The following is a 230,686-nucleotide window of genomic DNA, read 5'->3' on the forward strand; positions in this document are numbered from 1 at the left end:
TTAGAATCTGGCAAAATGATTCTCAACTTGCAAGAAGTAGACTTAAATCATCTGTGTGTATCAGCATTAAATAATTTTGAAGCGATCGCATCCCAAAAGCAAATTCAACTCATCAGTCAATTATCCCCATCTCATTTGAATGTCAACTTAGATGCTTTGATATTTCGCAGAGTCATAGATAACCTCTTATCCAATGCCATTAAATTTTCACCCAAAAATAGTTCCGTCATCTTGAGAACTGATGATTTAGGTACAGATGGGGTAATAGTGGAAATTGCTGATTCAGGATCAGGAGTTAACGAAAATCTCAAACAGGTAATTTTTGAGAAATACGAAATCGGCACAATTATGCCAGAAGTTTCACAACTAGGTTTAGGATTAGCATTTTGCAAAATGGCAGTAGAAGCACACGGCGGCAAAATCACCGTCGAAAATAACCAGCCTAAAGGGGCAGTGTTTAAAGTATTTCTCTCAACGTGACAATAACCATCTCGGTATGAGTTTTTGTATCAAAATATGAAGGAATGTTGCATTTCTGTCAAAACCTGAAGGGAAAGCGCGAAATCAGCCAAAAGACCGTGGTAGGATGCTTTCGGTAAACGGTAAATGTGAAGATTGGGAGAAGACCTTTGACACTACGGGTTGCTGTTGTTGGGTCAGGCCCAGCTGGTTCCTCTGCTGCTGAAACATTAGCAAAGGCTGGGATTGAAACCTATCTGTTTGAACGCAAGTTAGATAACGCCAAACCCTGCGGGGGTGCTATCCCTCTGTGTATGGTAGGTGAATTTGATTTACCACCAGAGATTATTGATCGTCAGGTGCGGAAGATGAAAATGATTTCACCTTCCAATCGTGAGGTTGATATCAATTTAATAAAACAAGATGAATATATAGGAATGTGCCGCCGCGAAGTGCTAGATGGCTTCTTGCGGAATCGGGCGGCGAAACTTGGGGCAAATTTAATTAATGCCACTGTTCATAAAGTAGATATACCATCAAATAATACAGATCCATATACTATTCATTATGTTGATCATAGTGAAGGTGGGGTACAAGGAATTACCAAAACCCTGAAGGTGGATTTAATTATCGGAGCAGATGGGGCCAACTCCCGGATTGCCAAAGAAATGGATGCAGGGGATTATAACTATGCGATCGCTTTTCAAGAGCGCATTCGTCTACCCCAAGATAAAATGGCATACTACAACGACCTTGCCGAAATGTATGTCGGTAATGACGTTTCTACTGACTTCTACGCTTGGGTTTTCCCCAAATATGATCACGTAGCTGTCGGTACTGGCACAATGCACATTAACAAAGCCAGCATCAAACAACTGCAAGCTGGTATTCGCGCCCGTGCCAGCGAAAAATTAGCAGGCGGTACAATTATCAAAGTAGAAGCTCACCCCATTCCTGAGCATCCCCGTCCCCGCCGTGTAGTTGGTCGTATTGCCTTAGTTGGAGATGCAGCTGGTTACGTTACCAAATCTTCCGGTGAAGGAATTTATTTTGCTGCCAAATCTGGAAGAATGTGTGCAGAAACCATCGTAGAAGTTTCCCAAAATGGTAGCCGCATTCCCACAGAAAAGGAAATCAAGCTTTATCTGCAACGTTGGGATAAAAAATACGGTCTGACTTACAAAGTTTTAGACATTCTACAATCAGTATTTTATCGTTCTGATGCTACCCGCGAAGCATTTGTAGAAATGTGTGCTGACCTGGATGTACAGAAACTTACTTTTGATAGTTATCTGTATAAAACAGTTGTGCCAGCTAATCCTATTACCCAACTCAAAATTACTGCCAAGACAATTGGTAGCTTAATTCGTGGTAACGCCTTAGCACCCTAATCTTAATTGACAATCCCCGCCGCTTTGGGGATTGGGCATGGGGCATTGGTATGTTCTTTCCCATGCCCAAAAACTCCATCCCCTTGTGGCTGGAGTTTTTCATTTGATATGTCCCTAGTTCCTACTTATACCCACACAATAAACCAAACTTAATTAACCCACGCTCATAACCGCGACTCATCAACCCTAGTGATAACGCTCCTTGAATAGTAGTCCAACCGGCGCGCAGTAAACCGAATATAGCTTGGGGAGTAATAGCGGAATCTATAACTATATTCCAAAATGGGGCTACAGCCTTTGACCAGTCAGCAGTGCGGATATTATTTAATGGTAATTGACGAGCGATCGCTTCATACTCCGGCAAAGAAATTACATAAGGCAAACAATACACCCGATAAATATCCTCTAAATGTTTTTGTTCATCTGCTGACAGAGGGAATTGATCAGTAGGGCGATGACACCATGTCACCATAATAAATCTACCACCAGGTTTTAAAACCCGATAGCACTCTTGCATAAACTTAGTTTTATCTGGCATATGTTCACCACTTTCCAGCGACCAAACTAAGTCAAAAGTACCATCATCAAAAGGCATGGCTTGAGCGTTGGCTACAAGAAACTGACTTCTATCACTCAAATCTGCTTCTTTAGCTCGCTCTGTGGCTCTAGCGGCTTGTACTGGACTCAAAGTAATTCCTGTAGCCTGAGCCTGAAACTTTTGTGCTAAATAGAGAGAACTGCCACCAATACCACAGCCTACATCTAAAATGTTTTCTACCTTCTCTACTTCTGCCCAACTCAACAGTTCTTCAATTAAATCTATTTGGGCTTGACGACGCTCTTTTTTTTCAGTCCCATCCACACCGTAATAGCCGTGGTGCATATGTTCACCCCAAATCTGTTCCCACAGACCAGAGGACGCATCGTAAAATTCCTGTATTCGCTGGTAAAGTGTTGCACTCATGAGGAAAGTAACGTTAAGACAGAACAAAGTTTAAAAAAACATATTCGTAGGCTACCATGTGTGTTTTTAATTAAATAAGAAACTTTTAATTTCCTGGGGGGTACAGTAAATAAACCCTCCTGGGAAAACATTATTGGCGATTTGTGTACCCCAAATTATTGGGAATTTTGAATTTTTTATGACTGTTTCTCGGACAATTTGCTTGGGATTCCTGACGGTCATCGTGGTAGGAACTATTTTACTCATGATGCCCTTTTCTACCAGTGATGGTACTTGGAATAATCCTGTAGTTGCATTATTCACATCAACATCCGCAGTTTGTGTTACTGGTTTAGCAGTAGTTGATACTGGTACTTATTTTTCTTTTTGGGGTCAGTTGTTTATTTTGATGTTGGCTCAAATTGGCGGTTTGGGATATATGACAACTACCACTTTTTTAATTTTGCTGATTGGGCGTAGGTTTGACTTACGCCATAAAGTCGCAATTCAACAAGCTTTAGATCGTCCAGGTATGAGTGGTAGCACTCACATTATCCGCTCAATTATTGCCACGACTCTGATTTTTGAAATTACAGGTATCTTTTTATTAATGCCAAATTTTGTTGCTGATTATGGATGGAATCAAGGGCTTTGGTTAGCAATTTTCCATAGTATTAGTGCTTGGAATAATGCAGGTTTTAGTTTGTTTCCAGATAGTTTGATTAGATATCAGTCATCTTGGTTAGTAGTCTTAACAATTACCTTTCTAATTATCTTTGGAGGAATTGGTTATCAAGTAATTTTAGAAATGTACATTTGGTTGCGTCATATAGTCTTGAAAAAAAAAGCAGCTTTACTATTTTCCCTAGATTTTAAAGTTGCCACCACCACAACATTAATCCTTTTAATCTTAGGAACAATTGCTTATTGGAGTATAGAAGTTAAAAATCCTCAAACCTTTGGCACAGCTAGTTTTAATGAGCAATTTTTACTGGCGTGGTTTCAATCAGTCACTAACAGAACTGCTGGCTTTAATACTATTGATATTGGCAAAATGACAACGGCTGGTTTATTTATTACCATTGCTTTTATGTTTATTGGTGCAAGTCCTGGCGGTACGGGAGGAGGTATAAAAACCACAACATTGAGAGTACTTACCAGTTGTACTAAATCAATTCTTCAAGGTAAAGAAGAAGTTTTGTTATATGACCGGAAAATAGCAATATCTTTAATTCTCAAAGCGGTTGGTGTTTTAGTTGGTTCTGTAGCTACTGTCATGTTAGCTACTATGTTGATAGCTCTCACAGACCCCAAATTAGAATTTATTCAAATTTTCTTTGAAACAGTTTCAGCTTTTGCCACAGTGGGTCTTTCCACAGGTATTACAGGTAGTGTTTCCACCGCCGCTAAAATCATTTTAATTATCACCATGTATGTAGGCAGAGTTGGTGTTTTACTGCTGATGGCGGCTATTCTCGGTGATCCTCGTCCCACTAGAGTCCATTATCCAGAGGAAAACTTGCTGGTAGGTTAGTTGGTGGAGATGGGGTGTAGGGGTGTAGGGGTGTAGGGGTGTAGGGGGCAGGAGAAGTAAAACTCTTTAATTTTGAATTTTGAATTTTGAATTTTGAATTTTTTTGCCCAATGCCCCATGCCCATTAGTTATCAAGTGACTGATAAAATGTAAATGATTACAGTCAAAATACAAACTTGATAATTAGTTGAGCCTACCAACCTTTTGCTGTAAATACAGGGATTAATAATAAGGATTACAAATGTGAATCTGGCATCGTTAGGATTTTTCCGCAGTTTACGTCAAGATAACCACCAATTTGCTGTGATTGGTTTAGGTCGTTTTGGTCGTTCTGTTTGTTCAACACTACATAAATTCGGCTATCAAGTGTTAGCCACTGATGTTGATGAAAAAAGAGTATCCGCAGCATTAACTGAACAGATAACTGGTCATGCTTTACAGTTAGATTCTACTGAACCGGCTGCACTCAAAGAAGCAGGAATTTATGAATTTGATACGGTGATTATTGCTATTGGTAACTACGTTCAGGAAAGCATTATCACTACTTTAAATGTCAAAGAAGGTGGTGTACCTCATGTAGTTGCTAAAGCTTCTAGTGAGGTTCACTATAAATTACTTAAGCGGGTTGGTGCAGATCACGTTGTTTTTCCTGAATATGAAGCGGGTTGTGCTTTAGCACGTAGCCTTACTAAACCCTCTATCTTAGATAGATTTGACCTTGACCCAGATAACAGTATTGTAGAAGTAATTGTCCCTGATGAATTTCACGGCAAAACTGTTGCAGAACTGCAATTGCGTAACCGCTATGGTTTGAATTTGTTAGCTGTAAGTCATGATGGTAAATTTCAAATTAATCCTGACCCTTACAAGCGTTTAGAACGGGGTTCAGCAATGGTAGTGATTGGTTGTAATAAAGATATTAATCGGTTGCCCATTTGATTGAAAGGGGCATGGGGTATTGGGCATTGGGCATTGGGCATTGGGCATTGGGCATTGGGCATTGGGCATTGGGCATTGGTATGTTCTTTCGCATCTTCCATGCCCAATAAATTCCCTTGCCCAAAAACTCTATTCCCTTGTGGGTTGAGTTTTTCATTTAGAGGATACAGGGGTATCACTGGAATTGTTCTCTACTGAATTTTTGGTAGGGTTTGGTGTCGGCTGAGAATTAGATGCTTGTTGCTGTTGAAGTTTTTGTTGGGCAATTTTTTGATCAACTTGCTGCATTAATTGTTCAGCTTTTTGTGCTTGTTCTAAATTACCTTGTTCACGGTATTGGTTATGAGCGCGTTTTAAGGCACTATTAGCTTTTTCCCAATCACCTTGGTTGTATAAAGTTACACCTAAATTATAGTAAGCTGAGGCATTTTTGGGGTCTTGGCGAACAGCTTGGGTATACACGGCAATAGCTTCAGCAGTTTGACCTTCCAGTGCCATTAAACTTCCCAGATTAGTGTAAGCTGAGGCATTTTTAGGATCTAGTTTGAGGACTTGCTGATAAGCAACGATCGCTTCCTCCATTTTGCCAGATTCTTGCAGGGCGATCGCTAAGTTATGATAGGCATTAGCATTATTACTATCAAAGTTAATCGCTTGTTGGTAAGCTGCGATCGCTTCTTGTAGTTGTCCTTGCTCGTAAAGTAATAAACCTAAATTATACTGAGTCGCTGCCCTTGTCGGCTCTACTACCAACGCTTGACGATAAGCTGTAATTGCCGCTTCTGTTTGTCCTTGGCGTTGCAATGCTAACCCTAAGTTATAATGAGCTTCTCCCAAGTTAGGATTAATTCTAATCGCCTCTCCATATTCCTGCACTGCTACATCTAGACGATTTTGCATCAGGAAAATATTACCTAAATAATTTCTCGCCATAGCGAGATTTGGATCTTGCTCTAATGCTTGACGAAAAGCATACTCTGCACCTTGCCAGTCACTGCGGTTGTAGCGTGTCACTCCCTGTTGGTAAAAAATAGCCGCGTCTAAATTTTGGGAGATGGGAGTTTGTGCTAGTACTTTACTATCTGGGAAATCAACAACTGTCGGTGCAGCCAACATCAACACAGCAGAGGCAGCACATAGAAGCCCTAGTGATGGCTTTTGCCAACGAGAAATGCGGTGACGGGTGATGGTAGACAATCCGCAATACCACTGTCTAGTAAGATGTTGTTTATACATAATGGCATCTCTGCATGAAGGTTTAGATCCTTATAAGTCAGAGTACCCACTGCTACATAAAAAATTAAAAATGGCAGAAGAAAAATTTATCAGTTACTTAACAACTGTTGAGTCCCTTCTGGCAAAATCAACATGGCATCCCCAAAAGAATAGAAGCGATATTGAGCAGCGATCGCTTCCTCGTATATATTTAATAATCTCTCTCTACCAATCAGCGCACTAACTAACATCAGCAAACTAGAGCGAGGGAGGTGAAAATTAGTGATTAACCCTTCCACTACTCGCCATTGATAGCCAGGATAAATAAATAAGTTGGTTTTACCACAAAAAGGCTGTAAATCCCCAGAAGCCGCCGCCGCCCCTTCTAAAGCCCGGACTGCTGTTGTTCCCACGGCAATAATTCGACCTCCTGCGGCTTGAGTGGCGCGGATTTGTTCTACTGTATCTGGGGGAACTTCAATCCATTCTTCGTGCATTTGGTGACTAGTGACATCTTCGACTTCCACAGGACGAAAAGTTCCCACACCAACGTGCAGCGTAATAAAAGCTTGATTGATACCGCGATCGCCTAACTTAGCAATTAATTCTGGAGTAAAGTGTAACCCAGCTGTAGGTGCAGCGATCGCTCCCGGTTGTTGGGCGTAAACAGTTTGATACTGTTCATCTGCGGCTTGGGACGTAGTAATGTAAGGCGGAAGCGGGATTTCACCAAATTTATCTAAAATTTGGATTAAGGATTGGTTATCTGGTAGATCAAATTTTAATAAGCGTCCGCCTGTAGCCTCATCTGATTCTAAAACCGTAGCAGCTAGTGGAGAACTAGAAACTGGGGAAAAACCAAATCTTCCTGGCTCAAAAAAGATTTGAGTGCCTATTTTAAAGCGTTTTCCCGGTTTAACCAGGGCTAACCAATAATTATGCTGGCGTTCTTCTAATAGTAAAATTTCGACTTCTGCACCAGTTGATTTCCGTCCATAAAGTCGTGCGGGAATCACTTTGGTGTTATTCATGACTAATAAATCTCCAGGGCGCAGGAGATCCGGTAAATCACGAAAAATGTGGTGTAATGGTGCTGTGGTCTTTCCTGTAGTCTGAGAATTGATCACCAACAGACGAGAACTATCTCTAGGAACAACCGGATTTTGTGCAATTAGTTCTGGAGGCAGTTCATAATCATACCCAGCTAATGAACAATCTAAATTTGCAGCTTGATTTGTATCGTGTGTTCCTTGATCAGACATTTGATTGTGATTAACTTGTAATAATAGCTGTTCCGTTGCCAGAGTGCTGTTAGGGTTAGTGGACAGTTTTCTCTGCGGGAAGGAGTGCTGAGTGTAGATGCACAGTAAAGAGTAGTCTTTTTTCCTATGCCCTATGCCCTATCCCCTATGACCCTGAGACTAAAAAAATCCGTGACACCCCTACAAGAATATCAAAATTGGGTAAAATTCCCCATACGAAAACGGGGGCTTTTACCCTACCGAGAATAGGGAGAAATTTACGAATATTAAAGATGTAGGATTGGCTTTGATCCAAAAGCACCATCATGGAATACTTGTATTATCTGGCAAATGCCAGTCTCACCTTGAGAGTAGTTCAACACTTGCACGCTAGACCTGAAATTCCTGTTTCATTCGTCACCGTGATTCATCAAATTGATGGTTGGGTGGTTAGGATCAAACTAAAAGAGCAGATTTCGCCGCAAGAGGATGGAGATATTCGCGCTTTTCTCAGTGAATTGGGAATTAGCTATGAGCCACCGATGCGGGTACAAATGGCACTTTGGAGTTTAGAAGCTGGGCAATATCCGGTTGATGTCATGCGTCGCTATCAAGTAGCGATCGTTTCTCATGGTAGTCCAGAAAGAGAAGAAATTGAGGCTTTTCGACAACAGTTTGTTCGCGGTTTGGGTTACTGTCCAGAAACTCTGGCGTAAACCATATGTGCTTAAATATACAAAACAGAATAGGGAAAATTTGGTAACTGGTATGATTAGTCTACAGTTACCAATCAATCCTCAAGCACCATATCGAAAGCCCCCGGAATATATTCTTGTAACTGTAATTGGTAGCCTGCAACCGATGAGATAGCCAAGACTTCAGAAATAGCCTTGGTATGAAGGTATTGTGGTGAAATTGGCTGACAACGAACAATCGCCACATCAAATCGACAAAAGTAATTTGCTTTGTCAGGATATTTAGCTAAAAATATACCAGCAGTCCGCGCAATTTTCGCCTGCTTTTTGAGAGTAATCGCATTTTTACCCCAAGTATCCCAATTACCGATACTGCGGGTTTTAACTTCTACAAAAGCCAGTGTAGAGTCTAAGTTGTTTTGGCTGGGATGAGGATATTCCGCGATGATATCAATTTCTCCCCAACGACAACAAAAGCGACGTTGTAGAATTAACCAACCTGTAGATTGTAACCATTGGGTTACAAGGTCTTCTCCTAAGTCCCCAATATCGGCATAATGTGATGGAGGAGGATTAACCATTGGCTAAAAATAGTTATGAACTCTAAGTTAAGCGATAGATTACACCCCATTGGAGGCGATCGCAAATTAGCTTCTAGACTGGATATATCCCCTACTCCCTTTGAGTTAGGGCATAAAAAATATCATCAAATTTTGCTCAATATACTTAGTTTATGCCTGTGGATAGTAGTCGGCATTACGGGAATTGCCGGTTTTTCCCCCACAGCTTTAGCACTTGATTACAACAAAGAAATTCTCATAGAGGCTGATTTTTCAGAGCGCGATTTAACAGACTCTAGTTTTACTAAAGCAAATCTACGTCAAAGTAATTTTAGTAACTCCAAGTTGCGGGGAGTGAGTTTCTTTGCTGCCAATTTAGAGTCGGCTAACTTTCAAGGAGCAGACTTAACAAATGCTACCCTAGACTCAGCTCGTGTCATCAAAACCAATTTGACGAATGCCGTTTTAGAAGGCGCGTTTGCTGCTAATGCCAAGTTTGATGGTGCAATCATTGACGGCGCAGATTTTACCGATGTGCTGTTACGTCCAGATGAAGTAAAAAAATTATGTAAGGTAGCTAAAGGAACTAATCCAACTACTGGACGTGATACGAAGGATACTTTGTATTGTCCTTAAGTTATAGCAGGTGACAGGTCACAGGTCAGTACAAGTTCTAAAGCTTGGGGATTTTGATCCTCTAGCTCCATTGGTGAGGCAGTTCACTCTTCTCTACGAGACGCTAGCGCGTTCACAAAGTGTCCCGCAGGGAGGGGGGTTTTCCCCATGTTGGCGTAAGCCTACCCGTAAGGGTGCGACTGCCGAACCCGTAAGCAACCAATCTTGTAAGGTTATGATGGGACTATGAACCAAGAATCCCCTGCCTGCAAGGGTCTATCCATTAGTTACATCTTTCTTAGTAATCTTGAAACCATGATTCTGTAAGCATCTTAAAACTTGAATTTTTAAGCATACTTGGCAAATTCGTACTTAGTATTCTCGCCAAAACAGCGTTTTTATTGAGAATGAACAACAAACAAATCAGGGTGATAAAAAACGTGAGCGAATACTCTCACAAATATTGAGAAAGATCCAGGTAATGGGTAGCTTGAGGCATGGGGAGTCTCAAAATCTGTATCTGTTGCTGATATATAACCATGAGTGCAAATACTACTATTCCTGAAAATCCTTTACTCAAAGGTTCTGGGCTGCCTCCTTTTGGAGAAATTACACCAGAACAAGTCATACCAGCCTTTAATCAGCTGTTGGCAGAACTCGACACCCAACTTACAAGCTTAGAAGCTAATATCCAACCTGACTGGAGTAGTTTAGTAGAACCTCTAGAAAAACTCACAGAACGTCTCTATTGGAGTTGGGGTATTGTCAGTCATTTAATGGGAGTTAAAAATAGCCCAGAATTACGCCAAGCCTATGAAAATGTACAACCACAGGTAATCCAGTTCATTAATAAACTCGGACAAAGCCAACCCATTTACAATGCTTTTAAAGAACTCCGTGCCAGTGATAGTTGGCAAAATTTAGCATCAGCTCAACAAAGAATTGTGACAGCTGCTATTCGTGATGCTGAACTGTCCGGTGTCGGCTTACAAGGAGAAGCACGGGAACGTTTTAATGCTATTCAAATGGAGTTAGCAGAACTTTCTACTAAGTTCTCCAATCATGTTTTAGATGCTACCAAAGCTTTTAGCTTAACCCTGACAACTCCAGCAGAAGTTGATGGTTTACCCCAAAGTTGGCTGAGTTTAGCTGCTCAAGCAGCTCGTGCAGCTGGAGCAGAAAAAGCCACACCAGAAAATGGCCCTTGGCGTGTGACATTAGACTTCCCCAGCTACAACCCCTTCATGCAGCACAGTACCCGTCGTGATTTGCGTGAAAAGCTCTACAAGGCATATATCACCCGTGCTTCATCTGGAGAGTTAGATAATCAACCCCTGATTGAGCGCATTTTGGAGTTGCGCCAAGAATTAGCTAATTTACTCGGATTTCAAAACTTTGCTGAATTAAGCTTAATTAGTAAAATGGCCTCCAATGTGGAAGCAGTAGAAGCACTGTTAGAAGAATTGCGATCGGTTAGTTATGATGCTGCAACCCAAGATTTAGAAGCACTCAAAGCCTTTGCTGCTGCTAAGGGAACAGCAGCAGCCCAAGATTTGCAACACTGGGATCTCAGTTTTTGGGCTGAACGCCAACGAGAAGAAAAATTTGCTTTCACCGCCGAAGAACTACGTCCTTACTTCCCCTTACCCCAAGTTTTAGAAGGTTTATTTGGTCTAGTTAATCGGCTTTTTGGTGTTACTGTCACCCCAGCTGATGGTCAAGCTCCAGTTTGGCATGAAGATGTGCGTTATTTCCAAATAGCTGATGAAACCGGCACTCCCATTGCCTACTTCTATTTAGATCCTTACAGTCGTCCCGCCGAAAAGCGTGGTGGTGCTTGGATGGATGTTTGCATCAATCGTAGCAAAATCACAGATAATGGTGTGACTAGTATTCGTTTACCTGTGGCGTATTTGATTTGTAACCAAACTCCGCCAGTGGATGGTAAACCTAGTTTGATGACTTTCTATGAAGTAGAAACTCTCTTTCATGAGTTTGGTCATGGTTTACACCATATGCTGACTCAGGTTGACTACAGTGGTGCAGCAGGAATCAATAATGTTGAGTGGGATGCTGTAGAATTACCTAGCCAGTTTATGGAAAATTGGTGCTATGAGCGTACTACTTTGTTTAGTATGGCTAAACATTACGAAACTGGGGAATTGCTACCAGAGCATTATTATCAAAAACTCCTAGCGGCTCGTAATTACATGAGTGGTAGCCTGATTTTGCGACAAATTCACTTTAGCAGCGTTGATTTAGAATTGCACTCTCGTTATCGCCCAGGTAGCAATGAAACGGCTGCTGATGTGCGTCACCGTATGGCTAAGACTACTACCGTCTTACCTCCACTACCAGAAGATGCCTTCTTGTGTGCCTTTGGGCATATTTTTGAAGGTGGTTATGCGGCAGGTTACTACAGTTACAAGTGGGCGGAAGTATTAAGTGCTGATGCGTTTGCTGCTTTTGAGGAAGCAGGACTAGAAGATGAAGAAGCTCTGAAAGCTACAGGTAGACGATATAGAGATACTGTGCTAGCTCTCGGTGGTAGTCAACACCCAATGGAGGTTTTTCAAGCGTTCCGGGGTCGTCAACCGAGTACTACTTCTTTGCTCAAACATAACGGTTTATTACCAACTTGATCTGAACATTACAATACTTTAGTTAGTGGGTGAGTTAGGAAGAATTTGGCAGTAATGGTATAAGGGTTATCTCACAGACTCTTACACTTTTACCCCAAATTCTTCGCGTAGTAGTCAATGTTGAGATGCGATTACATTAACTTCTAAAAATTTGTACAATTCACTCAAATTTGGATATTGACATTTATTGGATAATACTAAAAATACATCTCAAAACATTAGATATAATAATAGTCATTCCTGATTATCTTAAATATAAGTAAAATCTATAAATGTAGGGATTTGTTTAATATCTTATTGTGTTGTAACCCACCAAGTAGAAGTAGTACGAAATAGCAAGATAGGAGACTCTCACTAGCACGGCTAGGCACTAGCAAAATATAGAAGTAACAGCTTTTTGTTTCTCTATACCCCTACATCTCTGTGTTTTTTGAGAGATAAACACGATTCTTTTCTCCTTTCTATTCATTTTTACCTCTCACCTGTCCCCTGTTTTTTTAGAATTAATCATCATCTTAGCTACTCTTCGCAACTCCAGCTTTGCAATACTTAACGTTTCTCTAATTAAAATTATTTAATATTGATTAAAAAAAATAACTAATATCATCAATTCTGAAACTTATCAGGCAATATTGAGAGTAAGCTTAATTATTGAAACCTAGTTGAAAAGTTAAGGAAATAAGCCACAAACAAACTTAAAAAATCATTAGGATTTCAGAAAATTACACCTTTGGGTGTTAATTGACTAATGATAAAAATTTGCTTTGTGCTAGCTTAATAACTAGGTTGTTGAGCAAAGTGGTGACAATCTCATTGGCATTAACTACTAAAGATTAAACACCAAGCAACCTTAACAACAAAGAAGTAACAATGATAGAAAAGATTTTGCTAGCGGTTTCTGGATTAGGACACGCCGAAGAAATGCTTAAGACTTTGAAGGAAGTGCCATCAATCCAAAATGCAAAAGTGACAGTTCTCCACGTTGTTCCTGCTCAAAGCACTTCGGCTGCAATGACAGACAAATGGGAAGAAGGCGGCAAAATTCTAGCGAATGCCATTCAATCTTTGAATTTAGATCCTTCTCAAGTGTCTTCGATTTTACGCCAAGGTGATCCTAAAGATGTTGTCTGCCAGGTAGCAGATGAAATAGATGCTGACTTAATTATTATGGGTTCACGCGGACTAAAGCGTCTGCAATCAATTTTATCGAACTCTGTAAGTCAGTATGTGTTTCAATTGTCTTCTCGCCCCATGTTGTTGGTTAAGGATGACATTTATGTCAAGAGAATTAAACGCATCATGGTGGCGATGGATAACTCTGATGCTGCTAAACATTGCTTAAATTTAGCTTTGTTCTTACTGCAAGGGATTCAGGGTAGTCAATTAATTTTAGCTAACATCACAACTGATTTACGTGGTAAAACCTCAGAAGTAGCTGAAATTAGCCCAGATAAAAACCCAGTCTTAGCCGCAGCTGTAGCAGAAGCACAAAAATATGGTGTATCAACTCGTTGTTATACCAGTAGCGGTAAACCAGGAGAAGAGATTTGTCGTTTGACTGAACAATTGACCGTAGACTTATTATTACTTGGTTCTCCTGATCGCCGTCCATCCGTAGCGAAGAATTTTGTCGATATTGACCGACTCATCGGTGCTTCTTTGTCAGACTATGTCAGAGTTAATGCTACTTGTCCAGTTTTATTAGCACGGACAACGGCTTAAGCCTGTTTGGTAGTCTAGCCGTTAATCAGTAAAAACCCCTATTACCGAATGGTAGAGGGGTTTTTACCTTTAACAAACAATGATCAACTATCTTTTTTACCTTCGCGGCTAGCAGTTTGGATGTAAAGAACTATTAAAAATACAGAGGGAACTAATACGAACAGAATGCTCGCTACGAACCCCAGGTCATTAACTTGCATGGCAAGGAAGCCTCTCTTTAAATTTCCAGTCAACAATTTTAGGATAGCATCATCAATGCCAGTGTTAGCTCTTTTTTTTACTCAGGCAATGGCAAAAGCTGATACCAGGAAAAATCAACAAGATTAAGGTTTAGTGACTACGCTAACTGCACCATTAACTAAGGTTTGACAAGCTAGACGATAATTCGCGGGCTTTTTCTTGAGCATTCGATTTTCCACATCTGTAGGAGTAGAAAGATTTTCTATTCCTTCTACTATTTCGACTATACAAGTACCACACTGGCCATAGCCGCCGCAATTTGTGAGTTTGCCAATAAGTTTATAGATGTCAACTCCATTTTCCATTGCTTTTAGTCGCAAGTTAGCACCATCTGCGGCGATGACTTCTTTATTTTCTTTGACAAATTTGATGTTACCCATAACTAAATAATTCCTCTTTAACTGCACGCTGGCCGGGTTACACACCTATATTAATAATTTTTTCTTAATTATTACAAATAATTAAGAATTATCAAGATAGTATTGTGATAAAAAAATGGGACAGGTAATTTACCTATCCCATCAATTGATTATGTTTGAAGTTATCTAAATCCCACTGCTGCTTGCCATACAAAAGCAAGTAACAAAAAGAAAACGGGAATAACTGGGAGAACATCTACCAAAGGATCAAAGATTTGGTAGGCTTCAGGCAATTTTGCTAATAATAGTGCGGCTTCCATGTTTGTTTAAATCCACCTAATCCAACACAGCTTTCATAATTGAGATGTATCTTAACATGGTTTGGGCATTGGTAATTGGGCATAGGGCATGGAAAAAATTTTTTCCTTTCACCCTAGTTCTGCATTTTCGGATGAATTGAGCCAATGGCCAAATTCTGCCATGAAGCGATCGCTTAATATTGCTTCACGAATTTTTTGAGTAAAGCGAATCAGTTCGGTGATGTTATGAATGCTCAATAAGGTATAAGCTAAAATTTCTTGCGATCGCACTAAATGAGAAATGTAAGCCCGACTAAAATTTTGACAAGCATAACAAGGACAAGTTTCGTCTAATGGTGCGAAATCTTCACGAAACTTGGCATTTTTTAAATTCCAACGTTCACCGTTGACTATCGCTGTACCATGTCTAGCCCAACGGGTAGGAATGACACAATCAAATAAGTCTATCCCGGAAGCGATCGCAATTACCATTTCTCGATACGTCCCCACACCCATCAAATAGCGGGGTTTTTCCGGTGGTAACAAGGGTGCAGTCGCTTGGACAATTTGCGCCATCAGTTCTGGCGGTTCTCCCACACTCACGCCGCCAATAGCATAACCTGGTAAATCTAATTCAGTTAAAGCATGAGCAGCTTTAGCGCGTAAATCTAGATATACCCCCCCTTGCACAATCCCAAATAATGCTTGATCACTACGCTCATGGGCTACCATACAACGTTGTAGCCAACGGTAAGTGCGTTCAGTCGCAGCTTCCACCTCTTGACGTGTTGCTGGGTAGGGTGGACATTCATCAAAGGCCATAATCACATCTGCCCCTAGGATATTTTGAATCTCTATAGAGCGTTCTGGTGTTAACTTAATAATTTGTCCATCATGGGGAGAGCGAAAAGTTACCCCTTCTTCAGTAATTTTCCGCATTTCACTTAAGCTAAAGACCTGAAACCCACCAGAATCAGTTAGCATTGGCCCATCCCAACCCATGAACTTATGCAAACCACCACCACCCGCCACAATTGCTTCCCCTGGTTGGAGATGGAGATGATAGGTATTAGATAAAACCATCTGCGCCCCAGTTTCTTTTAATTGGGCTGGGGTAACAGTTTTGACATTAGCCAGCGTTCCTACAGGCATAAATCGGGGAGTTTCTACAACACCATGAGGTGTTAAAAATACCCCGGCTCTGGCTTTTGTTTGGCTACAACGAGCCAAAGATTGATAAGAAAAGATAGCACTCAAGGTAAAATCAGGCGATCGCTAATGGGAAAATTGGTTTGAGGGTTTTATTTCCTAGATATTTAGAAATCTGTTACTAAATATACCAGCAAATAAATCTTGATGTTTGCTTGTCGCTTTTTGTCTAATATCGATGCTTCGTTAACATAACACGTTGTTGCTGTCTTTCACTACCCTGAAGGAAAAAGTTGGTAAGAAAACAGTTTTCTTTTTGTTACCTAAAATTTCTGGAATTGATGGTATTGTCAGTGAATTTAACTAACAAATAAGTATGCCGACGTAATTAATTAGCTGAGGATTTTTATCCTCAAGTCAGTTAATCAATAGTCTGCGATTACTTTTAAATCAACTCCAAAAAATTTTTTCATCAACATGAAGGCTGTCAATTACTTATTTATTTCTGGGTTACTATCTATGCCCTTAGTTATGGGTACAGCTGTTGAGGCTAAAGCTGATTTGATTGTCTGTAATTCCTCATCTGATAAAGCTTATGTAGCCAAAGCTTGGTATTCAGAGGATAGTTGGGTAGCTAGTGGGTGGACTCACGTAAATTCGGGTGAGTGTGAAACAATTCTTACTGGTGATATGAGACGAGTTTCTGCTTATATCTATGCAGCTGATAACGAATGGCAGCCGTGGGAATTGCGAGATAGAAGAACAGCTACATTTTGTCTGAAACAATCATCTTTTAAAATTTTTGATGCGGATGGCAGTTGTTCTTCTAGTATGATTCCTAAAACTTTTTACAGAATAGTTTCAGACAAGTATGATTACAGACTTAGACTGAGATAATAGCTATATTATTGAGCCTCCGTGTGAGTTAAATTTTGCGTAGGGGGATGAGACAACTAAGAGGTATGTCAAGGCACTAGTTTCTGTTCTTCACTCTGTTGGAGATGAAGATGAGAAACTAGCTCAATTTTAGTTGTGTCACTCCACTACGTTATTGAAATGCTGGGGCTAAAATTTGGGTAAGCTTGTCTTTAGAAGGTATCAGAACAGTCATCATCAATTTCTGCATCCCATCTAGCAGCTAGCACTTCGTCCATCATAGCTTCGATCGCACTCACATTCCATTGTCTCTGTTGACGTTCTTGGAATGGGGTGGATAAGGGAATGAGTCGCAAACACATACCTTCTTGCATTAAATCAAAATAGGTTTGTTGTTGCGGAGACTGTTTGAGTTCCAAATAATCAAAACTCTCAACATTTAGGTAAAGCGCACTATTAGCGACTAAGGTAGACCTTTGCGGGTTAGCAAACACTTCCATCACATCCCCTTCACCCTCGCTCAGTAGCCTGTCTTCTTGGGTGTAGATGTAGTGGACTCGACCTAAATCAGCCAATAATCGCTTCATGTCGAGTTTATTCACAATAATGCCCGTGTTAACAATGCACGGAGCCGGTATCTTGGTGTGGGGTAGATGATGACTCATAAAAAAATTGCAAATGAGCGTAAGTGAGTCCAACACAGCTAGACAATTGCTTAGACAGGTTGTTGAGCCTCCATATAAAAAAATATCAACTTTTGAGAGCGATCGTCTAATTACCTAGAGTAAATTATGAACTTTTAGTTGCAAAACCAAATTATACTGTACGTTAATTTACTGTGTGGTAATTTTAGCTTGCTGAACTGCAATAGTATTGGGCTATAGTGAATTTAGGCAAACTACTCGATTACAGAGTCCAGCATAGCAAAATTTGTTCGCTGATCCCTTGATTAACAACAATCTTATTTAAAGATTTAAAATAAGACTTATGCAACGATAATTCTGTGATTGTAGCCACATCAGGGTAAGATTGGTTAATAATGTTGAAGGACTTGATTCCACTGGTATCCAATGTGAGAGCGATCGCTATCAGATCCTTCAGAAAGAACCAACACAATTGCTAGCACGTCACGAGGCTGATCAAATCTCTGCGTTACTTGCCATAAAATTTCTTAATTATCATGCCAAGCTGCACAAAACTCTTGATAACTCATATTTTCTGCACAGTGCCAAATTAATTTATAAGCATCACAGTACAAGTGTAAATTTTCTGGTGGTGAAGTATCAGTAAAATATTCCTTTAAATCAGCAATCACTTTTGGGAATTGTTCACAAATAATAGTTTCCTTAATGTTATCTGCTGCTCGTTTCTGTAAAGATTTACTTTTAGTTGATTTGAGTAGAGTTAATAAAGTTGTCAATGCTATGTCATTACCTGGAGCGAGTTGTGCTAATTTATAAGCTCTGCGTCTTTGAGTATTTTCATCATCACAGGAGATAATCCCTCTGATTAATGCTGTAATTTTGGCAGCAGGTGGGGAAGATATCGGTTGATATTTTGGTAGAGGCTGAGTGTGATTTTTATTTATAATTTCGCCGCGACGCAAAACAATTAAATTTTCTACAGCTTGTTGTCGTTGTGATTTATCTGTAGCTGAGGCGGCTATTGTTTCTAATGTGGAAATTGCTATAGTATTATTAGCATCCAATTTGCCCAAAGCATAAGCAGCTTTGCGGCGTGTTGCTTCATTTTTAGTGGATGTGATTATTTGTAATAAAGCAGCGATCGCAATAGCATTACCAGGATCTACTCTACCCAAACTATAGGCAGCTTGCCAACGGATAGATTCATGACGGACTGCTTTAACTAAGTTTTCCAGAGTAGCGATCGCAATTTTATTTCCAGGGTCAAAAGTTTTACCCAAACTATAGGCAGCATTCCAACTATCAAACTCATTGTCGCATGATTGAATAAATTTTTCTAGAGATGCGATCGCTTTGACTCGATCAGTTTTCAGTAATGCTACCCTAGCACCTTCCACAATAGGCGGCGGGTATCTCCACCACTTTTGTTTTTGGGAATGAAAATAGCCAAAACGCCACTTAATTAATTGCTGAATTATCTCATCAGCATTGTGAAAATCGCTAAATTCTGCTATCCCTTGTGCTGCCAAAAAGTAGGCTTGATAACTATAAAATCCACCACAATTATCATCAAAATTAGTTAAAGCTGCGATAAATGCTGTTTTCTCTGCTTCTGGTATGTCATTTCTCCCCAGCCATAGTAGAATTACTTCCCGCCACTGGGATGCAAAAATACAATTATTGATACTATTGTCTAACTGCCAACCTATAAAAAAACGCCAATCTTTGATATGTTGAGCCGCAAAATATTCCTGAAAACTTGGGTGATAAAAAGCATAAACTTTTTCAGTAATGGCTTCTGATATACCTACTTGATTAAGCCAGCCTAATTGCAATGCTAATTGAAATAAACCATCATCAGGATTACCCAATACTTGCAATATAAAGCTATGTTTGATTCTAAATTTAGTTTTTTCTTGACTAATAGCTAATAATGCCAATTTACCCAAAGCTTGATTTAACTCTTGTCTCTGGGAGAAAGTTGTCGGAAAACGGTCTTGTTTCCATTCATAAATCGCCTCAACAAATTGTTCATATAACATGAATTTTGTATTAGGCAATCTTCCTTGTCCTAATCCCCAAATGCGGCACAATAAAGCTAACCGTAAGGGATTTTTGACTGCATCTTTAATGCGTCGCCGTTCGGGCTGTTCTAACTCAAATCGTAGTTTTTCCCCTATACTTGAATCAGGACTAAACCAACGCTGAATAAATTGTTTGACTCGGTCTGGTGTCTGACTATCACCGTAAGTAAAATGCAAATTGCAATAGGTATCAAAATTCTCTAAAACATTTTTACCTGCATCCCAAACGTTACGGCGACAAGTTAAAATTACTGTGGCATCTGCTACCCAACCTTTGAGATAGTTACTGATTTTTGTTAAAGCCAGAGTAGATGCGATCGCCATTTCATCAACTGCATCTAGTAATAACCACACCCTTCCTTGATTAAACTGTTGACAAAATTCCTCCTCTACCTCTGGAGAAACACGTAACTTACGAGTAGCCGCAGGTAGCCAATCTTGAACTAAATACTGTTCTAAATTCTTACCTTGCAAATCTGCTAAAGAAACCCAGATAGGTAAATCAGTAGTATTATCTAATATCCAAGTAGCAATTTTCTGAAGTAACGTAGTTTTACCTGCGCCTGGTTCGCCGATGATGGCAATTCGTTTACTTTGTTTTGCTTGTATTATCTGTTGTAAAAATTCATCATGGTCAAAAGTTTGAGTTACTTCGGTATCTTCTGGCTCATATAAACGAGAGCCATTCTGAGGAGTAACATCGCCACGATAACGCGATCGCTGTTTTTGTTCTACCAATCCCAAAGAAACGTAAACTTGATTTAATGCAAAACTTAATCCATCAGCGATTGTTAAAGGATTAGTTGTCAGGCGTTGAATATTGTTGAGTTCTAAATCAGCACGACAAATTTGTTGCCAATCTATAAGTAAAGTAGCAGTCTGTTCTACAGTTGCTTGTGGTTTTGCCACTACTGGATGTGACTTTTCAGAACGGCGACGTTCCCATTCTTGATCAAATTGTTGCAAATTAGCTGCTATGTCTTGGCGTTTGTACCACAAATTAAGAGTAAAGTGCCAAGTTTCTGAACCACTGCGAGAGGGACGATTATCCTCTAAAATTTCCAAAAAATCAGCAAACCGCTTGAGAGATTCCTTAATTTGTTCTGCATTTAAGGAAATATCGCCAGAAATCAAAGTTGTTAGTGCTTGGAGAAATCTAACTTTTGTTCTGACAACCAGCCGATATTCATTTAGCCAACGAGTTTGAATCTGCGGACGTAAAGCATCTAAAGCCGACTCATTACAGTCCATTGCATCATTAGCATAAGCCAACAGCAACCCTAATAAGTGCCGCGATCGCTTTTTTGCTTCTGTACCGTAACTCGCTCTTGCCATCGCTGTTGTCGCCAAAATCAACAAAGTTCGGGGATTCCCCCAAGTTTTGCAACTTCCTCTAGCTTGAATATATTGAATTTACAAGCGTTTGCGGCGATAGTTCCCCTAATTCGCTTCGGGGAAGTTCCTCCGCATATCCTGATTTTATAGACAAAGCAACTCCAGCATACAAATAAAAACCTCAACCTATAAATCACCAACCGCAAAAATATTACTAATACCAATTATGTTAAAACTAACTTACACAGAAAACAGCTTTCACTTAGAACATCTCAACGAATCTTTGCCAGATTGGGTAAGTAAAAGAGTGATTTTAGCCTTGTATTCTGCTACAAAACTTCATATTGAACCCACTACAGCTACATTTCTAATCGCCAACGAATCATCTCTTATTGCCGACTTAAAACAACTATCTCAAGAAAATATCTTAGAAATCTGCCCTTGTGATGCCTCCTGTGCTGAAATTATTCTTAAAGGCACTTGGCTAACATCAGACTTAGAAAGCGCGACAGGAATTTTTGTGACAAACTTAAGTCAATTAGCAGAAATACTTCTCCAACGCCTCTTTAAAACCCAGCAACAATTAACTGCACCCCTATTTAATTAAAAACTCTCTGCGCCCCTCTGCGCCGACTTAGCGTCACTCTGCGTTCAAAAAACTTACATAAAGCTTGCTGTTCGCGGGACTATGGTACAACTTCCGAACCCAGTCTGTAAAACTGTCCTAGTCAGTTGTGCCGCCTTTCCCCGAACAGCACCCCCTTCAGAATTATGACTATTAACCGTTCCGACCAAGTTGCACAAGAAGATTTGGTCATGTTTATTAATGCTTGCCTTGCTTGCACAGGACAACGTGAATTTTATGATGATGCTTACGGTCAAAGAGTATCAATTAATTTTTTACATGACTATATTCTCGGTAATTACCGCTTACTATACACCCGTTCTTTAGCAGCAGGTATCAATCATTTCAATCAAGCTCAAATCATCCTAAAACTATTAGCAACAGGGAAAAACACACATCCCGAACATCGAGAAGAGGAAGGCGCGCTGATTGCCCATACACTCAACACCCTACCACCCCAGAGAGCCTGGGGAGTTTTGCAACAACTACGCCAAAGAAAAATTAACAATCGTCGTAGTAGAGCGATCGCAAGAGATTATTTAAGTATGCGGCGTGATATTAGTTTTGATGCGGTGAAATATCGTGCTAAAGTACGAGCGATCGCCACCCATGCCCACCTGAAATTACAAGGTGAATTAGGTAATTTCTTATTCCGTAACTGGCAACAAAAAGTTTATAACACCGAGTTATTTGAAAACTTTCGCCAAGCACACTACAGTGCCGAAGCCGTTTATAAATTACCGTTTACAGTCGCCGAAGGTTTAGCCACTAAACATAAAATTCCCCGTGATGTTTTTTTATCCCGTATTCAAGAGCAAATGACTTTGGGTGAAAAGTTGCGTTTCCAAGGTGTAGCAGAACGGAGTGAGAAAGTAGATATAGATGTAGATTTGGGTCGTCTTCCCTTAACCAAGCTGGCGTTATATATTCTTTCCTTACCTTGGGAAACACGAAAACAGCAACAAGCAATTTTAACCCAAGCTTTAGAGCGATCGGCACAATTCACGTTAAAAAAAGCACCTTTAAAATTAGGAAAAGTTGCAGCAGTCTTAGATTGCAGTTATTCCAGTTCCGGCTCTAGTGAAAAACGTCGCCGTCCCTTGGGTGTAGCCTTAGCTGCACACTACCTACTCAAAGCAGCCTCACAAGAATATCGCGCTTTTTGGACAGTACCCACACCAGAACCATTACTAGTCCGTCCCTATGGACAAACTGATTTAGCTACACCCTTACTAAACGCCTTAGCATCCGGTGCAGACTTAGTAGTGATTATCTCTGACGGTTGTGAAAATGACCCACCCAACGGTGCGGCACAAGTGCTGCGAATTTATCGCACCAAATTAGATATCCAAAAACTAACTTCCATAATTCACTGCAACCCCGTATTTAATGCTGAAGACTTTTCATTACAAAATCTTAGCCCCAACATCCCCACTGTCGGACTCAGAGATGCAGAAGATTTACCCACAATGCTAGGGTTTGCCCGATTTGCTGATGGTTCTGCACCTTTATCAGAACTAGAAGATTATTTAGCCGCCAGAGTGCAACAGATGTTGAACAATTCCATCAGAGGTTAAAAATGGCACAAAAGAAAAGATTATTAGCAGATATATCTCTGAAAGGATTAGACATTGCCCCTTCACAAGTAAGAGGTGCAGTCCGCATTGTGCCACTCATCCGGCAGAACATCCGTGATGATTTACGCTTAACCCGTCGTTCCTATCAAGAAGATATAACAGTTGTTAATTTAGAAGGAAAATTTACAGAACCAGGCATCAAATATTTTTCCTATGTTCCCCACGGCTTGGTGATGTCGTGGACTGATGATGGTAGTCCCGTCGCCAGCTTTGGTGGACAGATACTCAAACCCGACGGACAAAGTCAAGAATATGGTTGTGCAAGCGTCCGCTTAATGCACCGCATGGCCAAAAGAGAATCGTCTAATCAACTGAGATTTTTACCTTTACACCTAGCAATGGAAGGTTTTTTATCACTATTTTTCTCTGGTACGACAATTGCTTGGCGTGAGTATTCTAAATATGCCCTCTCTCATGGTTTGGGTTCGCGCTACGAAACTGCCGTGAATGGACGTTACATAGCTGGTTTGGAAGATGCTTTACGTGTGTTTGAAATTCACGAAAAACAAGTGGGGGTGTTAGTTTTTGTAGCTGAATCATTAGCATCCGCTTTTGTAGTCCCCACTCCAGAAGACTATCGTGCCTTGCATACCAGCCTTTTAGAAGACTTTTATGGTGAGTTGATTTACCAGTACAGCTTACTGTATGACACAACTTGGCGGATGGAAACCACCGTAGATGATGCCAACATTAATAGTCTGGCAGATTTGAGGGGAGCGATCGCCAAAATACGACAAGACTGGGCATCGTTCCAAGGCTTTATGGCAGAGGGATTATTACAACGCCAACTAAATTCTCAGATAGTTTATACTGCCGGTTCTTTTCTACTGCAAAGGTTCATCACTGACTTACAACCCAAACACGAAAACTATATTGGTGAAGCAATCATCAGGGAATCAGGAGAATTAGAATATCTCAAAACTTATCGCCTATCAGAAGCACAAATTCGCCGAGCTTACCTACTGAGCAAATTAGCCGAACACAACTGGAATATGGAAGCAACCGCCAAAGCACTCTCACAAACTACCCAGGACTTTATTGCTCGAATAGAAGCAGCTGGTTTCGGATACCTACTCAATCAAGCAGTGCGTGAAGCTGCACTCAAAAAAACTAAAAAATCCCGGAGATAACCAGCTTAGGTCGGTAGATTATGAGGAAATAGAAGAAAGACTGAAGGCTAAAATCCTTATCTCGTAAGGATATTGAGGAGGAAGAAAAAAGAGACAAAAAAAGTTAGAGGAAAGAGTTGACAATCCCAAGAGGGTTAGCTATATTGAATAAGTGCCTGAAAGGAGAGCGCGACGAAGCGCAGTCCGAGGCAACCGAACCTTGAAAAAATTATAGTTTGAAAGCCAGAAAAAAACAACTAGCCTGCGTCAAGAAAAATACACACCAGGCTGAGGTGTAAAAAGAGCAGCCAAAGAAAGAGCTAAAAGCAAACTTAACAAAACGGAGAGTTTGATCCTGGCTCAGGATGAACGCTGGCGGTATGCTTAACACATGCAAGTCGAACGGAATCTTAGGATTTAGTGGCGGACGGGTGAGTAACGCGTGAGAATCTAGCTTTAGGTCGGGGACAACCACTGGAAACGGTGGCTAATACCGGATGTGCCGGAAGGTGAAAGGCTTGCTGCCTAGAGATGAGCTCGCGTCTGATTAGCTAGTTGGTGTGGTAAGAGCGCACCAAGGCGACGATCAGTAGCTGGTCTGAGAGGATGATCAGCCACACTGGGACTGAGACACGGCCCAGACTCCTACGGGAGGCAGCAGTGGGGAATTTTCCGCAATGGGCGAAAGCCTGACGGAGCAATACCGCGTGAGGGAGGAAGGCTCTTGGGTTGTAAACCTCTTTTCTCAAGGAATAAGTTCTGAAGGTACTTGAGGAATAAGCATCGGCTAACTCCGTGCCAGCAGCCGCGGTAATACGGAGGATGCAAGCGTTATCCGGAATGATTGGGCGTAAAGGGTCCGCAGGTGGCACTGAAAGTCTGCTGTTAAAGAGTGAGGCTCAACCTCATAAGAGCAGTGGAAACTACAGAGCTAGAGTGCGTTCGGGGTAGCAGGAATTCCTGGTGTAGCGGTGAAATGCGTAGAGATCAGGAAGAACACCGGTGGCGAAAGCGTGCTACTAGGCCGTAACTGACACTGAGGGACGAAAGCTAGGGGAGCGAATGGGATTAGATACCCCAGTAGTCCTAGCCGTAAACGATGGATACTAGGCGTGGCTTGTATCGACCCGAGCCGTGCCGGAGCTAACGCGTTAAGTATCCCGCCTGGGGAGTACGCACGCAAGTGTGAAACTCAAAGGAATTGACGGGGGCCCGCACAAGCGGTGGAGTATGTGGTTTAATTCGATGCAACGCGAAGAACCTTACCAAGACTTGACATGTTGCGAATTTCCCTGAAAGGGGAAAGTGCCTTAGGGAGCGCAAACACAGGTGGTGCATGGCTGTCGTCAGCTCGTGTCGTGAGATGTTGGGTTAAGTCCCGCAACGAGCGCAACCCTCGTTTTTAGTTGCCAGCATTAAGTTGGGCACTCTAGAGAGACTGCCGGTGACAAACCGGAGGAAGGTGGGGATGACGTCAAGTCAGCATGCCCCTTACGTCTTGGGCTACACACGTACTACAATGCTACGAACAAAGGGCAGCGACACAGCGATGTGAAGCAAATCCATGAAATCGTAGCTCAGTTCAGATCGAAGGCTGCAACTCGCCTTCGTGAAGGAGGAATCGCTAGTAATTGCAGGTCAGCATACTGCAGTGAATTCGTTCCCGGGCCTTGTACACACCGCCCGTCACACCATGGAAGCTGGTCACGCCCGAAGTCATTACCTCAACTTTTCGGAGAGGGGGATGCCTAAGGTAGGACTGGTGACTGGGGTGAAGTCGTAACAAGGTAGCCGTACCGGAAGGTGTGGCTGGATCACCTCCTTTTTAGGGAGACCTACCCAAATCAGAAATCGAAAGCCAAAAGCCAAAAGCCAAAAGCCAGAAGCGAAGAGCAAATAGAGACTGAGATGGTCTACTCTAGGTCGGTCGCAGAGGTTGTAAGGCTTTCAAACTAATAATGAGGTTCGTATGGGCTATTAGCTCAGGTGGTTAGAGCGCACCCCTGATAAGGGTGAGGTCCCTGGTTCGAGTCCAGGATGGCCCACCTGAAGAATTTTAGATTGCCGATTTTAGATTTTAGATTGTATTGTTCAATCGAAAATCGCAAATCCAAAATCGAAAATTCGGTTGGGGGGTTTAGCTCAGTTGGTAGAGCGCCTGCTTTGCAAGCAGGATGTCAGCGGTTCGAGTCCGCTAACCTCCACATGAAAAGAAAGAGGAAAAGTCAGCAACTAACGGAAGTTAGACTGCTGGGTAAATCCAGCCAGAACCTTGAAAACTGCATAGAAACGCGATTATAGCAGGCAGACACAAGAATCTTCAAGAAAAATTCGAGTGTTTGCGGATAGAAACCAATGTAAAGTGGTCAAGCTAATAAGAGCGAACGGTGGATACCTAGGCACACAGAGGCGAAGAAGGACGTGGTTACCGACGAAAAGCTCCGGGGAGTTGGAAGCAAACATAGAGCCGGAGATATCCGAATGGGGAAACCCTAAATACTACCTGTTGAATATATAGACAGGAAAGAGCCAACCCAGCGAACTGAAACATCTTAGTAGCTGGAGGAAAAGAAATCAAAAGAGATTCCCTAAGTAGTGGTGAGCGAAAGGGGAAGAGCCTAAACCAAAGGATATATCTTTTGGGGTAGAGGGACAACGATATCGAATCTAGAGGTTAGACGAAGCAGCTAAATACTGCACCAGAGGAGGTGAAAGTCCTGTAGTCGAAAACTTAAGGATAGTAGTTGAATCCCGAGTAGCATGGGGCACGAGGAATCCCATGTGAATCAGCGAGGACCATCTCGTAAGGCTAAATACTACTGTGTGACCGATAGAGAACAAGTACCGCGAGGGAAAGGTGAAAAGAACCCCGGAAGGGGAGTGAAATAGAACATGAAACCGTGAGCTTACAAGCAGTGGGAGTCCGATTAAACGGATGACCGCGTGCCTGTTGAAGAATGAGCCGGCGAGTTATAGGTACTGGTAGGTTAAAGCGGTGTAGCTGGAGCCAAAGGGAAACCGAGTCTGAAGAGGGCGATAATCAGTATTTATAGACCCGAACCCTGGTGATCTAACCATGTCCAGGATGAAGCTTGGGTAAAACCAAGTGGAGGTCCGAACCGACCGATGTTGAAAAATCGGCGGATGAGGTGTGGTTAGGGGTGAAATGCCAATCGAACCAGGAGCTAGCTGGTTCTCCCCGAAATGTGTTGAGGCGCAGCGGTAATGAATATATCTAGGGGGTAAAGCACTGTTTCGGTGCGGGCTGGGAGACCGGTACCAAATCGAGACAAACTCAGAATACCTAGAGAACACATTGCCAGTGAGACAGTGGGGGATAAGCTTCATTGTCAAGAGGGAAACAGCCCAGACCACCAGCTAAGGTCCCCAAATCATCACTAAGTGAGAAAGGAGGTGAGACTGCAAAGACAACTAGGAGGTTTGCCTAGAAGCAGCCACCCTTGAAAGAGTGCGTAATAGCTCACTAGTCAAGCGGTCTTGCGCCGAAAATGAACGGGGCTAAGTGATGTACCGAAGCTGTGGGATTAACTAAACATTAATCGGTAGGGGAGCGTTCCGTAGTAGGAAGAAGCAGTAGCGGCGAGCAGCTGTGGACGAAACGGAAGTGAGAATGTCGGCTTGAGTAGCGCAAACATTGGTGAGAATCCAATGCCCCGAAACCCTAAGGGTTCCAGAGCCAGGTTCGTCCACTCTGGGTTAGTCGGGACCTAAGGCGAGGTCGAAAGGCGTAGTCGATGGACACAGGGTCAACAATCCCTGACTAATGTACTGGAGCATTGCTAGGGACGCATGAAAGATAGCCACACCCTGATTGGTTTGGGAGGAGTTTACGAACTCCGAGTGGGGAAGGATAGTGCCAAGAAAAGCTAGGAATGTGATGAAAGTAGATTACCCGTACCCGAAACCGACACAGGTAGGGAGGTTGAGAATACCAAGGGGCGCGAGATAACTCTCTCTAAGGAACTCGGCAAAATGGCCCCGTAACTTCGGAAGAAGGGGTGCCAGCGAGAGCTGGTCGCAGTGAAGAGATCCAGGCGACTGTTTACCAAAAACACAGGTCTCCGCGAACTCGAAAGAGGAAGTATGGGGGCTGACGCCTGCCCAGTGCCGGAAGGTTAAGGAAGTTGGTCAGTGGTAACATGAAGCTGACGACCGAAGCCCCGGTGAACGGCGGCCGTAACTATAACGGTCCTAAGGTAGCGAAATTCCTTGTCGGGTAAGTTCCGACCCGCACGAAAGGCGTAACGATCTGGATGGTGTCTCAGAGAGAGACTCGGCGAAATAGGAATGTCTGTGAAGATACGGACTGCCTGCACCTGGACAGAAAGACCCTATGAAGCTTTACTGTAGCCTGGAATTGTGTCCGGGCTTCGCTTGCGCAGGATAGGTGGGAGACGAAGAGATATTCCTTGTGGGGGATATGGAGTCAACGGTGAGATACCACTCTGGCGAAGCTAGGATTCTAACTTGCTACCGTTATCCGGTAGAAGGACAGTTTCAGGTGGGCAGTTTGACTGGGGCGGTCGCCTCCTAAAAGGTAACGGAGGCGCGCAAAGGTTCTCTCAGCACGCTTGGAAACCGTGCGGCGAGTGTAAAGGCATAAAGAGAGCTTGACTGCAAGACCGACAAGTCGAGCAGGTACGAAAGTAGGCCTTAGTGATCCGACGGCGCAGAATGGAATGGCCGTCGCTCAACGGATAAAAGTTACTCTAGGGATAACAGGCTGATCTCCCCCAAGAGTCCACATCGACGGGGAGGTTTGGCACCTCGATGTCGGCTCATCGCAACCTGGGGCGGAAGTACGTCCCAAGGGTTGGGCTGTTCGCCCATTAAAGCGGTACGTGAGCTGGGTTCAGAACGTCGTGAGACAGTTCGGTCCATATCCGGTGCAGGCGTAAGAACATTGAGAGGATTCCTCCTTAGTACGAGAGGACCGGGAGGAACGAACCGCTGGTGTACCAGTTATTGTACCAACAGTAGACGCTGGGTAGCCAAGTTCGGAGCGGATAACCGCTGAAAGCATCTAAGTGGGAAGCCCACCTCAAGATGAGTGTTCTCACTACGCAAAGTAGGTAAGGTCACGGGCAGAACACCCGTTCATAGGCTCTAAGTGGAAGTGCAGTAATGTATGTAGCTGAGGAGTCCTAACAGACCGAGGGCTTGACCTCATAATCATTGGCAATTCGCGTTTCTTGCAGTCTTCAGGGTTGTGTAAGCGACTGGGAACTGGCTACTGGGGACTAGCTAAGACAGTTTCTTCCCAGTCCCCAATCCCCAGTCCCCAATCCCCAGTTTTTCCTGGTGCTTATGGCGCGGTGGAACCACACTGATCCCTTCCCGAACTCAGAGGTGAAACGCTGCTGCGGCTACGATAGTTGGAGGGTTGCCTCCTGCCACAATCGCTCAGTGCCAGGTTTTTATTTTGGATAAAAAAATCATCCTTTACTGACTGTGAAGGGTGATTTTTTTATTGTTTAGGATTTTTTATAGTTTTGACATTTATTTTTGGCATTTTCAGGCTATTCTTACTGAGGCTACATCTTGAGCTTCTAACATAGAGGCTACTTGTAAAATTAATACTTCATTATAGGGTGCTGCTATCAATTGCACAGCAAGTGGTAAAGAATCCTGATGCTGAATTGGTACTGATAATACAGGTAAGCCAATAAAGGATAATGGTTGTGTAAATAGTCCTAAGTGGGGACGCACAAGTATTTCCTTTCCATCTAGAATCATTGTTTGTTGACCGATTAGCGGTGCTGTAATTGGTGTTGCTGGAGCTATGATTACATCAACTTGTTGAAAAATTTCTCGCAGACGATCGCTATACCATCTCCGAAAGCGTTGTGCTTGTAAGTACCAGCTACTCGGTATTAATGCACCTGCTAGGAAACGATCGCGTGTTGCAGGGTCAAAGTCTTGAGGACGCGATCGCAGTTTATCTAAGTGTAAATTTGCACCTTCACAGGCGGTAATTACAAATGCGGCTGCTCTGGCGCGGTGTGTTTCTGGTAATGTAATGTATTGCTTGACATTGAGGGCATCTGCTACTTTCCGTACTGTTGCTAATGCTTCTGGGCTTGCACCTTGAGTAAAATAATCATCGGCTATAGCAATTCTCAAGGTTGATATATCTTGATTTAGCTGGGGCAAAGTTAGCTCTGTTGATCGCTTGGTACAAATAGGATCACGGACATCTTCTCCTTGTAGTACATCAAATATGATGGCTATATCTCTTACCGAACGAGCGAAGGGGCCAATATGATCAAGACTACTAGAGAATAAAGCTACCCCTGCACGAGATAAGCGTCCGTAAGTTGGCTTGAAACCAAAGACACCACATAATGCAGCTGGAACACGAATTGAACCGTTAGTATCAGAACCTAATGTAAAAGGAACTAATCCAGCAGCAACCGCCGCCGCCGAACCGCCAGATGAGCCACCAGCTACACGCTGTAAATCGTGGGGGTTGCGGGTAACACCGTAATGATGATTTTCTGTGACAAATCCGTAGGCGTACTCATCCATATTTAATGCACCTACCAAAACAGCACCCGCTTGTTTAAGTTTGGCTACTGCTGTAGCGTCTTGGGTAGCTGGAGGATTTTCGGCATTGATTTTTGCACCTGCTAAAGTTGTTAAACCAGCGATATCAAATAGGTTTTTGACGGCAAAGGGTACACCAGCCAATACACCAGGATTATTACCTTTAGCTATTTCATTATCGATGTGTGCTGCATCTGCCAAAGCTGTCTCAGCAGTTAGAGTTGTGAAACAATTGAGGAAGCGATCGCGTGCTGATATCTTAGCTAATGCAGCTTTGGTAACTTCCACTGCGCTAACTTTACCTTCATGTATGGCAGTGGCAATTGATACAGCATCATTCATGGTTCAAATACTGGTGCGGCTTCAATTTCTTCTGGTAGGGGGAAGGAATTAACTAGTTGAGCGATCGCTTTTATTCTCTCAAAATTTGCTATTACTTCATCTCGATATTCATCTTTTATCCGCAAATCTAACAGCAACGCCATTTGCTCAACATAATTACTGACATTAATATCTTGATTCTCCATTTCTATGCAATGCTCAATTTACAACTTTTGGAAGTTCCTTTAAAGTCGATTTTCTGGATTTCTGCAATTGATTCAGGTGGGTATTCCCCACCCTCAATTACTAACTTTGTGTTACAGTCTCTTTCGCCAAGAATTTTTCTAATTCAGTTAAGGCATCAGCATCAACTTTAGTTTGCATGGGGCAGAATTTGGGGCCACACATAGAACAGAACTCAGCAGTTTTGTAAATATCTGCTGGTAAAGTTTCATCGTGGTATTCCTTAGCTCTTTCTGGGTCGAGTGCTAATTCAAACTGACGATTCCAGTCAAAATTATAACGGGCTTGGGAGAGTTGATCGTCCCTATCTCTTGCCCCTGGGCGATGTCTAGCAATGTCAGCAGCGTGAGCGGCTATTTTATAAGCAATTAATCCATTGCGGACATCTTCAGCGTTAGGTAAACCCAAATGTTCTTTTGGTGTAACGTAGCACAGCATAGCCGTACCGTACCAACCAGCCATAGCCGCACCAATGGCAGACGTGATGTGGTCATAACCTGGTGCAATGTCTGTCACCAATGGGCCAAGCACATAGAAGGGAGCTTCAGAACACTCTTCCATCTGTTTTTTGACGTTGAACTCAATTTGATCCATTGGGACGTGTCCTGGCCCTTCTACCATCACCTGGACATCATGTTCCCAGGCTTTGCGGGTAAGTTGACCGAGGGTTTTGAGTTCAGCTAACTGGGCATCATCAGAGGCATCATGGGTACACCCAGGGCGGAGAGAATCACCTAAACTAAAGGAGACATCATATTTTTTGAAAATTTCAATAATGTCGCGGAAATGGGTGTAGAGAGGGTTTTGCTTGTGATGATGCAACATCCACCGCGCCAAAATACCGCCACCACGGGAAACAATACCAGTAATGCGGCTTCTCACCAAGGGTAAATGTTCGATCAAAATTCCGGCGTGGATGGTTTGATAGTCCACCCCTTGTTGGGCGTGTTTTTCGATGATGTGGAGAAAATCTTCTGGAGTTAAATTTTCAATTCTGCCGTGGACGCTTTCTAAAGCTTGGTAAACTGGCACTGTCCCAATAGGAACGGGTGAAGCGTTGATAATAGCGGTACGAATTTCATCTAAGTTACCGCCACCTGTGGACAAGTCCATGACAGTATCAGCACCATACTTCACCGCTAGATTTAATTTATCTACTTCTTCTTGAAGATTGGAAGAATTAGGTGAAGCACCGATGTTAGCATTTACCTTACATTTAGAAGCGATGCCAATGCACATTGGCTCTAAGTTGGTGTGATTAATATTGGCAGGGATAATCATTCGCCCCCGCGCCACTTCATCCCGAATCAGATCAGCTGGTAGATTTTCTCGTTGGGCGACGTAGTGCATTTCTTCGGTGATGACACCCTGACGTGCGTAGTGCATTTGAGTTACATTGCTTTGCCCACGTCGTTTAGCAACCCATTCTTTCCGCATATGAAATTCCTCGATAAACAGCTTCCCTTCGCTGGTATTACCCAGACTCAGGTGTTAAGGGTCTAATCTCAGCCTGTTGGTGCAAGCACCCCTAGCATGGATGTAGTGTATCACCTTGTTTATGGGTCAGTGCAAGGAGGTTAACAATTACTAAAATTAGTCTTTAATAATCAGGGTCAATCCCTAACTGGCGTAATTTTTCTGCCAAGCGATCGCCCCGTTGCTGTTCTTGTTCTAGCTGTTGTGTGAGTAATTGCGATCGCTCTTCACTACTCAATAACAGATTCCCCTGTTCATCCCACCAGCGTAACCAAGGGGCTGTCATATTTTGATATTGTCCTTGCCAAATTCCTAATTCCACACCCATTGGGGGAATAGGATAGTGACCTTGTTCATTAGCTGGCAATAGTTCATAGTGACCATCTACTAAATGATAAACTTCCACAGAGGCTTTGTTGACTTCATAAATGGCATAGAACGGCACTCGAATCGCTTGCTCATACACCCAAAATTTGCCAGTCAGAGGTGTTTTGTCTCGCTCCTCTAAGCCACTACCAGAAACAAATTCTATAACAATTAATGGTGCGACGTATTCTTGCCATAAAACATAAGAACGCCGAAACTTACCATTTAATATTGGTGGTACATTGGACACATAAAACCAGTCTGGTGCTTCTGCGCCTCTCTCTGGTGGTTCAGTTAAACGCCAATAAATACCGCAATCTTGTCCAATACAGTATTGATTATCAGGATGTAGTTGCTGCAATACACTGGTAATGGAGTCAGTCAGCAGGATACTTTGAGGATGTTCTTGAAAATTCTTACCTCCGGTACGCTCCGCGAACACAAATGTTCCGTCTGACTCTGGTAACTCAGTATGGTCGGGAAGGTGGGTAATGCCTAGTTCAGAAGGTTTAGTAAGGGTCATAGAACCTTGGCGCAGTTAGAGGCTTAGTTATATTTTAGTCTGAGAATTAAGTAATTGAAGAGACGAGAAAGCAGAAGAGAAAACCTTTGACTAATGACTAATAACGATCGCTATATTATTTTTCATAAACCCTATGGTGTTTTGAGTCAGTTTACTCAGGAAATACCCCAGCAAACTACCCTTAAACAGTATATTGATGTGCCGGATGTCTATCCTGTGGGGCGTTTAGATTGGGATAGTGAAGGCTTACTGTTATTAACAAACAATGGTAAATTGCAACATCGTTTATCGCATCCGCGCTTTGGACATGAGCGAACTTATTGGGTACAGGTAGAGCGGATTCCTGATGTAGATGCTATAACCAAATTACAAACAGGGGTAGAAATTCAAGATTACCGCACACGACCAGCAAAGGTCAGGTTATTGCGGGAAGATCCGCGAGTTGGCGATCGCCAACCACCAATTAGATTTCGTAAAAATGTCCCTACAGCTTGGTTAGAAATGACCTTAACAGAAGGTAAAAATCGGCAAGTACGGCGCATGACTGCGGCGGTAGGGTTTCCGACTTTGCGTTTAGTCAGGGTGAGCATCGCTCATTTACGCTTAGATGGTTTACCTTTGGGTGACTGGCGTGATTTAACTCCATCAGAAGTTAAATTACTGCATGATTTACCAGTCAAACAGGGCAAAAAGCCAGCTAGGTTTAGATAGAAAATATCTCCAGGTGCAGAAAGCATAAAAATATTTTTATTTGCTGATTTTTACCAAAAAAACTCGAAAAGAGTATAATTCTGTTTTTTTATTTCCCTAACTAGCCTTGGAGAATAACTGTAACTCTTATGAGCCTGAATCAGACATCGCTCTGGCATCAAACTCATCAACTCCATATTTTGTCTGCAAATCCCAGTAGCTTGGAACTTTTATCAGAACCAGCTACTAATTTAGAACTGGGAATAGCCGAACAGCTACGCCATACCCAAGCAGAATTACAACGGTATCGGATGCTGTATGACAATCTCCCATATGTGTACTTGAGTTTGGATATAACAGGGTTAATTTTATCTATTAACCAGTTTGGAGCTAGTTGTCTTGGTTACACACCAGAACAATTAATCCAAAAACCGATTTTAAAATTGTTTGCCGAGTCAGAAAAACAAAGGCTGGCTGATCAATTAAAATTTTTATTGACAAATACCTCAGAATATGTACTAAATTGTGGCAATTTTTGTTTAGAAAGTCCCTTAAGCTTAATCAAATGGGTCAAGGTAACACTGCGGTTGATACCTGATTATGAGGTTGATCAGCCAGTAATTATTATGGTTTGTGAAGATATTACTGCTATGGTGCATGGGGAAAAAGTGACCAACACCCCATACCCAATCGAAAATAGAGTGCGGCAACTATCCCTGTCTACCCAGATTGCTAGCGATGAACAACATAATCAAGTATTAATATCAGATCACAAGGAAGAAGGAGAAAGCCTGACTCGGCTGCAAGAAGAATTTATTAGTACAATTTCCCACGAATTACGCACACCCCTAACGAATATGAAAATGGCAATTCAGATGTTGGGAATTGTACTGGATAAAGAACAGCAAGTTTTAGGAGAGGCAGAAAATTCTAAAGCAGCTTGCTATTTTAAAATTTTAAATAATGAGTGCGATCGTGAAATAAATCTGATTAATAATTTTTTAGATTTAAAACGTCTAGAGAACAACTCCCAACCTTGGGTACTGGAAACAATTCAAATTGAGCAGTGGCTCTATCAAGTGGTAGAGAAGTTTCAACAGCGTCATCGTCAGGTTTGTCAGCAAAACTTAACCATCAAGATACCCGACTCTCTCCCCCCTCTACTCTGCAACTCATCTAGTTTAGAACGTATAGTTATAGAATTACTCACTAATGCCTATAAATTCAGTCCGCCAGATGCAGCCATTATCATTTCTGCAAAGCTAAAAGCCAATAACATCCTATTGCAAGTGATTAATTACGGTGTAGACATCCCTAAGACGGAATTAAGCCGCATTTTTGAGAAATTTTATCGCATTCCCACTAACGATCCTGCCAAGCAAGGCGGCACAGGGTTAGGATTAGCATTAGTACAACAACTGATTAAGGAGTTGGGCGGAACAATTACAGTGGATAGTGGGTCAAATCGTACCTGTTTTAGTATTCAACTTGCACTCAAAAGATAAAAATTGGGCATTATTCAGTTATCAGTCACTTGATAACTGATGACTAATTTAACTCCCTTATCTACCTTGTCTCTCCGTTCGCGTAGCGTCCCGCAGGGAAGTTCTGTTGCCTGCGGCAAGCCCTTCGGGTTCAACAGTTCCCTACGGCGGGAAACCCGCCTACAGGACTGTTTCACCGCAAAGCTTCTACGGAGGAAACCTCCGCACCCTACGGGATCTTGCTACAGACTTCTCTCCTTGTCTCCCACTGCCCACTGAAACAATTTCACAAAAATTCCCTTGCCTATGTCGGAAATATTTAGCTAATATGCGTCACAATTAATACTGCCACCAAAATTCACGGGTGAAACCACAATTTTTTTGTAGGTCTACTGTAGGCAGGGGCGGCCAATTGTGGCACTTTGGATATGAGTGGCTAAAAGCACCTTGGAACGGGAATAAAGGAACTTCCACTATGCTGATTTGTCCTCAGTGTCAATTTGAAAACCCTAACGCTAACAAATTCTGTCAAAAATGTGGTGCTTCCTTGTCCCACAAGGTATGTTCTCAATGTAGTACCAATGTTCCTGTTGATGCTCTACAGTGTCATAACTGTGGTGCAGAATGCGGCACAGTTTGGTGGACGATTATCAGGAAGGAAGGAATTGGGGACAGGAAAGAAGTAGAGGAGCAGGCTACCGCAGTGAGCGTGAGCCAAATGGAAAACAAGGAAGCAGAGCCAGAGGAGAATACAGGGGAAGAAATGCCTGATGAGCCATCCCCAATGCCCCATGCCCAATGCCCTATTCCCCCTCAACCAGTTTTATCACCACAATTGTCGGTAGGCTCATATTTAGATCAAGAGCAACGCTATCAGTTTTTGGAATCGCCATCAGTCCAAAATTCTGAACTGTATGCTAGGGTTTTAGACTGCCAACCCTATCAGGTTTCACTAATTGAAACTATATTAGCCAATCAGCGACAGGGCTTGATGCCCCCGGTAGCAGAAGCTAATAGGATTCCCAAAATTGCAGAGCCTTACATTGCCTTACAATCTCGCCATCACTCAGAAATACCCAAGATTCATGATGCTTGGCAGGATGGAGAGGTGCAGGTGGTACTGATTGAAGACCGTTCTGATTGGCCGTGTCTACTGGATTTATGGAAACAGGAAACAACCAGTTCGTTCCAAATTCTACACTGGTGTCATCAAATGGCACATCTGTGGGTTTTACTAGAACCGCTAGATGTTCACTATAGTTTGTTGGATTTGTCGAATCTGCGATTGGATGAAGACCAGTCACTAGGGATACAAAAATTACATCAGAAACCAGTAGAAAATCAGAGGTTGGTTGGATTAGAAGAGGAAGAAGAAGTTTTGGAGCTTTCAGAAGAGCCTGTAACTTTGAAAGCGTTGGGAAAAGTTTGGCAGGAATTATTTAGAAGTTCACAACGCACTCAATTTGGTTCATTAATCCAAGTTTTGGATGATTTAGAGCAGGGGACTATTGAGACGATCGCACAATTGCGATCGCGGTTACAAGAAGTAGCTACAGAATTAGAATTGAGAACATCCCCCAATTTTCCATCAATGCCAGTAGAACCAACGACTTCACCAACGCTCTTACAACTAGATGATTTTGAAGATGATTCTATTAGTAGAGCCGATGACCTCCCGACAGTTGTGTTATCAGTACAGTTAAGCAGCTTAGAAGATGCAGGCTGTACTGATGTCGGTCGTCAACGTCAGCATAATGAAGACTGCTTTGGCATTGCTACTAAAATTGAGAAGGTAGACTCACCCAAAAACCGCTCTGTGCAAGCCCAAGGTTTATATGTTCTCTGCGATGGCATGGGCGGACACGCTGGTGGTGAGGTAGCTAGTAATTTGGCAGTCCAGACGCTACGGCAATATTTTCAACAACACTGGAATACTAATCAACTACCCCCAGAAGAAATCATTCGGGAGGCAGTTTATTTAGCCAATGAGGCAATTTATGAGCAGAATCAGCAAGATGCCCGTTCTGGGGTAGGACGGATGGGTACTACTTTGGTGATGCTGCTGATTCAAGGCACTAAAGCCGCCGTTGCCCATGTGGGAGACAGTCGCCTTTACCGCCTGACACGCAAACAAGGCTTGGAACAATTGACGGTAGACCATGAAGTTGGTCAACGGGAAATTAACAGAGGTGTGGAGGCTAGTATAGCTTATTCCCGTCCTGATGCTTATCAGCTCACCCAAGCTTTAGGTCCTCGTGACGAAACGGCGATTAATCCCGATGTCGAGTTTTTCGATATTAATGAAGATAGTCTGTTTATTTTGGTTTCTGACGGTCTATCAGATAATGACTTACTAGAAACTCATTGGCAGACTCACCTCCAGCCCTTGTTAAGTCTTGCCAATAACTTAGAACAAGGTGTCAGAGCATTAATTGACTTGGCCAACGAATACAACGGCCATGACAATATTACTGCTATACTGATCCGGGCAAAAGTACGTCCAAATGGGGGGAATGGTGAATAGGGGAGACAAGGGAGACAAGGGAGACAAGGAAGACAAGGGAGACAAGGGAGACAAGGAAGAAATTTTACCTCAATTCCCAAGCCAGTCCCCAATCCCCAAGCCCCAATCCCCAATCCCCAATCCCCAATCCCCAATCCCCAGTCCCCAATCCCCAGTCCCCAGTCCCCAGTCCCTAAATCTTATCCAGGTTGTATTGTGGTTACTCTCACCTTGTTAGAACCGCAACAAAAAACACCCCTAAAACAGTGGTGCTTTGAAAATTCTGCCGTGATTCGGATTGGCCGAGCGGCAGATAATCATGTTGTTTTAACTGATAGCTTAGTCTCCCGGCATCATCTTGAAATTCGCCAAGTTAGTTCTGCTAAGAATGGTGGCTCATGGCAAGTCATTAGTAAGGGTACAAATGGTACTTTTCTAGATGGCGTGTTGATTATTCAGAGTTCTTTGCCGAATAACTGCCTGCTACAACTAGCCCAGGGAGGGCCAATCTTACAGATCCAATTGCAGGAAGAGGCAACAGCGAATAATAATTTGCGATCGCCTACGGTGGGGCGTAGCCCATCGCCTACTACTGGTGAGATGCCCTCAAACCAGCCTCCAGCAGTATTTTCTAGTAGTCAATCAACTAGTTCCTCTCCCAGTTGCAACCATGAAGGTAATTCCCCTGGAAATGTATTTTGCGTTCATTGTGGTCAACCTCTGGTTGTACAGCAGACGATTCGCCGCTATCAAGTGTTACGAACCCTAGGACAAGGAGGAATGGGTACTACTTATCTAGCTTGGGATGGAGAGGGCTTGATTGGTGGATCTAAGCAATTATTTGTGTTGAAGCAAATGAACGCTGATATGGCGAAAATTGCTAAAGCTCAGGAGTTGTTTGATCGGGAGGCTAACACCCTCAAATCCCTAAATCATCCGGGAATACCTAAGTATTATGACTTTTTTGTCGAAGGCGGTAAGAAATACTTAGCGATGGAATTAGTTCACGGACAGGATTTGGAAAAACGCATTTATACTACTGGCCCGGTTATCCCCCAGCAAGCGATCGCCTGGATGATCCAAACCTGTGATATCCTTGACTACCTCCACAGTCAAGAACCGCCATTAATTCACCGTGATATTAAACCTGCAAACCTAATGGTGCGGAATGCCAATAATCAAGTAGTTGTGTTGGATTTTGGCGCAGTCAAGGAAATTGGCACAACCCCAGGTACTCGCATAGGTGCAGAAGGTTATTGCGCCCCGGAACAAGAACGGGGACAACCTTTGACACAATCTGATTTATATGCGATCGGCCCGACATTGATTTTTCTGCTCACAGGCGAAAATCCTTTTAAGTTTTATCGCCAAAAAGGCCGGGGTTTCCGCTTCGATGTCAGCAAAATTCCGACTGTCACACCCCAACTAAGAGATATTATTGAGCGTGTCACAGAACCTTTAGCACGCGATCGCTATCAAACAGCCAAGGAACTAGCCCAAGCATTAGCTAATTGTCAGTGAACGATAGGGCATGGGGCATAGGGCATTGGAGGAAATATTTCTCCGTTGTCTCCCTTGTCTCCCTTGTCTCCCTTGTCCCCCAATTCCCAGTCCCTATTCCTCATCCCACGCTTCAACGGCGAGCAAATCGCCTATTGGGTCTTGCATACTGAAACCAAAGTCTAGGAGTTCCTGTTTCCAATACTGCCAATCGTTACCATAAAGCAGCGCAATTTTCCAAATGCTATCGGTTGGCTTGATAATATTGGATTCAAGGAGTGATTGCACATTACGCTGCAATTTCACCATTGGGTGAATTACTTGCTGAGTCATAACCTCGATTCAATTCAAAAATTTTATTGGGTAAATGCTTAATCAAAACTGCTTTCCGTTTTGCAACTGTCAACAATGCGTAGAGTTTGTTTTTTGGCAAAGCTAGTCTTAACTTTCTTACTATACCATAACAAACTCTACTCATTTGTGATGAGATTCGGTTTTGTACGGTAATTACTCTACAATTACTCTACAAAACTCCAGTCTCACCCAACAGACATGGTGTAATGCTCAACGAAAAAATTAGTCCCCTTGAAGGTTGCAATAACAGCACAAAAGGGTGACAACTTGTGAAATTTTATTTTTTGTATTGAGCAAAATGTGTGCGATTGTTAAAAAGCCCATAAGTTAATGGCTAATTGAAGATGTTGAAACAATACTGACAGAATCATTAGCTCTGTAGGTTCAACCGTTATCTACAATAACGCAAACATCTAGATTTAAAGCAAAGCATTGCAAATCTTAATATAGATTTAATTTTTCTGTAGAGATTAAGCAGACATATTGGGCTTTGTTCATTAACAGTTATCAAGTCACTGATAACTGCTGATTGATTTAAATCTCGTCTGCGGTTGTGCTTTTTCTGCTTGCTTGTCTTAAATCCCTGCTTTAAGGATCAGAAATTTTTAGTTCAGATGTTAGTTTCTGGGTGGTAATGGGTAATCTGTAATCTAGAAGATTGCTGTAACTCAGTATTTACCCTTATCCAGATTCCAACATGGCTAAGTCAGGCGAAGACTATTTAAATGTCCGTAAAAAGCAGATTGAACGCAGAAAAAGACTTTTAACGATAGTTTCAATTTTTTCTTTCTTTGGTTCATTAGGATTTGGAGCTGTTTCAACTGTTCAACGGGCTATTCAGACTCCTCCGCCAGTGACTACAACTACATCTGGTGATTCTTCTTTGCAAGAAAAAGCCAAGGGTTACGAATTAGTTTTACAGCGTGAACCAAATAATCAAACCGCGTTAGAGAAGCTTTCTTTGGTACGCGTACAGTTAAAAGATTTTAAGGGTGCAAGAGAACCGTTGGAAAAACTGGTGAAGCTGCACCCTGATAGAAAGGATTATAAAATTATTTTAGAGGATATAAAAAAACGCGAATAAAATAATTAAATTTTAGAGAGATTTTAAATATTCAAAAGGGAGATTATTGTATGCCAAGCCTTTCTGTCTGTATGATGGTGCAGAATTCCGAGAAAACATTAAAAATAGCGATTGAATCTCTTCAGAGTATTTATGATGAACTAATTATTGTTGATGGAGGAAGTCAGGATTCGACCTGTGAAATTGCACTAAAATATGGAGCTAAAGTAATAAGCTCTCCTTGGTGTGGTAATCATTCTCAACAACGTAATATATATTTGAAATACATCAAAACAGATTGGGTTTTTGTACTTGATTCTGATGAATTTATTGATGTTAAATTAGCAGATTTTCTACGTTTAATAAAAGTATATAACGAACCGTTAGATACTGATAATTTTTGGATTCCCCGAAGATGGATTAGTCCTCATCAAATAGATCAGTATATTGTAAGCTGTCCTCATTATCCTGATTACCAGCGTAGACTATTTAAATATAATGAAAATATTTATTACCAAGGAAAAATACATGAAACTATTTTTAATTTAGATAATAATGGAAAAAATTTATCTACTGCTTTAAATATATATCATTTGGATCTATTTATTAATAGTGAAGATGTTCGCCAGGAGAAAGTTCGCAAATATTCACAGTCCAACCCAATAGATGGTGCATCTAACTACTACTTACCTAAACAGGAAGAGATAAAGTTACAAAAAATAGACTATCAAGAAATAACATCTATAGTCAGAAATTTGGTTTCTAACCTACCTAATGTTAATCTCGAAATATCAGAGTTAAATTATTTGATTCCAGCAGAGATTAAAAATGATGAATTCTATTACACAATTTTAGAAATTGTTCAACAAGAAGATGTAAAAACGGTTCTAGAAATTGGCTCATCTTCAGGTGCAGGAAGTACCGAAGCTTTAGTAAAAGGTCTTCGCCTTAATCCAAACCAAGCCAAGTTATTCTGTTTAGAAGTATCAGAAGCTAGATTTCATGAATTAGCCAAAACATATGCAGATGATTTATTTGTAAATTGTTATAATATGTCATCTGTTCCTGCTAGTAATTTCCCTAGCAAAGAAGATATTATGGATTTTTACAATACAAAAAAAACGAGTCTAAATTTCTATCCTATTGACCTGATTATTGGCTGGTTAGAGCAGGATATAGAATATATAAAAAAATCTGGAGTATATGAAGAAGGTATTCAAAAGATCAAACAAGAAAATCAAACAGATTTCTTTGATTTAGTTTTAATAGATGGTTCTGAATTTACTGGTATTGCTGAGTTAAATGCAACTTATGGTGCTAAATATATTTGCTTAGATGATATTAATACATTTAAGAATTATTCTAATTTTTATAAATTACTACATGATGAACAATATAATTTAATTGCATCAAATACCAATTTGCGTAATGGTTATGCCATATTTAAACGCATATCATTTAAACCAATTACAGCTAATAATAAAACTGCAAATTTACCGATTAATTTTTTCACTATTGTTCTGAATGGACAACCGTTTATCCGTTATCACATCGACATTTTTAAACAGCTACCTTTTAAATGGCATTGGCATATTATTGAAGGTGTAGCAGATTTAAAACATGACACTAGTTGGAGTGTGCAATTAGGTGGGCATATTACTGATGAAGTTCATAGAAATGGACGTAGTTGTGACGGAACTACAGAATATATAGATGAATTAGTACAACTCTATGCAGAAAATATCACCGTTTATCGTCAACCAGAGGGTGTTTTTTGGGATGGAAAACGGGAAATGGTGAATGCGCCACTCGCAAATATTCAAGAAGAATGTTTATTATGGCAGATAGATGTAGATGAACTATGGACATTAGAACAGATTTGTTGTGCTAGAGAAATGTTCATTAGTAATCCTGATAAAACTGCTGCTTTTTATTGGTGTTGGTATTTTGTCGGTGAACAATTAATTGTTAGCACTCGCAATTGTTATACACAAAATCCTCAGCAAGAGTGGTTAAGAACTTGGCGATTTAAACCGGGATATATTTGGGCTGCACATGAGCCACCTGTGTTAGTAGAACCTTTAGCTAATGGAGAATATAAAAATTTAGCTGCTGAGAATCCTTTTTTACATCAAGAAACGGAAGCACACGGTTTAGTATTTCAACATTTTGCTTATGTCACACAAGAACAATTAAGCTTTAAAGAAAAATACTATGGTTATAAAAATGCTGTTGCACAATGGCGCAATTTGCAAGAACATAAGAAATTTCCAATTTTATTAAAAGAATATTTTCCCTGGGTGTACGATGAAACACAGGTAGATACTGCTCATAGCTGTGGCATAGCTCCAATTGCCCAAAGAGATGAAAACAATAATAATTGGAGATTTCTAGAACCTGAAGAAGTACAGCAGGAAATTACTCAAATTAAAAAGTTTTCACCCCTGATTCTCATTGATGGGATATTTTTCCAACTATATCAAACTGGGATTGCTCGTGTGTGGAAATCTCTCTTAGAAGAATGGTCAAGTACTGAATTTGCTAAACATATTATCGTAATTGATCGCAACAATACAGCACCTAAGATTGCTGGTATTAAGTATTTAAATTTACCCCCTTATAACTACAAAGATATCACTAATGAGCGAGAATTATTACAGCAAGTGTGTGATGCGGAAGGGGCAGACTTATTTATTTCATCTTATTACACAACACCTACTAAAACACCTTCTGTATTCATGGCTTATGATATGATTCCAGAAGTTATGGGATGGAATTTAAGTAGTCCCATGTGGCAGGACAAACAACAAGCTATAAAACACGCATCAGCCTATATAGCTATTTCTAAAAATACAGCATTTGACTTAGTAAAATGCTTTAATCATATATCTTTAGACTCAATTACTGTAGCTTACTGTGGGGTTAGTAAAACTTTTACTCCATCTAAATTTGAAGATATAAGTATTTTTAAGACCAAGTATGGAATTACTAAGCCTTACTTCTTATTGGCTGGTGTTGGTGTTGGATATAAAAATAGTATTCTATTCTTCCAAGCTTTTTCAGAACTTGTTAGTAGTTGCGGTTTTGATATTATTGTGACAGGTAGTGGAGCTTTATTAGAGTCTCAGTTTAGAAATTGTACATTTGGTAGTGTTGTTCATACCTTGCAACTAAGTGACGAAGAATTAGCAACGGCTTACTCTGGTGCTGTGGCTTTAGTTTATCCTTCTAAATATGAAGGTTTTGGAATGCCTATTATTGAAGCAATGGCTTGTGGTTGTCCTGTCATTACTTGTCCTAACGCTTCAATTCCAGAGGTAGCAGGAGACGCAGCAATATATGTCAGTGATAATGATATAGATGGATTAGCAAATGCACTATGTGAAGTACAAAAACCTGCTATTCGTGAGTCATTAATTACTGCTGGTTTAGCGCAAGCCAAAAAGTTTTCTTGGTCGAAAATGGCAGAGATTGTTAGTTCTGCTTTAATTGATGCGACTCTTTTGTCATTAAATTTAAAAGAGATTAATTTAGTTATTTTCCCAGATTGGTCAAAATCAGAAGATTTAATTTGTTTAGAATTAGCGGAAATAATCAAGGTACTAGCAATTCATCCTGATAGTAGCAAGACTGCTTTATTAATTGATACTACTGATATTTCAAGTGAAGATGCAGAGTTATTGTTATCTAGCATAACCATGAATCTTCTCATGGAAGAAGATTTAGATATTACTGATGGGTTAGAAATTTCTTTAGTTGTGAATTTGTCTGATATTCAGTGGCAAGCTTTACTACCTCGCATTCACGGCAGAATTATTCTAGAACATGAAAATAAACAGGCAATTCTACAAGTAAAAGCAGAAAATCTCATATCTTATGAACTTACAAGTTTTAGTCAAGTTCCAGAGAAAGAGTTTTTTTTTACTTAAGTCAGAAACTATACAATGAAGGTCAATGGCAAAAAGCGATCGCCTCATATCAAAAGTTGCTAGAATTGCATGAAGATAGTGCAGATATTTACTGGAATCTCAGCCAGTGTTATAGAAATTTAAACTTGTTAGATGAGTATTTCCAGACTCTACAGCAAGCCATTAAGCTTTACCCTGGGGATGGCAGGTTTCATTTTACATTAATCATTGATTTGCGGCGGAATGGGCGTATTCAAGAAGCTATTGTGAGCGCGGAGCAAGCTTGCCGAGATTTACCTGATGATTATACATTTAAGATTCTTAAATACCTAACAGTTCCTAGTATTTATAACAATCAAGAAGAAATACAATTTTATCGCCAGCGTTTTATTCAAGGACTGCAAAATTTAATTGAAGAAACATCTCTCAAGACTCTTGAAGAAAAACAAAGTGCTTTAGCTGGTATTGGTAGACTAACTAATTTTTATTTATCATATCAAGCACAAAATGATGTAGATTTACAACGCCAATACGGCAAATTAGTATATGACATAATGATGGCTAATTTCCCTCAATGGGTTGTTCCTTTATCTATGCCTAAATTACAACATAACCCAAAAATTCGGGTTGGTTATGTTTCCCATTATCTACATTCTTATAGTGGTACACTATGGTTAACTGGCTGGTTAAAATACTGCGACCATGACAACTTTGAAATTTATTGTTATTACACAGGTAATGAACCAGACGCAGTTACGGAAAAATTTAGAGAATATAGTGATTCCTTTCACCACATTCCATATAATTTACCTGCTGTTTGTCAGCAAATAATTGCAGATGAATTACATATTTTGGTGTATCCAGAAATTGGTATGAATCCCCAAAGTATGCTCATGGGTGCTTTGCGACTTGCACCAGTGCAATGTGTTGCTTGGGGACATCCGGTAACAACTGGTTTATCTAATATTGATTACTTTTTATCTAGCGAGTTAATGGAAGCAGAAAATGCTCAAGAACATTATTCAGAAAAATTAATTCGCTTACCAAATATTGGCGTTTCTTATCCTAAACCTTATATTCCCCCAGTTGTTAAAACTCGTGCTGATTTTGGTTTATCAGATGATGATATTCTTTATTTATGCTGTCAAGCACCGTTTAAATATTTACCACAATACGATTTTATTTTTGCGGAAATAGCGTGTCGTGTACCGCAAGCTAAATTTATATTTTTGCGTGGTACTTTATTGCAAGAACGACTACAAAGAGCTTTTGCTACTTTGGGGCTAAAATTTGAGGATTACTGTGTATTTTTAAGTATTCCTGAAAGATTAGACTATTTGATGATTAACTTACTTTCAGATGTTTATCTAGATACATTTACTTGGTCTGGTGGTAATACTAGCTTAGAAGCGATCGCTTGTAATCTTCCCATAGTAACTTGTCCTGGTGAATTTATGCGGGGTCGTCACTCTGATAGTTTTTTGAAAATGTTGGGAGTGACAGATACTATTGCTCAACATGAAGGGGAATATATTGATATTGCTGTTAAATTAGGGCAAAATCCTGCTTGGCGACGGGAGATTTCAGAACGCATTAGTCAGCGTCATGATAAATTATTTGATGATCAAGTTTGTGTTGCTGGTTTGGAAAAATTTTATAAACAAGTTGTTGAATTAAGTTCGTAGTAAGCACTTCAGTGCTTAGGGCATATTGAGGACTAAAGTCCTCACTACGAACACAGGTTTGTAGTCAGCACTTTAGTGCTTGGGGAATATTGAGGACTAAAGTCCTCACTACGAACACAGGTTTGTAGTCAGCACTTTAGTGCTTGGGGAATATTGAGGACTAAAGTCCTCACTACGAACACAGGTTTGTAGTCCGCACTTCAGTGCTTGGGGGATATTGAGGACTAAAGTCCTCACTACGAGCAAAGGTTTGTAGTCAGCACTTCAGTGCTTCAAAATATATGTATGGATATCGCAAACTCAATCCAAAACAACAAGCTGAACTAGTTGAACACCGCTTGAGTCTCGGTTATCCTGCTCACGCGCCACCACATCCAGTAAAAGATAGACAACTGTATCTGTTGAGTGCGGCTTGTTATGAGCATAAGTGTCATATGCACTCTGAATCTCGTCGTCAGCAATTACTGAATATGATATTTGATAGGTTTGGTGATAGTGGAGATGACAAAGAAAGTGCTGAAGCACTTACTACGAACATAACGATTTGTGCTTGGGTGGTTTTACCAAATCATTATCATTTACTAGTTCAGGTTGTAAATTTTGATGTATTAAGTGAATTATTTCGCCAGATACATGGAATTACTTCACATCAATGGAATGTTGAGGATAATGTAATCAAGCGAAAAATTTGGTATTCTTGGAGCGATCGCGCTATTCGCTCTGAAAGACATTACTATACAACCCTTAACTATATACATTACAACCCAGTCAAACATGGTTTAGTAACATCTCCTTATAACTGGGTGGAAAGTAGTGTTCACTGGTATTTACAAATTTATGGCAGACAATGGTTGCGTGATTGCTGGCTTAAATATCCAGTGCGAGATTATGGTAAAAATTGGGATTTGTAATGTTTGTAGTAAGGGCTTTAGCCCTTAAATGAGGACTAAAGTCCTCACTACGAACCTCCTTATGTGCGATCGCAGTTTCATTGTTTCCATGTCTGTACTGATAAACTAAGATTAAGGCTAGAAGTTCTATATCTCAATACTATACCCATATCTTAAAATATCGCCGTGACTGCTATTACTATTAACTTGAACAATGTAGTTAGACTCAGCGAAGACCAATTTTATCAGCTTTGTCGGGATAATCCCGATGTAAAATTTGAGCGCAATGTCAAGGGAGAATTAATCGTCATGCCACCTACAGGGGGAGAAACTGGAAGATATAACGCTAAACTTACAACACGATTTGTTTTGTGGAATGAGCAAACAAAACTAGGTGAAGTTTTTGACTCCTCTACTTGTTTTAAACTCCCCAATGGTGCAGAACGCTCTCCCGATGTTTCTTGGATAGAAATTAGCCGATGGAATGCACTTGCATTAGAACAACGGGAAAAATTTCCTCCCATTGCTCCCGATTTTGTTTTAGAGTTAATGTCTCCATCTGATACCTTGAATCAAACCCAAGCCAAAATGGAAGAATATATGAATGCGGGAGTAAAGTTAGGTTGGCTGATAGACAGAAAAACCCGCCGTGTAGAAATTTATCGTCAAGGACAACCAAAAGAAGTATTAGAATCTCCCAGCAGTTTATCTGGAGAAGACGTATTAATCGGTTTTACTTTAGACTTGCAAATTATCTGGAGTTAGCCCACTAGTTGGTAGTAAGGGCTTTAGCCCTTAGATGAGGACTAAAGTCCTCACTACGAACTCATATATATTTGCCACATTTGGGTGTAAGCTTTTTCCATCTCACGGGTAAATTGCTTACCATTCCATAGAGGTGATGTTTTTCTGGACTGTCTTAACTTCCAAGCGATTTGTTGTCTTAAAGTTTCATCTTTACCTAAACGTACACCCCATTCTACATATTCTTCATCAGTCCAAGCTATTCCTTCTGTAATGCCAGCATTCATCATCATTGTGTAACTGTTGCGTGCTGCGAATTGCTCACCTACTTTTGTCACCATAGGAATACACATCCACAGAGTTTCTAAAGTGGTTGTAGCTCCATTATAGGGATAGGTATCTAATACTACGTCCGCAATATCTAAATTAGCACGATGAATTGATTCTGACATAACAATGGGAAGGAAGCGCAGTTTCGATGTATCTACACCTTCTTCATCTGCTAACCCATCAAAGAACATTTTGATAGAGTCTTCATCAGATATACCTTTAATTAGAAAGTAGCTATTGGGAACTTCCTTAATAATTTTCAATTGTAGTTTAGTAATCTCTGGATGTCGTTTAAAGCCTCTTTGTCCACAGAGATACACAACTGCATCATGAGGAATATCTAATTCCTCACGAGTTACTGTAGGTACACTCACCTCAAAACCATCTACAGCTACGTAGGTTTGAGGTAAACGCCAAATTTTTTCGCTGTAATATTCCTGTGCTGATTCTGGTAAGACGTAGGGATCTGCAATAAAATAATCTATTGATGGACTTCCTGAAGCATCCCAACCCAACCAAGTTACTTGAACTGGTGCAGGTTTCATCCCTATAACTTCACAACTGATATCAAGGGTAATGCTATCTAAATCAATCAAAATATCAATCTCATCTTGATAAATTTCTTCAGCAAGCTCAATAGTATTTGTTGATTTATATGCTTTATCTACTTTACTGAGATACCATTCATGTAAAGGATCAAGGTCTGGATTCGTATTAATAAAATAAGCATTAATTTCAAATTTATTTCTGTCATGATGCTCAAATAGCCACCGCGCTAGCCAGCCTACAGAGTGACTTTTGAGGCAATATGATAGATAGCCAATTTTAATTTTATGATCAGTTTGTTTTTGTTTTCTTCTTTCTAAATGACCATAAAAATATTTGTCTACTAGCTCTTTTGCGTAATTAGCTATATTTGAGTGACAAACTTGTAGTAAATGATTCTGTATATTTCTATTTTTTATGGGATTATCTTCAATATATGGGGCAAAAAAATTAGAATTAAATAATCGTGATACTCTCACATTATCAAGTTGTTTAGGGTGAGCTTTTATAAGAGACTCTATTAATAATTCCTGAGTTTTATGTACGGAGTAAGATTCTTCCCAATGACCTCCTGCACTCATTAACCCGCGTAGTAACTGACGATTGGCAAAGACTTTATCTGCAAATTCTTCAACTAAAGAATAGTATAATTTTGCTGTTTCTATGCCCTTTTTAAATTGGTTTGAATTTTGATAAAAACTAGATAACTGACCTATAATTTCTGTATTATTAGGACTTAACTTTAAATAGATTTCGCACATCTGTGCTGCTATTCCTGGCAGCCGTTTGGAGTAGGCAATTTCTATTGCAGATGGCATTAAAATAATTAGTAAATCTTTAGGATTTTTTTGAAAATAAGGTAAACAAGTTTCTAGAAAATTTAGAGTCGAGGGATGTACAGGAGCATAATCTAAGGTAGCTTGTACAAGCTGTATCAATAAGTCTAAACTTACTTCTAAAGAGGGGTTGCCTTGGAGAATATCAATTACGCCCAACTCCTGTAAATCATTACCAGTATAGATTTCTAACTTGATAGATAGTAAAACAAGATGTAAGAGGTTATGAATATCTTTAGGCGAAATTTCCTTAATATTACGGCGAATTTTTTCAGCAATAGAATATTCTTGTCCTTCTTCCTGGCGTTCAGCTTCCGTTTTTAAAATCGTGACTAATTCTGTATTCCATTCATCAACTTGTTCTGGTTCTCCATCCATCATAGCCATAAACCAAGTTGTTTGAGCTTCTACCTCTTGTCCCTGCAAGAGCAAAATTAATCCCAAATACCAATAGTATGATCTAACATCAGGTTCTATGGAAATTGCTTCTTCATACAGACTTACAGCTTGGATATAATTACCTGTGAGGAAATATTTTTCTGCACGCTGATGGTAGTGATCGGAGGTAGATAAAGAAATCATAGAATTTACCAAAAATTGGTGAGACTTAACATTAATAAATAGAGCATTAATCAGATTGATAGCAGAAGTTGGGTAATGTCCTAAAAACACTACCCAACGCAGAAAATTATCTGAAGTTGCGGGAAATAATTATCACTGAACGCTTTTATCTAGCTAAAGAGACGAAATTTGTTGCACACGTTGTACCAAATGTGGTGACATCATCTACCACTTGGCTAGGGCCTGCTGTCTCACAGGCTATTGCTAATGTCAGGGCTTCTGAGGTAGCACTGCTTCCTTGGGTTGTACCTACTAATCCGTAGTAAGATTTAAGTGCTGCTTTATAAGCTGTTCCTTTAAATTGAGCCGCACTTGCACCACCACCAGCAATAGTATACTGATAGTTTTCAGATTGAGTTTTGATACCTACTTGTAATTCATCTAAGTTAGTAGCAAACTTTTGATATTCCAAGTAATAAGCTTGTTGAGAACGGTTGACTGTACCTACGTAGTTTCTCGCTTCTGACTGTTTAGCTTTGTTTACCTGACCAAGTAGCGAAGGTAACGCAATAGCTGCCAGTACACCGATAATAATTACTACTACTAGCAGTTCAATTAAGGTAAAACCTTCTTCTTCTCTGTTCTTACGATTGCTGAGGTGGCTGAGGAATTTAGCTTGCAATTCTGGCTTGAGCATGGGTCTCTCCTGAAGTTTGGGGGTAATTTAGATTGCGATCGCTCTGTTCTAGAAAGAACTTACCCAGTTGCGATCGGCGATCTATCACCTCAGTAAAAAAAACTTTTCAATCAAGCCATATTTACGTGTATCTACTAATAAAATACTCTTGGCTATAAATAAATTGGGTATATCTCCTGTTTTCTACTTAGTTTTTTAATCAAACTCAGGTGGCCAGAGTTCTGATACTGCTAGTTCCCACCCAGCTAACAACTCTGGTAGGGTAATTGTGTCACCGTTTTGTAACACCTCTGGAGTTTGGTTGATTCGATAAATTGTGACTGTAAATTTGTCAGGGTCAATCAACATCCCAACTGTAGATCCAAGTTGCAGAAATAGTTGAATTTTCTCTTCCAGTGGTTTAATTCTGTCTGATTTTGACTTCACCTCAACCATCAAGTCTGGAACTAACTCCACAAAATCGCGTTTAGTCTTTTTTAGCCGTTCAGCTTTGACAAAGGAAACATCTGGCGCACGTAGGTTTCTCTTTTCCGCGTCACCCTCTTCCAAGCTTGGCAAAATGAACCCAGCACTAGAACCTGTAACTCGTCCTAGCTTGCGCGACATCACCCACATATTCAAGAAGGTAATTAAACGAGAGCCGATTTCTTCTGACTCATAATCTGATGGCCCCATAACTATGATTTTTCCCTCTACCAGTTCCATCTGCCATTCTGGATGCTCGGCTTGTAATTGCTCTAAATCTGTAATAGTGAAAGACATAACACAATTTAAAATACTTTTACATCCATCATAAATACCGACCCTGACAAAAGCTATAACTTAATCCCTGCTATCAGTTTCTTAGAAGCAGACGCACTGGCGGCACACCAACACCTATGAATGAAAGAAACACTTTATTTCTTCCCCTATACCCCTATACCCCTACACCCTTACACCCCTGTTTCTTGAAAGGGAACACTAGAAAATAAATTATCCGAAATTAACGGTTTGGTAGAGTGCGTCAGTAGTCTTAGCAGATCATTGCTGCTTCCATATTATCAAGCTGATATTATCGTAGTCACCAGAGCGATCGCTTGCCTGACTCATATGTTATGCTATATTAAACGTAGTCGTTATGAGTTCGGATAATTATTATGACTAACCCGACTGTAGAAAACTTAGTAATTATCGGTTCTGGGCCAGCAGGTTACACTGCGGCGATTTATGCTGGACGAGCTAACTTAAAACCTGTGGTATTTGAAGGTTTCCAAGCTGGGGGATTACCTGGCGGACAACTTATGACGACAACGGAAGTAGAGAATTTTCCAGGGTTTCCTCAAGGGATAACCGGGCCGGAATTAATGGATAGGATGAAGGCACAGGCGGAGCGTTGGGGGGCTGAGTTATATACTGAGGATGTGATTTCCGTTGATTTGAGTCAGCGTCCTTTTACTATCCGCTCCCAAGAAAGGGAAGTCAAGGCGCACACGATAATTATTGCCACTGGTGCGACTGCTAAACGTTTGGGTTTACCCAGCGAACATCAATTTTGGAGTCGGGGAATTTCCGCTTGTGCAATTTGTGATGGTGCAACGCCAATTTTCCACGGTGCAGAATTAGCTGTAGTTGGTGCTGGTGACTCGGCGGCGGAGGAGTCGATTTATTTAACTAAATACGGCTCGAAAGTGAATTTGTTAGTGCGTTCTGATAAAATGCGGGCTTCTAAAGCCATGCAGGATCGAGTATTGAGCAATCCCAAAATCCAAGTGCATTGGAACACCGAAGCTGTAGATATATTCGGTAACGGACACATGGAAGGGATAATTGTCCGCAATAACAAAACTGGGGCAGAAACCAAACTCACCGCTAAGGGTTTATTCTACGCCATTGGACACACGCCAAATACTTCTCTATTCCAGGGACAATTGCAATTAGATGAGGTTGGTTACATCCTGACTAAACACGGTTCACCAGAAACTAGTGTAGAGGGTGTATTTGCTGCTGGTGACGTGCAAGACCATGAATATCGCCAAGCCATTACGGCTGCTGGTAGTGGCTGTGCGGCGGCGTTGTTGGCGGAACGTTGGTTATCTGCTAATAGTTTGATTCAGGAGTTCCATCAACAACCGACAATTAATAATGAGTTAGAACCCCAGCCAACTGCTAAGAAGACGGAAGCGGAACAAGCGGCAGAATTTGATTTGAATGCAACTCGCCATGAGGGTAGTTATGCTTTAAGGAAATTATTCCATGAAAGCGATCGCCTGTTAGTTGTCAAATACGTCGCTCCTGGTTGTGGCCCTTGTCATACTCTCAAACCCATACTGAATAAAGTCGTAGATGAATTTGAGGGTAAAGTTCACTTTGTCGAAATTGATATCGACAAAGACCGCGACATAGCGGAAAACGCTGGTGTTACCGGAACACCAACAATTCAATTCTTTAAGAATAAAGAACTACTCAAGGAAGTCAAAGGCGTAAAGCAAAAAAGCGAATATCGCCAAATAATTGCCAGTAATCTGTGACATACTCCTACACTGATGCAAGCATACAGTGTAGGCTTCTCATCCAATCCGGCTATTGCTTAGGAGACGATGAGCTTTGTTTTAAATCCACGGAATGCCCTACCGCAGATTATGAATTTCTTACCTTGTACCCTACAAATTTTGCTGTCCTGGATGAGATGCTGGCTTATTCGCGCTATAGGACAAACCCGGAGGTAATTTGTATTAATCAAGATGTGCCTACTTACTTCTATGCTGTGCAACGGAGTCGCTTACCAATGGTCGCAATGCCACTGGACAGAGGCTTATCAGACACCAGTACGGGTGAAGTTAACCAAATTTATTCTACCAAATTATCAAATATTTTATTCGTTTCCTCCATGTTCCCCTCCCTCTCTGCGAGACGCTACGCGAACGCCTATCGGCATTGGTCGGGGAACTGTCGTCAACACAAGAGCCATTCATCTCATCACTCGTCCTTTCGGACTGAGTGAGAGGCTTCTGTCAATTAAAGCTAAACAATTAGCCATCAACAGTTATTAGTAACTTGATAACTGTTGATGGCTAACTGTTAACTGATGACTGTTGACTGGTAATTTCATCATACTTGGCGCGTACCACTTGAATATCCTGCCACATCAACCATTTAGGACTACCTTTTTCTTTGGAAGGGTTACGCAGTAAGTAAGACGGATGAAAAATTGGCATACATAAACGCCCTTCCCACTCTAACCACTGACCACGAATTTTAGTAATTCCCCGTTTATCTCCTGTGATTCCTTTAACTGCTGTTGCACCGGTTAACAAAATGATTTTAGGGTCAACAAGGCGGATTTGTTCTAATAAATACGGTAAACAAGCCGCCATTTCGTCAGGAGTAGGAACGCGGTTATTAGGTGGACGGCATTTATTTATGTTACCGATATATACATCATGTTCCGTACTTAAATCCACAGATGCGAGTATCTTTTCTAGCAACTGTCCTGACCTACCAACAAAGGGTAAACCTGTTTCATCTTCATTTTGACCTGGTGCTTCTCCGATAATCATAATTGGTGCTTTCAGGTTTCCCCGCCCGACTACAGCATGGGTACGGGTATTACCCAATTCACAGCGATGGCACTGGTTGCAATGCTGTGCCAACTCAGTCATATTGGGGTAAGTTCCAGATGGAATAGGGATTTTTGGATCTTTGGGTATCAGCTCTTTTTGGTTAAAATTTGGTTCTTCGTTAAAGAGGCTGAGTTGGATTTCGCTGCTCATGAAAATCTAAGATAATGGAGTCAGCATCAGCAAATTTGTCTAAATTAAATATAGCTATAGCTGTTGATAAATATGTCTCAGACAAATACTGTGACTGAATATGACAATTGACTAGACTTTCATTGTATCAGTGAAATTAAGGTATGATGCTGCTCAAATTAACTTATCCCAAGTTGATGGTTGGGTAGGGTGCGTCAGTATGAATAATTTCTGGGTATATAGGAATCTAAATTGATTGTTGAACAGATACGTAGGGGAGGCAAATTGCAGTGTGGATTTTCCTCCTGCAATATTGCCGTTGTGTTAGCAGCGAGAGTACAACACCTAGCACCAAGGCCTGTGGTACGTTACGGCTTACGCCTAACACACCCTACACATACTTAGATTTTTTCAGAAATCAAATACTAGTCCTATAGTTAGGTTCTATCGCACTGACGCACCCTACAGTTTGGATATTTTTTTATTAAAAAAATAAGGTTCAAAACCGAGTGGAATTGTGGACGAGAGCTTCCCTTACTCCCTTGTCTCCCCTTACTCCCTTGTCTCCCCTTACTCCCTTGTCTCCCCCTGCTCCCCTGCTCCCCTGCTCCCCTGCTCCCCTGCTCCCCTGCTCCCCTGCTTTTCATTGTTCTCCCATCCCTGGCTCATATTGCATAGCTTTAGCGTAATCACCCAAGGCATAGCAAGCAATTTTGAGACTACTAAGGGCTTGTTCTTCAATGCGACGGTCTTTAAGATTTCTAGCTAATAACAAGCGGGCTTCGTAGTATTTAATTGCTTTTTTATGGTCGCCTAAAGCTTCACAAGTAACTCCTAAACTACCAAGGGTTTGTTCTTCACTACGCTGATCTTTGAGGTGTCTAGCTAACTGCAACCGCTTTTCATAATACTTAATTGCTTTAGTATAATCACTTATAGCGTAACAAGCATTACCCAAATTTTTTAGCACTTGAGTAGCACTACGGGGATTATTCAGGGAAAGAGATACTTTGACACATTTTTCATAGTAGGCGATCGCTTGGGGGTAATTGTCCAAAGCATACCAAGCATTACCTAAATTTTTCAAAACTTGTTCTATGCCCCAGTTATCTTGTAATTCTTGCACAATTTCTAAGCTTTGCTCTTGATATTCAATTGCCTTGGTCAAATTACCCGCAGCTTTATACACCAAGCCTAAATTATTTAAAGCTGCAACTTGACTACGCTTATCTTGTAACTGCTGGGTTAATTTGAGACATTCTTCTAAAAATTCAATGGCTTTGTTGTGATTGTTGAGATGCCGATAAGAATTACCCAGATGTGAAAGCACTTGCATTCGCACTGATATATCTGGTGTATTTTCTAATGCCAAACAATTTTGGGAGTAAGTAATAGCACTTTTATAATCTCCCGAACTGTAAGTTACTAATGCCAACAAAGACAGTATTTGCTCTTGCTGTCGTACATCACCAGCGATTTGAAACAGCTCTAAAGATTGTTGAAAAGATTTAATGGCTGCTATCAAATTTCCTGCTTTTTGCTGTTGAATCCCTTGCCGCAGCAGGTGTGATGCAGCTGATAATTGGTTGTCATTTTCTTGAGTCAGCAGCAATTCTTCCGGTAAACCTTGGTCAAATTCATGGGTGATTGTGTTGCGTTTGACTTGTTTAAGATATTTCGCAACTTCCACAGGAACTGTATTCTTGCTGGTATTATGCTGTTCTCTTTGTGACATTAACCAATTCCTGCTAACTGTGGTGATACTTATAGTGTTCCCAAAAATCAGTTATTTATGTCAATAAACTTCTTCTCCTTGTGAGTGCTGCTGGTTGTTTTCGCCGTTCCTTGAGCATAGGGCATAGGGCATTGTAATTTCTTTGCCATGTCCCATACCCAAAAACTTCATCCGCTTGTTTATCTAAAACCTAAAATCCAAAATCCAAAATTGCTTGACTCAATCTGAGATAGGATAACGATGGCGACAAAATTGCAAATAAATGTAAAGAATATATATATACAAAACCCAATTTAGTCAATCAGTTTATTCTACGTAGGTAGCTTAATGTCCATGACCACGATCGCCCCTGAGCAGGTTAACAGTATCGTTTGGAATCAGCATCACGATCCTTTTGAAATCCTGGGTTCTCATCTAGTAGACCAAAATGGTAAAAGCATTTGGGCTGTCCGAGCATACCTCCCCAATGCCAGTGCTGCATGGGTAGTGTTGCCGGAACAACGTCAAGAATATCCAATGCAATCGGTACATCATCCCCATTTTTTTGAATGTACTATTGAAATTTCTGAATTATCCAACTACCAATTAAAAATCAAAGAAGGAGAACACGAGCGGGTGACTTATGACCCCTACGCGTTCCGTTCTCCCCGCTTAACAGACTTTGACTTACATTTGTTTGCTGAAGGTAATCATCATCGCATTTACGAAAAACTAGGAGCGCACCCCACAGAAATCGATGGGGTCAAAGGGGTGTATTTTGCCATTTGGGCCCCCAATGCTCGCAATGTCTCTGTGTTGGGTGACTTCAACCAATGGGACGGACGTAAACACCAGATGCGTAAAGGTATAACTGGGGTTTGGGAATTATTTATCCCTGAACTACCCATTGGAGCGCATTACAAATACGAAGTCAAAAACTGGGAAGGACACATTTACGAAAAGTCTGACCCCTATGGTTTTCAACAAGAACCCCGTCCTAAAACCGCCTCTATTGTCACAGATTTAAATTCTTACCAATGGCAGGATAACAACTGGTTAGAAAAACGCCGTCATACAGACCCCTTAATACAGCCAATTTCGGTTTACGAAGTACACTTGGGTTCTTGGTTACAAGCTTCCAGTGCAGAACCAGCGAGATTACCGAATGGTGAAACTGAACCTGTAGTCATAGCGGCGGAACTCAATCCAGGGGCGCGTTTTTTGACCTATCGAGAATTAGCGGCCAGATTAATTCCCTACGTTAAAGATTTAGGCTACACCCACATAGAACTCTTACCCATTGCCGAGCATCCCTTTGATGGTTCTTGGGGTTATCAAGTCACCGGTTACTATGCTCCTACGTCTCGTTTTGGTAGCCCAGAAGACTTCATGTATTTTGTTGATCAATGTCATCAAAATGACATCGGTGTCATAGTAGATTGGGTTCCTGGCCATTTCCCCAAAGATGGGCATGGTTTAGCATTCTTTGATGGTACTCACCTCTACGAACACGCTGACCCCCGTAAGGGTGAACATAAAGAGTGGGGAACGCTGGTATTCAACTACAGCCGCAATGAAGTCCGCAATTTCTTAGTCGCCAATGCCCTATTTTGGTTTGATAGATACCACATTGACGGCATTCGGGTGGATGCGGTGGCTTCCATGCTCTACCTTGACTATTGCCGTAAAGAAGGGGAATGGCTACCCAACCAATACGGCGGCCGAGAAAATTTAGAAGCAGCAGATTTTTTACGTCAGGTAAACCATCTAATTTTTAGTTATTTCCCTGGTGTAGTTTCCATTGCGGAAGAATCGACTTCTTGGCCGATGGTTTCTTGGCCTACCTATACAGGTGGTTTGGGCTTTAATCTGAAGTGGAATATGGGCTGGATGCACGATATGCTGGACTACTTCAGCATGGATCCTTGGTTTCGCCAATTCCATCAAAACAATATCACCTTTAGTATGTGGTATAACCACAGCGAGAACTTTATGCTGGCTTTATCTCACGATGAAGTTGTGCATGGTAAGAGCAATATCATTGGCAAAATGCCCGGTGATAGATGGCAGAAGTTAGCTAATGTGCGTTGTTTGTTTGCCTATATGTTTACTCACCCAGGGAAGAAAACCATGTTTATGAGCATGGAGTTTGGCCAGTGGAGTGAGTGGAATGTTTGGGCAGACTTGGAGTGGCATTTGTTACAGCATGAACCACACCAACAATTAAAAACCTTTTTCAAAGAATTAAATCATCTTTATCGCTCTGAACCTGCTTTGTACACTCAGGATTTTGCTAGAGACGGGTTTGAGTGGATTGATTGTAGCGATAATCGCCATAGTGTGGTGTCTTTCATCCGCCGTGATAAGGATACTGATGATTTTGTGGTAGTCGTTTGTAACTTTACACCACAACCCCATTCTCACTACCGCATTGGTGTGCCAGAAAAAGGATTTTACACCGAGTTGTTTAATAGTGATGCTCGTCCCTATGGCGGTAGCAATATGGGTAACTTAGGCGGAAAATGGACTGATGATTGGTCTATGCACAGTCGTCCTTATTCTCTGGATTTATGCTTACCACCTTTAGGTGTGTTGATGCTGAAGTTGGATAGGGACAAAACTGCTGAGGCTTTGGGTTCGTAGTTTGGAGGGTGGGAATTTACCCACCCTTTCTGACCAAAATATCAACGGCGAGCAAGCCCCTGGCTTCAGACATGGGGGTTAGCCGTTGGCGATTTTAATCGCCGTCCAAATTCTTCTATTAATTCACTAACGCTAATACCTCTATTGCTGGACTCCATTTTCATGTTTTCCCAAGCGGAAGGGGTAACTACTATCTGATGCCTTTCTTTAACTTCATCATGCAAAACTGGCACATTTTTTAATCTTTTTTTAGTTGCCATATTTAGATATTGTGTATATGCTAAATATAGTCTATCAAAGGAAAGGGGGTGATACAAGAGTGTTGATACTAGAATATAAAGCGGTTGTTAAGAAAGCCCAATCAACAGCAATAGATGAAGCTATTCGCACAAGTCAGTTTGTCCGCAACAAAGTTCTTAGATATTGGATGGATAATCGTGGCATTGGCAAAAAACAACTGTATCAGTACAACACTCAACTAAGAACAGAATTTAAATTTGTTAATGATTTAAACAGTCACGCTTGTCAGGCATCAGTAGAAAATGTAGAACGCGCTATCAATCGGTTCTTTGATAACTGCAAGAAAAACAAGCCTGGAAAGAAGGGTTATCCCAGATTCAAAAAGCATAGTCGTTCAGTTGAATACAAGGTATCTGGTTGGAAGTTGCACCCAACAAAACGTCGCATAACTTTTACCGATAAAAAAGGTATTGGCGAGCTTAAATTATTAGGTAAGTGGGATATTCATCAATACCCTGTTGAACTAATTAAACGAGTTCGGATTGTGCGTCGAGCCGACGGATGTTATGTTCAGTTTTGCCTCAAGATTGATAATCAACAAGAAGCTCCACTAACTACATCAGAAATTGGTATTGATGTAGGTTTGGAGTATTTCTACTCTGATAGCAACGGTAATCATCAAGAGAACCCGCGCTTTTTACGCAAAGCAGAACAGGAAATTAAGCGGGTTCAACGTAACATTTACAAGAAGAAAAAGGGGTCATCTGGCAGAAGAAAAGCGCGTGGTATTTATGCTCGTAAACATTTAAAAGTAACTCGACAAAGGAATGAACACGCTAAAAAATTAGCACGTAACTTATGCCTAGCTAACGCTAAGGTAGTCGTGGAAGATTTAAATGTTTCGGGCTTGGTAAGAAACCACAAGCTTGCTAAGAGTATTTCTGATGCGTCTTGGTACAACTTCCGCCAGTGGCTTGAATACTTTGGTGAGAAATTTGGACGGGAAATAATTGCTGTCCCGCCACATTTCACTAGCCAAGAGTGCAGCAATTGTCGTGCAAGAGTACAGAAATCTCTCAGCACTCGAACTCATTCTTGTCCGCATTGCGGTCACATTGAACAAAGGGATGTGAATGCAGCCAAAGTAATTTTAAGGAGCCAGTGCCGTGGGCGGGTTTCCCGACTTGTTCGCGTAGCGTCTCGTAGAGAGGCAACTGGCGTTCGTGCAAAGGCAAGGCAGTGCGGTCTTGGGGTCTCCCCAAGGGGAGCAACTGCCGCTACCGGAGGGCATCCGGGAAGTAACGCCAGTCGAGATGTTCCCTCTACTTCTATTGGTCGCAAGACCTGTAAAAGCAAGGAACGTCAGTGACGCTGGAATCCCCCGCCTTCAGGCGTGGGGAGTGTCAAAATTTGTTGAATCTAAAATAAGTTAAATTTATATTTTTCCTAGTACAACTATTCTTAACCATTATCTTGATTAAGCTCTGTTTTTTATTGCTAAATTTAAGATGACTATAATCAGTCAAAAATCAACCAAAAAAGCTTGGGCTAGTGCGATCGCCCAACCTGCAACAGAATTTCCTCTTACCCCATTATCCGTTATTTCTGGCAAAATCCCCGATGGTTTGCGTGGCACACTCTACCGTAATGGCCCGGCAAGGCTAGAGCGTGGCGGTAAGCTTATGGGGCATTGGTTTGATGGCGATGGGGCAGTTCTCGCCGTCCATTTTACTGATGCCGGAGCAACCGCAGTTTATCGTTATGTGCAAACCAAAGGCTACAAACAAGAAGCCGCAGCAGATAAACTGCTCTACGGCAATTATGGCATGACTGCGCCTGGAGCTTTTTGGAATCAATTGCTCAGACCAGTAAAAAATACTGCCAATACCTCAGTAATAGCACTTGCAGATAAACTCTTAGCATTGTGGGAAGGTGGTAAACCCTACGCCTTAGATTTACAAACTTTAGAAACTTGGGGCGAAGATGATTTAGGAGGGTTAAATAAAGGATTAGCTTATTCTGCACACTGTAAGCGCGACGGAAAAACAGGGGAAATTTTTAACTTTGGGATTACTCCAGGAGTAAATGCCAAACTAAATATTTATAAAAGCGATGCCACGGGCAAAATCATCCAAAAAGCTGCATATTCTCTTGATGGCATATCAATAGTGCATGATTTCGTTTTAGCGGGAGAATATCTTGTATTTTGTATTCCCCCAGTGCGACTGAATTTTTTGCCTGTACTCTTAGGAACAAACTATAGTGATGCTCTAGAGTGGCAACCTCAACTGGGAACTCAAATTTTAATTTTTGATCGCCAGACATTATCTTTAGTAAGTCGTAGTGAAGCTGAACCTTGGTTTCAGTGGCATTTTGTCAACGGTTATTTAGATGCTAGTGGTGCAGTGATTGTAGATATTGCTCACTACAAAGACTTTCAAACAAACCAATACCTGAAAGAAGTGCCTACAGGTGCAACTCACACTCCGGCGCAAAGTACGCTAACACGAGTACATATTCAACCCCAAACTGGCAAAGTTAGCAACATTGAGCGCATCATAGACCGACATTGTGAGTTCCCAAATGTGCCACAGCAAAATGTGGGGCAAGCCTCTCGGCATACATATTTTGCCTCATTCCAAACAGGCACAGATATTAGCCAAGAACTAGTAAATGCGATCGCTCGCTTCGATTATCAAACCCAAAACCTTACGGAAACAAACTTTCCAGAAAATCTCTATCCTTCAGAACCATTACCTGTGCAAGATGCCCAAAACCCTGATCAAACTTGGGTTTTAACAGTCATCTACGATGGTAATTCCCATTGTAGTGAAGTTTGGGTATTTGATAGCGATCGCCTAAATGATGAACCTGTTTGCAAACTTGCATTACCAAGCGTCATTCCTCATGGTTTCCACGGCACTTGGAATCCTGCGTAAAATCTAGCTCTTGTGGAGTTTCCTTATTCTACAAAAAACTATTCCAGCGTGTTCTCCGCAAGATATTAAAGGATAATTTTAGTCAGGAAGAAATTCAAATTTGCGGTTTTTCTAGGAATTAATCTGTATTCTCAGTAGATACACACAAATTAAGAACTCGCTTCAATGGTGTTAGTCCAAATTTGATTATTAATCTCAAGGGACGAATTATATAGTAAAGACTAGAGAGGAAATTGGGTAGAGGTAAAGCGACATAATCTTTATCTTTGGGAGTAATAGCAAATCTCAACACAAAAAGACACAGCAAAATTTTATGTCTCCAGCTTTCCATGACTCGGAAATGAAAACCTAAACGCCAAGACCAAAAAGACCTTTCAAATACATCTAATGGTTCGTCAATTTGCATCCATAATCTGGCTTTTACTTCTGCTGCCAGGGTTTTGATAATAGGATTTTGCTGGATTTTTTGTTCAACTGTTTCTGGTAAAGTAATTTTTTGAATATCTGCTGCTAACAACAAGCCCAATAGTAACATTCTTTCACAACTTTGCTGTTTAGCTTCCTCTAAAAGTTTTGCCCATTGTATTTCAGGATGAGATTTAATTAACTCAGCAATATCGCAAATCCAAGCTAATCTCTGCCATAAATCCTTACAACCGTGGACACAAAGATATAACAGGGAATCTTCTAAGGAAAGTTGTAGAATATTATGTCCAGCAAGTGATATAGGTTGCAACCGTTCCCATAGCGTATCAAAACTTGGTTTAAAAGCGAAATAAGTCGGGGTCAATTCCCAATGTAAATCTATCAAAACTCTGCCATCTTCACTGAGCAAACTGTATTCACAAAATACGTCTTGGAGGTCTTGTCTTGCTTCAGTTAAATATGCTTTAGTTTGGTATTTTTGAGATTGTAAAATTTCTATTGTTTTGGAAACGTCTTGTTTTTTGACTAAAATATCAAGGTCGCTAAATTTCCTGAGTCCCAGATTTCCATAGGCTGAAGCTGCTAGGACAGAACCTTTAAATGGGATGGCGGGAATATTATGATCTGTGAGTAATTGCAGAATATTAACTAGTTTGTGAGTCAGAAATAGGTTATTAAGAGTAATTTTTTGACAATCGGTGTGTAAATATTCTAAAACGCTGTGGGGAACTTCTTCTAGACAAGTTTGCTTAAGACTGGAATACAACAGTGTTTGTACTCTATGCCAAATCGCCAGCTTGATTAAATAATTCCAATCTATTTCTGATTTAACTAACTGTTGAATTTTTGCTGCTGTTTCTGAGTCGATTTTCGTGTTAGCACAATAAACCAACAATGCGGTTTCTTTGTTGGTGGTTAGTGGCTGCGTTTGAGCAGATATTGATGGTAATGCAATCATTTTGTATAGAACTTACTAGCCGGGTTATTTTGATGAAACACACTGGCTTGATTTTCTGATCTAATTTCATCCGTGTAAATAACCTGTTGGTAAATTCTTCAGACAAAACGCTGTAAGATACCAGTAAATAAGGCTGGTAATTCTAGATGGGGTAGGACTCCTGCATCAGCGATCGCATAAAATTCTGTAATAGCAGTTAAGTTTAAACTCATTAACCGCCTTCCTAGGTTGATGCTGGTAAATTGTGCCTGTTCTCCCCAAAAGAAGACTGTGGGAGTTTTGAGTTGTTGAATATACAAACTCAAGTCAAAGTACAAGTCACCGCGTAAAAATGCCAACGCCGCAAATTTAGCATCGGGTTGTTGTGCAGAAGTGAGATAAGCTGCTACCATCTCTTGAGTCACCCGTTCTGGATGAGCAAACAGAAAAGTTTCCAGAAAATTTCTTACTGCTAGTTCATTTTCTGCCCCTAGGGCATAAATTATATTATCTAGTAAGGGTGTATTAATTATCGGTAATGGTAGCCTACGTCCTGCACCCTGGCCAAAGTCATCAAACCCAGAAGGACAGACTAAACAGAGGTTTTTGAATAACTCAGGTTGTTGAACAGCCAAGCGGATAGTTAAAGCCGCAGTCAGGGAAGATGCGACTACTGTGACAGGCTCTTGACAAGTTGCGGTGATGAATTGAGCAATAGTTGTCAGGTAGTCTGATATTTGATAATCTCGGACGGGATGGGCTGAGTCTCCCCAACCAATTAAATCTGGTGCGAGGATGCGATGAGTAAAAGCAAAAGCTGGATAGACTTTTGACCATTCGTAAGCAGATGCACCACCACCAAAATTATGTAAAAAAAGTAATGGTGGTAAGTCTTCCATGCCAGTAGTTAACCAAGGTGTAGTAGTTTGAGTGTAGTAAACTATCTTCCCTAGAGATGTATTGATAACTTTATGCCCAAAACCAGGGGGTTGAAACTGAAGCATAGGTTTAGTGATGGGTGCTGTTATTTTGCTTTGTCGCCGGTCATCTGGGTGAGTTGATTGAGGCGATCGCCACTGATATGGTATGCTGCCCCAAACCCAATGACAAACCGCCCCTCTGTGGGAGTTAAGCGAAAAATCCGAAAATCAGCCAAACCCCGCAAAATTTCGATAATCTCACCAAAACGCTCTTGAAATTGAGCCACTACTCCATTCCAGATTTCCGATTCTCGCTCAATTAGGCTAGCAGTACAATCAAAACTTAACCGACGACGAGCAAAAATCTGATTAGTCTTACTCTCATCCTCAATAAATAAAACACAAACATGAGGATTCCCAGAAATATTTTGAGTGTGAGTTGCTAACCCACTTACGTATATATATATATTCTTCGCATCATCCATGACAAAGGGAGTATAACTAGCGTTAGGAATCCCTTGGTCATTGACTGTACTAATAATCACACTTTCAAAATCTTGAGTAAAACCCTCATACTCTGCTTGAGCTTTTTCTAGTTGACTCATAAGTAAATTTTCTACCTTGTCTACCTTGTCTACCTTGTCTACCTTGTCTTTCCCAGTCCCCAGTCCCCAGTCCCCAGTCCCCACCCTATTCACCCAACGCCTGATATCGACCTAGGGCAATTAGGGGAAAATACTGCTGATAATAGTGATACTTCAAATAAAAGTGACAAGGAAAGCCAGTACCTGTAAAGTCTGCTTCAAACCAACTGCCATCTGATTTTTGCGTGGACACTAAATAGTTAATTCCCTTCTCAATAGACTCACGGGGAAATTTACCAGTAGCTTCTTTTGCGGCTAACAAGCCAATTATTGCCCAGGCTGTTTGGGATGCGGTGCTGCGTCCTTGACCTTTGAGGCTAGGATCATTGTAACTGCGGCAAGTTTCACCCCAACCACCATCAGGATTTTGACAGCTAACTAACCAAGCTGCACCTCGTTCGATTTGGCTGTGATACTTTTCGGGTGCAATTACCGCTAAGGCTGAAAGAACTCCACTTGTACCGTAGATGTAGTTTACTCCCCAACGTCCAAACCAACAACCCTCCGGTTCTTGTTCGTTGAGAAGATAATTTAATGCCCTTTCTAAGTTATGGGGTGCAATAGATAAGTTACACACACCGAGCATTTCTAAAACTCTGGCGGTGACATCGGCGGTGTTAGGATCAATCATGGCTTTCAAATCACCGTAGGGTATACTGTTAAGCCAATCTTGGTCATTGTCGATATCAAAAGCAGCCCAACCACCGGGTTTACACTGCATAGAAGCAACCCATTTGAGGGCGCGATCGCACGCTGTCTGTTTTAATTGTTCATTAGGTAGTTTCGCCCCATACAATGCCATCACTACCACCGCCGTATCATCCACATCTGGATAAAAACGATTGTCAAATTCAAACGCCCAAGCCCCCGGTTTACCTTGGCGATTTTTTACCATCCAATCACCGTAATCGAGGATTTGCTTTTGTAATAACCATTCTCCCGCCTTGACTATCGCCGGATGCTCTGGTGACATACCAGAATCAACAAATGCCCTTATTACCCAGGCTGTATCCCAAACCGGCGACACACAAGGCTGGACTCGGTAACTGTCCTCTGTTTCAATGGCAAAGTTATCAATGGCTTGCAAACCCCGTTCTACAATCGGATCACTGGGGTCATAATCTAGACACCGCAAAGCCAGCATAGAATTGAGCATGGCGGGAATAATTCCCCCCCAGTCGCCTGTAGCTTCTTGCCGTTCTAAAATCCATTTTTCTGCGGCTTTGATACCTTCTTCTCTAAAAGGAATAAAATTGAGGCTTTCTGCTAACTTAAATCCTGCATCCAGGGTGAGGAATAAATCTGTCCAGTCGTTATTGCGGGGTAACTCCCACCTGACATTCTCCACACCTTCAGCGTATAACTCATCAAGATTGATGCTGGGGTTAGTGACAAAAACAGGTTTACGATCAAAGACAATCAACAATGGGACAGTGCTAGAACGCGCCCAACTGGACATTTCATAGATATTGACAGGAAACTCTTGCGGTAACAGCATTACCCAAGCCGGGAGAGAAGGCAAACCACGCCAGTCATAACAACCTAATAAAGCCAGGTGAAATTTAGTAAAGATGCGCGTTTTGCTAATGCCGCCCCGTTGGATAATAAACTCTCGCGCCTGTATCATATCTGGGTCAGTTGCAGGCACACCAAGCAACCGCAAAGCCATGTAAGCCTCAACAGAAGTGCTGAGTTCGCCGCCATCATCATAAAATAATTCCCAACCTCCGTGCTGCCGTTGTTGGGAACGCAGATATGCTTTTACTTTGTGCAGAGGTCTGGTTGTATCTGTTCCCCAAATTTTGTGGAGCAATACCACCTCAGCCGTAATAGTGACATTAGATTCTAACTCAGCCCACCAGTAACCAGCCGGATTTTGCAGTGATAGCAAATATTTTTGACTAGCTGCGATCGCTTCTGCAAGTTGATTGACTTCTAACCTGTCTTGTGTCTGCATCAAATACTACTCAATACTTTAGCTATGAATACGGCAGTACAGTAAAAAAAATTTTACCGTAATTAGCAAATATTGTATTGTGTTTGAGGCACTTGAGGAAGGAAGGGGTGTAGGGGGAGCAGGGGTGTAGGGGTGTAGGGGTGTAAGGGTGTAAGGGTGTAAGGGTGTAGGGGAGACAAGGGAGACAGGGGAAGCAGGGGGAGAAAACTTTTGAATTTTGTAGGCGCAAGCCTTCCCGTAGGGTATTTTGAATTTTGAATTGGAGCGCAGCGACGTGGGTGCATTTATCTTGGGAATAACTTTATTATCTTTATTGATTTGGTTAGGATTATTGACTTTGCGGGGGCAATTTTGGCGGTTAGATCAGCAACTAGAAACTGCTGAAACTACGTTAGAATCCTTACCTACAGTGTGTATAGTAATTCCGGCGCGTAATGAAGCGGAATTGTTACCAATCACACTGCGATCGCTTTTACTCCAAGACTACCCCGGTGAGTTTCATATATTCTTAGTAGATGATCATAGTACAGATGGTACAGCCGCCTTTGCTGAAGGGGTTGCCCATGCTGTAAATAAAGCCGACCAATTAAATATTATCTCTAGCCCATCTCTACCCCCTGAATGGTCTGGTAAACTTTGGGCAGTAGAACAAGGGATTCAAGAGGCTAAACCATTAACACCTGACTATTTTTTTCTCACAGATGCAGATATTGAGCATGATGTCAATAATCTGCGGCGACTAGTTGCGAAAGCCGAGCAGGAAGATTTAGACTTAGCATCGGTAATGGTAAGACTGAGATGTCAAAGTTTTTGGGAAAAACTGTTAATTCCTGCATTTGTCTTTTTCTTTCAAAAACTCTATCCCTTTCGCTGGGTGAATAATCCTCAAAAACAAACGGCGGCTGCTGCTGGTGGTTGTATCCTCATTCGTAGAGAGGCTTTAGAGAGAATTGGCGGTTTTCAAGTCATCCGCCAAGCTTTGATTGATGACTGCGCCTTAGCTCAAGCTGTTAAATTGGGTAGTAGTCAACACTCAAGAAAAATTTGGCTGGGCTTGAGTTCCTTAACTCGTAGTTTACGCCCTTATCCATCTTTGAAAACAATTTGGGATATGGTAGCCCGGACGGCTTACACTCAATTAAATTATTCTCCTTGGTTACTGCTGGGAACTGTAGTGGCGATGACGCTAATTTATTTAGTTCCACCTATAGGGTTAATTTTAGGTGTAGGGCTGGGCAATCAATTAATTGCCATCACGAGTTTAGTCACATGGCTAGTGATGACGTTGGCTTATTTCCCCACAATTCGTTTTTATAGATGTTCGCCTGTATTTGCTTTTAGTTTACCTGCGATCGCTTTTCTCTACACCCTCATGACCATAGATTCAGCGTTACGCCATTGGCAAGGACGTGGCGGCGCGTGGAAAGGTAGGGTTTATAATTCGTAATTCGTAATTCGTAATTCGTAATGGGCTGCGCCCCGCTACGCTAACGTAATTCGTAATAAAGCAGCAAATGAGTTGGCTAAAGCTGTTATCCCCAAGTGGAGGAGAAGCCGTAACTTGGGGGCTTGGTGCAAAGGTGATAAGATTTCTAACTAACTTATTTTAAGATTGTTTTTCTAGCTCAGATTTCATCCGTTCTAGAGTCATGTGCATTTGATCAAACATTTGCTGTGGGGTGATGCCAAATTGATTTAGCTGAGTTTTGAGTTGCTCTACGGTCATTTGTGCCATAAAGTCTTCAGATAACTCGAATCGCTTCATAAACACACGATAGCGATCCATCATTTCTTCCATTTGCTCAATAAACAGCTTTTTACCTTCGCGGTCAAATTTACCGTAGCTGTTCCCTAGTTTAATCAGTGCTTGATAATCTTCAAACAACTGCTTTGCTTCTTGCTGAACTATCTCAGAGTCAAAGAATCCCATGTGCCTCTATTGAGCTGAGTAATGACACTCAGTACCTTATAGTTTTGCTTTTATCTATTTTTATTTTAGTTTAAGGGACTCAATTCTAGAAATAGCTTCGGTTTTAGTACGGCTTTTTACCGCAATTTCAACACTTGACTTAAATTCGCTTCCGCTTTGGAAAAGAATTTCTGTAGCCAAGTTGCAATTCCCAAGGCTTTAGCTACTGATTTGGGATCACTGTGATCTTGAAGTGACATTTTCAAATGAGTAGCATATTTTACAGCTAAAGGGTGATGGGGGTTAAGTTTTAATGCTTGGCGGATATAAACTTTGGCCATACCGTTAAAATTTTGCCGCAGATGCACTACGCCCAATAAAGCATAGTGATCACTATTATTTGGGTCTAATTTAATGGCATCGCGTAGTTCTCGCACTGCTAATGACCAGTGGCCTTGTTTAGAATATTCAATAGCTCGCTGATAGTGACGTTGAGCATAATTAATATCCTTTGCTGCAAGACTTTGTGTTTTTTCTACGTTTGCTGGAACTAGGGTGGATGTAGCTGGAGAAACTACAGGATGAGGTGCAGGCTGTTCCAGGATAAATGAGTTGTCTGTTTGCAGGTACAAGTAGGCTAAATTCAATTCATTTAATTTTTGGATAATCCAATAAGATTGAGTCAAGGATTCGTATTGGCTTGTAGTGTAAGAAGCGATCGCTTGTTCATAGTATAACTCGGCTTCTTCCCGTGACATCCTCACCAGTTGCTTGATTAAAGGATTTTGCTCAGATACGGCATTTTTCCCCCAGGTAATCCCTTGTAACCTCAAAGTGGCTATAATCTCAGCACGTTTTTGGAGATTTTTTAATTCACCGTAAGCTGGGTTAATTAGACGAGTAAATATTGCTGTAGCTAGTTTTTGCTCGCCATTATTGTTGCTGTTGGCATAGTTATCAGGATGTAACAGCTTTGCTAAGACATGATAACGCTGGAGAATACGCCGATCATCTGCCGTCACAGTAATACCTAATACGGCGTAGGGATCTGATAGTTGTTGTAGCCATTCTGTAGGGAGAGTAGTCTGTGACATCGTTTTACATTGGCAGATGTGAATTTTAAGATAGCATTGGGAATTGAATACTGGAATGTAGAAAATAATGATTAATACAATAGATTTATAATTGCTTGATATTTGTTTAGTAATCTGAATTTTGTCATGCTGTATTTATCTAGGTGCTTTGTTACTATGACCGTCTGATAGTCACAATTGTGGTAGTCGTGGATGAATTAAGGATATGTTAACTAAGCGTAAAAGTAGGAGTGTTGCCGCTATTCTAGCCTTTGCTGGAACAGTTAGCATCTCTGGATTACATAAGTTTTATTTAGGACAGCCTGTTTGGGGTTTGTTATATCTTTTACTGTCGTGGACACCTATTCCCAAAGTCGCTAGTGCCATTGAGGGGGTTTGGTACTTAGCTCAAGATGAGGAGGCTTTTGATCGTAACTTTAATTTTGGTAAATCAGCAGTCAAAACTACACAACAATATGTAGGTAATCAAGTAGGAGCGATCGCTGATGCTTTACGTGAGTTAGATACCCTACGTCAAGATGGATTAATCTCCGAGTATGAATTTGAGCAAAAACGCCGCCATCTGCTTGATCAAATTTCTTAATTTGGGGGCAGGGGGCAGGGGGCAGGGCGCGGGGCGCGGGGCGCGGGGGGCAGGGCGCGGGGGCAGGGAAGCAGGGAGCAGGGGAGCAGGGGGAGTAAAACTCTTCAATTTTGAATTTTGAATTTTGAATTTTGAATTGATATGCCCACCAAATATCATGATTAATCACTACTATGCAATGGCTACCTTGGAATTATAAGTTACAAAGGCTGAGGGCTAAATTACTCAATGATCCCTATTACCGATTACAGTCTGGGGAAGAAATTCAAATAGCAGCACAATTAGGTATTCGCATTGATGCTAATCAAGCAACTGTTGATGATTGGTTGCGCTTACCGGGTTTATCGATTCATCAAGCGCGATCGCTTGTGGAACTTTCCCGTTCTGGTGTAAAATTTTACTGCATTGAAGATATTGCGGCGGCTTTGGGAATGCCCGCACCACGTTTAGAACCATTAAAGGTTCTGTTGAATTTTAGTTACTACGATCATGAGTCTCTACTTAATCCTACTGATATGGTTAACCCCAACACCGCATCAGTAGAACAGCTAGCCCAAATTCCATTTATGGATATGTCTTTAGCGCAAGCAATAGTAGAAAATCGTCTATCATCTGGATATTACCGTAATTTAGCCGATTTCCAGCTTCGATTACAGCTATCTGGCGAAGCGATCGCACAATTGATGTATTTTTTGCGGTTTTAGGAAATATTGGGGCATGGGGCATGGGGCATGGGGCATGGGGCATGGGGCATGGGGCATGGGGCATGGGGCATGGGGCATGGGTAGACAAGGTAGACAAGGTAGAATTTATTTCCCCTACACCCCTACACCCCTACACCCTCTAAATCAACCCAATTCGCTCAGGTGGCCAAAAACGAAACACGGCTCTACCAATGATGTTTTCTTGAGGTAAGAAGCCCCAATAACGGGAATCATTACTGTTGTTGCGGTTGTCTCCCATGACGAAAAATTGGTTTTCTGGGACTTTGACGGGTGGGAATGGTTGGTTGGGGGGTTCAGCAATATATTCTTCTGTTAATGGTTGTCCATTGCGGTAGACTTTACCATTGGCAACGCTGACTGTTTCTCCTGGGATAGCAATTACTCGCTTGATGAAGGCTTGATCTTTGGGATATCCGCGTTTTTGTAATTCTGGGGGTGGCTGAAAAACAACAATATCCCCAGTAGTGGCTGGATGAAACCGATAAGAGACTTTTTCCACCACTAGGCGATCGCCTTCGTATAAAGTAGGAAGCATTGACTCGGAAGGTATATAACGAGGTTCGGCAATGAAAGTCCGAATCAACAGAGCTAAAACTAATGCGATCGCAATTAGGGTAAAATTTTCCTGCCAATTACGCCATGATTTTGATGATGCAGGAGTGTCTTTCGGATTATGTTCCTGAGGATTCATAGAATTTTTCAGCTAAATAAATAGATCACTGTTAAGTAAGTCGGCGAGAAAAAAACAAACTACATTAAGTAATGTAAAATTTAATTAAATTAGCTTGTAGTAAGGGCTTTAGCCCTTAAGAGAGGACTAAAGTCCCTACTACAAACCTTGAATTATTCACGCCGTTCTACTTAACTATTAAAAGCACCAATTTATAATAAGGCGATCTTATATCAATTGGTAATTCGTAATTAAGAAAGTCAGATATCATCTAGGTTTTCGGCTTTACTTCAGAATTTTCTCAGATTTTTCTTCTACCCTCAACGGTAGTCAAGAATTACCACCTGTAGCTGATGCCAACAGGACAAAAAACTGGTCAAATAGAAGTATCGTTGCCTACAGGGAGTGATGACAGACCGCGTTTTAATTCTGGGAGGACGGGGACGCATTGGTAGAAGTGTTGCCCAAGATATTGCTAACTACACTCAAGCTGAAATTACTATCACTGGCCGTTCCTCACAAATAAGTCAGGGGGTTGATTTCCCGTTGCTGGTGTTGGACTTGGCAGAGGTTGACAAGTTACGGGAAGCGATCGCAAAATCTAATCTAGTAATCCACTGTGCAGGGCCGTTTCATTATCGTGATGCTCATGTTCTCAAGCTCTGCATTGAACACGGGGTTAACTATTTAGATGTTAGTGACCACCGTTCTTTTACCCAAAAGGCTTTAAATTATCATCAACAAGCTATCAATGCTGGGGTAACAGCTATTGTCAATACTGGTATTTTCCCAGGTATTTCTAATAGTATGGTACGCCAAGGTATTGAACAATTTGAGCAGCCAGAAAAGGTACATTTAAGTTATTTAGTTGCTGGTTCTGGCGGTGCTGGCATTACAGTCATGCGGACTACTTTTTTAGGATTGCAACATCCTTTTCAAGCTTGGATAGATGGACAATGGCAATTAGTTAAACCATATACTGAGAGAGAAGTTGTCAATTTTCCCTCTCCTTACAACCGCAGTGGAGTTTACTGGTTTGATATGCCAGAAACCTTCACAATTCCCCTGACTTTTCCTAATATCAACACTGTAATTACTAAGTTTGGTTCAATCCCAGATTTTTATAATCATCTGACTTGGATTGCTGCTCATGTTTTTCCTAAATTTTGGATGCAGCGTCAAAGTACAATTGAATTTTTATCTCATGTTAGTCATGTGATGACAGATGTCACCAATATTTTTAGTGGTATTGGTGTAGCAGTACGCTCAGAAGTGAGAGGAAAAATAAATGGTGAAGATGCTGTTTATTCCTCAAATTTAGTACATAAAAATACAGCAATTGCGGCTGGCTGTGGTACAGGTAGTATTGCCCAATTATTATTAGCAGGTAAACTGAAAAAACCAGGAGTTTGGCCAGTAGAAGCCGCACTACCAACGGAGTTGTTTCAGCAAGTTATGACAAGCCGCAATATCAAGATTGAGCATCAACTATCCCAGCCCAATATCTAACAGGAATTAAGGAATTTTGGGCATGGGGCATGGGGCATTGGGCATTGGGCATTGGGCATGGGGCATGGGGCATGGGGCATGGCGCAGGGTGTGGGAGGTGTGGGAGGTGTGGGAGGTGTGGGAGGTGTGGGAGGTGTAGGAGGTGTGGGAGGTGTAGGATGGTGGAGAACAAATCTTTCCCCCCACACTCCCCTCTCTCCCCACACTCCCCTCTCTCCCCACACTCCCCTCTCTCCCCACACTCCCCTCTCTCCCCACACTCCCCTCTCTCCCCACACTCCCCCCTCCCTTGTCTCCCTTGTCTCCCTTGTCTCCCTTGTCCCCTTGTCTCCCCTGCCCCCTGCTCCCTGCCCCCTGCCCCCTGCCTCCAACTCCCTGCCCCCTGCTCCCCTTACAAATATTCAGCCAGACTTCTTACCATTGCTCACAATTTGAGCTAGCATATATCCTGTTAAATCGAGTAATTGATCTAGCAGAAAACCGATGACACCGATGTAAATTATCGCCTGAATTATATAATTGATGTTGATAGATTTATAGCTATCCCATGCCAGAGAGCCAAGTCCTTTTTGATCTATTAACATTTCTATTGCAATCACCGTAAACCATGCTACCCAAATTCCAACTTTGAGCGCATGAAAAATGTGGAATATAGCTACACGAAAATTGTTATCTTGTCTGCGAAAGTGTCGCATACCTATGGCTGTATTGAGCAAAATTGTCCACAGAGTAGCAATAAAAATTACTATCACTACGGCTGATTCTTTTTCTTGCCAAATAACTAGCATTATCGGTAGCAAAGCGATAGGGGGAATGCTATGAGGTATCTGAATTATCCGTCTAAATATTTGATAAACTGTGCCATTGACCCCCATTAAATAACCGAAAAAACTGCCTACAACAGCAGCAGGAATGTAACCTACAAACAATCTTTGTAAGCTATACAAAACATCTAAAAATATACTTCTATCCATGCCTCAGTTCTAATCTGGAACGGTAAAAAATACTGCGGCAATTACAACAATTAAACTTGAACCAAATAGAAATTACACTCTGGTTGATTCAATTTTACCAGAAACTTCAATTTTGCAATCTTTTATATTAAAACTAAATCAATATTTCCATACATAAGGCAATAGGGTGCAATAAAATCAATTCGCAATTCTCACAGCTACGCCTCTGTTGCAGACTTATGTTAATTTAAGTAGAACGGTGTAAATAATTAAAGGTTTGTAGTGAGGACTAAATTCAATTTTTTTTACATTACTTTACATAGTTGGGTTTTTTCAAGTCGTTTTACTTAAGCTGAAAACTTTTAGCGATCGCACTCCCTAAACACTATATAGCGATTCCTATTTAAATGAGGTACGAAATTAATGTTTTTAAACGCGGAGGAGCGCGGAGTAAAACGCAGAGGGGCGCGGAGATTGCCCAATTTTATTAGTGGTGTACTAAGTATCTCAGCATATCGCTCTCACAACTCGGTATAGTTAGGTTCTCTCGCACTGACGCACCCTTTCTAAAAAACCGGGTTTCTGAATGCAAGATTCAGGTTTCTAAGCTGAAGGATTGGCAAGAAACCCGGTTTTTAACCAGATGAGGATATTTTTGCCTTAAATCTTGGAACAGTTCGTCGGTTCGTTCCCTCTCCCGAAGGGAGTTGATTTTACCATAGATAATTGGTGTTGGGTTTCCTTGCGTCAACCCAACCTACGCCTGACCAATTATTCCTTGATGGTACAAGCCCCCGGATTTATCCGTGGGCATTAATTGCGAATTGCGTTAGCGTAGCGGGACGAAGTCCATTGCGAATTGCGAATTGTGAATTGTGTTGACGCACCTTAGAGTTTGAATATATCGCGCCTATACCACTTGCTAAAATTTTTATTATGGTGTAAAGTTATAGTTACTCATCCAAAAATTGAAAAAAAATTTGATCGCGCTGTGCGCGAAGAGAAAAGAGAAAGAAGTGTAGAGGACAAAAGGGCAAGAGTGCAAAGAGCAATGAGTCCTTACGCGGAAACAAAAACTACGCGAAAACCGATATTGTCGTTACGGTTGCCGACGGTGTTCCTGAGACGGTGCGCACTGCGACAGAAGCCTGGGAGGCTGCCCCAAGAACCACCGCGCAGCAGTCTTTTTGATTTTGTACCACCAGACCAATGACTACCATCATTGGGAGCTTGATCATAATTATTGTGCCACTCATCCTGACACCATTCCCATATACTACCACACATATCAAATAAACCAAAGGGATTGGCAGGAAATTTACCCACATCCGTTGTTTGGCTGTTACTATAATTTGCTAAATCGTTAGTAATTGTCTCACCAAAGTAATATGGAGTAGTCGTCCCGGCACGACAGGCATATTCCCATTCCGCTTCACTTGGTAAACGATAAATTCTCCCAGTTTTTTGAGATAATCTCGCGCAAAATTCTACCGCATCATGCCAAGAAACTTTTTCTACAGGACGGTTAGCACCTTTAAAATAAGATGGTTCGGGATTTAGATCAATATTCACCTTAGAAAAACCAGCAACAGCTTGCCATTGAGCTTGAGTCACAGGAAATTTACCGATGAAAAAGGATTTGACAGTGACGTTATGCTGTGGACTTTCAAAGTTAGTTCGTCCTGCTTCATCTTTTGGTGAACCCATGAGAAATTTACCCCCAGGAATTGCCACCATATCTAAAGCTACGCCATTAGCTAAGTTTTCTCTAAAATACTCAGCACGTCCCCGAATACGCTTGATTTCATGTTTCTTTCCTAAACCTAAAAACCCTGGATTTGTAACTGTAATGGTAGCGGTTTCAAATTCAAAGGTTTGAGTTTGAATACTGGGGTTAGATATAGCCTTAGATGCTTCTTGTTGTTGACGTAATCTTTCCGCTTCCTGCTGCTGTTGCTGAGATTTTGATTGTAGTGGTGCAAATACTCTTGCTTCTATCGCTGCAATATCTTCATTCCGTATTCCCAAATATTGCTGATAGTCTTGTAAGTCCTTTTGCGATCGCTGACTCAAGGGATATTCTTGCTTGACTACATCAATTAACGCCTGTTCATATTCTTGTAACTTGCGTTGATACTCCCGATACGGTTGCAAAACTTGTTCTTGAATTTCTCTGGCTTCCTGTTCAGTTAACCCCAACTCAACGCGCCTTGATTCTAATATTCTCAAAGCAATGACAGAAAGATTACCTTCACCCTGCTGGGCGCGACTGGTGACTTCTTGCAGATATAATTCCTTGTTAATCTCAGATAAAACTGTCGGTGGTAATGGTGCTGTGACTGAGATTAAAGCTTGTAGTGCTTCTGTGGCATTAAGGTAGCGCATACTGAAGTGATGACGTACCATTTTAGTTAACACTTCAGCTAAATGATTACTCACCTGTACTTGATTTTGCCAGATAATCTCCCCTGTTTGGCTGTCTTCTTCTAATTCTTGGGGCAAAACACCAGTCAAAGCCTGAATAGCCATTACCCCTAACGCATAAATATCGCTACCAAAACAAGGCTTACCGCGATATTGTTCATAAGACATATAACCAGGTGTGCCAATCACTACGCTAGAATTAACTTCACCTTGGCTATTAATCAATAATGTCCCTAATTCTTTGACTGCGCCGAAGTCAATTAAGATAATCTTGCCATCTTGGCGACGCATTAAGTTTTGGGGTTTGATGTCGCGGTGAATAACTCCCTGGCTATGTACAAACGATAAGATTTCTAGGGCATCTTGTAAAAGTTTAGTTACATAACTTTCACTTAGTCGCTTACCTGGGACGATTTCTCGACTTAAATCTTGTCCTTCGATAAACTCTTGTACTATATATAGATTGTCGTCTTGGTTAAAGTGTGCCAGTAGTTGGGGAATTTGGGGATGTTTCCCTAGTCTTTCGAGGATAGCGGCTTCTTTTTCAAAAAATTCGATAACGCGGCTTTGGGTTTGGTTGGGACGCAGTTGTTTCACTACACATAAGGGTTTACTAGGTTGGTAATTATCCCTAGCCAGATATGTGACAGCAAAACCACCGCCACCTAGTAAATTGATGATTTCGTAGCGTCCTGCTAGCGTGTTCAAGATGAGTATAAACCCTGATAAGCTGATTAATTTCAGTGTAATTGTTGAGGGTTAAATTTGGCAAGACTGGGGATGGGGCATGGGGCATGGGGCATGGGGCATTGGGCATTGGGGTAAAATCTCCCTTGTCTCCCTTGTCTCCCTTGTCTCCCTTGTCTCCCTTGTCTCCCTTGTCTCCCTTGTCTCCCTTGTCTCCCCTGCTCCCTTATCTCCCCTGCCCCCTTCTCCCTCATCTCTATGCTGCGTCAGAAAAATACATCACCTTCCCACCATAAGCTAGACGCAAATTTTCTGGTGTGAGTACCTGTTGTCTTGCACCTGTGGCGATTAGTTCGCGGTTGAGTAAGACTAAATCATCAAAGTGGCTGATAGATTCGCCTAAATCATGGTTAACTACCAAGACAATTTTATTAGCTGTCGCTAATTCATGAAAGACATCGAAAATTACAGCTTGGGTTTTTTGATCTATACCTACAAATGGTTCATCAAAACAAAAAATTTCGGCTTGTTGCGCTAAGGCACGGGCTAAAAATACTCGTTGCTGTTGTCCCCCTGATAATTGTCCTATGGGGCGATCGCATAATTCTATCATTCCTACTCTTTCTAAGGCATTCTTTGCTACCTGACGACTCACACCAGAGAAACTACGTAACCATCCTGTTTTCTTGACTCTTCCCATCATGACTACATCCCAAACGGTGGCGGGATAAGTCCAGTCAATTTGACTACGCTGGGGAACATAGGCGACTTGCTCTAATTGCTGCATCAATGGTTTACCTTGATACAACACTCTGCCACTACTCAAAGGAACTAAACCCAGCATCCCTTTCATTAAGGTACTTTTACCCGCACCGTTAGGGCCAAAAATGCCCGTTAGTCGTCCCGCTTTGACAATACAATTAATATCCCGCAAGGCTTCTTGTGTACGATAGTGTACCCCTAGATGGGCAATGTTAATGTTGCTGCTGGCTGTCATGGTATTAAACCCAACTAGATGGGAATTTGCTTCTAGGGAAGAATTAGCGGTTTTCATGGTGTCATTTCCGAGACTACAACTAAAAAATGAAAAGATTATGAAAATACTGTACCGTAAAAAATGAGAAAAATATGAAAACCAAGATAACAAGTTTATGGCAGCAATTACTCATTCAAAAGCGAGATATTGGGGTAAGGCGGTATTAGGGGTAGTTGTAGGACTTTTGATACATGGATGTACACAAGCTAACTCTAACCGTACTCCCTTTGTTACCGATGGCAAGCCGAAAGTAGTAGCAACGAGTACAGTCATTGCCAATTTAGCAGGGGAAGTTGGGGGGGAAGAAATTCAACTCCAGGGAATTTTGCAACCTGGTGCAGATCCTCATGTATACGAACCAGTGCCGGCAGACAGCCGATTTTTAGAAGAAGCTGATTTGATTTTGTATAACGGCTATAACTTAGAACCGGGAATCATTAAGTTAATGAATGCGGCTGGTGGGAAGGCGCGCAGGTTAGCTGTCGGGGAAGTGGTGAAGTCATTAGAGTTAGATAAAGGCAAAGGTGAAATTGTCCCAGATCCTCACGTTTGGGGGAGTGCAGAAAATGCGATCGCAATGGTTAACGCCATTCGAGATGCTTTAATAGAGTTATCACCGGAAGATAAAGATAAATTTACCCAAAATGCGGCGCAACTGACACAAGAGTTACAACAGTTGCATAGTTGGATTAATCAACAAATCCAAACCATACCCGCCAAAAATCGCCAACTGGTAACAACTCACGACGCTTTTCAATATTATGGCCGAACTTACGGAATTGCGATCGCAGGCACATTAATTGGCATTAGCACCGAAGAACAACCAAGCGCGCAAACAGTACAGCAATTAGTAGAATCTATTAAAAAAATCGGTGTGCCGGCAATTTTTGCGGAAACTACAATTAACCCAGCTTTAATTACAACCGTTGCTCAAGAAGCTGGCGTGAAACTTGCACCCAATGAACTTTATTCTGACTCTATTGGTGCAGCAGGAAGTAATGCCGACTCGTATATCAAAATGATGGTAGCAAATACCCGCACCATTGTAGAGGCTTTAGGAGGTAAATATACACCTTTTGAAATCAAGAAATAAACCCATAGTTATATCTAAGTTTCTCATAGTTAGAGACTGAGATATAACTTCAGAGATGTAATTAAGAATTAGTGAATAAACTCTTTCCCAAGAAAGAACTAATTAGTCATGTAATTTCCTACATTGTGTTAGTAAATACATAAAATTTAACTGTGGAAATCATCATGACTAAAGAATTAGAAAATCAAAATAATCAATCCGAAGAAATTAGACAACCAGTCAGTGAAGATTGGCACTCCAGGGAAGAAGCAAATGTGAAAGAAAGGAACTTAACAGCCAACCCAGGAGATAGAATTGCTGAAGAACCTCAGTCTATTGAAGAGAAAGCCAAACAAGTTGCTGTAGATGTACCTGATATCACAGGTGATCAAATTACAGTACCAACTTATTTTGTAGTTGAATATCCCGATGGTGAAAAAAAAGCACTGCATCATGTCAAAGATGCGGAAGAAATTTCTGATGTAATTCGTCAAGCGAGGGTAGACGAAAAAGGCGATCGCGTTTGGTGGTAACTTTGATCAAAAGTATATGTGATATGTAGGGGAGGCAAATTACAGTGTGGATTTTTCTCCTGCAATATTGCCGTTGTGTTAGGCGTAATACCAATTATCTATGAAGTTGCGCCAAATAAATGATGTAGAGACGTTGCATGCAACGTCTCTACATATTCCCCCTTGCCTACTAGGGAAGGGGTTAGGTTTTACGTTAACTTTTCCAAATAACATGAAAAGTCAGATATAAAGAGTACTTATGCAAGTGTCACAATTGATGATTGGTGCGTGACGCTATCAGTCTCATGACTACGTTGAAAAACTTTGGCAGCGTCACACACCCTACCTAACTTTAGTACTCAGGAACTGAAGGATCTACTTCTCGACTCCAAGCAGTGATCCCACCTTTGACATTTGTACCCACAATACCCGCTTCTTTAAGGATAGCTAGAGCTTTAGCCGATCGCCCACCCATTTTACAATGAGCAATTAAACGATGACCGTTGAGTAATTCTTTGACTTTATCCACACCGTTACCGTTTTCAATTTCTGGTAAAGGTACTAATACTGAACCAGGAATTTTAGCAATGTCGTACTCGTGGGGGTTACGCACATCTAGCAGCACAAAATCCTTTGCACCACTATCAAGTAATTCCTTCAACTGAGTTACAGTCATTTCTTGCATATCTTGTTGCTGTTGCGCCTCGGCTGCTTTGGCTTGGGGAATACCACAGAATTGTTCGTAGTCTATTAGCTTTTCAATCACTGGACGAATGGGGTTAGGACGCAGTTTTAACTCCCGGAATTTCATATCAAGGGCATTGTATAACAACAGTCTGCCACTTAAAGTATTACCATTGCCCAGAATAATTTTAACGGTTTCTGTGGCTTGAATCACACCAATCATCCCTGGCAGAATCCCTAATACTCCACCTTCTGCACAGGAAGGAACCATTCCTGGTGGTGGTGGTTCTGGGTATAAATCGCGGTAGTTTGGCCCGTCTTCGTAGTTAAATACAGTTGCTTGTCCTTCAAAGCGGAAAATTGAACCGTAGACGTTGGGTTTGTTTAATAATACGCAAGCGTCGTTAACTAGATATCTTGTGGGGAAGTTATCTGTACCATCGACAACAATATCATAAGGTCTGATGATATCTAGGGCATTTTCCGAACTGAGACGGGTTTCGTAGAGATCAACTTGACAATAGGGGTTAATCTCGTGAATACGATTTTTTGCTGATTCAATCTTGGGTTTACCTACCCAGGATGTACCGTGAATAACTTGGCGTTGCAGGTTGGAAGTATCCACAACATCGAAATCAACGATACCAATGCGGCCGATACCTGCGGCTGCTAAATATAACAGTAGTGGTGAACCTAGTCCACCTGTACCGATACATAATACACTGGCAGCTTTCAGCCGTTTTTGCCCTTCTACTCCCACCTCCGGCAAAATGAGGTGACGGGAATAGCGTTCGTAGTCGTCTTTAGTTAGCTGGATATCTTCCAGATTGGGATTGAGCATAATAGTTTGAATGAGGAAGCGCGGATTATTGATTGTATCGAAAAATGATATCTGTCTTTACGTTTAATTATTTAAATTATGTTATCAGGAAATATAGGGACTAGAGATTTAAATCAATGAAAGGGAACAGGCAACAGGTATAAAATACTTTTAAAACAAGTGACTTACGATGCCACTAACTAAACCGCGCGACATTCAAGTAATGCCCATTGCCACAGATACCACAATTGTGCGATCGCGCAGTTGGGCAAGGTTAAGATTTGAAATTGAATATGCTCTAGCTAAGGGTACAACTGCTAATTCTTATTTAATTCAAGGTGATCAAGTCGCACTAATTGACCCACCAGGGGAAACTTTCACCGAAATTTACCTGGAGGCTTTACAGCAACGATTTGATGTCACGACCATTGATTATGTCATTCTCGGTCATGTTAACCCCAACCGCGCTGCTACCTTAAAAGCTTTGTTGGAAGTAGCACCCCAAATTACTTTCGTCTGTTCTAACCCAGGGGCGATTAACTTGCGGGGAGCGTTAGAAAATCAAGATTTGCCCATTCTCGTCATGCGGGGGGATGAAACCCTAGATTTAGGCAAAGGTCATCATTTACAATTTATCCCCACACCCAACCCCCGCTATGCAGATGCCCTCTGCACCTATGACCCCCAAACAGAAATTCTCTATTCAGATAAACTATTTGCAGCCCATATTTGCGGTGATCAGGTATTTGATGAAGGTTGGCAGTCCATTAATGAAGACCGCCGCTATTATTTTGATTGTGTGATTGCCCCCCACGCCAAACAAGTAGACACCGCCCTCGATAAACTCGCTGATGTACCCGCACGGATGTACGCCACCGGACACGGGCCGATAGTTCGCTACGCCTTAATTGAACTGACTCACGCTTATCGAGAGTGGATTCAACAACAAGCCTCAGCAGACTTGACAGTTGCATTAATTTATGCTTCTGCCTATGGAAATACAGCTACCTTAGCGCAGGCGATCGCACGGGGAATCACTAAAGCCGGTGTCGCGGTAGAATCAATTAACTGCGAATTTACCGAGCCTGAAGAAATTCGGGCGGCTGTAGAAAAGTCGGCTGGCTTTGTCATGGGTTCACCAACTTTGGGAGGTCATGCACCTACACCAGTACAAACAGCATTAGGCATTGTATTATCTACTGCCACTAACAATAAACTAGCTGGTGTATTTGGTTCATTTGGTTGGAGTGGGGAAGCCGTCGATTTAATTGAAAACCGACTCAAAGACGCTGGTTATCGCTTCGGCTTCGACACCATCCGCGTCAAATTCAAACCTGACGAAGCAACTTTACAATTGTGTGAAGAAGCCGGAACAGACTTTGCCCAAGCCCTCAAGAAAGCTAAAAAAGTCCGCGCCACCAGTCAACCCGCCACCAACGTCGAACAAGCAGTGGGGCGCATTGTTGGTTCACTGTGTGTTCTCACCGCCAAACAAGGAGATATATCCAGTGCGATGTTAGCCTCCTGGGTATCTCAAGCCAGCTTTAATCCTCCCGGTTTAACTATTGCTGTGGCTAAAGATAGGGCAGTAGAATCACTAACACACTCAGGTAATAAATTTGTCCTCAACGTCCTCAAAGAAGGCAATCATTTGGGATTGATGAAGCACTTTCTCAAACCCTTCAGCCCTGCACAAGACAGATTTGCTGGTGTCGATACTGAAGAAGCAACTAACGGCAGTCCCCTATTAAAAGATGCCCTAGCATACTTAGAATGTTCAGTGCAGAACCGTATGGAATCAGGGGATCATTGGTTAGTGTATGCCACTGTGGAGAATGGCAAAGTGTTAAATCAAGACGGCGTGACAGCCGTGCATCACCGCAAATCTGGCAATCATTATTAACGTGAGTTCGATGACCTCTCCCCAACCCCTCTCTCTTGAAAAGTTCTGTACGGAGGAAACCTCCGCACCCTGCGGGTTCGCGTAGCGTTCTCGGAGAGTAGCAAGCTACAGACTTTTCGCTCCGACGCGGAGAGGGGCTTAAATATCTTGAAAGCTCAACGGGTTTTTAAGCCTCTCTCCTTGCAGGGGAGAGGTTTGGAGAGGGGTTTTTAAAATTGCTCGAACTCACGTATTATTAACACACATCTTGCACCTCGGTTAAAAACCGGGTTTCTTGCAAATCTCTCAGCTTAAAACCTTAATCTTTCGTTCAGAAACCCGGTTTTTTAGGGCTTGTTGAGACTGCTTAAAAAGTGAAGGTAGTACGAATAGTACCGATAAAAATATCATTGTTTGGAGAAAAATGATCCGGGTCGGTGACAATAAAAAAGCCGGGAGTGATAGAGATATTATTGTTAACTAAATAACGGTAAAATACTTCGTAGTGAGTTGAATTGCCAGTATCTACCTCTGCAACTGCAACGCCGTTATTTAGTTTGAGTGGTTGCCCGTAGATGAAGCCTAATAAGTCTCCTTTTCTACCGAAGGGGTCATATATACCTAAAGAAGCGGTGTAGGTGCTGCTGAGAGTGACGGCATCAGATTTCAGGGAGTCTGTAACAACAATGCCACCCCAAGCACCGAGGACTAATTGATCATTGAGTTGCCATCGTAGGCTGGCATTTAAGCCATGAATCTGTGATGGTTCGTTGATGCTGCCCGATGTATCAGCATTATTACTACCTGTACCTGTATCTAATCTACCATCACTTGAGTAAGCATTGACGTAGGCTAAACCAGTAATTAACGATGCGCTGGGCTTGTATAATAACTGTACTCCCAATGCGCTATTGTCTGCACCCACTAAACCCTGAGTGCTATCGTTGCTATTTCTTGTACCGTAGGCGAATTGTAGCCGCATTTGGTCAGACATTAACCAGTCAAAACCTAAACCTGCATCGAGGCGACCAATTTTAAAGATGGAAGTTGAACCACCAAAGGCAGAAATTGCGCCTTGTCCTGCGTCGGCGTAGGGTGAATTGACACTGAGGACACTACTTAAACTAAAGCCTACAGGTTTGAAAGTAAGAACGGCGCGATCGCCTAATGCCGCAACGCGATATTCTAGAGAATCTAGCCTCACTTGATTGTCATAATTGGCTTGCCAAGCTAAAAACGCCATATTGGTGTTAAAGGCTGTGGAGTTACCAAAGCTATCATTAGCAGCATTCCCACTGACTAAGGCTAATCTAAATCTATCTTTACCTGTAAAGGAAGATACTAATTGTATTTGTGTCAGATAAGTAAAAATTGGGTTAGCTTCTCCATCTCCGGGACGATTTCCACCAAAACCCCCTGCTAACCCTAAGATGGTTTGTCCTCCTAATATAACAGTGGTGGAAAATTGTTGAGCTTCAATGTTAGCGGTACGTGCTTCTAAAGTATCTATTCTGCCTCTAAGGGTGCGTAATTCTCCAGCAAATTCTTCTGTTAATTTTTGGACTATTTCTAAATCCGGTTCTCTAACTTTATCTGTAACTCCAGCCGTGATTAATTCATCTATTTTAGTTAATACAGCATTTAATCCGGCAGCAAATTCGTAGCGAGTCATGGCACGGTTGCCTTTAAATGTGCTGTCGGGATAACCTGCTATCACTCCATATCTTTCTACTAAAGATTGTAAGGCGACAAAAGCCCAATCACTCGGTTGTACATCTGATAATTGTGATACTGATGTTACCCTAGCTGAGTTTTCAGGTAATTGTTTATCTAAATCTATATCTTGATCAATTATTTGAGATTCTTCTGCCAAAGCTAGTGTATTTACACCCAAAAATACTGCTCCTGATAGCAGCAATAAAGCCATTTTATTAACCATCTTCCTCACACCTGATAAATAAATTCAATATTAAAAATTTGGCATTGGTGTAAAATATCCTCTGCCCTTTTCTCCCTGGCTTTTTAACTAGCGGCCGCGTCTGACACCAGTTGTTAAAGTTCCCCGATAGCCAACATCATATTGTGGTCTTTCACCGTTAACTCCAATGACTTCTAGTTCGGTGATGCGACCATTAGCATCGATGACTGAACCTCTAGCATTATTGCCGCTTAATCCCACATTATTAGAGACTCCTGTATTACCATCAATTGTGATAGTTTTGTTGTCAAAATCTACTGTAATATTTGTAGGAGCATTGGGATTATTATCAGGGTAAAAAATAGCGGTGTTTTCTGATGTTTTATAGTATGTCCCGGTGACAACTTCAGGGTTAGTAATTCTTACTGACAGGTTAGGACGAGGATTTAAATCTCCTTCTGTACCATTGAGAGCATCAGAGAGAAATGTCCTGCTAAAGCCTTTAAATCTGCGAGATTGATTTTTAAGTGCGGCTAAAGTTTCGATTCTAATTGCTTTGAGTGTTTCTTGAACTGGGGCTGATTCTTGAGCTAATAATGTTTCTTGTCCTGGCCCTAAACCAGCCGCCAAGGAAATATTTTTATAAAAGGCTGGTAAGTCAAATTCTTGGGGATTTCCGAGTATACCATTTCTAATGGCTACTGTTTGACCACCTTTTAAGGCGACTGTTTTTTTATCTTGAGCATCAGAAATATTAATGCCTCCATCAGTCAGGGCAAACACTTGAGTTGTGTTGGTTTCGTGATTATGAGCTACCATTACGGCAGTAGCTTTTGGGGCTGGTTTACAGAGACGATTATTTTCAGTTAATTCAATGTTGGGAGTATTTTGATTCTCCGCGATCGCACAATCTCCTGAGAGGATTCTAATCTGACTTTGTGGTGTTTCTACCACTGCCACCACACTGCCCGGTGGACTTAAAATTAAAGCTCTGCCATTCTCTACGTTTGGTATAATTTCACCTAAAGCAATCAGATTGGGCAATTTAAAGCGACGCAACCCAGGCTCAAACAGAAAGGTAGTTTTTTGATCTACCCGAATCAGGGATTTATCATTAAAAAATAATTGTGCTTCTGAATTGATTCCGGTTTGTACTGCATCTCTAGGCACTATGACATCATTTTTTTGTGCAGCTCGTTGAGTGCGGTTATGCAGGAGTAAATTAACTTTGGGGATCAGTTTATAGACTTCAGCACGAGTAAGCGGTTTATCTGTTTGGGCAAAGCTGGGAGTCAACCACGCCCAAGTTAACAATGTACTGAGAATTAATTTTTGATGTAATGACCAATTGTGCCACTTCATCTTGCTTTACCTAAAAATTGATATTAAATATAAAGCTCAGGACTTACGCAACTAACATATTATTTTAAGTTTGTAGTGAGGACTTTAGTCCTCAAAATAAGGGCTAAAGCCCTTACTACAAACAGAAAACTTGATTTTTTGTGACACTTGCGTAAGTTCTACGGAGATTGATGTTCTTTTAGACTACAGAGATTTTTACTAAGTTTCTCGATTCTTTATATTACTTAAGGATTTAGGGTATTTTTGAGTGTTGACTAACCAAATAAAAACCCCTGGGTTAACCAGGGGTTATGGTTTCGCTGAGATAAGTAATGATTACTACAGTTTGTTTTGAGATCATTCCTGATGAGGGAGAAAAATTTTTTGTCTGTTATACCGAATTGGGATAGGTAGTATTATTTCGAGATTCTGGAATAGGCTAAGAATCTAGGCTTTTAATCCAAAATCCAAAATTGGTATTACAACCCTGTAAGTAAACGATGTACAGCTTGTTTGATGTCTGTCTCCTTAATTAAAGATTCTCCTACCAAGACTGCATTAGCACCGGCTTGAGCAACTAAAGATAAGTCCCCGTGTGCATACAACCCAGATTCCACAACTACCGTTACACCTAAACTTTGCAGTTGCGATCGCCTGGCTGCTAGGAGGTTTTGAGTAGTGGTAAGATCAATGCTAAAGTCTGCAAGGTTTTGGTTGTTAATGTTAATCAAGCGAAGGTCTTGCAGAGTGAGTACCCGATCTAGTTCTCCTAGGGTATGTACTTCTACTAAAGCATTCATCCCCAAATAGTGAATGATCCGTAAAAAGTCTTGTAATTCTCTATCAGTGAGAATAGAGGCGATGAGGATGACTGCATCTGCACCGGCGGCTCTTGCTAAATAAATTTGGCAAGGATCAATAATAAATTCTTTGCAGAGTAAGGGTAATGAGATGCGTTTGCGAAGAATACGCAAAATATCGAAGCTACCGTGAAAAAAACACCTATCAGTAATTACTGAAATACAAGCTGCTCCCCCATGCTCATAAGCCTGCGCGATCGCAATGGGATCAAAGTCTGTACGGATGATACCATGACTGGGTGATGCTTTTTGTATTTCTGCGATCAAGCTGGGTTTATGGGGGTTTTGTTGTAAAGCAATTAGAAAGTCTCGCACCGTTGGCGCAGCTGTTAACTGACGTTGTAGGGAAGCCAAAGACATCTGTTGATGTAGTTGGGCTACTTCTTGTTTTTTCTGCCAGACAATCTCTCTCAAGATAGGTTGCAGACGTGTCATATTCATCGCACTAACTGGATACATAATCGTAATTCGTAATCCGTAATTCGTAATTCGTAATTCGTAATTGGGTATTGGGCATTGGGCATTGGGCATGGGGCATTGGGCATTGGGGTAAATATTTCTTGCTTGTCTCCCCGAAGTTCTGTTCGCCCTTGGCGTTGGCGAAGCCATCGGAGGAAACCTCCGCTCAGACTTCTCTCCTTGTCTCCCTTGTCTCCCTTGTCTCCCCTGTCTCCCTTCCCCTGTCTACCCCTGCCCCCTGCCCCTAATAGGGTGCTAGGGTTTTAGTTTGTCAAGCCCATGTTTTTATTTTGTATCCAGCCCGATTGCATCTGAAAAACTTCTTGAGTATCTGATTGTTTAACCTTCTTTGTATTCCCTAAGCAATTATTTTTGAGTAATCGAATATAAGTGCGGTACGGGATGTATTCCATTGGGTTGTAGCCGGAGAATCGCAGCAGTAAAACACAAGCCCAGGAATACTTCCCGGCGATGATTGCTTTGATAATTTGTTCTATTTGCTCGTTGTTGATTTTCTTGACATTCTGTGAATTGTAATTTGCATTTTGTTGATACATAGCGTTCCCTGATGATGAAACTTGTAGCCTTTTGTGAAAGACTTGCAAATAAAAATTGGTCAGATCAATTGATTTCAACTATGACATTACAAAGAATTACAGTGTATTGCCAAATTGTTGAAAATAGTGTTTTGGTAATTGTTTTGTCTGCTTGTAGTTACGGTATGAAATGAGCAAAGAAGATGGACTCAGGTGTCCGTGGTAGATGCGTGATACGTTAATATTGCGGCAAACTTATACTGAATACTAGTTGACCGATGCCTATTTGAGATTTTATTGACACTACAGCAAAGGTAAATTAGCACATCTCTACAAATAGTTATTGAAAATAGGGGTGAATTTAACTAGTCAGCATTTTTATTTGCTTAATAATTATCTAGTTAATCCAACCCCTAAAGATGAACTGTTTTGCAGAAGCAGCTTCTTTGCTAAGATTACTCAATCTTGAGCAGTATATATATGATTATTCTTTTGATAGATGTATCTCTTTTTTCTTTTTTTAAATTTGTGATTTGTAATTATATTCTTATGCCTAATACACAGGCTGCTTATAAAAACAATTAATTTTACCATTGTATGAACAAAAGAATTAAAAATTTTTCTAACTGTTTTGATAGATTGGCAGTTATGACTCCTCCAATCTATATCTAATGTCAAATTATGTTTAATCTAGTTTTACTGATAAAGTAAATCCCATTACTCATGACTTAATTACTTATTAAATTGTATACCATAATACAAGCAAACTTAACCTTTTCTACTTCTTATGGTAGATGGCTGATCAACACTGAGACAGATGATCAGAAAAAGCTACTCCTCATGACAGATGACTGGGCATCTTATGATGTAGTTTAATCCGTCTTAAATAAACTAAAATCAAAAATCAATATATGATATAGATACTTCGTAATTACAGTTCTACAATGCGAGTTATAAAAAAATATTAAAATACAAATTCTATTGATAAATACATAGTTTATTCATACTGATCAATGTAGTTACTTTTTAACCGGAAATGAATAAGGAGCAATTTGTAATCAGCAAACGTAATTACTTATTAACATCTGTTGCATATAAGTAAAAAACAAGTTTGTTATTTATAATCTAAATTATAATTACTAATGAAACTTTTGAATCTACTTTGTTTGATATCATGTATTAACTAAATAATAAATTACTTAAAAATTTTTGACTTAAAAATTCCCGGCCACCACTCCTGGTAATGGAAAAATGACCCACGAATCATCAATAAAAATTCTGGTAATTGAAGATGAAGCTGATACCCGTGATCTGTTTTTAACGATTCTGGAGACTGAAGGTTTTGAAACAATAGGTGCTGAAAATGGTTTTGTGGGGATTCAGCAGGCACAAAAATATTTACCTGATTTAATCATCTGTGATATTATCATGCCTGATATGGATGGATACGCCGTTTTAAATGCGCTACGGCAAGATCCTCTCACAGCAATTATCCCTTTTATTTTTCTCACGGGTAGCCATGATAAGACGGCTGTTCGGAAAGGGATGGAATTGGGAGCAGATGATTATATTACTAAACCCTCTACCATAGAGGAGATACTCAAAGCGATCGCAATTAGATTAGAGAAGCAGGCTTTTTTGAGGTACTGGTATGCGGCGAAATCTCAGCAACTTTCTGACTCGTTAGGTGTTGAGCCTGAGTTTGTTTTCCCTACCACACCTCAACTTAAGGAAGTTTTTGATTATATAGAGCTTCATTATCATGAGGGAATTACTTTATCAGATGTAGCTGATGCCGTGGGTTATTCACCTGCTTACTTAACAAATAGAGTTGCTAAGGAAACTGGAGATACCGTCAACGGTTGGATTCTTCAGCGTCGCATGGCCGCAGCTCGTCCTTTACTCAAAAACACCAACAAGACAATTGAGCAGATTTCTACAGCATTAGGTTATCAAAACGCCTGCCATTTTTCCCGCCAATTTCGCCAGCATCATGGCTTACCTCCCAAAGCTTGGAGGAAACAACAACAATCTTCTGAGTATGGGAAAAAAAACTATAGGGAGAGATGTCTATCTTTAAGGGCTTAGTTGAGAAGTCATATCAAGTATTAAAAAGGATTATAAAGCACAGAAAAATATAATCCATTTTCCTGCCAGGTTCTTTCTTCGGAATCAACAGATACCAAGGGAATACCCCAATCAAGACGCGCACTAAAGCGATCGCCTTGTGACCAGCGTAAACCCAAACCCACTGATGCTAAGGTGTTAGGATCGGGATTGGTGCGGGAATTATTCCACACCACCCCAAATTCAGCAAAGGGGATAACTTGTAACAAACCATCAGCTTGAGATAAGCGCAGAATTGGTATTTGTACTTCTGCACCAGCTACAGCACCATTATCAGCCAGCAAAAAATCTTGGCGATAACCCCGCACACTATCTAGTCCACCTACACCAAACTGCTCTAAAGGTAACAGACTGCGAGAGGCTATTTGAGTATTAGCACGGACAATGAGTAAAGTTTCTGGTGCTAGTAGCCTTGCCCATTGTGCTTGTCCCTGCCAAGAGAAAAACCTGCTATCAGGAGCATTATTATTGACAGTAGCATTCAATACACCTAGACCGAGATTAAATTGCGATCGCAAGGCAATGACTTGGCGACTATTGCGAGTTGTCCATTCTTGGAAAAAGCGTAATGCAGATATGCGTGTCCGTCCCTCGTCATCAGCACCCAAGGCGGGAAAAGGTAATCTTAAACCCTCTACATAACTCGCTTCGCTTTCCCGGCGGGAAGCTGTTAATCCCAAAGCAAATTGTTGGCTAGGAGTTTCAATTAAAGGTTGGCGAAATGTCACCTCGTAGTAACGAGAAGAGGATTGAATATCGAGAATATTAAAAGGTTCTTCAATGACATTGCTAGCAGCCGTCCCAAAACTCAAGCTCAGTGTGCCATTGCGGGGATTTACAGGTAATGTGTAGCTAGTATCAAAAGTATTGCTACCATCGGTATTAGTATAAGCTAAACTCAAACCATCCCCTAAACCTAGTAAATTAGCTTCATTAACTTGGATACGACGACGAAAACTACCCACACTAGGTGAACGGCCATTATCTAAAGCTATTTGGGTGTGAAAGGTTCTAGCTTCCTTGATTTTAACTTGTAGCAAACTTGTCCCAGGACGTACCCCGGCAGATAAATCGGCTGACAAGTTATCAATTAAAGGATTAAGTTGCAACAGTTGTAATGCTGCTAATAACTTCTCTCGATTTAATGGGGGTGAAGTGGCGATCGCTAAACGACTACGGACATAATTAGGATTGAGTCGCTGTGTCCCAGTAATTTGAATGTCTTCTAAACTCCCTTCCACCACCTGAATTTTAATCACACCAGACTGAATTGTCTGGGGAGGGATGTAAGCACCGGAAGTTATGTAACCCTTGTTGACGTATAGTTCGGTAATTTTTGAGCGTGCTTGAAACAATTCTGCTAAAGTAATGGGTCTGTTAGTAAAATTCTCCGTTACCTTCGCTAATTCTTCTTGACTAAATACAGTGCTACCTAAAACTTCAAACCTTTCTACAGTAATAGTTTGAGGAATATTCTCTGGTGGTTGCTCTTGTTGGGTATCCGGGGTATCAGGCTGGAGTAATTCGGCTGGTGGTGGTAGGGGTTGGGGCGGCTGGGGTGATGGTAAAGTAGGAGGTGTTGGTGGTTGGACATCCTGTGGTGGAGGAAATTTTTGTGACAAAATTAGTTGATCTCCCACCGGAAGCCGAGAGAATTGTTTCGTAATGGCAATTTCTGTAAGATTCGACGAGCCATATTTAAACTCATCTACTAGTTGTGTATCTTCCACAGCTGTTGCCACCACAGGCAAATCTATGCTACCGAGTAAGACAAATATACTCAGACTCAGCCCAGATACGATAAACTTTGGGGGACGTTGATTAATCATGCCACTAGAGTGTGTTACCACAAATGAGATGCTTCTAATATCAAGGTTTCAGATCAGCATCTTACTTGACTTTTGTTGTTAATTAACAGTCCCCAAACTTAAGCCACCAAGATTCTTAATTTAATCAACTTCACTTTAGCTAGATACCTTGCAGTATCTAAACCGCAGATTTTTCTCTCCCAAACCTTAATTGTAGAGACGCGATAAATCGCATCTTTATCAAAATATATTTGTTGAGAACAGATGATGATGGGTAATTGGTACTTCACCAATTACCCATTAACGATTAATAAGCTTGACGTACTCCCCACAGCTATGAAAACAACGCTATCGCTCGTTTTCATGAAAAGCTGGGGGATTCTTCCCTGATACTCATGGTCGAAAAATGTTTCCACAAGCAGGGTTTCCACGTTTCCACTGCCCTTGGCAGAGCCGATTTTACGGGCTACACAGATTTCTCTGTGGGGAACGCCATCGTCCCGACTACTGGGAATTAACCCAGATACTTTTATGTTTAATACCCCGATCCTCTCTACTAACCAAGTTACCGATGTCCGAATAACCGAGCTTTCGCAGTACGTAGGTGAGCTACTTTTCTTTTATGTAGCTATGCCAATCATACCATGTTGGACGGCGATTAAAATCGCCTAGACGCTTATCCCCATAGATGAATCTAGGGGCTTGCGCGCCATTGATTTTCGGTCAACAAGATGATTAGGCTACAACCATTTCCGGCTGAGTTTGAGACAGATTCCCGAAAAAGTCATAATGGTCTAGTGCTTCCAAAATTCCCCAAGCATAGTGTCCTTGAGCAAAATAAATCTGGGCATAACCGCGTAATTTCTGGATTTCTTTGCTGTAATTACCAACAACCACAGCTAAGGTATTACCCGCTAACATACTTTCATCATTGCCTGATGCCCCTGCGACTAAGAAGCGTTTCACAGGTAAACCCCATTTTAAGGCAATATAACGTAGGGCATCTCCTTTCGAGGCTCTAATGGGCAACAAGTCCAGATACATATTATGGCTGAAAACTCCCTTAACAGGAAGTTGTTGGCGGCGCAAATGGCGGATAATTTCCCGGTAGCTGGGCGATATGCTGGGATTGACAAAGTAGCTGATTTTAAACTTGCCTTGAGCCTCTGCTGGTTGCAATTCCACTCCAGGGATATTCTTCATTGCTTCCCGGATGGCCTCTGGTTGCCAATTATAACTAATATGTTTTTGCCAACTCGTATCTGTGACAATCTGTGGCCCATAATAGATTTCGCTGCCAGTGGAAGTGATGAGTAAATCTGGCATAGGAAACTGCCATTCTTCCAACATCTTCAAGGCACTTTCGAGACTGCGACCAGTGGCAATACACACACCAGTTGTCTGTCCTTCTTGACGTATGCGCGCAATCAAGGTTTCTAAGGCTTGTTGATCACCAAGGAGTGTGTTATCGATTTCAGTAACTAGAAAGCGATCGGCTGTTGGTAAACGGTTAGTATCAGGTATATTCCAACCTGGATGTTCAGAAGCTGGAGACGCTACCAGAGGACTGAGTAAAGATTGTACCTTTTGTCGGGGGAAGCGGCGGACTCTTTCTAGATATTGCTCAACGTGACTCTCCCAAGAGAAATGCTGACGGACATTAGTTAAGCCATTCTTAGACCAACGCTGCCATTGTTGAGCATCGGTTAAAGTTGTTCGCAGTGCATTTTGGATGTCTGGAATATTCAGAGGATCAATCAGTAAGCCATTTTCACAAGCTCCAATGATATCCCGTGGGCCACCGTCAGATGTGGCAACAATGGGTACACCACAAGCTGTAGCTTCAATCAAAGTTAATCCAAAGGGTTCGGTGAGAGCAGGATTGATAAAAACGCCCCGGGTTTTTGCTGTGAGCCGATATAAATCGGGTACATCATCGGAGGTATGATGTTTGGGATAGGCAACATGACCATAAAGATCATAGCGATCGATTAATTGCAAGATTTCCGTCAAAACTTGGCGGGGGCCTGATTCCATTGTGGTGATATCATCTCGATTTCCCAGCACAATTACCAAATTGGCTAACTCACGCAGTTGGGGATCTTCGCCAAAAGCTTTGACTAAAGTACTGACATTTTTCCGAATCGCCGGACGAGAAATGGCCGTAATCATCGGTTTGTAGGGGTCTTGCAGAAATCGTTGTAATTTCTCGTAAATCGGTGGATTTGGCCAATCTTCAGCTGCTGGGTAGAAACGTTCTAAAGCTACACCGGGAGGAATTACTACCATTCTCTCTGGTTGGTAGCGGTCATAAATGCTGTATTGTTCTTCAACTTCTTGATGAGTACTAGCGATGACTAATGCTGCACCACCAAGGGTAATTTCTTCTGCCTCGATGCGGGTGCTGATGTGAAAGTTTTCCTCGATACTTTCTTGCTTAGTTCCGTGTTCTAGTAAGCGTTGCAGTTTCACTCGTCCCAAAGAGTGACCTGTATGCACAAGGGGTATACCTAACCACCCTGCAACCCGACTACCTACATAGCCTGCATCAGCGTAGTGTGTATGAATGATGTTAGGGATTTTACCGACTTTGCGAATGTGTCTGAGTAGTTCATCGGCAAAGGTATCTAAGTAAGGCCAGAGAACTTCTTTGCGGAGGTAACGCCGGGGGCCACAGGCTAGACGAACGATTTGGGCTTTATCACAGAGAACTTCTACTGGTTGGGCATAGTCAGAACTAACTTTTGGATCTTGGACTAAACGAGTTACTAAGTCAACTCTTTCTACGTCGGGGTGTTTAGCTAATGTACACGCTAGTTCGACTACATATTTTGTTTGTCCACCGTTGTCAGCATCTCGTCCTAACTCTAGATTATTTCCTCTAATTAAGCCGTGAACACTGACTAGTATGATATACAACCCTGAGCTATTTGACATTTTGTCTTCCTCTCTAGTTGAGTTTATGTAGTGCTATGTTTAGGCTTTTTTAACTGCATAAGTGGTGAAAATTAATGATGTAGCATCCAGGAAAACCGAATTAATTTCTAATTTGTCCAATCTCTGAAACATATTCCAATGAGGCATTCACCAATAATTTGTCATCTGCAAATAAATATCATTCTGAGATATTTATTATTTAAGGGGATAAATTCTTCTTAATCTCCAAATTCTTAAAATATGCTTTCGTATATCGTATCAGTAAGCGACGTTGCGATCGCATCTCTGATCAAAAATACTCAGCCAAAATCTCGCTGTTGCACATGAATCAAGATAATTAGACGGTAAAATTTAATACTCAAATGTAATTTTCCTGGTAACTTGAGATTTGATTGGAGAAAATGTATATTTACATACAGTAATTTGATTTATTGTTACTCTGCAATTAATTTGTAACTAAAAATAATAGGATTCAGTTAGTAGTAAGGACTTTAGTCCTTGTTTGTTCAGGGAGCGTCTGTCTATGACACGCTATGCGTTGGCGTAGCCTCTCGGAGAAAACTTTAGTTCTCACTACCAACCTTTAATTATTTACCCTGTTCTACTTCTGGCTTACGCCAAACCTAACCCCCTAGCCCCCTTCCCTGGTAGGGAAGGGGGAATATGTAGAGACGTTTCATGAAACGTCTCTACATTGGTAGAGGAGAGGTACTCTACGAGAAGAGCTTCGCTCTATGGAGAGGGGTTTTCTAGATACCGTGAAAAGTCAGGTTCTACTTAACTAGGAACTTCCTCCACAAACTTGGTGAGGAATCTAAAGGCTTTGAGGATATAAATAGTGCAGTCTCTGGGGGAAGTGTTGTAAAAATGTCGCCATGCACTAGCCTTATCTTCATCATAGCGATCGCCGCGTTCTGGGTGTGTTTCTAACCAAGCTAAACGCACCGCATGACCAATTAACACATCTAAGACAATGTATTCTTCAATTTGCAGGCTGGGATTTTTAGAGGCGATCGCTCCTAGTTCCATCAGTGCTTCAATGTTAACATGGCGATACTCTGGGGCTTCGATTTTATTTAACAGATGCTCGACTAATAAAGCAAAATTTTTCTCGCCGGCTGTCATCTCCGAAATCATCACATCGCTTTCTAAACGATTGCGCCGCTCTAGTTTATCGCCAATCACTACACCCTTACAATGGTGCATTAATAACCACACCTGCTGAAAGAAATTTTTTGGAACACGGTTGAGTGCGCCTTCAGCTTGGCGGAAGCGTCGCCAACCACCTACAGGAATTTCTTCTGCTGCTGTTTCTTCTTCAATTACAGGTAACACTACCCAATTAATATCACTTTCTTTTTGCTTAACGTGCAGTGATTCCTGCTGACGCAATAAGTTACTCATCCCTGTATAAGCACTTAAAACTTGATGTAAACGGTTCTTGACTTCAAAGGGTGAGAGTTCCATTAACTGTTCATAGGCTTCATCTTGAGTTACCCGCAACTCTCGCGCTAGTTCGCTAGTAATTAAGAGGATGAGATAGCCGACTCTCAGGGTAAGTAGTCCTTGAAATAATTCTGGCTCGGTTTTGATCAGAATACTAAGATAGATGAGGATTTCTTGAGTTAAAACGCGATCGCGGATATCCTCACGACAGAAGTTATTGATTTTCTCCACAATCTCATTATGAGGCATCGGCACAGTAATCAATGACGCTTCACTATAAGCCCTACCCACAGCAATTTGCTTACCCCGCACCAAAATAATCGTCACCGCATCCGATAAACCAATATCAACCATCTGACGCAAGCCAGCCGCCCGCCTCACTACTGCCCAGTGACCTGCATCTCCAGCTTTGGTGTAGACTTCATCTAGCAAGTAAGCTACACTCACGGGATAATCTGGCCCCCCAAACCCGGTATCAAACTCCAGTCCTTGCAACCGTGTCAATGTCTGCAATAATTCAATTTGCTCATAAAGATTTTCTGATGAACGCAGAGATGACAATAACAAGTTTAAGTTAGTCTCACATTCCATCTGAAATTCTTGTGTATGCCCCAATCGCCAACTTTTCCCAGGATGATAAGCTAAATAATAGCAATGTGGAGCAGCATTTTGCATTGCCGATTGGGTAAATTCTCCCTCTTGCAGAAAATCAATTCTTTGGATTCCTGCTGTCAGCATTAGTTGATTTAATCGGCCTAATTTAACTTTTACACCATTACATACACCCTCTTTCAATTCCTGCATCAGTGCTAATAAAGCCTCAGAACCAGTTTCTAAAATGGTGTGGGTTAACATTAAAGTTAAAGTGGGACGACCTAAATCACTCCAATATTGTTGAATATACGCCAACTCACTCCTAATTTGATCTACCAAAAAATGGTAATCTAGAGTTAAATAAAACTGCTGGGAATCTAGAAACGATGGTAAAAATACGACTGTTTCCCCTTGAATACGGAAGATTCTCGATGTTGTTAAACTCCGCAGTCGTCGTACAGGCCGCCCAGTTAAACCGAGTTTATCATTGCGTCCAATTTGTGTGTAAATCTGGGAAAGTTCTCCCGCTTTTCTAACTTCAATTGGGGCTACTTGTTTGGGTGTTTGGGTTTCAATGCCATGTACTTCTAGTTTTGCTTGTAATTCTTCATCTTCTGCTAGTAGAGCGATTTGCACTAAAGCTTCCCGATTTTTACCAACACACAAATGTCTACCTAAAGGGTCAATATCTCCCAGGGCTAATAATCCTTCACTGAGCATTTGACCGAGAAAATATAAACTTTGCGCCCATACCAAGGGAATATTTTCATTCGGTAAACGAGGCTGACTTTGGGGAACTAATTTTTCAGCTTCCACATTTTCCGCCGGGACATAGTAAACTTCGGGTAATAAATGCAAACCATCCCGCTCAACTAATAAATTGGCTAAACTTTCTTGATAAAATTTAGTTTGCTTTTTATCCCCACGAAATAACCCATCTAAGGCTAAATAAGTGAAAAATAACGGCCATTCACATTCAATATGCTCAAACTGTTTCAATTCCCAAGGCTCATAGTGCAGTCTTTGGGTATCTTCTAAAACGGTTTGGTGTCCATCCCGCAAAAAGCGTTTGCAGCCGTATTTACCTTGGAGTTTATTCACAATATCCTTAAGTGTGCGTTCGCGTAACTGCACATCTTCCACCGCAAAGGCGGGATAACTAATAATACTTAAGAGTGCGGCATCAATTTCTTTAGATGCAGACTCCCTTGGTAATAATGATTCTAAAGTAATGCGAGCGCGAGCAATTTCATCGGGCAATACATGAATAACAGAAGCTTGACTTCCCCGCACTCCAAATAAATCTAGTCCGTTGATAGCTTCTAAGGCTGCTTTGGCCATGCCTACAGAACTGGCGTTTAACTCTGCACTGCCATGATTGATTTTATTCCCCCGTTCCCAAATGCCATAATCGGGGGTACGATAGGCGCGTCCAATGTAATAAACCAAGTTTTGGACAAAGTTCACTTCGTCAATCGTATAAGTTATCTGCAATCCTGAAGCAGTCATTTGTGCCAGCATCAATAAAAATATTGATGTCGCATCTAATTGCAGATGTCCCCATTCATCATCACCAACCACAATATCACCTGTGGCTGTATTATATTTGGCGTGAAGGCCATCTAAGAGTGATTGAGTGTGCTTAAATTGTTCGACTTTGTGGGCTTGTCGCATCATTGCAAATAACAAACCACGCATCAATTTAATCACACTGTGTTCTAATTCATAGGTACGTCCTTGATCTTCATCTACCTTGCGATAGGCCAGGGCTAACCCCCAAACTGCCAAAATGCTGTAAACATTATCTCTCACCCAAGCATCAGTGTAATCTCCGTGGGCAGTTATGGCTGTACTAGCTGGTAGTAAGCCAGTAATGGGATTCTGACGCGTCAAAATAATGCTTTTGATTTGCTGATAGTAATACTCCAGACGGGCTTGAGATGCGATCGCTGTGGTCATAATTTTATTAATAGGAGCTTGCGGAATAGTACCCTGTAGCCGTGAAGTCAATTATGTCAGCCAAGCCACAACAAGTTCTGTCATGGTCATTGGTGCTACAGCTGAGGGTGTGGGGGATTTATTATTATCTCTCTTGAGTGAGCATTTAGTTGCCAAATTGTGAAGTAGTGATAAGGAAATCTAAAAACTTTGTGAAATCTTTATCAATACTTAGAAATATTGATACCTAATTTTCACATTGTTGGGGTTATATATAAAGTATCAGCAATAATTCTTCCCAAACAGTAATCAGCATTAAAACTCGTTTATGAAAGTGTCAACCAAGCGAGTTGATTGTAAATAAATTATCAAAGGTAGGAGAGCCATTATGTCTCTACGCTATAACCAAAACCAAGCCCCCCTAGTGAAAGTAGTATATTCACAAGTAAAAGTCAACGGCAAACTAGAGCTAGTGCCTTTAGAACTCTATGCGGATGGTTCACTCAAGCGGTGTGTTGTCTAAACCCTGAGCAATTTTTGGTTCAACAAATGCACATAAAAAAACCAGCACGGATATTTGTGCTAGCCAAATTACCTTTTTGATGTTGGTGTGCCACCTTGTGGAATGTTGATAATTTTCTCCCCCTGCCCCCTGCCCCCTGCCCCCCTGCACCCTGCCCCCTGCCCCCTGCACAACAGCCTAGAAAGCAATTGTTGATTTTTGCAGTGGCTAATTAGAGTCTCCCGTGACTAGTGTGTCATCTTCGTCATCTAGAAATTCTTCATCATCTTCTTGGAAAGCCGCCATTACTTCTTCGATAATTTCTTGTGCTTCCTCATCGCTAAGTTTCAAAGCTTGTTGGAGTTTTTTCAGATAAGGCTGTTTCTCTGAAGGAATGACTAGTTCTTCTTCGTCTAAAAGCATCACGACTCCAGAAGCGAAACCATCCCAAACCATTTCTTCAGGTAAGGATTGAGTTGCTGTGTTTAATAAAGTGCCAACTCCCTCCTCTTCGGCAATAGCCATCAGTTCATCAACCATTTCTAGGATTTCCTCTTCTGAATATTCGGCAAATACTTCAAATTCCCAGAGAATACCTGCTAAACCCTCACCATCCACTTCCTCTATTGTAGAATCAGCGATCGCACTTACAACTGCGATCGCTGCTACTGCTTCCTCTGGACTGAGGGTTTCTTCTGTGGTGTTTTTGGCCTCGAAAATCTGCTCATAGTTGCTCATAATCACTACCTTGACTCAAGAAATTACACAAAGGTTTAACCAGCGATCGTACACAAAACTTGGGGTGATTCAAATTTGGTATTTGTACGCTCATAGCAAATCATTACTACCATACCTGAATGGCTTTATTCTCTAGCAGGTGAAATATTTTTCTCAAATATTTTTTCTCAATTCCTAACTCTACGTTATATATTTCTTTACATTAGTTTGCGGTAACTACCAATGAAAATAGCTAATCCCTGACTTTACTAACAGGACTTACGCAACTGGCACAATGCGATCGCCAGTTTATAGTACATAAGTATTAATTTGATTCCGAAAGCTTTGTCTTCGCAATAGAAGTCGGTGTCTTGGAAGCAAAACATAAAATATTCATGAGAAAATAGCTAGAGATTGTATGAAATAAATTTTGCTGACGGTAATGAGATTTACTAAACTTAATTACTGCCAATACTTATTAAGTAGTCAAATTAATTATACGATGACTAATTTGGCAGAGCATTTAGAGACTATTAGCCATGATGCAATTAACTACTATTTGAAGAGAGAAAAGTTAACACCTCGATTACTCTGGGATAACGTGAAAGAGGTAGTTGAGCCGGATACGAATGCTTACATAATATTTGATGATAGCGTTTTAGATAAAAGATATTCTGAAGAAATAGAAATAGTCAGGAGACAATATAGTGGTAATGAGCATGGTGTTGTCAAAGGCATTGGTGTAGTTAGTTGCGTGTATGTCAACCCTACTATTCAAAGATTTTGGGTCATAGATTACCGCATTTTCAATCCTGATATCGATGGTAAAACCAAGGTAGACCATGTGAAAGATATGCTGCAAAACCTTGTATATCATAAGCTTTTACCATTTGATACTGTTTTGATGGACACATGGTATGCTGTACATAGTTTAATGCTTTATATTGATAGTTTAGAAAAAATTTATTATTGCCCTTTAAAAAATAATCGCTTAGTTGATGATAGCTTTGCCAAAGAAAAATATAAACGTATTGAATTATTAGAGTGGAGTCCTGAAGAGTTAGAATGTGGTAAAATCATAAAAATTAAAGGGTTTCCGCCAGAGAAAAAAGTGAAACTATTCCGGGTTACTGTTTCTACCAACAGAACGGATTATATCGCCACTAACGATTTATCTCAAAGCTCCACGGATGTTGTACAACAGGTGTGTAAGATTCGTTGGAAAATTGAAGAGTTTCACAGAGAGATTAAACAATTAACAGGCATTGAATCTTGTCAATGTCGTAAGGCTAGGCTGCAAAGAAATCATATTGCTTGTGCAATGTTAGTTTGGATTAGATTAAAGAATTTAGCCTATCAAACTGGTCAAACTGTTTATCAAATCAAGCATAATTTGCTTTCTAATTATTTAATTCAGCAACTCAAACGCCCAAGTATTCTTATGTGCTTGGTCTGAGTTGAATTGTCCCTGGGTAGGGCTGCGCCTTACCCCCTCTTTGTGCCAGTTGCGTAAGTCCTGACTAAATTAAAACTCAAGCTTTCATGGCAATTTCCCAATCATAAATCCTCTACTGTTAAGTATAATTACTACTCAATTTGAGAATTATATTTTTTGTGATTTTTTCCTAGTTTGGTTTAATATAGAAGAACGGTAGTTCAAAACATAGCGATAGCACTCATATCATTAGGCTAACTAATGCTAACTGCCTAGTTAAGGTTGCTGCTGAAGTAGAAAAACTAAATTAAACGATAGCTTGTAGTGTCATAAGCGGCATTAGCCCTTATAAATATTAGCCCAGAGCGATAAAAGCTTAATTTTGTTACACTACTTACATACAGCAATTTAGGCTTAGTAGAGTCAGTAAGCTTTGATGAACAATTAGTCATAAATCAGACTAATGCAATTCATCATAGTTATTTAGCTATCTACCTCAACAGAGTTGAGGATTGTTGATCAATAAAAAAGTCTGAATGGACTTTACCTGGACTGTGCCAGTCTTAAAGAGAGATTTTCTTGATTTCTCTGGAAATTGTGGCTAGTTGCAGGTTTATATCTCCATCAAGTCTTTAATTTGATGAGCTAGCTTTGGGGAAGCAATTCCCGAAGGCCGTGCTATGGCTACATTTATTTGCCAGGTCAATTGATGATAGATATCCTTTGGGGTGAATGACAACGAAATTGACCTCATCAGGGGAATACATCAATATTATTGACCTAATTATCTTTACATCATCCAAATTTTGGGATGAGAGCTTGTTGTAGGTGCATCCCAGCATAGGAATGTACAACTTGCAGCTTTGCCATTGAATTTGCCAACACTACACACACTTCAACTATTATTAAGGGTCATGAACGATTTTGAATTTATATCAACAACCTGCATTTTAGCTATAGCCTATCTCTCTAGTATTTACCTGTGGATTGCATTGTCTCAAAACTCAAACGAGTAAGCTTGAGGCTGCTAAGTTGACTGTGAACGATACAGGACAACTTAACTTGAGTTAACGTTTATTTAATCAATTCATAAATTAAAGTGATTGTGGCTTTAATTTGTGGCGATTCTATGTAATTTATGAACACTAGTGAAATTTGAAAACCCCGGTTTGAACAACTGGGGTTTTCGTATTTGAAATTTCATTTTGCGACGCTGCATGAAAATGGGATGGAATTTCCCATACTATTTATATTCAACATTCAATCCAAAATCCCAAATCTAAAATCCAAAATTGGCATTAGGTGTTGCTACCATTTTCATGCCGGCTGGTGCGGCTAAAGTTAAACCACGACGAACCGGACGCACCGGACGTTTATTTACTAAAGATAATTGATACTGCGATAGAATTGTCGCCAAGACAATTTTCATTTCATACTGACCAAAAGCCAAACCTATGCAACGACGATTGCCACCGCCAAAGGGTAAATATTCATAAGGGGAAAATTGCCTCTGTAAAAACCTTTCTGGTTGGAATTGTTTAGATTGGGGATACACAGCCTGACGATGGTGGGCTAAATAAATACTGGGAACTACTAAAGTTCCTTTGGGTAGTTGATAACCCATAATTTCTATTGGTGATTTGACGACTCTGAAAAATCCAGATAAGACAATGGGGTAGATTCTCAGAGTTTCTTGGCACACTGCTGTTAAATAAGGTAAGCGTGCAGTTTGACTTGGTTCTGGGTTGATGCCAACGGTAGTTAATTCCTCTAACAACTTTTGGCGTACTTCTGGTAATTGCGCCAGCCAATAGAAAGCCCAAGTTAACGCCGAAGCAGTAGTTTCATGTCCTGCTACCAACATTGTCATTAATTCATCACGCAATTCTACATCTGACATCGGCTGTCCGTCTTCATAACGAGCCGATATTAATAAACTGAGAATATCTTGGCGGTTCTCCTCCGGTTCAGCCCGGCGTTTTGCAATCAAAGCGTAAATTAATGCGTCGATTTGTTGAATCAGGCGCAGCACTCGCCCCCAAGGACTCCACGCACCTAAATCCTTTTGCATGAAGCTAAAAAATAAAGCTGTAGAAAAGACAGAAGAACCCATTAAATCTAAGACGGAAGTGAGTAATTGCTGCAATTTCTGGAACATTTCCCCCTCATCCACCCCAAACACTACCCGCAAGATGACGCGGAGGGTGATTTCTTGCATAGAGGCGCGGATATTAAAGGGTTTGCCAATTTCCCATTCGTTAGTTACTTGTTGAGTCACTTCCTGAATAGCTTGACCATAAGCCCGCATTCGTTCACCATGAAAAGGCGGTGTTAATAATTGCCGTTGACGCTGGTGGCGATCGCCATCTAGTAAAATGACAGAATTATCACCCAACAACACCTTTAAAACCCCATTCCCTCCCCCAGTCTCAAAATATTTAGCATCCGCCGTAAAAATTTCCTCTAAAGCTTGGGGATGGCTGAAATAGACGATTTGATTATCCTTGTTCTCTCTCCAGACGGTAAAATTATCGCCGTAAACCTGAGCAAAATCTTCCACATACTCAATTGGTTGAATGATAAATTTGAAAAGTCTGATGAGTTCAGGAGTTTTTGGGCCATTAGGCAGATTTTGAGTTAGTGTCATAACAATTTTGAAATTTCCATAGAAGAAAGCGGTATATTCATGTAAGGCAGGGTCGGGAGTCACAAGTGCCAAAAATCATCGCTATTCTTAACGGTAAAGGAGGAGTCGGTAAAACGACTACCTCAATTAATTTAGCTGCCCAGTTTGGGAAAAAGAAAAAAGTTATTCTAGTAGACACAGACATTCAAGGTTCTGCTAGCTGGTGGTTTGGGCGGAATCAGAACGGTATGGGATTTGACTTATCCCAAGAAACAAATCCTCAACTTTTAAGTCGGTTGCAAGCAATTAAAGGTTACGATTTAGTAGTAGTAGATACCCCGCCTGCGCTGCATTCCGAAGCCTTGGCAACTGTAGTAGCGATCGCAGATTATCTAGTGTTACCGACACCGCCAGCCGCAATGGACTTAGCAGCCCTAATTGAGACAGTTAAGGCCGCTGTTGTGCCGGCTGGTGTTCCCCATCGGGTATTACTGACAAAGGTTGATACACGGAGTATAAATGAAGCAATAGAAGCCCAAAACACTCTCCAAAGGCTAGGGATTCCGGCTTGTAAGTCTTTTATTCGGATCTATAAAGCCCACGAACGGGCAGCCTTGGAAGGTGTAGCAATTAATCAGTGGCGAGGCAAAAATGCTAGAGAGGCGGAATCAGACTACCGCCGGGTAGCGGAAGAATTACAGCGTGATTGGAGGAAATAATGGCTAGAAAACACAATCTTTCCGACTTAATTCAAGAAGAAGCACAAAAATTTACACCCACAGGCGACGAATCTGCAATTGAAGTCACGGCTGAAGCAGTTACAGAAGATACAGAAACCCCAGCAGAAAGCAGTAAACAAACACCTGAACCATCGACGGCTAAACGCACTAATCCCACTAAAGCCGATTTAGAAGTAACCATCAAAGAGTTACAAACTAGTTTAGCCGCATCTCAAGCACATGAAAAAACTCTGGAACAGCAAATAGTCGAGTTACAATCAGCCTTAGCTGAACAACAAACCTCCGTAGAAAGATTGACAAAGGAACTTTACGACACGAAAAAAACAGCACTGCAACTAGCAGAAGCTAATTCTCAACTGATAGAAGAAAGTCAAACTTTAAAACAAGAACAGGAAGCACTCAAGGAAGCAACTAAAGCAGCAAAACAGGAAGCGCAAGTAGCAATTCAAAAACAACCAGAACCAAAAAGTTATAAACCAGTTCTTAGCTATAGAAAATCTCACCGCACACCTGAACAAATGCCCGTACAGCAAAGCGAATCTCAAGATGATTTTTCTGCCAATACTTGGCTGTATGACTAAGGTTGAGAAGTAGGGGCAGGAGGTAGGGGCAGGGAGCAGGGGGCAGGGGTAGACAAGGGAGACAAGGGAGACAAGGGAGACAAGGGAGACAAGGTAGACAAGGGAGACAAGGTAGACAAGGGAGACAAGGGAGACAAGGGAGAAATATTTACCCCAATGCCCGATGCCCAATGCCCAATGCCCAATGCCCTCGACTAAGTAGAACGGTGTAAATAATTAAAGGTTTGTAGTGAGGACTTTAGTCCTCTCTTAAGGACTAAAGTCCTTACTACGAACTAAATTCAATTTTTTTACATTACTTTACATAGTTTGGTTTTTTCAAGTCGTTCTACTTAGAATCTAATCAGGTGGATTAATATTTTGTGCTAGAAGATATAACTGATTGTTTCGTGCAGTTCCGGGATGCCATTCCATATTCTGAGAATTGTTGATGAAATATTGGATATTATCTCTATTGTTGCCTGTGATGGTGATATGTCATCCGGTTTCTGTGCAGGCGGCTGCTAGTGTAATTGTTGATGCCGGCGATAAGTCTGTTGAGATTAGTGGTTGGTTGGATGAAGAAATTGCGCTCTTTGGTAATCTGCGGTTGACGGCTGAAGGTGAAAATATTGAGAAAGTTGTATTTTTAGCTTCAGACTTGCGACGCAAAGAAGGTGGTGAGATAATTGACCGTCAGCAAATAGCGATCGCAGGTGCATCACAACTGTTGGTAGGTATTCCCCAAGATTTTCAATTGCGAGTCACTAATATTCGTGTCCCTGGCACGTATGAAGGAACAATACAAGTATTTTTACCCAATCAATCCTCAAAACCAGTACAAACAATTCCTCTCCAGGTAATTGCTAAAGTTAGACCAAATTTGATTCCTGTGGGCGGTACAGAACAAATTGAACTGCGTTTAGTTAATTGTCAGGGTTTTTGGGGTTTTTTGGATTGTTTGATTGCTCAAGGGTTACTACCAGCCAGTGCTTTTTTAAATGAATGGCAACTACAATTTGATAACCCTACTCAAGCACCTGTCACGATTATTGATACTAAAGTCATTCTCAGGGGTGAGCAAACTGGGTATCAATTAACACAAAAAGCTGTGAGTTTACCCCAAGGTACAATCAGTTTACCGAGCGATCGCATCATGAGTATACCCTTAATTCTCAATCGCTCTATTATCCCCCCAGACCGTTATACAGGTGCTATTTATCTAACTTTATCTGGACAGACGCAACGATTAGTGATCCCACTAGATTTAAAAATGCGCTCTGGGCCGATTTTGCCTTTGATGGTGTTAATCTTTGGTGTCTTATTGGGACGATTATTTAAATATATGCAAGAATCTGGTGGTAAACTCACTAGAGCTATGACAGCAGTTTATCGTCTGAAATCTCGCATCAGACAAGAAGTAGAACACCCAGAAGACCAGAAAATATTACAACGAATGGTAGATTGGGTAGAACAATTAATTAGATGGGAAAAGATAGATAAGGCTTTTGCTGAAATAGAAGCTATCGAAGCCCGATTAGAAGCCTTAAATAAACTCCGTAAAATAGAGATGCAATTATTAGAAATTAATGGAGAAGTAAATTTATCTAAATTTGCCCAAGAGTTACAAAGAAATATTGCTAAAACTCGCATATTCTTAGCTCAAAAAAATGATGCTGCCGCTAAAAAAGCTATGCAACAAGTTATGAGAGGTATGGCTATTCTCAATCAAAAAATAGAGGGAAATAATAATTTTATACAGAATGAGCCTGTTTTATCTTTGGAGTTAGCTAACGCTGTTAATGATTTATTAATTCGGGCTGATCAAGTTTCTCCTCATGATTTACCGGATATTTCTACTTGGCAGATCGGTTTACAGAATTTTTTAGTCTTACTCTCTGGTGTATCTGATGATATTCGGATTGGTGCAACTGTTTGGCTAATTCGACCATTTTTGTCTCTAACTTTATTATTTGGTTTATCTTTAGTCGGTTTAGGTTCGCTGTATGTGGATAACGGTTTAACTTTCGGTTCTAAGCCTTTTTCTGATTATTTAGGGTTAATTTTATGGGGAATTAGTGCTGATGTTGCTAGTCGTAATCTTAGCAGTTTACAAGTTAGCAATCCAAATGATGATTCTAATTATACTTGAATATTCAAGAAAATTCTGCAACAGATAGAAAGCCAGTTACCATTACATAAAAATAAAATTGGCTGACAGTAAAATTTGATAAAGATTCACATCCATTTCGACTAAGCAGGCATGACCGCTATGAGGTAGAGTGATCAGTTGAGAATTAGGAAAAATATTACTTAACTGTTTTGCCTCTGCCTCTGAAGGTAAAAGTCGGTCATCTTGACTGGCAATTAATAAAACAGGTTGAGTAATTTGAGTTAATTTCATTTCATTAATATCAAATTCTCTCATCAAAGTTAGACGCTGACTCGCAGTTCCTTTTGGTGCAGAACTGGTTGAGTTCAACAGAGCTTTTTTGGCAGTAGAAGATACTCGGTTTAAATTTGCGAGAAAAGGCAAAGATATAAATGAAGTAAGTTTATAAAAGAAATTAGGTGTATAAGGGAATAACCGCGAACCTAAATTTAACCAAGGTACGCGATGAAATGAAGAAGCCGAATTAATTAAAATAATTTTTGTAAATAGTTGAGGAAATCTTTCTAAAATTTTTATTCCTAAGCAACAACCAAATGATTCAGCACAGAGATAAACAGATGAGCGTGGTACTTTTTTGAGTTCAATTTGAGTCAAACTTGCTAATTCGTCCGTCATTTCATCCCAACTTGTTAAATCATCTGCTGGAATTACAAAACAACGGACATCAAAAGCAGCTTCTAAACCTGCTGTCTGAATATACATCAGTTCCTTACCAGTCTCATCCATTCCTGGTAGAAATACAAATAAGGGATAATTAGGTTGAGATGATTGTGGTATTAAAAAATAAGGATGACTACGAAGTTTAGATGGCATAGCTAACCTAAGTCGAACAGGGTAAATATTTGTAGTTCTGATTAGGCAGGGAGCAGGGAGCAGGGAGCAGGGGGCGAGAACATCGTTGCGAATTGTACTGACAAAGAATCTAAACTTTAGCTAGTGCTGCTCTTGGCACTAACTCCACCTTTACCCACCCTGCTTGTCGTTGATCAAACGCTTTGTAAGCATCAATGACTGACATTAATGGTTCAATTTGAGTTAAGACTTTTGTCGGCTCTACTGTACCATTACGAACCAAATCCACCAAAGTTGGAATATACTTGCGGTGATTACAATTACCCATGTTAATTGTAAGGTTTTTGTTCATTGCTGTACCAATGGGGAAGAAATTGTGACTGGGCGGATAAACACCAATAATCGAAAGAGTTCCGGCTTTTGCTAATGCTTGAACTGCCCATTCTAATGCTTGAGAAGGCGCATTACCCGGATGCCAATTCCCGTTTTGAGGATTAGTTTGAGGGGCAATTTGTTGTAATTGTTGCTGAAATTGTTCTGCTTCTTGTCGTGCTTTTTTGGCTGCTGGGCCACTATCAGGTGCATTGGCATCAACACCAACAGCATCAATCGCTCTATCCACACCAATTCCCCCTGTGAGTTGGCGGATAACTTCTACTGGATCTTCAGCATTATAATCGATGATTTCTGCACCCAAATCACGCGCCATTTCTAAACGTGAGGGTATTGTATCTACTGCTATGATGCGTCCTGCGCCAAATAGTCTGGCACTGACAATAGTAAACTGGCCAACAGGGCCACAGCCAAAAATAGCCACTGTATCACCCGGTGTAATCTCTGCAATATCTGCGCCAAAGTAAGCCGTCGGGAAGATGTCAGACAAGAGAATTGCTTGGTCGTCTGTGACTTCTTGTGGTAGTTTAACTAATCCTGCATTGGCATAGGGAATCCGAGCATATTCTGCTTGTAAGCCATCAAAAGAGCCTGCTGCTTCTGGGCCTCCAAAAAAAGCTGTGCCGGCGTTATGTCCGTGGGGATTGGCGTTATCACATTGAGCATGATAACCTGTACGGCAGTAAGAACAGTAGCCACAGGCAATTGTTGAGGGGACAACAACGCGATCGCCTATTTTCAAATTCCGTACATTAGAACCAATCTCTTCAACAATCCCCACACCTTCATGTCCCAGAATTGTGCCGGGTTTCATGCCTGTGAATGTTCCCCGAATCATGTGTAAATCTGTGCCACAAATTGCACTAGAAGTAAGTCTAATAATGGCATCTGTTGGCTGTTGGATTTTAGGTTCTGGTACTTCATCTAACCTAATATCTCCAATACCATGAAATACAACTGCTTTCATTGACTAATATTCCTAATTGATCAATTTAGTAGGGTTACTTCAAACTGGGAGTTTCTTCAAACTGCACCATCATCAAAACAGCTGGTTCATCCCCTACTGTTCCAGAGAGATGACCTTTATGATCTTGCGCGTCCGCTTTTGTACCTTGATCTCCTCCAAATGAAATGTCACCAGTACCCATCTCTACACGTTGTCCATCCATAGTCTCTACAAACCAACGTCCAGACAAGGGGATAATCCACTGTGGTTTGGGGTTTTCATGCCATTTACCCATCCAGCCAACAGGTAGCACAGTAAAAGTGACTGTAGCACCAGATTGCTTCAACTGAGAAAGCCACTGAGGAGCTGTATCAGGTGCTATACCTTTCTGCACAAAGTCCTCAATTTGATGACGAGACTGATGGCTGATACCCTTTTCGTCAGTCCAGACACGCCAGTAATCTATTGTTGGCTTGTGTGATTGATTTTTCTGCATAACAATAACTCTCTTAACTTGAGTTGTTACATCCTAAAAATTGCCAATTTATAGGTTTGTAGTAAAAACTTTATTTCTCAAATATCGCAGCACTAAAGTGCTTACTACAAACCCATTTACATCTCAAAAATTATTGTCATAGTTCACCAGATTATTCACTTTTATTTAAATGCCAATGTGGTTCAGCATTGGCAGCATCAGGTTGAACGAAGGTGAACTGATATTTTGAGGAGTTAGCATCCTCAACAACTTCGTGATGAGATTCTGTGAAATCTTTGGTATTTGGCTGAATATTTTCCACAATATTCTGAGTTGAATCTGCCACATTTTTGAGAGCAGGTTTAACATCTGCTACTGTCTCAGTCACAGAATCGGCTACATTTCTAATTGCAGGTTTAACCTCTTTAGCTGTAGTTCTAATAACTTCTACTACGGCAGGTTTGACATCTTCTACTGTATCTTTAATGGATTGTGCTACCTGTTTGACAGCAGGTTTAGCTTCTTGTGCTGCATCCTTAACTCCCTCAACAACAGCAGGCTTGCTTTCCTTGACAGTATCTTTTAATGTGTATGCTGCATCTACAACAGCAGGTTTGATATCTTCTACTGTATCTTTGACGGAACTAGCAACATCTTGGATAGCGGGTTTGACATCTGTAGCAGTATCCTGAACAACTTCTGCGACACCTTCCACAGTTTTATCAACACCCTGTACTACATCTTTAACGCTATCTCCAACACCTTCTACAGTTTCGTTAACACCCTCCGCTACACTTTTGGCTGCATCCACTATGCCTTCTACAGTCTTGTTCACAGCTTCAGACGTACCCTTACCGACTAAAGCACCCGCTACAGCACCGGCTACAGCACCAACAGTTCCGCCTACTTGACGACCAACTACACCGCCAATTGCTGCGCCAGCTATCCCCGCACCGACACCTGTACCTGATGAATGCTCTGGCTCTGAATTGTCTTGGTGTTTAGCTAAAGGTTGTGTATTTTCAGTCAGGTCAATAATTTCATCTTGCTTAACTAAAGGTCGTTCATTTTCAGTCATAATCATTAATTCCTGATTTGAAACTTTGATTTCGGTATCCACCTCCTATCATGCAAAGATATCTTCAGAGCTAATCCAGTCTTTGGTTGATACTTGGTTGGCTTTGGTTCTGGAGACTTCCACAAAATTAGTTGTAGATAGGTCGGACGTATACCTCTAAGACTTGACCACTCCGCACATTTCCATCTAGCGTTACCACAACATAAATATGAACACGGGCAGCAATTTTGAGTAGTGTTCAGATTGGCGATCGCTCACCTTAATCATGTATCATCCTCATATAGCTCTCACTCCCTCTGAAGTAAAGCAAAACCATTCCGTACCTCTACCTTGGGAATACAAATTAAGATCCTGTTGCTGGTCAGTTCAAAGGTAAGTAATAACCATTGAGCCACTCCACGAACTTCTAGTTCGTGGATTCAGGCAAAGATCACGCAAACTTTTCGCTCTTAACAGCTATCTGGTTAACGCTTTTGCCCTCATGGTTGAACTGTTCCGAGGATGAATGAGTCAGCCTACTTTCGGACTCGCCTACTTGTTCACAGTTTGTTTGATATTGTTGCCATGCCAACCATAAGGTTTGCTCCAACCTCGAATACTCACATTGAGCATCCTGCAATGACAACGTATCCTCATTAACGTATCTACTCAGAAATGCACTGAAAATATCACGGTGCATAACAACTCCTGTCACATCTCTATGAACCCGTTGAGACAGAGATTTTTTGATACGACTACCATCTAAATGAGTTTGAGAGAGTGCAGTTTTTTGAGTAGAAAAAGTGATGAATTGTCCACCAGCGTTTTCAGCTTTGCGTTTCAAACAGAAAAGTACAAATCCGGGGGATTTGGCAGAAATAGCCTTACCATAGCGTTTCTGCCATCCTTTAACTGAGACTTTCTCAGTCTTAATTATGTTGCCATGTCTTAAAATCTCATTAACTATTTTACGATTTTGAGACTTAGCATAAGCAGTTTTACGTCTTTCTAATTCCCGCTTCTTCTGAGAAATATTCTTGTAGGTTTTAGACTGATTCCATTTGCAACGACCTTTTTTGACCTGGCCTTTTTTGACAATTGTTTTGCGTCCCTTTTTAGCTAAAAAATCTGACTCATAATTGTCAGGGTTATTAACACGTTGGGAACGTTGCATTTTTCTTTGCAGTCTTGTTATTTCTTTTTGGAAATCAGGAACTTTGTCGGCAAAAGGTAATAGTCCAGCGTGATTGTCACCCACAAAAGCAATGTTAGAGATATTGAGGTCTAAGCCAACAACACCTTCTGAAATATAATTTTTTGGTTTTTGGTATGGAATACCTTCATTGATTAGCTGAATATACCATCGACGTTTACTGTTAACTTCTTTCCACAACAGACGAACATATTTAACAGGTGAACTTAATCCATGCCGTATTACTGGATTAATCTCATCGATAATAGGATTAAGTTTGAGTTTTCCCCAAATCAGTCGATGAGCCACTGCGTTGGACGGGTCTCCCGGCTTAAAGCAAGTGGCGTTGTCTTTCTACCGTAAACCTTGTTTGTTAGACTTACCTTCAATAGACCTGAATCTGTTGAAAGGTTTAAACCTAACTTTTTTAGCTAGTCCAAACAAAACTTTTTCACTAGCTCTAAAAGCACGAGTGGCTATTGTCTGTTGAGTATTTGAGTCTATTTTATCGGCAATCCATTTTGATTTATTGCTCACCTTAGTGGCATAAGCTTGTAAGTCGTAGTCTGAATATCTGTAAAGTTTTCTAGCTTCAGAGAACATATGAGAACGCTGTTTCTTTTGCCCTCTAGGTAGATTTTTAGCTGCTTGATAGATATCAGATTTTTTAACTAACTCCATCCTAGTCATTGCTTCATTTAGGCAAGCATTATATAGCTGTCTACTAGCTTGAAAGCGAGCTAAGAATTCTGATTCTTGCTTGCTATTAACCACTAAGGGAATTGTGGTCACGAATGATGGAGTTTTGCTCTTAGCCACTACTTTTATCACCTCCTTTGCTAATAGTAATAATCTCATAACATGAAATTATTATCAACAATTTCGTTGCTCTAAAAAACTACTGCAACTAAAGTTGCTTTTTGCAGGTTTCCGCCACGATATAAATAACACGAGAGAGTTAATTCCTTTAATTCCTTGACTCTCTCGTTTCGTGGCTACCACCTTTCCCATATTATTTAGGTGTGCATCGTCTGGATTTGATAAAGGCTTTTACCAGCTGTGATGTAGAGTACATGGCTTTCCTCTCCCCGAGCAAAGGCAACGTTTGTCGGGATTTCTGGGGTGGGTATATACGCAAGTTCTTGCCCATTAGGAGAATAAACACGGACACCAGGGCGAGTGCGATCGCGTACAGCTGCGAAAATATTACCTGAGCTATCTACTGTAAAACCATCAGCACCGTTTTCAGGTGAATAGTCAACTAATTTTTGTCGTTTTTTAGCTGTACCGTCCGCCGCTAAATCATAAGCCATCAATGCCATTGAGCCTCGGCGATGACTCATATCTTCTACTTGTTCTCGAACATCCCACAAACCATCATTGTAATCGGATACATACAAAGTTTTTTGATCCGGGGAAACAGCTACACCATTTGGCTTGGCTAAATCTGAGATAATTCGATGCAGTGAACCATCAGGATCAATCCGATATACGCCACACACAAATTGTTCAATCGGTTCATGGCCAAAAAATCTCGGATCTGTGAAATAAATTCGTCCTTTGGCATCAATTACCAAGTCATTAGGAGAATTTAAGGGACGACCATCATAGACATTAGCAAGGATGACACTCTTACCCGTTTTCATATCTGTACGGGTGATACGCCGTCCGCCACAGTCTGCACCCTCCGCTACCACCATCCGTCCTGCGGCATCAAAAACAATACCATTAGACATCCCACTGGGAGAACGAAAAATTATAGTTTTGCCCGTCTTGGGATTGTATTGCCAAATATGTCCCGCCTGCATATCTGTCCAATAAGTAACTGTGATGTCACTGAAATACACCATGCCATCTGGTGCGACAGCTACGCCTTCAGTACGGCCACAACCCCCGTCAAAGACTTTTTCTAACTGAGCGTTTGTGGGAATGATACTCGGTTCAATAGTTTGAGTATTCATTAAATCAACTCCCTTACCTTATCTGACACGGCTGTGAGAATAATTTTTTCGCGGTTAGGCTCGCCTCGAATCAGAGATTCCGTAAACTTAGCCGCTTGGCTGAGGGTGATTTTCGGGGGCAAAGGTGGCTCATGAGGATCAACAACTGCCTCAATTATTACTGGCCCTGGTGTCGCCAACGCTTGGTCAAGAATATCACCACAAGTTGCAGCGTCATCAATGGTAAAGCCGGTTGCACCGCAAGCACGAGCGTAGGCAGCATAATCCATTGGTTGCAGTTCGCAGGCGTATTCGGGATTGCCTAAGAATACCATCTGTTCCCACTTAATTTGACCCAAGGTGTTGTTTTTGATGATGACAATTTTGACGGGGAGTTGATATTTAACACAAGTTAAAAACTCCGCCATTAACATCGAGAAGCCACCATCCCCAACAAAAGCCACACATTGTCTTTCAGGATAAGCGACTTGGGCAGCGATCGCATAAGGCAAACCACAAGCCATTGAAGCCATTATTCCCGATACTGAGTGCATTTGACCCCGCTTGGCGGGAATTTGTCGCGCCCACCATGTGGTATTTGTACCGGAATCAGCCGAGACAATCGCTGTGTCAGATAAACGTTTACCCAACTCCCACGCTATCACCTGGGGTTTCATGGGTTTATCCTGCCGTGTCCCCCTTTCTGCCATTAACTCCCACCAATCTTTCATTCCAGATTGAGCCTTTTCTAGAAAGCTCTTATCCTCTTTAGCTTCCACTAAGGAAAGAATGGCTTGCAAAGTACGACGGCTATCACCAACTAACCCCACCTCAACGGGATAACGCAGTCCAATTCGCATCGGATCAATGTCAATTTGAACACCTCTTGCTTGTCCTGGCTTCGGTAAAAACTCCATATAGGGAAAGGATGTACCTACCATCAATAAAGTGTCGCAGTCTTCCATTGCTTCTTGGGATGGTTTAGTTCCAGTTAGACCGATGCCACCTGTTGTATAGGGGCTAAAATCCGGTACAGCCGCTTTCCCCAACATTGCTTTAATAATTGGTGCGCCTAGTTTTTGTGCCAGTTGTTCTAATTCATCAGTTGCCTTTAAAGCTCCCCGACCAGCAAAAATAACAATTTTCTTACCAGCATTTAAAATATCTACAGCACGTAGCAAATCACGTTCGCCGGGCAGTTGTGCGCTACTCCCTCTCACATCTGATGTATGATGGAGAACATTGTGCATAGAATGCTTTCTCGTTACTCTTTCGGTTTGGAAATCAATGGGAAAGGTGATATGAGCTACACTACGTTTAGAGATCGCCGCACGACAAGCTAAATCTGCAACAGTCTCGATATGGTCAGGCCCCATCACACGGGTGTTATAGACGGTAACATCCATGAATACTTTGTCAAGGTCTACATCCTGTTGGGAGTGTGTATCAATTAAGTCATGGAAATGTTGACCTGTAATCGCTAATACTGATTGACCGTCCATCTTCGCATCATAAAGACCGTTAATTAGATGCAGACCACCCGGCCCTGATGTTGCTAGACATACGCCTAATTTGCCTGTGTATTTGGAATAGGCACAAGCCATGAAAGCAGCCGCTTCTTCATGACGTACCTGAATAAAGCGGATTTGGTCTTGACGCTGGCGTAGTGCTTCCATGACACCGTTAATACCATCGCCGGGAATGCCAAAGATAGTGTCAACACCCCAATCAATGAGGGTGTCAACGAGAACATCGGATGCTGTTGTGACCATTGGAAGTTTCCTAGGTGTTTAGTGATTTTTAAACGCAGAGGTACGCGGAGGTAAGCGCAGAGGTACGCAAAGAATTGGTTACGAATTTAATGAAATGTTTGGTTTCACTGCCATGCTTTACCGTTGGGATATTGATATTTATCTAGAGATTCAGGCTTCATTTGGATGCTAAAGCCGGGTTTGGTTGGGGGTAGATAATGACCGTTTTGAATTGTGACGGGATCTAAAAAGTTTTCGTGTAGGTGAGAGACGTATTCAATGAATCGATTTTCGAGCGTGCCACTGACGCAAATGTAGTCAAAAATGGATAAATGTTGGACATATTCGGGTAGTCCGACTCCGCCACCGTGGGGACAAACAGGTAGGTTAAATTTTGCGGCTAGTAGTAGAACTGCTAGAACTTCATTCACACCACCTAGGCGACAAGCATCAATCTGACAAAAGCGAATCCCACCAGAACGGATAAATTGTTTGAAAAGAATCCGATTTTGACATTGTTCACCAGTTGCTAAGTTAATTGGTGCAGTTGCTTTGGCAATTTCCACATATCCTTGAACATCATCGGGGCTTGTGGGTTCTTCAATCCAAAATGGTTGATATTTGGCTAGTTGTTGGATATTTTCTATTGCTTGGCTGACTTCCCAAGCTTGATTTGCATCCATCATCAGTTTGCAATCATAGCCGACTTCTGAGCGAATAATTTCCGCACGGCGGAAATCGTCTTTTAAATCGTTGCCAATTTTGATTTTAAAATTTTGCCAACCTTCGGCTAGAGCATCACGGCAAATAGAACGCAGTTTATCATCTGAGTAGCCTAACCAACCGGCGGCTGAGGTATAAGCTGGGTAGCCTGATTGTTGAATTTTTTGAATGCGATCGCTCCGTGTGGGAAACTTATCTTTGAGAATTGATAAGGCTTCTTCTGAAGTGAGTGTGTCAGTCAGATAACGGAAGTCTACACAGCGTACAAGTTCTTCTGGTGACATATCAGATAACAGTCTCCAAAGTGGCTTACCCTCGACTTTGGCGTAGAGATCCCAGACTGCATTCACTATGGCGGCTGTAGCTAGATGAATCACACCTTTTTGTGGCCCTAGCCACCTGAGTTGGCTATCGCTGGTAATATGTTGCCAGAATGCACCCATATTTTCTGTAAAGGACTCTAGGGTGTGTCCTACAACCAAATGGCTTAAATCTTTTTCAGCTAAGACACAGATATCATTACCTTCCCCAATGGTGAAAGTCATGCCGTGACCTTCTAAGCCTTTTGGATGGTCTGTTTGCAAAATCACGTAAGCGGCTGAATAATCTGGTGCTTTATTCGTTGCATCTGAACCTGTGAGAGTTCGAGAGGTAGGAAAACGAATATCCCGTGCTACCAGATTGACAATTTTGGTAGGCATAAATCGGGCAGATGATATTAAATCAGTGAACAGTGAACAGTGAACAGTTATCAGTTTTTTTTGATAACTGTTAAACCCAACGATAAACACATCACTCTTGACTGATAACTGTTAAATGAGTGTTTATCCATCAATTGAAACAAAGTCATAGTGTACGGCCTTCTTCCCAATGGAGGCGATCGCTATCAGTCTTGCGGTGATACATTTACATTACTTCCTTTATTTTTTGACTCAGTAGCCACCAATTGACAGGATAACTAGTGATAAAGCCGCAGACCATACCAATCTGCATCATGAACCAAAATACGGGATTGTTCGGACGTAAAGTTTCTGGTGAGAAAAAAACAAAAAATGCAACTGCCATCCAGCCATACATCCCAACCTGCCATGCTGTTAATGAGAGGGTATCGGCTTTCACCGCAGCTTTTAAACCATCTCCCATCGAAAGACCCCGCATCGGTTTAATGGTGAAATATTGAAAAGCTATACCAAAAATAAACGCCACAATATAATCTAATACCCAAGTCCCAAGAATGTGGCTACCAAAGATGACAATTGGCACGAAAAAAACGAACCATTCCGCAACAATATCTCCTAAAGTACAACCACTCCCACAATGACTTGCTCCCACACCAACACTTTGCCAAAAGGGTTTTTTCTGATTTGGAGGTTCTTCACCTCGCTCTTTCGCTCTTTGAACTCGTTCCTTGGTACTTAATCGCCCTATCTTGTAATAGGCATACAGCCCAAATACCCCTGACCACAAAGCTGTAACAGGCCAAACTACTTGCATAATCCACATATTTTGCGGATTTTTAGTAAAGATATCAATAGCAATTATCAAAGAGCAAATAGCAGCAGTAATTAATGAAATAATTGCCAGGTCGTAAAGCCATTGAGGCATTTAAACCCCCTTGCAGAGATTAAGTTTTTGGTTGAGAATACTGATAATTAATCAATAGCTACCTGATAATTTTTGTTTTCCCATTTATTGCTATCAATCCAAAAAAAGGTAAACTTTATTGTTTCTTGTTGTTTATCATCAACAGATATATCTACATAATTTAATCCCAATTTTGTCGCAATAGAAGGTGTATCCTTGACGGTCTGCCAATTATCTTTTGACCAATGTAACTGAAAAGAAACTAAAGCTTGAATCCGTAATGTATGACCTTTTTTAACTTTGTCTACTTGACGGTTAAATTTCCAAATTTCTAATAATTTACATTGCTTTCTTTCACCTAAATATCGATTAGCCACCTCTGGAATAAAATCAAATACCTGACCGTCGTGAGTTGACCGCAGCAGTTTAATATACTCAGCGTGCGCCCACATTAAAGGCATGGCTGAACCTGTTGCTTTTCCTAAATACATATGAACATCAGGTTTATCTGCTTCATCCCAAATCTGTTCCGGTAATAAACAAATATCGGAAGCAAATCCTTCCATCGCTTTGATATATGCTTTGACATCGCCGCCAGCAGCTAGTTCATAATGTCCTCGTTCCCCTGTCAACAAAGGCCAAGCGCGTCCTTTACCCCAACCCGTGTAGGGGCTTCCATCTTCTCTTTGTCCATAGCCATCGTGATTGTAACGATGCCAACAAAACCCAACGGGTGTATCTACTTTCAAGACGGCATCAATTACTTTGACGGAATTAATAATAATTGGGTCATCAGGTGGACGAATGCCATAGCGCACAAGTTGTAAAAATCCGGCATCAACTATTTCTTTGGCGGGAAATTCTGTTGGTTCTCCAGGTGGTTGACTACCAATAAACAGAGTTCCTTGGTTGGGATTTTCGTGAGGCTGAGGATTATTGATATCGGCAGGAGTAATCCGAATGTAATGTTGTTTGATACCAGGAACTAAGTTGCTTTCGTTAGTTACTGTCCAATCTTCAATGTGAGCTTCTAAAAAATCAGCGTAGTCTTCGATAAATTGGGCTGTGTTTTCATCCCCATGTTCGCGGACAAATTTGGCAGCACAAATTAAGGCTGCAATGTTACAAGCCAGTGTCGAAGGTGAATAACCGCTACATTCTTCCCAGCGTTCTTGTTGAGTAGCGGGGCCATGCCGAATTAGATAACCAGCCGCCCGCAAAATCATCGGATAAAAATCAAAGTTTAGTGGTGCATTTTCTTGTTTTAATAACCATGCTAAAAGAATGGGAAATGCAACTTCATCTAGTTGGATACCTGTCCAGTAGGGTTCGCCATCAACCCAGAAATTTTGAGCAAAACCGCCGTCTTCTTGTTGACTGGTGGCTAGATAAATGAGCGATCGCACTGCTGTATCTGTTTCCCCAGCCGCCACTAATCCTGCTACACTACTAACTAAATCCCTTGTCCAAACTAGATGATATCCCCCTTGGTCTTTGTCGTCTTTGACTTCACCCCAAGGAATCGCCAAGGAAGCAATTAAAGCACCAGGATAAGTCTTGTCTTCATGTGCCAACAACAGACTAACGCTGTTGTGATATAACTTTCCTTGATCATAGGAAATATTTTCTAATGGTTTGATGTCGTGGCGCGATCGCTGCCACTGTTCGTTATATTGCTGCTTCTGTTGTGGGAAAGGAAGATTAAGCGACTGACATAGGGTGGAAACTGCATTGTGTAGAGTTGTACCCAATGCTAATCCTAAAGTGAACTCGTGACTATCATCTAGATTTAGTTCTCCGGTCAGAGCCAAATTACCATCTAAGGCCTTATCAAATTCCCAATCCATGCGGAAATTATCAGCTAAATCTGTCCAACCGTCACTTTGTCCAACGTAGCCACAGGAAAGACGGCTAAAGGGAACTGTTGCCCCTAGTGCTAACCAAGTTCCTTGTTTTTCTGCTACGAGAATATTCTGTCCAGCTACTTCTAATATGTAACCATTATTACTAGACCCACCCACGTCCAAATGTGGCGCACATAAAGCATACAAACGAAGTTGGGAGATAAAATCGCGCTCTCCTGTTAATTTTGTGTGTTGCAGAATACAGGATAAATGTGGGTCAGCAATCACTTCTTTGATCACAGCATAACGCCCTTGGGGATCGGAATTAGTGACACGGTATCCTAAACCATAAGTCCACAAATGTTCAATTTTTGATTCGAGATGGCGTTTCTCCTCATGGAAAAAAGTTTTGCCATCAGCGATGAGATATTGTAAATCACGAATTTGGGGTTGGTCTACTGTGGGATAGTAGACTTCAGTTATCACACCGTTCCAGAGGGTAAACCAAATATGACTAGAGGTAGAATAAGCTGTTCCTACTCCATCCTTATTCGCATGAGTCCATCGTGGCTCAATACCTGGTGAGCCAAAAGCCTGTTTTTGACTAAAAAATTTCATAATAGACCTCTTGCACGAATAATTGAACAATCCTAATAAATAACTTCAAGAGTTATTTTCCTGCGTTCTTCTTTGCGTCTTTGCGCCTTTGCGTGAGCTTTTAAACAATCTTGTTAGCAACACCAAAGTATTTATGCAAGAAGTCTAATCTAGCTTTGAGTAGCTTTTTGTTGGTTTGCAGATTCTGTTGTTAATGCTTTCCAGGCAAATCGAGCCAATCCTGTGAGCAAATTCCAGTTATTTAGTTTGCTGTTGCCATTTAAAGTTTGATGCAACTGTCGAGCTACTTCAGTATTAATATCTGATTCGGTGATTCTTTCGTATTCATCCTCTTGATGAACATATCGCTGAGGTTGAGATTGATGCCCCAAATAAGCCCCCAGTGCTACTAAGGCGACACCAGCACCCAGTCCTAAAATCAGCCAATCTTGATTTTCAGTTGCCCACAGTTGGAGGCTGTGATCCTGTGCTTGTGCATCAAAGCTACCATGCGCCCCGTGATCTCCTGGTAATGGTTGCCATAAGTTACTTTGCTTATGATGGTTTTCTGGTTGTGCTGTCTGCTGACTCTTGTATCCAGTTTTACCTAGATACCTATCAAGTAATCCAGGGGCAACTTTTGTACCCAAGATGGCCTCAACTGTTGAACCACCTACATAAAGTTCCCGTCGTTGATGGGTTGCTGCCCAGACAATGGCCTCAGCCGCTACTTCTGGTTGGAAAATTGGCGGTACTGGCTGGGATTTTTGGGGCATATTGTTTTTAATCCAGTCAAACTGCGGCGTGTTCACGGCGGGCATTTGTACCATCGTGATGTGAACGTTGCTATGGTCATGATGCAGTTCGCAACGAATGGAATCTGTAAAGCCGCGAATGGCAGCTTTTGCACCGCAATAGGCAGATTGTAAGGGAATTGAGCGATAAGCCAGAGCAGAACCGACTTGGACAATTGTACCGCGATCGCGTGGCTTCATCCGCCGCAAAGCTGCCATTGTGCCATGCACATATCCTAAATATGTCACCTCGGTAACACGGCGAAATTCCTCTGGGGTAATCTCTAAAAATGGCGACAAAATCGAAGCCATCGCATTGTTCACCCAAATATCAATCGGGCCAAACTCTTTCTCTACCATCGCCGCCGCCATTTCCACCTGTGCGGGGTCGGAAACGTCTGTTGGTAGCACTAACGCTTTACCTCCAGCCGCTTCTACTTCCCGCCGCGCTCCATTTAATCCGTCATGACTACGAGCAACTAATCCGATGTACGCTCCTCGTTTGGCAAATGCTTGGACAGTCGCTCGTCCAATGCCGGCTGATGCTCCAGTAATTACAACAACTTCAGGTTTTGATGCACTCATAATTTACTTTTTGTTGAATTTCAGTATTTATGATTTATTTAGTGGTGAAAGCAATTTATAGGGATATTTAATTGAGGTATATAACTGATTTTTTTTAACGCAAAGGGGCGCAAAGGAAAGCGCAGAGGGGCGCGGAGATTGCTCAATTTTAATTTTTAGGAAAACTTTTACTGCTATTTGATAAAGATTTGGCTTCAATGAATATTTGTTTGACTTCAGAATGTTTTTGACAAATTTTGGCTTCTAAGCTTTCTACTGTTAATGCTATCTCCTGCCCTGATAAATACTGAGCGAATTGAATTTCTAAATTGAGTAAGATTTCCTGGGGAGCGAGTTGCATAGTTAGTACACGCATGACATTTTCTACTCCTGGTTCTGTTTTAGCTATAAAGCGAATGTCATCGATAATTTCTTGATTGGCACTTTCCCCAACTAGCAATCCTTTACTTTCTATTGCTAGTAATACTGCTACTATAGCTAAAATCATGCCAATAATAATTGAGGCGATACCATCGAAATAAATATTATTCAATAAATGTCCTAAGAAGATACCTATTAAAGCAACAATCAACCCTAAGATGGCAGCAGAATCTTCAAATAAGACTGTGAATACAGTGGGATCTTTGCTGGTTTTGATTGCTTGCCAAAAACTCTGATTACCCTTGTTTGGGAGAAATTCCTTTAAAGCTATAGTCCAAGAAAAACCCTCAAATAATATCGCTAAACTCAACACAATGTAATTCCACATCGGATTTTCTAACGGACTGGGATTTATTAAATGGCTGATGCCTTCATAAATAGACATTCCGCCACCAATGGCAAAAATGAGGATAGCAACAATAAAAGTCCAAAAGTAAAGTTCTTGTCCATAACCAAAGGGGTGACTATCATCTGCTGGTTTTTGACTCCTCCTCAACCCCAACAGCAGTAATAATTGATCGGTAGTATCCACCAGTGAATGAATACCCTCAGATATCATCGCTGAACTATTGGTAATGAAAGCAGCGATAAATTTAGTAATAGCGATCGCTAGATTAGCACCCATCGCCGCCAAAATCGTTTTCTTAGAAGAATCTGATGCCATGAGGGTAAAAAAATCAAACCTCCCTATTATTGATAAACATATAATTCACCATCACTATGAGTAACTTGCCATCGCGTTTGTTCTTCTTCACGCCAAAAACGTAGTGAAACTTTCACATCTCCTACAGCCAGATTTTTCAGTTCTAAATCAGATAAGCATTCTGGCAGATGAGGCTGTACTTTTAACTTGTGCTGTGGTGCATTGGCTTCGAGTCCTAAAATGCTGCGAATCAGAAATAAAATTGAGCCTGCCGCCCAAGCTTGGGGTATATTGGCATCTGGATAAGGCACTGGAAAGTTATTGTCTTGGCGTTCAATTCCGGCAAATAATTCCGGCATTCTTCCCGCTTGAAAATAACTAGCAGCCGCAAAAATTCCTTCAGCAATGCGATTAACTTCTTGGTGATAGCCGTACCGCTTTAACCCAGCCGCAATTATCGAGTTATCGTGAGGCCACACACTACCGCGTTGATAACTAATTGGGTTATACCCTTGATGTTTTGATGACAGGGTTCGTATACCCCAACCACACCACAAATCTGCTTGAAAAAGTCGCTCAACTAGCTTTTTTGCTCTTTCTTTAGGTACGATACCCGAAAATAGTAGTTGTCCAGCATTGGAAGCAATTGATTGAATTTGTTGTTTGTGATTATCTAACCCAAGACAGTAAAAGCCTTCTGATTCCATCCAAAATTGTTCATTAAATCGTTGATAAAGTTCCTCTGCTTTTTGGCGGAATTTTTTTGCTTGTTTTTGTTCTCCCCACACTTCATAAATGAAGGCAGCTTTTTGCCAAGCTTCGTAAACATAACCTTGGACTTCACACAAAGCAATTGGCGGCTCAACTAACTTACCGTTGGGATAAACTATCGCATCACCGGAATCTTTCCAGGCTTGGTTGCGTAAACCCTGACTAGAAAGAGTTAAATATTCTACAAATCCATCTCCATCAAAATCGCCGTATTTATCAATCCAATTGAGAGCTTTTTCTAATGAGGTGCGACACTCGTTCAGCATACTCAAGTCAGCGTTCCAAGAGTAGGCTTCTGCTAAAGTCACAATCCATAAGATGGTACTATCTACTGTGCCGTAGTAAGGATCATATGGAAGTTGATGGATTTTAGTTAATTCATCGTGGCGTAGCTCGTGCAACATCTTACCTGGTTGAGCATCGTGCCAGTTATCTAAATCTTTGGCTTGTAACTGAGCTAGTCTGAGTAATGTACCACTAGCAAATTCGTGATAGACAGCAATTGATTGCAAACTTGTGACAATTGCATCACGACCAAAAACAGCCATAAACCAAGGAATACCAGCCGCAGGCATCCAAAATTGTTGCCCATTATCTTCTACCTGTATCCGCATGGCAGCCAAATCAATTAGTGCTTGCTGATAAAATGCTTGAATCTCAGCGTTGGCAGATTTGAGCTTTGCTGCATGAGTGAGAAATTCATCTCTGATTTTTCCCGCTTTGGTATTGTGGCCTACACAGCAGGTAGTTTGAGGCTTGAGGATGTCGCCATTAGCTATGGCTGTAAAATTAAGACAAGTATGCCAGGACTCACCAGAGGCAATAACTACATCAAACATTAAACGGCCGTTAGCGTAACGCACCTGCGAACTAGAACACACAGCCTCAGTTATCATGCTCCGCACAAAATCACCGTTACGATAATCTGTCTTTAAAACCCTGTCTTGCCATGTGGTGTTTGTAATTCCCCGTGTCAGGATATGCTTGGCTTTCACATCAAAAATATCTGCAAAATCCGATCGCAGTGCCAGCATTAATTGAAATTCGACAGGTTCATGGTAATAGTTAGTAATATCAATATCTTCGTGCATCCCCTCTACAATGTCCCGGCGAACACTAATCAGCAAACAATCAGCAGGTAAATTTCCTTTGACAGTAGGAAATTTAGGATTAGTAAATTGATAAAGCGCACTGTGATGGGTGATATTGCTAGAGGCTAATAGTACGAGTGGATAACGATTTAAAGAAATTTCATAGTAAGAAATTAGGCGTGTATCCCGCACAAAAAAACCTTGGGGTAAATTGCTATTGATAGAACCATCGCTAGCTGTCACCAAAAACGATGAACCATCATTTATGGTAATTAGACCAGGATTAATAATAACTTTCGTAGGCATGAATCAATTCAAAATTCAAAATAAACAGTTATATCAATTCGCCATATCGCCAGCAGATAGCTAATACCAAGAGAATTACAGACTCTTTGCAAGTGCAAGATTTTATGTTATGTGCAGCAGAAAGTTGGTAATTTCAACCTATTTCTACTTTAATAAATTTCTCATATGTAATTAATCTATCAAAAGAAACATCAAATTCATCATTATTTTGAGACTAGAAAACATATTATTAATTAGTTCAATGGCTTGATGTTTCAATTGTTTGTCATAGAGATGAAAAAGTTATGTCTTTTTTATTAATATTTGTAAATATAGTGAATTATGATATTAATCTCAATCTTAAGAAAGATGTGTTTTAGAGAATTTGTTTTGTATTTGTTAGTTGCAAGTAATAATTGTGGAATTGTGTGTTTGAGCGTCTTGGATAATTTCTATAACTTTTAGCCTATTTCTCAAGAAGTCCTAAGATTTAGGAGAGCTTCATGCTTGCTCTACAGTTAAATAGTGAGAACCTGCCATATCCTGATCCCATTCATCCCATCGTTGTGCATTTTGTAATTGCAATGGTGTTGTTTTCGTTTTTTTGTGATGTAGTGGGGTATTTTGCTCACAATGTGCGTTTGTTAGAGGTTGGTTTTTGGAATATGTTTGTGGCGGCGATCGCTATTTTTGTGGCGATCATTTTTGGGCAGTTGGAAGCAGGTTTGGCGAACATTTACCCAGCCGTCCAGCCTACCTTGAATTTTCACACCGTTATGGGTTGGTCATTGGGAGCGATCGTAGCGGCAATTACTGCTTGGCGATTTGTGCTGCGCGATCGCAACCCCCTCAAACTGCCTCCCGCATACCTCGGCGTTGCTACATTCTTAGTTTGTCTAGTGTTATTGCAAGTATATCTAGGAAGTAAGCTGTTTTGGGTCTACGGGTTGCACGTTGAGCCTGTTGTTGAGGCTATGAGGCAAGGCATATCACCTTGACATACTCCTTGACCTGAAGGTACAAGGATTCTCTAAGTCTCACGGCTTAGATTTCTGCTTCTTAGCAACTGCCTCTACCCCAAAGGTTTTTCGGTCTTATGTTTGCTCCACAGACTTAAATTCCCGGATGTCCCTCGGTATGTACTTAAGTTTAGCACAAAGCCGTCCTAAAAGGACGGGGTTTCAGACCCAGAGGTTTCGATGAACTCCCAACTAATTGAGCAATTAAGACTGAGATTAGGCGTTAATGGATTGCCCTACGAAATTCCTATACATCCGCTATTAGTGCATCTGACATTGGGCTTATTTATTATTGCCATCTTATTTGACATAGCAGGAGCAATTTTCCCCATAGAAAAACCCATCTTTAAATTCTTGGGTTTAACTGCCATTCGTTCTGGCTTCTTCAATGTTGGCTGGTACAACCTACTAGGGGCGGCTATTGTAACTTTTTTCACCGTTGGATTTGGTTTTTTCGAGTTACTACTAGCCAACCCACCAATTGATCAAAAGAGTGATTGGGGCTTAAATGCCTCTTGGACAATGCTTTTACATGGCTTGGGTGGTGTTGTATTGTTGGGTGCTATTGTCGCCATGACAGTGTGGCGAGGTGTGCAACGCTACCGTTGGCGCAAAGATGCTGCCATACAGGTGCAGTGGTGCTACTTGTTGGTAGGTATTGGGATGCTGGGTATTTTGTATGTCCACGGAACTTTAGGAGGGCAATTAGGTGGAGAGTTTGGCATTCATGTGACTGCGGCTAAATTAGTCCAAGAGGGGGTAGACCCAAATTTACTGCCTAAATAGATGATAATTTAGAAAATTTATGGCTAAATTTTTAGAATATTTATTAATAGCTGGTTTTATTGCCGTATTACTCGTTCTCAGCCATTGGATTGGGGAGATGTCTTATGCTTGGATGCCTATTGAAGCTACCGCAGAAGCGAAAAAAGTAGATGATTTATTTAGCTTCTTAGTTTCAATTGGTGCGTTTATTATTCTTGGGCTGGCGGGGATGATGCTATTTTCAGTCTTATTCTTTCGCGCACCCGCAAATGATTACAGTGAAGGACACCCATCCAGAGGAGATATCAAGTTAGAAATTTTATGGACGGCTGTGCCAACTGTATTAGTATTGTGGTTGGCTTTTCAAGGACTCAATATTTATCAGCAATTAAATATTCTGGGTTTACAACAAATTGTGCATTTGCTGACACCTTGGGAATCTCAACCAGCTTATGCCGTATCAAGTGATGACAAACCTAAACCTGCTGCCGAAAGTGTGGATGTGTTCGTCAAGCAGTGGGATTGGTCTTTCCGTTATGCCAATAATGTCATCAGTCATGAATTACACTTACCTGTAAATCATCGTACTCGCCTAAATCTGCACGCAAAAGACGTACTTCATAGTTTTTACGTCCCTGATTTTCGCTTACAGCAGTATGTTGTCCCTGGACGTGACATAGACATTATAGTTACACCCACTCGCATAGGTAAATACACACTCAAAGATGCTCTATTTAGCGGCACTTACTTTGCTTTGATGGATGCCAATGTACAGGTTGAAACTTTAGAAAAATATAACCAGTGGCTTGCTCAAGCCGAACAAGAACCTCCGACTAATCAAAATCAAGCAATTGCTGAATATAATCAACCGCCAAAAACTCTATTTAAAAGTGGCTGGTATACTGTCGCACCCAGTCAAGAGATTATAGCCAAGGAAAGGAAAGTTACTAATGACACATGACTCTCTAGAAGCAACATCTCAAAACGAGCCGGAAAATAACTGGAAAAAATACTTCACCTTTAACACCAACCATAAGGTTATCGGTGTGCAGTACATGGTGACGACTTTCATTTTCTTCTTGATTGGCGGACTTTTGGCGATGCTCATCCGTGCTGAACTGATTACACCGCCATCAAATTTGCTAGATCGTCCTCTATATAACGGCTTATTTACCCTGCATGGAACAATCATGATTTTTCTGTGGATTATCCCGTTTAATGCAGGTATTTCTAATTACTTAGTGCCGCTAATGTTGGGAGCGCGAGATATGGCGTTTCCTCTCCTCAATGCCATTTCTTTTTGGATGATTCCAGTAGGGGGTGTTTTATTACTATCTAGTTTCTTTCTGCCCAATGGTACAGCACAATCTGGCTGGTGGTCTTATCCGCCCATTAGTCTGCAAATTCCGCCTGGTCAGCCGATTAACGGTGAATTTATTTGGATTATTAGTTTAGTCATTATCGGCATTTCATCCATTATGGGGGCTGTTAACTTTGTATCGACAATTTTTTGGATGCGCGCCCCAGGTATGACCTTCTTCCGAATGCCTGTGTTTGTTTGGTCAATTCTCAGCGCGCAGTTGTTACAGCTAGTGAATTTACCTTCCCTCACAGGTGCATTGATATTGCTGTTATTTGATCTCAATTTCGGCACGCAATTCTTTAAACCCTTAGAGAATGGCGACCCCATCATTTATCAGCATTTGTTCTGGTTCTACTCCCACCCGGCAGTGTACATCATGGCATTACCAGCATTTGGTATTTTTGCCGAAGTTCTGCCAGCATTTTCCCGTAATCCTTTATTTGGCTATCGCTCATTAGCTGTTGCTTCTTTAGGCATTGCTATAGTTAGCATTTTCGTATGGGTGCATCATATGTTCACCAGTGCTACCCCTAGCTGGATGCGGATATTATTTATGTTTACTTCCATGTTGGTTGCTGTACCCACTGGTGTGAAAGCATTTGGTTGGACGGCTACAGTTTGGAAAAGCAAGCTGCACTTAGAGACACCCATGCTATTCGCCTTGGGAGGTGCAGCCATGTTTCTGCTCGGTGGTGTCACTGGTGTGATGCTGGCAGCAGTACCCTTTGATATTCACGTCCACAATACTTACTTTGTGGTGGGACACTTCCACTATGTTGTGTTTAACACCATCACAATGGCAATCTTTGCCGCCATTTACTTCTGGTTTCCCAAGATTACCGGACGGATGTACGCCGAAGGCTGGGGCAAAGTGCATTTTTGGTTAACCTTTATTGGTGCTAACCTAACTTTCTTCCCCATGCTGGCACTAGGTTTACAAGGAATGGTACGCCGAATTTCCTCCTATGAACCAGAGTATCAAGGATGGAATATTGTTGCTAGTTTAGGTGCATTTTTACTGGGAGTATCTACACTGCCCTTTATTGCCAACATGGTGGGTTCTTTATTATACGGACAGAGAGCAGTTAATAATCCCTGGCTGGCCACAGGATTGGAATGGATGACAACTTCACCGCCACCACACAATAACTTTGCAGAGATTCCCGTTGTGAAAAGACCACCCTACGACTACGGAGATCCTAAATATTCAGTCATAGAACCTAATGAGTCAGCAGAAGAGAGGCGCAGAGAAATATGGGAAAGATGAATCAATTCAAAATTCAAAATTCAAAGTTCGTAGTGTTCGCGCAGCGTCTCGCAGAGAGGACTTTAGTCCTCTGATAAGGACTAAAGTCCTTACTACGAACTGATAACTGATAACTGATGACTGAATATATGAACCGTCGTACTATTTATATAGATGAAAGTCCTATCCGTTTTGAAAAGTGGCGGAAAAATCTACCGAATTGGCTTAAGCGATTTTTGCCTAGTGGTGGTGGTAAAGCTGAAGATCATCATGGCAAAGCAATTTTTGGGTTTGTCGTATTTCTACTATCAGAAAGCATCATTTTTTTGAGTTTTATTTTTACGTATGTTGCTTTGCGATTAACGCATTCAGGAAATTGGCTACCACAGGGAATTTCGGGGCCGGAATTATCTACCCTTGTGATTGTTAACACGGTAGTTTTACTTTCAAGTAGCTTTGTGATTCAACCAGCAGAAAATTCTCTCCAGCATGGCAGATTAAAGAAATTTCGCTGGCTGTGGGTGATGACAATTTGTATGGGAACTTTCTTCTTAATCGGTCAAGGAATTGAATGGAGTAAGTTAGATTTTGGGTTAAGTACCGGATTAGTTGGTTCTACATTTTACGTATTAACAGGTTTCCACGGTTTACACGTTCTTGCGGGTGTAATTCTCCAAGTAACTATGCTTGGTCGTTCTTTCATTCCAGGAAATTATGATAAAGGTCACTTTGGCGCAAGTGCGACTACTTTGTTTTGGCATTTTGTTGATATAGTTTGGGTTTTTCTGTTTTCACTGCTTTATTTATGGCAAGCATAAATTAATTCAAAATTCAAAATTTAACATGAAATTACTAGCACAAGAATTACCATCTACTAGACCAATTGAAGAAGCTCCAGCACGGGGTACAAACCAAGATCAACTGATTGCACGAGGTTTACAAAAAGAGCAGTATATTGGCATTTTGGGGCTAGCGATCGCCTTAATTACTGCTGTAGGCTTTTTGAGTCGCAGAGTTGAATATGCAATTATCTTCGCTTTTTTTCTCAGTGCTATTCTCATTGCTTTCTTTTTATTTATATAGCAAATTACTTCTTTCCTAATCCCCAGTCACTAATCCCCAGTCCCTAATAGAGTTTTATGAACATCCCAGTTTATCAAACTGTAATTGTCGGTGGTGGTTTTACCGGATTATTTACGGCATTACATTTAGCTCATGCACACTATCCCCGCTCGGTAATTTTGATTGATAAAAATGAACGCTTTTGTTTTAAGCCATTACTTTATGAATATTTCGATGGCGAGATGGATAGCTTTCAAGTAGTACCACGTTTTGCGGAATTACTTCACAGGAGTGGTGTGATTTTTATTCAAGATACAGTGCAATTTATAGACCTACATCAAAGGCAAGTAAAATTAGTTTCCGGTGATGTCTATAAATACAGTAATTTAGTCTTAGCTTTGGGTAGTGTTACTGGCTATCATCATGTTAAAGGTGCAGAAGAAAACGCCTTTCCTTTTTGGACACAAGCCGATGCGATCGCACTTGATAAACACTTACGCGAGTGTCTACATAAAGCAGTGCAAACCCCAGAGATAGAACAACGCCGAAAGCTATTAACAGTAGTTGTAGTTGGTGGTGGACCTAGTGGTGTAGAAATGGCGGCGACTTTAGCAGATTTTCTCCCTCATTGGTATGCAGCTTTAGGAGGAAATTCGGCTGAAATTCGCGTGATTCTTCTCAATCATGGTCAAGAAATTTTAGCGGGTGATATTAACAATTTACTGCGCCAAATTGCGGAAAAAGAATTACAAAAACGTACCGTAAAAATTGAAATTATTACAGGTGCAGAAGCCACTAATGTTCACCCTCATTTCATTGAATTGAAGCATAATAATGAAGTTAAAATATTACCAACACACACCACAATTTGGACTGCTGGCACTTCTACCCATCCTTTAATACAAAACTTACCCATTTCCCCAGAACATCGAGATCATCATGGTCGTCCCTTAGTAACTCCCACAATGCAATTACTCGACTTTCCAGAAGTATTTGCAGGTGGTGATTGTGCAGCCGTTCAAGATACTTCCTTACCGCCTACAGCCCAAGTTGCTTATCAACAAGGAGCGAATATTGCTCAAAATTTGAAAAAACTTGCTCTCGGAGAAGATCCCAAACCAACTAAAGTAAATATCCGAGGAACTCTTTTGAAATTGGGTTTAAATGATGCTGCTGCTAACTTATTTAATATTTTTGAAGTTGCAGGTGAACCCGCACATTTAATTCGTCAAGGCACATATTTAACCCTATTACCGACCCCAATTCATGACTTTGAAGCCACAACAGAATGGCTAGACGAAGAAATTTTTCATCATCATATAGACCCTCATGAAGTTGGTAAAAAAGTCATACAAACAGTGGAAATAGTTGGTGCTGGAATCATAGGTATTTTAGTAGCCAGAAAATTATTAAAAATCTTAGGTGATGAAGAAAAACCTACTACTTAATTAAAACTCCGCGTCACTCTGCGTTTACTTAGCGTACCTCTGCGTTTAAATATATTTTCAGTACAAAGGCGGTTAAATATGCTGACTCAACCCCATATACAAGTACAAAGAATTAGAGCTATTGGCTTAACAGTCACAGATTGTAATCAGTCTCTGAATTTTTATACACAAGCACTAGGTTTTGAGTTATTTTCAGATATCACTATTGAAGAACAAAATTACAGTGACTTAGTAGGTGTACCAGGGGCAAAAATTCGCATTGTCACTTTGCGACTAGGTGATGAAATCATCCAGTTAATGGAATATCTCAACGTAGAAGGAAAACCCATACCCAGCGATTCCCAAAGTAATGATTTGTGGTTTCAACATTTAGCAATTGTAGTAAGTGATATGGAGCGCGCCTATAATCACTTGCGCTCATTTCCCATAACACCTATTTCTGTTTCTCCCCAAACAATACCACCTGAAAATGAAGCTTCTGGTGGTGTCCGCGCTTTCAAATTTAAAGATCCAGACGGACATGATTTAGAGTTAATTTGGTTTCCACCTGATAAGGGAAAAGATAAATGGCATCAAAATACAAATCGGTTATTTTTAGGAATTGATCATAGTGCAACTGCCATTTCCAACACCGAACAAAGTCTACACTTTTACCGCGACCTTTTAGGAATGGAAATTGATAGCCGTAGTCTCAACTGGCGTAAAACTCAAACTCGCTTAGATAACTTACCCGCAGCAGAAGTTAAAATTACAGCTTTGCGTCCTGTTCAAGATGGTATAGGAATTGAACTACTAGATTATATTGTGCCGGGAAAGGGTCGTCCTATACCGAGTGACTGGAAAAGTTGCGATATTGCGAGAGTGCAAATTGAATTTGTGGTGAATAATCTTGAGTTACTAGTAGATAAGTTACAGCAGAACGGGGTTCAGTTTGTCTCACCGAGGATTGTACAATTTGCAGATGATTTATTTCCTTACAAACAAGGTTGTTTAGTTAAAGATCCTGACGGACACGCAATATTGTTAATTGCTGAGTGAGACTGATTCATCAAAAAATCGCTGTGTGAAAACAATGAAACATAAATCTCATCCTTCAGTTGATAATAATAATGATTTAGCCAACCTGAGCCTTGAAGAAATACAAGCTCAATTAAAAACTTCTTTAGAACAGGGACTAACTCACGAAGCAGCCCAGCGTCGTCTTTCTAGCTACGGTTACAACGAACTAACTGAGAAAAAAACCAGTGTTGTTGAGCAGTTTTTCTCTCATTTTTGGGGGCCGATTCCTTGGATGATTGAAGTGGCTGTGATTTTGTCAGCCTTGGTAAGAGATTGGGTAGATTTTGCGATTATTTTAGTTTTGTTGGTAGGTAATGGTGTCATTGGTTTTTGGCAAGAATTTGAGGCGGGAAATGCGATCGCAGCTCTCAAAGCTCAACTTGCTCTCAATGCCCGTGTGAAGCGCGAGGGACAATGGCTAACAATTCCAGCCCGTGAGTTAGTCCCTGGAGATATCATTCACTTGCGAATTGGTGATGTTCTCCCGGCTGATGCAAAATTGTTGGCGGGTGATTCTGTCGAAGTTGATCAGGCGGCTTTAACTGGGGAGTCTCTACCAGTCACACGGGAAACACGGGATGCTGTCTACTCTGGCTCAGTTTTAAAACGAGGCGAAATTGATGGGTTGGTTTATGCCACAGGTGCAAATACCTTTTTTGGTAAAACCGCCAGCTTAGTAGATACTGGTGCTATTCCCAGTCACTTCCAGCAAACCATCCTCAAGATTGGTAACTTTTTAATTGCTACTGCTTTCGTGCTGGTGGTGTTAATTGTCTTTGTGGCTCTTTATCGGCATGATAGCTTACTCCACATCTTAAGATTTGTCTTAGTTTTGACTGTGGCTTCGATTCCGGTAGCTATGCCAGCTGTATTATCTGCCACGATGGCGATTGGGGCGCGAGCCTTAGCGAAAAAACAAGCGGTTGTTAGTCGTCTGGAATCTATTGAAGAAGTTGCGGGGATGGATATTCTCTGCTCCGATAAAACTGGGACTCTCACCTTAAATCAATTGACTTTAGGTGAACCAGTTAGTTTGGATAATTTCACTCCTGAGCAAGTAATTTTGTTAGCTGTTCTAGCTTCCCACAATTTCGAGGAAGATCCAATTGATCGGGCAATTCTGGCAGGATTGCAGGATAAACAACAACTGCATAATTATCAGGTGACACGTTTTTTACCCTTTGATCCAGTAATTAAACGTACAGAAGCAACTATTTCCACAGGTGACGGACAAGAATTTAAAGTCAGTAAAGGCGCGCCCCAGGTAATTTTAGCTTTAGTTGCTAATCGCTCTGAGATTGAAGCCTCTGTGAATAAAAGCATTGATAATTTTGCTAAACGGGGCTTTCGGGCGTTAGGTGTCGCCAGAACTAATGCTGGAGGTAATTGGCAATTTATTGGCGTTTTACCCCTATTTGATCCGCCTCGAAGTGATTCGCAATTTGTGATTGCAGACTTAAAACGCTTGGGTGTGAAAGTAAAAATGCTCACAGGAGATCAAGTAGCGATCGCTAAAGAAACTTGTCGGCAATTAGGTTTAGGTACTAATATTTTAAATGCCAAGCTATTTAAAACCAGCGATACCCACCAAATGGGACAGCTTGCTGATGCGGTGATGCAAGCTGATGGTTTTGGTCAAGTATTTCCTGAACATAAATATTACATCGTCGAAGCACTACAACAAAAAGGTCATATTGTCGGTATGACAGGGGATGGTGTCAACGATGCGCCAGCTTTGAAAAAGGCAGATGTCGGTATTGCCGTTTCTGGTGCAACTGATGCGGCGCGTGCTGCGGCTGATATCGTTTTACTTGCACCAGGATTAACTGTCATTGCTGATGCTGTGAGAGAAAGTCGCAAAATTTTTCAACGAATGTATAGTTATGTTTTATATAGAATTGCCGAGACAATTGATATTTTAATTTTCTTAACGCTGTCAATTTTAATTTTTAATTTTTATCCAATGACAGCGATTATGATCGTGTTGCTGGCTTTACTGAATGATGGGGCAATTTTAGCGATCGCCTACGATAGAGCAATTCCTGAAAATAAACCTGCTACCTGGGATATGCTTGTCGTTTTGGGTGTTTCTACCTTAATTGGTATTGCCAGTGTATTTGGTTCTTTTGGCATTTTTTACATAGGTAAAGAATTACTAAAACTGAATCCAGCCACATTACAAACCCTAGTTTATTTAAAACTTTCAGTGGCGGGACATTTAACCATCTTTGTCACCCGCACCAGAAAATTATTCTGGACGGACAAACCAGCCAATATTTTACTATTAGCTATTTTTGGGACGCAGATTATTGCTAGTTTAGTGGCAATATTTGGTTTCGGGCTAATGTCGCCGATTGGCTGGGGTTTAGCGGCTATAGTTTGGGGTTATTCTTTAGGATTGCTTTTAATTCTCGACTGGGTAAAAAATCTCGGCTACACATTATTTCATCATCCCGTCAAAGTTCGTAAACCAAGTTTTCAGAGTTACAAATGATCTGGAAGCAAATGTTGTGGATTTAAGGGGATCTCAACTGATTTGATACATCACTCAAACATCCTCCAATATCCTACGGCAAGCTGGATATGCAGAGTTTTTGCACTAACTCAACAAAATATGAAAACATTATGAGAATAATATAGAATTATGAAAAAATTATGAAAATCAAGAAAACATGAAAAAACTTACCGAAAAGGTATCTGCGTCAGATCCGCCTAGCTTACCGGAAGTCTATCGGAGTATCCCCGTTCCCGAAGGCGCAAATTTTTGGCGCAAGCTGGTAGCCTATGCGGGGCCTGGATACTTGGTAGCGGTGGGTTATATGGATCCTGGAAACTGGGCTACCGATTTGGCGGGAGGAGCTAAGTATGGTAACACTCTTTTGAGCGTAATTTTGCTATCAAACTTGATGGCGGTATTATTGCAATCGCTATGTGTACGCTTAGGTGTAGCAACCAAAAAAGATTTAGCACAAGCCTGTCGGGACTATTTTCATCACCGTGTAAGTTTTTTCCTTTGGCTGCTTTGTGAAATTGCGATCGCTGCCTGCGACTTAGCCGAACTTTTAGGAAGTGCGATCGCTCTACAATTATTGTTTGGTATTCCGTTAGCGATCGGTGTATGTGTGACAGCAGTCGATGTCTTCATGGTGTTGCTGTTGCAAACTAAAGGGTTTCGCTATATTGAAGCAGTTATTATTAGCTTGATTACGCTGATTTTCGGGTGTTTTACGGCGGAAATTATGTTTTCTCAGCCCAATTTTGGGGATGTTATGCTAGGCTTTGTCCCTAATTCCCAGATAGTGCGTAACCCCCAAATGCTTTATATTGCAATTGGGATTTTGGGGGCAACGGTGATGCCTCATAATCTTTATTTACATTCGTCAATTGTGCAAACTCGTCGCTGGCAAGAAAATGCACAGCAAAAGCGGGAAGCCATCCGGTTTGGTACAATCGATTCCAGCATTGCATTGACAATTGCTTTATTTATTAATGCTGCAATTCTGATTTTATCCGCAGCCACCTTTCACAGTTCAGGAAATCATCAAGTAGCTGAAATCCAAGATGCTTACAAATTGCTGTCTCCTACATTGGGTGTACCAGTAGCCAGTGGGATATTTGCATTTGCACTATTATTATCTGGTCAAAACTCTACATTAACTGGAACTTTGGCTGGGCAAATTGTCATGGAAGGCTTTCTGCGATTGCGCTTACGGCCTTGGTTGCGTCGCTTAGTGACTCGTTTGTTGGCAATTGTTCCAGCATTAGTCACAATTTTATTGTTTGGGGAAGCTAGCACAACCAATCTGCTGATTTTGAGTCAGGTGATTTTGAGCTTGCAACTACCTTTTGCCGTCGTTCCCTTAGTTATATTCACCAGCGATCGCCGGATTATGGGTGAGTTTGTGAATCCCCGTTGGCTGAAAGTATTAGCTGGAAGTGTGGCAACTGTTATTGTCGGGTTAAATCTTTGGCTATTGTGGCAAACCTTTGGCGGCGGATTCAATTAAAAACTGAGTTAGCAAAAAGGGTTAATCAAGGCTAAGGAGTACGCTAGATAAACGACTGTAGCGTTCATCGTCCAAAAATCGCTGCATCTAGTGAATAAGCACCAGGGCCTAAAACTGCGATCGCAATCAACATCACACAGTACATAAACGCTTTTTCCCAACTCGGTGGTTCACCTTTTCCTAAAGGGCCTTTGTACTGATCTTGGGGAATTAGGTAAGGATCTGTGGCTACAAAAGGCTTACCTTGAATCAGGTGCAACAACATGGCGAACAACATCGAAGCCAAAATTGGTAAAGTCGCTAAAAGTGTGAGTAATCCAATGATTAAGAACAAGCCACCACCTAACATCGACCATGCAGAGATAATGCACAGAAAAACAGGTGTATTGATGGAGTCAGCCCACCGCCTAATATGCAGTACCTTGGGGTAGCCGTGAATCAAAAACAAACCGCCAACACTAACTCTCAATAGTAAAAGAGCTAATCCTGCGAGTCCGCCAGGATAGGCATAAACCAGAGAACTGAATAGATGGGGGCCGAGGAAGGGATAATTAACTACGGCTAGGAGAAAAACCTGCGGTATCATCCATAGTGCAATCACTATACCCAGTACAAATTGATAAATCATAACTGTACACCACGGGTATTTAGGTCAATAGCATATAAAGATTTGCCTGCGGTGATAAACAGGCGTTGATGCTCTTGTCCACCAAAAGTCAGATTAGCGCATACCTCCGGTACGAGAATTTTGCCTAAGCGAGTACCATCAGCAGCGTATATCTGCACACTGTCTTGGGAACTAATAAAAATATTGCCGTGTTCATCTACCCGAAATCCATCCGGTAATCCTGGCTCAATGACTGCGAATACACGCCCATTTTTTGCCCATCGACCATCCACAACATCATACACCCGAAGATGATGCGCCCCACCTGGAATATTAAAGGCAGCCGTATCGGAAACATACAAGAGGCTTTCATCAGGACTAAAAGCCAGTCCGTTAGGACGTACCATGTCCGTTATTACAGGGTAAATCTCATCTATTGAGGGATCAAAGCGATACACATAACTTCCTGGTTGTTCCTGTTCGCCGCCGTAACCTTGGTTTGGTTGAGTGATACCATAGGGCGGATCGGTAAACCAAATTGTGCGATCGCTTTTCACTACCAAATCATTGGGACTATTAAGACGTTTACCTTGGTAGCGGTCTACTAAAACGTGCCATTCTCCATTATGTTCCCGGCGAATAATCCCACGCAAACCCGACGAACACGCCACTAAACGCCCTTCTAAATCTCGATAATTACCACTTTGATAATCAGATGGCTCACGCAGGACTGTCACATTATCCGTAGGACTCCAGCGCAGTAGACGATTACCATGAGCATCGCTCCAAATTACACTATCATCTTCGTGAAAGTAAACAGGCCCCTCGCTATGGACTGCACCGTTAGCTAGTTTGTGTAGTGAAGCATCAGGCGGTACAATTGCACGCAGGCGATCGTCATAAATCTCAACAGTTTCAGCCATGAAAATCTCCTGTTATTTAACTTAATTAATGACGATGAATCAATTCAAAATTCAAAATTCAAAATAAATACCAGTTTCAAACCAATACAAAACTTGCTAGATATAGCTTAATTCTTATCTAAAAAAATCCCCTAATAGCCTTTCCTACTCTACTGAGACACAAATCTCTGCGTACCTCTGCGCTTTACTCCGCGTACCTCTGCGTTTTAAAATCTTATTCTTTATCCTAAACAAACACAACTGATTGCTGAATATAAATATTAGTTAAAACAATTAGCTTTACCATATACCTATATCTAAAGACTGAATTTACAATTTCAGATATATACCATTGATTAGTTGCAAAATCGAGATTAAATGACTTATAAGTAGAGCGTCTGAAGCCAACAATATCTAAATATTTTCAACTTGTCGTAAATTCAAATGTTTAAGAAACCTACGTCTACACGTAGTATAAGTTGAGTTAGGGCTTAAATCACCAACTCCAACTGTCTTAAATTTTGAATTTTGAATTTTGAATTTTGAATTGTTAATGGCTTGGCACAAATTGACCTTAATTAAGAAATAGAAAAATAGCTTATGAATCTTGGTCTTCAAGGTAAAGTCGCTGTAATTACTGGAGGTGATTCAGGCATTGGCAAAGCGACAGCTAAACTGCTCGCTAGTGAGGGTGCAAAAGTTGCTCTTATCGATAAAACATCAGACAACACCCAGCAAGCGGCTGAAGAATTGAAAAAGTATGGAGATATCTTTCCAGTTGTGGCCGATCTCACTCAACCCAAACAAGTCGAAGCCGCCAAAAAGCAAATTCTAGAGCAATTCAAAACAGTTCATATCTTGGTTCATGCCGCAGGAATCACAGGTGCTACAGGTGATTTTCTCGAACTAAGTGATGAAGAATGGTACAAGACAATCGAAGTTGATTTAATGGCAACAGTCCGCACCTGTCGCGCTTTTATCGGAGAGATGCGTAAAAGTGGTTGGGGGAGAGTGATTCTCATCAGTTCCGAAGATGCACTACAGCCTTATCCAGAAGAAATACCTTACTGTGCTTGCAAAGCAGCTGTACTGAATCTGGCGAAAAATTTATCTAAAGCTTATGCCAAAGATGGCGTGTTAGTGAATGCAGTTTCTCCTGCCTACATCGCCACCCCCATGACTGATGCCATGATGGAAAAACGCTCAAAACAGTTGGGTGTCAGTTTTGATCAAGCAATTGAAAGTTTCTTAGATGAACATCGTCCCCACATCGAACTCAAGCGACGGGGTAAACCAGAAGAAGTAGCGGCTGTCATTGGATTCCTTTGCTCTGAACAATCAAGTTTTGTGGTTGGTTCTAACTATCGGGTTGATGGTGGCTCGGTTGCAACTTTATAGGCGAAGTGAGTTGAGGATTTAAGAGTTCATCATGAAACAAATAGAAGCAGTCGTTGCCAAGATTAACGATCTTAATGATGGTGAAATGCGACAGGTATGTGTCGGCGAGACAGAAATTTTATTAAGTCGCATAGATGGTAAATTTTATGCTACTGGCGCACATTGCGCTCATTATGGCGCACCGTTAGCAAAGGGTGTGCTAAGTGGGCATCATCTTGTTTGTCCGTGGCACAATGCTTGTTTTGATGTCACAACTGGCAACCAATTAGAACCACCTGGGTTGGATTCTTTAGCTCGTTATGAAGTACGGGTGGCAGGTGAAAATGTGATTGTGAGCGTACCAGAGCCAACTACAGGATTAAAAACGCCTGCTATGGCAAAATTTAACCCCAATGTTGATGGACGCACATTTGTGATCTTAGGTGCAGGTACAGCCGGGATTCATGCTGCTGAAGCGTTACGAGTAGCTGGGTATCAAGGGCGAATCGTCATGATTACTCAAGAAGACAAGCTACCCTACGATCGCACTAAATTAAGTAAAGCCTACCTCAGTGGGAAAGCATCTCCAGAGACAATGGTTTTGCGCTCATCAGATTTCTTCTCTGAACACGCCATTGAGGTACTGTTAAATAAACAAGTCAAACAGGTACAAACAAAGAAAAAAGCGATCGCCTTTACTAACGGTGATTCCTTAACCTATGATGCTCTACTGGTAGCCACAGGCGGAAAACCACGCCAGCTAGATATCCCTGGTGCAGACTTACCCAACATTTTTACATTACGCAGTTTTGCAGATGGCGATCGCATTTTGACGGCTATCAAGGAAAAACAACAAGCGGTAGTTATTGGTTCTAGTTTTATTGGGATGGAAACCGCAGCCGCTTTGACTGGGCAAGGCTTACAAGTAACTGTGGTTTCACCGGATTCTGTTCCTTTTCAAAAAACCCTCGGTCAAGAAATTGGTAAAATCTTTCAACAAGTTCACCAGGAGAACGGCGTTGACTTTAAGTTGGGTAGAAAAGCGGTGGAATTTGTCGGTAACGGCAAAGTAGAAACAGTCATTTTAGATAACGGCGATCGCTTGAGAGCAGATATAGTCATTGTTGGTATTGGTGTACAACCTGCTACCGACTTTCTAGAAGATGTAAATTTGCATCCCAGAGATCATAGTGTTGTGGTTGATGAATACTTATGTGCGGGAGATGGAATCTACGCCGCAGGTGACATTGCCCGTTATCCCGATTCCCGAACCAATGAATCAATGCGCGTTGAACATTGGCGAGTGGCAGCCCAACAGGGACGAATAGCAGCTCACAACATGGCAGGTAAAGCCGTCAAATTTCAAGGACTGCCTTTCTTCTGGACAATGCAATTCAAATTTCCCCTCCGCTATGTAGGACACGCCGAAAGTTGGGATGAAATAGTTGTAGATGGCAATCTCCAAAAACAGCAATTTATCGCTTTCTACGTCAAAAACAATCAAGTATTAGCAGTTGCCACCAGCCATCGGGATCAAGAAACAGCCGCTATCTCAGAATTGATGCGCCTGCACCAAAAGCCAACCCTAGAGGAATTACAGAACAAACCTTTTATTTAACCTCAGTGTTCCTCTGCGTGAACCTCCCTTTGGGTTCACCAGTCGTCTACGGAGGGAAACCCTCCTACAACGCTGGTTCACCGCGCCCCTCTGCGTTTAAAAGTCAAAACTCCTCTGCATCTATGACAAGCATTCAAGAACATTACGACATCATTATTATCGGCACAGGCGCAGGTGGCGGTACACTCGCTCATCGTCTTGCACCCACCGGTAAAAAGATTTTGGTGCTGGAAAGGGGCGACTTTTTACCGAGAGAAAAAGATAACTGGAATCCGAAAGAAGTTTATCAAAAACATCGCTACCACACCGATGAGCAATGGTATGACAGAGAAGGTAAGGCCTTTAAACCCCAGACAGGTTATTGGGTTGGTGGTAATACTAAACTCTACGGTGCGGCTTTAGTGCGATTGCGAGAGCGAGATTTTGACCAAGTTATTCACAAAGGAGGAATTTCGCCAGCATGGCCTTTAAAGTATCAAGACTTTGAGCCGTACTACACCGAAGCAGAAAAGCTGTATGACGTGCATGGACAAGCGGGAGAAGATCCCACCGAACCGCCTCGGAGTAAACCTTATCCTTATCCGCCAGTCAGCCATGAGCCGGATATGCAGTCTCTGGTTGATGGTATTCGTGAACTGGGATATTACCCCTTTCATCTACCATTAGGATTAAAGTTGAATGAGAGTGATCCCACAAATAGCCCCTGTATTCGTTGCGACACCTTCGATGGCTACCCTTGTCTAGTCCACGCCAAAGCCGATGCAGAAGTTAACGCCATTCGTCCTACTTGGGCAATGTATAGTAATTTCACTCTCAAAACCAATGCCAAAGTGTTGCGGTTACACACCAATGAGTCAGGACGAGAGGTAACAAAAGTAGAAACGGAAATTGCCGGGGAAATCCACTGGTTTACAGGTGATATTGTGGTAGTTGCCTGTGGTTCTGTTAACTCAGCCGCTTTGCTGCTACGTTCTGCTAATGATCAACATCCTAACGGCTTGGCCAATAGTTCCGATCAGGTGGGGCGGAATTTTATGAAACAGTTGGAAACCGCCATAGTTTCCCTACATTTAGAGGTAAATCACGCCAACTTTCAAAAAACCATCGCCGTTAATGACTTTTACTGGGGAGAACCGGATTTTCCTTATCCAATGGGTATGGTACAGAATACAGGCAATGTCCTGGCTGATATGATGCCCGCCGAAGCTCCGCCGTTAATGGCCCCGTTTGTCAAACTGCTTCCTCATTATGAAAGGCATTTATTAGCAGAAAGATCCGTGGGTTGGTGGTTGCAGACAGAAGATTTACCAGACCCGAATAATCGGATTCGGGTAGTGGGCGAGAAGATTCATGTTGACTATACACCGAATAATACCGAAGCAGGCGATCGCCTCATTCACCGTTGGACATCTGTACTCAAATCAATTCCCCGTTCTGCAAAACACGTTCTACCATTTAGTATTTATCCCCGCACTCACTTGCCTGAACAAGCCGTAGCCCATCAATGCGGTAGTTGCCGATTTGGTACAGATCCTCAAACCTCAGTCCTTAACCTCAATTGCCGTACCCATGATGTTGATAATCTTTATGTTGTTGATAGTAGTTTCTTTCCTTCCAATTCCAGTGCTAATCCCACACTGACAATTATGGCGAATGCCTTGCGTGTGGGGGATCACATAGCTCAAAGATGGCGGTAGCAAACTATGAAACCTCCCAATTCTACCCTAACACCATTGAGCAGAAAAAAGCGATCGCCCCGCCACCGATTGAGTTGGAAGGATGAGTTGGTATTAGCTACTGCTCCCACAATAGTCATATTGACGGTGTTTTCTCTAGTGGAGGCACTAACCCGCCAGCGTTTGTTGTTTGCTTCCCTTGCTTCCAGTGCTTTTCTGATTTATCTCGATCCCCAGCACGAGACAAATACGGTGAAAACTTTAGTGATTTCCCAAATCATGGCCGCTACAATCGGGTTTGTAATTTTTATGGTGATGGGTTCGGGTTATCTGTCTGGAGGAACTGCCATGCTCATTACCATCGTGTTGATGATTCTATTAGATGTCATGCACCCTCCAGCCGTTTCCACATCTTTAAGCTTTGCCTTAAAAGCTGGTAATGAAAGCAACCTAGTATTGTTTGCTTTAGCTGTGGGTATCACTGCTCTATTGGTTGGACTAGAACGCTTTGCCTTGTGGCTTCTAGTGTACTTTGATCAGAAATAATTTCATCCGTAATTTGTATGAACGAAGAAACCTATAATTTAGAACTGCAAACCCAAACCTCTCCTGAAACTTCCTTGAATCCGCATCTGATTGCCACAGGATTGGGAGTAGCTGGAGGTGGAATTGTTGGATCTGCATTGGGTCACTCAATTGCTGGTAAAGTAGGTGGTGCAATTGGTGGCATTGCTGGAGCTATTGCCGGTGGTTTTGCTGGTAATAAATTGGTAGGCTATGGCAAAGAATTTATTGCAGAACTCCAGCCAAAAATCAGCTTGGGATTAGGAGCAAATGACAAACCAATTGAATTACCTCGTCATTACAGTTGGGAACAACTACAAGCTTTATCAAAACCTCAAGGTAGAATAATGCAAGTTACTGACTATACTTTATCTTCTTGAGATGCTTCTAAAACGCCACTATTCATAATTAATTTTGGCCATATCAACAGAAAAAAACCCATCCACACTAACACAGGTAGAGAAACAACCACTGTCAACCAAATCATCTTAAATAGTAGCCAGCTAACACCAATAATACTCACACCAGTCAGTAAGATTGACCAAGGTTGACACCACCAAGGCTTATATTTCCAAGGGCTGAGAGGCTGTTGTTCAGACATAATTGAAGAATAATACAGCAGATTCGATGTTGATGAAGTACAGCAAGTTATTGAAAAAAGTAATAAGTAAATTTATTACTCATTACTCATTACTCATTACTCATTACTCATTACTCATTACTCATTACTCATTACTCATTACTCATTACTCATTACTCATTACTCATTACTCATCGTCTACCTCACTTACTTCAAAATAGCTGTATTTGATTTTTCTCTTTACTAATTGTTAATTTCTGCGCTTAATTTGCGCTCTCCATTGATCTAAAGGGACGTACTTATTTTCTATGATGTCCAACGCTTCAATTACACCAGTAGCAGTAAACACCCGAAACCAATAAATTGTGTAGTTATAGTTGGTCGGGTCATCTTCAAAAACACGTATTGTATAGTAAGGTTCGGTGAGAGTAGGAACGCTATCAACGATCGCAGCTACTTTAATAGTTCTTTTAGAAAGGCGTTCAATTTCTTTGGCTTTGCGTTGTACTAAGGGAAGTCGCCAAACTAAGTTCAGGGCTGTTTTTTGATCAATTTCTCTTGTAGTGTTAGTGACCTTAGCAACTTGATTTCTTTGTAGTGTAGCTAATATTTGAGGCGTAGCTAACTGCTGATTTAACCGATGTCTGCCCATTTGAGCAATTGCCATGTGTCCAACTCCTACTAATAAAGCAGTCATGATCGGATACACAATGATTCTTTTCATGGCTCTGTCCTTCAAGATGGAGATGGCATTTTCAGACAGGGTAGAAGACATTGATTTTTTGATGTTACTTTACAAAACTTCACCACATGATTTTACAATAAAACGATCGCAGAATAACCCAATGTTGTATAAATCTCTCACAAGCCTGATTTTTCAACGCTAGAATAAACAAATTCACAATTCTGGACAGCTATGCCGCAGGCTGCACGCAATTAATACAGCCATCCCCAAGGGGATGGCTGTATTTAAGTTTAGATTTTGAATTGATTTGTCGTGTTAATCAACAGATTTACCTGTCACATTTTGCAATTAACACTCAACTAACCCGATCAAGAGTTTGTAACAAGCGATCGCAAATGCTTTTTAAATGTAGTTCAGTATTAATTGGACATCTAGGAATTGGTAATTCACTATTCGGCCAATCTCGTAAATTATTGCATGGACATAAAACCGCAGGCATACCAACGTTACGCATCGCTATTGGCATACTACAGCGACTGCAAGGTAACATTTCCCATACTGGGGTTAGTAACTCGGCAATAGTTTCCTGTGTTCCCTCCAAATAAGAATCACCAGGTGATAAGAGAATCTTTTGCCAACATTCTTCAAACTCTTTGCTGTAGCGATCGCCTTGGAATATAGGTTGAGGTAGCAGGCTTGTTCCCTCATTTCCGACCACTACTTTCTTTCCTAACTGAAACCAGTGGGAAAGATATTTTTTGACTTCTTCTTTAGTTGCCATACCCCAATTCTACAGTTGGTATGAGGAAAATTTTGATACTAACTGTTTAATTTTGTATTAAGAATCAGACTCAAAGCTGAGAGATGAATAATAATATTTGTCTCTTAAAATTTCTTCAAATAACCTTTACGATTCGTAATGTATAGATTTTGGTAATGGTGTGCCAAGTATGCTGAGATTTAAAACATGACCACCAGTCACCAAATAAACAGCTTCACAAATCGCGCCTAACTGACGCACCACCGCCCCCAGGCGATCGCGGAATGCTCGTCCCATAGGATATGCTGGGACAACCCCCCAACCCGTTTCTTCTGCGACAAACACCATATCAGCAGCAACTAACTGCACCGTTTCTAAAAATTCCGCCAAGGTACTTTCCCAACTCTCATCATCTTGTTCCAAGAGATTAGCTACCCAAGTACCCAAAGAATCGACTAAAACACAAGTATCAGGTTTAGCATCAGCCAGAGTTGCTGATAGTGTGACAGGAACTTCCAACGTCACCCAATTTGCAGGGCGGCGATTTTGATGTAATTGAATGCGTTCTTGCCATTCCGCATCATCCAGGTTGATAGTAGCCGTCGCCACATAAACCACCTGTTTACCTGATGCTAGTGCCAAATGTTCTGCCCATTCGCTTTTACCAGAACGAGCAGGGCCGGTGATGAGGATGAGTTTACCCAAAGGTGTTGCCTGTGTAGGGGTGTGGGGGTGTAGGGGTTTAGGGGACAAGGGAGACAAGGGAGACAAGGGAGACAAGGGAGGTAAAAACCCCACCCCTTATGGGTGGCTGAATTAATTGCGTAAAGCCTACGGCATAGCTGCGCTTAGAGCGGAGCGGGACGTTAGTCCATTGGGTTAGCGGAACGGGACGTTAGTCCATTACGAATTACGAATTACGAATTACGAATTACGAATTGATTTTATCTGTCCCCTATCCTAGCAGTTTTTGGTAATTTTCCCATTGTTTGTAGAGTTCATTGAATAATTGCAGAAAATCGAAGTTAAAACCAGTATTAATATCTGTTGGACTGTTAGCCAAACTATTCATTGGTGTATCTAGATAATAGTCAAATTTCAACTCAGTGTTAGCACTATAATATGCTTGATTACTGGTCATTGTGGAAACGGTATTTGAGAGATTAGTCATACCGTTGGTATCTGGTGAAGATTTGATACTAAAGCTAGAATTTTCAGGGAATGAGCTATTACTAAGAAAATCTGGGAAAAAGTCAAAAGGATTCCAGTCAAAGTTAAAGTCTGATGTTGGTGTATTGTTGCTACTGCTGTTATTGCCTGCTGTACTAGTAATGATTTCTCGAATTTGGGTTTCTGTTAGTGTGGGGTTAGCACTAAGCATGAGCGCAACTACCCCAGCAACGTAGGGTGATGCCATTGATGTGCCGCTATAATTAGCGTACTGATTACCGGGAACTGTAGAATAAATACTCTTGCCTGGGGCGGTGACATAGGCGAGTGGATTACTACCAGCACGGTTAGAGAAGTCAGTCAGGTTATTATTTTGATCTACAGCCCCAACAGCAATTCCTGATTTATCGGCATAACGGGCGGGATAACCTGGAACTGAACCACCTTCATTACCCGATGCCATCACAACAATTACACCTTTGCTGCTCGCATATTCAATAGCTGATTTGAGCGTCTGGCTAGAACTATTACCCCCTAAACTGAGATTAATCACATTTGCGCCATTATCTACAGCGTAGTAGATACCCTTGGCGATCGCACTATAAGCACCAGAGCCAGAACTATTTAAAACTTTGACTGGCATAATTTTGGCATTATAAGCAACACCAGTCACCCCATAGCCATTATTTTCACCTGCAATAATCCCAGAAACATGAGTACCATGTCCGTTATCGTCTAAGGTGTTGTTGTTTTTGTCGTTAAAGTTCCAACCATAAACATCATCTACATAGCCATTGCCATCATCATCGATGCCATTACCTGCAATTTCTTTAGTATTAGTCCAAATATTATTTTTTAAATCTGTGTGGGTGTAATCTACCCCTGTATCTATAACGGCAACTACAACACCGCTACCTGTATATCCATTTGACCACACAGCCGGAGCTTTGATCATATCTAATCCCCAGTTATTACCACCGAGAGCAGGAACATTATTATAAGGATTTTGTCCAACTGCTTGGGATACTGATTTAGAAGCATCAATTAAACCATAACCATTATTAGAGTTATAGTTACTAGTAGTAATAGCCTCTGTGGTTGAAATAGAACTACTACGCCCCGTCAGATTTAAATTATATTCATTTGTAGTATTAAAAGTATCTAATGAGGAGAAATAACTAGAATCTTGCCCGGCAAAAGAATTAGATTTTATACTGGCATCACGATTGGGCATAGGTAGCATCTCCTCAAATAACCTAACTGTTTTTTGGCAGCATTAACTGTTAAAACTGACATCGCAGTTTTTCAGGGAGAAATTCGCTCTCCTAACCCATAATTACTATAAAAGAAATAAGTAAAATGACGTTGGTTTTACAAATTTAAGTTGATAATATTGAAAGCCTCATTATCCAGTAAATATTAAGTAGGGGAGGCAAAAAGCAGTGTAAACTTTCCTCTTGCTTTATTGCCCTTGTGTTAATGCTGTGTCAACATTTAGACATCTGAGCAAATGATATTTAGCCGTAATACCGTTTGTTGATGTAGCTTGCCTGGCGTAGCCATAGATGCACTTTATTCTGTACTGTAGAGACGTTGCATGCAACGTCTCTACATCATTTATTTGCCGCAATTTCATGCAGAATTGGTATAACACATCAAGATCATAAGGTGCGTTAAAGCAACGCGTAACGCACCCTACAAATTTAAGTTTTATTTTATAAAGTATCTTTAAGTATTTTTTCGATAAATGAGCGATCGCACTCGGTTGATAATGAGTTTAGATCACTGTTTGGTTGATGGATGAATCTACGCGGTTTTTAGCGGTTTTTCTGGTAAGGCAATGGGTTCAGGTAAAGTTTTTCCCTGTTCTTGATACCATTCAATGAGAGATTCGATCACTTCCTGTCCATGTTTGGCAGCTTCTTCGTAGGTTTTGCCGTGAGTGTGGTATTGTTGCCAAGGAAATTCCGGTAGGTGGACTAAATAGCGATTATCTTCATCTGACCATTGAATAACCATACTATAGCGATAATTCATTCTGCTTCCTCATCATTTTTGTTAGATTGGTTTTGTATTTCTTCTAATCTATTCAAAACCTGATTTATTTGTTTTTCCAAATATTTTGGTGCATCATCTCCATCTTTGCCTGCAATAGTTACGGGTTCATCAGGTATAAGTGGATGAGTCCAGAATGTGTGACTACCTTTTGCGGGACGATAATCAAAACCTGCTTTCTGTAATCTGGCTTTTAATTCTCGAATTTTTTTAGGCATCAATATTTATGGTAATTGATTTTCAACAGATAAGCGATCGCTCTCGGTTGATAATGACTCCAAGAGCGATCGCTGTTTGGTTAGAAAACGAAAATCTGACGAATTAAAATAGTCATCACCTCACCAGGGTTCGCGGTGGGAAGCAGTAATCAACATCTTGCACCTCGGTTAAAAACCGGGTTTCTTGCAAATCCCTCAGCTTAAAACCTTAATCTTTCGTTCAGAAACCCGGTTTTTTAGGGCTTCAGGAGATTGCCAATCTAACAAAAAACTGATACAGCAATTTCTGAGGACAAGCCGCAAGCGTCTCGTCTACGCACTTAATTTTACACTCCCAACAGCAGCAATGTATATAATAGGCTAAACCTTCGCCTTCACAACACCATCATTTAACCTCAAAACAAGAACGTTCTCGTTTGAAACACGAAACTTTGAGTTTAGAACATGAAACTTCGAGTTCAAAACACGAAACTTTGAGTTCAGAACACGAACATTCTCACTTGCAACAGGAAACTTCAAGTTCAGAACACGAAAGTTGGAGATGAGAACATCAAAGTTTGTGTTTGAATGTAGAAAAGCATCGCCGCCAGCATCGCGTATTCAAGAATGAACCTGATTATTCTGGCTGTGAGTTTAAAAGCTGACGCAAAGATGCTAAATTGTTACGCACAGTGACCGTATAAGGATGATCTACCCCTAACCGTCGCTCAAAAATATCTATAGCTTGGATGTACAAGGGTTCGGCTTCGCTGTATTTCCCTTGGGATTCGTAGAGTCCAGCTAGGTTGTTGAGGCTATTGGCAACAGATGGATGTTCTTCACCCAGGAGTTTGCGCCGCAGTGCCAAAGCTTGGATGTACAAGGGTTCAGCTTCGCTGTATTTCCCTTGGGAACGGTAGAGTTCAGCTAGGTTGTTGAGGCTAGAGGCAACATCTGGATGTTCTTCACCCAGGAGTTTGCGCCGCAGTGCCAAAGCTTGAATGTACAAGGGTTCGGCTTGGCTGTATTTCCCTTGGGATTTGTAGAGTCCAGCTAGGTTGTTGAGGCTAGAGGCGACAGATGGATGTTCTTCACCCAGGAGTTTGCGCCGCAGTGCCAAAGCTTGGATGTACAAGGGTTCGGCTTCGCTGTATTTCCCTTGGGATTTGTAGAGTAGAGCTAGGTTGTTGAGGCTAGAGGCGACAGATGGATGTTCTTCACCCAGGAGTTTACGCGACAGAGCCAAAGCTTGGATGTACAAGGGTTCGGCTTCGCTGTATTTCCCTTGGGAGGAGTAGAGATAAGCTAGGTTGTTGAGGCTTTGGGCGACATCTGGATGTTCTTCACCCAGGAGTTGGCGCCGCAGTGCCAAAGCTTGGATGTACAAGGGTTCGGCTTGGCTGTATTTCCCTTGGGATTCGTAGAGTGCAGCTAGGTTGTTGAGGCTTTGGGCGACATCTGGATGTTCTTCACCCAGGAGTTGGCGCCGCAGTGCCAAAGCTTGGATGTACAAGGGTTCGGCTTCGCTGTATTTCCCTTGGGATTTGTAGAGTAGAGCTAGGTTGTTGAGGCTTTGGGCGACATCTGGATGTTCTTCACCCAGGAGTTGGCGCCGCAGTGCCAAAGCTTGGATGTACAAGGGTTCGGCTTCGCTGTATTTCCCTTGGGATTCGTAGAGTGCAGCTAGGTTGTTGAGGCTAGTGGCGACAGATGGATGTTCTTCACCCAGGAGTTTGCGCCGCAGTGCCAAAGCTTGGATGTACAAGGGTTCGGCTTCGCTGTATTTCCCTTGGGATTTGTAGAGTGCAGCTAGGTTGTTGAGGCTAGTGGCGACAGATGGATGTTCTTCACCCAGGAGTTTGCGCCGCAGAGCCAAAGCTTGGATGTACAATGGTTCGGCTTGGCTGTATTTCCCTTGGGAACGGTAGAGTGCAGCTAGGTTGTTGAGGCTTTGGGCGACATCTGGATGTTCTTCACCCAGGAGTTTGCGCCGCAGAGCCAAAGCTTGGATGTACAAGGGTTCGGCTTGGCTGTATTTCCCTTGGGAGTAGTAGAGTCCAGCTAGGTTGTTGAGGCTTTGGGGGACATCTGGATGTTCTTCACCCAGGAGTTTGCGCCGCAGAGCCAAAGCTTGGATGTACAAGGGTTCGGCTTGGCTGTATTTCCCTTGGGAGTCGTAGAATAGAGCTAGGTTGTTGAGGCTAGTGGCGACAGATGGATGTTCTTCACCCAAGCGTTGTTTAGTGATTTTTAAACACTGCTCATACCAAGGTGCTGCTTTATCATACAATCCTTGACCATTATAAAACCGAGCGTTGCCAACGAATGCCCAAATTAAATCATCATCACTAATATACTGAAGGAGATTGTTTGCTACTTGGGCTAAGTGAGGTATTGCTGGGGCGACATTCTTAATTTGCTTAAGTGTGGAAGTGTCAGGAATACCTTTAGCAACATCCACTATTACCCCACAAAACGATCGCTTAAATTCCTCTTTCTGTTCTAAACCTGTAAGCTTAGATTGAAAAAACTCCCGCAACAGGGGGTGTAGTTGATAAACTCCCTCACCTTTATGCTGGAGTAGATTTAAATTTAACAAATCACTTCTGATAATTGTCCAATCTTGAAACTCATTATTTATTGTTATCCCCTCCACCAATTCCCAAGTAATGGGAGCTAAAGCAAATAAGCTTAGAAGACAGCCTAAATGTTGGGCTTCTTCCTCTAACAGTTCCCAACTCAAGTCAAAAGCAGCAGCAACACCCAATTTAGCAGTCATTTCCGGGCTAGTTTTTTCTAAAACCCGATTTTTCAGACGCTGATTTTCCAAATATTGCAGCATTTTCGCTAAAGGTAATTTCTCATCCTTTAACAAATAACGCCCGACTAATTCTAAACCCAGTGGCAAATATCCCAACCATTTACAAAGTTTTTCTGCAATTAACTGTTCATGTTGTAGTCGTTCCTCACCAACTATAGATTTTAATAACTGCATTGCGTCTGGTGGTGTCAGCACATCTAAATCTAAGCACACTATTGGCAGCTGTAATTTTTCCCGTGTGGTAATTAACTGCTTAAACCGCGAAGGAACAGACTCTAAATAACACCTAACTTCCTCTCGATAGTTAGTGACGTTATCAATTACCAATAAAACCTCACCCTGATGCCAATTTGAAAGACAATACTGCACTCTCCCAACTAAATCTAAATCCTCTGGGGGTTTTAATTGCAGCTTATTTGCAGCAAACTGTACCAATTGCACCCCCACATCCTGCACTGCGGATAACCAACAAATCCCGCCTTGATAAGTGACGCGGTGAGAATTGGCGTACTGCACAGCGAGTTCTGTTTTCCCGACTCCACCCATCCCCGCAATAGCAGCAATTGCTACCTGTTGATTTTTTTGCAACAATTCATGCAGGTTTTGCAATTCCGTTTCTCTTCCAACAAACTTCACCACCCCACTGAAGGGAATATTTTCATAACGGGTAGGCGAGAGTTTACCTTTTTTACCTTCCCCACGCTGCACACCGGGTAATTCTTCTCGTCGGCGTTGCCATTCTGCATCAAATTTCTGTAAATTTCCGTCTTTGTCGCTTTTATCATGCCAAAACTTCAGCCGAAAGTGCCAGTTTTCCGAACCTCGCTTTTGTGCGCGCAAATCTTCGAGAATGTTTACAAAATCTTGCAGTCGTTTTAATGCTTCTCGGACTTCTTCTTTATTTAAACCGCTAAGTTCCGCCAAGACTCTTAGCTGTGTTTCGACTATTACTTGCTGCGAGGTTTCCCAGTTAAGGGCAATTTTATAAAGTTCACTGTCTTCTAACTCATCATTGGCATAAGCCAAGAATCTTTCTAGCAGAGTTCTTACCCGTGCTTTGACATCATCACCATAGCTAACACGCGCCATCAGTTATTCTTGCCCAAATTTGCGACAAAGTTTAACGCCATAAGTAATTTACTCTCAAACCTAACCCCCAACCCCTTCCCTACAAGGGAAGGGGAGAAAGAATCAAAGTAGAGACGTTGCATGCAACGTCTCTACAGTTGCAGGCTGCGGTGTACACACAAATCATTCGATCCCCCTAAATCCCCCTTAAAAAGGGGGACTTTGATTCTTGTTCCCCCCTTTTTTAAGGGGGGCTAGGGGGGATCAAGCCACATTTTGCACTCAGTACAAAGATGTGTGTACACCGTAGCCTTGCAGGGAGGGAGAGGGGTTTTCAGAATAAGTTACATAATTGCGACAAAGTTTAGGGATTCCCCAAACTTAATCTAGCATCCCCAAACTTAAACTTCGGCATATTCACGCATTACCACGAAGAAATAACCGCTTTTGCCTTCAGGTACTACCCCAAATTTACCTTTGCTTCAGCATTCAAGGTAAAGCAAATGACATCTAAGAGGCTGATAGCGGTTTTGTGTTTTCTGATTCCATTAATTGTTGATTGGTTGTTTCCCGGCTCAGGAATTGTGATGGAGTTAGCTATCCTAATTTGGGAATTACTGGAACTAGAGGCAACAGAGGAATAGAAGGGGGATAAAGATCAATACAGTTCAGTTAAGAAAATAGTTCGTAGTAAGGACTACCCTTCGGGAACGCTCCGCGAACAGTCCTTAGATGAGGACTAAAGTCCTCACTACGAACTCTTCCCCTACACATTCGCTTGCTGACGCTGATACAGTGACCAATACAAGCCCTTTTGCTGCAATAATTGTGCATGAGTACCACGTTCAGCAATCACACCTCGTTCTAACACGAAAATCTGATCGGCTCGTTTTAAAGGTGCAAAGCGGTGAGCAATTAAAAATACAGTCCGGTTAGTGGAGATTTTTTGCAGATTTTGTAATACCTGTTGCTCGGTTTCACTATCTAAAGCACTGGTGGCTTCATCTAAGATCAAAATTGGTGCATCGCAAAGAAACAATCTAGCTAAAGCTATGCGTTGTCTTTGTCCCCCAGATAAAGCTGTACCCCGTTCTCCCACATTAGTTTCATAACCATAGGGCAATTGACTAATAAAGTCGTGGGCTACTGCCATTCTGGCGGCTTCTACTACTTGTTCGGCAGTAATATTGGGATTGCCGAGGGTAATATTTTCCAAGATAGAAGCATTAAATAAAAAGTCTTCTTGCAGAACTACACCAATTTGTTGTCGTAGTGATGATAAATCAGCACTCTTAATATCAAAACCATCAATGAGAATGCGTCCTGATTCAATTTGATAAAGTCGCTGTAACAGTTTAGATAAGGTACTTTTACCTGAACCACTGCGCCCGACGATTCCTATAAATTGCCCTGGCTCAACATTTAAAGAAATCCCTCTTAACACAGGTTCAGTATGGGCTTGATAACGGAAAAATACCTGCTCAAAGCTAATTTCTCCTTTCAATGGTGGTAATACTAAACCTGTTCCGGTTTCTGCTTCTGGGGCAACGTTGAGAATATCACCAATTCTGTCTACTGAAAGTAAAACTTGTTGGAGATTTTGCCATAACTGCACTAGGCGCAATAGTGGCCCTGTCACCCTGCCAGATAACATTTGAAAGGCTACAAGTTGCCCAACTGTCAGTTTTTGTTCAATAACTAATTTCGCCCCAAACCAGAGAATTAATAGGGATGAAAAGTTAGTGAGAAAGTCACCAATATTACTGCTAATATTAGAAGTAGTAGAAGCTTTAAAGCCAGTACGGACAAAACGAGCAAATAAACCTTCCCAGCGATCGCGGGCTACTGATTCAGCAGCATGGGCTTTGACAGAATGAATACCCGTAACTGTCTCTACTAAAAATGACTGACTATCAGCACTACGGTTAAAGGTTTCGTTTAACCAGTTACGCAAAATTGGTGTGGCTACTAGTGTCAAGGTGGCAAACAATGGTAACACCGCCAACGCCACAAAGGTTAACGGAATATTGTAGTAGAACATCAACACCAGATAGACAACAGCAAAGATGCTATCTAAAATCACCGTTAAAGCTGTGCCGGTGAGAAACTGGCGGATTTGTTCCAATTCTTGGACTCTAGCAACTGTATCCCCAACGCGCCGTGACTCAAAATAAGCCAAGGGCAAGCGCATGAGATGACGAAATAACTGAGCAGATAAACTTAAGTCTAAGCGTCTGGCTGTGTGAGTAAAGATAAATAGCCGGAGAATACCGAGTATAGACTCAAATACGGCAATAAATAACAGTGCGATCGCCATAACATCGAGAGTCGGTAAACTCTCCTGCACCATGACTTTATCAATTACCACCTGGGTAATTAATGGTGTCCCCAAGCCCAATAACTGCAAGGTAAAGGAAGCCAGTAAAACCTCTCCTAACAATCCTTTGTATTTCCAAACGGCTGGGGTAAACCAACTCAGATTAAATTTTTCCTGACGGGATATGAGTTCAACTTGCCATAACTGTCCATCCCAAAATTGCTCAACCACAGATAGCGGCAGACTTTCACAAATACTATCAGGATGGAGGGGGTTAGCGATAATTAAGCGATCGCCTTTGATACCATAAGCTATTACCCATGACTGCGATTCCCACTGTAGTAAAGCCGGAAATGACAACTGTCGTAACTCACTCCAACTCACTTGCAACCGCCGCAGCACTAACCCTAATTTTTCCCCAGCTTCTACCACTTGTCTGGCATTCTGTCCCCGTAGTTGGCGTTGCACCCATTCCAACTTGACTGGATTATTTAACTGTTGCGCCGCCATAGTTAAACAAGCGGCGGCAGTATTCCCACTCGTTACAAAAGGGTAACTCTGGGCTGTTGGTGTAGGGGTGGGAGTTGTGGGTGTACTAGGCTGGAGTACTTGCACATCTTGAATAATGACTGGGGTTTCCTCCGGTGTCATACCCAACCAAAAATCTTCTATTTCTGGGTGAGATATGGTAGCCCAAAACTTTGTATCCCAACAAGCGACAACTACCTCTTTCGTAGCTGCTACCGCCTTATAATCCCCTGGGATTTTTTGCAAATCACCGAACCAGTCTCCCACCTCTAAGGCGGCTAAAGGTGTACCCGTATCTTCTTCCCGTAGCCTGACTTTACCAGCAATAATTAAAAACTGGTAGCCACCTAATTCACTCGACCAAATTTTCTCACCCAGTCGATAGCGACGGGTTTCGGTGCGTTGTTCTAATTGAGATTTTTCTTCAGGATTGAGGAAACTTAGAGGTGGTTGATTCCAAGGGATAGTAGCTAGCACGTATTGTCTTAGAGATTCATTATCCTGAAGTTTTAACTCATCTGTAATTTGACTGTCAGCTTTTGAATTTTCTCCGCTAGCCATTGTTCAAATAATTCGTTTTGTAGTGCTTGTGTTAATTGCGTATCTTCTAAAGACGCTGGTAAAAATTGTTCTATGCGAAACAATCCATAGCGTCCATCGAGTTCTATAGGGCCGATAACATCTCCGGGGTTAGCCGCATCAATGGCAGCCCGTAAGACATCTGGCATAGTGCCTCGACTAATTGGCCCCATCATGCCATTGACAATGCGATCGTCTGCCTGGGAATATTCCTTAGCTAATTGTTCAAAACTACCTCCTTCGGTGATTTGTAGTTGCAACTCTTGGGCTAGTTCTTGACTATCCACCACAATTCGGGAGATCACAACCCTATCCAGGAAAATTTTACGCTCAATAAAATATTCAGAGATTTTTGGGGCTGTCACTAAAGCTTTTAATTTTTCTAGCTTGAAATTCAAAGTAATTGCCGCGTGAAATGTATTGTAGTCAGTACCATTTCTCCTGAGCCATTCCTGAAAAGCTTCTGGTTCAGCTAATTGATTTTTCAGTCGGAAATCAATAATACTTTGTTCTGAGGCGGCTGAATTGATTTCTATATCATCCCGTGTGCTTATTTCCTGCTCAATTACATACTGACGCAACACATCACTAATAAACTGAGATAATTTCCCTGATGTTTGCAGATATTTTACTGTTTGTTCTACAGAAATTGGCTGGTCGTCAATGCTCAAAAACGCTAAAGTTTCCATGAACTCACCTGGTAAAACAGCTAAAATTTTATAACCTAAAAATAAATAATGGGAAAATTTTCCCATGTCCAAAATTGTCAACTTTTGCGTCTTAGCTAAAGCGACTCTTAATTAGAGTTATTTAGTCTAGTAGGGTGTATTAGGCGTAAGCCGTAACGCACCTCCTCCCAAAGCTTTCGGTGCTAAAACACCCCAAGCCTCCATTAAAAAATCAAATATTCCCTGCACTCCTAAGCAAAGAAACTTACCCAGATAAATGCGAATAGCATGGCAGCGATCGCACCAATTAAAGTGTTAAAAATATTAACAACTTCATTTGTCAGCCAAGTATATTTAGCTTGTAGGGTTGCACCGATAACACTTTCTAAATTTGTGGCCACAAAGGCTGCTAAGACACACCACAGTATACCCATCGGTGAAACTAAACTCACACCCCAACCTAAAATAGCGATCGCAACTGAAGCTACTACACCCGCTAAAGTCCCCTCTAAACTCACAGCACCCTCTGTACCTCTAGCTACAGGTTGCAGTGTAGTAATTAAAAAAGTTCGCTTACCGTAGGCTTTACCCACTTCACTAGCACAGGTATCAGACAACTTTGTACTAAAACTTGCCACATAACCCAATAGGAGGAGAGACTGGAGATTGGGGATAAGAGACTCGGAATTAGGTAAAATTAGTCCACTATTAATCAGTCCAAATCCTACAGCGCACAACGCCGCAGTCAACGCCGAACCCCAAACATTTTCCGGGCCTCTTGCACCTGAGCGTTTTTCAGCTATCCCTTCCGCCTCTTTTTGTGCCAAGCCAATACGCGTCACACCAGAACCCACTAAAAAGTAACACCCCACTACTACATATCCTTGCCAACCTAGAGTTCCCCAAATTAACACCCCTAGTAACCAAGCGTGGAATATCCCCGCCGGAGTTAACAGTTTTTTGGGAGCAAACCAAACCAAACTCAACAAAATAGCGTTGAGTCCTACTCCCACTAACCAAGGATTGGCAGAGCTAATTAATGAGAACATCAGCAATAAACCATCGGTAGTGTTGCCCGGATATCAACCAGAATAGCGAATTTTAGAGCTAACAGCAGAATCTATCCCTCAAAATTCACCCACCAACCCTGCACCTCGGTTAAAAACCGGGTTTCTTGCAAATCCCTCAGCTTAGAAACCTTAATCTTTCGTTCAGAAACCCGGTTTTTTAGGCTTGTTGAGAATGATGCAAGATATTAAGTATATATCTGCCTAAAAATTTGATTAACCTCCCCATCCCGAAAGCACATAGTTTATATTTTCTTTACAGGTTCAAGGAGAAATTAACAGGCAAAATAGCAAAAAAATTATAACTAACCTCGAACTACCCCATGCCCCATGCCCCATGCCCCATGCCCAATTCCCAATTCCCACCATGAACCAAACCATATTTCATCTAGCCTTCCCTGTAACTGACATTGCCCAGGCCAAAGCATACTATGTTGATGGCTTAGGCTGCACACCCGGCCGTGAAAACCCCCAAGCCCTCATTCTCAATCTTTACGGGCATCAATTAGTAGCCCATCTCACCAGAGAACCCCTAACCCGCCAGCGTACTATTTATCCCCGGCACTTTGGTTTAATTTTTACTACAGAAACAGACTGGGAAGCCCTCCTACAAAGGGCGCAACAAAAACAGCTGTTATTTCGGGAAGAACCCAAAAATCGTTTTGTTGGTTCTACCTTGGAACATCGGACTTTCTTTTTAGAAGATCCGTTTAATAATTTAATGGAATTTAAATATTATCGCCACCCAGAGGCAATTTTTGGGAGCTATGAATATACTCAAATTGGTGATAGGAATTAGTCTTTATAGGTTCTGCTAAAGCTGTGGCTACGGCTGCTATGCACCGAGAATCTGTCAACATCCATGAATGCAATGCTACAGGGATAATTACTTCTTTACCTACAGGCATTTTGGAACTATTCGCAGGAATAATCATCAAATCGTAATTTGTCCAAATAGAAGTAAAATTTAACTGTTGTAAAATTTCTCCATCAGTATTTAAGTCTTTGATAAATTCGCTGTTAGGACGCATTTGTACACATCCAACATTCCGGGAAGCATAGGCAACAACAGTACCATGATGGGGAGAAGAAATTGTAATAAACCGTTGCACACGGTTAATTCCTCCCAGGCGTTGGATATAGTAACGGCTGACAATTCCGCCCATACTAAAGCCGACTATATCTAAAGTTTGTTCGGGTGCAAAGTTACTGGCAATATAATTAGCTAGCTGCTGTGCCAATACATCTAGACCTACTTCACCGTTGTTAGGAATTAAATCTAGTGAAAACACAGGCCAACCCTGTTTTCCTAAAAATACAGCCATTTCATCAAAGACTGCTTCCGTATCGGTAATGCCATGCACCAACAATACAGGATTATGCTGTTGGTTTTTCGTGTTCATTATTTTTAATCGTTGATGGTTGATTGTTGACTGAATTACAAGACTTTTAGTTTCAGAGTTTTATGCTGGCTTGATATCCTAATCAATCTGGCTAAGGCTATATGTAGAAAATGTAACCGAGTCTAATCTTTACCAGAAGCCAGATTATGACACTCTTGAGACTGGTTGATTTCAATTATTAGAGATGAGACATCATCAGTCATTAGTTATCAGTTATTAGTCACCTAATAACTGTTCACAGTTCATTAATTTAAGTACCTTATCTCCCTTGTCCCCCTTGTCCTCCTTGTCCCCCTTGTCCCCCTTGTCCCCCTTGTCCCCCTTGTCCCCCTGCCCCTGCCCCCTGCCCCCTGCCCCCTGCCCCCACTAACTGTCATCATCATGGGTGACAATAGATAACCATCAGAGAAAATTATGTTAATTTTTGTTAAGTAAGCTTTCAGAATCTTGCTTTAGATTAGGGTAAAATTTAATAATTAGTCTTCAGTGTTTAGATATTGCACACTACTGCTAAATAAGACTTAAGACTCTTATAACTCTAGCTTTAAGCCTGATTGAAACCAAACCAATCAAGTTTGATCACAAATAGCTGAATATCACAAAACTTAGCATTGTGACGTAATTATTAATATTGCGGTCAAATTTAACAAGTTATAGACTTCAGGAGAAATATCCCATGTTCGGTTTTATCAAAAAACTAATCAGTGGCATCATCGGTTTTATTACTGGGCTGTTACCTGGTAGTAAAAACGATGGCTACTACTTACAACTAGAAGAAACTGGTACAGGTTCAGCACCTGTTGAGTCTCAACCAGCAGTAGCAAAGTCTAACGGTACAAAAGCCAAAGCAGCAGAAACGCCAAAATCAGAAGCTGCTCCTACTCCTGAGAAGGCTGTGAAGAAAGAAGCTGCTCAAAATGGCAAATCTGCACCAGCCGCAGCACCCGCACCCGCACCCGCACCCGCACCCGCAGCCAGCACTAAACCCGCTACACCAACTGAAACAACATTTGCACCCAAGTATTTAATTCCTTCTGTGAGTGGTTCAAATGGTCGTCGTCGTCCAGGTGCGAATATGAACAGTTATTTAGATATGGCGCGTCAAGTAAAAACTCCTGGCTAAGTTGTTCAGGTGACAGGTAACTAAAGGTCTTGTGCCTGATGTTTGTGAAATATTAGTCCACTATATAAATGAAATGCTGAGTCCCAATAGGTCTTCTCTCTGCGAAACAGGTGAATGTGAGATTCTATTTTACTCAGCATTTCTGTTTGTTCTAGGACTGTCTGAGCAAAGGGTGTAAAGTCTGAGTAATATTTGACTGATTGTAGATATTGCCTGAGCCAGTCTAGTAGATGATTCCAATTAATTCTGATGGTATTTTGATGAGCTGAGGGAGTGATTTCTACAGCTTGTGGAAAATTATAACTGCGATCGCGTTCCGCCCGCCGTTGGCGATCGCATATTCGCAAAATACAACGTCTCTCTGGTAAGTGTAAATCACAAAATTGGGCATAATCTTGGGTTTGAGTTTTGCGTTCTAGTTGACGATGTACGTTAACATCCACAACTTGCTCAAAAATAGGCAATAGTCCTAAGACTTGTGCAGAGACTTCCGACCAATCAAAGGTGAGAGAACCAACTATATTTGTGTGGTTAGAGCAAATTACAGTCGGTTTTGGCTGTGATTGGTCAAAATACTGTACCTGATAAACTTGAATTTGTGTAATTGCTTTCAAGGTTGTCCAAAAACAAGGGATACCAGCGTGTTGTAACTGCATCCCATAAAACTTGAGTTCACCAATGCGTCCACTGCGATAATATTTCCAAGAACGACTGGGAAGTAATAACTTGGCAGTGTAGGGGTCTAGCTGCATAATTTGAGCAAATTTAGCCGCTACTTGGTTTTTTTGTTCATTATCGAGAGGTTCTAAGATTAATACTCCCGGTTCTGTATTACTGGGTTCGGCTGTAGCTTCAGCAATGGCTCTTTGTTTTTGTTCTTTTTGAATGTCTTGCAACCTTTGCAAAGCCTGCCGTGTTTGTGAGACAATCCGATGATTAGTTGTCATTAACAACAATCGCCGATAAAGTTTTTCAGCCTCTTGATACTTTGCGGAAACTTCCTGTAGCCTGGCAAAATAAAATACCACCCAAGGATTATCCGGCGATTCTTTTAGCAGTGGTTTAAGTAACTTCGCTGCTGTTTTATAATCTTTATGCTCAAAAGCGATCGCAACTTGTTCAATCATGAGATATCCCATGCACACTGGTGATAACTCATTTATACTTCACACGCTGCGGAAATTAGGGATAATGCTACGATGGGTGCGGTGACTGCTCGTAAGATGCGACGACCTAAAGATACTGGTTGAAATCCCACCGCTATTGCTTCCTCAATTTCTCTATCTGTCCAGCCTCCTTCCGGCCCGGTAGCAATCGCAACATCATTAGCAATCGGGTTAATGACACTTTGAAGATGGCTATACTCACCACGGGCTTCACAAAGATAACGTTGACTGGCTGTGCTATTAATCACAGCTTCTTTAAAAGTCACAGGCTCTAAAATTGTCGGGACAAAAGCCCGTTCTGATTGTTCGGCAGCTTCTGCGGCAATGCGTCGCCAACGTTCCAGCTTTTGGGGACTAGGATTTAGTAAAGTGCGATCGCTCAAAACTGGTGCAATACAAGCTACTCCTAATTCTGTGGAAATACGTACAACTTCATCAAAGCCGCTACCTTTAGGTAAAGCCATGATTAAAGTCACCGCTACAGGTAACTCAGTCTCAACAATTAACGGTTTTAATACTTGTGCTTGTTCTCCAGAAATCTCAGCTAACCACCATTTACCTAGTCCATCCATCGCAATAAATTGCTCACCCTCACGCAAACGTAACACCCGCTTTAAATAATGTTCTTGTTGGGGTGTGAGTAAAATTTGACTTTCTTGGAGTTGAGAGGGTGCGATCGCAATTCGTTGTAGTTGAGCCATGAGATTATACAGCAGTTATGAGGATGGCTATATCTTTTATCTAATATCAAATTAAAACTGCTCTATAGCTCATCAATAACTAAGGAAGCATATTTGAGATGTAATTGAGTAGTTTTCCAGTACATATAGATTACAATAAGGAGGATAAAGTACATCAAAACAAGCGTTAGTTTTATAACAAGGCAGTCTCAATTAAAATGTTTGACGGATTTTGGGATAATGTTTTTCGCTACCCCCGCTACTTGATTACTATCGTGTTAGGCCTGCTGCTCAACACCATAGAGCCATTATTCCCTTTATTAAAGCGTCCAGTAACTTTAGTGGCTATTTTGGGTTTATTTATAGGTGGCTTGGCGTTTCTCACTTTCACATTACGCGCAATGCTGGGACTAAGTACTATCTAGGCTTAAACTAATAATTGCTGTATTGTAACTTGACTCTGGAAATTTTAGATTTTAAATTTGGGATTTGGGATTGAATCTAAAATCCAAAATCCCAAATTGTTTGACTCAATTGACTAAACTGAGTGCTGAGTTCTGTGAAGGGAGCAGGGCATAAGCAAAATAGCAGTCACTGTTTCGATCTGGCTTATACTTGTTGTTGTCCAACCTCTGTGGGGAGGTATGATTTATATGGCTACAAATCGCCGCGTTTCCCGTGTTGCTGAGTTGATTAAACGGGAAGTTAGCCAAATGCTACTAAATGGCATTAAAGATGACCGTGTTGGTACAGGAATGGTCAGTGTAACTGATGTTGATGTTTCTGGGGATCTCCAACACGCCAAAATATATGTCAGCATATATGGCACAGATGAAGCCAAAGCAGAAACAATGGCGGGTTTAAAGTCAGCCACTGGTTTTGTACGGAGTGAACTGGGGGCGCGGGTGAGGCTGCGTCGTACACCAGAGGTGATTTTTATTGAAGACCGTTCGATTGAACGGGGAACTAAAGTACTATCACTATTAAACCAGCTTGAGTATGAGCGATCGCGCCACAAAACTGATGAAACTGATGAGCAGGTTTCAGAATAATTAATTGCCGAGCAATTCGCCAATCGATTCCCAGACGTGTTTTCGCCACGTCTGTTTTTATTTGAATGACTCAAGATTGGGGGTGAGAACCCCTAAAGCTTTTATGGGCAAAAATGTTACGATCTGGCAGTCAAACTACTGAGTTTGATGTCTTAATCAGAAACTTCCAGATAAAAAATATCCAAATCTTGATAAATGTACTGATAATACAGTCACTAGCTCAATAAAAATTCATAATTTAGGGTTTATGTACTTACGTAACTATATGTTAGGAGATGATGACTTAAGTCTTAATTGTCACATTGATGACTTCCCAAGTACCCCTCTAGTTGGATATCAGTCTTTAATGGCTACTGTTACTCTAGAAACATCTCATTTCACCCTAAGACAGATGTTACTAGCGATCAGTTAGTTAATTAAATTCAGCTTAATCAAACAATTGTCTGCTTTAAGAAATTATTAACTTATGCCTTTTGAGAGGTCTTACTAGTGTAGGGTAGCCCTTATCTAGATAATATCCGCAACAGTTTATATACTCGCTTCCGCTAGCAATTTCTGCTTTTGTTGTCACGAGTTGGTGTTTGCATCTCTCTTGAGATAGGTCTGTTGTACTAATGAATTTTCTGGCAGGTTGCAGTCAGCCGCCAGTTGATTCTAAAATTTGATGCTATGCAGTAAATGTCATAGGAACTTGACATTCTTAACATTTATTTACATAATTTTGTGGGGTATAGCGTCAAAATGGAATCAGTTCCGTATAGCAAACTACAAAACCCTAAGCGCAAGTCTAATTTTTGTCATGTTTGTTCCCTATAATTGCTGGGAACACTATTTACGTGTAAATTTGTGAGTAAAAACCATGAGTGTGAATACGGTGCCCTCTATAAATTACTACTCTCTAGATGTAATTCAGGACGAAGCACGCCGACTGGTAGAAAAAGGAATGGTTAGCCGACAGCAGCCAATATATACGCTGTGTCAGTACATTCCTGCTAGAGAGTGGGTTTGTGTAGAGTGTGAGTTAGAGAAGTGTGATTTCTTATTACGCGATCGCATCGGCGATCTCATTGGTCGTGAACAATGGGATAATGACTAATCCTGGATTATTCAATATATGAATTTAGATTTTGGATTGGGACATGACTAGATTTGGCGACAAAAGATTTATTACCCAAATTGAGGGACAATCTCTGGTTTTGATAACTCCTTCCCAATCCAAAATCTGACTATTTCTAATTAGCCCCAAGCATTTGATTCTGATTCGTAAAATACGGCACTATACTATACTGAGATTTTTCATGGAAAACGGCGGGAAACTCTATCCCCATGACGGCAGTCCGCTCAAGTCGGGAAACCCCTCCGGGTTAGGCAGTTCACCCGGCGGCAGAGCCGCACGCGTGACTGCCTCCCCAATTTTCCATGCCCAAAAACTCCATTTCCTTGTGGGTGGAGTTTTTTATTTAACAATGTAAGATTTGATTTTTTGTTCTATTTCGTCGCTAATAACTTCTGTACCTATACTGGGTTGCTCAAGATTAACGCGAATGAAATTAGTTTTATCTGTAGCTGTAAATTTATTGTCATTATTAGAATCTTTGATGATTCTAATAAAAACAGCGTTTTGACTGGGAACAACAACCCAATTAATGATTTTGGTATTATTTGGTGTGACTTGCTGAAGATTCTTTCCTGATAAATCAGAAATATAGCCAATTACAGCATCTTCTTGGTTGAGTTCTTGATCTTGGTTAGTATCTTGGTCAATAATTTGATAAAGCCAAACTCTTGTAGGTGACTTCGGTGGTGTTTTGGTGTCTATAAAATGGAACGAATTAATAATTGCTTTTTTATCCAGGAGAAGATGAGTTTCACCATCTTGTTTCCGATAAAATATAATGTTATATAAAGTATTATTATTTCTTTTATAAGAACCTGAACTTTCTAAAATATTTGATCTGTTTGACTCTCCTTTTACCTGGACAGGAATCATTAAATAATCTGATTGTTCTTTAATAGTAAAGTCACCATAGCTAATTTGTGGTGCTTTTTGTTGTGGTGAATTTGCTTTTGCCTGTTCTGTTCTTCTTTCTAAAGAAGTACTGCAAGATAAGCAATAAGTAGCTAAAAATATGGTTAATGTTAACAGCCGATAATTATGTTTCATTGATTCATGAAGGTTAAAATCACCATAACATTGAAAAACCTGGTACGGGTTGACCAGGTTTTTCAATATCTATTGATTTCAAAGGTTTAAAGTTAGTCAAAAAGTAGTTGAGAAAGTTTCTAACTAGGGTGAACAGTGTAACTAGCAAATTCAGCAATCTTTGTTTTTCCGCTTTGGGATTTGGTTTTGCCTTTTCGGGGCTTTTGACCACATGACATAAATATGCTGAACATTGCTTGGGCTGATGACGGGAGACATCGAGTCATTTACCCTTTGGTTTGATTTGCTTTGTGTGATGTCTTGATATTTAAGTTAGCACTGACTTTAGTGATGATCAATCCTTACTTTACTAAAGTTGATATTTTGTAGATTTTTGCAATAAGGGTGGGGATTGGGCAGGGGGCAGGTGTAGGTTTTTTATACTGTGTACCAAAAACCTTGGTTTTGGGGTGTAGGGGTGTAAGGGTGTAGGGGTTAGTAAAACGATGATTCTTTCGTTAGTCTGAGAGTCATTACTCACTGCTTGGTAAAAAACCTACACTTGTGAGGCAGGGGGTAGGGGGCAATTTATAGGTGTAACAGCTTACCAATTCCACATTACAGGATTCTGATCGAGAGGGTCGGTGACAAGGCGGCCGATCGCATCAATTTGGGCAATTTCATCAGCCGAAAGTTTCACATCGACGGCTAGGGCGTTGTCTTTGGCTTGTTGGGGATAACGCGCGCCTGCGATCGCATTTGTTTGCGGTTGAGCAATTAACCAAGCTAAAGCTAACTGAGCTAAAGTACAATGATGTGCTTCTGCTATCGGACGCAGTTTTTCTAAAGCTTGTGCAGCGTGTTGAAAATTCTCACCTTGAAATAACTTATTTTGAGCGCGGTTATCTCCGGGATCAAACTGATGCCCCGGTGAAAATTTTCCGGTTAACAATCCTTGGGCTAGGGGTGAATAAGCCAAGATAGAAATATTATTTTCCACACAATAAGGCATCGCGTCTTTTTCTACTTGTCGCCAAAATAGGGAGTAGGGAGGCTGTAAACTATCAATACGTCCGTACTGGGCAGCTTCAGCTAATTGAGTGCGGGAAAAGTTAGAAACACCAATGGCGCGAATCTTACCTTGTGCTTTGAGATCATTAAGGGCGTTCATGGTTTCGGCAATTGGCACAATCTGACTATTGAAAGAACCAGATGGCCAATGAATTTGGTAAAGATCGATGTAATCAGTTTTGAGATTTTTGAGGGAGCGATCGCAAGCTGCAATTACTTGGTCATACTTAAGATGGTTGGAGAAAACTTTAGTTGCATACTCTACTTGATCCCGGACATCAGATAAAGCTTCAGCGACAATTTGCTCAGAATGTCCTTCACCATAAACCTCTGCCGTGTCTATGGTAGTGATGCCAGCTTCAAAGGCGGCTCGAATAGTTTTAATTGAGTCAGCATCCTCAATTCCCACCCACATTTTTTTACCTGCTTGCCAAGTTCCCATGAGAATGGGTGTAATGTGTACATCTGATGTACCAAGTCTGCGCTTCTGCATAACCTTTCCTTAATTCATATCCCTGGATAGTTTTATACTGTAACGGTCTTTGGTCAAAATTAAATCAGAGTTACAGTAGATGCTTATGCTGACGGAATTGGCTCAAACAGTGCATACCCTCAAAGAGTGGGCAGTTGCAGTTAATGCTTTAGAAACTGGTAAAACAATTATGTTGCTGCGTAAAGGCGGTATTCATGAACAGCAAGGCCGTTTCCAAGTGGCGCATCAGCAGGTTTTACTTTACCCCACCTATGAGCATCAGCAATCTAGCTTACTCAAAGCTGAATATGCTGATCTTGTACATCCAGTCACACCAGGATGGCATCCAGAAACAATACGGATTGGTAGTTGGGCAGAGATTACCGATATTTTGCCAGTTAGTGAGCAGTCAATTGTCAACAACTTACTACCTTTTCATATCTGGAATGATAACTTTATCCGCGATCGCCTGAAGTGGAAACCCCAGCAACCAATATTTATTCTCTTACTACGGACTTACCAACTACCCCAAGCTCAAGAAATTCCCTATCGTGCAGAGTATGGTGGTTGCAAATCATGGATTGATCTAGAATCGCCTGTGCAACTACAAGGTTCAACCCCAGTTTTATCTCAATCCTATTACCAAGAGCTAGTCGCAGACATTTATAAAGTGGTCAAAACTGATCACTAAATCATCTATAATTCGTCACAAAAGTTTAAGAATTTGCAAAACCGTAATTCTTGATACATACATCTTTAGTATCCCCAGATAACATTAAAAAAATCTTATTCGTGCCTTAAATTGAAGCACAAACATTTCCATAATTCGTCTATCTACATAGCTTGCAATCAGCAATTTCAATGCCGGACATTTATTTAGGTAATTGTACGATTTGAGATTGTAGATAAGTTGACTACCCTAGTAAAATTTAAAACTATCCCACAAGGGTGAAGAAGTATTGACAGAAAGCTGCCAATATGCAGTATAAGCACAAAGTAATGGAGTTTGCCATGTATCGACAAATGTGTTGGATCTCTAAAACTAGCGGAGACGGAGAGAAAATCTTATATCTGCAAACTGCGCCTCATCAACCTTGGCGACCCTACACAACTTTCCCCCAATATTCAGTACCAGATTATCAAGTTCCAGGTGGCTCTAAAGGCTGGGCAACTTATCAAAAATTGCTCAAAGCTGGTTGGACACTAGTATCCAGCGCACGAGCCAATGAATTTGGCAGCAGTGATTATGCAGAGTCAACAATGAATAGTCAACAGTCAAACAATTTTGGAATTTAGAGTTAGGCATTGAGTTTCAACCTAACCATCAACCTTCTACTCCCCATTTTCAGATGTGGCTTGAGTAGTTGTGACTCTGGTGTTGAGTTTTTGAAGTAGAGTTTGAATATTTGTCAGAGTTGCTGTTTTGATGGTTGGTTGTTGCTCTAACCAGTTATTTGCCTGTTGTTCGCCTTCTTTGACTGCTAATATCAACGCACCCCAAGCTTGAACCGATGTTCTACTAGGATTGACTTTGAGTTCAGCTAAAACTCGTTTCCATAACCGACCTTGATCATTTTTTAAGAGAGTAGCGATTTCTTGAGTGTTTTGTGGTGAGTTCTCAAACACCTGTAAAGCTTTTTCCCAACGACCATCAACTAAGTCTGCTAGCACTTGTTGGCTGGGACTCGCCCAAGTTTTATCAGCTTGGGTTTTAGTAAGTTGGGAGTGTAACCGAATAAGATCAATTTGTGCTTGCGCTGTGGCTGGTAAAAAGTCTCGGCGTTGTTTTTTGAGCGATTGCAACCATTGAAATGCAGGTGTCCATAAGCCACTGCGGGCAATCAACAGAGCATTTCGGAAGGAATTATCTTGAATAGCTGATGGTGTGAGAGTGATGGGTTCTAATTGCAGAGGTTTGAGGTATAGCTTGAGAGTTTTCACTTGATAAACTTGTAACTGTGGTTCTAGACCAATAGTTTGATCAATTACTAATTCTTTTTGACTATCTCCTGTTACCTGCTCCCATTTGGGTAGTTGACCGTTGGGACTTGTCCAAGAGAGCATTTGTTGTAGATTACTCCGTTGGGGATTGTAATAGATAATGTGACCGTAAGCGATCGCATGAGTGCCTTGTTGACGCTCACCCTGTAAATATAACCAGACTCCTCTCCCTGGTGTTTTGCCTTCAAAGCGTTGAATCTGGGTTAACGGTAAGGTCTGACTAGCTTCTATATTTTCTAATGTGGGATCAACTAAGGGAGCAAAAGCAAAAGATTCTTCTACTCCTGTGATGGCTAGTTGGTTCGTTAAACGATAAAACTTTTCGGGCTGTGCTTGGTATTGCAGGTTTTCTATCTGATAAACCCTCAGTTCTACCACTTCCTGACAATGAGATTGACAGTTGGCACGTTGGCGCAACACTGGGAGAACAAAAGAGTTATCGTCTTCATCTAAAGCTATTGTCTCCCCAACAATTTTTTGTTTGTGACTCAAACTATCCCGAATTTGCTGGAGAGTCTGGGGATTTTGGCTGTGACTCATGGGAATTTGCGCCCACTCTGGTAAAACAATATTGAGCCAACCCAGTTGTTGGGGATCGAAAATCAACAGCACTCCAATCCAGGTAGCAGATATAACTAACCCTGCACCAGTTAGTAAAATTGCGATCGCTATAATTGAAGACAAATTCATCCTTTTCCTTTTCCCAGATTCAGGTTTAGAGGAAACACCCTGAATTGCCCCAACAGCAGGTTTATTATCCCCAGACGAATAGCGATGTGCCATGTTAATGCTCTGTCAATACACAGTACAAGTTGATTTATTGTTTTTCTTTTATACTCGCAGTTTAACTTATTGCCTAGCTGTCTGGGTGTTTAAATTGTTCTAAGGATTAGGGACTGGGGAAAGAAAAACGAGACAAGTTGAAGCGTTCTTTTCGATGGGATGAAAAAAAAAGGTTTGGCTCATGACCAAACCTCTCTTTAAATCCAGTGCATAACAACATCCCGGACTAATTTACCTATTATTTTCATACTCTCGCATCTTCCTAGGGGATGTATGCAAATGCTGCAAAAACTGATATTACATTATTTAGGTATTAACTAATACATCTCATAGGAGACAAAAAAAGACGGGTTACACCCGTCTACATAGCTTGAAAGTGGTAATACACCTTGGAGGTTGAAAAATAGTAAATTTAATAGGTTGTAAGGTATATAGATGCCGCGCTTAATGTTGCAACTACACTTATCCTTGCAATGACTACAAAGATATCAAATAGAATTTTCCATAAGTTGCCAAAATGCCAAAATTTTAGTATCACCTTATGGAAATATTCCTGGGGAATATCGGTTATAATTAGGAAATTAGGTTGATTTTCTGAAAAAAGCAACTTCTTGCCCCTGTATGGCAAGCAATATCACCGATTTGCTCAATTTTGAGTAAAATCGTGTCACCATCACAATCATAAAAGAACTCTTGGACTTTCTGAATATGCCCAGATGTCGCGCCTTTATGCCACAATTCCCCACGGGAACGACTCCAATAATGAGCTTCCCCAGTAGATAAAGTTTTGTGAATTGATTCGGCATTCATCCAAGCCATCATTAAGACAGTACCATCAAGATAATCTTGTGCGATCGCTGGAATTAAACCCTGTTCATTAAACTTCAACTTCTCTATTATTTCCACAACATTACCTCCTGAAAAATACAGTATTACTCATTACTCATTACTCATTACTTATTACTTATTACTTATTACTCATTACTTATTTAATTTGCTTCACCGATGATGATACTAAAACTGTATAAAAATGTAGAGACAAGAAAATTCTCATCTCTACAGGGAACACACTAAAGAAACATCCACTCTAGCCAAAACTTATTAATGAAAACTGGCTTTATGTCGCACCAAATTCATAAATTCCTCACGAGTGCGTGCATCATCAGCAAACACACCACGCATTGCACTAGTAACAGTCCAAGAACCAGGTTTCTGCACACCACGCATTACCATGCACATATGAGTGGCTTCTACTACTACAGCTACCCCTTGGGGTTTGAGTAAACCTTGTAGCGCATCAGCAATTTGCAAATTCAGCCGTTCTTGTACTTGCAAACGACGTGCATACATTTCACAAATTCGCGCAATTTTTGATAACCCAATTACCTTACCATTGGGAATATAAGCAACATGAGCGCGTCCAATAATGGGCAAGATATGATGCTCACAAGAACTGAAAATATCGATATCCCGAATTAATACCATTTCATCAGCATCTTCTGTAAATACTGCTCCATTGAGCAGTTCATCTAAAGATTCATGATATCCTTTGGTAAGAAATTGCAAAGCCTTCACCACTCGCTTAGGAGTATCTAATAAACCTTCTCTATCAGGATTTTCTCCTAAGCCAATTAACAAAGTACGTACAGCTTGAACCATTTCCGCTTCGGTGACAGTTGCTGAATGCTTAGTAGGTAAAGATGACACTAACTGAGCAGCAGAATTTGCATCGGGACGAATCGATAAAGTCATTTTCTTGGTTTATTAATTGGTAGAAAATTATCAAGTAAGGTAATGCAGCCTTAAAGAGCATCATTACTTGTTGCATTCGTTAACATTCTATTGTTAACATTTCTTAATCATATCAAACATTGCTCAAGTTGTGTATGAATTTGCTCAGAATCTAATTTTCTACCAATAAAAACTAACTGATTCTTGGGTGGAGTGCGCCATTCATCACCGTGGAGGTTATAGCGTGGGCCACTCAGTTGAAATATGTGCCGCAATTCACTATCGCTAAACCATAAAATCCCCTTAGCTCGGAAAACATTCTCTGACATTTCTTCAGAGAGAAAGTTTTCAAATTTATGGACATCAAAAGGTCTATCATATTGAAAAGATATCGACACAAACCCGTCATTCTCTAAATGATGAGAGTGATGTTTGTGATGATGGTGGTCATGGTGGTCATGGTGGTCATGGTGGTCATGGTGGTCATGATGATGATGATCATCTTCTAGATCATGCTCAGTATAATCATCTGTGGGAGTTAGACCTACACCTAAAATTAAAGGTAGAGCTACTTCACCATATTTCGTGTGTAAAATTCTTGCCCCATTTTTCACATCATGAATGTAACTTTCTACTTCTTGCAGTTTATCTGAAGTTACAAGGTCTGTTTTATTCAGGAGAATAATATCACCATAGGTAATTTGTTTTAAAGCTGCTTCACTTTCAAAATGCTCTTGGTTAAATGTTTCCGCGTCAACTACAGTTAAGATTGAATCTAGACTAGTTAAATCTCGCAGTTCTGTGCCTAGAAATGTTAAAATAATTGGTAATGGATCAGCTACACCTGTGGTTTCAATTACCATATAATCAATACGGTCTTCTCGTTCTAACACACGATAAACAGCATCAACTAAGCCATCATTAATAGTACAACAGATACAGCCATTGCTGAGTTCCACCATATCTTGATCTAAAGAAACTAGCAGTTGGCTATCGATGTTGATATCCCCAAACTCATTGACTAAAACTGCAACTTTTAAATCTTGCTTGTTTTTGAGAATTTGATTGAGGAGTGTAGTTTTACCACTTCCTAAAAATCCTGTGATGATTGTCACAGGCATTCCCCGTTTAGGAATATCAGGAATTATGTTTTGAGTTGGTGCAGTGATAGTATTCATAGTGCAGTGATATTTTGATAAACTACTTGATTCAGGTGAAGTCTAGACGATTTGATTCAGGAATTTTAGCAATTATAGCCTCTTGTAAAAGATGCGCCAGTTCATTTAATGTCATTGCTCCTAAATCTCCAGCTTGTCTAGTTCTCACACTTAAATTTTGATTTTCTACTTCTTTCTTACCCACAACAGCCACAACGGGAATTTTTTCTAATTCTGCTGTGCGAATTTGCTTACCTAAACGTTCTCCAGTGTTATCTATTTCTACTCTAAAACCAGATTTTTTCAATTCACTGGCTACAGATTCCGCATATTTTCTCACATCATCACTAACTGGTAATAATCGCAATTGTACTGGTGCTAACCACAAGGGAAAATCACCGGCGTAGTTTTCAATTAAGATACCAAAAAATCTTTCTAGTGAACCAAAAATAGCCCGATGAATCATAATTGGTCTTTGACGACTACCATCAGCCGCAATATATTCCATATCAAAGCGTTCTGGTAAATTAAAATCTACTTGAATAGTGGAGCATTGCCACAAACGACCAATAGCATCTTGAATTTTGATGTCAATTTTAGGGCCATAAAAAGCACCGCCACCAGCATCAACAACATAATCCCAACCTTTAGTATCTAAGGCTGCTTTTAACGCAGAAGTAGCTAATTTCCAAACTTGATCAGTTCCTACAGATTTTTCAGGACGGGTAGAAAGATTCACCTCATAATTTTTAAAACCAAAATCTGATAAAATCTGCTCTGTGAGATTTAAAACTCCTAAAATCTCATCGGCAATTTGCTGAGGTAAACAGAAGATATGAGCATCATCTTGGGTAAATCCTCGGACGCGCATTAAACCATGTAAAGCCCCAGAACGTTCATAACGATAGACTGTACCTAATTCCGCCCATCTTAAGGGTAATTCTCGATAGGAATGCAATTGATTTTTATAAGTTAAAACATGAAAGGGACAATTCATGGGCTTAATTTGATAAGCCTGATTTTCCACTTCCATTGAGTCAAACATATTCTCTTGATAGAAGTCAAAATGACCTGATGTTTTCCATAAATCAAGATTGGCTACATGGGGTGTGTAGAGTAATTGATAACCTGATTCAAGGTGAGATTTGCGCCAATAATCTTCAATGATATAGCGAATACTCGCGCCTTTGGGATGCCAAAATACTAACCCGCCGCCAGCTTCTTCTTGAATGCTAAATAAGTTAAGTTCTTGACCTAATTTTCGATGATCACGGCGTAAAGCTTCTTCTCTTTGTTTGAGATAAGCTTGTAATTCTGTTGCGGTTTCCCAGGCTGTACCGTAAATGCGCTGTAGTTGGGGTTTGGTTTCATCGCCTAACCAATACGCACCAGCTATATTCAATAATTGGAAAGAATCAGGGGCAATTTCTCCCGTAAAATTAATGTGTGGCCCTGCACATAAATCCCACCAATAGTTATTAGCTGGTTGAATGTCGGTAACAAATAATGATGATTCTGTCTGTCCAACTTCAGGACTACCAATAAAGTAGCGGGTGATGATTTCTCTTGGGGGAATGCGTTCTAAGATTTCTAATTTGTATGGTTCGTTTAATTGGGTGATTTCGGTGCGAATTTCCTCTCGTTCTACTTCTTCCCGGATGACGGGGAGGTTAGCTTTAATTATCCGCCGCATTTCTGTGGCGATTTTTTCTAAGTCATCGGGGGTGAGGCTGACTGGACAATCAAAGTCGTAGTAAAATCCGGTTTCTGTAACTGGGCCAATTGCTACCTTCGTCCCTGGATATAGCTGCTGTACTGCCATCGCCATGATGTGGGCGCAGGTATGGCGAATGCGTGTGAGGTTGTCGCTATCATGCTGCTGTGATTTTTCCTGGGACTGGGTGAGGGAATTGACCATATATAGTATTTGTTAATTCAAAATTGTTGTAACTATCTGCTGAGGCAAGAAGGACTAAAGTCCTGACTACGAACTGGTTTTGGCAACTGGGTTGAGGTGTTGCTGTGATGTTAATTGTAGGCTCTTTACCAAAGAATGAGAATCGTTATCATGATAGCGTAAAAGAAGTGTTTTGGTTGAAAATAAATTTGGAAACGCAGAGGAGAGGCAGCGCGTTGGGCGGCTTTGCCGACTTGAAGCGACTGCCGTCGCGCGGAGTAAAGCGCAAAGGTACGCAGAGATTTGTACATCAGCAGAGTAGGAAATGCTATAACCAAAATTACTTTACATTTCAATAGCGTGTTTTAAATGATACTTGTGTTCTAGGAAATCAAATAACCAATCTTTGACGCGGTGGGTGGCGTGACAGTCGTCTTCGTTGTAGCTGCTGATGATTTCTAAGAGAGAACGATCGCCTGTTTCTAACCATTGCTCATACCAGTAAATACACTTAGCTCCACTGGCTTCAGGATTACGCCATTCAAATCCTAACCAGCGAGCGATCGCTTTTAGGGCGTAACTTTCTATGGGTAATGCTACAGTTGAGGTAAGATATTCGTAAATATCGACAAATCTATTTAAGACTGGTTGTACTAATTTATTAGGGGTACGGTACAACTTGGCTAGGCGTTTGACAGTATCTAGTTCGTAAACACAAAAATGATAAATCGGTGCGTCGGGATATTGCCAAACTAACTCTAGAAATTGTTGCCAAATTAATTCTTCTTGTTCTGGATTTTCTGCTAAAAAAGAATAAAATTCCTTGGTGTTGGTTTGTTTATTCACCACCAACACACCTAAAAGATAATCTAAATTTAAATCTGGTTGGGCTTCAATATCAAAGTAGAGTTCTATTGGAGAGTTGGGGGTAATATCTAGTTCCTGGGGTGGAAATGGTAAAATCAGAGGCTGGTTTTGTAAGACTGATTGGGCTTGGATAACTAACTTAGTAGCGACTTGAGAATCGAAACCGACAAGATTTTCTAAAGTATCGGGAGTAGTATCAGCGAGAGATTCCAGGGTTGTGATAGAGAGGGTTTGCAGTTGGGTGTAGCGAAGGGGAGAGACTCCCGGTAACAGAGACAGGTGTTGCTCAGACTTAGCGATCGCATAACATTGACTATGCCACTGACAAAGATTACACTTCTGACGGGAGATAAATATTTCTGGTTTAGTTTCCGCTTCTATAGCCTGGATGAACTCCTGCAAAATCGCTTGCATTTGCTGTGTCCATCTAGATAAATCTATGGGATACTTGCTTTGTTTCGTCCGTAGCATTAACCAAGCCGTTGACGGTGTTACCCCTTGCACTGTAGCTAAAACTGCGGTGTGAAAGGCAGTCACTACTTGGTATTCTTGTTTAGGACGCTTACCCAGTTCAATATTGACTGGTACATACATCCACTCGCCAAAACATGATTCTCCTGGCTGTTTGACAAGTAAATCAGGACAACTGAGCAAAGTAGGATGATAAGATGTTGGTTGTGCATCGAGTAACTGACTGTAATTAGCTAAAAGCACTCCCTGATAAATATAATCAACCCCACGCTGCATTAATTCTATAGTAGCGGCTTGTCCCGCTTGCCATTGTCCTCTAGGGTAATCTGGTTTTGCATAGGGGAATTGCGCCAAAATACTTAAGCGATGGGCGTTCTTATCCTGTTGTAGTTTTACCAACAATTCACTAGGCGTATCTCGTTGAGTTTTATCACCGTGAATATCTAAAACTGGACGGCGTTTACAGCGTTGGTATTGCAGGAGGTGTTCAGCATTAATTAGCATTCAGGTTGGGCATATCAATTCAAAATTCAAAATTCAAAATTCAAAATTAAGGAGTTTTGGGCATAGGGCATTGGGCATTGGGCATTGGGCATTGGGCATTGGGCATTGGGCATAGGGCATAGGGCATTGGGCATTGGGCATTGTATTTTTCTCCCCCTGCTTCCCCTGCTCCTTGTCTCCCTTGTCTCCCTTGTCTCCCCTTGCCCCCTGCTCCCCTACCCCCTGCCTCCTCCTACACCCTTACTTCTTGAGTTAAGAGAGTGGGAAACTAAGAAGACAAGCTATTTTGAATTTTAAATTGTTTATGACTTCTATTTCCACTGCACAGGCGAAGCTCCATCACCATCGGGAACAATTTCCGGCTTTAGGGAATAAGCTGTATTTTAACTATGGTGGACAGGGGGCGATGCCAAGAGCCACAATGGAGACGATTACCCAAACTATAGCGCATATCCAGAATATCGGCCCTTTTGGCACTGAGGCGGGTGCTTGGTTAACGGCGCAAATGCAAACTGTGAGAAAAGCGATCGCCTCTGAGTTGAACGTCACACCTGATACAATTGCTTTTACTGATAATGTGACTGTGGGCTGTAATATCGCTTTGTGGGGGATATCCTGGGAAGCTGGCGATCATGTTTTATTATCAGACTGCGAACATCCTGGGGTAATTGCGGCTACTCAAGAAATTAGCCGGCGGTTTGGGGTGGAAGTCACTACTTGTCCATTGCAAGCAACTTTAAATGAGGGTGATCCTGTAGCAATTATCGCTGAAAATTTGCGCCCCAACACTCGCTTAGTTGTACTCAGTCACGTTTTTTGGAACACTGGACAAGTTTTACCTCTAGAAAAAATTGTGGAGGTATGTAGAAATAATGATTCTTTGTTATTAATAGATGCGGCTCAATCTGTCGGTGCTTTACCTTTGAATTTAGCAGAATTGGGAGTAGATTTCTATGCTTTCACTGGTCACAAATGGTTATGTGGCCCGGAAGGTGTGGGGGGTTTATATGTGCGTCCAGAAGTTTTAGGAAGTCTGCATCCTACTTTTATCGGTTTGTATGGAATTATTACTAATAGTCAAGCCCAACCTGTGAACTGGAAACCCGATGCGAGACGGTATGAAATATCTACCCCAGCTTACCCATTGTACTTGGGTTTGCGGGAGGCGATCGCTACTCATCGACAATGGGGAACACCACAGGACCGTTACGCCCAAATTCGCCACAACAGTGAATATTTGTGGCGACGTTTAGCTGAGTTACCTAATGTAAAATGTCTTTGCAACGCACCCCCAGAATCTGGTATTGTGGCTTTCCAACTGAGTAATCATGAACCTGTAAAGTTAGTGCAGTTTCTTGATGCTCAAAGTATTTTAACTCGCACAATTGCTGACCCAAGTTGTGTCCGTGCCACCGTCCACTATTTGACTTTAGAATCGGAAATCGACCAATTGGTTGCAGCAGTAGCCAAATTTTCGTAGGTTGGGTTAAGCGCAGCGCAACCCAACATCGATCTTAAAAATTCAATATGGATGTTGGTGTTGGGTTTCCTTGCGTCAACCCAACCTACCATTTCTTCGCACTTTTATAGCAGAGAATTACGAATTACGAATTACAAATTATTTTGCATGGGTTTACCTGTAATAATAAAGGCTGCCCAATAATAAGGATGGGAGTAGAGTTTTTTCTCGCGCTCCATTTTACTGATTCTATAAAGATGGGTGGCTAGATACGACCTGATTTTTAACTCTTGGGGATGTAATTGATTGAGTAAATCTTCATACCATTGGGTTAATTCTAAGGCGGTTAATTCTTTGAGCCATTTTGTAGCTGCACTTAAGGCTAGATTTGGCGATCGCAATAATTGCAGTTGCCGATAAAATTCTATAATTACTAAGGCACTCGCAGATGATTCTACAGTCCACAAGGTACTCAATACATAGGGAACACCGCCGGATAAGAAACCGTTAACTAAACTCACATATTCACTAGTAATGTTTTGGTGACTAGTATTTGTGGTGTCACAGGCGGAAAGGGTGACTAAGTTATATGTTGCTAAATTACCTTGCATGATTTCTGCTAAGGTGAGTTTATCTTCACCTGCAAGGGCTAATTCTGATTTAGTAGGCTCACTCAGATTATTAATTACTTGTCCAGCAAAATGACAGATATTATAATTACTAAAATATCTATCAAATAAATTATTTTCGACATTCTCTTTATTTGCTGCTTCTCCTTGGATACGATAAGGTTCATTAAACATCTGGCAGATAATTTCTGACTCCAAGTTAGCAAATTTGAAGGTGGGGTGATTGCTATTTGTCGGATATTCAATACTGAGTAATGCTTGCTCTGTTAAATCCCAAATATCTTTGGCATTCCTGATTGATAAACCTGTTTGGATGTTAGGTAAATAGGTAACGCTCAAGTTTGGTTCTAAATTTTGCTGTGCTTCTGGGTTGATGTGGAAAAGCACATGAAGGGGTAGGCGTTGTAAATCACGATGAGGAACTAAAATTAATTGGGTGATATTTTCTAATTCTTGAATAATCGTATCAATTTCTAAAATATTTTTTAATTGTAATAGTCTCCCCTCCATTTCTAACCGCCAACTATGATTACTTTTGCTGGTTTGATCTTGGGCTTGTAGGCGATATTCTTCATAGTCTCGCTGCCAATTTTCTAACCAATTTTCAAAACTAATCAGCCGCCTAGTTGCTTCTGGTAAGGGGAAATCTTGCAGTGATTTACTGCTAGTTTCCACATCTTTGATTGGGGTGAAAACCAGAATTGGTGAGGGCGCTTGATCTTTAATAATAAATGTATGTAAAGCAATGGGGCTAATATGCCAGTAAATAATGGCTGTTTGGGGATTCAGTAATGTTTGCGTTGATGAGCGATAATTCAGGGGAGTAATATCTGGATTTCCACCAAATAGCAGCGCATTTAAACAAGAGTTTTTACTATATTCTGCTATTTCCCAAGCTTCCACTAAATCACCAAATTCTACAGTGATATCAGTGATCATTTGTGGGAATCCGGCAAATTTAAGAACTAGTTGTTTTTTACTATCATCAGAGCGCGTTGGTTCGTTGAGTAATTGTTGTAATAAATTGGTAGCGCGTTGTAGTAAATCTTGTGCTTGTGCTGTTTGTCCCAGTCCTAAAAGTGTTTTAATCAGGGATTGTAAAACCTCTAAGTGTAACTGAGGAAAATCCTGGTTAGTCAGAGTTAATAGTGCTTGATTATATTCAGCTACAGCTTTACGCCAATAGTTGCGGGGGGTATTTTGTTTTTTACCTTGCTCGTAATAACTATTACCAATTGCTAGATGTAATCTCCCCCAACCTTCTGGATGGGTGTCGGAACGAATGTGTTTTAAGCCTTCTTCATAACTGGCAATTTTGCCTGCATAACTACCCTGATTTAAAGCAGGATGAGTTAAAGCGATACTGGTTAATAAATCTAAATTATCACTATCAATGTGACCAATAGCCGTACCTCTACCAATCCAAGCCTCCCAATAGTCGGGTTTAATATTTAAGGCGTTGTCGTAGGAAGATATGGCTTCTAAATATCGTTCTAAATAAAATAGGGCGACGGCTTGATTATACCAAGCCAAGTGAAAATCTGGCTTAATGGCTATAGCTTGCTGATAGGAGGCGATCGCTTCTTCTCGGCGTAATAAGTTGTCTAAAGCGATACCACGATTATACCAAGCTAAGTAAAAATTCGGTTGAATAGCCAGGGCTTTATCCCAAGAGGCGATCGCTTCTGACCATTGTTTTAAATTAAACAGTACCACACCCCGATCAATCCAAGCCTCGTGAAAATCTGGCTGAATTTCTAAGGCGTTGTCGTAGGAGGCGATCGCAGCTTGATGTTGTTCGTTGATACTCAAGGCAATGCCTCGATAATACCAGTTTTCCGCTTCTTGGGGTTCTAGATCCAGGGCTTGATCATAACTAGCGATCGCTTCAGTAATTTGTCCTGTCTTCAATTGCGCCCAACCCTTACTAGCCCACACTTCCGGGTTATCAGGATGAATAGCGATCGCTTGCTCAAAGGATGCCATCGCCTCTTCAAATAATCCTAATTCCCCCAGTGTTCCCCCCCGGTTATACCAAGCTTTGTAGTAATCGGGTTTGAGTTGAATAGCTTGATCATAAGAGGCGATCGCTTCCGTGAGGCGTTCCAAATGAAATAAAGTTAAGCCTCGATTAAACCAATATTCATGGGAGTGGGGATTGAGTTGAATTGCTTGTTCATAGGAGGCGATCGCCTCTGCTAAATTACCATTTTTAGCTTGCTGCAAACCTTGGTAAAATAATGCTTGGGCTTGTACTAAAGGATTGGAAAATTCACCTGCGATCGCCGGGAGTTGCTGCGGCTGAACTGCTAAATTAGCCGCCAACTGCTGCACTAAACTCGCACTTTGATCCAATCGCACTAATAACTCATCTAGAGTATAGGCGACATCCGAATCTAAATTAGCTAAAGATTGATCCCAATTATCTTGACTAGATAAAACAACCGCTCCCCTGAGTGTCCCTGGCGCATCAAATAGCACTTCACTCAAGTTAGTGATGATATCTTCTGCCGGTGGTATAACCTCTGGCTGTAATTCTTCCCAACTCAGTGCGTCTAAGTTTTCTATAGTACTAGGGACAATCGGCTCAATGGCGACAAACTCAATTTCTTGGGGCTGATCTTGCCAAATTTGCCCATCACCTTCTTCCACAGCTTCAGTCGCTTCAGGCGGATATTGCCAAAACGATTGTTCCGTAGTTTCCTCGCTATCTGCTTGAGCAACTTCCGCCCAGAATTGAGAACTGCTTTGTGCGATAACTTCCGTATTTTCATCATCCCCACTTGCTAAAACAATTTCTGGTTCTGGATCTTCCGACTCCCATAAAAGCTCACCCAAATTACGGATTAATTCTTCTCCGGGAGAAGTTAATTGTATTTCAGTATTTTCACCGTTTCCATCATCAGACAAGTGTGTATAATTCTCATCTTCAAACAATTCATCAGCATCTGTATGCAACAACTGGATACCAATTTCATAAGATAATTCACCGATTTTACCAATCTCCAATTCACCTAATTGCACCATCTGGGTAGCTACTAGATGATTGGGTGCAGGCGAGAGGAGTAATTTTTCACCATAGATCAACAGCCAATCTATCCACCGCTCCACAGTGATACGGTCTTCCATCCTCTCCAAAAACTTAATTGCCCATTGTTGTCCCCGTCCTTGATGCACACCCTCCAACAGTTGCATATACAACAGTTCTAGATCCGCATTAGTTAGTTCAGGTGGTATTTCTACCCCCTGTGCTTCCCGCGCAGCTTTAAGTGAACCAGTCTGGTTAACAGCAACCGGGTGTGTTTCTATTGTTTTAAACCACTGCAATAGCCGAGTGAGCATCTGCCATACTCTTGGATTTTGTTTAACCTAGATTGTAGCCATCGTTGTGCTGAAAAAATTTTAATCTATCACCATTTGCCTGCAATATACTGAAATACCCAGAGTTTTCCACCTGATAGTTATAAAAAATATACAAAACTTAGCTAGTTCTTTTAAGGGTATGGGGCATTGGGCATGGGGCATTGGGCATTGTATTTTTCTCCCCCTGCTCCCCCTGCTCCCCCTGCTCCCTGCTCCCCTGCTCCCCTGCTCCCCTGCACCCTGCCCCAACTCAAACACCATCCGTATTAGACTGACTCGCAGCATAATATTGATTAACTAATGTCTCCACAATCACCTGGGGATCATCGGTTTCAATTGCCAGTTGTTCGGACATTTGCCGCCGTAAGTTTTCATCCTGTTGCAACATAATAAACAACTCATCTAGGGTGACTGTTTGTAATTCTGCTTCTGAAGCAAAATCAGGGGTTGATTGTTCATCTGTTTGTGGTATATTTGTACTAACAGCATCAGGCCCGTCATATTCCCAGATGGGTTCACCCTGATTGCGGGTTAGTATCTGCATTCCAATGTCATAGGCTACATCTCCTATTTCTCCTATACCTAAGTCCCCTAGTTGCACTAATCGTGCAGCTAATTCATTGTTGGGAGAGGATGATGCTAGTAATTTTTCACCAAACTGCTTTAACCACTGTACCCACCGTTCAGTTGTGACACGATGCTCAATATTTTGCAGCCACCGTAATGCCCAGGTTTGGCCTCGCGCCTGATGTACTCCTTCTAAAAATTCCGTAAACAGAAATTCTAAATCTGTGTCGGTGAGAGGTGGGGGAGGTTGGGTTGCCACATTCTCCCGAACTTTGGCAGGAGTTGATTTTTTACCGAACAAGCCTTGAAAAAGGTCTTTAAACCACTGGATTAGCCGCCTGAGCATTTTGTGTACCATCTACTATTGTTTACCCTAAGATTTTAGCGAGCTACTATTGTGGATGCTGAAAGCATCCCTAAATACTCTCGCTTGATCCTGATCAATAAAATGTATATAAATGAGTTTTATTGTCTCTTCTAGGTTATGCCACAGTCGTCAACATGGGCAGTAAAGTTTAAAATGCTTTAACCAGAAATGAGTGCTGAGTGACAATCTCCACTTAAATACTGAGTTTAGTCAAGAGAGTAAAACTGGTATACTTGTCAGGCTTTTGGCTTTGTCAACTACCAAAGGCATTGAATATTTTGATCCATGTCTTACGAACCCCTGCACCACAAGTATCGTCCAAAGAGTTTTGCTCAACTGGTGGGGCAAGAAGCGATCGCTACCACTTTAATTAATGCTATCCGTACAGCTAAAATTGCCCCTGCTTATTTGTTTACTGGCCCTAGGGGGACAGGAAAAACCTCTAGTGCGCGTATTTTGGCTAAATCCCTAAATTGTCTGCAAGGAGACAAACCCACGGCTGAACCCTGTGGCGTATGTGATGTTTGTCAAGGAATCACCAAAGGTTACTCTCTAGATGTCATTGAGATTGATGCTGCCAGTAACACTGGTGTCGATAATATCCGCGAATTGATTGAAAAAGCCCAATTCGCTCCTGTACAGTGCCGTTATAAAGTTTATGTAATTGACGAGTGTTTAACAGGAGATTCCCTGGTTTTAACTACTGAAGGTCTGGTGAGAATTGATGATCCCACCATCAAGGGCAAACAAGTCCTCAGTTATAATGACTCATTACAAAAGTGGCAATTCAAAAAAGTTCTCCGGTGGTTAGATCAAGGTGAACGAGAAATATTACGTATCAAGACCACTCGCCAAGAAATTAGATGTACGGGAAATCATTTAATTAGGACAGATCAGGGATGGATACCAGCAAAAAACGTCAAAGAAGGAGCGAAGATACTATCCCCTGTGAATGTGGATGTGGCAACCTCATTTACAAATTTGGAACAGATGGACGTGTCCGCCGATTTGTTTCAGGACACCAGTTCAAAGGCAATACCTACGGACAAAAATCTTACAACCTGGAATATATTCGGGAACAAGCCGAGTTACTCCGTCCCTTGTGTGGGTGTGGCGGTGGAGAAAAGCTCGATTTACCAAACTTCTTACAAGTCAAAGGCAAAGGAATTAAAAGTATACAGTCTCACTGGGAAAGACACCCATTCAAAAAAGGACACGGAATTTGGATTAAGCGCACAGAAAACTTTATTACCACGGCGGAAGTTATACAGCCAGAGATACTCGGACTTATTTACGGAACACTACTTGGGGATTGTGCCATCACTTACCCCAATAAACACAGCAGATTCCCTAGATTGGCTTGGACACACGCCGAAAATCAGCTTGAGTGGTCTGATTACAAAGCATCTCGGTTACAAGTATTACGACCAACACGACGCTTTACCACTAATCAGGGATACGGTAAAAGTTCCATCACTAGCAACACCTGTTGTCATCCCCAACTTAAAGATGTCTTTGACATCGTTAGAGTCAATGGGAATAAGAAAACCGTCTCTTGGCTGTGGCTTAATCGAATTTCACCAGAAGGACTTGCTTGGTGGTACATGGATGATGGCTCACTCAGCCTGTCTCCCGCAGGGAGTCCACAAATTCAATTGCATACAGAAGGATTTTCTGCCCCAGAAAATCAAATCATTGCCAATTGGCTCACAGCAATGGGATATCCAGCACAAACAAAGTCATACACCAGAAGTAGAACAGGAAAGCACTACCATTACATATCTATGGGCGCAAACACCAGTAGGAAATGGCTGGCAGACCTTAAACAGTATGCAATACCCTCAATGGATTACAAGTTTGGAACAGGTCGAATCTGTTCACCTCGCTGGAATTGAGCGAGTATATGACATTGAAGTTGAGGATAATCATAATTTTGTAGCTAATGGGCTTTTAGTTCATAACTGCCATATGCTCAGTAGTGCAGCGTTCAATGCGCTACTAAAGACACTAGAAGAACCACCTAAACACGTAGTCTTTGTACTCGCTACAACTGACCCGCAAAGAGTATTACCAACAATTATTTCACGCTGTCAAAGGTTCGATTTTAGACGCATTGAGTTAGGGGCGATGGTGAAGCATTTAAGTGCGATCGCCTCTCAAGAAAATATTCATATCTTACAGGAAGCCGTCACCCTAGTGGCTCAACTATCTCAGGGAGGATTGCGAGATGCAGAAAGTCTCCTTGATCAGTTGGCTTTATTAGCCGGAGAAATCACCCCGGAAAGAGTTTGGGACTTAGTTGGCTCTGTAAGTGAACGGGATTTATTGGCATTATTAAATGCGATCGCCCAAGATTACCCAGAAGCAGTATTAGATCAAACTCGCCAAATTTTAGATCGTGGTCGAGAACCACTAACTATTCTGCAAAATCTTGCCGCCTTCTACCGTGATTTACTGATAGCAAAAACTGCACCGAACCGCCAAGATTTAGTAGCTTGCACCCAGCAAACCTGGAAAGCACTAGTTGAGTGCGCCCAGGCTTTACCCATAGGTAATATTTTGCTTGGTCAAAAACACTTACAAACAGCCGAACTGCAACTAAAAAATACTACTCAACCACGATTATGGTTAGAAGTAACATTACTAGGACTATTACCCAGTGCTAATATTCCCTCAACCCCTACTGGTGTATTCCCTGTGATATCACCCAGGGAACAGCGTCCAGCCGTCCCCCCACAAATACCACCGCAAAAACTCACCCCAACAACACCCCCACCTGCTTCAACTGTACCATCCCCTCCCCCCATCCCAGAGGAAAAAGTTGCCCCTGTCGCTTCATCTTCCTTACCTGCCTCCACCCCAGAAGCACAACCCTTAACCCCCAATTCCTCACCACCACCTATACAGGAAACAGTTGAAACAGGGCAATTGGACTTGACTGAAATTTGGCAGCAAGTATTAAGTAATATTCAGCAAATACCCAGACGTGCTTTATTAGGTCAAATGTGCCATTTAATTGAATTTGATGGCACTGTAGCCCGTGTAGGAGTGAAACCAGTATGGTTTGACAAAGTAAAATCTGATTTACAGATGATTACGGCAGCTTTTCAACAAACTTTTCATCAACCAGTGCAAGTCACCCTAGAAAAAGCCACTACATCAACTCCCCCTGCCACCAAAAAAACCCCCCCAGCCAACGGTAATGGTTCACCCTCCGTCAAGCAACCACCTCCAGCCAGTTACAACAACCACAAACCACCCACCCCCACACCACCCCCAACCCCAATAACACCCACACCAACCAAACCCGAACCACCAGTTAATAAACCCAAAACACCACCCCCCCCAACTAGCCCACCACCTCCAGCAACTTGGGAAACCGATGAAGCTGCGATCGCTGCCCAACGTCTAGCACAATTTTTTGACGGGCAAGTCATCCGATTCACAGATGATGGTGAAGAGTTAACAGAAACCGCTACATCTGAATGGGTAGATGATGTAGTTGATGATGATTTTTAGGGAATGGGGCATATCAATTCAAAATTCAAAATTCAAAATTCAAAATTCAAAATTGAAGAGTGTTACTCCCCCTGCTCCCTTGCTCCCTGCTCCCTTGTCTCCTTTGTCTCCCTTGTCTCCCTTGTCTCCCTGCCCCCTGCTTCCTGCCCCCTGCCCCCTGCCCCCCTACATTCTTCACCCCAACCCCATCTTATTGACTGTCACTCAAAGTCTCGATTAATAAATCAACTTGCTTTTGTCGCTGCTGTAAAAAAGTTTCGCATTGTTGCAGATATTCAACTGCATTAGCAAATTGATCAAATACAGCTTCTAACTCTAAATTACCTGATTCAATCTGAGCGATAATTTTTTCTATTTCTGCTACTTTTTCCTCATAATTCCAATTTGTTAAAGCTTCAGGATTAGAGGATGTTTTCCGTTTAACCATTTATTTTATCTTCGCTTCAATACAATACCCAATCCCCAATACGGCAAAATTCAATAATTTTGAATTTTGAATTTTGAATTTTGAATTGTTTAGCCCAATCCCCTATTCATCTTCTACTTCCAGTACCTGCACTTTCACTTTACCTTGTGCTAATTGCAATGATAATTCTTGCCCAATAGCTAGTTTACTAGCAACACGAGCGATCGCACCATTTTCTTCTCTGGCTACGGCATAACCACGCTGTAACACGGCTTTGGGGTCAAGGGTGGCTAATTTTTCTCGTAATAATTCTAAATGTTGGTGTGCTTGTTGCGATCGCCCTTTGGTTAGTTGCAGTAATTTTTGACGTTGCCAATTTAGCTGATTAACTTCCTGCTGTACTTGTCTATCTAAACGCAGATTTCGCAACCGATGGCGCAAAGTTTGTAGTTGATGAACAGCTTGACTCTGAGAAGCTAGCAACCCATCATATAAAGCATCAACTCGCTGCCGATGCTGAGTATACAACTGTGCCAGGGAAGGAACAACAGTTTCCGCCGCCGCCGTGGGTGTATGTACGCACACATCCGCCACTAAATCCGTTAAGGACTCATCCCGTTGATGACCAATTCCTGTAATTACGGGGATAGAACACTCAGCCACCGCCCTCACTACTCGTTCATCATTAAAACAAGCTAATTCCTCTACAGCACCGCCACCCCTTGCTAAAATTAATACCTCGGTGCGTCCATCTTTTTCTACTCTGGCAATAGCTTTAACAATTGAGTCTGGGGCTTGCTCACCTTGAACTGTGGCGGGTGAAAATAAAACGTGTAACCCTGGATATCTTTGCTTGAGGGTTCTTTGAATATCGCCCCAAGCCGCCGCCGTGGGGGACGTGACTACAGCGATAGTTTGGGGATGAAGTGGGAGCGATCGCTTTCTTGCTGTATCAAATAAACCTTCTTCTAGTAAACGCTTGCGTAATTGTTGGTAGCGCAATGCTTGCAAACCCTCACCACCGGGTAAAGCCTGCCATACTGTTAATTGATACTCTCCTCGTTGGGGATATATGCGAATACTACCTAAAATAATGATTTGTTCCCCAACGGTAGGTAACTGCATCAGTTTACTAACTTGACTATTCCACGCCACACACTTAATTGAGGCTGTGCCGTCAGTATCTTGTAGCGTGAAAAATAGCCCACTGCGATGCTGATTAGCACTGGATACTTCCCCCATTACCCAAACTTGTCGCAGGATGGGATTTTCTTCTAACAGCACTTGGATATATTCAGTAATTCCTGCTACAGATAAGGTGGTATCAGGAAAGTCAAGATTCATGTGATTTCAACCCACTATGCACTTAAAATCAACATAGCGTCTTTTTGAGCCATTCAACATTTAGAGTGAAAACTGACAGCATTTTTTATCAATTGTTTGCCGAGTTTCCTAGTATATTCTTCGAGTTAATCGGATACTCTCCCGATCATGCTCAAGGTTATCAATTTCGGTCAAGCCATCATCGATTTAATCGAAACAATCATAGTTTATAAATTTCCGCAATTAACCCGTCAAGAGATAGAAGATATGTTGAAACTCAACGCCCTCAAACAAACTAGAGTTTATCAAGAAGCCTTAAACGAAGGTAGAGAAGAAGGGAGAGAAGAAGGTAAACTAGCAGCTGTGCCGTTGCTTTTAAAAGCCGGAATCAGTGTAGAAGAAATTGCTCAACAGCTAGACATTAACATTGAAACAGTAAGGAAAATTGCCCAGCAACAGACTTAACTAGTCAGAATGTGGCGATCGCTTGCCTAGAAAACTTGTAGAGAATGTGCAAAAATGACCGAGAAGTGCGATCGCTCCATACAAAATTCTGAGATGGACCAGTTTCAACTAAATATATGAATAAGCTAAATGTCCATTTACAGTATTTTTACCATTTCCATTGTCATTCTGATTAAGCCAGAATCTTCAGTAGTATATTGAAAAACGCTGAAGTTAAAATATTATGGTTGCTGAAGTGCTGAAGCCAAATGTACAAGATTTGCAAACAGATGTAATTGACTTACTGGAGCGAATCAGTGAACTAATGAATCGTGCTAGTACAGCACTGAGTTCTGATACATCTGGGAATAAATACGCAGAATTTGAGCAACAAATTAGAGACGAAGCTAAAAAAGTAAAGCATCTTGAGTTGAGAATGGCGATTGTTGCGCCAATGAAAGCAGGTAAATCAACTATTACCAACGCCATTGTTGGACAAGAGATTTTACCAAGTCGTAACTCAGCTATGACAACGCTTCCTACAGAGATTATATTTAATGCTCAATTCACAGAGCCAGTTTTACATCTAAGTCAAGATATATTATCAGTTTTTCAAGAAACACTATCAGCTTTACGCAATAAAATTGAATCTTTAGGATTAGAACAAGTACAAGAAAAACTTGCTCAATATCCACATTTAGCTAATATGCTACAGGACATTAAACAGCCGATAGGAATAAAAATACCTGCAAAAAGTAGAGGATGTGAGCAGATTATTCATACTTTAACTCACATAAATGATATTGTTCGCCTGTGCAGTATCCTAGAGCCAAGTGCTGATCCCATACAATACTTAATAGATATTCCTAAAATAGAAACCCCTTTTTGGCGTTTAGAAAAAACTGAAGAGAAACAACCACAGCTTGGTAATTTGGTAATTGTAGATACCCCTGGGCCAAACGAAGCAGGAGAAAATCTACGACTTCAGACTGTAGTCGCTGAACAACTTCGCCAAAGTTCAATTGTTTTGATTGTTTTAGATTTTACGCAGTTGAAAAATGAAGCTGCTGAGAAAGTTAAAACAGATGTTCAGAAAGTAATTGAATTGCGAGGAAAAGATAATTTATATGTGTTAATTAACAAAGTTGACCAACGCCGACAAGGAGATATGACTCCTGAACAGGTGCAGCAGTTTGTTGCTGCCGAATTTGGCATTGGTGACGGTGGTGATTCTGGTAGAGTCTTTGAAATATCAGCAAGGAGAGCTTTTACTGCTGCTAGCTTTTTATTAGAATTGCAGCACAATCCAAATATTAATATTGCTGAGATGAAGACAGCAAAAGCACTTGCTCAAGAGGTGTTTGGTATTGATTGGGAAGAAGACCTTGAAGAAGCTACAGTCCAGGATTTACAAACTAAAGCTGAAAAGCTTTGGAAAAAATCAGGGTTTGACCCATTTTTAAATGGTGCAATTACAGCACTGATGAAAGAAGCTGCGCCTCGTTGTATGAAATCATCTTTGAAAGTTGCTTGTGGTCGCCTTTTAGAGTTGAGTAATGATGTACAACTTCGCAGCAGTGCTATCAATGCAGATGAAGCCAAAATTAGACAAGAAGTTGGTGCATTGGAAAGAGATTTGCAATCTATAGAACAATGTCGTCATCGCCTACAAGAAGTAGATAGAATCAAATCCAATCTTTACAAACGACTTGAAAAAATACTTGAAGATATCCAAAAAAAAGCTCAATACAGTCTTAAGACGTATTTCCATGAAGAGGAATATCAACGTGCAGATAATCTCAAAAAAGGAGGTATGATCACTCAAAATTTTTTAAACTGGGTTTCTAAAACATTTAGTTATGTTGAAATAAAATCAGCAAATGACGGTGTAATTGAATTTACAAGTATGCAAGAAGCAGAACATTTCGGAGAACAAGCTATTGCTTCTGCTAAATTTAATGTCATCGAACCTTTGCTTGAAAATGTTCGCCAACAAGCTAAAGATATAATTAAGCAGTCGCGTCAGAAAATACAAGACTCTTTAGAAACTGAAACTAAGCCGATTATTGAACGTGCTTGTCAAAGGCTAAACGAAAATTTTAATATCAATTTATCTTTGCCAACACCAACCATAGAGTATGAAAATTTTGATAATATTCAAGTGAGTATAAGTCAAAAAACGAAGTGGATAGATCAAGGCTATCAGAAAAAAATAGTTGGAAAACGATATTTTTGGCACTGGCTTTGGATGGTTGAGAAAAAAGAAGAGATTAGTGTCAAGTTACCAGATAAACAAGAAGATTATTATACTGTTTCTCTGGAAGAAATAGTTGAAAAATCTAATAATCTAATTGAGGATAGTATTAAAAATATCAAAGAGGGAATTAATCAATATTTAGACGCTGACTTTAAACAACAAATTGATAAGTTCTTTGCAGAACTTGATACTTACTTAAAAAATTATCATGATACTTTATTGCAGGCGCAACAAGACCAGAAAAGACAGACAGAAGAAAGAGAAAAATTAGTCAGTGAACTCAGTTCGTTAGAAATTGAAACTAGGCAATATAGAGACAAAGTAGATATTAATTTGAACCGTACAGGTGAATTAATGAGGGTTAAAAGATGAATTTTTTTTGTTTTTATTTTTTATATTTATCAAACTTCAAATCTGTTCATAGCTAGAATATGATTATCCCACAAGACGAAGATATTAGTATTCATAGCCGATTTCCTAAAAGTATTGAGCAACTTCAGCGTCGCATCCCTGTTGTTGGTGACAAAGCCCTAATAGACCTCATCAATGGTATTCAAGTTAGCAAAGACATCATCCGCTATCGCAGAAATAGGGGATTTATTGGACAGCTAATTGATCAAATTGATGGCAGTGATAATAAACGTAAACTCCTCCTTGATGGTAACTTAATTGCTGGTCAAGAAGCACTATGTAAATGGGTTTTAGAACTTACTGACTCACTTCGTATCAGTCAAGTTGCTCTGGAAGTTACCCAAAATTCTTTACTAGAAGCCCGTGACGCAATTCGTCAACAAAAACAGAGGTTACAAAACCAAGAAGACGCAGTAATTCAACTTAGCCACCAACTCAATCTATTAGCTCAACAAATTACCACAAGACTGAACAATATTGAAGCAAGGGTGCGTAAATTAGAAGTGCGAGTGGCTGCTAATGAAGATTTTGATTATATTGTTACTGCTTGGGCGGCTGGACAAACTTATACAAAGCTACCTTGGACTGTACAAGTAGCTTTATTAGCAAGGGAAGTCTTCAGCAGTTCTGTAATTAAGTATGAACTAGAAACTGGTGATCAAAAACGTTTGCGCCAGTTGTTGGTGAATAAAATTCTGTCCACAAGCAAACAACTTCCTAACAGTTTCTTTGGACTTGGTGATTTATTAGATCAATCGTGGTCAACAATGGCAAACAATGACCGAGAATTAACTGCTAGTTTACTCGAAATTCGTTCTATTCCCCATCAGCGATTAATTAATACACCCTACTTATTTGTCATTGGTACAACTTTGGAATTAGCCACACTACCAGAAGATGCTAGACCTATTAAACCAGGACAAAGCGCGATCGCACTCTGTCGCGCCCACATTGAGCGCATTTCCCTTACCACCGATGCACAGGAATTTATCACTGCTGTTGTCGAAGAAACCGCCAACGATTGTCTAGCAATGATACGATGAAACCTGCTAACCCTACATTTGGACTCGTACTCACTGGCGGAGGAGCAAAAGGAGCTTATCAAGCTGGTGCATTAAAATATATCGCCGAAATCGGTTTAGTCCCTCAAATTATTGCTGGAACTAGCATTGGCTCTCTCAATGGTGCTGTCCTTGCGTCCCATCCTAATTTTACTCAAGCAGTACAACAGCTTAATCAACTCTGGAATCAGTTGGCTCAAGCAGACATTTTACGTCCTCATGCGGGTACAGTTCTCCGTACACTCAGTTACACTACTCAAGCTTTTGTCCCAACATTGCGAATATGGACACTTGAGTTTCTACTTAAACAAGGACTATTACAAGACTCTACCGCCATATTTGATCCCGCCCCGATTGCAGAATTGTTACGAAAAACTGTTAATCCGCATAAATTGCGCCGAGGGATTGAATTATGGGTGACAGTCTTTCCTTCCCTGAAAATCCCTGGTTTGGGCAACAATTTGCTAGTTGATTTAGTTCGCGCACGCACCGGGACAGATGCTCATTGGCTATGTGTACAAGATTTTACAGACGATGAAACCCTCTATAATGTGATTCTAGCCAGTGCAGCCCTTCCCCTAGCTTTTCCCAGTCGTCACGTAAATAGCCAAGTGTATATTGATGGTGGTTTAGCGGATAATGTCCCATTAAAAGCGTTAGCTGCCCGTGGCTGTACTCATGCAATTATCATTCATCTGCAAAATGGTGTAGATTGGAATCGCCACGACTTTCCAGCACAAACCATTATCGAAATTAGACCACAACTACCAATCAATAAATCGGATACACCCATTATTGGCTTAATTGATACTGTTTTAGACTTCAGTGCTGAACGTCTAGCAGAACTCCAAAAGCGTGGATACGAAGACGCGAAGCGTTGTCTAACTCCCATTATCCAAACTTTTAGCACCCTGAAACATCAACGACACTGTCATGACAGCCTGATTAACTCAACTCAGCGTTTAATCAACGACTCTCCTCTGTAAGCTGCCATATCTTTGGCGTAGCCCTGCGTACATTTAAGTTTAAAATATTACCTTTTTCAAAATTTTTACAATCCCACTACCCCAATTACGTAGCAATCAGGTTAGGATCTTGTCACAGTTACTTTTTAATTTGAGAAGTCCTATTCCAGAAATTTCCGGCTAAAATAGTATATCTGTTCTACTAAAACTCTCAACCCCACACATCTGAAATCCATATACTTAATAGAGGCACGAATGGCTATCAATACCGATACTTCCGGCAAGCAAAAGGCTCTCAATATGGTACTCAACCAGATTGAGCGCAGCTTCGGTAAAGGAGCAATCATGCGCCTAGGTGATGCTACCCGGATGCGGGTAGAAACCATCTCCACAGGGGCATTGACTTTGGATTTAGCGTTGGGTGGTGGTTTACCCAAGGGGCGGGTGATTGAGATTTATGGGCCGGAAAGTTCCGGTAAGACGACTGTAGCACTGCACGCGATCGCAGAAGTGCAAAAAGAAGGTGGCATCGCTGCTTTTGTAGACGCAGAACACGCCCTTGATCCTACCTATGCTGCGGCTTTAGGTGTAGATATTGACAATCTGCTAGTTTCCCAACCAGATACCGGCGAAGCAGCTTTAGAAATTGTTGATCAACTAGTACGTTCCGCCGCCGTTGACATTGTAGTTATCGACTCAGTAGCAGCTTTAGTTCCCCGTGCGGAAATTGAAGGCGATATGGGTGATGCTCACGTCGGCTTACAAGCCAGACTGATGAGCCAAGCTTTACGTAAAATTACTGGCAATATTGGTAAATCTGGTTGTACTGTTATCTTTATTAACCAGTTACGGCAAAAAATTGGTGTCACCTACGGTAGTCCTGAAACTACTACCGGTGGTAATGCGTTGAAGTTCTATGCTTCAGTTCGTCTAGATATTCGTCGTATTCAAACTCTGAAAAAGGGTTCAGATGAATTTGGCAACCGTGTCAAAGTGAAAGTTGCTAAAAATAAAGTTGCACCACCTTTTAGAATCGCGGAATTTGACATTATTTTTGGTAAGGGAGTTTCTACTATCGGTTGTCTGGTAGATTTAGCAGAAGAAACTGGCATTTTGGTACGCAAAGGAGCTTGGTACAGTTATAACGGCGATAACATTTCTCAAGGCCGAGATAATGCTATTAAGTACTTAGAAGAAAAGCCAGAATTTACAGAACAAATCAAAAAGCTAGTGCGAGAGAAATTAGATATGGGTGCTGTTGTATCAGCTAACTCTGTATCTAAAGTTAGTGAAGACGATGAAGAAGAAGATGTTGATGAAGAATAGAATTTAATTCCCAATATCATCATTTATTAAAAAGATTACTCCTTTTTGGAGTAATCTTTTTTAATTCTAAGTAGAACAGGGTAAATAATTAAAGGTTTGTAGTGAGAACTTTAGTTCTCTCTGAGTTCTCTCCGTTCCCTGCGGGACGCTCCGCGAACAAATCAGGACTAAAGTCCTTACTACGAACTTAATCTTAGTTTTTTTGCATTACTTAAGATAGTTTTGTTTTTTCAATTCGTTTTATTTATATTACTCCCAGCAATTATTAAAACCTGTTGATTGCTGGAAAAATCTATCTAAAATCTCAGATTTTTGTTGTTCTTGTAACTCATTTCGTCCACATTCTAATTTACCCCAAGCGCAATCTAGAGAAATGCGTACAGTCTCATCAAGATTTGTGAGTTCACCTTCTTCTTCAACCGCAGTATAATCACTTAAAGCCTGTTGGTGAACATCTGCTGGTATGGGCATTAAGTGACTGAGTAAATCTGTTGGTAATTTTGGTAAAATACGCTGTTGATGAGTGCAGAAAAAATCAAAAGTCAAACTTCCTAAACGGATGCGATCGCCTTCTTTCAGTTTGACTGGTTGATAGATAGGTTCGCCATTGACAAACGAACCATTTGTACTGTCAAAATCTACTAAATAAAAGCCTTGATTTTGAATGTACTGAATGGCAGCATGGCAACGAGATAAATGTTGATCTTCTGTATATATACCATTACTGCGATCGCGTCCTATTGTCCAAACCTGTTGCGGTTGCTGGAGAGTTTGCGTCTGATGGTTACACAGGTTAGTGATCACATAAACAGATGAACTCTCTACAACACCTTGTACATAACGCCATTTTACCTCTGTTAATGATGGCTGATAGAGGTTTTCTAGCTGAAGAATTTCATCTAGAAGATAACCATGCCGTTCATACAAAGCTAAAAAGACTTGATACAATTTTAAACGCCTTTCTACCTCTTGTTTTTTTAAATTGGTTCTCATAACTATAATAATTAAAGACTATTCTAAAAGGGATGTAATCTTTAATAGTATGGTAAATTATTTACATCTATATTTAACAGATATTTTGTATGAAGAATCCAATAAGATTAACTATTAATCTCAATCGCTATACTGTTACAATTTGACCGATAGCAATCATTATTATTACCTACAATAAACCCCGTTTACCATTAGGGCGTATCGTCATCCAATTTGTCTTAGCTAATGCTAACTGTTCATCAGAAATTTTTGCTCCAGTCAGATTAGCACCGCATAAATTCGCACCCCGGAGATTAGCATGACTCAGATAAGCATTAGTCAAGTCGGCACCGCGTAAGTCTGCACCCTCTAAATCGGCATGATTGAAGTAAGCTTTTGAGAGGTTAGCATCTTTTAAATTGGCACGAGTTAAACTAGCTCTCCCAAAATCAGTATTATGGAGATTAGCTCCTTGAAGATTAGTATTTTGTAGCTGACAAGAATGAAAATTAGTCGATGATAAGTCTACACCTTGGAGATTGAGCAAGTTTAAATTATGTAGAGCAAAATCTCGTCTTCCCTTCAAATAGGCTTTAAGTAAAGTTTGGGTATCTAGTCTACGCCCAACTTTAGATTTGGGGTTTTGTGACGCATTGCTCTGGCTATTAGACAAGGATGTTGGTTTACCAGAGGGAACTCCTTGTCGTGTTCCTCCAGCATCTAATCGAGTACCCTCGGCTATTTTGGCTCGTCTGGCGCGAATGGCGGCTGCTACCTGTGCTACACCTAAACCTGTAGCTGTACCAGGGTTGCTATGTAAAATCGCAGAATTTTCGGGACGCTGATATGTTGGCTCTTTATGATTCGGTTCAGATTTAACTAGCAATCCTCCCGCCAAACTTTCTAAATATGGCTCGATTTCCAATGCTTTGAGAACTTCTTTGGCTGAATGATAGCGCGTGCGAACCGAGACATCTACCATTTTTCGCAACACATGGATCAAATGATCGCTCGCTTGCACTAAATGCTCCCACATCACTTCCCCGGTACTGGGATTGTAATCCAGGTCTTTAGGAGTTTTACCTGTCAGCAGATAAACACAGGTGACTCCCAGAGCATAAATATCACTAGCGTATACTGGACGCATTGCCATTTGCTCTGGTGGTGCGAAACCAGGAGTACCAATTGCATATGCAGTTAGGGCTGTATGTCCTGATTGGTTGGCTGTGGTTTGGGTAACTTGGTTTTTTACCGCGCCAAAATCAATCAGTACCATTCTGGAATCTTGAGAACGGCGAATTAAGTTAGCTGGCTTGATATCACGGTGAATAACTTTTTGATCGTGGATATATTGTAATAATGGCAAAATTTCACTTAAAAATTGCTTAACACCAGCTTCGCTAAAAGTACCATTCAGTTTCACTTCTTGCTGGAGGGTAGAACCGCTAATATATTCCTGAACTAAGTAGAACTGTTCTTGCGCCTCAAAATAGTCTAACAATCGTGGTATTTGGGGATGATTGCCAATTTTGCCTAGGGTGTTGGCTTCTCGCGCAAATAGTTCTCGCGCCATCTGCAAAACTTGTGGTGTTGTACCTGAAGGACGCAGTTGCTTAATGACACAACTGGGTTCTCCTGGTAAAATCTCATCACGGGCTAAAAACGTTGCGCCAAAGCCACCCTGACCTAATGGCTTCAAAACTCGATAGCGATCGCGCAACACTAATGGTGAGCCACAAGCCTCACATCTTTGGCTATATGCTACATTCTCTGGATTTGGACAGTTGGGATTTATGCAATAGCTCATGCACTGTCAACTCGCTGCACGAAATAATAACCGGTAGCGTTACACTCTTTTTTAATTATTGCGACTCAAATTCAACTATTGCTAGGTAAGTTTTGCGGTAACTCTTTTGAAGAGTTGCTGAAGTTGAATCTGACTTGTGTAAAGCAATTATCATGCCAAACAATTTATTATACTTACTCTGACTAATAGTGTCGAGTCTCTATAATCTAATTACATCAATGATTAGCATAGCTTGCTATCCACATACGTAATTGCTAAATTTGATAAATTTAAGTAATTTAAAAACAGTTATTTCTGTAGTATTACTTAGATGAGAATGCTGATACCAATTTTGGATTTTAGATGTGGTGAAAATATTTACTATCTGGTCTAAATGCTACTGAAGCGATCGCACAAAGATCATCAATTGCTGTGTAGCACAGGAAGCAGGGGAAGTAGGAATTTGATAATAATTTTTCCTTTGACCGAAAATCAATGACGCGCAAGCCCCTAGATTCCTCTATGGGGAGTACGTCAATCATGGAATAGTTTCATATATCCCAACATTAAGTTATGTAAATAATACTTGAATATATGTTCAGATGTTATAGTGTAATTACAGAAATATTTGGGAGAAAAATATGACAACTGTAAACCAAATGAAATGCGCTTGTCCAAGTTGCCTGTGTATCGTTTCGGTAGAAGATGCTATCAGTAAGGATGGTAAATACTACTGTTCTGAAGGCTGTGCTGAAGGACATAAAACCATCAAAGGATGCAATCACAAAGGTTGTGGCTGCTGAGGATTGGAGGAGTGCTGGATTAAATCAGCACTCCTCACTTAAGAATTACAGGCTAGATAATACCTCGCGTGCGATCGCAATAGTTTGGTCAATATCTTCTTCAGTGTGAGCTAAAGAAGTAAAACCAGCCTCAAATTGAGAAGGTGCTAAATAAACACCGCGCTCTAACATACCGCGATGGAAACGGCCGAATTTACCTGTATCTGATTTTTTGGCATCTTCATAGTTATGCACAGGGCCAGAGGTGAAAAATAAGCCGAACATCGCACTAATAGAACCACCGCAAGCAGCATGACCAGTTTCTTGAGCCGCTTGTAGCAAACCATCAGCGAGCTTTTTGGTAATGCGTTCCAAATACTCGTAAGTACCAGGCTTTTGCAGCAATTCCAAGGTTTTAATCCCGGCCGTCATGGCTAGGGGATTTCCCGAAAGAGTTCCGGCTTGATATACAGGGCCAGCCGGAGCAATCATAGACATGATATCGCGGCGACCACCGTAAGCACCTACTGGCAATCCACCACCGATAACTTTACCCATAGTGGTTAAGTCGGGTGTAATGCCAAATTTCTCTTGCGCGCCACCATAGGCGATGCGGAAACCAGTCATCACTTCATCAAACACAAGTAACGCCCCATGCTCATGAGTGAGTTCCCGTAATCCTTCTAAAAAGCCAGCATCAGGGGTAATAAATCCGGCGTTACCTACAATTGGTTCTAAAATTACACCAGCAATCTGATCGGGGTTTTGTTCAAATAAAGCTTTGACTGCTTCTAGGTCGTTGTATGGAGCAGTAAGGGTGCTGCTAGTGGCTGATTTAGGTACACCTGGGGAATCAGGTAAACCGAGGGTAGCGACACCTGAGCCAGCTTTGACTAGGAACATATCAGCGTGGCCGTGGTAGCAGCCTTCAAACTTGATGACTTTCTCCCGGTTGGTAAAAGCCCGCATCAGCCGTAGCACAGCCATACAAGCTTCTGTCCCGGAGTTGACGAATCTCACCATTTCGATGCTAGGAACGGCCGCAATGACCATTTCTGCCAAGACATTTTCTAGCACTGAAGGCGCACCGAAGCTAGTACCTTTTTCCAAGGCTTCATGGAGTGCGCTAATCACTTCTGGATGAGCATGTCCACAAATAGCTGGCCCCCAAGTGCCTACATAGTCAATATATTGGTTGCCATCTACATCCCAAATATACGCGCCCTTCACCCGGTCGAAAACTATGGGTTGTCCCCCTACAGATTTAAAAGCTCGAACTGGGGAACTAACACCGCCTGGCATAAGATTTTGGGCAGCCGTAAAAATTTCTTGTGATTTTGTGGTTTTAATTGTGGTATTTACCAAGGTTCTCTCCTAACAGTGGGCATTCAAAAAAAAGCTCTATCTTAGGATAGGGTGAAATTTTGCCTAGAACTTCTATCGTATAGAATTAATAGAACCAAAAAAATAACGATATGTTATACAAGTCAAATCAAGACTTGCCTTTAGAAATACGTAAACAGCTATCAGAGGCATACCAAGACCTTTACCGCGCCGCTTTTAACTCAGCCCTGCATTGGTATGGTGAAGATTCTAAGGCTCACCATGTAGCACTAAGTGCTGTCAGAATGCAGTCGGCCATGCAAAAAAATGTTGTTTTACAAAGTTGACATCCTCACCGCACTTTTAGGGCGGTGATTCCTAAGAGGATGTTTGGAAAGTCTAAAAAAACTCCAGTAACTGTATTCTGTCAGTAGATAAAAAAGCGACAGGGTTACTAGAGCAATGTCTACATCATATCCAACAGACCTGACAGATGAACAATGGGAATTGTTATCAAATCTGATACCGCCTGAAAATCTAGGGTGTCGTCCTCGTTGTGTTGATCTACGTGGGGTGGTTAGTGCTATCTTTTATATTCTTTGTGCGGGTTGTGCATGGCGAATGTTGCCGCATGACTTTCCGAAGTGGCAAACGGTCTACTACTATTTCCGCAAATGGCGAATGGATGGTACATGGGAAGGTATGAATCATAAGCTACAACAATGGGTGCGGGTTGTGGAAAACCGAGAAGCTAATCCCAGTGCGGCAATAGTCGATTGCCAATCTGTAGAGAATGGAACAATGGTGTCAAAGGATGTTGGTTTTGATTCAGGTAAGTTAGTAAAAGGACGTAAACGCCATTTGCTGGTTGACACCCTGGGATTGGTCTTAATGGTTGTAGTGACATCAGCATATGAATCTGATAAAGCTGGAGCAAAGAAATTATTTGCACAAGCCTACAACAGGATCAGCGATCGCCTGACACGGTTAGTTTGTATTTGGGTTGATGCTGGATACCAAGGTGAGGGATTTATGAAATGGGTGATGGACACTTACCATTGGATTTTAGCGGTTGTACGTCGTCCAACTGATACCAAAGGCTTTGTTCTACTGCCAAGACGTTGGGTTGTTGAGCGCAGTTTTGGTTGGTTTAATTGGTGTCGCCGGTTAAGTAAAGACTACGAAATTTTACCGCAGACCCATGAAACATTTGTACAAGTCGCAATGATTCGGTTAATGCTGAGAAGACTTGCTTGATTGATTAGTTTCATACTTTCCAAACATCCTCTAAGACTCACGACTAAGGACGGGGTTTCTACCCATTTTCCTGATGAACAACAAACTGCGTGGAAAAATCATGCCAGTTGCACTGTTGATAATGGTATCGTGAAACGAGACATCATTAGTTTTACTAGAGCAAATTAGCTGGTATGTTTTCCACCGATTCCCACTCACTGCACAATGCCATTCCCGTCGAGAAAATCCGCTACGATGAACGGGGTTTAGTGCCAGCAATCGTCCAAGATTACTTGGATGGAACGGTGCTGATGATGGCGTGGATGAATCAGGAATCGTTACAAAAGACCTTAGACACTAAAGAAACTTGGTTTTGGAGTCGTTCCCGCCAGGAGTTATGGCACAAGGGAGCGACTTCTGGGCATATCCAAAAGGTGCAAAGCATTCGTTATGACTGCGATAGTGATGCTTTACTGATTGGCGTAGAGCAAGTAGGAGATATTGCTTGTCATACAGGTGAGCGCAGTTGTTTTCATCAGATAGAAGGAAAAATTACTGCACCACCAGGGGATACCTTATCACAGGTGTTTCAGGTAATATGCGATCGCCGGGATCATCCGAATGAAAATTCCTACACCTGCAAGTTGTTAGCTGGTGGGGATAACAAGATTTTAAAGAAAATTGGCGAAGAATCGGCTGAGGTAGTCATGGCCTTTAAAGATGATGAACCAGATGCGATCGCTGGTGAAGTGGCAGATTTGCTCTACCATACACTAGTTGCCTTAGCTCACCATCAAGTAGATTTAAAGGCAGTTTATCGCCAACTCCAAAAACGCCGACGTTAAAAATTAGGGAGTGTGAGTAGAGCTAAGGGGAAAAACTGATGACTAATGACCAAAATATCAACGGCGAGCAAGCCCCTGGCTTCAGACATGGGGGTTAGCCGTTGGCGATTTTAATCGCCGTCCAAATTCTTCTATTAATTCACTAACGCTAATACCTCTATTGCTGGACTCCATTTTCATGTTTTCCCAAGCGGAAGGGGTAACTACTATCTGATGCCTTTCTTTAACTTCATCATGCAAAACTGGCACATTTTTTAATCTTTTTTTAGTTGCCATATTTAGATATTGTGTATATGCTAAATATAGTCTATCAAAGGAAAGGGGGTGATACAAGAGTGTTGATACTAGAATATAAAGCGGTTGTTAAGAAAGCCCAATCAACAGCAATAGATGAAGCTATTCGCACAAGTCAGTTTGTCCGCAACAAAGTTCTTAGATATTGGATGGATAATCGTGGCATTGGCAAAAAACAACTGTATCAGTACAACACTCAACTAAGAACAGAATTTAAATTTGTTAATGATTTAAACAGTCACGCTTGTCAGGCATCAGTAGAAAATGTAGAACGCGCTATCAATCGGTTCTTTGATAACTGCAAGAAAAACAAGCCTGGAAAGAAGGGTTATCCCAGATTCAAAAAGCATAGTCGTTCAGTTGAATACAAGGTATCTGGTTGGAAGTTGCACCCAACAAAACGTCGCATAACTTTTACCGATAAAAAAGGTATTGGCGAGCTTAAATTATTAGGTAAGTGGGATATTCATCAATACCCTGTTGAACTAATTAAACGAGTTCGGATTGTGCGTCGAGCCGACGGATGTTATGTTCAGTTTTGCCTCAAGATTGATAATCAACAAGAAGCTCCACTAACTACATCAGAAATTGGTATTGATGTAGGTTTGGAGTATTTCTACTCTGATAGCAACGGTAATCATCAAGAGAACCCGCGCTTTTTACGCAAAGCAGAACAGGAAATTAAGCGGGTTCAACGTAACATTTACAAGAAGAAAAAGGGGTCATCTGGCAGAAGAAAAGCGCGTGGTATTTATGCTCGTAAACATTTAAAAGTAACTCGACAAAGGAATGAACACGCTAAAAAATTAGCACGTAACTTATGCCTAGCTAACGCTAAGGTAGTCGTGGAAGATTTAAATGTTTCGGGCTTGGTAAGAAACCACAAGCTTGCTAAGAGTATTTCTGATGCGTCTTGGTACAACTTCCGCCAGTGGCTTGAATACTTTGGTGAGAAATTTGGACGGGAAATAATTGCTGTCCCGCCACATTTCACTAGCCAAGAGTGCAGCAATTGTCGTGCAAGAGTACAGAAATCTCTCAGCACTCGAACTCATTCTTGTCCGCATTGCGGTCACATTGAACAAAGGGATGTGAATGCAGCCAAAGTAATTTTAAGGAGCCAGTGCCGTGGGCGGGTTTCCCGACTTGTTCGCGTAGCGTCTCGTAGAGAGGTAACTGGCGTTCGTGCAAAGGCTAGGCAGTGCGGTCTTGGGGTCTCCCCAAGGGGAGCAACTGCCGCTACCGGAGGGCATCCGGGAAGTAACGCCAGTCGAGATGTTCCCTCTACTTCTATTGGTCGCAAGACCTGTAAAAGCAAGGAACGTCAGTGACGCTGGAATCCCCCGCCTTCAGGCGTGGGGAGTGTCAACATTAGATAAATGATCTAATTGCATCCTTTGTTCCATTTGGCGCAGAAAATAACCCGTCATCATGGCCGATGCTAGTAGTCCGGCTAGGTTTTCTTTGTCTGTGGTAATTTGGACGTTGAAATTTTCTGCGGGGAGCATTCCCACTAGCCCTTGTACGTTTTGGGAAATAATTTGTTTAATTTCCGGGCTGACTGACTGAGCAACACGGGCTAGAACTTCTGGAGACTGATGTTGCAGATATTTGAGTAGCTGATTGGGGTTCTCCCCAAAGTTCTCAGAAAGCAGTTGGTTGGGGTTTTCCTCGGAGTTGTCGTTCAAAAAGTCAGGATCAAACACCATTGGCAATTTTTTTTAGCTTAGTTGCTAATTCTACTCTAAACCATAGTACAAGGGTAGTGGGTAATTAGGCATTATTCAGTTCCTAGCTTACTGCTCCCTGGCTTACAGGTGTAGGTTTTTTACGGTGTGTACGAAAAAGCTTGGTTTTGGGGTGTAGGGGTGTAGGGGTGTAGGGGTGTAGGAGACAAGGGAGACAAGGGAGGGGGAGTGTGGGGAGAGAGGGGAGTGTGGGGGGAAAGATTTGTTTTCCACCATTCCACACCTCCCACACCTCCCACACCTCCCACACCTCCCACACCTCCCACACCCTGCGCTATTCCCAATGCCCCATGCCCAATGCCCCATGCCCCATGCCCCATGCCCCCTCTTAATTTGCAGACTCCCCTGTTTCTAGTTCTAGTTCTAATTGTTGTTCTTTCGGTTCTTGGTTGAGGATTTGGGGAAGTTGTTCGATTTGGAAATATTGATGAAATTTTGAGGTTACTTGTAGGGAATAGGAACGAGATTCATTATCTCGGCGTTTGCGAACAAAACCTAGTTCGACTAGTTCGGGGACGTGTTGATATACTCCTGAGCCACGGAGGTTAATTAAATCGCTTTGGAGGATGGGGCTATTAAGGGCGATCGCTGCTAAAGTTCTTAATGCACCTAGTCCTAATTCTACTGGAATCAGCGTTTGTACTAAGTCATGGAAGTCAGACCGTAATTGCAAGCTGTAACCTGCTGGTGTTTCTACAACTTCCAAAGCACTTTCTCGGTGGGCATAGTTGTCCATTAGTTCGATCATGCCTTCTTCTACCGTCGCGCGATCGCAAGCGGCATACTCGGCAATTTCACCGAGGGATAACGGCTTACCCTTCAAATAGAGAATCGCTTCTATCTTAGTCGCTGTGGCTGTATTCATACAATTCAAAATTCACAATACCCTATCGAGTAGCAAGCTACAAAATTCACAATTCCAAATCAAAAATCTGAATTTTGTTTGTTGAATTTTTCTATTGAGATGGCATCATCATTCAACAATAAATTGTGTGGGATTATACCTGTTTATCGGTTTTAAGTCAAGATAAATCTCTACTCTTTCAGCCTGACTTACTCTCGACTACTGAGGATAAATTCTGCGATCGCTAAATCTTGGGGAGTAGTGATTTTGAGATTTGTCTCTTCTCCTTCCACAATTTGCACTGTGATGCCGCACTTTTCAAACAAAGCTGCATCGTCGGTGACTTCCCAACCTTGACGAACACCTTCAGCGTGGCACTGTTTTAAGAGCTTGACATTAAATCCTTGGGGTGTTTGTGCTGCCCAGAGATAACTACGGTCGGGTGTACTTTGAATTATGCCATTTTCATCCACGACTTTGATTGTATCTTTAACTGGTACAGCCGCAATTAACCCAGAACATCGACGAATAGCGTGAGCGCAGGCATTGAGTAAATCAGGTGTAGCCAAACATCTAGCCCCATCGTGAATTAAAACCTGTTCTGCCTCCTGTGGTAGTGCCTGTAAACCGTTATAAACTGATTCTTGCCGAGTAGAACCGCCGACAATTAACTCTACTGGTTTAGTCAACTGTAAGTTAGCGATAATTTCCTTAAATTCTGGCCAATCAGTAGGTTGAGAAATAATCCCAATCCAAGTAATTTCCTGTGCTGCTTGTGCAGCCAATAGAGTCCAAGCGAGAATAGATTGCGATCGCACTTCCAAAAGCAGTTTATTCCGTTGACTTCCCATTCTTTTGCCGACACCTGCGGCGGGAATTAGTAAATACACAGCGTTCCTCAATCTTTATAGTAGGGGGTGTAGGGGTGTAAGAGGCAGGGGGGCAGGGGGCAGGGGGCAGGGGGAGACAAGGTAGACAAGGTAGACAAGGGAGAAATATTTATGCCAATGCCCAATGCCCAATGCCCAATGCCCAATGCCCAATGCCCAATGCCCAATGCCCAAAATTCTTTAATTTTGAATTTTGAATTTTGAATTTTGAATTGATATGCCCAATTCCCCAATATCTAATATCTAACACCTATATTCACCTAAAATAAGGAGCGAGTAAGCGTCAATAATTATTATGCGAGTAGTAGCCCTTGTACCTGGTGGAATTGGCGATCAAATTCTCTTCTTTCCGACTCTAGACGATTTGAAGAGATGTTATCCAAACTCTCAACTAGATGTCGTTACTGAACCCCGGTCAAAGGCTGCCTACCGGGTGAGTAAGTCAGTCAATGAGGTACTGACTTTCGATTACACAGACCGTAACAGCCTGGCAGATTGGGGCAACCTTGTAGGCACAATTCGAGATCGTGAGTATGATGTAGCCATTAGCGTTGGTCAAAGTTGGTTAGTGGGACTTTTTCTCTGGTTAACCGGAATCCCCACGCGCATCGGCTACCAAGGTAAAGGTTCTGGATTTCTGACCAAGACTGTACCTTTGAAATCATCTCAATATGTAGCAGCAACTTACCATGATTTGCTACAACCTTTAGGTATTAGCACCCCTAACCCAGAGTTAGTTGTGAATGTACCTAAACCTGACATTGAATGGGCGCAAACAGAACAAAAACGCCTAGGCATAAATGAAACAGGTTATGTGTTGATTTATGGTGGTGCTAGCTGGGCATCAAAAGCCCGGGGGTTGGAGGTTTACCCCCTAGAGAACTGGCAAGAAATTATTCAAGATTTTCAAACTAAACAGCCAGATTTATCTATAGTGGTGATTCAAGGGCCAAATGATGAAGCATTGGTGCGATCGCTCCGAGATTTATGTCCCAATATTAAAGTGACGACTCCTGAAGATATCGGTAAATTAGCCGCTATCATCGCTGGAGCTAGCTTGATGTTGACTACTGATAGTGCGCCACTACAAGTTAGTGTAGCAGTACAGACTTATACTATCGGTTTGTTTGGTGCTACAGAGCCAAGCAAATTGTTACCAAACAGTGACAAGTTTTTGGGGATTAAATCTGCTACCGGAAGACTAGCAGATATTTCTCCCAAAACGATTTTGCAAAAAGTCTGGGGAGGCTAATAGCAATTCTCTAAAATAAACCTACATAGAGACGGCAGGGGGCAGGGGGCAGGGGGCAGGGCGCAGGGGGCAGGGGGCAGGGGGCAGGGGAAGAATGAGCTATCTGTAGCCGGGATTTAGAGAAATGGTATAAGAAGGTTGTAGGTTGTGGGGTGTGGGGTTTCCCGGCATGATGAAGCAACTGCCGTGGGATTTTCGATATTAGGATTTTTGGATTGTTTTTGGTACAACCTCCACGCCACAGAATTTTAGATTTTGAATTTTGGATTGAATCTAAAATTTAAAATCTAAAATCTAAAATCTAAAATCTAAAATTGATTGCTCATGTTTCCTAGTTTTTTACCACCTACCGTTAAGCAACTGACAGAATCTACTTCGATCGCTCTGGCTGAGAATATTCAAACTGAAGCGATCGCTACTCCGTTAACTAACTTACCTATCACTACGAGCTATGTACGTCAAGGTCATGGAGGCACACCAATATTATTAATTCATGGCTTTGATAGTTCTGTTTTAGAATTTCGGCGGCTTTTGCCATTGCTAGGGCAAGAAAATGAAACTTGGGCGGTGGATTTATTGGGGTTTGGTTTTACAGAAAGAGTCTCAGGGCTAGGATTTAACCCTGGGGCAATTAAAACCCATTTATATTATTTTTGGAAAACCTTAATTCAGCAACCTGTGATTTTAGTCGGTGCATCAATGGGAGGAGCGGCGGCGATTGATTTCACTTTAACCTACCCAGATGCAGTTAAGAAATTAGTGTTAATTGATAGTGCTGGATTGAGAGGAGGTTCACCGTTAACTAAATTGATGTTTCCGCCTTTAGATGCTTGGGCTACGAATTTCTTGCGGAGTTTGAAAGTGCGCGATCGCGTTGCTCGTGCTGCTTATAAAGATACCACTTTCGCCTCGGTGGATGCTTTATATTGTGCCGCATTACATCTAGAAATGCCCAATTGGTCGCCAGCTTTAATTGCTTTTACTAAAAGCGGTGGTTACAGTGCTTTTCGATTTAAGAAGTTAGGAGAAATTCAACAACCAACTTTAATTTTATGGGGTGATGCTGACAAGATTTTAGGAACAGAAGATGGCAAAAGATTTAAACGTGCTATTCCTCACAGTCAATTAGTTTGGATTGCTAATTGTGGTCATGTTCCCCATTTAGAACAGCCTCAACTTACTGCTGAAAATATCCTGAATTTTGCTAGTGTTGATGGGTGATTGAGGAGTATTAGGGCAGGGGGCAAACTAATTCAAAATTCAAAATTCAAAATTCAAAATTCAAAATTAAAGAACTTTTGCTGTTGGAATTTTGACTTGTTTATGCCCAATGCCCAATTCCCAAATTACAGATTTTTAGGTGGTGTGGCGATACCTTGCTTGACTAAATTGGTTTCTAATTGTTTGATGAATTGCATATCTGTTTCTAATAAATGTTGGTGAGTGAGTTGGGAAGGGTTTGTCTCTAGAAAGGTGAATGCTTGCCGGAATTGATTGGGGCTGGCTGCAAATGGTGCATCAAAATGACAGGCAATAATTTGCTGAAAATCCCACTTTGCGACTTGGTTCGCCCAATTAATTACCTCGGTTGGTGCTTGGGGAAGAATCAGCGTTTGTAAAATCGGGGCTACTAATGGTCTACCATGACCTCGGAGGGCGGTAAATGAATACTGCCAATTGTCTTGCCAACGAAATGGAAATAAACCCCAGTAGGCTTTGGGTGAATGATCTGGGGCTTGAATGGCATCTCTTAGCATCTGCCTTAGTCCTGTGATTTGCAGTGTACCAGGACGAAAGTAAATAGCAAATAAACAAATGCGTTGCCATCCTTGGCGGCGGTTGGTGGGGTTATCTACAATTTTTTGATGTGGGTGTTCTCTGGCGTGGAATAGTAAGGGGTAAGGATCTAATTGGCTGATGGCGGGTGGATCTTCTGGTATGGATAATACTGTATCGGTGACAAGGAGAGTACGCGATCGCTTATGGAACATTGCCACTTCTACAAATGAACCCTTGCCTAAATTAATATCTAAAATTCGATAGTCTAACTCATCAGCAAAGGGAGCTTGAGTACTATCTTCTGGTAGTATCTGGGTGCGCTTGTGGGGAAATCCTAACCAACTCAAGGGCATTTTCCAGGGGAAACTCCACTGGTGAGGGGCAATGAACACCTGGGCTTGAGGAAAGCATCTGGCAAATGGCCCAACAAATACTTTATGTTCTAAACCGGAACTAGTTGGGAGAATAATATACTTAACTTCTCCATGCTGGGCTACCAAATCTCTCACGAGTCTGACACACTCTGGAGTTGCCGCCACTGGCGCGTAAACCAACAAGCCACCTGCATCTAGCTTAATCACAGTCATACGAATGGGGACTATGGTATAGAGAATGCCGTGGAGTTGATCAAATGTCCAAATAGTATCTTTTACAACTTCTCGGCACAGCGTCCGCCGTTTGTGATATGGGTACAGTGGTAAAGCTAGCCAGAACGGCCAAAACCAATCTCTAGGATTCTCACCCGGCGACTCTACCCGTGATCTCATCATCATTAAACTATGTTCATGCTCCTTATTCCATTTCTAGCATTGAGCATTGATCAATATAATTAAGGAAGATTAAGCACAAAATAATTAAAATAAAGTTTAATTACGAATTACGAATTACGTTAGCGGAGCGGGGCGTTAGCCCATTACGAATTATGAACCAAACCGCCCTAAATCTAGTTGCCATATCTGTTTTTCTGATGACACTATCGGCATTGTTGGGGCCGTTAATTAACTTATCCCCTACGATTCCAGCGATCGCCACTTTCACTATTTTAGGTATAGCCACCGTTGATAGTTTCAGTTTACAAGGTAAGGGGGGGACGATTATTTTAGATTGGATTGCGGGATTTTCTCCACAACACCGCGATCGCATTATTCACCATGAAGCTGGCCATTTCCTTGTCGCCCATCTGTTAGGAATCCCCGTCACAGGTTATACCCTCACTGCTTGGGAAGCCTGGAAACAAGGACAATCTGGCCAAGGTGGTGTGACTTTTGATGACCAAGAATTAGCTTTGCAGTTGCAGCAAGGTAAAATCAGCCAACAAATGCTAGATCGTTACTGTACTGTTTGGATGGCGGGTATTGCAGCAGAAAGTATAGTGTTTCAACAGGCTGAAGGCGGTGGAGATGATCAAAGTAAATTAGCTAGTGTTTTGAAGACTTTAGGTTTCTCTCAGTCAGCCTATCAGCAAAAACAAAGATTTCACGCCCTACAAGCCAAAACTCTCTTAGAAGAAAATTGGTCTAGTTATCAAGCTTTAGTTCAAGTCATGGCACAACGGGGTACTGTTGCAGATTGCCAAAATGCGATCGCTAATTCTTAACTATTCACTGTTCACTATTCGCTATGTCTTCTTGATTAAATAGTTCTAACAAACCAATTGTGCCTACGAAAAAAGTATAAATACCATATTGTAGTGGTATCCTGTTTTTCGTAGGGGCGTAAATAGTTGCTATTACTGCTTCTAAAAAATGGATTGTGATAGCAGTTCGCCCTATCCAAAAAATTATATTTAAATTATTTAAGATTTGCTTGTTGTTTATTAATATATAAGCGTTCCATAATTGTAAAATAATTGCTAGAGTCATAACCACTATAGATATTTTTTTTATAAAAACCAACATTTTAGGGTTGATTTTTGGAAAAACTATCTTATTCAGAACTAGTTTGATGTTCACCATAGTAAGGTCGGGGGCTTTATTAAGTACAGACCAGATTTTATCTTATTTCATATTTCCCCCATACCCCTATATTTGTATTTCAAGAAACTGCTTCCAGGTTGGAGACTAGGGAGTATTGTTCCCAGCCAATGACTTGGTTTCGCCCGGCGGCTTTAGCGGCTAAGAGACACTGATCAGCACGGTGTAACAAGTACATTCCTTTGTCATCATCATTGGGTTGTAAACAAGCTACACCTAAACTGATGCTGATATGCAGATGTAATTTACTGTTGATTGCAAATGGTTGTTCTCTGACTATCCGATTGAGACGTTCGGCTACTGTTAGGGCTTCTTCTTCGTTAGTATGGGGTAAAAGTACTACAAATTCTTCACCACCGTAACGGAATGCTGTGTCTTGACTACGTAGATTGTGACGTAGACGATTGCACAACAATTGTAAAAGGCGATCGCCAACTAAATGCCCATGTTGATCGTTAACTTTTTTAAAGAAGTCTACATCTATAATAATTAAGCTCAAGGGAATATCTTGAGTGCGGGCTTTGTTGATTTGTCGTGGTAAATCCCATTCTAGGGCGCGACGATTGTTTAAATCTGTGAGTGAATCTGCTAGAGCGATCGCTGATAAGATATCATTTGTATTCATTAAATCCCGGTACTTTTGGACTTTTCGCACACCAACTGTTAATTGACTTAGGATTAAATTTTTAGTTGCAGTTGTGAGGCGATCGGTTTTCTGTTCAGTTAATAACCAAATATAGGCATCTGCACCTTGATTTAGTGCATTAGCAGTCATTTCAAACTCCCATTCGCAACTGCGTTGACTTTTCTCAACTAGCTGCTCTTGGCGATCCTCTATGAAAATACAATGTATCCACGATAGCTGGTTTTGTTCTTTTAACCAGCTGCAAATATTGATGCTACCCTTCCAACTTGCCTGCACAAATATGACATCGGGCTGCACAATTTGTATGTGTGACACTGCCTGATTGAAATCACTAATCACTTTTAAATTAAAAGTGTGGGCATCATGAATCTGATCAGGAAGTGTGGCAAGAAAATTATGACTTCCAAAGACCAGAATACTGGTTTTCATTTCTGTGATGTTTGCCTTTATTTGTAGTAATACTCAAGTTTCTTTTCCCTGTAACTTATAGATTTATAATTCTCCAAAATCTATGTATATATCTATACATTTTTACCTCCAAATAAACAAATTCCTGAAAATTTAATGTCCTCTTAATACATTTACAGAAATCTAGAAATAATGAATTGTTTTCACTTATTTTTTGGAAAATACTGAGTTTATTTTTAGAAAACAGTATAAACACTGAATATTATACGGATGAATAATATTCATTATGTATTTATCAGTCGATAATAATTCAAATGAGTATAAACTACTGATAAAGATATTCTTGCAATTGAAAAAAACTAAGATTTTGCTTATTTTAATATCATAATAATCTGAATTATGTAACATCCGTACAAATAATGAAAAAACCAAAAAAATAATGTTTTTTATACTGATAGTTGCTAAATGATATTACTTAATTAAAGGCTTTTAGGAAAAAATTTACCCAAAATCACTTAAAATATTTGTAATTTTCTATACAAATTAAAAACATAAAAATTTTATAAACTTCATTGGAAAATAGTCATGGAAGTAGTGAATATGCCCAAATAAGAAGCAGATTGAAGAAATTATCTAAAAAAATCCGATTTGATGATTGAAATTACTTACGTAATCAGGCACGGGAGTTGTTGAAACAGCCAAAAAAGACTTTGGATGTCTAGGGACTTTTGTTTAATTGTTCATATATGATAAAAGCTGCAAATTAAAAATTTACAATCAAAATAAATACCAGTTAATTTACTTAAGTCAGAAATTTAATATAGCCATATAGCTATAAAACCATAGTTCCAATAAAAACATTTAATTTGGGATATTAACTAACAGAGTGGAAATCAGGACTTGAGTCTTTACTGCCAACTTAAAAACGAGGAATTTAGATAAATCAAGAAATGGGGATTTCAAAATTATGTGTTGCGCCTGATATCTATTTCAAGAGCATCATTAGCAAGAAAACCCCATAACCAAAAATGACAAAGCAATATACTGTAGTTCCTACTCCTGACTTGCCACGCTCTTATTTAGGACAGATGACAAATATAGAAGTGCTGAAGAACTGCAAATTGATGGCAGTGAAGGGAAACAAAATGCAAAAATATATAGAGTGCTGACGACTGTTAGCCGTGGCATTTAACCCAGACTGAGTATAAATACTAGGTCTACCATCTAGTCTTTAGTACAGTGGGGTGTAAATAACGATTCTTGCTTTTCACTGATCACCCAACACTGTTAAATAAAATTAGTTTGTCATTTCTTCCCATGTCTTCAAACCCCCAGTTCATCGGCGGTAACGAAATCCGCGCTAAATTCCTTAACTTCTATGCCCAAAGGGGACACCAAATGTTGCCTAGTGCGTCCCTCGTGCCGGAAGATCCGACTGTGCTGCTGACGATCGCGGGGATGCTACCATTTAAACCGATATTCTTGGGACAGCGCACACCAGAATTTAACCGGGCGACAACTTCCCAAAAGTGCATCCGCACCAATGATATTGAAAATGTCGGACGCACTAAACGGCATCACACATTTTTTGAGATGCTGGGTAATTTTAGTTTTGGTGACTATTTTAAAGAACAAGCGATCGCGTGGGGATGGGAAATCTCTACGGAGGTGTTTGGCTTACCCAAGGAACGCTTAGTTGTCAGCGTCTATGAAGAAGATGACGAAGCCTTTGCTATCTGGCGGGATCAAATCGGCGTAGCAGAAGCCAGAATTAAACGCATGGGTAAAGATGATAACTTCTGGGTATCTGGCCCCACTGGCCCCTGTGGCCCTTGTTCCGAAATATATTACGACTTTCACCCAGAACGGGGCGATGACAATATAGATTTAGAAGATGACACCCGGTTCATCGAGTTTTATAACTTGGTATTCATGCAATACAACCGGGATGCAGAAGATAACTTAACACCCCTGCAAAATAAAAACATTGATACAGGTATGGGTTTGGAGAGAATGGCGCAAATCCTCCAACAAGTGCCGAATAATTATGAAACAGACTTAATTTTCCCGATTATCGAGACAGCCGCTAAAATCGCCGATATCAATTACCACAACAGCGACGAGAACACCAAAGTTTCGTTAAAAGTCATCGGGGATCACGTCCGTTCCGTGGTTCACATGATTGCAGACGAAATCCGCGCCTCCAACGTGGGGAGGGGTTACATATTGCGGCGATTAATTCGGCGGGTGGTGCGTCATGGGCGATTAATTGGGATTACTGGCGAATTTATTAACCAAGTTGCAGAAACTGCGATCGCACTTTCGGAATCAGCATACCCCAATGTGCGCCAAAGAGAAGCCGCAATTAAAGCCGAATTGCAAAGAGAAGAAGCGAATTTCCTCAAAACTTTAGATAGAGGCGAGAAACTGCTTGCAGAAATCATCGCCGAGGTGAAAAAGCAAGGAAAAACCTCTATTACTGGTGAAAGTGCGTTTACACTTTACGATACCTACGGCTTCCCCTTAGAACTCACCCAAGAAATCGCCGAGGAAAACAACTTAACTGTTGATGAAGACGGCTTTAATGTCGAGATGCAAAAGCAAGTCGAACGCGCCAAAGCCGCCCACGAAACTATCGACTTAACAGTACAAGGTTCTCTCGACAAACTCGCGGAACATATCCACGCCACCGAATTTTTAGGTTATACCCAACCAGCAGCAACAGCGAAAGTCGAAGTTTTATTAGTGGCTGGTGTTTCCCAAGAGGAAGCCGAAGCCGGAACAGACGTGCAGATTGTTCTCAACCAAACCCCATTCTATGCGGAATCGGGGGGACAAATCGGCGATCGCGGTTATATTTCCGGTGATGGCGTAGTTGTACGCGTGGAAGACGTGAAAAAAGAATCCGATTTCTTCGTCCACTTCGGACGCATCGAACGCGGAACACTGCGCGTAGGTGATACTGTCACCGCCCAAATTGATAGGGCTTGTCGTCGTTGCGCCCAAGCCAACCATACAGCAACTCATTTACTACAAGCGGCGTTAAAGAAAATCGTGGATGAGGGCATATCTCAAGCCGGTTCTTTGGTATCCTTCGACAGATTGCGCTTTGACTTTAACTGTCCCCGCGCTTTAACGCCAGAAGAAGTTCAACAAGTGGAAGAACAGATTAACACCTGGATAGCCGAAGCCCACTCCGCCAAAGTCGAAGTATTACCCTTAGCCGAGGCGAAAGCTAGGGGTGCTGTCGCCATGTTTGGGGAAAAATACGGTGATGAAGTCCGTGTTATAGATTTTCCTGGTGTATCTATGGAATTATGCGGAGGTACACACGTAAGTAATACTGCGGAGATTGGCGTATTTAAGATTATTACTGAAGCTGGCGTGGCTTCTGGAGTGCGGCGAATTGAAGCGGTATCCGGCCCTGCTATCTTAGATTACTTAAATATACGGGATAAAGTAGTTAAAGATTTAAGCGATCGCTTTAAAGTCAAACCCGAAGAACTACCAGACAGAATCACCACCCTGCAAAGCGAACTAAGAAACGCTGAAAAACAACTAGAAACGCTCAAAGGTCAATTAGCGATCGCTAAATCCGAGAGCTTGTTACAAACCGCAACAACTCTAGGCGGACATAAAATTATCGTCGCCGAGTTAGAAGGCGTTGACCCCGAATCATTGAAAACCGCCGCCGAACGCTTACTACAAAAAATCGGTAACGGTGCAGTGGTATTGGGTTCTGTTCCCGAAGCAGGGAAAGTCAGCTTAGTTGCAGCCTTTAGCCCCGAAGTGAACAAGAAAGGCTTACAGGCGGGTAAATTTGTCGGTGCTATAGCGAAAATCTGCGGTGGTGGCGGCGGTGGAAGACCAAACCTCGCCCAAGCCGGCGGACGCGACGCAAGTAAATTACCAACCGCCTTAGAACAAGCACAGACTGATTTAAATTCCGCTTTAGCTTAACTTCTTGTAACAATCTTTCTCAATTCGGAGTAAAGCAACGTGACTAACGCACAACCAGAAGATTTAAACGCTCGATTAGATGATATTGACACAAGATTAGAAGCTTTGGGAGATGAAATAGACCTCAACCGGACAATTTTAGAAGGAGTGAGACGAGAAACACGCGCCAACAGCCAAACAGCAGCCAGATTAGAGCGTACAGTCAACCAACTTCTTGACATAGCACGATTACATCAGCAAGCTCTCAGACAGTCACAAATTGAAAATGAACGAATTTGGCAATATCTATTAAGACAAAGTGGAGGTAACGGCACAAATTGATTGTACAGGCGATCGCAAAAATCTGCGGAGGTGAAAGAACAACTTTAAATTCTACTTTGACTTAATTTCTCGTAGGGTAGGTATCTTTCCTGCCCTAAAATCTTTAAATACAAGGTTGATGTATGGCTCAAACCCAGAGAATTACAGTTGATGATATTCAACAAGATCCCTTGAAATATTTGAATCAAGTTGCAGCAGGTGAAAGCTTTGTAATTGTCCAAGCAGATCAAGCAATTGCTGAACTGAAACCAATTCAACATACACAAAAACAAAAGCGACCATTTGGTTTATGTGCAGGAGAATTTATAGTAGCTGATGATTTTGACGCTTCTTTACCAGAAGATATTTTAAGCGCATTTAAGGATAGATAAAAATTTCTCTCTCTGCGCCTCTGCGCCTCTGCGTGATTAAATCACACCATCATCCCACACAGCCAAAATCAGTTAACCTTCCGCACAAACTCATCCTTGTACATAGTCATTTCCATATCTTCACCGCTTTTAGGTGCAAATGTACTATAGTAAGGTGTTTGATATGTTGGTTTAGGTCAAGTACATGGGTTCAAAAATAGCGACACCTCCATTATCATCAATATTTCCGAAGCCTTTTCTCAAATGGGCAGGAGGAAAAGGGCAGCTACTTGAGCAAATGAGCCGTTTCTTCCCCAAAGAATTACAGTCTGGGCAAATCAAAAGGTATATAGAACCTTTTATTGGTGGCGGCGCAGTTTTTTTGTATATAGCCCATAAATATCAAATACCAGAATTATTTATTGCTGATATCAACAAAGAACTAGTTATTGCTTATAAGACTATTCAAAATAACGTAGATGATTTGATTGCTATTTTATCAGAGATGGAAAGTAAATTTTTATCTCTTGATGAATTAGGGAGAAATAACTATTTTTATCAGATTAGAGAAGAATTTAATCATCATAAAAAATCAGGCGATTTAAATGAATATACTTTTGATTGGTTGCAAAGAACATCTCAAACTATTTTTCTGAATAAAACTTGTTACAACGGACTCTTTCGTGTCAATTCCAAAGGAGATTTTAACGTTCCAATAGGTAGATATAAAAAGCCATTAATATGTGATGAAGCGAATTTAAGACTTGTTGCCCAGATTTTACAAAGAACGCAGATTTATCATGGTGATTTTAGCGACTGTAAAAAATTTGTAGATCATCAAACTTTTATATATTTTGATCCTCCATATAAACCCATCAGCCAGACATCTTCTTTTACAGCTTATGCAAAACAATCATTTAATGATGAGGAACAATTAAGATTACGAGATTTATTTAAGGAATTAGATAAAAAAGGAGCATTATTATTATTAAGTAATTCCGACCCCACCAATGAAGATGCAACTGATGATTTTTTTGAAAAAGCCTATGCTGGCTATCGTATCGAGAAAGTAAAAGCCAAGCGTAACATCAATAGCAATGCTTTGAAAAGAAAGGCAATCAATGAACTATTAATTATGAATTACTAAACGGGGAAAAAAGCTAATATGAAATTTCATCAGATATTTGATAACTATTTGAATTGCACTAATGAGAATGAAGTATTTCAGTATTTTAAAACTACATTGACAGATTCTATTACCGTCTGGGAATATTTTGTCGATTGGCAGAAAGTATTAAATAATTTGAAATATGTAGAAGTGCATCTCAATATTTTAAATTACTTAGTTGGAAAAGATAATATAGAAGAGGAATTTGGTAATTTACTTGAAAATTACCCTGAGATTATAAATACTATTCCTATTTTAATTGCTTGCCGAACTAAAAGTTTTCAAATATTAACTGATTATACTCAAGGTGAATTTCAATATAAATTTTTTGAATTTAAACATAATAGTTTACTTACTCAAGCAGATATTGATGATATTGTAGAGTTTACAAAAAATACAGGTGTTTTAGAACTTTTCCGTAATAAAACTATCAAAAGTGTACCAGATTACGTTTTAGGCATAGAAGTTGGATTAGATACTAATGGCAGAAAAAATCGTGGCGGTAGCACTATGGAAAACATACTAGAAAATCTAATTAGCACAATCTGCGATCGCAAAAATTTTGCATTCATTTCACAAGCGACATCTCAAAAAATATATTCTCAGTGGAATATTACTGTTAATGTAGATAAATCTAGCCGTCGCTTTGACTTTGCCATTAAACATCAAAATAATCTTTACTTACTAGAAACTAATTTTTATGGTGGTGGAGGATCTAAACTCAAATCTACAGCAGGAGAATATAAAAATCTTTTTGACTTCTTATCTCAACAAGGTCACAAATTTATTTGGGTAACGGATGGTTTGGGATGGATGACTACTCTACGTCCGTTAGAAGAAACATTCCGGCATATTGATTATATTTTTAACCTCAAGATGGTAGCTAGCGGATTATTAGAAGAAATCATCATACAAAACCTATAATTTTGTTCTTTTAAGTAGAACGGTGTAAATAATTAAAGGTTCGTAGTGAGGACTTTAGTCCTCTCTTAAGGACTAAAGTCCTTACTACGAACTAAATTCATTTTTTTTACATGACTTTACATAGTTTGGTTTTTTCAAGTCGTTCTACTTATTAGTTTTGGCAAACATTTCTCTTATCCAACACAGCCAAAATTATGGCGTTGCTGAATCAAAGAATGAAAACCTAAAATTATCTTTCTTTTTCTTTGTACCTTTGCGTCTTTGCGCCTACCTACGAGAACGCCTTGCGGCGAATGCGTGAGGTAAATTCATATTTCCAATCAGCAACGCCAAAATTACGAATTAACCCTTCCCCCGCCCATGAAAAACCCAATCTCCTCAACCGTAGCCCTTTCTGCATCTAAAATCGCCACAAACTCGCCCTTGTACATTACCGCAATGCGATCGCTCATTGCCATCACTGCTTCTAATTCAGTAGAAATATACACGATTGCTGCACCGCGATGCCTGCGGCGGGCTGTGCCTACGCGTTCTAGTAACAAGCGTGAATGTACTGCACCTATCGCCCCCACATCTAACCCCCTTGTCGGCTGCATCGCCACAATTAAATCCGGTTCTCCCGCCAGTTCTCTTGCTAACACAACCTTTTGTTGATTTCCCCCTGATAGCTGACTTACTTGAATATTTTCCCCAGTCGCCCGAATATCATACTCTTGCATAGCAACTTGGGCATGATTTTTAATCACTCTTGACTGTAATAAGAAATAACGACAAAAAGGCGAATTTTTAAACATCTTTAAAATCAAGTTTTGGGCAATACTAAATTGCAACACCAAACCCATTTTTTGTCTATCTTCTGGTATGTAAGCGATAACTTTTTCTGTAGTGATTTTCCCCTGTTTAATCCGCCGCAAACCTGTAATAGCATCGGCTAATTCTCGCTGCCCATTGCCATCAACCCCAGCAATACCCAAAATTTCCCCAGCCCGTAATTGAAAAGAGACACCACGTACAACAGTCACACCTCTATCATCAGCAACGTGTAAATTCTCCACTGACAATACAACTTTTCCTGGTGACGCTGGTGATTTATCAACTTGCAGTGTCACTTCACTACCCACCATTAATTGTGCTAGTTGTTGGGGTGTAACTCCTTGAGTTGCCATATTGGCTACGACTTCTCCCCGACGTAACACCGTGACTGTATCACAGAGATTTATCACCTCTTCTAACTTGTGACTGATAAAAATAATCGTGTTTCCAGCCGCCGCCAATTGACGCAGAATGATAATTAATGATTCCACCTCTGGCGGTGTTAAAACTGCCGTTGGTTCGTCGAGAATTAATAGTTTAGCTTGGCGATAAAGCACTTTCAGAATTTCTACCCGTTGCTGTATACCTACGGGTAAGCTTTCAACTTTAGCAGTAGGTTCAATTTCTAATCTGTAAGTTTGGGATAAAGCAGCAATTTCTTTTTGTTTTTGTCGCAGATTTAAATGTAATGTTTTTTCTCTACCTAAAATAATATTTTCTGTGACAGTTAACTGGGGAACTAGCATAAAATGCTGGTGAATCATGCCAATACCCAATTTAATAGCTGCATTAGGTGAATTTATCTTCACTAGTTGATTGTTGAGATAAATTTCACCAGCATCAGGTTGATATAAACCACTAATAATATTCATTAAAGTAGTCTTGCCTGCGCCATTTTCACCCAAAATTGCATGAATCTGACCAGTATCAACACTCAAGCTAATGTTGTCGTTAGCAAGAACTGAGCCAAATCTTTTAGTAATGTTTTCTAATCGTAAAGACATTTTATGAGAAACTTCAGAACTTTTAGGCTCAAAAATAATTTATAAATTAACTCTTAAATGGTAGCGTAACGTACCGTATGATATGGGTGCGTTACGGCTACAAGTATAACGAGTTGAAAAAACCAAACTATGTTAAATAATGTAAAAAGAAGAAGATTGAGTTCGTAGTAAGGACTTTAGTCCTTATTTGTTCCCTGCGGGACGCTCCGCGAACGTAGAGAACGTAGAGAGAACTAAAGTTCTCACTACAAACCTTGAATTATTTACCCTATTCTACTTGTATCATTTGCTCGGATTCTGCAATGTTTGCATATCCGTGGCACACTTAATTTAGATTACGAATTAGCAATCATTTCCATTCACAAAAAGGATGTTTTACTAAATAGCTGTTGTAATATTTAGGATTTCCAGAAACTTCTTCACCAATCCAATTTGGTAATTCAATTTGTTGAGCTTCATCGGTCAATTCAACTTCTGCTAATATTAACCCTTGATTAGCTCCGGCAAATTCGTCTACTTCCCAAACTAAATCACCGATATTGATTTTATATCTAGTTTTTTCAATTAAAGGACGCACACATAATGTATCTAACATTTCTTGAGCATCTGCTAAAGGAATTAAATATTCAAATTCAGAGCGAGAATAGTTGACAGTAGGGCCTTTAATTGTCAGATAACCTTGGTTGCCAACAATACGAACACGTACAGTAGCATTTTGACTAGAAATATATCCTTGACGATATAAACTACCTTCGGCTAATTGTCTCCAACTATCTTCCTTGACTAAAAATTTCCGTTCAATTTCTGTTGGCATAAATTACTAGTCTAAACTCCAGTTGTGAATGATTGCTGTTTTAAGACGCGATTCATCGCATTTTTACATGATACCAATTCATTAACAAGGTAAAACTATTTGGGTTGATGAGCAAAATCTCAGGTTGATTTTGGGAACAATTGATGTAGTCGGGTGAGTATCTCTATTGAGCCAAGTATTTCTACATCAATCATGAATTGTATGAAATTTTCCCTACATTTATCTATTGTCGCCTGTGGGTTGCCTTTGTATTTCTACTGCTTCCCTACTATTACTTTAGCAACACAAAATATACAGTTGCATTCTGAAACTAGACAACAAAATCAGTTAATTAGTCAGACATTTAAACCACCAAAGCGGGGAAATCCCCCTGTAAGTGCGGGTGGTTCTACCCGTGGTTCTGTTTGCATCAGTGGGAAAAAAATGATTACTCCCCTGATACCATTGAATAAATTGGGTTTGACTGTTGCAGAACGACCGCAATTTTTTTGGTATGTACCGCAAACTTCGGTGAAAACAGCGAGGTTTGTGCTGTTGAACGCAAACCAAAATATATTTTATGAAACAACTTTCACCCTACCCAATAAACCAGGAATTGTCAGTCATACTTTGGCTACAAGTGCGCCGCCATTAAAAATTGGCCAGACTTACCACTGGTATCTAACTCTAGTGTGTGATGCGGAAGATTTCAGTATAAACCCTAGGGTTGAAGGTTGGGTGGAACGGATTCAACCAGAATCATCATTATCTGAGAAGTTAGCTAAGGCAGATGCTAGAAAATTGCCCTATATCTATGCAGAGGCGGGAATTTGGCATGAGGCATTAACAGCGATCGCTCAATTACGCTACACTGAACCTAGAAATCTCCGCTATTTGTTAAATTGGCGACATTTATTAACATCAGTAGGACTAAATGCGATCGCCTCTCAACCGTTGTTAGATTGTTGTCAAGCTGAAAATTCTGCCGCCAAATAAATTATGCTGGGTAACAAGTTAAGACGGGGAATTTGGCAATGGCGCGCTGTAGTTTTTGCTGTGCCTAAAATTACCATATTGGTGATTATATTACGCTTCACAGGACTGTTACAGCCATTAGAATTAGCTACCTTAGACCAATTTTTTCTTCTGCGTCAACCAGAACCACCAGACACACGCATTGTCATCGTAGAAATTAACGAAGCAGATGTGCGTCAACAAGTAAAATGGCCTATGTCTGATGGTGCATTAGCTAATGTATTAGAAACTATTAAACAACAAAAACCAAGGGCAATTGGTTTAGATATTTATCGTGATTTACCTGTAAATCCTGGTCATGAAACCCTAGTAAAATTATTTAGTAATACACCAAATTTAATTGGTGTGCAGAAAACTTCTGATAGTTTTGATAGTGCGCCTGTCAATCCATCCCCAGCCCTCAAACAACGGGATCAAGTTGGTGCAAATGACTTACCTTTAGATGGAGATGGTAAAATCCGCCGGGGTTTATTATATGTCAATTTAAATGAGGAAGATGTTTTACCAAGCTTTGCTTTAAAATTAGCATTATTATATTTAAAACCACTAGGCATTACTGAAAAACCAGCCGCAAATAATCCCGATTATCTACAGTTAGGTAAAGGTATATTTCCATTTTTTACAGCTAATGATGGCGGTTATATCCGTGCTAATGATGGCAGCTATCAAATATTGTTAAACTACCGGGGGCAAATACAGCAGCAATTTACTACTATCTCTCTTTCTGAAGTTCAAAAAAACCAAATACCCCCAGACTTGATGCGGGATAAGGTAGTATTAATTGGGGCAACGGCTGAGAGTTTAAAAGATTTATTTTACACCCCTTATAGTAGTAAAGTATTCGCCACACCACAACGGATGGCTGGGGTAACAATTCACGCTAATTTAGTTAGTCAAATTTTGAGTACAGCTTTAGATGAGCGTTCATTAATTAAGACTTTACCTGAAAGTGTAGAATTATTAATAATTTTAGTATCTGCGATTATTGGTGCTAGTTTATGTTGGCAACAACGCCATTACACCAATCAAAAAACCCTCTTAGCTGCAAATGTAATTTTTGCAGGTGGAGTTTTACTTGGTGCTAGTTTTGGAGGATTTATTTGGGGTTGGTGGCTGCCTGTTGTTCCTGCACTTTTAGCCTTGGGAGGTTCCGCGATCGCAGTTACTCAATACATCGCCCAAACTGCTGGGGAAATGCGAAAAACCCTAGGACGTTATCTCACTGATGAAGTCGTCGCCAATTTATTAGAAACTCCCACAGGTTTAAACATAGGTGGTGAACGTCGTCAAGTCACATTACTATTTTCTGATTTACGGGGATTCTCCGCAATTTCTGAACAATTACCCCCGGAAAAAGTAGTAAAAATTCTCAATCTTTATCTCGGTGCAATGACAGAGGTAATTAATCAATATCAAGGCACAATTAACGAGTTTATTGGGGATGGTATCTTTGTAATGTTTGGCGCGCCCATTAGTCGTCCAGATGATGCCGAAAGAGCGATCGCCTGTGCTATTGCTATGCAATTAGCTATGGCACAGGTAAACACACAAAATCAAAAACTCAACCTCCCAACTCTAGAAATGGGTATTGGTATGAATACAGGTGAAGTTGTCGCCGGGAATATTGGTTCACAAAAACGCGCTCAATACACAGTGATTGGTAGTCATGTGAATTTAGCTGCCAGGATAGAAACTTATACTGTAGGAGGACAAATTTTAATTTCAGAATATACTTACCAAAATGCCAAAACTGACCTGAAAATTACGGCACAATTGCAAATAGAACCCAAGGGAATTAAAGAACCAATCACAATATATGATATCGCCGGGATTGGTGGGAAATATAATTTATCATTACCACAAGACGATGATGTGATGGTAAGTTTAGTATCTCCAATTGCCATAGAATACACTGTATTGCAAGGTAAACAAGCCACAGGAGTATTATTTGCGGGAGAATTGATCAGCCTGTCACAAAAACGAGCTGATCTTAAATCTGCACATTCCCTAGCACCCTTGAATAATCTTAAACTCAGGTTACTGGATGCACCAGACATAGATATTTATGCCAAAGTCATCCAGCAAACCGATGAGGAGCATTTTCTAATTCGATTTACCAATATTCCTCCCCAAGCGATCGCTATTTTTCAGCGAGTCGCATACAATGATAACTCGATGCGATCACCTGGTTGTGGTTCGATAATCTGAGTTGCAAGCTGACGTTTTGCTAACTGCGATCGTAATTCATCCGTATTCCCTTCAGCCTTAAGAAACTTCGCCAGCAAACCCTCATACATCACATCACCTCCGGCTGCTGTCGGCAACATCACTTGGGGTTTTAACCATTCTGCCACCTCTAAAGCCTGCTTTTGACCTCTAATAATCGGCCCCAAAATCGGCACACTTAAATTAATCAGAGGCGTAATTACTACATCTATCGGTGCAAACTGTTTCAACTGTGGAGAATGAGAGCCATGAGGCTCATAATATAGCTGTAAATCCGTTGCCAACTCCTTGAGAACATAACCATTCTCTATCAATGTCGGCCCAATCTGAGAACCAGGAACAGCCTTAATTTCCACTTGATTATTTAACTTGTAAGCTTCCCCATGCTGCAAAGCTGTCACAGCCGTATAACCCAACTCCTGCACCACCTTCGCCCCATTAGGAGAAGCCACCACCGGAATATTCCTGTCAAGTTGTTTTAGTGTCGGTGGATGAGCATGATCTTCCAAACCTTGAGATAGCAAAATCAAATCAATATTCTCTGGGATAGAACGCTCTTGATGACGAAAACCTTTAAAAAACCAGTCTGAGTTAGCAAACGTTAATGCACCAACCAACCAAGGATCTATTAATATTCGTTGTTGACCAATTTCCAGCAACCAACTATTGCTATCTAACCAAGTTAAATACATAGTCACACATTAAAGTAATATACTTACTTTCATTGTGACATCACTGGGCATGGGGCATTGGGAATTGGGCATTGGGAATTGGGAATTGGGCATTCTCACAAAGGTGTGGGAGGTGTGGGATGGTGGAGAACAAATCTTTCCCCCGACACTCCCCCTTTTAAGGGTAGGGGTTTAAGAAAGGGGCAGAAAAGCAGGTAAAATATAAAACTGTTATCAAACCGCAAAAATCCGCAAGTCAGATAAAGCGAAGAATTGAGGGTGTCAGGGAGAATGCTGTTAGGAAAAAATGAGGAATTAAGGCAATGGACTAGAACAGTGATAGAAAAGATGCCCCATCTGTCCAAGTCGCAAGCATTGATACTAGCAATGTGGAGTTTTGGGATAGTAATGACCCAATCGTGTGGACTGACAACAGTGTCAGTATTCTTAGCAGAGTTATTGGGAAAAAAGGAAAATACGGTACGTCAGCAACTCAGAGAATGGTTAAGAGATGGGGAAGATAAAACAAAAGCAACAACAGGACGGGCAACACTAGATGTGACATTGTGTTTTAGACCTTTGTTGTTATGGATTCTGAGTCTGTGGACAAAAGAAGAAAAACGGTTGGCATTAGCAGCTGATGCCACAACATTGAGTGATAGATTTACAGTCTTAGCGATTAGTGTTGTTTACAGGGGTTGTGGAATTCCCATAGCCTGGAAAATAGTGGAGGCAACTAAACCAGGAAGTTGGAAACCGCACTGGCAAAAACTCTTGAGCGACATCAGAGAGACTGTACCAGCAGATTGGTTTGTCATAGTGACCACAGACCGTGGATTGTATGCTGACTGGCTATATCAACAAATTCAATCCCTGGGTTGGCATCCATTTATGCGAATTAACCAAATTGGACAGTTCAAACCTCAAGGAACTGAATCTTGGCAACCTTTAAATACTCTGGTTTCGGAAGTTGGTCAGTCGTTCTCTGGTTTAGTGACTTGTTTTAAAACTAACTCTGTCAAATGTACTTTGGTAGCTCGCCATGATGAGGGTTATGCTGACCCTTGGTTAATTCTCACAGATTTACCACCGGAAATTGCGGATGCTTGCTGGTATACCATGCGCTGTTGGATTGAGTGTCTGTTTAAAGATGGTAAACGCGGCGGTTTTGGTTGGCATCGCACCAAAATTACTCACCCCAAACGCGCCGAGAGGCATTGGTTGGCGATGGCTGTTGCTACTCTGTGGCAAGTTAGCGTCGGTGGAGAAGTTGATGCCAATCTACCCATTAGTAGTTTAGATGAGTTACCACCCACTCATGTTGCTCGACGCAATTTCAAACATAGTGTCGTCCATCGTTGCTTGAGTTGTTTTCGGCGGGGATTTTTAGTCATTAAAGCTGCTGTTCTTAATCGAGAACCTTTACCAATCGGTAGCTTTTTCCCTCAACCTTGGCCTAACTTGACTCCACAACTTCATGTCTTGAAAATCACTCTCTCTACTGCCTGATTTTTAAACCCCTACCCTTAAAAGCGACACTCCCCTCTCTCCCCACACTCCCCCTGCTCCCCTGCCCCCTGCTCCCTTGTCTCCCTTGTCTCCCTGCTCCCCCGCCCCCTGCCCCCTGCCCCCCTGCCCCTACTAAGGCACAATAAAGCCGTACTTTTTCAATACATTCTTGGCTTCATTGTCAGTAGTTAAGAACTTGATAAACTCCTTAGCAGGATTAGGATTTTTACTACTTTTAACCACTGCTAAAGGATAAATAATTGGAGAATGGTATTTTTCATCAGCAGCCACTACAACCTTTACCTTATCGGAAATCTTAGCATCAGTGGCATAAACTAACCCTGCATCCGCATTACCGCTTTCTACCACTGCTAAAACCTGACGCACATTATTAGCGTAGACTAATTTCGGCTGAATTTGAGGTAAAAGCTTGAGTTTTCGTAAGACTTGGTCAGCATATTGCCCTGCGGGGACGCTCCTGGGTTCACCCATTGCCACTCGCTTAATGTTGGCATCTCTCAAATTGTAGAAGCTAGTAATCCCTGTAGCGTTTTTAGGAACAATCAAAACTAGGCGGTTCTTTGCTAGGATACCTCGTGTACCAGGCAACAACAGCCCTTTCTGCTCTAAAGCATCTACTTGTCTTCTAGCCGCAGAAATAAATATATCTGCTGGCGCACCTTGTTCAATCTGTTGCTGCAAAGCTCCAGATGCCCCAAAGTTATAAGTGATGTTGATGTTAGGATTTTTCTTTTGATAAACAAGCTTAATTCCTTCCATTGCATCTTTCATACTGGCAGCAGCAGATATTAATAGATTGGCATTAGATTGTGCTGCTACCGGAGATGGTGTCAAAAAAGATAAGCCAACTGCTATCAAACAGCTAGCGAATGCTGCACTAAGAAAAGTAATAATTTGTCTTCGTTTCATAGGAAAATCAGGCTGAGATAGATTCTGTTCCAAGGATTGAGGCTTGGTAGGATCGTACTTAAGGATAAATTCGATATTTACCAACCAAATTGGTAACATTATGCCAAGAAAAGAACAAGGATGGATCACCTTTCAAACATCGGAAGACGAACGCAAGATTTTAGAGGAGTTCTGCCAGCAGTCTCAGCGCACCAAAACTGAGATTTTGCGGGAACTTGTGCGCGGTCTTCATCAACAACCACCACCGCCAAAATCATTACCAACCACAGAGGTAGAGAAGATAGAAACAAAACCACCTGAAAATTTGCCTTTAGAAGTGAATCTTCCTAAAAGACCCTTAAAAGTTAGCTCCCGCAATATTCTTAAAGGTGTGGTGAAAAAAGTTGTTGCTGGTGCTGTCAATAGTGAAGTCACCCTAGAAATTGTTCACAAAGTAGAGTTAACCTCTATTATCACGAGAATGTCTGCTGAAGACTTAGGACTAGTCGAAGGTGCAGAAGCCTACGCTGTTATTAAATCAAATGATATTGTGATTGCTAGAGAGTAGTTTTTGGGCAGGGGGCAGGGGGCAGGGGAGCAGGGGGCAGGGGCAGGGGGCAGGGGAGCAGAGGAGACAAGGTAGACAAGGTAGACAAGGGAGAAATATTTACCCCAATGCCCAATGCCCAATGCCCAATGCCCAATTCCCAATTCCCAATTCCCAATTCTCAAAAATTCCATCGCTTCCCGCCATTCGTAGAACTACTCTTAGTAGAGTTCGGTTATGCGAACTAGGAGCTAAAAAGTAAATTGCTAAATTAATTGATAGTTGAGCAGCAGTTGAGATAATTACTATGAGTAAGGATTCCCATCGTCATCCTGAAAATTCTTTAACTGAAGTGATGAATCACAATCGGTTATGGGAATATGTACGATCTCTGGATACTCAAACGGTTAGCCAATTATCTAAACCGGCTTCACCAGAAGTTCTTGAGTTAATTCAACGTGCTATCGTAGCAAATCTGGGTAATTTAGGTGGTGGGAAATTCAATACTACTATCACTACTACCCGTGATGAGTTGGGTAAGCTTTTAGGATCTGCAATGGTCGATGGCTATTTCTTGCGTAATGTCGAACAACGACTAGAACTAGAAAAGTCCTGTTTTCTTCAACGTGATGATCATACAGAATTAAAATATAAGGAGATGTGATTTCTTACATCTCCTTATATCAATTGATTAATGCTATTCGATAATATCGAACTTAGTAGCGGTTATTACGATAGCCACGGTTACGATTACCGCCAAATGAACCTTTGTCTTCTTTGGGTCTTGCTTTGTTGACTTTCAAATCACGACCCATCCATTCAGCACCATCAAGAGCTTCAATGGCTGCTGTTTCTTGGTCTTCTGAATCCATTTCTACAAAGGCAAAGCCACGCAAGCGACCTGTTTCTCTATCTGTAGGGATTTGAACTCGCTTTACAGTACC

General features: G+C 41.2%; 200 protein-coding genes, 2 tRNA genes, 3 rRNA genes, 1 pseudogene and 1 riboswitch (2 of these 207 cut by a window edge). Of the genes and pseudogenes, 99 read left to right on the forward strand and 107 right to left on the reverse strand.

Annotation, left to right across the window (positions count from 1 at the left end):
• Both ACPZ3T_RS19950 and chlP read left to right on the forward strand, forming a co-directional pair.
• Positions 1–480: the 3' portion of a hybrid sensor histidine kinase/response regulator gene (locus ACPZ3T_RS19950; RefSeq protein ID WP_490271196.1), read on the forward strand. 597 nt of this gene lie to the left of the window's left edge; only the last 480 of its 1,077 coding nucleotides appear in the window; its start codon lies beyond the left edge, outside the window; it ends in the stop codon at positions 478–480.
• Between the two features lie 149 nt (positions 481–629).
• Positions 630–1,850 (forward strand): geranylgeranyl reductase, encoded by a 1,221-nt coding sequence (gene chlP, locus ACPZ3T_RS19955; RefSeq protein WP_490271197.1) that lies wholly within the window; start codon positions 630–632, stop codon positions 1,848–1,850.
• 121 nt (positions 1,851–1,971) lie between these two features.
• Here chlP and ACPZ3T_RS19960 read toward each other — a convergent pair whose 3' ends face one another.
• The gene (locus ACPZ3T_RS19960; RefSeq protein ID WP_490271198.1) at positions 1,972–2,814 is read right to left on the reverse strand and encodes a methyltransferase domain-containing protein; all 843 of its coding nucleotides are present in this window, start codon (positions 2,812–2,814) and stop codon (positions 1,972–1,974) included.
• A gap of 178 nt (positions 2,815–2,992) precedes the next feature.
• Between ACPZ3T_RS19960 and ACPZ3T_RS19965 the strand changes: the two genes are divergently transcribed.
• Both ACPZ3T_RS19965 and ACPZ3T_RS19970 read left to right on the forward strand, forming a co-directional pair.
• A complete protein-coding gene (locus tag ACPZ3T_RS19965; protein WP_490271199.1) occupies positions 2,993–4,327 on the forward strand; it encodes a TrkH family potassium uptake protein in 1,335 nt (444 codons plus the stop codon).
• A gap of 243 nt (positions 4,328–4,570) precedes the next feature.
• Positions 4,571–5,266, forward strand: coding sequence for a potassium channel family protein (locus tag ACPZ3T_RS19970; protein ID WP_490271200.1), 696 nt, complete (start codon positions 4,571–4,573; stop codon positions 5,264–5,266).
• Here the strand turns inward: ACPZ3T_RS19970 and ACPZ3T_RS19975 are convergent.
• The 3 genes from ACPZ3T_RS19975 to queA form a co-directional block, all read right to left on the reverse strand.
• The gene (locus ACPZ3T_RS19975; RefSeq protein ID WP_490271201.1) at positions 5,247–5,423 is read right to left on the reverse strand and encodes a hypothetical protein; all 177 of its coding nucleotides are present in this window, start codon (positions 5,421–5,423) and stop codon (positions 5,247–5,249) included. The two genes, ACPZ3T_RS19970 and ACPZ3T_RS19975, sit on opposite strands and share 20 nt — an antisense overlap.
• Positions 5,420–6,502, reverse strand: a complete 1,083-nt coding sequence (locus ACPZ3T_RS19980; protein ID WP_490271202.1) for a tetratricopeptide repeat protein — start codon at positions 6,500–6,502, stop codon at positions 5,420–5,422. The genes ACPZ3T_RS19975 and ACPZ3T_RS19980 overlap by 4 nt, the downstream gene beginning before the upstream one ends.
• Before the next feature lie 89 nt (positions 6,503–6,591).
• Positions 6,592–7,743, reverse strand: a complete 1,152-nt coding sequence (queA, locus tag ACPZ3T_RS19985; RefSeq protein WP_490271203.1) for a tRNA preQ1(34) S-adenosylmethionine ribosyltransferase-isomerase QueA — start codon at positions 7,741–7,743, stop codon at positions 6,592–6,594.
• 305 nt (positions 7,744–8,048) lie between these two features.
• Here queA and ACPZ3T_RS19990 point away from each other — a divergent pair, with 305 nt between their 5' ends.
• Entirely contained in the window at positions 8,049–8,438 is a 390-nt protein-coding gene (locus ACPZ3T_RS19990; protein ID WP_490271204.1) for a hypothetical protein, read from the forward strand.
• A 74-nt stretch (positions 8,439–8,512) separates the two neighbouring features.
• On the opposite strand, the gene ACPZ3T_RS19995 is transcribed toward ACPZ3T_RS19990, so the two are convergent.
• The gene (locus ACPZ3T_RS19995) at positions 8,513–8,998 is read right to left on the reverse strand and encodes a YraN family protein (RefSeq protein ID WP_490271205.1); all 486 of its coding nucleotides are present in this window, start codon (positions 8,996–8,998) and stop codon (positions 8,513–8,515) included.
• A gap of 15 nt (positions 8,999–9,013) precedes the next feature.
• Between ACPZ3T_RS19995 and ACPZ3T_RS20000 the strand changes: the two genes are divergently transcribed.
• The 3 genes from ACPZ3T_RS20000 to ACPZ3T_RS20010 all read left to right on the forward strand — a co-directional run bounded on the left by ACPZ3T_RS20000 (position 9,014) and on the right by ACPZ3T_RS20010 (position 13,956).
• On the forward strand, positions 9,014–9,613 hold the full coding sequence (locus ACPZ3T_RS20000) for a pentapeptide repeat-containing protein (protein WP_490271206.1): 600 nt from the start codon (positions 9,014–9,016) through the stop codon (positions 9,611–9,613).
• A 518-nt stretch (positions 9,614–10,131) separates the two neighbouring features.
• Positions 10,132–12,234 carry a M3 family metallopeptidase gene (locus ACPZ3T_RS20005; RefSeq protein ID WP_490271207.1) on the forward strand — a complete coding sequence of 701 codons (2,103 nt, stop codon included), beginning with the start codon at positions 10,132–10,134 and terminating at the stop codon, positions 12,232–12,234.
• A gap of 870 nt (positions 12,235–13,104) precedes the next feature.
• Positions 13,105–13,956, forward strand: coding sequence for a universal stress protein (locus ACPZ3T_RS20010; protein WP_490271208.1), 852 nt, complete (start codon positions 13,105–13,107; stop codon positions 13,954–13,956).
• Between the two features lie 83 nt (positions 13,957–14,039).
• On the opposite strand, the gene psbM is transcribed toward ACPZ3T_RS20010, so the two are convergent.
• From psbM to tgt, 4 genes are all read right to left on the reverse strand, one after another.
• Positions 14,040–14,156, reverse strand: a complete 117-nt coding sequence (gene psbM, locus ACPZ3T_RS20015; RefSeq protein ID WP_096604004.1) for a photosystem II reaction center protein PsbM — start codon at positions 14,154–14,156, stop codon at positions 14,040–14,042.
• 123 nt (positions 14,157–14,279) lie between these two features.
• Positions 14,280–14,576 (reverse strand): 2Fe-2S iron-sulfur cluster-binding protein, encoded by a 297-nt coding sequence (locus ACPZ3T_RS20020; protein WP_490271209.1) that lies wholly within the window; start codon positions 14,574–14,576, stop codon positions 14,280–14,282.
• Between the two features lie 161 nt (positions 14,577–14,737).
• Positions 14,738–14,875, reverse strand: a complete 138-nt coding sequence (locus ACPZ3T_RS20025) for a photosystem II reaction center protein K (protein WP_006195022.1) — start codon at positions 14,873–14,875, stop codon at positions 14,738–14,740.
• Positions 14,876–14,983: 108 nt separating this feature from the next.
• On the reverse strand, positions 14,984–16,111 hold the full coding sequence (gene tgt, locus ACPZ3T_RS20030; RefSeq protein ID WP_490271210.1) for a tRNA guanosine(34) transglycosylase Tgt: 1,128 nt from the start codon (positions 16,109–16,111) through the stop codon (positions 14,984–14,986).
• Between the two features lie 411 nt (positions 16,112–16,522).
• Here tgt and ACPZ3T_RS20035 point away from each other — a divergent pair, with 411 nt between their 5' ends.
• Positions 16,523–16,900, forward strand: a complete 378-nt coding sequence (locus ACPZ3T_RS20035) for a DUF1036 domain-containing protein (protein WP_490271211.1) — start codon at positions 16,523–16,525, stop codon at positions 16,898–16,900.
• Between the two features lie 191 nt (positions 16,901–17,091).
• Here ACPZ3T_RS20035 and ACPZ3T_RS20040 read toward each other — a convergent pair whose 3' ends face one another.
• Positions 17,092–17,544 (reverse strand): hypothetical protein, encoded by a 453-nt coding sequence (locus ACPZ3T_RS20040; protein WP_490271212.1) that lies wholly within the window; start codon positions 17,542–17,544, stop codon positions 17,092–17,094.
• Positions 17,545–18,050: 506 nt separating this feature from the next.
• Positions 18,051–20,942, reverse strand: coding sequence for a HEAT repeat domain-containing protein (locus tag ACPZ3T_RS20045; protein ID WP_490271213.1), 2,892 nt, complete (start codon positions 20,940–20,942; stop codon positions 18,051–18,053).
• Positions 20,943–21,168: 226 nt separating this feature from the next.
• On the opposite strand from ACPZ3T_RS20045, the gene ACPZ3T_RS20050 reads away from it, so the two are divergent.
• From ACPZ3T_RS20050 to rrf, 8 genes are all read left to right on the forward strand, one after another.
• Positions 21,169–21,549 carry an alr0857 family protein gene (locus tag ACPZ3T_RS20050; RefSeq protein WP_490271214.1) on the forward strand — a complete coding sequence of 127 codons (381 nt, stop codon included), beginning with the start codon at positions 21,169–21,171 and terminating at the stop codon, positions 21,547–21,549.
• A gap of 164 nt (positions 21,550–21,713) precedes the next feature.
• Entirely contained in the window at positions 21,714–23,144 is a 1,431-nt protein-coding gene (locus ACPZ3T_RS20055) for a hypothetical protein (RefSeq protein ID WP_490271215.1), read from the forward strand.
• A gap of 2 nt (positions 23,145–23,146) precedes the next feature.
• A complete protein-coding gene (locus tag ACPZ3T_RS20060) occupies positions 23,147–24,334 on the forward strand; it encodes an ARPP-2 domain-containing protein (RefSeq protein WP_490271216.1) in 1,188 nt (395 codons plus the stop codon).
• A 316-nt stretch (positions 24,335–24,650) separates the two neighbouring features.
• Positions 24,651–26,138: ribosomal RNA gene (locus ACPZ3T_RS20065) — 16S ribosomal RNA — on the forward strand.
• A gap of 146 nt (positions 26,139–26,284) precedes the next feature.
• Positions 26,285–26,358 (forward strand) — tRNA-Ile (locus tag ACPZ3T_RS20070).
• An 86-nt stretch (positions 26,359–26,444) separates the two neighbouring features.
• Positions 26,445–26,517: transfer RNA gene (locus ACPZ3T_RS20075), tRNA-Ala, on the forward strand.
• Between the two features lie 160 nt (positions 26,518–26,677).
• A 23S ribosomal RNA gene (locus ACPZ3T_RS20080) occupies positions 26,678–29,502 on the forward strand.
• Positions 29,503–29,631: 129 nt separating this feature from the next.
• Positions 29,632–29,749, forward strand: a 5S ribosomal RNA gene (rrf, locus tag ACPZ3T_RS20085).
• The 16S, 23S and 5S rRNA genes sit together here with 2 tRNA genes alongside, the layout of an rRNA operon.
• A gap of 99 nt (positions 29,750–29,848) precedes the next feature.
• Here the strand turns inward: rrf and ACPZ3T_RS20090 are convergent.
• The 4 genes from ACPZ3T_RS20090 to ACPZ3T_RS20105 all read right to left on the reverse strand — a co-directional run bounded on the left by ACPZ3T_RS20090 (position 29,849) and on the right by ACPZ3T_RS20105 (position 33,809).
• Entirely contained in the window at positions 29,849–31,222 is a 1,374-nt protein-coding gene (locus tag ACPZ3T_RS20090; RefSeq protein WP_490271217.1) for an AtzE family amidohydrolase, read from the reverse strand.
• A complete protein-coding gene (locus ACPZ3T_RS20095; RefSeq protein WP_490271218.1) occupies positions 31,219–31,407 on the reverse strand; it encodes a DUF4089 domain-containing protein in 189 nt (62 codons plus the stop codon). The genes ACPZ3T_RS20090 and ACPZ3T_RS20095 overlap by 4 nt, the downstream gene beginning before the upstream one ends.
• Before the next feature lie 100 nt (positions 31,408–31,507).
• Positions 31,508–32,881, reverse strand: a complete 1,374-nt coding sequence (thiC, locus tag ACPZ3T_RS20100) for a phosphomethylpyrimidine synthase (protein ID WP_490271219.1) — start codon at positions 32,879–32,881, stop codon at positions 31,508–31,510.
• A 6-nt stretch (positions 32,882–32,887) separates the two neighbouring features.
• Positions 32,888–32,984, reverse strand: a riboswitch (TPP riboswitch).
• 60 nt (positions 32,985–33,044) lie between these two features.
• On the reverse strand, positions 33,045–33,809 hold the full coding sequence (locus tag ACPZ3T_RS20105) for a Uma2 family endonuclease (RefSeq protein ID WP_490271220.1): 765 nt from the start codon (positions 33,807–33,809) through the stop codon (positions 33,045–33,047).
• Between the two features lie 93 nt (positions 33,810–33,902).
• On the opposite strand from ACPZ3T_RS20105, the gene ACPZ3T_RS20110 reads away from it, so the two are divergent.
• From ACPZ3T_RS20110 to ACPZ3T_RS20130, 5 genes are all read left to right on the forward strand, one after another.
• Positions 33,903–34,520, forward strand: coding sequence for an rRNA large subunit pseudouridine synthase E (locus ACPZ3T_RS20110; protein ID WP_490271221.1), 618 nt, complete (start codon positions 33,903–33,905; stop codon positions 34,518–34,520).
• A gap of 128 nt (positions 34,521–34,648) precedes the next feature.
• A complete protein-coding gene (locus tag ACPZ3T_RS20115) occupies positions 34,649–36,004 on the forward strand; it encodes a PAS domain-containing sensor histidine kinase (protein WP_490271222.1) in 1,356 nt (451 codons plus the stop codon).
• Positions 36,005–36,458: 454 nt separating this feature from the next.
• A complete protein-coding gene (locus tag ACPZ3T_RS20120; protein ID WP_490277289.1) occupies positions 36,459–38,507 on the forward strand; it encodes a serine/threonine phosphatase in 2,049 nt (682 codons plus the stop codon).
• Positions 38,497–38,724 (forward strand): hypothetical protein, encoded by a 228-nt coding sequence (locus ACPZ3T_RS20125; RefSeq protein ID WP_490271223.1) that lies wholly within the window; start codon positions 38,497–38,499, stop codon positions 38,722–38,724. The genes ACPZ3T_RS20120 and ACPZ3T_RS20125 overlap by 11 nt, the downstream gene beginning before the upstream one ends.
• Complete coding sequence (locus tag ACPZ3T_RS20130; RefSeq protein ID WP_490271224.1) at positions 38,703–40,007, forward strand: protein kinase domain-containing protein; 1,305 nt, start codon at positions 38,703–38,705, stop codon at positions 40,005–40,007. The genes ACPZ3T_RS20125 and ACPZ3T_RS20130 overlap by 22 nt, the downstream gene beginning before the upstream one ends.
• 93 nt (positions 40,008–40,100) lie before the next feature.
• On the opposite strand, the gene ACPZ3T_RS20135 is transcribed toward ACPZ3T_RS20130, so the two are convergent.
• A complete protein-coding gene (locus tag ACPZ3T_RS20135; RefSeq protein WP_490271225.1) occupies positions 40,101–40,319 on the reverse strand; it encodes a DUF4327 family protein in 219 nt (72 codons plus the stop codon).
• 718 nt (positions 40,320–41,037) lie between these two features.
• Between ACPZ3T_RS20135 and ACPZ3T_RS20140 the strand changes: the two genes are divergently transcribed.
• The 5 genes from ACPZ3T_RS20140 to ACPZ3T_RS20160 all read left to right on the forward strand — a co-directional run bounded on the left by ACPZ3T_RS20140 (position 41,038) and on the right by ACPZ3T_RS20160 (position 48,651).
• A complete protein-coding gene (locus ACPZ3T_RS20140; protein WP_490271226.1) occupies positions 41,038–41,424 on the forward strand; it encodes a tetratricopeptide repeat protein in 387 nt (128 codons plus the stop codon).
• Positions 41,425–41,474: 50 nt separating this feature from the next.
• Positions 41,475–45,332: a glycosyltransferase gene (locus tag ACPZ3T_RS20145; RefSeq protein ID WP_490271227.1), complete on the forward strand. Its 3,858-nt coding sequence runs from the start codon at positions 41,475–41,477 to the stop codon at positions 45,330–45,332.
• A 38-nt stretch (positions 45,333–45,370) separates the two neighbouring features.
• Complete coding sequence (locus tag ACPZ3T_RS20150; RefSeq protein ID WP_490277290.1) at positions 45,371–46,996, forward strand: O-linked N-acetylglucosamine transferase, SPINDLY family protein; 1,626 nt, start codon at positions 45,371–45,373, stop codon at positions 46,994–46,996.
• A gap of 281 nt (positions 46,997–47,277) precedes the next feature.
• On the forward strand, positions 47,278–47,907 hold the full coding sequence (locus ACPZ3T_RS20155; protein WP_490271228.1) for a transposase: 630 nt from the start codon (positions 47,278–47,280) through the stop codon (positions 47,905–47,907).
• Positions 47,908–48,072: 165 nt separating this feature from the next.
• On the forward strand, positions 48,073–48,651 hold the full coding sequence (locus tag ACPZ3T_RS20160; protein ID WP_490271229.1) for a Uma2 family endonuclease: 579 nt from the start codon (positions 48,073–48,075) through the stop codon (positions 48,649–48,651).
• 53 nt (positions 48,652–48,704) lie between these two features.
• Here the strand turns inward: ACPZ3T_RS20160 and ACPZ3T_RS20165 are convergent, their stop codons facing one another.
• The 3 genes from ACPZ3T_RS20165 to ACPZ3T_RS20175 all read right to left on the reverse strand — a co-directional run bounded on the left by ACPZ3T_RS20165 (position 48,705) and on the right by ACPZ3T_RS20175 (position 52,362).
• Positions 48,705–50,924: an O-linked N-acetylglucosamine transferase, SPINDLY family protein gene (locus tag ACPZ3T_RS20165; protein ID WP_490271230.1), complete on the reverse strand. Its 2,220-nt coding sequence runs from the start codon at positions 50,922–50,924 to the stop codon at positions 48,705–48,707.
• A gap of 145 nt (positions 50,925–51,069) precedes the next feature.
• The gene (locus tag ACPZ3T_RS20170) at positions 51,070–51,600 is read right to left on the reverse strand and encodes a type IV pilin-like G/H family protein (protein WP_490271231.1); all 531 of its coding nucleotides are present in this window, start codon (positions 51,598–51,600) and stop codon (positions 51,070–51,072) included.
• A gap of 195 nt (positions 51,601–51,795) precedes the next feature.
• Positions 51,796–52,362 carry a Uma2 family endonuclease gene (locus tag ACPZ3T_RS20175; RefSeq protein ID WP_490271232.1) on the reverse strand — a complete coding sequence of 189 codons (567 nt, stop codon included), beginning with the start codon at positions 52,360–52,362 and terminating at the stop codon, positions 51,796–51,798.
• A gap of 374 nt (positions 52,363–52,736) precedes the next feature.
• Here ACPZ3T_RS20175 and trxB point away from each other — a divergent pair, with 374 nt between their 5' ends.
• Positions 52,737–54,107, forward strand: coding sequence for a thioredoxin-disulfide reductase (gene trxB, locus ACPZ3T_RS20180; protein WP_490271233.1), 1,371 nt, complete (start codon positions 52,737–52,739; stop codon positions 54,105–54,107).
• A gap of 213 nt (positions 54,108–54,320) precedes the next feature.
• Positions 54,321–54,629 (forward strand): hypothetical protein, encoded by a 309-nt coding sequence (locus tag ACPZ3T_RS20185; RefSeq protein ID WP_490271234.1) that lies wholly within the window; start codon positions 54,321–54,323, stop codon positions 54,627–54,629.
• A gap of 21 nt (positions 54,630–54,650) precedes the next feature.
• Here ACPZ3T_RS20185 and ACPZ3T_RS20190 read toward each other — a convergent pair whose 3' ends face one another.
• From ACPZ3T_RS20190 to ACPZ3T_RS20200, 3 genes are all read right to left on the reverse strand, one after another.
• On the reverse strand, positions 54,651–55,349 hold the full coding sequence (locus ACPZ3T_RS20190) for a uracil-DNA glycosylase (protein WP_490271235.1): 699 nt from the start codon (positions 55,347–55,349) through the stop codon (positions 54,651–54,653).
• Between the two features lie 416 nt (positions 55,350–55,765).
• Positions 55,766–55,975, reverse strand: a complete 210-nt coding sequence (locus tag ACPZ3T_RS20195; RefSeq protein ID WP_490271236.1) for a hypothetical protein — start codon at positions 55,973–55,975, stop codon at positions 55,766–55,768.
• Complete coding sequence (locus ACPZ3T_RS20200; protein ID WP_490271237.1) at positions 55,972–57,063, reverse strand: tetratricopeptide repeat protein; 1,092 nt, start codon at positions 57,061–57,063, stop codon at positions 55,972–55,974. The genes ACPZ3T_RS20195 and ACPZ3T_RS20200 overlap by 4 nt, the downstream gene beginning before the upstream one ends.
• A gap of 333 nt (positions 57,064–57,396) precedes the next feature.
• Here ACPZ3T_RS20200 and glgB point away from each other — a divergent pair, with 333 nt between their 5' ends.
• Positions 57,397–59,685 carry a 1,4-alpha-glucan branching enzyme gene (glgB, locus tag ACPZ3T_RS20205; protein ID WP_490277291.1) on the forward strand — a complete coding sequence of 763 codons (2,289 nt, stop codon included), beginning with the start codon at positions 57,397–57,399 and terminating at the stop codon, positions 59,683–59,685.
• A 65-nt stretch (positions 59,686–59,750) separates the two neighbouring features.
• Here glgB and ACPZ3T_RS20210 read toward each other — a convergent pair whose 3' ends face one another.
• Positions 59,751–59,945 (reverse strand): hypothetical protein, encoded by a 195-nt coding sequence (locus tag ACPZ3T_RS20210; RefSeq protein WP_490271238.1) that lies wholly within the window; start codon positions 59,943–59,945, stop codon positions 59,751–59,753.
• Between the two features lie 59 nt (positions 59,946–60,004).
• On the opposite strand from ACPZ3T_RS20210, the gene ACPZ3T_RS20215 reads away from it, so the two are divergent.
• Both ACPZ3T_RS20215 and ACPZ3T_RS20220 read left to right on the forward strand, forming a co-directional pair.
• The gene (locus ACPZ3T_RS20215; protein ID WP_490271239.1) at positions 60,005–61,294 is read left to right on the forward strand and encodes an RNA-guided endonuclease InsQ/TnpB family protein; all 1,290 of its coding nucleotides are present in this window, start codon (positions 60,005–60,007) and stop codon (positions 61,292–61,294) included.
• Positions 61,295–61,433: 139 nt separating this feature from the next.
• Complete coding sequence (locus ACPZ3T_RS20220; RefSeq protein WP_490271240.1) at positions 61,434–62,864, forward strand: carotenoid oxygenase family protein; 1,431 nt, start codon at positions 61,434–61,436, stop codon at positions 62,862–62,864.
• A 118-nt stretch (positions 62,865–62,982) separates the two neighbouring features.
• Here ACPZ3T_RS20220 and ACPZ3T_RS20225 read toward each other — a convergent pair whose 3' ends face one another.
• The 4 genes from ACPZ3T_RS20225 to shc form a co-directional block, all read right to left on the reverse strand.
• On the reverse strand, positions 62,983–64,248 hold the full coding sequence (locus tag ACPZ3T_RS20225) for a nucleotidyltransferase domain-containing protein (protein WP_490271241.1): 1,266 nt from the start codon (positions 64,246–64,248) through the stop codon (positions 62,983–62,985).
• Positions 64,249–64,346: 98 nt separating this feature from the next.
• Positions 64,347–65,231 (reverse strand): alpha/beta fold hydrolase, encoded by an 885-nt coding sequence (locus tag ACPZ3T_RS20230; RefSeq protein ID WP_490271242.1) that lies wholly within the window; start codon positions 65,229–65,231, stop codon positions 64,347–64,349.
• A 20-nt stretch (positions 65,232–65,251) separates the two neighbouring features.
• Positions 65,252–65,752, reverse strand: a complete 501-nt coding sequence (locus ACPZ3T_RS20235) for a HugZ family pyridoxamine 5'-phosphate oxidase (protein ID WP_490277292.1) — start codon at positions 65,750–65,752, stop codon at positions 65,252–65,254.
• Positions 65,753–65,837: 85 nt separating this feature from the next.
• Positions 65,838–67,748 carry a squalene--hopene cyclase gene (gene shc, locus ACPZ3T_RS20240; RefSeq protein ID WP_490271243.1) on the reverse strand — a complete coding sequence of 637 codons (1,911 nt, stop codon included), beginning with the start codon at positions 67,746–67,748 and terminating at the stop codon, positions 65,838–65,840.
• A 274-nt stretch (positions 67,749–68,022) separates the two neighbouring features.
• On the opposite strand from shc, the gene ACPZ3T_RS20245 reads away from it, so the two are divergent.
• Complete coding sequence (locus ACPZ3T_RS20245; RefSeq protein ID WP_490277293.1) at positions 68,023–69,195, forward strand: glycosyltransferase; 1,173 nt, start codon at positions 68,023–68,025, stop codon at positions 69,193–69,195.
• 159 nt (positions 69,196–69,354) lie between these two features.
• Here ACPZ3T_RS20245 and ACPZ3T_RS20250 read toward each other — a convergent pair whose 3' ends face one another.
• A complete protein-coding gene (locus ACPZ3T_RS20250) occupies positions 69,355–69,678 on the reverse strand; it encodes a DUF1825 family protein (protein ID WP_490271244.1) in 324 nt (107 codons plus the stop codon).
• A gap of 116 nt (positions 69,679–69,794) precedes the next feature.
• On the reverse strand, positions 69,795–70,751 hold the full coding sequence (locus tag ACPZ3T_RS20255) for a J domain-containing protein (RefSeq protein WP_490271245.1): 957 nt from the start codon (positions 70,749–70,751) through the stop codon (positions 69,795–69,797).
• A gap of 205 nt (positions 70,752–70,956) precedes the next feature.
• On the opposite strand from ACPZ3T_RS20255, the gene ACPZ3T_RS20260 reads away from it, so the two are divergent.
• Genes ACPZ3T_RS20260 through ACPZ3T_RS20270 form a run of 3 tightly spaced genes read left to right on the forward strand, consistent with a single transcriptional unit; the run spans position 70,957 to position 72,038 of the window.
• Entirely contained in the window at positions 70,957–71,334 is a 378-nt protein-coding gene (locus ACPZ3T_RS20260) for an NINE protein (RefSeq protein WP_490271246.1), read from the forward strand.
• Entirely contained in the window at positions 71,318–71,455 is a 138-nt protein-coding gene (locus tag ACPZ3T_RS20265; RefSeq protein WP_490271247.1) for a hypothetical protein, read from the forward strand. The genes ACPZ3T_RS20260 and ACPZ3T_RS20265 overlap by 17 nt, the downstream gene beginning before the upstream one ends.
• Before the next feature lie 52 nt (positions 71,456–71,507).
• Positions 71,508–72,038, forward strand: a complete 531-nt coding sequence (locus tag ACPZ3T_RS20270; protein ID WP_490271248.1) for a ComEA family DNA-binding protein — start codon at positions 71,508–71,510, stop codon at positions 72,036–72,038.
• Here the strand turns inward: ACPZ3T_RS20270 and ACPZ3T_RS20275 are convergent.
• Both ACPZ3T_RS20275 and lepB read right to left on the reverse strand, forming a co-directional pair.
• On the reverse strand, positions 71,991–72,116 hold the full coding sequence (locus tag ACPZ3T_RS20275; RefSeq protein WP_490271249.1) for a hypothetical protein: 126 nt from the start codon (positions 72,114–72,116) through the stop codon (positions 71,991–71,993). The two genes, ACPZ3T_RS20270 and ACPZ3T_RS20275, sit on opposite strands and share 48 nt — an antisense overlap.
• Before the next feature lie 61 nt (positions 72,117–72,177).
• Positions 72,178–72,750 carry a signal peptidase I gene (lepB, locus tag ACPZ3T_RS20280; protein ID WP_490271250.1) on the reverse strand — a complete coding sequence of 191 codons (573 nt, stop codon included), beginning with the start codon at positions 72,748–72,750 and terminating at the stop codon, positions 72,178–72,180.
• 387 nt (positions 72,751–73,137) lie between these two features.
• Here lepB and ACPZ3T_RS20285 point away from each other — a divergent pair, with 387 nt between their 5' ends.
• Positions 73,138–74,238 (forward strand): saccharopine dehydrogenase family protein, encoded by a 1,101-nt coding sequence (locus tag ACPZ3T_RS20285; protein WP_490271251.1) that lies wholly within the window; start codon positions 73,138–73,140, stop codon positions 74,236–74,238.
• Here ACPZ3T_RS20285 and ACPZ3T_RS20290 read toward each other — a convergent pair.
• The 5 genes from ACPZ3T_RS20290 to ACPZ3T_RS20310 form a co-directional block, all read right to left on the reverse strand.
• Positions 74,235–74,609, reverse strand: a complete 375-nt coding sequence (locus ACPZ3T_RS20290; RefSeq protein WP_490271252.1) for a hypothetical protein — start codon at positions 74,607–74,609, stop codon at positions 74,235–74,237. The genes ACPZ3T_RS20285 and ACPZ3T_RS20290 overlap by 4 nt on opposite strands.
• A 30-nt stretch (positions 74,610–74,639) precedes the next feature.
• Positions 74,640–75,212 carry an ABC transporter permease gene (locus ACPZ3T_RS20295; RefSeq protein WP_490271253.1) on the reverse strand — a complete coding sequence of 191 codons (573 nt, stop codon included), beginning with the start codon at positions 75,210–75,212 and terminating at the stop codon, positions 74,640–74,642.
• 1,038 nt (positions 75,213–76,250) lie between these two features.
• A complete protein-coding gene (locus ACPZ3T_RS20300) occupies positions 76,251–78,323 on the reverse strand; it encodes a bifunctional serine/threonine-protein kinase/formylglycine-generating enzyme family protein (RefSeq protein ID WP_490271254.1) in 2,073 nt (690 codons plus the stop codon).
• Positions 78,324–78,355: 32 nt separating this feature from the next.
• Positions 78,356–78,556, reverse strand: coding sequence for a hypothetical protein (locus ACPZ3T_RS20305; RefSeq protein ID WP_490271255.1), 201 nt, complete (start codon positions 78,554–78,556; stop codon positions 78,356–78,358).
• 2 nt (positions 78,557–78,558) lie between these two features.
• The gene (locus ACPZ3T_RS20310) at positions 78,559–79,356 is read right to left on the reverse strand and encodes a metal ABC transporter ATP-binding protein (protein ID WP_490271256.1); all 798 of its coding nucleotides are present in this window, start codon (positions 79,354–79,356) and stop codon (positions 78,559–78,561) included.
• A 97-nt stretch (positions 79,357–79,453) separates the two neighbouring features.
• On the opposite strand from ACPZ3T_RS20310, the gene ACPZ3T_RS20315 reads away from it, so the two are divergent.
• Both ACPZ3T_RS20315 and ACPZ3T_RS20320 read left to right on the forward strand, forming a co-directional pair.
• Complete coding sequence (locus ACPZ3T_RS20315; protein ID WP_490271257.1) at positions 79,454–80,431, forward strand: metal ABC transporter substrate-binding protein; 978 nt, start codon at positions 79,454–79,456, stop codon at positions 80,429–80,431.
• Positions 80,432–80,595: 164 nt separating this feature from the next.
• Complete coding sequence (locus tag ACPZ3T_RS20320; protein ID WP_490271258.1) at positions 80,596–80,943, forward strand: hypothetical protein; 348 nt, start codon at positions 80,596–80,598, stop codon at positions 80,941–80,943.
• Positions 80,944–81,274: 331 nt separating this feature from the next.
• On the opposite strand, the gene moeB is transcribed toward ACPZ3T_RS20320, so the two are convergent.
• Positions 81,275–82,447, reverse strand: coding sequence for a molybdopterin-synthase adenylyltransferase MoeB (moeB, locus tag ACPZ3T_RS20325; RefSeq protein WP_490271259.1), 1,173 nt, complete (start codon positions 82,445–82,447; stop codon positions 81,275–81,277).
• A gap of 169 nt (positions 82,448–82,616) precedes the next feature.
• Between moeB and ACPZ3T_RS20330 the strand changes: the two genes are divergently transcribed.
• The gene (locus ACPZ3T_RS20330) at positions 82,617–84,329 is read left to right on the forward strand and encodes a flavin reductase (protein ID WP_490271260.1); all 1,713 of its coding nucleotides are present in this window, start codon (positions 82,617–82,619) and stop codon (positions 84,327–84,329) included.
• Positions 84,330–84,675: 346 nt separating this feature from the next.
• On the opposite strand, the gene ACPZ3T_RS20335 is transcribed toward ACPZ3T_RS20330, so the two are convergent.
• The 4 genes from ACPZ3T_RS20335 to ACPZ3T_RS20350 form a co-directional block, all read right to left on the reverse strand.
• The gene (locus ACPZ3T_RS20335) at positions 84,676–86,247 is read right to left on the reverse strand and encodes an iron uptake porin (RefSeq protein ID WP_490271261.1); all 1,572 of its coding nucleotides are present in this window, start codon (positions 86,245–86,247) and stop codon (positions 84,676–84,678) included.
• Positions 86,248–86,334: 87 nt separating this feature from the next.
• Positions 86,335–87,588, reverse strand: coding sequence for a FecR family protein (locus ACPZ3T_RS20340; protein WP_490271262.1), 1,254 nt, complete (start codon positions 87,586–87,588; stop codon positions 86,335–86,337).
• 458 nt (positions 87,589–88,046) lie between these two features.
• A complete protein-coding gene (trpC, locus tag ACPZ3T_RS20345; RefSeq protein ID WP_490277294.1) occupies positions 88,047–88,886 on the reverse strand; it encodes an indole-3-glycerol phosphate synthase TrpC in 840 nt (279 codons plus the stop codon).
• Between the two features lie 263 nt (positions 88,887–89,149).
• A complete protein-coding gene (locus tag ACPZ3T_RS20350) occupies positions 89,150–89,443 on the reverse strand; it encodes a HetP family heterocyst commitment protein (RefSeq protein ID WP_490271263.1) in 294 nt (97 codons plus the stop codon).
• Between the two features lie 1,230 nt (positions 89,444–90,673).
• On the opposite strand from ACPZ3T_RS20350, the gene ACPZ3T_RS20355 reads away from it, so the two are divergent.
• A complete protein-coding gene (locus tag ACPZ3T_RS20355) occupies positions 90,674–91,510 on the forward strand; it encodes a response regulator (RefSeq protein ID WP_490271264.1) in 837 nt (278 codons plus the stop codon).
• A 20-nt stretch (positions 91,511–91,530) separates the two neighbouring features.
• Here the strand turns inward: ACPZ3T_RS20355 and ACPZ3T_RS20360 are convergent, their stop codons facing one another.
• From ACPZ3T_RS20360 to ACPZ3T_RS20375, 4 genes are all read right to left on the reverse strand, one after another.
• On the reverse strand, positions 91,531–93,378 hold the full coding sequence (locus ACPZ3T_RS20360; RefSeq protein ID WP_490277295.1) for a ShlB/FhaC/HecB family hemolysin secretion/activation protein: 1,848 nt from the start codon (positions 93,376–93,378) through the stop codon (positions 91,531–91,533).
• Positions 93,379–93,476: 98 nt separating this feature from the next.
• Positions 93,477–93,647 (reverse strand): hypothetical protein, encoded by a 171-nt coding sequence (locus ACPZ3T_RS20365; RefSeq protein ID WP_490271265.1) that lies wholly within the window; start codon positions 93,645–93,647, stop codon positions 93,477–93,479.
• A gap of 445 nt (positions 93,648–94,092) precedes the next feature.
• Positions 94,093–96,294: an HAD-IIB family hydrolase gene (locus ACPZ3T_RS20370; RefSeq protein WP_490271266.1), complete on the reverse strand. Its 2,202-nt coding sequence runs from the start codon at positions 96,292–96,294 to the stop codon at positions 94,093–94,095.
• Positions 96,295–97,071: 777 nt separating this feature from the next.
• Positions 97,072–100,293 (reverse strand): phosphorylase b kinase regulatory subunit alpha/beta, encoded by a 3,222-nt coding sequence (locus ACPZ3T_RS20375; RefSeq protein ID WP_490277296.1) that lies wholly within the window; start codon positions 100,291–100,293, stop codon positions 97,072–97,074.
• Between the two features lie 367 nt (positions 100,294–100,660).
• On the opposite strand from ACPZ3T_RS20375, the gene ACPZ3T_RS20380 reads away from it, so the two are divergent.
• The gene (locus ACPZ3T_RS20380; RefSeq protein ID WP_490271267.1) at positions 100,661–100,795 is read left to right on the forward strand and encodes a hypothetical protein; all 135 of its coding nucleotides are present in this window, start codon (positions 100,661–100,663) and stop codon (positions 100,793–100,795) included.
• Positions 100,796–101,002: 207 nt separating this feature from the next.
• Here ACPZ3T_RS20380 and ACPZ3T_RS20385 read toward each other — a convergent pair whose 3' ends face one another.
• A complete protein-coding gene (locus ACPZ3T_RS20385) occupies positions 101,003–101,512 on the reverse strand; it encodes a tellurite resistance TerB family protein (protein WP_490271268.1) in 510 nt (169 codons plus the stop codon).
• A gap of 421 nt (positions 101,513–101,933) precedes the next feature.
• Here ACPZ3T_RS20385 and ACPZ3T_RS20390 point away from each other — a divergent pair, with 421 nt between their 5' ends.
• Positions 101,934–102,947, forward strand: a complete 1,014-nt coding sequence (locus ACPZ3T_RS20390; RefSeq protein WP_490277297.1) for an IS701 family transposase — start codon at positions 101,934–101,936, stop codon at positions 102,945–102,947.
• Between the two features lie 1,258 nt (positions 102,948–104,205).
• On the opposite strand, the gene ACPZ3T_RS20395 is transcribed toward ACPZ3T_RS20390, so the two are convergent.
• Entirely contained in the window at positions 104,206–105,573 is a 1,368-nt protein-coding gene (locus ACPZ3T_RS20395) for a cytochrome P450 (protein ID WP_490271269.1), read from the reverse strand.
• 65 nt (positions 105,574–105,638) lie between these two features.
• Here ACPZ3T_RS20395 and ACPZ3T_RS20400 point away from each other — a divergent pair, with 65 nt between their 5' ends.
• The 3 genes from ACPZ3T_RS20400 to ACPZ3T_RS20410 all read left to right on the forward strand — a co-directional run bounded on the left by ACPZ3T_RS20400 (position 105,639) and on the right by ACPZ3T_RS20410 (position 109,004).
• Complete coding sequence (locus ACPZ3T_RS20400) at positions 105,639–106,271, forward strand: ParA family protein (RefSeq protein ID WP_490271271.1); 633 nt, start codon at positions 105,639–105,641, stop codon at positions 106,269–106,271.
• Positions 106,271–106,873, forward strand: coding sequence for a hypothetical protein (locus ACPZ3T_RS20405; protein ID WP_490271272.1), 603 nt, complete (start codon positions 106,271–106,273; stop codon positions 106,871–106,873). The genes ACPZ3T_RS20400 and ACPZ3T_RS20405 overlap by 1 nt, the downstream gene beginning before the upstream one ends.
• Before the next feature lie 430 nt (positions 106,874–107,303).
• The gene (locus tag ACPZ3T_RS20410; protein WP_490271273.1) at positions 107,304–109,004 is read left to right on the forward strand and encodes a hypothetical protein; all 1,701 of its coding nucleotides are present in this window, start codon (positions 107,304–107,306) and stop codon (positions 109,002–109,004) included.
• A 42-nt stretch (positions 109,005–109,046) separates the two neighbouring features.
• On the opposite strand, the gene ACPZ3T_RS20415 is transcribed toward ACPZ3T_RS20410, so the two are convergent.
• The 14 genes from ACPZ3T_RS20415 to ACPZ3T_RS20480 all read right to left on the reverse strand — a co-directional run bounded on the left by ACPZ3T_RS20415 (position 109,047) and on the right by ACPZ3T_RS20480 (position 126,929).
• Positions 109,047–109,838 carry an alpha/beta fold hydrolase gene (locus ACPZ3T_RS20415; RefSeq protein ID WP_490271275.1) on the reverse strand — a complete coding sequence of 264 codons (792 nt, stop codon included), beginning with the start codon at positions 109,836–109,838 and terminating at the stop codon, positions 109,047–109,049.
• A 109-nt stretch (positions 109,839–109,947) separates the two neighbouring features.
• Positions 109,948–111,177 carry a zinc-dependent alcohol dehydrogenase gene (locus ACPZ3T_RS20420; protein WP_490271276.1) on the reverse strand — a complete coding sequence of 410 codons (1,230 nt, stop codon included), beginning with the start codon at positions 111,175–111,177 and terminating at the stop codon, positions 109,948–109,950.
• Between the two features lie 34 nt (positions 111,178–111,211).
• Complete coding sequence (locus tag ACPZ3T_RS20425; protein WP_490271278.1) at positions 111,212–111,652, reverse strand: cupin domain-containing protein; 441 nt, start codon at positions 111,650–111,652, stop codon at positions 111,212–111,214.
• Positions 111,653–111,803: 151 nt separating this feature from the next.
• Complete coding sequence (locus ACPZ3T_RS20430; protein WP_490271279.1) at positions 111,804–112,709, reverse strand: hypothetical protein; 906 nt, start codon at positions 112,707–112,709, stop codon at positions 111,804–111,806.
• A gap of 430 nt (positions 112,710–113,139) precedes the next feature.
• Positions 113,140–114,189, reverse strand: coding sequence for a nuclease/transposase family protein (locus ACPZ3T_RS20435; RefSeq protein WP_490271280.1), 1,050 nt, complete (start codon positions 114,187–114,189; stop codon positions 113,140–113,142).
• A 45-nt stretch (positions 114,190–114,234) separates the two neighbouring features.
• Positions 114,235–114,699 carry a hypothetical protein gene (locus ACPZ3T_RS20440; protein WP_490271281.1) on the reverse strand — a complete coding sequence of 155 codons (465 nt, stop codon included), beginning with the start codon at positions 114,697–114,699 and terminating at the stop codon, positions 114,235–114,237.
• 197 nt (positions 114,700–114,896) lie between these two features.
• A complete protein-coding gene (locus ACPZ3T_RS20445; protein ID WP_490271283.1) occupies positions 114,897–115,841 on the reverse strand; it encodes an SMP-30/gluconolactonase/LRE family protein in 945 nt (314 codons plus the stop codon).
• Complete coding sequence (locus ACPZ3T_RS20450; protein WP_490271284.1) at positions 115,841–117,592, reverse strand: thiamine pyrophosphate-dependent enzyme; 1,752 nt, start codon at positions 117,590–117,592, stop codon at positions 115,841–115,843. Before ACPZ3T_RS20450 ends, ACPZ3T_RS20445 begins: the two co-directional genes overlap by 1 nt.
• 104 nt (positions 117,593–117,696) lie before the next feature.
• The gene (locus tag ACPZ3T_RS20455) at positions 117,697–118,995 is read right to left on the reverse strand and encodes an L-fuconate dehydratase (RefSeq protein WP_490271286.1); all 1,299 of its coding nucleotides are present in this window, start codon (positions 118,993–118,995) and stop codon (positions 117,697–117,699) included.
• Positions 118,996–119,200: 205 nt separating this feature from the next.
• Positions 119,201–119,899, reverse strand: a complete 699-nt coding sequence (locus ACPZ3T_RS20460) for a DUF4396 domain-containing protein (RefSeq protein WP_490271288.1) — start codon at positions 119,897–119,899, stop codon at positions 119,201–119,203.
• 47 nt (positions 119,900–119,946) lie between these two features.
• A complete protein-coding gene (locus ACPZ3T_RS20465; protein ID WP_490271290.1) occupies positions 119,947–122,340 on the reverse strand; it encodes a glycoside hydrolase family 15 protein in 2,394 nt (797 codons plus the stop codon).
• A gap of 149 nt (positions 122,341–122,489) precedes the next feature.
• A complete protein-coding gene (locus ACPZ3T_RS20470; protein WP_490271291.1) occupies positions 122,490–123,698 on the reverse strand; it encodes an SDR family oxidoreductase in 1,209 nt (402 codons plus the stop codon).
• Positions 123,699–123,846: 148 nt separating this feature from the next.
• Positions 123,847–124,782, reverse strand: coding sequence for a cation diffusion facilitator family transporter (locus ACPZ3T_RS20475; protein WP_490271293.1), 936 nt, complete (start codon positions 124,780–124,782; stop codon positions 123,847–123,849).
• A 26-nt stretch (positions 124,783–124,808) separates the two neighbouring features.
• Entirely contained in the window at positions 124,809–126,929 is a 2,121-nt protein-coding gene (locus tag ACPZ3T_RS20480; RefSeq protein WP_490271294.1) for an amylo-alpha-1,6-glucosidase, read from the reverse strand.
• Between the two features lie 482 nt (positions 126,930–127,411).
• Here ACPZ3T_RS20480 and ACPZ3T_RS20485 point away from each other — a divergent pair, with 482 nt between their 5' ends.
• The 10 genes from ACPZ3T_RS20485 to ACPZ3T_RS20530 all read left to right on the forward strand — a co-directional run bounded on the left by ACPZ3T_RS20485 (position 127,412) and on the right by ACPZ3T_RS20530 (position 138,877).
• Positions 127,412–127,906, forward strand: a complete 495-nt coding sequence (locus ACPZ3T_RS20485) for a DUF2231 domain-containing protein (RefSeq protein ID WP_490271295.1) — start codon at positions 127,412–127,414, stop codon at positions 127,904–127,906.
• A gap of 201 nt (positions 127,907–128,107) precedes the next feature.
• The gene (locus ACPZ3T_RS20490) at positions 128,108–128,713 is read left to right on the forward strand and encodes a DUF2231 domain-containing protein (RefSeq protein WP_490271296.1); all 606 of its coding nucleotides are present in this window, start codon (positions 128,108–128,110) and stop codon (positions 128,711–128,713) included.
• A 19-nt stretch (positions 128,714–128,732) separates the two neighbouring features.
• On the forward strand, positions 128,733–129,653 hold the full coding sequence (locus ACPZ3T_RS20495; RefSeq protein ID WP_490271298.1) for a cytochrome c oxidase subunit II: 921 nt from the start codon (positions 128,733–128,735) through the stop codon (positions 129,651–129,653).
• Complete coding sequence (locus ACPZ3T_RS20500) at positions 129,643–131,322, forward strand: cytochrome c oxidase subunit I (RefSeq protein ID WP_490271300.1); 1,680 nt, start codon at positions 129,643–129,645, stop codon at positions 131,320–131,322. Before ACPZ3T_RS20495 ends, ACPZ3T_RS20500 begins: the two co-directional genes overlap by 11 nt.
• A 128-nt stretch (positions 131,323–131,450) precedes the next feature.
• On the forward strand, positions 131,451–132,119 hold the full coding sequence (locus tag ACPZ3T_RS20505; RefSeq protein WP_490277298.1) for a cytochrome c oxidase subunit 3: 669 nt from the start codon (positions 131,451–131,453) through the stop codon (positions 132,117–132,119).
• A 25-nt stretch (positions 132,120–132,144) separates the two neighbouring features.
• Positions 132,145–132,384: a hypothetical protein gene (locus tag ACPZ3T_RS20510; protein WP_490271302.1), complete on the forward strand. Its 240-nt coding sequence runs from the start codon at positions 132,145–132,147 to the stop codon at positions 132,382–132,384.
• A gap of 56 nt (positions 132,385–132,440) precedes the next feature.
• Complete coding sequence (locus ACPZ3T_RS20515; protein ID WP_490271303.1) at positions 132,441–133,811, forward strand: NAD(P)/FAD-dependent oxidoreductase; 1,371 nt, start codon at positions 132,441–132,443, stop codon at positions 133,809–133,811.
• 78 nt (positions 133,812–133,889) lie between these two features.
• Positions 133,890–134,849, forward strand: a complete 960-nt coding sequence (locus tag ACPZ3T_RS20520) for a VOC family protein (RefSeq protein WP_490271305.1) — start codon at positions 133,890–133,892, stop codon at positions 134,847–134,849.
• 34 nt (positions 134,850–134,883) lie between these two features.
• Complete coding sequence (locus tag ACPZ3T_RS20525) at positions 134,884–137,364, forward strand: plasma-membrane proton-efflux P-type ATPase (RefSeq protein WP_490271307.1); 2,481 nt, start codon at positions 134,884–134,886, stop codon at positions 137,362–137,364.
• Positions 137,365–137,542: 178 nt separating this feature from the next.
• Complete coding sequence (locus ACPZ3T_RS20530; protein ID WP_490271309.1) at positions 137,543–138,877, forward strand: Nramp family divalent metal transporter; 1,335 nt, start codon at positions 137,543–137,545, stop codon at positions 138,875–138,877.
• 64 nt (positions 138,878–138,941) lie between these two features.
• Here the strand turns inward: ACPZ3T_RS20530 and ACPZ3T_RS20535 are convergent, their stop codons facing one another.
• Both ACPZ3T_RS20535 and ACPZ3T_RS20540 read right to left on the reverse strand, forming a co-directional pair.
• Positions 138,942–139,505, reverse strand: a complete 564-nt coding sequence (locus ACPZ3T_RS20535; RefSeq protein WP_490271311.1) for a DoxX family protein — start codon at positions 139,503–139,505, stop codon at positions 138,942–138,944.
• A complete protein-coding gene (locus tag ACPZ3T_RS20540) occupies positions 139,502–140,407 on the reverse strand; it encodes an SMP-30/gluconolactonase/LRE family protein (protein WP_490271313.1) in 906 nt (301 codons plus the stop codon). Before ACPZ3T_RS20540 ends, ACPZ3T_RS20535 begins: the two co-directional genes overlap by 4 nt.
• Before the next feature lie 579 nt (positions 140,408–140,986).
• Here ACPZ3T_RS20540 and ACPZ3T_RS20545 point away from each other — a divergent pair.
• The 5 genes from ACPZ3T_RS20545 to ACPZ3T_RS20565 all read left to right on the forward strand — a co-directional run bounded on the left by ACPZ3T_RS20545 (position 140,987) and on the right by ACPZ3T_RS20565 (position 146,001).
• Entirely contained in the window at positions 140,987–141,784 is a 798-nt protein-coding gene (locus ACPZ3T_RS20545; protein WP_490271315.1) for an SDR family NAD(P)-dependent oxidoreductase, read from the forward strand.
• Positions 141,785–141,815: 31 nt separating this feature from the next.
• The gene (locus ACPZ3T_RS20550) at positions 141,816–143,381 is read left to right on the forward strand and encodes an FAD-dependent oxidoreductase (protein ID WP_490271316.1); all 1,566 of its coding nucleotides are present in this window, start codon (positions 141,816–141,818) and stop codon (positions 143,379–143,381) included.
• A gap of 122 nt (positions 143,382–143,503) precedes the next feature.
• Positions 143,504–145,078 (forward strand): GMC oxidoreductase, encoded by a 1,575-nt coding sequence (locus ACPZ3T_RS20555; RefSeq protein WP_490277299.1) that lies wholly within the window; start codon positions 143,504–143,506, stop codon positions 145,076–145,078.
• Positions 145,079–145,084: 6 nt separating this feature from the next.
• Positions 145,085–145,603, forward strand: a complete 519-nt coding sequence (locus ACPZ3T_RS20560; protein ID WP_490271317.1) for an HPP family protein — start codon at positions 145,085–145,087, stop codon at positions 145,601–145,603.
• Between the two features lie 17 nt (positions 145,604–145,620).
• Complete coding sequence (locus ACPZ3T_RS20565) at positions 145,621–146,001, forward strand: hypothetical protein (RefSeq protein ID WP_490271318.1); 381 nt, start codon at positions 145,621–145,623, stop codon at positions 145,999–146,001.
• Here the strand turns inward: ACPZ3T_RS20565 and ACPZ3T_RS20570 are convergent.
• From ACPZ3T_RS20570 to cobU, 4 genes are all read right to left on the reverse strand, one after another.
• Complete coding sequence (locus tag ACPZ3T_RS20570) at positions 145,983–146,222, reverse strand: DUF6737 family protein (RefSeq protein WP_490271319.1); 240 nt, start codon at positions 146,220–146,222, stop codon at positions 145,983–145,985. The genes ACPZ3T_RS20565 and ACPZ3T_RS20570 overlap by 19 nt on opposite strands.
• Before the next feature lie 229 nt (positions 146,223–146,451).
• Positions 146,452–146,898, reverse strand: a complete 447-nt coding sequence (locus ACPZ3T_RS20575) for a hypothetical protein (RefSeq protein WP_490271320.1) — start codon at positions 146,896–146,898, stop codon at positions 146,452–146,454.
• A 343-nt stretch (positions 146,899–147,241) separates the two neighbouring features.
• A complete protein-coding gene (locus ACPZ3T_RS20580) occupies positions 147,242–147,667 on the reverse strand; it encodes a hypothetical protein (RefSeq protein WP_490271321.1) in 426 nt (141 codons plus the stop codon).
• 126 nt (positions 147,668–147,793) lie between these two features.
• Positions 147,794–148,351: a bifunctional adenosylcobinamide kinase/adenosylcobinamide-phosphate guanylyltransferase gene (gene cobU / locus ACPZ3T_RS20585; RefSeq protein ID WP_490271322.1), complete on the reverse strand. Its 558-nt coding sequence runs from the start codon at positions 148,349–148,351 to the stop codon at positions 147,794–147,796.
• On the opposite strand from cobU, the gene ACPZ3T_RS20590 reads away from it, so the two are divergent.
• Positions 148,338–148,466, forward strand: coding sequence for a hypothetical protein (locus ACPZ3T_RS20590; protein ID WP_490271323.1), 129 nt, complete (start codon positions 148,338–148,340; stop codon positions 148,464–148,466). The two genes, cobU and ACPZ3T_RS20590, sit on opposite strands and share 14 nt — an antisense overlap.
• Before the next feature lie 135 nt (positions 148,467–148,601).
• Here ACPZ3T_RS20590 and ACPZ3T_RS20595 read toward each other — a convergent pair whose 3' ends face one another.
• From ACPZ3T_RS20595 to ACPZ3T_RS20610, 4 genes are all read right to left on the reverse strand, one after another.
• Entirely contained in the window at positions 148,602–150,050 is a 1,449-nt protein-coding gene (locus tag ACPZ3T_RS20595) for a S8 family peptidase (protein WP_490271324.1), read from the reverse strand.
• Between the two features lie 572 nt (positions 150,051–150,622).
• Positions 150,623–150,853, reverse strand: coding sequence for a type II toxin-antitoxin system HicB family antitoxin (locus ACPZ3T_RS20600; protein WP_490271325.1), 231 nt, complete (start codon positions 150,851–150,853; stop codon positions 150,623–150,625).
• Complete coding sequence (locus ACPZ3T_RS20605; RefSeq protein WP_490271326.1) at positions 150,850–151,089, reverse strand: type II toxin-antitoxin system HicA family toxin; 240 nt, start codon at positions 151,087–151,089, stop codon at positions 150,850–150,852. The genes ACPZ3T_RS20600 and ACPZ3T_RS20605 overlap by 4 nt, the downstream gene beginning before the upstream one ends.
• 616 nt (positions 151,090–151,705) lie before the next feature.
• Positions 151,706–154,978: a tetratricopeptide repeat protein gene (locus ACPZ3T_RS20610; RefSeq protein ID WP_490271327.1), complete on the reverse strand. Its 3,273-nt coding sequence runs from the start codon at positions 154,976–154,978 to the stop codon at positions 151,706–151,708.
• 482 nt (positions 154,979–155,460) lie between these two features.
• On the opposite strand from ACPZ3T_RS20610, the gene ACPZ3T_RS20615 reads away from it, so the two are divergent.
• Positions 155,461–155,601, forward strand: coding sequence for a hypothetical protein (locus ACPZ3T_RS20615; RefSeq protein WP_490271328.1), 141 nt, complete (start codon positions 155,461–155,463; stop codon positions 155,599–155,601).
• A 122-nt stretch (positions 155,602–155,723) separates the two neighbouring features.
• Here ACPZ3T_RS20615 and ACPZ3T_RS20620 read toward each other — a convergent pair whose 3' ends face one another.
• The 3 genes from ACPZ3T_RS20620 to ACPZ3T_RS20630 form a co-directional block, all read right to left on the reverse strand.
• Positions 155,724–158,363 carry a type I secretion system permease/ATPase gene (locus tag ACPZ3T_RS20620; protein WP_490271329.1) on the reverse strand — a complete coding sequence of 880 codons (2,640 nt, stop codon included), beginning with the start codon at positions 158,361–158,363 and terminating at the stop codon, positions 155,724–155,726.
• Positions 158,312–159,070, reverse strand: coding sequence for a peptidylprolyl isomerase (locus ACPZ3T_RS20625; protein WP_490277300.1), 759 nt, complete (start codon positions 159,068–159,070; stop codon positions 158,312–158,314). Before ACPZ3T_RS20625 ends, ACPZ3T_RS20620 begins: the two co-directional genes overlap by 52 nt.
• A gap of 230 nt (positions 159,071–159,300) precedes the next feature.
• Positions 159,301–160,098 carry a TIGR00297 family protein gene (locus ACPZ3T_RS20630; protein ID WP_490271330.1) on the reverse strand — a complete coding sequence of 266 codons (798 nt, stop codon included), beginning with the start codon at positions 160,096–160,098 and terminating at the stop codon, positions 159,301–159,303.
• 385 nt (positions 160,099–160,483) lie between these two features.
• On the opposite strand from ACPZ3T_RS20630, the gene ACPZ3T_RS20635 reads away from it, so the two are divergent.
• Entirely contained in the window at positions 160,484–160,915 is a 432-nt protein-coding gene (locus ACPZ3T_RS20635) for a VOC family protein (RefSeq protein ID WP_490277301.1), read from the forward strand.
• Here ACPZ3T_RS20635 and ACPZ3T_RS20640 read toward each other — a convergent pair.
• Positions 160,845–161,519: a lipase family alpha/beta hydrolase gene (locus ACPZ3T_RS20640; RefSeq protein ID WP_490271331.1), complete on the reverse strand. Its 675-nt coding sequence runs from the start codon at positions 161,517–161,519 to the stop codon at positions 160,845–160,847. The two genes, ACPZ3T_RS20635 and ACPZ3T_RS20640, sit on opposite strands and share 71 nt — an antisense overlap.
• A 676-nt stretch (positions 161,520–162,195) precedes the next feature.
• Here ACPZ3T_RS20640 and ACPZ3T_RS20645 point away from each other — a divergent pair.
• The gene (locus ACPZ3T_RS20645; RefSeq protein ID WP_490271332.1) at positions 162,196–162,642 is read left to right on the forward strand and encodes a hypothetical protein; all 447 of its coding nucleotides are present in this window, start codon (positions 162,196–162,198) and stop codon (positions 162,640–162,642) included.
• A gap of 20 nt (positions 162,643–162,662) precedes the next feature.
• On the opposite strand, the gene ACPZ3T_RS20650 is transcribed toward ACPZ3T_RS20645, so the two are convergent.
• Together ACPZ3T_RS20650 and ACPZ3T_RS20655 are read right to left on the reverse strand one after the other, a co-directional pair.
• Positions 162,663–163,769 (reverse strand): tetratricopeptide repeat protein, encoded by a 1,107-nt coding sequence (locus ACPZ3T_RS20650; RefSeq protein ID WP_490271333.1) that lies wholly within the window; start codon positions 163,767–163,769, stop codon positions 162,663–162,665.
• 32 nt (positions 163,770–163,801) lie between these two features.
• Entirely contained in the window at positions 163,802–164,509 is a 708-nt protein-coding gene (locus tag ACPZ3T_RS20655; RefSeq protein WP_490271334.1) for a 16S rRNA (uracil(1498)-N(3))-methyltransferase, read from the reverse strand.
• 197 nt (positions 164,510–164,706) lie between these two features.
• Here ACPZ3T_RS20655 and ACPZ3T_RS20660 point away from each other — a divergent pair, with 197 nt between their 5' ends.
• The 4 genes from ACPZ3T_RS20660 (at position 164,707) to ACPZ3T_RS20675 (ending at position 167,012) form a co-directional block, all read left to right on the forward strand.
• Positions 164,707–164,913, forward strand: coding sequence for a DUF751 family protein (locus ACPZ3T_RS20660; RefSeq protein WP_490271335.1), 207 nt, complete (start codon positions 164,707–164,709; stop codon positions 164,911–164,913).
• A 228-nt stretch (positions 164,914–165,141) separates the two neighbouring features.
• Complete coding sequence (gene rbfA / locus ACPZ3T_RS20665) at positions 165,142–165,540, forward strand: 30S ribosome-binding factor RbfA (protein WP_490271336.1); 399 nt, start codon at positions 165,142–165,144, stop codon at positions 165,538–165,540.
• An 859-nt stretch (positions 165,541–166,399) separates the two neighbouring features.
• On the forward strand, positions 166,400–166,636 hold the full coding sequence (locus ACPZ3T_RS20670; protein ID WP_011319422.1) for a DUF4327 family protein: 237 nt from the start codon (positions 166,400–166,402) through the stop codon (positions 166,634–166,636).
• 202 nt (positions 166,637–166,838) lie between these two features.
• Complete coding sequence (locus tag ACPZ3T_RS20675; RefSeq protein ID WP_490271337.1) at positions 166,839–167,012, forward strand: hypothetical protein; 174 nt, start codon at positions 166,839–166,841, stop codon at positions 167,010–167,012.
• Here the strand turns inward: ACPZ3T_RS20675 and ACPZ3T_RS20680 are convergent.
• Complete coding sequence (locus ACPZ3T_RS20680) at positions 166,997–167,704, reverse strand: hypothetical protein (protein WP_490271338.1); 708 nt, start codon at positions 167,702–167,704, stop codon at positions 166,997–166,999. The two genes, ACPZ3T_RS20675 and ACPZ3T_RS20680, sit on opposite strands and share 16 nt — an antisense overlap.
• Before the next feature lie 583 nt (positions 167,705–168,287).
• A complete protein-coding gene (locus tag ACPZ3T_RS20685) occupies positions 168,288–169,247 on the reverse strand; it encodes an aldo/keto reductase (RefSeq protein WP_490271339.1) in 960 nt (319 codons plus the stop codon).
• 85 nt (positions 169,248–169,332) lie between these two features.
• Between ACPZ3T_RS20685 and ACPZ3T_RS20690 the strand changes: the two genes are divergently transcribed.
• Together ACPZ3T_RS20690 and ACPZ3T_RS20695 are read left to right on the forward strand one after the other, a co-directional pair.
• Positions 169,333–169,917: a DUF1802 family protein gene (locus ACPZ3T_RS20690; RefSeq protein WP_490271340.1), complete on the forward strand. Its 585-nt coding sequence runs from the start codon at positions 169,333–169,335 to the stop codon at positions 169,915–169,917.
• 320 nt (positions 169,918–170,237) lie between these two features.
• The gene (locus ACPZ3T_RS20695) at positions 170,238–170,522 is read left to right on the forward strand and encodes a hypothetical protein (protein WP_490277302.1); all 285 of its coding nucleotides are present in this window, start codon (positions 170,238–170,240) and stop codon (positions 170,520–170,522) included.
• A 36-nt stretch (positions 170,523–170,558) separates the two neighbouring features.
• On the opposite strand, the gene ACPZ3T_RS20700 is transcribed toward ACPZ3T_RS20695, so the two are convergent.
• The 6 genes from ACPZ3T_RS20700 to ACPZ3T_RS20725 all read right to left on the reverse strand — a co-directional run bounded on the left by ACPZ3T_RS20700 (position 170,559) and on the right by ACPZ3T_RS20725 (position 178,637).
• On the reverse strand, positions 170,559–172,010 hold the full coding sequence (locus tag ACPZ3T_RS20700; protein ID WP_490271341.1) for a hypothetical protein: 1,452 nt from the start codon (positions 172,008–172,010) through the stop codon (positions 170,559–170,561).
• A 573-nt stretch (positions 172,011–172,583) separates the two neighbouring features.
• Positions 172,584–172,910 carry a phosphoribosyl-AMP cyclohydrolase gene (hisI, locus tag ACPZ3T_RS20705; RefSeq protein ID WP_490277303.1) on the reverse strand — a complete coding sequence of 109 codons (327 nt, stop codon included), beginning with the start codon at positions 172,908–172,910 and terminating at the stop codon, positions 172,584–172,586.
• 201 nt (positions 172,911–173,111) lie between these two features.
• Entirely contained in the window at positions 173,112–173,762 is a 651-nt protein-coding gene (gene folE / locus ACPZ3T_RS20710) for a GTP cyclohydrolase I FolE (RefSeq protein WP_490271342.1), read from the reverse strand.
• Positions 173,763–173,869: 107 nt separating this feature from the next.
• Positions 173,870–174,919, reverse strand: a complete 1,050-nt coding sequence (locus ACPZ3T_RS20715) for a CobW family GTP-binding protein (protein ID WP_490271343.1) — start codon at positions 174,917–174,919, stop codon at positions 173,870–173,872.
• Positions 174,920–174,950: 31 nt separating this feature from the next.
• Entirely contained in the window at positions 174,951–176,816 is a 1,866-nt protein-coding gene (thrS, locus tag ACPZ3T_RS20720; RefSeq protein WP_490271344.1) for a threonine--tRNA ligase, read from the reverse strand.
• A 324-nt stretch (positions 176,817–177,140) separates the two neighbouring features.
• Positions 177,141–178,637: a TM0106 family RecB-like putative nuclease gene (locus ACPZ3T_RS20725; protein ID WP_490271345.1), complete on the reverse strand. Its 1,497-nt coding sequence runs from the start codon at positions 178,635–178,637 to the stop codon at positions 177,141–177,143.
• A gap of 304 nt (positions 178,638–178,941) precedes the next feature.
• Between ACPZ3T_RS20725 and ACPZ3T_RS20730 the strand changes: the two genes are divergently transcribed.
• On the forward strand, positions 178,942–180,117 hold the full coding sequence (locus ACPZ3T_RS20730) for an aminotransferase class V-fold PLP-dependent enzyme (protein WP_490271346.1): 1,176 nt from the start codon (positions 178,942–178,944) through the stop codon (positions 180,115–180,117).
• A gap of 131 nt (positions 180,118–180,248) precedes the next feature.
• Here the strand turns inward: ACPZ3T_RS20730 and ACPZ3T_RS20735 are convergent, their stop codons facing one another.
• From ACPZ3T_RS20735 to ACPZ3T_RS20745, 3 genes are read right to left on the reverse strand one after another with little or no spacing between them, the layout of a single operon-like run.
• On the reverse strand, positions 180,249–184,067 hold the full coding sequence (locus tag ACPZ3T_RS20735; protein WP_490271347.1) for a CHAT domain-containing protein: 3,819 nt from the start codon (positions 184,065–184,067) through the stop codon (positions 180,249–180,251).
• A gap of 60 nt (positions 184,068–184,127) precedes the next feature.
• Complete coding sequence (locus tag ACPZ3T_RS20740; protein WP_490271348.1) at positions 184,128–184,349, reverse strand: hypothetical protein; 222 nt, start codon at positions 184,347–184,349, stop codon at positions 184,128–184,130.
• A complete protein-coding gene (locus ACPZ3T_RS20745) occupies positions 184,339–185,001 on the reverse strand; it encodes a hypothetical protein (protein WP_490271349.1) in 663 nt (220 codons plus the stop codon). The genes ACPZ3T_RS20740 and ACPZ3T_RS20745 overlap by 11 nt, the downstream gene beginning before the upstream one ends.
• Positions 185,002–185,307: 306 nt before the next feature.
• Here ACPZ3T_RS20745 and dnaX point away from each other — a divergent pair, with 306 nt between their 5' ends.
• Positions 185,308–188,541: a DNA polymerase III subunit gamma/tau gene (gene dnaX, locus ACPZ3T_RS20750; RefSeq protein WP_490271350.1), complete on the forward strand. Its 3,234-nt coding sequence runs from the start codon at positions 185,308–185,310 to the stop codon at positions 188,539–188,541.
• A 46-nt stretch (positions 188,542–188,587) separates the two neighbouring features.
• Here dnaX and ACPZ3T_RS20755 read toward each other — a convergent pair whose 3' ends face one another.
• The 3 genes from ACPZ3T_RS20755 to xseA all read right to left on the reverse strand — a co-directional run bounded on the left by ACPZ3T_RS20755 (position 188,588) and on the right by xseA (position 190,291).
• Positions 188,588–188,719 (reverse strand): hypothetical protein, encoded by a 132-nt coding sequence (locus ACPZ3T_RS20755; protein WP_490271351.1) that lies wholly within the window; start codon positions 188,717–188,719, stop codon positions 188,588–188,590.
• A 12-nt stretch (positions 188,720–188,731) separates the two neighbouring features.
• Positions 188,732–188,968 (reverse strand): exodeoxyribonuclease VII small subunit, encoded by a 237-nt coding sequence (gene xseB, locus ACPZ3T_RS20760; RefSeq protein ID WP_490271352.1) that lies wholly within the window; start codon positions 188,966–188,968, stop codon positions 188,732–188,734.
• Between the two features lie 102 nt (positions 188,969–189,070).
• Entirely contained in the window at positions 189,071–190,291 is a 1,221-nt protein-coding gene (xseA, locus tag ACPZ3T_RS20765) for an exodeoxyribonuclease VII large subunit (RefSeq protein ID WP_490271353.1), read from the reverse strand.
• 65 nt (positions 190,292–190,356) lie between these two features.
• On the opposite strand from xseA, the gene ACPZ3T_RS20770 reads away from it, so the two are divergent.
• The 6 genes and pseudogenes from ACPZ3T_RS20770 to recA all read left to right on the forward strand — a co-directional run bounded on the left by ACPZ3T_RS20770 (position 190,357) and on the right by recA (position 196,734).
• A complete protein-coding gene (locus ACPZ3T_RS20770) occupies positions 190,357–190,503 on the forward strand; it encodes a DUF2887 domain-containing protein (protein WP_490271354.1) in 147 nt (48 codons plus the stop codon).
• Positions 190,463–190,735: pseudogene (locus tag ACPZ3T_RS20775) on the forward strand (DUF2887 domain-containing protein); the annotation flags it as partial. The gene ACPZ3T_RS20770 and the pseudogene ACPZ3T_RS20775, both read left to right, overlap by 41 nt.
• A 223-nt stretch (positions 190,736–190,958) precedes the next feature.
• On the forward strand, positions 190,959–193,343 hold the full coding sequence (locus ACPZ3T_RS20780; RefSeq protein WP_490271355.1) for a dynamin family protein: 2,385 nt from the start codon (positions 190,959–190,961) through the stop codon (positions 193,341–193,343).
• 59 nt (positions 193,344–193,402) lie between these two features.
• Complete coding sequence (locus ACPZ3T_RS20785) at positions 193,403–194,425, forward strand: diguanylate cyclase regulator RdcB family protein (protein WP_490271356.1); 1,023 nt, start codon at positions 193,403–193,405, stop codon at positions 194,423–194,425.
• Entirely contained in the window at positions 194,422–195,429 is a 1,008-nt protein-coding gene (locus ACPZ3T_RS20790) for a patatin-like phospholipase family protein (protein WP_490271357.1), read from the forward strand. The genes ACPZ3T_RS20785 and ACPZ3T_RS20790 overlap by 4 nt, the downstream gene beginning before the upstream one ends.
• Positions 195,430–195,663: 234 nt before the next feature.
• Positions 195,664–196,734: a recombinase RecA gene (gene recA, locus ACPZ3T_RS20795; protein WP_490271358.1), complete on the forward strand. Its 1,071-nt coding sequence runs from the start codon at positions 195,664–195,666 to the stop codon at positions 196,732–196,734.
• A gap of 249 nt (positions 196,735–196,983) precedes the next feature.
• Here recA and ACPZ3T_RS20800 read toward each other — a convergent pair whose 3' ends face one another.
• Positions 196,984–197,727 (reverse strand): FHA domain-containing protein, encoded by a 744-nt coding sequence (locus ACPZ3T_RS20800; RefSeq protein WP_490271359.1) that lies wholly within the window; start codon positions 197,725–197,727, stop codon positions 196,984–196,986.
• 169 nt (positions 197,728–197,896) lie between these two features.
• Entirely contained in the window at positions 197,897–199,513 is a 1,617-nt protein-coding gene (locus ACPZ3T_RS20805) for a serine/threonine-protein kinase (protein ID WP_490271360.1), read from the reverse strand.
• Positions 199,514–200,133: 620 nt separating this feature from the next.
• On the opposite strand from ACPZ3T_RS20805, the gene ACPZ3T_RS20810 reads away from it, so the two are divergent.
• Positions 200,134–200,295 carry a metallothionein gene (locus ACPZ3T_RS20810; protein ID WP_490271361.1) on the forward strand — a complete coding sequence of 54 codons (162 nt, stop codon included), beginning with the start codon at positions 200,134–200,136 and terminating at the stop codon, positions 200,293–200,295.
• Positions 200,296–200,340: 45 nt separating this feature from the next.
• On the opposite strand, the gene hemL is transcribed toward ACPZ3T_RS20810, so the two are convergent.
• Entirely contained in the window at positions 200,341–201,639 is a 1,299-nt protein-coding gene (gene hemL, locus ACPZ3T_RS20815; protein WP_490271362.1) for a glutamate-1-semialdehyde 2,1-aminomutase, read from the reverse strand.
• A 110-nt stretch (positions 201,640–201,749) separates the two neighbouring features.
• Here hemL and ACPZ3T_RS20820 point away from each other — a divergent pair, with 110 nt between their 5' ends.
• From ACPZ3T_RS20820 to hisIE, 3 genes are all read left to right on the forward strand, one after another.
• Positions 201,750–201,944, forward strand: a complete 195-nt coding sequence (locus tag ACPZ3T_RS20820) for a ChaB family protein (RefSeq protein WP_490271363.1) — start codon at positions 201,750–201,752, stop codon at positions 201,942–201,944.
• Positions 201,945–202,059: 115 nt separating this feature from the next.
• Positions 202,060–202,854 (forward strand): IS5 family transposase, encoded by a 795-nt coding sequence (locus ACPZ3T_RS20825; protein ID WP_490271364.1) that lies wholly within the window; start codon positions 202,060–202,062, stop codon positions 202,852–202,854.
• 173 nt (positions 202,855–203,027) lie between these two features.
• The gene (hisIE, locus tag ACPZ3T_RS20830; RefSeq protein WP_490271365.1) at positions 203,028–203,678 is read left to right on the forward strand and encodes a bifunctional phosphoribosyl-AMP cyclohydrolase/phosphoribosyl-ATP diphosphatase HisIE; all 651 of its coding nucleotides are present in this window, start codon (positions 203,028–203,030) and stop codon (positions 203,676–203,678) included.
• Between the two features lie 81 nt (positions 203,679–203,759).
• On the opposite strand, the gene ACPZ3T_RS20835 is transcribed toward hisIE, so the two are convergent.
• Positions 203,760–203,954, reverse strand: a complete 195-nt coding sequence (locus tag ACPZ3T_RS20835; protein ID WP_490271238.1) for a hypothetical protein — start codon at positions 203,952–203,954, stop codon at positions 203,760–203,762.
• A 59-nt stretch (positions 203,955–204,013) separates the two neighbouring features.
• On the opposite strand from ACPZ3T_RS20835, the gene ACPZ3T_RS20840 reads away from it, so the two are divergent.
• Entirely contained in the window at positions 204,014–205,303 is a 1,290-nt protein-coding gene (locus tag ACPZ3T_RS20840; protein WP_490271366.1) for an RNA-guided endonuclease InsQ/TnpB family protein, read from the forward strand.
• A gap of 18 nt (positions 205,304–205,321) precedes the next feature.
• Here ACPZ3T_RS20840 and ACPZ3T_RS20845 read toward each other — a convergent pair whose 3' ends face one another.
• Positions 205,322–205,681: a DUF760 domain-containing protein gene (locus ACPZ3T_RS20845; protein WP_490271367.1), complete on the reverse strand. Its 360-nt coding sequence runs from the start codon at positions 205,679–205,681 to the stop codon at positions 205,322–205,324.
• Between the two features lie 227 nt (positions 205,682–205,908).
• Here ACPZ3T_RS20845 and ACPZ3T_RS20850 point away from each other — a divergent pair, with 227 nt between their 5' ends.
• Positions 205,909–206,052, forward strand: coding sequence for a hypothetical protein (locus tag ACPZ3T_RS20850; protein ID WP_490271368.1), 144 nt, complete (start codon positions 205,909–205,911; stop codon positions 206,050–206,052).
• On the opposite strand, the gene scpB is transcribed toward ACPZ3T_RS20850, so the two are convergent.
• Both scpB and ispD read right to left on the reverse strand, forming a co-directional pair.
• Positions 206,049–206,585 (reverse strand): SMC-Scp complex subunit ScpB, encoded by a 537-nt coding sequence (gene scpB / locus ACPZ3T_RS20855; protein ID WP_490271369.1) that lies wholly within the window; start codon positions 206,583–206,585, stop codon positions 206,049–206,051. The genes ACPZ3T_RS20850 and scpB overlap by 4 nt on opposite strands.
• 188 nt (positions 206,586–206,773) lie before the next feature.
• A complete protein-coding gene (gene ispD, locus ACPZ3T_RS20860; protein WP_490271370.1) occupies positions 206,774–207,454 on the reverse strand; it encodes a 2-C-methyl-D-erythritol 4-phosphate cytidylyltransferase in 681 nt (226 codons plus the stop codon).
• Positions 207,455–207,749: 295 nt separating this feature from the next.
• Here ispD and ACPZ3T_RS20865 point away from each other — a divergent pair, with 295 nt between their 5' ends.
• Together ACPZ3T_RS20865 and ACPZ3T_RS20870 are read left to right on the forward strand one after the other, a co-directional pair.
• Positions 207,750–208,706, forward strand: coding sequence for a glycosyltransferase family 9 protein (locus ACPZ3T_RS20865; RefSeq protein ID WP_490271371.1), 957 nt, complete (start codon positions 207,750–207,752; stop codon positions 208,704–208,706).
• Between the two features lie 324 nt (positions 208,707–209,030).
• On the forward strand, positions 209,031–209,927 hold the full coding sequence (locus ACPZ3T_RS20870) for an alpha/beta fold hydrolase (RefSeq protein WP_490271372.1): 897 nt from the start codon (positions 209,031–209,033) through the stop codon (positions 209,925–209,927).
• A gap of 125 nt (positions 209,928–210,052) precedes the next feature.
• Here the strand turns inward: ACPZ3T_RS20870 and ACPZ3T_RS20875 are convergent, their stop codons facing one another.
• Complete coding sequence (locus tag ACPZ3T_RS20875; protein WP_490271373.1) at positions 210,053–211,258, reverse strand: DUF4336 domain-containing protein; 1,206 nt, start codon at positions 211,256–211,258, stop codon at positions 210,053–210,055.
• 149 nt (positions 211,259–211,407) lie between these two features.
• Between ACPZ3T_RS20875 and ACPZ3T_RS20880 the strand changes: the two genes are divergently transcribed.
• The gene (locus ACPZ3T_RS20880) at positions 211,408–212,082 is read left to right on the forward strand and encodes a M41 family metallopeptidase (RefSeq protein WP_490271374.1); all 675 of its coding nucleotides are present in this window, start codon (positions 211,408–211,410) and stop codon (positions 212,080–212,082) included.
• Between the two features lie 4 nt (positions 212,083–212,086).
• Here ACPZ3T_RS20880 and ACPZ3T_RS20885 read toward each other — a convergent pair whose 3' ends face one another.
• Positions 212,087–212,440 carry a hypothetical protein gene (locus ACPZ3T_RS20885; RefSeq protein WP_490271375.1) on the reverse strand — a complete coding sequence of 118 codons (354 nt, stop codon included), beginning with the start codon at positions 212,438–212,440 and terminating at the stop codon, positions 212,087–212,089.
• 79 nt (positions 212,441–212,519) lie between these two features.
• Complete coding sequence (locus tag ACPZ3T_RS20890) at positions 212,520–213,533, reverse strand: GGDEF domain-containing protein (protein WP_490271376.1); 1,014 nt, start codon at positions 213,531–213,533, stop codon at positions 212,520–212,522.
• A gap of 1,296 nt (positions 213,534–214,829) precedes the next feature.
• On the opposite strand from ACPZ3T_RS20890, the gene alaS reads away from it, so the two are divergent.
• The 5 genes from alaS (at position 214,830) to ACPZ3T_RS20915 (ending at position 220,235) form a co-directional block, all read left to right on the forward strand.
• Complete coding sequence (gene alaS, locus ACPZ3T_RS20895) at positions 214,830–217,472, forward strand: alanine--tRNA ligase (protein ID WP_490271377.1); 2,643 nt, start codon at positions 214,830–214,832, stop codon at positions 217,470–217,472.
• Between the two features lie 39 nt (positions 217,473–217,511).
• The gene (locus ACPZ3T_RS20900; protein ID WP_236140991.1) at positions 217,512–217,793 is read left to right on the forward strand and encodes a hypothetical protein; all 282 of its coding nucleotides are present in this window, start codon (positions 217,512–217,514) and stop codon (positions 217,791–217,793) included.
• A 122-nt stretch (positions 217,794–217,915) separates the two neighbouring features.
• Positions 217,916–218,164, forward strand: a complete 249-nt coding sequence (locus tag ACPZ3T_RS20905; RefSeq protein ID WP_490271378.1) for a type II toxin-antitoxin system Phd/YefM family antitoxin — start codon at positions 217,916–217,918, stop codon at positions 218,162–218,164.
• 184 nt (positions 218,165–218,348) lie between these two features.
• Positions 218,349–219,290, forward strand: coding sequence for a DNA adenine methylase (locus ACPZ3T_RS20910; protein ID WP_490271379.1), 942 nt, complete (start codon positions 218,349–218,351; stop codon positions 219,288–219,290).
• Between the two features lie 18 nt (positions 219,291–219,308).
• Positions 219,309–220,235 carry a type II restriction endonuclease gene (locus ACPZ3T_RS20915; protein ID WP_490271380.1) on the forward strand — a complete coding sequence of 309 codons (927 nt, stop codon included), beginning with the start codon at positions 219,309–219,311 and terminating at the stop codon, positions 220,233–220,235.
• Between the two features lie 335 nt (positions 220,236–220,570).
• Here the strand turns inward: ACPZ3T_RS20915 and ACPZ3T_RS20920 are convergent, their stop codons facing one another.
• Both ACPZ3T_RS20920 and ACPZ3T_RS20925 read right to left on the reverse strand, forming a co-directional pair.
• On the reverse strand, positions 220,571–222,052 hold the full coding sequence (locus tag ACPZ3T_RS20920; protein ID WP_490271381.1) for an ABC transporter ATP-binding protein: 1,482 nt from the start codon (positions 222,050–222,052) through the stop codon (positions 220,571–220,573).
• Positions 222,053–222,401: 349 nt separating this feature from the next.
• Positions 222,402–222,866: a CYTH domain-containing protein gene (locus ACPZ3T_RS20925; RefSeq protein ID WP_490271382.1), complete on the reverse strand. Its 465-nt coding sequence runs from the start codon at positions 222,864–222,866 to the stop codon at positions 222,402–222,404.
• Positions 222,867–223,067: 201 nt separating this feature from the next.
• On the opposite strand from ACPZ3T_RS20925, the gene ACPZ3T_RS20930 reads away from it, so the two are divergent.
• Together ACPZ3T_RS20930 and ACPZ3T_RS20935 are read left to right on the forward strand one after the other, a co-directional pair.
• Positions 223,068–223,841, forward strand: a complete 774-nt coding sequence (locus ACPZ3T_RS20930; RefSeq protein ID WP_490271383.1) for a DUF928 domain-containing protein — start codon at positions 223,068–223,070, stop codon at positions 223,839–223,841.
• 3 nt (positions 223,842–223,844) lie between these two features.
• Positions 223,845–226,088 (forward strand): CHASE2 domain-containing protein, encoded by a 2,244-nt coding sequence (locus tag ACPZ3T_RS20935; protein ID WP_490271384.1) that lies wholly within the window; start codon positions 223,845–223,847, stop codon positions 226,086–226,088.
• Here the strand turns inward: ACPZ3T_RS20935 and ACPZ3T_RS20940 are convergent.
• A complete protein-coding gene (locus tag ACPZ3T_RS20940) occupies positions 226,028–226,798 on the reverse strand; it encodes an MBL fold metallo-hydrolase (protein ID WP_490277304.1) in 771 nt (256 codons plus the stop codon). The two genes, ACPZ3T_RS20935 and ACPZ3T_RS20940, sit on opposite strands and share 61 nt — an antisense overlap.
• A 387-nt stretch (positions 226,799–227,185) precedes the next feature.
• On the opposite strand from ACPZ3T_RS20940, the gene ACPZ3T_RS20945 reads away from it, so the two are divergent.
• A complete protein-coding gene (locus tag ACPZ3T_RS20945; protein ID WP_490271385.1) occupies positions 227,186–228,286 on the forward strand; it encodes a transposase in 1,101 nt (366 codons plus the stop codon).
• Between the two features lie 17 nt (positions 228,287–228,303).
• On the opposite strand, the gene ACPZ3T_RS20950 is transcribed toward ACPZ3T_RS20945, so the two are convergent.
• Together ACPZ3T_RS20950 and modA are read right to left on the reverse strand one after the other, a co-directional pair.
• A complete protein-coding gene (locus tag ACPZ3T_RS20950; protein WP_490271386.1) occupies positions 228,304–228,429 on the reverse strand; it encodes a hypothetical protein in 126 nt (41 codons plus the stop codon).
• A complete protein-coding gene (gene modA / locus ACPZ3T_RS20955; RefSeq protein ID WP_490271387.1) occupies positions 228,419–229,216 on the reverse strand; it encodes a molybdate ABC transporter substrate-binding protein in 798 nt (265 codons plus the stop codon). Before modA ends, ACPZ3T_RS20950 begins: the two co-directional genes overlap by 11 nt.
• 100 nt (positions 229,217–229,316) lie before the next feature.
• On the opposite strand from modA, the gene ACPZ3T_RS20960 reads away from it, so the two are divergent.
• From ACPZ3T_RS20960 to ACPZ3T_RS20970, 3 genes are read left to right on the forward strand one after another with little or no spacing between them, the layout of a single operon-like run.
• Positions 229,317–229,763 carry a TOBE domain-containing protein gene (locus ACPZ3T_RS20960; RefSeq protein WP_490271388.1) on the forward strand — a complete coding sequence of 149 codons (447 nt, stop codon included), beginning with the start codon at positions 229,317–229,319 and terminating at the stop codon, positions 229,761–229,763.
• On the forward strand, positions 229,750–230,004 hold the full coding sequence (locus ACPZ3T_RS20965) for a hypothetical protein (protein WP_490271389.1): 255 nt from the start codon (positions 229,750–229,752) through the stop codon (positions 230,002–230,004). Before ACPZ3T_RS20960 ends, ACPZ3T_RS20965 begins: the two co-directional genes overlap by 14 nt.
• Positions 230,005–230,049: 45 nt before the next feature.
• Positions 230,050–230,406: a DUF760 domain-containing protein gene (locus ACPZ3T_RS20970; RefSeq protein ID WP_490271390.1), complete on the forward strand. Its 357-nt coding sequence runs from the start codon at positions 230,050–230,052 to the stop codon at positions 230,404–230,406.
• A 52-nt stretch (positions 230,407–230,458) separates the two neighbouring features.
• Here the strand turns inward: ACPZ3T_RS20970 and rbp are convergent, their stop codons facing one another.
• A protein-coding gene (gene rbp / locus ACPZ3T_RS20975) for an RNA-binding regulator (RefSeq protein ID WP_490271391.1) crosses the window boundary here: on the reverse strand, positions 230,459–230,686 show its 3' portion. The gene runs 72 nt beyond the window's last position; 228 of the gene's 300 nt are visible here — the last part of the coding sequence; its start codon lies beyond the right edge, outside the window; it ends in the stop codon at positions 230,459–230,461.

The sequence above is a fragment of the Aliinostoc maniaoense genome (assembly GCF_058172895.1).

Coding starts and splice junctions, on each gene's coding strand:
- ACPZ3T_RS20545 (WP_490271315.1), top strand. CDS start 140,987: ATGAATCTTGGTCTTCAAGGTAAAGTCGCTGTAATTACTGGAGGTGAT.
- ACPZ3T_RS20525 (WP_490271307.1), top strand. CDS start 134,884: ATGAAACATAAATCTCATCCTTCAGTTGATAATAATAATGATTTAGCC.
- ACPZ3T_RS20700 (WP_490271341.1), bottom strand. CDS start 172,010: ATGGCACATCGCTATTCGTCTGGGGATAATAAACCTGCTGTTGGGGCA.
- ACPZ3T_RS20035 (WP_490271211.1), top strand. CDS start 16,523: ATGCCCTTAGTTATGGGTACAGCTGTTGAGGCTAAAGCTGATTTGATT.
- ACPZ3T_RS20190 (WP_490271235.1), bottom strand. CDS start 55,349: ATGAGCAGCGAAATCCAACTCAGCCTCTTTAACGAAGAACCAAATTTT.
- ACPZ3T_RS20000 (WP_490271206.1), top strand. CDS start 9,014: ATGAACTCTAAGTTAAGCGATAGATTACACCCCATTGGAGGCGATCGC.
- recA (WP_490271358.1), top strand. CDS start 195,664: ATGGCTATCAATACCGATACTTCCGGCAAGCAAAAGGCTCTCAATATG.
- ACPZ3T_RS20145 (WP_490271227.1), top strand. CDS start 41,475: ATGCCAAGCCTTTCTGTCTGTATGATGGTGCAGAATTCCGAGAAAACA.
- ACPZ3T_RS20715 (WP_490271343.1), bottom strand. CDS start 174,919: ATGAATACTATCACTGCACCAACTCAAAACATAATTCCTGATATTCCT.
- ACPZ3T_RS20285 (WP_490271251.1), top strand. CDS start 73,138: ATGACAGACCGCGTTTTAATTCTGGGAGGACGGGGACGCATTGGTAGA.
- ACPZ3T_RS20340 (WP_490271262.1), bottom strand. CDS start 87,588: ATGAAGTGGCACAATTGGTCATTACATCAAAAATTAATTCTCAGTACA.
- ACPZ3T_RS20735 (WP_490271347.1), bottom strand. CDS start 184,067: ATGCTCACTCGGCTATTGCAGTGGTTTAAAACAATAGAAACACACCCG.
- ACPZ3T_RS20335 (WP_490271261.1), bottom strand. CDS start 86,247: ATGGTTAATAAAATGGCTTTATTGCTGCTATCAGGAGCAGTATTTTTG.
- moeB (WP_490271259.1), bottom strand. CDS start 82,447: ATGCTCAATCCCAATCTGGAAGATATCCAGCTAACTAAAGACGACTAC.
- ACPZ3T_RS20140 (WP_490271226.1), top strand. CDS start 41,038: ATGGCTAAGTCAGGCGAAGACTATTTAAATGTCCGTAAAAAGCAGATT.
- ACPZ3T_RS20785 (WP_490271356.1), top strand. CDS start 193,403: ATGATTATCCCACAAGACGAAGATATTAGTATTCATAGCCGATTTCCT.
- ACPZ3T_RS20865 (WP_490271371.1), top strand. CDS start 207,750: ATGCGAGTAGTAGCCCTTGTACCTGGTGGAATTGGCGATCAAATTCTC.
- ACPZ3T_RS20540 (WP_490271313.1), bottom strand. CDS start 140,407: ATGGCTGAAACTGTTGAGATTTATGACGATCGCCTGCGTGCAATTGTA.
- ACPZ3T_RS20820 (WP_490271363.1), top strand. CDS start 201,750: ATGTTATACAAGTCAAATCAAGACTTGCCTTTAGAAATACGTAAACAG.
- ACPZ3T_RS20090 (WP_490271217.1), bottom strand. CDS start 31,222: ATGAATGATGCTGTATCAATTGCCACTGCCATACATGAAGGTAAAGTT.
- ACPZ3T_RS20165 (WP_490271230.1), bottom strand. CDS start 50,924: ATGATTTCTTTATCTACCTCCGATCACTACCATCAGCGTGCAGAAAAA.
- queA (WP_490271203.1), bottom strand. CDS start 7,743: ATGTCTGATCAAGGAACACACGATACAAATCAAGCTGCAAATTTAGAT.
- ACPZ3T_RS20915 (WP_490271380.1), top strand. CDS start 219,309: ATGAAATTTCATCAGATATTTGATAACTATTTGAATTGCACTAATGAG.
- ACPZ3T_RS20670 (WP_011319422.1), top strand. CDS start 166,400: ATGAGTGTGAATACGGTGCCCTCTATAAATTACTACTCTCTAGATGTA.
- ACPZ3T_RS20610 (WP_490271327.1), bottom strand. CDS start 154,978: ATGGCGCGTGTTAGCTATGGTGATGATGTCAAAGCACGGGTAAGAACT.
- ACPZ3T_RS20020 (WP_490271209.1), bottom strand. CDS start 14,576: ATGGGTAACATCAAATTTGTCAAAGAAAATAAAGAAGTCATCGCCGCA.
- ACPZ3T_RS20125 (WP_490271223.1), top strand. CDS start 38,497: ATGGTGAATAGGGGAGACAAGGGAGACAAGGGAGACAAGGAAGACAAG.
- ACPZ3T_RS20305 (WP_490271255.1), bottom strand. CDS start 78,556: ATGAGGGAGAAGGGGGCAGGGGAGATAAGGGAGCAGGGGAGACAAGGG.
- ACPZ3T_RS20225 (WP_490271241.1), bottom strand. CDS start 64,248: ATGATTGCATTACCATCAATATCTGCTCAAACGCAGCCACTAACCACC.
- ACPZ3T_RS20380 (WP_490271267.1), top strand. CDS start 100,661: ATGTCTCTACGCTATAACCAAAACCAAGCCCCCCTAGTGAAAGTAGTA.
- ACPZ3T_RS20640 (WP_490271331.1), bottom strand. CDS start 161,519: ATGAACACGAAAAACCAACAGCATAATCCTGTATTGTTGGTGCATGGC.
- ACPZ3T_RS20320 (WP_490271258.1), top strand. CDS start 80,596: ATGACTAAAGAATTAGAAAATCAAAATAATCAATCCGAAGAAATTAGA.
- ACPZ3T_RS19965 (WP_490271199.1), top strand. CDS start 2,993: ATGACTGTTTCTCGGACAATTTGCTTGGGATTCCTGACGGTCATCGTG.
- ACPZ3T_RS20520 (WP_490271305.1), top strand. CDS start 133,890: ATGCTGACTCAACCCCATATACAAGTACAAAGAATTAGAGCTATTGGC.
- ACPZ3T_RS20120 (WP_490277289.1), top strand. CDS start 36,459: ATGCTGATTTGTCCTCAGTGTCAATTTGAAAACCCTAACGCTAACAAA.
- ACPZ3T_RS20220 (WP_490271240.1), top strand. CDS start 61,434: ATGACTATAATCAGTCAAAAATCAACCAAAAAAGCTTGGGCTAGTGCG.
- ACPZ3T_RS20660 (WP_490271335.1), top strand. CDS start 164,707: ATGTTTGACGGATTTTGGGATAATGTTTTTCGCTACCCCCGCTACTTG.
- ACPZ3T_RS20025 (WP_006195022.1), bottom strand. CDS start 14,875: ATGGAAGCCGCACTATTATTAGCAAAATTGCCTGAAGCCTACCAAATC.
- ACPZ3T_RS20115 (WP_490271222.1), top strand. CDS start 34,649: ATGAGCCTGAATCAGACATCGCTCTGGCATCAAACTCATCAACTCCAT.
- ACPZ3T_RS20055 (WP_490271215.1), top strand. CDS start 21,714: ATGACTATTAACCGTTCCGACCAAGTTGCACAAGAAGATTTGGTCATG.
- ACPZ3T_RS20360 (WP_490277295.1), bottom strand. CDS start 93,378: ATGATTAATCAACGTCCCCCAAAGTTTATCGTATCTGGGCTGAGTCTG.
- trxB (WP_490271233.1), top strand. CDS start 52,737: ATGACTAACCCGACTGTAGAAAACTTAGTAATTATCGGTTCTGGGCCA.
- ACPZ3T_RS20930 (WP_490271383.1), top strand. CDS start 223,068: ATGAAATTTTCCCTACATTTATCTATTGTCGCCTGTGGGTTGCCTTTG.
- ACPZ3T_RS20155 (WP_490271228.1), top strand. CDS start 47,278: ATGTATGGATATCGCAAACTCAATCCAAAACAACAAGCTGAACTAGTT.
- ACPZ3T_RS20370 (WP_490271266.1), bottom strand. CDS start 96,294: ATGTCAAATAGCTCAGGGTTGTATATCATACTAGTCAGTGTTCACGGC.
- ACPZ3T_RS20885 (WP_490271375.1), bottom strand. CDS start 212,440: ATGGTGAACATCAAACTAGTTCTGAATAAGATAGTTTTTCCAAAAATC.
- ACPZ3T_RS20650 (WP_490271333.1), bottom strand. CDS start 163,769: ATGATTGAACAAGTTGCGATCGCTTTTGAGCATAAAGATTATAAAACA.
- ACPZ3T_RS20560 (WP_490271317.1), top strand. CDS start 145,085: ATGAAACCTCCCAATTCTACCCTAACACCATTGAGCAGAAAAAAGCGA.
- ACPZ3T_RS20690 (WP_490271340.1), top strand. CDS start 169,333: ATGCTGACGGAATTGGCTCAAACAGTGCATACCCTCAAAGAGTGGGCA.
- ACPZ3T_RS20475 (WP_490271293.1), bottom strand. CDS start 124,782: ATGGCATCAGATTCTTCTAAGAAAACGATTTTGGCGGCGATGGGTGCT.
- ACPZ3T_RS20490 (WP_490271296.1), top strand. CDS start 128,108: ATGAACTCCCAACTAATTGAGCAATTAAGACTGAGATTAGGCGTTAAT.
- ACPZ3T_RS20425 (WP_490271278.1), bottom strand. CDS start 111,652: ATGCAGAAAAATCAATCACACAAGCCAACAATAGATTACTGGCGTGTC.
- ACPZ3T_RS20655 (WP_490271334.1), bottom strand. CDS start 164,509: ATGGCTCAACTACAACGAATTGCGATCGCACCCTCTCAACTCCAAGAA.
- modA (WP_490271387.1), bottom strand. CDS start 229,216: ATGAAACGAAGACAAATTATTACTTTTCTTAGTGCAGCATTCGCTAGC.
- xseB (WP_490271352.1), bottom strand. CDS start 188,968: ATGGTTAAACGGAAAACATCCTCTAATCCTGAAGCTTTAACAAATTGG.
- ACPZ3T_RS20010 (WP_490271208.1), top strand. CDS start 13,105: ATGATAGAAAAGATTTTGCTAGCGGTTTCTGGATTAGGACACGCCGAA.
- ACPZ3T_RS20800 (WP_490271359.1), bottom strand. CDS start 197,727: ATGAGAACCAATTTAAAAAAACAAGAGGTAGAAAGGCGTTTAAAATTG.
- ACPZ3T_RS20845 (WP_490271367.1), bottom strand. CDS start 205,681: ATGGTGTTTGATCCTGACTTTTTGAACGACAACTCCGAGGAAAACCCC.
- ACPZ3T_RS20375 (WP_490277296.1), bottom strand. CDS start 100,293: ATGACCACAGCGATCGCATCTCAAGCCCGTCTGGAGTATTACTATCAG.
- ACPZ3T_RS20390 (WP_490277297.1), top strand. CDS start 101,934: ATGAGATTTACTAAACTTAATTACTGCCAATACTTATTAAGTAGTCAA.
- ACPZ3T_RS20045 (WP_490271213.1), bottom strand. CDS start 20,942: ATGGCAAGAGCGAGTTACGGTACAGAAGCAAAAAAGCGATCGCGGCAC.
- ACPZ3T_RS20680 (WP_490271338.1), bottom strand. CDS start 167,704: ATGAAACATAATTATCGGCTGTTAACATTAACCATATTTTTAGCTACT.
- ACPZ3T_RS20500 (WP_490271300.1), top strand. CDS start 129,643: ATGACACATGACTCTCTAGAAGCAACATCTCAAAACGAGCCGGAAAAT.
- ACPZ3T_RS20260 (WP_490271246.1), top strand. CDS start 70,957: ATGTTAACTAAGCGTAAAAGTAGGAGTGTTGCCGCTATTCTAGCCTTT.
- ACPZ3T_RS19975 (WP_490271201.1), bottom strand. CDS start 5,423: ATGAAAAACTCAACCCACAAGGGAATAGAGTTTTTGGGCAAGGGAATT.
- ACPZ3T_RS20470 (WP_490271291.1), bottom strand. CDS start 123,698: ATGAGTGCATCAAAACCTGAAGTTGTTGTAATTACTGGAGCATCAGCC.
- ACPZ3T_RS20605 (WP_490271326.1), bottom strand. CDS start 151,089: ATGCCTAAAAAAATTCGAGAATTAAAAGCCAGATTACAGAAAGCAGGT.
- ACPZ3T_RS20310 (WP_490271256.1), bottom strand. CDS start 79,356: ATGAAAACCGCTAATTCTTCCCTAGAAGCAAATTCCCATCTAGTTGGG.
- ACPZ3T_RS20740 (WP_490271348.1), bottom strand. CDS start 184,349: ATGGTGTTTGAGTTGGGGCAGGGTGCAGGGGAGCAGGGGAGCAGGGGA.
- ACPZ3T_RS20330 (WP_490271260.1), top strand. CDS start 82,617: ATGCCACTAACTAAACCGCGCGACATTCAAGTAATGCCCATTGCCACA.
- ACPZ3T_RS20590 (WP_490271323.1), top strand. CDS start 148,338: ATGAGTTTACCCAAAGGTGTTGCCTGTGTAGGGGTGTGGGGGTGTAGG.
- ACPZ3T_RS20630 (WP_490271330.1), bottom strand. CDS start 160,098: ATGTTCTCATTAATTAGCTCTGCCAATCCTTGGTTAGTGGGAGTAGGA.
- ACPZ3T_RS20575 (WP_490271320.1), bottom strand. CDS start 146,898: ATGACTGCTTTATTAGTAGGAGTTGGACACATGGCAATTGCTCAAATG.
- ACPZ3T_RS20295 (WP_490271253.1), bottom strand. CDS start 75,212: ATGGATAGAAGTATATTTTTAGATGTTTTGTATAGCTTACAAAGATTG.
- ACPZ3T_RS20890 (WP_490271376.1), bottom strand. CDS start 213,533: ATGAAAACCAGTATTCTGGTCTTTGGAAGTCATAATTTTCTTGCCACA.
- ACPZ3T_RS20925 (WP_490271382.1), bottom strand. CDS start 222,866: ATGCCAACAGAAATTGAACGGAAATTTTTAGTCAAGGAAGATAGTTGG.
- trpC (WP_490277294.1), bottom strand. CDS start 88,886: ATGTATCCAGTTAGTGCGATGAATATGACACGTCTGCAACCTATCTTG.
- ACPZ3T_RS20315 (WP_490271257.1), top strand. CDS start 79,454: ATGGCAGCAATTACTCATTCAAAAGCGAGATATTGGGGTAAGGCGGTA.
- ACPZ3T_RS20615 (WP_490271328.1), top strand. CDS start 155,461: ATGACATCTAAGAGGCTGATAGCGGTTTTGTGTTTTCTGATTCCATTA.
- ACPZ3T_RS20395 (WP_490271269.1), bottom strand. CDS start 105,573: ATGACACTAACTCAAAATCTGCCTAATGGCCCAAAAACTCCTGAACTC.
- ACPZ3T_RS20185 (WP_490271234.1), top strand. CDS start 54,321: ATGTGCCTACTTACTTCTATGCTGTGCAACGGAGTCGCTTACCAATGG.
- ACPZ3T_RS20935 (WP_490271384.1), top strand. CDS start 223,845: ATGCTGGGTAACAAGTTAAGACGGGGAATTTGGCAATGGCGCGCTGTA.
- ACPZ3T_RS20675 (WP_490271337.1), top strand. CDS start 166,839: ATGGAAAACGGCGGGAAACTCTATCCCCATGACGGCAGTCCGCTCAAG.
- ACPZ3T_RS20920 (WP_490271381.1), bottom strand. CDS start 222,052: ATGTCTTTACGATTAGAAAACATTACTAAAAGATTTGGCTCAGTTCTT.
- ACPZ3T_RS20515 (WP_490271303.1), top strand. CDS start 132,441: ATGAACATCCCAGTTTATCAAACTGTAATTGTCGGTGGTGGTTTTACC.
- ACPZ3T_RS20835 (WP_490271238.1), bottom strand. CDS start 203,954: ATGGCAACTAAAAAAAGATTAAAAAATGTGCCAGTTTTGCATGATGAA.
- psbM (WP_096604004.1), bottom strand. CDS start 14,156: ATGCAAGTTAATGACCTGGGGTTCGTAGCGAGCATTCTGTTCGTATTA.
- ACPZ3T_RS20270 (WP_490271248.1), top strand. CDS start 71,508: ATGCAATGGCTACCTTGGAATTATAAGTTACAAAGGCTGAGGGCTAAA.
- ACPZ3T_RS20730 (WP_490271346.1), top strand. CDS start 178,942: ATGACTTCTATTTCCACTGCACAGGCGAAGCTCCATCACCATCGGGAA.
- ACPZ3T_RS20535 (WP_490271311.1), bottom strand. CDS start 139,505: ATGATTTATCAATTTGTACTGGGTATAGTGATTGCACTATGGATGATA.
- ACPZ3T_RS20195 (WP_490271236.1), bottom strand. CDS start 55,975: ATGAAAAGCAGGGGAGCAGGGGAGCAGGGGAGCAGGGGAGCAGGGGAG.
- thiC (WP_490271219.1), bottom strand. CDS start 32,881: ATGCGGAAAGAATGGGTTGCTAAACGACGTGGGCAAAGCAATGTAACT.
- ACPZ3T_RS20910 (WP_490271379.1), top strand. CDS start 218,349: ATGGGTTCAAAAATAGCGACACCTCCATTATCATCAATATTTCCGAAG.
- ACPZ3T_RS19960 (WP_490271198.1), bottom strand. CDS start 2,814: ATGAGTGCAACACTTTACCAGCGAATACAGGAATTTTACGATGCGTCC.
- ACPZ3T_RS20095 (WP_490271218.1), bottom strand. CDS start 31,407: ATGGAGAATCAAGATATTAATGTCAGTAATTATGTTGAGCAAATGGCG.
- ACPZ3T_RS20250 (WP_490271244.1), bottom strand. CDS start 69,678: ATGGGATTCTTTGACTCTGAGATAGTTCAGCAAGAAGCAAAGCAGTTG.
- ACPZ3T_RS20970 (WP_490271390.1), top strand. CDS start 230,050: ATGAGTAAGGATTCCCATCGTCATCCTGAAAATTCTTTAACTGAAGTG.
- ACPZ3T_RS20255 (WP_490271245.1), bottom strand. CDS start 70,751: ATGTCACAGACTACTCTCCCTACAGAATGGCTACAACAACTATCAGAT.
- ACPZ3T_RS20050 (WP_490271214.1), top strand. CDS start 21,169: ATGTTAAAACTAACTTACACAGAAAACAGCTTTCACTTAGAACATCTC.
- ACPZ3T_RS20175 (WP_490271232.1), bottom strand. CDS start 52,362: ATGTCTTTCACTATTACAGATTTAGAGCAATTACAAGCCGAGCATCCA.
- ACPZ3T_RS19995 (WP_490271205.1), bottom strand. CDS start 8,998: ATGGTTAATCCTCCTCCATCACATTATGCCGATATTGGGGACTTAGGA.
- scpB (WP_490271369.1), bottom strand. CDS start 206,585: ATGAATACAGCCACAGCGACTAAGATAGAAGCGATTCTCTATTTGAAG.
- xseA (WP_490271353.1), bottom strand. CDS start 190,291: ATGAATCTTGACTTTCCTGATACCACCTTATCTGTAGCAGGAATTACT.
- ACPZ3T_RS20110 (WP_490271221.1), top strand. CDS start 33,903: ATGACTAATAACGATCGCTATATTATTTTTCATAAACCCTATGGTGTT.
- ACPZ3T_RS20350 (WP_490271263.1), bottom strand. CDS start 89,443: ATGTATCAACAAAATGCAAATTACAATTCACAGAATGTCAAGAAAATC.
- ACPZ3T_RS20405 (WP_490271272.1), top strand. CDS start 106,271: ATGGCTAGAAAACACAATCTTTCCGACTTAATTCAAGAAGAAGCACAA.
- ACPZ3T_RS20410 (WP_490271273.1), top strand. CDS start 107,304: ATGAAATATTGGATATTATCTCTATTGTTGCCTGTGATGGTGATATGT.
- ACPZ3T_RS20595 (WP_490271324.1), bottom strand. CDS start 150,050: ATGCCCAATCGTGATGCCAGTATAAAATCTAATTCTTTTGCCGGGCAA.
- ACPZ3T_RS20870 (WP_490271372.1), top strand. CDS start 209,031: ATGTTTCCTAGTTTTTTACCACCTACCGTTAAGCAACTGACAGAATCT.
- hisIE (WP_490271365.1), top strand. CDS start 203,028: ATGTTTTCCACCGATTCCCACTCACTGCACAATGCCATTCCCGTCGAG.
- ACPZ3T_RS20105 (WP_490271220.1), bottom strand. CDS start 33,809: ATGACCCTTACTAAACCTTCTGAACTAGGCATTACCCACCTTCCCGAC.
- ACPZ3T_RS20875 (WP_490271373.1), bottom strand. CDS start 211,258: ATGATGATGAGATCACGGGTAGAGTCGCCGGGTGAGAATCCTAGAGAT.
- shc (WP_490271243.1), bottom strand. CDS start 67,748: ATGCAGACACAAGACAGGTTAGAAGTCAATCAACTTGCAGAAGCGATC.
- ACPZ3T_RS20480 (WP_490271294.1), bottom strand. CDS start 126,929: ATGCCTACGAAAGTTATTATTAATCCTGGTCTAATTACCATAAATGAT.
- ACPZ3T_RS20945 (WP_490271385.1), top strand. CDS start 227,186: ATGACCCAATCGTGTGGACTGACAACAGTGTCAGTATTCTTAGCAGAG.
- ACPZ3T_RS20005 (WP_490271207.1), top strand. CDS start 10,132: ATGAGTGCAAATACTACTATTCCTGAAAATCCTTTACTCAAAGGTTCT.
- ACPZ3T_RS20485 (WP_490271295.1), top strand. CDS start 127,412: ATGCTTGCTCTACAGTTAAATAGTGAGAACCTGCCATATCCTGATCCC.
- ACPZ3T_RS20745 (WP_490271349.1), bottom strand. CDS start 185,001: ATGCTCAGGCGGCTAATCCAGTGGTTTAAAGACCTTTTTCAAGGCTTG.
- ACPZ3T_RS20625 (WP_490277300.1), bottom strand. CDS start 159,070: ATGGAAACTTTAGCGTTTTTGAGCATTGACGACCAGCCAATTTCTGTA.
- ACPZ3T_RS20880 (WP_490271374.1), top strand. CDS start 211,408: ATGAACCAAACCGCCCTAAATCTAGTTGCCATATCTGTTTTTCTGATG.
- ACPZ3T_RS20565 (WP_490271318.1), top strand. CDS start 145,621: ATGAACGAAGAAACCTATAATTTAGAACTGCAAACCCAAACCTCTCCT.
- ACPZ3T_RS20810 (WP_490271361.1), top strand. CDS start 200,134: ATGACAACTGTAAACCAAATGAAATGCGCTTGTCCAAGTTGCCTGTGT.
- ACPZ3T_RS20445 (WP_490271283.1), bottom strand. CDS start 115,841: ATGAATACTCAAACTATTGAACCGAGTATCATTCCCACAAACGCTCAG.
- ACPZ3T_RS20060 (WP_490271216.1), top strand. CDS start 23,147: ATGGCACAAAAGAAAAGATTATTAGCAGATATATCTCTGAAAGGATTA.
- ACPZ3T_RS20355 (WP_490271264.1), top strand. CDS start 90,674: ATGACCCACGAATCATCAATAAAAATTCTGGTAATTGAAGATGAAGCT.
- ACPZ3T_RS20460 (WP_490271288.1), bottom strand. CDS start 119,899: ATGCCTCAATGGCTTTACGACCTGGCAATTATTTCATTAATTACTGCT.
- ACPZ3T_RS20530 (WP_490271309.1), top strand. CDS start 137,543: ATGAAAAAACTTACCGAAAAGGTATCTGCGTCAGATCCGCCTAGCTTA.
- rbfA (WP_490271336.1), top strand. CDS start 165,142: ATGGCTACAAATCGCCGCGTTTCCCGTGTTGCTGAGTTGATTAAACGG.
- ACPZ3T_RS20905 (WP_490271378.1), top strand. CDS start 217,916: ATGGCTCAAACCCAGAGAATTACAGTTGATGATATTCAACAAGATCCC.
- ACPZ3T_RS20685 (WP_490271339.1), bottom strand. CDS start 169,247: ATGCAGAAGCGCAGACTTGGTACATCAGATGTACACATTACACCCATT.
- ACPZ3T_RS20960 (WP_490271388.1), top strand. CDS start 229,317: ATGCCAAGAAAAGAACAAGGATGGATCACCTTTCAAACATCGGAAGAC.
- lepB (WP_490271250.1), bottom strand. CDS start 72,750: ATGAATCCTCAGGAACATAATCCGAAAGACACTCCTGCATCATCAAAA.
- alaS (WP_490271377.1), top strand. CDS start 214,830: ATGTCTTCAAACCCCCAGTTCATCGGCGGTAACGAAATCCGCGCTAAA.
- ACPZ3T_RS20420 (WP_490271276.1), bottom strand. CDS start 111,177: ATGAAAGCAGTTGTATTTCATGGTATTGGAGATATTAGGTTAGATGAA.
- ACPZ3T_RS20385 (WP_490271268.1), bottom strand. CDS start 101,512: ATGAGCAACTATGAGCAGATTTTCGAGGCCAAAAACACCACAGAAGAA.
- ACPZ3T_RS20170 (WP_490271231.1), bottom strand. CDS start 51,600: ATGCTCAAGCCAGAATTGCAAGCTAAATTCCTCAGCCACCTCAGCAAT.
- ACPZ3T_RS20550 (WP_490271316.1), top strand. CDS start 141,816: ATGAAACAAATAGAAGCAGTCGTTGCCAAGATTAACGATCTTAATGAT.
- ACPZ3T_RS20635 (WP_490277301.1), top strand. CDS start 160,484: ATGAACCAAACCATATTTCATCTAGCCTTCCCTGTAACTGACATTGCC.
- ACPZ3T_RS20040 (WP_490271212.1), bottom strand. CDS start 17,544: ATGAGTCATCATCTACCCCACACCAAGATACCGGCTCCGTGCATTGTT.
- ACPZ3T_RS19990 (WP_490271204.1), top strand. CDS start 8,049: ATGGAATACTTGTATTATCTGGCAAATGCCAGTCTCACCTTGAGAGTA.
- ACPZ3T_RS20695 (WP_490277302.1), top strand. CDS start 170,238: ATGTATCGACAAATGTGTTGGATCTCTAAAACTAGCGGAGACGGAGAG.
- ACPZ3T_RS20210 (WP_490271238.1), bottom strand. CDS start 59,945: ATGGCAACTAAAAAAAGATTAAAAAATGTGCCAGTTTTGCATGATGAA.
- ACPZ3T_RS20620 (WP_490271329.1), bottom strand. CDS start 158,363: ATGGCTAGCGGAGAAAATTCAAAAGCTGACAGTCAAATTACAGATGAG.
- ACPZ3T_RS19980 (WP_490271202.1), bottom strand. CDS start 6,502: ATGTATAAACAACATCTTACTAGACAGTGGTATTGCGGATTGTCTACC.
- dnaX (WP_490271350.1), top strand. CDS start 185,308: ATGTCTTACGAACCCCTGCACCACAAGTATCGTCCAAAGAGTTTTGCT.
- ACPZ3T_RS20200 (WP_490271237.1), bottom strand. CDS start 57,063: ATGTCACAAAGAGAACAGCATAATACCAGCAAGAATACAGTTCCTGTG.
- ACPZ3T_RS20230 (WP_490271242.1), bottom strand. CDS start 65,231: ATGCTTCAGTTTCAACCCCCTGGTTTTGGGCATAAAGTTATCAATACA.
- ACPZ3T_RS20725 (WP_490271345.1), bottom strand. CDS start 178,637: ATGCTAATTAATGCTGAACACCTCCTGCAATACCAACGCTGTAAACGC.
- glgB (WP_490277291.1), top strand. CDS start 57,397: ATGACCACGATCGCCCCTGAGCAGGTTAACAGTATCGTTTGGAATCAG.
- ACPZ3T_RS20275 (WP_490271249.1), bottom strand. CDS start 72,116: ATGCCCCATGCCCCATGCCCCATGCCCCATGCCCCATGCCCCATGCCC.
- ACPZ3T_RS20645 (WP_490271332.1), top strand. CDS start 162,196: ATGTTCGGTTTTATCAAAAAACTAATCAGTGGCATCATCGGTTTTATT.
- ACPZ3T_RS20570 (WP_490271319.1), bottom strand. CDS start 146,222: ATGTCTGAACAACAGCCTCTCAGCCCTTGGAAATATAAGCCTTGGTGG.
- ACPZ3T_RS20505 (WP_490277298.1), top strand. CDS start 131,451: ATGAACCGTCGTACTATTTATATAGATGAAAGTCCTATCCGTTTTGAA.
- ACPZ3T_RS20455 (WP_490271286.1), bottom strand. CDS start 118,995: ATGCCTACCAAAATTGTCAATCTGGTAGCACGGGATATTCGTTTTCCT.
- ACPZ3T_RS20510 (WP_490271302.1), top strand. CDS start 132,145: ATGAAATTACTAGCACAAGAATTACCATCTACTAGACCAATTGAAGAA.
- folE (WP_490271342.1), bottom strand. CDS start 173,762: ATGACTTTATCGATTCGTCCCGATGCAAATTCTGCTGCTCAGTTAGTG.
- ACPZ3T_RS20940 (WP_490277304.1), bottom strand. CDS start 226,798: ATGTATTTAACTTGGTTAGATAGCAATAGTTGGTTGCTGGAAATTGGT.
- ACPZ3T_RS20465 (WP_490271290.1), bottom strand. CDS start 122,340: ATGAAATTTTTTAGTCAAAAACAGGCTTTTGGCTCACCAGGTATTGAG.
- thrS (WP_490271344.1), bottom strand. CDS start 176,816: ATGGTCAATTCCCTCACCCAGTCCCAGGAAAAATCACAGCAGCATGAT.
- ACPZ3T_RS20135 (WP_490271225.1), bottom strand. CDS start 40,319: ATGACTCAGCAAGTAATTCACCCAATGGTGAAATTGCAGCGTAATGTG.
- ACPZ3T_RS20825 (WP_490271364.1), top strand. CDS start 202,060: ATGTCTACATCATATCCAACAGACCTGACAGATGAACAATGGGAATTG.
- ACPZ3T_RS20600 (WP_490271325.1), bottom strand. CDS start 150,853: ATGAATTATCGCTATAGTATGGTTATTCAATGGTCAGATGAAGATAAT.
- ACPZ3T_RS20780 (WP_490271355.1), top strand. CDS start 190,959: ATGGTTGCTGAAGTGCTGAAGCCAAATGTACAAGATTTGCAAACAGAT.
- ACPZ3T_RS20555 (WP_490277299.1), top strand. CDS start 143,504: ATGACAAGCATTCAAGAACATTACGACATCATTATTATCGGCACAGGC.
- ACPZ3T_RS20580 (WP_490271321.1), bottom strand. CDS start 147,667: ATGGCAACTAAAGAAGAAGTCAAAAAATATCTTTCCCACTGGTTTCAG.
- ACPZ3T_RS20495 (WP_490271298.1), top strand. CDS start 128,733: ATGGCTAAATTTTTAGAATATTTATTAATAGCTGGTTTTATTGCCGTA.
- ACPZ3T_RS20790 (WP_490271357.1), top strand. CDS start 194,422: ATGAAACCTGCTAACCCTACATTTGGACTCGTACTCACTGGCGGAGGA.
- ACPZ3T_RS20415 (WP_490271275.1), bottom strand. CDS start 109,838: ATGCCATCTAAACTTCGTAGTCATCCTTATTTTTTAATACCACAATCA.
- ACPZ3T_RS20430 (WP_490271279.1), bottom strand. CDS start 112,709: ATGACTGAAAATGAACGACCTTTAGTTAAGCAAGATGAAATTATTGAC.
- ACPZ3T_RS20450 (WP_490271284.1), bottom strand. CDS start 117,592: ATGGTCACAACAGCATCCGATGTTCTCGTTGACACCCTCATTGATTGG.
- ACPZ3T_RS20805 (WP_490271360.1), bottom strand. CDS start 199,513: ATGAGCTATTGCATAAATCCCAACTGTCCAAATCCAGAGAATGTAGCA.
- ACPZ3T_RS20235 (WP_490277292.1), bottom strand. CDS start 65,752: ATGAGTCAACTAGAAAAAGCTCAAGCAGAGTATGAGGGTTTTACTCAA.